We start from the raw sequence: 230,686 nt of genomic DNA, 5'->3' as shown, positions 1-230,686 counted from the left end.
CCGGATCCCGGTGGTGAAGAGGTCGAGCAGTTGCCGCTGGTTGCGGCCCAGCCGGCCGAACACATAGGTCAGCATCAGGTCGGTGTCGGTGCGGAAGATCTTGCCGAACAGCGGGTTCGAGCGGACCTCGGCCGCTCCGGTCACCACTGCGGTGACCAGCCGGTCTCGTGCGGGCCCACCGGCGGGCATGGCTTCGGCGATGATTCCGCGCAGTTCGCGCACCAGTAGTTCGGCGACGAGGGCGCGGCTGTCGGTCCACCGCCGGTAGACGGTGGGCCGGCTGACGCCGGCTCGGCGGGCGACCTCGGTGAGCGTGGTGCGCCGGACCCCGAATTCCGCGACGCACTCGCGGGCCGCGTCGAGGATCGTCTGCTCGACCGGCACGGTGCCGGGGTCCGGGGTGGCTGCGCCGGTGGACACGGGCTCGACCTCATCTCCGATGTAGCTTACTGCTTGACAGTACATGTCAAACTGTAACGCATGACCAGTGAGCAAGGCGAACGTGTGGTGAACTCGGCGTCGAGCGCGCGACGACCGGATATGGTGTGGGACGCCTGGGGTGTCGCTTCCGGGCACAAACCGCTGCCCGAACAGATCCGCGGCCTGCTCACGCAGGTCTTCGGGGTCTCCGGGCAGTCGGCGACGCGTCGCGATGAGGGCGATGTGCCGCTCCGGCCGCCGGTCCTGTCCCCGGACCGGCGGGCCGGTCTCGCGGAGCTCGTCGGCGCGGAGTCCCTCTCCACCGAATCGGTCGACCGCCTGCGGCACGCCGGTGGTAAAAGTACCCCCGACCTGCTGCGCCGCCGCGATCCCGCGCCGCAGGACGCCCCCGACGCGGTGGTCCTCCCGGCCGATCACGGCGAGGTGGCGGCCGTGCTCGCCTACTGCTCGGACGAGGGCATCGCCGTCGTACCCTTCGGCGGCGGTACCAGTGTGGTCGGCGGGCTCGATCCGGTTCGCGGCGAGTTCGACACCGTGATCGCGCTGGACCTGCGTCGGCTGGACGCCCTGCTGGACTGCGATCCGGTATCCGGCACCGCGACCTTCGGTGCCGGTGTCACCGGACCGCGTGCCGAAGAGTTGCTCGCCGGGCACGGGCTCTCACTCGGACATTTCCCGCAGAGTTTCGAATTCGCCAGTATCGGCGGATTCGCCGCGACCCGGTCTTCGGGTCAGGCCTCCGCGGGCTACGGCCGGTTCGACGATATGGTCCAGCGGATCCGGGTGGCCACCCCCACCGGTGACGTCGTACTCGGCCGGGCGCCGGCCTCGGCCGCCGGTCCCGATCTGCGCGAGTTGTTCGTCGGTTCGGAGGGTGCGCTCGGGGTCCTCACCGAGGTCACGGTCCGAGTGCATCCGGTACCCGAGACCACCACCCATATGGCCTGGTCCTTCCCGGATTTCGAAACCGGGGCGGCCGCCTTGCGCGCGGTCGTGCAGACGGGTGCCGCGCCGACGGTGCTGCGGTTGTCCGACGAAGTCGAGACCGGCCTGAATCTGGCCCGGGCCGGGAATGTAGGCGAGACATCGGTTTCCGGTTGTCTCGCGGTGACGACTTTCGAGGGCACCGCCGCACATACCGCCGCCCGCGGCGCCGAGGCCGCGGCCCTGCTGCGCGCCGCCGGTGGTATCGAACTCGGTCCGGAACCGGCCCGGGAGTGGCAGCACGGCCGATTCGCGGCGCCCTATCTGCGCGATGCGCTGCTGGATGCCGGGGTGCTGTGCGAAACCCTCGAAACCGCGACCACCTGGAGTGGGCTGGCCGAGCTGAAGGCGAAAGTGACGACAGCCCTCACCGATTCGCTGACCGCCCAGGGTGCACCGGCCCTGGTGATGTGCCATATATCGCATACCTATCCGACCGGCGCCTCGCTCTACTTCACCGTGGTCGCCACGCTGCTCGACGAACCGATCGCCCAGTGGCGGGCGGCGAAGACCGCCGCCGGCGACGCCATCGCCGCCGCCGGTGCCACCATCACTCACCACCACGCGGTGGGAGCCGACCACCGAGCCTGGTTGCCCGCCGAGATCGGCGATCTGGGGATCCGGGTGTTGCGCGCGGTCAAACGGGAGATCGACCCGGCCGGGATCCTCAACCCTGGCAAACTGCTGCCATGACTCGCCGTAACGCAGCGGATCCACGGGAGGTGCGTACGGTCGCCGTGGTGACCAACCCCGCCTCCGGGCAGGGTAGGGCGCGCGAGGCCGCCCGTACCGTCGCCGACCGGCTCTCCGGCGAGGGCGTCGAGGTGGTCGAGATCCATGCGCCCTCCGCGGCGCGAACCCGCGAGCAGGTGCGCGAGGTGGTGACCGGCGGCGCACCCGATGCGGTCGTCTGTGTGGGCGGCGACGGGCTGGTCAATACGATCCTGGATCCACTGGCGCATTCGGGCGTCCCGCTGGCTCTGGTCCCGGCGGGTACCGGCAACGATTTGGCGCGTGAACTGGGTATCGCCGACGAGCCCGGTCGCGCCGCGGAACTGGTCCGGCTGGGGCAGGTGCGCACTATCGATCTGGGCCGGTTGGAGCCCACCGGGCAGGATCCGATGTGGTTCGCCACGGTGGCGTGCACCGGATTCGACGCCCGGGTCACCCTGCGCGCCAATCGGATGCGATATCCCCGGGGCCGGTCTCGGTACACCGTCGCGGCGGTCGCCGAGATCGCGCACGGTATCGCCGTGCCCTACCGGATCGCACTGAGCGGGCCGGCGGCGGAGACCATCATCACCGACGCGCTGCTCGTCGCGGTGGGCAACACCACGACCTACGGCGGCGGGATGCTCATCTGCCCGGATGCGCTGTGCGACGACGGGCTGCTGGATGTGACCGTCGTCGGCAAGGTCTCGCATCTGGAGATGCTGCGGATCCTGCCCGCCCTGTCGGCCGGAAAACGGATCGAGCATCCCGCGGTGACCCAGTACCGCGCCGAGTCGCTGAGTTTGAGCGCCCCCGGCGCGCCGGCCACCGCCGACGGCGAACCCGCGGGCCGGCTACCGCTGACCGCGCGCGTCGCACCCCGGGCGCTCACTGTGCTGACCCCCTGATCACCGGGTTCAGCCGGCGAACCGGATCCCCAGCCGGTCGACGCCGTCGCGGTCCAGCACTACTACCGAGGCGGGTGCCGGCTGTGGACCGGTACCGCTCTCCAGCCGTCGCAGAATCCGTTTCCAGCGCCACACGTGCCAGTTGAACGACAACCGCCCGACCCGCCGGCCCCGCGCGTACTGCCCGGCGCGGGCGACGGTCGCCGGAACGTCGAGCAGCACCATATGCAGTTCGCGGCCGTGCCGTGCGGCCCACCGCGTGAGCATCCGGCGCGTGAAACCGATGGTGCCGCAATCGTGGATCACGACCGGACCGGTGTGATCGCGCAATGCGACCCAGATCCGGCCGAAGTGCACAACGTGCACCACCGGTCGCCACAGCGGGTAGGGCAACCAGGACAGCCGGGGCCGCCACGAGTTCCGGGCGTGGATGGAATCGAGCACGATCGAGTGGTCGGGACCCGGTATCGCGTGCTCGGCGTCGGAGTCGGAGCCGAACAGCCGGCGCAGCGCGGTGCTCTTGCCGGCACCGGGGATTCCGGCGAACAACACGGCCGCGCTCGCCGGGTACTGGAGCTCCCGAATCGCCCGGCCCCGTAGATCGTCGACGGCCCGCGGGCGGACGATTTCCGAATCCGATTCGGGGAAGATGGATTCCGCAGGGTTCAACGGGACGGCGTCGAGCGGGGGGTTCACCCCGTCCAGGGTCCTCAGTGAGACCGATTTCGGCAAGATTGTCGTCTTTGTCCGTTGAAGGTCACAGGGTCCGACCGCGGCCCGCCCGCCGCGTCGAATCCGGCCTCACCTGAGCATTCCGGGGCTCAAGCTGAGAATTGCTTATGTATCGAGGGCGTGAGCCGGGATCGGCGGTAGTCTGGCTGGTGTAGGCGGAGTCTTCGGTGTCCCTCATCCATCGAAGGCTCCGCCTTCGGCTTTCTTCCGGTAGGTTTCCGCAGGCCGGACATGGTGGCGGGCCCGAACGACGGCCGGCCGTTCCAGGCTCGACCAGCTCCCGATCGCAGTGACCGGCCGCGTGCGGTGGACCGCCGGTCCGGAGATGGGGTTCGACCGCGCGGCGCCGATGAACACAGCCCCCGCGGCGCCGGAGGCCACGCCCCAGGCACTAGAATCGCGGCGTGACCAGCGCAGCCCCTGACAACACGCGTAATCGTGCCGATGCACTCCCCAAGAGCTGGAATCCCGGCGAGGTGGAGGCCGACCTGTACGAGCGCTGGGTAGCCGCCGGTTACTTCGCGGCGGACCCGCACAGTTCCGCGCCCGCGTATTCGATCGTGCTGCCGCCGCCCAATGTCACCGGCCAGTTGCATATGGGCCATGCGCTCGATCACACGCTGATGGACACCCTGGCACGCCGCAAGCGTATGCAGGGTTTCGAGGTGCTGTGGCTGCCCGGGATGGATCATGCCGGTATCGCGACCCAGACCGTGGTGGAGAAGCAGCTCGCCGCGGCCGGTAAGACCAAAGAGGATTTCGGCCGCGAGCTGTTCGTGCAGAAGGTCTGGGATTGGAAACGCGAGTCCGGCGGTGCGATCCAGGGGCAGATGCGCGCACTCGGCGACAGTGTGGACTGGTCGCGGGATCGGTTCACCATGGACGAGGGCCTTTCGCGCGCCGTCCAAACGATTTTCAAGCGCCTCTACGACGCCGGTCTGATCTATCGGGCCGAGCGATTGGTGAACTGGTCGCCGGAACTGCGTACCGCCATCTCCGATATCGAGGTCAAGTACGAGGACGTCGAGGGTGAGCTGGTGTCCCTGCGGTACGGATCGCTCGACGATTCCGAACCGCATGTGGTGGTCGCCACCACCCGGGTGGAGACCATGCTCGGTGACACCGCGGTCGCGGTGCATCCGGAGGACCCGCGCTACCGGGCCCTGATCGGCACCACCCTCGAACATCCGATCACCGGGCGGCAGATCCCGATCATCGCCGACGACTATGTCGATCCCGAATTCGGTTCCGGCGCGGTGAAGATCACGCCCGCGCACGATCCGAACGACTTCGAGATGGGGCTGCGGCACAACCTGCCCATGCCCACGATCATGGACGAACGCGGCCGGATCGCCGATACCGGTACCGAATTCGACGGGATGGATCGCTTCGAGGCGCGGGTGAAAGTGCGTGAACGCCTCGCCACCGAGGGGCGGATCGTCGCGGAGAAACGCCCCTACCTGCACAGTGTCGGTCATTCGGAGCGCAGCGGTGAGGCGATCGAGCCCCGGCTGTCCATGCAATGGTGGGTGAAGGTCGAGTCGCTGGCGAAGGCGGCGGGTGATGCGGTTCGCAACGGCGATACCGTGATCCATCCGGCGAGTCAGGAACCGCGCTGGTTCGACTGGGTCGACGATATGCACGACTGGTGTATCTCGCGGCAGCTGTGGTGGGGGCACCGGATCCCCATCTGGTACGGGCCCGAGGGCGAGATCGTGTGCGTCGGCCCCGACGAGCAGGCCCCCGAGGGCTGGGTGCAGGACCCCGATGTCCTCGACACCTGGTTCTCCTCCGGGCTGTGGCCGTTCTCGACCATGGGCTGGCCGGACGCCACCCCGGAACTCGCCAAGTTCTATCCGACCAGTGTGCTGGTCACCGGCTACGACATCCTGTTCTTCTGGGTGGCCCGGATGATGATGTTCGGCACTTTCGTCGCCGACGATCCTGCGCTGGCCACCGGCAAGGACGGTGGTTATCAGATTCCGTTCCGGGATGTGTTCCTGCACGGTCTGATCCGCGACCAGTTCGGTAAGAAGATGTCGAAGACCCGCGGCAACGGGATCGACCCGCTGGACTGGATCGACAATTACGGTGCCGACGCGCTGCGCTTCACCCTCGCCCGCGGTGCCCAGCCCGGCGGCGATCTGTCCGTCGGCGAGCCGCACGCCCTGGCCTCGCGCAGCTTCGTCACCAAACTGTTCAACGCGACCAAGTTCGCGCTCATGAACGGAGCCCGCCCGGGAACCGTCCCGGCCAGGGATACGCTGACCGATGCCGACCGCTGGATCATCGACCGGCTCGACGAGGTGCTCGGCGAGGTGGACGCCGCATTCGACGCCTACGAGTTCGGTAAGGCCTGTGAGGCGCTCTATCACTTCGCCTGGGACGAGCTCTGCGACTGGTATCTGGAACTGTCCAAGGTCCAGTTCGCCGAGAGCGAGGAACGGGCCGAATCCACCCGAGTCGTGCTCGGCGCGGTTCTGGACGCGGTGCTGCGGCTGCTGCATCCGGTGATCCCGTTCGTCACCGAATCGCTGTGGCAGGCGCTGACCGAAGCGGAATCGGTGGTCGTGTCCGCGTGGCCGCAGCGTACCGGGACACCGGCCGATACCGGCGCCGCGCAGCGCCTCGCCGATCTGCAGCGGCTGGTCACCGAGATCCGCCGATTCCGCAGCGATCAGGGTTTGAACGATAAGCAGAAGGTCGCGGCACGGGTGCTCGGCCTGGGCGCGGCCGGTCTGGAGCATCTCCATCCCGAGGTGAGCACGCTGGGCCGGCTCACCGAACCGGGCGCGGATTTCGCGGCCACCGCTTCGGTGGAGGTGCGGTTGAGCGGCACCACGGTGACCGTCGAGGTCGATACCTCGGGCACCGTGGATCTCGCGGCCGAGCGTCGCCGGCTGGAGAAGGATCTGGCGGTGGCGCAGAAGGAGCTGGCCGGAGCCGAGGCCAAACTCGGCAACGAGGCGTTCCTGGCCAAGGCTCCGGAACCGGTGGTGGACAAGATCCGGGGACGGCGCGAGGTCGCCGCGGCCGAAGTGGAGCGGATCGGGTCCCGGCTGACCGAGCTGAGCGGCAAGTGAACGCCCACGGGGACAATGCCGAGCCGGAGCCGCTGCACGGGGGCGCCCGGCTCGGTACCGGGCCTTCGCCGGTGGAACTGGCGGAGATGGCGCTCGTCGAGGCGGAGCTGGATCGGCGCTGGCCGGAAACCAAGATCGAACCGTCGCTCACCCGGATCTCCACCCTGATGGATGTACTGGGATCGCCGCAGCACGGCTTCCCGGCGATCCATATCGCGGGCACCAACGGTAAGACATCGGTGACCCGGATGATCGATTCGCTGCTCACGGCGCTGCATCGCCGCACCGGGCGGATCACCAGCCCTCATCTGCAGCTTGCCACCGAGCGGATCAGCATCGACAACCGACCGATCTCACCGGCCCGCTATGTCGAGCTGTACCGGGAGATGCAGCCCTATATCGAGATGATCGATGCCCAGTCGGCGACCGCGGGTGGCCCGGCGATGAGCAAATTCGAGGTGCTGACCGCGATGGCGTACGCGGCGTTCGCGGAGACGCCCGTGGACGTGGCGGTCGTGGAGACCGGTATGGGCGGCAGCTGGGACGCCACCAATGTGATCGACGCGCAGGTCGCGGTCATCACCCCCATCGGTCTCGATCACACCGACTATCTCGGCCCCGACCTCACCTCCATCGCGAAGGAGAAGGCCGGGATCATCAAACGCGCCCCGGAATCGCTGGTCCCCACCGATACCGTCGCGATCATCGCCGAGCAGGACCCCGAGGCATTGGAAGTGCTGCTGCGCCGCGCCGTCGAGGTCGACGCCGCGGTGGCGCGGGCGGGCTCGGAGTTCCAGGTGCTGAGCCGGCGGATCGCCGTGGGCGGACAGCAGCTGGAACTGCAGGGACTGGGCGGGGTCTACGACGAGATCTTCCTGCCTCTGCACGGCGAGCATCAGGCTCACAACGCGGCGCTCGCACTGGCCGCGGTGGAGGCGTTCTTCGGTGCCGGTGCGCAGCGGCAGCTGGATATCGACGCGGTTCGCACGGGGTTCGCCGAGGTCACCAGCCCCGGTCGTCTCGAACGGATGCGCAACGCACCCACCCTCTTCATCGACGCCGCCCACAACCCGGCCGGTGCCGCCGCGCTCGCCGCGACGCTGACCTCCGAATTCGATTTCCGCAAACTGGTCGGGGTCGTCGCGGTCCTCGCCGATAAGGACGTCGCAGGCATCCTCGGCGCCCTCGAACCGGTCTTCGACGAGATCGTGGTGACCACCAACGGGTCTGCGCGTGCGCTGCCGGTGGACCAGCTCGCCGACCTGGCCGTCCAGCGCTTCGGTGACGAACGCGTGGTCACCGCCGATTCGCTACCCGATGCGCTGGAAACCGCCGTCGCGCTCGCCGAGGAGGTCGGTGACGCGGGGGAGATGGTGTCCGGTGCGGGTGTGGTGGTCACGGGGTCGGTGGTGACCGCCGGTGCCGCGCGCGCCCTGTTCGGTAAGGATCCGGCGTGATGTCGCGGACCGGTGCCCGCGGCGGGCGCCGACGAAAAGGAACAGCATGAGTGAGCCCGAAGCGTCCGGTCCCGAGACCACCACCCCGGCCCCGCCCGACCCGTGGAAGGGCCTGCGGGGTGTGATGGCGGGCGCCTTGGTGCTCGAAGCGATCACGGTGCTGCTGGCGCTGCCGGTTGTCGCCGATATCGCCGGTGGCGTCACCTGGCTGTCGGGTACCTACCTCGTGGTGCTGGCGCTGGTGATGATCGTGGGTGCCGGACTGCAGCGCCGCTCCTGGGCGATTCCGTTCAACCTGGGATTGCAGGTGCCGGTGTTGATCGGCGGGGTGTTCCACCTCTCGATCGCGGTGATCGGCGTGGTCTTCCTCGCGGTCTGGGCCTTCATCCTGCTGCTGCGCGCGGATGTGAAGAAGCGGCTGGAGGAGGGCACCCTGCCCAGCCAGCGTGCTCCCGGCGGTTCCTGACCGAGACACCCCGCGACGAGTGCGCGGCAGGTCGCCGGATGGGGCCTGTCAGGCGTGCCGCCGCCTGTGTCGTGGTGGTGTGCGGACTGCGGTTGGGCCCGGCCCGGCGGCGCCCACTAGGCTGACCGCGTGACAGAGCAGACGTTGATTCTGATCAAACCGGACGCCGTGGCCCGTGGCTACGTCGGCGAAGTGCTGAACCGCATCGAGCGCAAGGGGCTCACCATCATGGCCCTCGAGCTCACACAGGTGACCGAGGAAGTGGCCCGCGCCCACTACGCCGAGCACGCGGAGAAACCGTTCTATGGTTCGCTGATCGAGTTCATCACCTCCGGTCCCGTCGTCGCGGCCGTTCTGGAGGGACCGCGCGCCATCGCCGCCTTCCGGCAGCTGGCCGGCGGTACCGATCCGGTCGAGAAGGCCGTCCCCGGCAGCATCCGTGGTGACCTGGGTCTCGAGACCCAGTACAACCTGGTTCACGGATCGGACTCGCCCGAGTCCGCCAAGCGCGAAATCTCCCTCTGGTTCCCCGAATTCCCGCTCTGATCACCGTCCGGCGCCGGGCCGACCGGACCCGTGCGAGTGCCTCGCGCGGCGCCATGGCGAACACCTGGCGCACGGTGTGGGATACTGGTGCTCGGTTGCGCTCCACAGTGGGTGCGGCCGGATGACACACTGCGGAACGATGCCGCCATCGCTGCCGCGGACGTACAGCCGGATTCCTGGGCTGCGTCTGCCCGGCGCGATGGGCGAGGGCTCGTACCGCGGAGTTCAGCCAGATGCCAGGCGCCGCGTGGCCAGTTAGCCCGACCGACGTTCGATAGTGGAGATAACCGGGCACGCGGGGCGAGACCATTGACCTCGCGCCAACCGCGCGAGGCGGACGGAAAGCGTCCCCGCGACGGCCGCGTTACTCGTTGAGGAACGCGCCCGGGGGCCCGAGGAGACTTCGTGGCCGATCAAGAGCCGCTGGACACAACATCACAGGACGACGATCAATTGCCGGAGCGAATTCGAGTACATGCCCTGGCCAAACGGCTCGGCGTGACCAGTAAGCGCATCCTGGCCAAACTCAGCGAACTCGGGACCGAGGCCCGGAGCCCGCAATCGAGCGTGGACCGGGCCGTCGCGGAGTCGGTGCGCGAATCACTGACGGCTCCCCCCGCACTCACCTCCGCCGAGTCAGGCCTGTTCGCACCCACCGGCACGACCGCGGGCGCGGACACCACCGGAGGCGCTGCGTCGGCGCCCACCGGCGGCGCGACGCATCCCCCGGTGACCGAGGAGCCGGAACCCGCCCCGGGTGCCGGTTCCGGGCAAATCCCTGGCATCGACACGAAACCGGCAGCCGCCGCGGCGGAAGCGGCCGAGCCGCAGGCCACCGCGGGCTCCGCCGCTGCGGCGGACGTCGCGACCGAAGCGGATCCCGGCGCGCGGGCTGTCCCGGCGTCGGCCGAGATCGCGGAGGCAGCGGCCGATGCCCCTGCCACGCCGGTGACTCCGCTGCCCGCTTTCACGGCCGCCTTCAACCTCTTCGCGAGCCCGGTACGCGAGGAACCCACCTCGGTAGAACCTGCCGTCTTCGAGTCCGCTGTCGTCGCGGCCCCGCTGTTCCTGTCCCCGGATGCCGCCGCGGCCGAACAGCCGCGCCGCCGACGCAAGCCCGAACCGGAACCCGAGCCGGAATCCGGCGCGGATACCGACGCCGATACCGATACCGATACCGATACCGACGACCATTCCGAGCAGGGTGATTCCGACGATCAGCCCCGGCGTCGCCGTCGAGGTCGGCGCGGTCGCGGCCGGGGCCGGGGCGAACAGCAGTCCGATTCCGACGACACCGACGCCGACACCGATACCGATTCCGAAGACGACGCGAGCGCCGATTCCGACGAACAGTCCACCGATACCGGCGAGACCGCCGATTCCGGTGACAGCGACGAATCCGAGTCCGAGGATTCCGGTGGTGCGGGGGAGGACTCCGAGAGCGGTGCCAGCCGTCGTCGTCGTCGTCGGCGCCGCCGCAAAGTCGCCGGAGATGCCGGTGAGAGCGAATCGTCCGAGGACGATCCGCCCAATACCGTGGTCCACGAGCGGGAACCGCGGAACAAGACCCGCGCTCGCGCGACCGTCGACGAAGTCCAGGGCATCACCGGTTCCACCCGGCTCGAGGCCAAACGGCAGCGTCGTCGCGATGGCCGCGAGGCCGGCCGCCGGCGGCCGCCGATCCTCACCGAATCGGAGTTCCTGGCCCGACGCGAGGCCGTGGACCGGGTGATGGTCGTTCGTGAGAAGGAGTCCCCGGGGCATCCGGCCGCCACCCAGGTCGCGGTGCTCGAGGACAACATCCTGGTCGAGCATTTCGTCACTAATACCGGTTCGGCGTCCATGGTGGGCAATGTCTACCTGGGCAAGGTGCAGAACGTGCTGCCCAGTATGGAGGCCGCGTTCGTCGATATCGGCCGAGGCCGCAACGGCGTGCTCTACGCGGGCGAGGTCAACTGGGAGGCCGCCGGGCTCGGCGGTAGGGAACGCAAGATCGAACAGGCGCTCAAACCGGGCGCCCAGGTGCTGGTCCAGGTGAGCAAGGACCCGGTCGGTCATAAGGGCGCCCGGCTCACCACCCAGATCAGCCTGGCCGGTCGCTTCCTCGTCTACGTGCCCGGCGGTACCTCCACCGGGATCAGCCGCAAACTGCCCGATACCGAGCGCAAACGGCTCAAGGAGATCCTGCGCGATATCGTCCCCGCCGACGCGGGCGTCATCATCCGCACCGCGTCCGAGGGCGTGAGCGAAGCCGAACTCACCCGCGACGTGGAACGGCTGCAGACGGCCTGGCGCAAGATCGCCGCGGCCGCCGAGAACGAGTCGGGGGCGCCGAAGACCCTCTACGAGGAGCCGGACCTGCTGGTCAAGGTCGTCCGCGATCTGTTCAACGAGGACTTCTCGAAGCTGGTGATCGAGGGCGAGCGCTCCTGGAACACCGTCGAGAACTACATCGGGACAGTCGCACCGGATCTGCTCGCCCGGGTCTCCCGGCACGAGAGCGCCGGCGCCGATGTCTTCGAGACCTACCGCATCGATGAACAATTGGCCAAGGCCCTCGATCGCAAGGTGTGGCTGCCCTCGGGCGGCACCCTGGTGATCGACCGCACCGAAGCCATGACGGTGGTCGACGTCAACACCGGTAAGTTCACCGGTTCCGGCGGCGGCAACCTGGAGGAGACGGTCACCAGGAACAATCTGGAGGCGGCCGAGGAGATAGTTCGCCAGATGCGGCTGCGCGATATCGGCGGCATGATCGTGGTCGACTTCATCGATATGGTGCTGGAGTCCAACCGCGATCTGGTGCTGCGTCGTCTCACCGAGGCGCTGGGCCGCGACCGCACCCGCCATCAGGTATCCGAGGTGACCTCGCTGGGCCTGGTCCAGATGACCCGTAAGAAGCTCGGAACCGGGCTGGTGGAGGCGTTCTCCACGACCTGTGAGCATTGCCACGGGCGCGGCCTCCTGGTGCACAGCTACCCGGTGGAGCCGTCGAGTTCGGACGAGGGAGCCGGCCGCGGTCGCGAGTCCGGTTCGCGACGTCGCCGTGGTCGGGACAAGCCGGCCGCCGCGGCGCCCGCCGCTCCGCAGCAGACCGCCGTGCCGGAGCTCTCGGAGGAAGAGGCAGCGGCCAGGCGCGCCCATCCGGTGGCGCTGGCCATGGCCGCCCACCATCCGGAGACCGACGAGACGGAGCGCACAGCCGAGGCATCGAAGCAGGATGCGGCGGTGAAGGGGTCGCGGGCCGGTACCCGCGGGGCGGAGTCCACGGTCGAAGCGGCCGACTCCGATACCTCGTCGGCTGATTCGGCTCGAGCGGCGAAGAATGCCGAGGCGGGTGCCGAGCCGCGTCGTCGCCGGGCCAGGGTCCGGCGTTCGGCCGGCGCTGCCGGGCGGACTCCGGCCGCGGAACAGAACGGTAGCAGCGCGACCGGTGAGGCCGAGGTCACCGAGTCGGTAGCCACCGAGCCGGTTGTCTCCGCCGCAGCCGAGCCGGTCGCAGCCGAGCCGGTTGCTGCCGAGCCGGTTGCTGCCGAGCCGGACGCCGGCGACGGCGCCGGGCAGGCTGCTCCCGAACCGGAAGCCCCCGAAGACGCGGCACCCGGCCCGGACGAGGCATCGGTGCCGCCTGTCGAGACCGCACCCGCCGCGGCTCGCAACGGTCCGGCTCACACGGCGAACGGTTCGGCGCACTCGGCGGAAACCGCCCCCGCGTCGGCCACGGAATCGGAACCTGCGGGATCGCCGGAGTCCGGCGGGGACGATGTTCCGGAGACCCGGAGCAGGCGGCGTCGCGTCGCCCGCTCGACCTCGGCTCCGGCCGCGGACAGTGCGGGCGCGGTATTCGTACTGGCGGCCACCGACCAGCCCGCCGCGCCGGTCACCGAAGTCGCGGCCGATCCGCCGGAGCCCGAGGTTCCGGTGCGCCGGGCGCGCCGCCGGGCCGCGGGACGTCCGTCCGGACCGCCGGTGGACGAGCAGAACTGAATCGAGCGCCGAGTGCCCGGTCCGCGGAATGCGGGCCGGGCACTCGCGTGTCCGGTGCGGGTGTAGGGACCTACACCTCGGCCGCTACTCCCGCGTCACCCCGGTTCCGGTGGTGCGTCCGGTCCGCCCGGGTCGTAGAAGGGGACCGGTTTGGTCGCATGTACCGGCATCCTGTAATCTTGGCACTCGCTGCCCGGCGACAGCATGTGCTGTTCCGTGGCCGGTTCCCGATACCGAGAGCCACCAATGGCCGAGGCGGCGGATTATCAGACCAGTCGTGCGGTGGACCCCGGTGCGAAACCGAGGTACTACCGTATGAACGAGTGCAGAGCACTAAAAGGAAGAAGGGCAGCCGACCGATGGCAACGTACGCGATCGTCAAGACCGGCGGAAAGCAGTACAAGGTCGCGGTCGGTGACCTGGTGAAGGTCGAGAAGATCGAGGGTGCGCCGGGCACCTCTGTGGCACTGTCGCCGGTACTCGTCGTCGATGGCGCCGAGCTCACCACCGCAGCCGACAAGCTCGCGAAGGTTGCGGTATCGGCCGAGGTGGTCGAGCAGACCAAGGGCCCGAAGATCCGCATCCACAAGTTCAAGAACAAGACCGGCTACCACAAGCGCCAGGGTCACCGTCAGCCGCTGACGGTCCTGAAGGTCACCGGCATCAAGTAACCACCTGCAGGGCTGCACAGTCCCGCGCTGAAGGAGTATCAGCAATGGCACATAAGAAGGGCGCATCCAGCTCCCGGAACGGCCGCGATTCCAATGCACAGCGGCTCGGCGTGAAGCGTTTCGGCGGGCAGTCGGTCAAGGCCGGCGAGATCTTGGTGCGGCAGCGCGGCACCCACTTCCACCCCGGCGTCAATGTCGGCCGTGGCGGGGACGACACCCTGTTCGCGCTCTCGGCGGGTGCCGTCGAGTTCGGCAGCAAGCGGGGTCGTAAGACCGTCAATATCGTGGTCCCGGAGCCGGTCCAAGCCTGACCGGCTGACGACTCCACCACAGCGAGCGGGTCAGGGTGACACACCCTCGGCCCGCTTTTCGCGTTTCCACCCCGGCGCCGTCGCCTCACCCGGGCACCGCTGCGCCGCCTCGATCCGACGCAGTGTCCATCCCGCTTCCCGAACACGGTGTCCATCCCACCCCCGCAACCCTCTGAGGAGGATGATCCGGCCATGGCCAAGTTCATCGACCGTGTCGTTCTTCATGTCCGTGCCGGTAAAGGCGGGCACGGCTGTGCGTCGGTGCACCGGGAGAAGTTCAAACCACTGGGCGGCCCCGACGGCGGTAACGGCGGTAACGGCGGGGATGTGATCCTCGAGGTGGATGCCAATGTGCATACATTGCTGGATTTCCACTTCCATCCGCACGCCAAGGCCGGCAACGGCAAACCCGGCGAGGGCGGTAACCGGGACGGGAAGAAGGGCGGGGAGCTGCTGCTGAAGGTCCCGGACGGGACCGTCGTCGTGAACGCCGACGGCGAGGTCCTGATGGACCTGGTGGGGGCCGGTAACCGGTTCGTCGTCGCCAAAGGCGGCCGGGGCGGGCTGGGGAACGCGTCCCTGGTCTCCCGGGCCCGGAAGGCGCCCGGATTCGCCCTGCTCGGCGAGGAAGGCGAGGCCCACGATGTGGTGCTCGAGCTCAAATCCGTCGCCGATGTGGGTCTGGTCGGATTTCCGTCCGCGGGTAAGTCGTCGCTGGTCTCGGTGCTGTCCGCCGCCAAGCCGAAAATCGCCGACTATCCCTTCACCACCCTGGTGCCCAACCTCGGTGTCGTGAACGCGGGCGATACGACCTTCACAGTCGCCGACGTACCCGGATTGATCCCCGGGGCCAGTGACGGTCGCGGTCTGGGCCTGGATTTCCTCCGTCATCTGGAACGCTGCGCGGTACTGGCGCATGTGGTCGACCTCGCGACCCTGGAACCCGGCCGGGACCCGCTCTCCGATATCGATGCTCTCGAGGCCGAACTCGCCGCCTACAAGCCTGCCCTGCACGGCGATGTGAGCCTCGGTGATCTCGCGGACCGGCCCCGGGTGGTGATCCTCAACAAGGTCGACGTACCCGATGCCGAAGATCTCGCCGACCTGGTCACACCCGAGCTGCGGGAACGCGGTTGGCCGGTGTTCCGGATCTCGGCCGTCGCGCATTCCGGTTTGCGGCAATTGACCTTCGCGCTCGCCGAACTGGTGCAGGCCTACCGTGATGCGCATCCGAAGGCCGATCCGAAGCGGCCGGTGATCCGTCCGGTGCCGGTCGACGATTCCGGATTCACCGTGCGCGCCGATCCGGAGGAGCCGGGTGGTTTCATCGTGCGCGGTACGCGGCCCGAGCGCTGGGTCCGCCAGACCCAGTTCGACAACGACGAAGCCGTCGGCTATCTCGCCGACCGCCTGGCCCGCCTGGGTGTCGAGGACGAACTGGTGCGGCGCGGGGCGCAACCGGGTGCGCCGGTGACCATCGGCGAGGTGACCTTCGACTGGGAACCGCAGATCGCCGCCGGCACCGACCTGGTGCCCACCGGTCGCGGTACCGATATCCGGCTCGAACAGACCGACCGCGTGGGCGCGGCCGAACGTAAGCACGCATCGCGGGTGCGCCGCGGTCTGGTGGACGAGGAAAGCGAGGAGTAGGCAGGTGAACCAGGGGAACCGCGGAGCAGGGGCACGGCCGTGACCCTGGTTCCAGCAGAACTCAGCAGTGCCCGGCGTTCGATCGCCGAGGCCCGGCGCGTAGTGGTGAAGATCGGCTCCTCGGCCCTCACCAGCTTGTCCGGCGGACTCGATATCGCCAGGCTGGACCGGCTCGCCGACGCTATCGAGGCCCGGATGCGATCCGGATCCGATGTGGTCGTCGTATCGTCCGGTGCGATCGGCGCGGGCCTGGCGCCGCTCGGGTTGACCAGGCGTCCCCGGGATCTCGCCACCAAACAGGCCGCGGCCAGCGTCGGGCAGCTCGCGCTCGTCCATGCCTGGGGCACCTCGTTCGCGCGCTATGACCGCACGGTCGGTCAAATTCTGCTCAGCGCCGACGATTTCGCCCGCCGGGAACACCATCGCAATGCACAGCGCACCCTCGACCGGCTGCGGTCGCTCGGTGCGGTCGCGGTGGTGAACGAGAACGACACCGTCGCGACGGAGGAGATCCGGTTCGGCGACAACGACCGGCTCGCCGCGCTGGTGGCGCATCTGGTGGGTGCCGACGCGCTGTTCCTGCTCTCGGATGTGGCCGGGCTCTACGACGGCGACCCCCGCAAGGGAAACGCGAATTTCATCGGCGAGGTACGGACGAGTGCCGACCTCGACGGGGTGATCGCCGGTAGCGGCGGAGTGCTCGGGACCGGTGGGATGGCGTCCAAACTGTCGGCGGCTCGGTTGGCGGCGGACGCCGGAGTCCCGGTGCTGCTCGCCGCAGCCGACGAGGCCGCCGAAGCGCTCGGAACCGGTACGGTCGGAACCGCTTTCGCGGCCCGCCCGGTGCGGTTGTCGGCGCGCCGGTTCTGGGTACGCCATGCCGCCGACAGCCACGGCGCGATCCTCATCGACTCGGGCGCGGTCGAAGCCGTGGCCGGTGCCCGGCGGTCCCTGCTCGCGGCGGGAATCGTCGGGGTCCGGGGGCGTTTTCACGGTGGTGACGTAGTGGATCTCGTGGGCCCGGATCGGACGATCGTGGCCCGTGGCGTGGTGGAATACGACGCCGCCGAACTCGCGACAGTGCTCGGCCGGTCCACCCGGGAACTGCCGGACGGTATGCAGCGCCCGGTGATTCACGCCGACGACCTGGTACGGGTCTGACGAGCACCGGGTTCCGGCTGCGCGTCCCGCTCGGTCCATCGTGGGAGCGCCGGCGCGGCGCGACCACCGGTATCGGATCCGCTCGGTCTCCGGCGTCTCGCCGCGGCGAGTGCGCGAGTCCGCTATCCCGCTGTGGAGTTCGCGGGACCCGCAACTTCCGTGGGTTCAGGCGATGCGGCCGAGATGGTCAGCGGTGCGGGTGGTCTCCGGCAGCCGGTAGCGCGGCGCCAGGCGCAAGACCAGCGCACAGGCGGAGTCCAGGCTGAAACGATGCCCGACCGAGACGAACAGTGGTTTGACCCCCGGCTGAGTACGCAGGGCTCGGCCGACGATCTCGCCGTCGGAGGTGACCGGGCTCGAATCACCCCGGTCCGGGCCGGGATCGGCATGGTCGCCGGAGGATTTCTTGGCGACACCGATACTGGGCAGGTCGGTGAGCACACCCAGATGGGCCGCGAGTCCGAAACGACGGGGGTGGGCCAGGCCGTGGCCGTCGCAGACCAGGACATCCGGTTCGACCCGAAGCGATTCCAGTGCGCGGGTCAACGGGGGAATCTCGCGGAAGGCGAAAAGCCCGGAAATGTAGGGGAACTCGATACGCTCGCGGACCACCGCCTGATCCAGCACGGCGAGCGAATCCACGTCCAGCACGGTGACCACCCCGATCGCGATATCGGGATCGCGGTAGGCGACATCCAACCCGGCCGCCTTCCGGATCGGGCCGTGTTCGTCACCTATCCGCACCAGGCCTCGCAGCCGCTGCTGGACGGCGACGGCCGCCTCCTCGCTCACCGCCCACTCGTGCATCTGCCGGACCCGCACCATGTCCGAAGCCTATCGGGCCCGGGTACTACAGCTGTGCCAGGAACTGTCGGACGCGGGCGGCGATCCGCTCCGGTGCCTCGCCGTTGATCGCGTGCGAGTGCCCGGGCCATACCTCGACCTCGGCGCCCGGAACCTGCCGGGCGCGTTCCGCGGCGCGGCTGGGGTTGTGGATGATACTGTCGCCCGCCAGAATCACCAGGATAGGGACCGGGACCGAACGCAGTTGTTCGGTCGTCGGTTGCCGCGGCTGCTCCGAGCGCTGCACGAAATCCCGCATACCCGATGCGATGAGCCGGGCCTCGGGGACCGAATCGTCGGCTTTCGCGCCACCGGAGATCCAGCTCAGCAGCCACTCCCGCACGGCCCTCGGGACACCGGGCAGGATGCTGCCCAGCGAGACCAGGATCATCTTCCAGGTGACCGGGGCGAAGGTGACGGCCGGATCGAGCAGGATCGCCGAGGCCACCCGTTCCGGCCGGTAGACGACGGTCTGTGCGGCCAGCCAGCCGCCGATACTCACCCCGAGCAGGTGGACCCGCTCGGCCCCCAACTGCGCGAGAGCTTGATCCAGCCAGGCGGCCTGATCCCGCGGGCCGGTGATGGGCGCGGTCTGTGCGGTGGCCCCGGGCTCGCCGAGGCTGTCCAGCGACCAGACGGTCCGCTGTTCGGCGAGGCTCCCGATATTGGCTCGCCACATGGGTGTAGAGGCCTGCCGCCCGGACAGCAGCACGAGGGGTTCGGCGGCGGGCGGGCCGAAACGGTAGGCGGTGACCCGGCCGAACGTGGTGGTAAGGATCCGGGTCTCGTCGGGTACCGGTAGGGTCGCCATCCCGTCCCGATAGGCGGCCACGAACCTGGCCCGCCCCGCCGTGCCGGTGAAATGTCCGATGCCGTCGGGTTGTGGTGCGATCGGGGCGGTTTCGGGCAGCACGCTGGTCACGGTCCCGACACTACCGGGGCACGGCCCGGTTGCCCGGCCGGCGCCGAAGCGTTCAGATGCCGAATTCGGGGACGACCGCGTAGGTACGCAACCGGTCTGGGGCCCGCTCGTCGGTGAGTTCGGCGCGCAGGTCGGGATTTTCGTGGTAGAAGCGGATCAGCCAGTAGGTGGCGGCCGAGCCGATCGAGAGCTTCTCGGCGTGGATCCGCTTCGTGGCGCTGCGGCCCGGCTTCCGGCCGGGGCGCGAGATCCGGATGGTGCCCTTGGAGTTGTTGCGCGACACCACCTCGATCTGTTCGATCGAGGTCCAGCTCACCATGTTCGCGACCGAGGTCTTGGTGGGCAGCACGATATGCATCGGCGTCAGTACCAGTCGGCGGATCTCCGGTCGCCGCGCGTAGACACAGAGATAGAGCAGGACCGCGACGGCGGCGGCGATGGCCAGCCACGGCGGAACCGGCGGCCGCGGGTTCAGGGTGAGTGTGCCGGTCCAGGTGCCGATACCGAAGATCGCGCACAGCGTCGCGAGGCTGAGGAAGCAGACCACGAGCGCGACCTCGTATCCGAGTGAGCGGCGGACCACCAGCGCGTCCTGGTCGTTGGCGAAGCGGGCGCCCTCGATCCGGATCCGTGACCGGCCCCGTGAGGTCGCCGAGAGCATCGGTAGGTACGAGGCGACCCAGGCGGCGGCCGCGATATGGATGGCCGGCTGTAACGGTTCGCCGGAGTCCAGGGCGAGCGCCGCCTGGGCCAGGAGGAAGGTGGCGAGGACGGCCACCAGGAACACTGCGGGATAGGTCCAGCCGTTCAGATTGCCCCGCAGTTCCCGGGGCGGCGGGAAATAGTTCCGGGCCGGTGCCGTTCGCGGATCGGCCACCGCGTCCGGCCCCTCGACGAGCTTCGGCATATCGGGGGATACGGTGTGCGGCTGGCGTGTCATCGGTACTACCTGTACTTCAGGATTCGATCGGGCGCCTGCGATGATATCGGCAATCGGAGGGCAACTCCGACTCGCGTCCGGGCGGTGGCGTTTGTGCGCCACCGCCCGGACCGATTCCGCGCCACGTCTCAGATGCCGCGGGCGAAATCGGCCAGCAGCGCCGGGACCGCGGCATCGAAACCCGCGATATCCAGCATCCCCGCGTCCGCCGGATCGGCGATGGTGAAACCGGTGGCGGTCATTCCGATCACCACCAGTTTCGCCCCCGGGGCGATCTGTTCCCGGTATCGCTGTAGCGCCTGGTGCGGGTGTTCGGTGCCCGCCCAGGTCTCGTTGTCGGTGAGCACCACGAAAACGTCCACTTCTAGAGCACAGTCCAGGGCGTACCGCATCGGCAGCGAGCAGTCGGTGCCCCTGAACGGCAGGTTCGATACCGCTCGGATGGCGTCGTCCAGTCGCTGCCGCGGACTGATCGGCAGGGGAGTGAGCGCCGCCTCACGCCACCCGGTCGCGTCGGTCGCCGCGGTGAAACCGACGGTTTCGCAATGCGGCTCGGTCGCCGAGGTCACCAGCGCCAGTGCCGCGCTGGCCTCCCGGGCCGACAACGGCAGTCCCGAGATCCGGGCCGTCATCGAACCGGAGACGTCCAGTGCCAGCAGGAACCGTTTGCCGGTGGGTTCCACCGCCTCGAAGGCGGCATAGAACGCGGCGTCCAGGGCATCCACGATCGGACGGGACGGTGCCCAGGCACCCCCGCCTCGCGCTCCGTGCCCGGAGGCATAGGTGCGCAAGGCGACCAGGACGTTCATCGGGTGCACACGGCCGCGGCGCAACCGTTCCGGATCGGCCAGCTGTTCGGCGACCGCGCGGGTCCGGGTGCCGAGCGGTTCGAGGAGGCCGAGCGAGGTCAGTCGCGGCAACTGGCGCAACAATGCGGTCTGCGGCAGACCGTTGTCCAGCAGCGCCTCCCACACCTCGGGAAGGCTCAGCGCCACATCGGGCAACATCTCCCACGACAGCCGGTACTCGCGCACCAGCTCCGGTACGGCGGCCGGATCCGCTGTGGTGGCCCGCTGGAACCCCTCGACCAGCCGCAGCCCGTCGAGGCCGGGTTCGCGGCCGCAGATCCAGTCGAACAGCCGCTTGCGCTCGTCCTCGGTGGTCGCCGGGTGCGCCAGCCGCAGCAGGTCGCGGTGGGACCAGCCCTCGCGCTGCCGGTATTTCACCGCCTGGTAGGCGATCTCGTCGATCGGCTTCGCGGTGTACCAGTTCGCGACGGCCCGGCGTAGGCCGCGGCCCCAGCCTCGGAACTGCTCGATATAGCGGGCGAACAGGAACAGGTGCGTTCCGGTGCGGGCTACCAGGGGTAGCGCGTCCAACGCGGCCCGCCGTCCCTCGGCATCACCCAGGGACGCCGCGGCTGCCAGCGCGAACAGTGCCTGGTTCTGTCGGGGCGCCCGGCCGGATACGGAGATCTCGACCACGATACGGACCAGGTCCTCGGTCCGGCGCTGTGCGAAATCCACCACGATCGCGGCATTCTCCCTGGTGATGCCGCGGGGGCCCACGTAATAGGTTCCCCCGTCGGTGCCGAGGGTGAGGAACCGGCGCAGCCGAATCTCGGGGGTGACCTCGAACGTCCACCCACCGGCGTTGTTCGGCACCTGGCGCGGATCGGCCTGTTCCCGTTGCGCTGTGCTGCGCAGATCGATACCGGCGAGTGCGTCCATGGCATGTCCCCTTCTTCCGGCCCGCTCGGGCACGTGGGGAGACGGGTGCGGACACGGCGGGATTCGAACCCGCGACATATAGATCGATTACCGATGCGCTCCGGCCCACCCACCTGCGATGCGCCTGTCCGGAACTGTACAAGTCGATCCCACGGCGCTCTACCGATTTTCCGGCGTGGGGCGAGAGCCTCCGCGTCCGGATCGTCGAAGAAGTTCCCGGACTCGAGCTCTCCGGCACAACAGGCCCAGGCGTTCGTATGAGAGCCCAGGTGTTTGGTTGAGAACCGTGCACGAGGACGACACACCGTGGGCGGATGGGCGTGTTCGCGTGACCGGAGAAGGAGCCCAGCGCTCTAACCACCTGAGCCACACGTCCCGTGGACGTGACGGGACTCGAACCCGCGACCTCTGGGGAGGTAACCGATCGCCTCGGCCCATCCACACCCACAGTGTGCCGCAGCGGACACATTACGCGCGCCAACCGCTGTGCTCCAGCAGTTTCCGCCCGCCTGGAGTCCGGTCGTATCGCGGTGCATGCGGTCAGCTCGAGCTGCGAGCCGATACGGCCGAGTGAGGACAGCGAACTGGAAGTGCGACCTGCTCACCGGCGGTGGCGTAGCGGCGAACGCGACGGCGATTTCCTGCCAGCGCGCGAGGGGGGTCGTCACGGATGCTCGTGGAGTAACAGCGGAATCGCGAAAGGAACGATATGTCGGAGAAGATCGTGGTGGTCACCGGGGCGACCCGCGGAATCGGACGAGCCACCGCGACGGTGTTCGCCCGGAACGGCTATCGGGTGATCGTCACCGGACGCCGCGAGCAGGCGGTGGAGATAGTGGTGAAGGAGCTGCGAGCCGAGGGGCTCGCGGTCGAGGGCGAACTCCTCGACGTGTGCTCGGTGGACAGCGCTCGATGCCTGCGTGACTCGATCGCCGAACGGTACGAGCACATCGATGTGCTGGTCAACAATGCGGGCATCCTGCCCGAGGCGACCGCCGTGGGCACGGTGAACTTCGCTCATCCCGGTGCGTTCACCGAGACCCTGATGACCAACACGTTCGGCCCCGCCAATGTGATCGAAGCATTGCTGCCACTGGTACGCCGAGCACCGGCGGGACGGATCGTCAACATCTCCAGCGAGATGGGTTCGCTCACCGAACAGCGCAACCCCGACTCGGCGTACTACTCGATGGTGGTCCCGGGCTACCAGGCCTCGAAGGCGGCGCTGAACAGCCTCACGGTCGGATTGGCGAAAACTCTCGCCGATACCACCGTCCGGGTGACCTCGGTATGCCCCGGATTCGTCGCGACCGAACTGGCCCCGGCGGCGGCCGACGCGCCGACCACGCCGGAGCAGGCCGCAGCGGTGGTTCTCGCCGCGGCGGAGGCGGCGGATACGTCCCCCGATGGTGCCTTCGTCGGTGCGAACGGGCCTGTCGCCTGGTAGTGGTGCCGGCCGGGGACCGCGGATTCGTGCACAAGGAGGACAGCGGTATCGGGGTTGTCACGGAGGTGCCCGGCCCGGGTTCTGCCCTAAGTTCGAAGAGGAGGCTCGGCTCGACCCCTCGGGGGTGGGCATCGGACAGGTCGGATAGCGAGGTGCGGTGTGAACACGGTGCAGACGGTGACCGAATCCGAGTACGCACCGCCTGAACTCGATGAGCCACCACCGGCGCGCTGGTCGTGGCCGGCTCGGTTCGCCTTCCGGTTCGGCGTGATCTATTGCGTGCTGTTCAGCGTGATGATCGGGCAGATCTTGTTCGTCTTCACCGGGTTCGCACACCGACATCTGCCCGATAACGCGCCGATGTGGCCGCTGATCGCCGCCGAGCCCTTGCTGAAATGGGTGGGGCAGTCGGTGTTCGGTGTCGACGCTGAGTTCCACCGGACCTCCGGCAGCGGCGACCAGACGATCATCTGGCTGATGGTGTTCAGCGCGGTGGTCGTGGCGGCCGCGGCGGCGGTGCTGTGGTCGGTGCTAGACCATCGCCGGCCCGCCTACCCGCGGGCAGCCGCGTGGTTTCTGACCGGGCTGCGACTGTGCCTCGCCGGGCAGATGCTGTTCTACGGGATCGCCAAAGCGGTACCGACCCAGATGCCGCCGCCCCCGCTCTCGGCGCTCATCCAGCCCTACGGTGAGTTCTCCCCGATGTCTGTGCTGTGGTTGCAGGTCGGCAGCGCGCCGGTCTACCAAATCCTGCTCGGGGTAGCGGAACTGGCCGCCGGCCTCCTGCTGCTGGTACCGCGTACAGCCACACTCGGGGCGATGCTCAGCGTGGTGAGCATGGCGCAGGTCTTCGTGCTGAACATGACCTTCGACGTCCCGGTCAAGATCCTGTCGTTCCATCTGCTGGTGTTCTCCCTGATCCTGCTCGCCCCGCAGGCCCGCCGTTTCGCGGATTTCTTCCTGCTCGCGCGCCGTGCCGAACCCGCGGTCCAACCGCCGCTGTTCACGAGTCGCCGAGCCGGCCGGATCGCCGGATCAGTTCATGTGGCGATCGGTCTCTGGCTGGTCGCCGGGGTGGCGGTGCTCGGCTGGTCCAGCTGGCGCGACTACGGCGGCGGCGTGCCGAAACCGGAGTTGTACGGCCTCTGGGAGGTCACCGAGTTCCGAATCGACGGACGACCGGTTCCACCGTTGCTCACCGACGAGACCCGTTGGCAGCGGCTGGTCGTCGAGACCGAGGGCGCGGTGACCTGGCAGCAGATGGACGGGACGCTGGTGACGGCACCGGCACAGTTGGACGCTCCCGCACGCACTCTCACGGTCAGTGCCTCCCGAACCTCCAGCGCCCCGCCTGCACCGGACTCCGCGGCCACGCCGATCGCGACCTTCACTTTCGCCCGTCCGGAACCCGATGTCCTGCGACTGGACGGGCAGTTGAACGGCCGGCCGGTGACCGTCGACCTGCGGGCGGGCGACCCCGCAGCTTTTCGGTTGAACGGTCCGCGGTTCCACTGGGTGCAGGAGACCCCGGGCCTGTAGGGCCGCCCGGCCGGTCAGGGTCGTGGTGGCGGAATGACGCCGGGCTGATCGGGCGCGCGCTGACCCGGTACCGGGCCGGTGATGCCGGGCTGCCCGTCCGGATCCGAGAGCGGTACCCCGGTCGGGTTCTGCGCGGGTGGTTGGGGAGGTACCGGTGGTTGGGGAGGCGCTGGTGGTTGGGGAGGCTCTGGTGGTTGAGGAGGCGCTGGAGGTTCGGGAGGCTCTGGTGGTTGAGGAGGTGCTGGAGGTTCGGGAGGCACCGGCCGGGAGGGCGGCTGCTCGGCGGTGGGCGGCTGGGCGTGGGGTGCCGGTGACGGCTGGGCCGGGGCGGGACCAGCGGTCGGTTCCGGCACTTCCGGTTCCGGCGGCCGGGGGGTCTCCTCGGTCGGCTGCTGGGAAGGTGCGGGGGAATTATCCGGTGCGGGCGGCGCGGATGGGCCCGGTGTCGCCGGAGCCGGTGCCGCGGAACCGTTCGGCGGTGCGGGCGAATCGGTGGCACCGCCGGAATCGGTGGAACCGCCGTCCGGCGGGGGCCGAGTGGGGTCCGAACCGCTTGGCGCGGGCGCCGAATCCGCGCCGACCACGGAGTCGACCTGCACCTGCGGTGGGGCCGGCGGGCCGAGCGGTGGCAGCGGACCGGGAGCCACCGGCGGTTCCGGGAGCGCGGGTACCGCGGTGCCCGCGGCGAGGTACGCCGGCTTGTAGACCATGTTCATGGTGAGGACCGCTTCCTGACGCAGCACCTCCTGCACCATCTGCGCATCGATCACCTCGGCGGCTTCCAAGAGCCGCGCCAGCGCGCCTACCGGACCGTAATCGCCGGGCGGGACCACCGCGATCTTCACCGCTTCCGCGGCTGCGGCCACCGCGCCCAGGCGCAACCCCACTTGACCGAGTACGCCGGCCAGTTCCTCCACCGAATCGGCGAAACTTCGGGTGCTGGCGAACGCGGCGTCGGCGGCCGCACCGTCCCATTCCATCGCGTTCATCACCCGGTCCGCACCGGCGCGGGTCAGCGGGAGCGAGGTCTGCAGGGTGGTGGCGGCGTGCAGCCAGGTACCGGAGATCCGCAGGATCTCACCGGCGTCGATCTGCTGGGTGGCCCGGTAGATGTCCGCGTGGCGCATGGCTTCGAAATGTTCCATGGCGCTGACGTAATCGGGATCCGTACCGCTCACAAACCCTCCTTCGAACCGGATACATGCGGTCCGCGGGGGCCGTAGCGAAGGCGGAGGTATCGCATCATCGGTCGAGCCTCGTTTCGACGGCGCGAACCGCGGCGGCGTTCGCGGCATCGGCCTCGTCGTAGAGGCCACCGCTGACCAGGAACGCTTCCTTCATGCGGTAGGCCGCTTCGATGTAATGGTCGAGCAGGGCGGCGGCGTCGCGGGCCTTGTGCCCGAACCCGGCCTGTAACTGCGCGGCGGAGACCAGACCACCGAAACCGTGTGGATCGGAGGCGTCTTCCAGCCGCTGCCGGAGATAGATGAGCCGGTCGGCCTGGCGGTCGTACAGTTCCGCGCAGCGGCGTGCCGCTTCCGGATCGAATTTGACGGTTCCCGCATGGGCTGCCTGACGGAACCGGACGATCTCGGCTCGGCTGTCTTCTATCTTCATGACTGGCGTACCCCTCCGTCGGTCACGCCCAGAGTAACCGCAACCGGTGGTCCGGGCAGCCGGTCCGCGGTGATCTCGGATCAGCCGGGAATACGTTTCTGCAGATGCGCCGCGAGCTGTTCGGGAGAGGCGGGCACCAGGTGGACGTTCTCGTCGGCCTTGAGCAGATAGCGGCCGTCGTTCTCGACATCGAGCCAGGTGTAGTGCAGCGGCGGTGGCGGATTCGGCCGGTCGAGATGCGCTTCGATACGGATGTGCCCGTCGGCAGTATGCGGGGCGTACAGCAGTTTCCGGATCAGTGGTGCGGCACGTTCCTCCTGGATGACGGTTTCGGTATCCCGCACCGCCGCGGCCGAGGCGGAACGGGCGGGATATCGCCCGGCGGGCGCTTTCGGCAGCAGTGCCGCCAGCCGGGCGCCCAGTTTGCCGCTGTGCCCGATGGAGAGCTGCACCGGCCCGCCGAATTCCCGGGTACGTCCGGGCGCCTGGACAGCCAGGACCCCCCGATCGTGGACGACACAGCCCAGTGCCCGCACTTCCCGGCCGGGTTCGGGGGATCCGCCGATGGCGATCACCCGGGTATGCGGAAGGGCGAGAATACGCAGGCAGGCATCGAGATCCGGGTCGGCCGGGAAACGCTGGGCGAGTTCGGCGCGCAGGAGCCGGGCATCGCTTTCGGTCCGCGGCGATTCGAGTACCCGCAGCGGATAGGGGATCCGGTCCAGGTCGGCTCGGCGCCATACATGCGCGAATTCGTCGGGGGTAAGGCTCCAACTCACGCGGAATCACATCCTCACCGAAACCTGCGCGGGCCATCACAGCCTATCGGTTGTTTCGCAGTGCCCTGACCTCGGGCACCGGCGGAGCCGGAAACCCTGTGGTCTGACACAAACCTCGAATACGCGATGGACGAGGCATTTCTCGGGTTTACTCGTCCGGAACGGACAACGGTGTCCTGTTGCGGTGAACGGGGTTGGAGGTCGGTTCTTGCGGGTGCTCGGGACAGACGAAACCGAGACGGCGATCGCGGCGCGGTGCGGCAGCAATGCCCGCGGAAGCGGGCAATCGTGACGGCCGTGATCCGGGGTGCCGCCGAACCGGTCGCGCCAGGGGAGCCGCGGATATGGGACGACGCCACGGCGGTGCAGACCTTTCCGGGGATCACTTCACCGTTGGCCTTCACAATCGCCGCCGGAATATACGGACGGGTGTGCCGTGAATACGCCCGCTCCCTCGGGGTGCCGGACGAGCAGGTGGAACAGACGGATTCGTGGACGCCCTACCTGCTGGGAAGCTTTCACGGCCGGGTGTACGGCAACCTGCTGCACTGGTATCGGCTGGCGGGTATCGCGCCCGGATACCGGCTGAGCCGTAGAGCGCTCGAGGACATGCTGGGCGCGACCGATCCCGTGCCGGACGAAGTCGCGGAATCGCTGTCCCCTTTCACCTTCGATTCGCGAGCCCACCGGATCCGGTCCCGGATCCGGACGACCGGGGTATTCCTGCGCCGGGCGTGGCGGATCGAGGCGATGATGCGTGATTTCCGGACCGAATTCGATCGCGTCTGCGACCGGTACGAGCCCGGTGACTACGTCCACGGCGAACACGCCTACGCGGAGTACCGGCGGCTGGACCGGGAACTGGTGTTGCTGTGGGGCCCGGTGACGGTGCTCGACGCCGTAGTTCTGACGCTCATGGGTGCTGTGGTGGCGTTGACCGATTCCTATCTACCGGAGGCGTCGCGGGCGTTCCGGTACGCCGCGGTGCGGCCTGGTGTCGCGATCGGATCCGCGGTCGAGTCCGGGTCACCGGGCGCCACCGGAATCGACCCGGACGACTACCTCGACGAGAGGCTCGGCGGGATCCGTCGCCGGCTCTACGATCTGGTGCGGGTGCGCGCGGCGCGCTGTGCCGCGCATCGGGAATCCGTCCGGTCGAGCCGGGCCCGTGCGGCAGGCATCCTCGAGGCGATGATCCGGGTGATGGCCGCCGACCTCGCCGCACGGGGGATCCTGCGTGATCCGGGCGATATCGACTGCCTGACCGCCGGTGAACTGCGTGGCTGCTACGACCGGGCGCCGATGCCTGATTTAGGGGCGCGGATCGCGGAACGTAAGGCTGCCCGCGCCGCCGCCGGCGGGCTGTCCGCCCCGGTGCGGTTCAGTACCGAAGGCGCGGAGGTATCCGATGTGCAACTGACGGAACAGGGTTGGGCGGCGCGTACCGCGATCTCGGCGGCCCACGACCACGAGGTACTCGCCGGGACCGCGTCGACCGCGGGAGTGGTCGAGGGGCCCGCGGTGGTGGCGCGGCGATTACGCGATATGACCCCCGGGATCCTCGTCGCTGAGAACGCGGACCCGGCGTGGGTGGCGGCGCTGCCGTCGGCGTCCGCCTTGGTGATCGAACACGGCGGCCCACTCACCGCGGTGGCGACCGTCGCTCGTGAACTCGGGGTGCCCACCGTGGTGCGGGTGCCCGCAGCGACCGCGAGATTGCGCACCGGAATGCGGATCCGGGTGGACGGGTCCACGGGGACGGTGACGGTGTTGTCCGGCGCGGGCCCGGAATGAGATGGAACAAATGACCGATCTCGAATCCGCGCGATCCGCGGCCGCGCCATCCGATCCGCCGGCCGCGGGTGTCCGAGGCGATGCTGCTGGTGGTCACCTGTCCCGACGGTGAACTGCCCGCCCCGGTGCGGCTGGTCGACGCCGCGGGTCCCGGCGATCCCCGGGAACGGCGCCCGGGGCAGTCGCGCTCGCCGACGAGAGTGCCGCCGGTCGCGGTTCACCTGCGAGAATGCTCGGATGCACATCGCGATCGGCCTGGTTGTCCTGGTGGCATCGGCGGCGGCCGTGGCGGCGCTGGCCCGCCGAGCCGGGATCTCCGAACCGCTGGCGCTGACACTGGCCGGTGTCGCCGCCTCGTATCTGCCGTTCGTGCCGGAGGTGCATCTGGAGCCGGAGGTGGTGCTGCTCGGGTTGCTGCCGCCACTGCTGTACACCGCGGCCATCCGCACCTCGCTGGTCGATTTCCGGGCCAATATCGGTGCGATTGTTTCGCTGTCGGTGGGTCTGGTCCTCTTCAGTACTTTTGCGGTGGCCGCGGTCGTCTGGTGGCTGCTGCCGGTGCCGTTCGCCGTCGCGGTGGCGCTGGGAGCAGTGGTGGCGCCGCCGGACGCGGTGGCCGCGACCGCGGTGGCGCGGCGGATCGGAATGCCGCGGCGCATTGTCTCGATCCTGGAAGCCGAATCGCTGTTCAACGACGCGACCGCGCTGGTGGCGTTGCGGACCGCGATCGCCGCCTCGGCAGGTGCGGTGTCGGTGTGGAACGCCGGCGGGGATTTCCTGCTCGCCGCCGGCGGCGGCGCGGTGGTGGGGATCGCGGTCGCGTACGCGCTGGCCCTGCTGCGCCGGCGGATCATCGACCCGGTCCTGGATACGACCCTGTCCTTCCTCGCGCCGTTTCTGGCCTACCTGCCCGCCGAGGAGATCCATGCCTCCGGCGTCATCGCCGTGGTCACCTGCGGCATGATCCTCGGGCACGGTGCGCCGGTCTGGCAGAGCGCGGCTTCGCGCACCGCCGAACGCATCAACTGGGGCACCGCGCAGTTCATCCTCGAGAGCGCGGTTTTCCTTGTCATCGGGTTGCAGGTGAACACGATCGTCCGGGACGCGTGGGCGAGCGGATTGGATCACGGCACCTTGATCGTGGCCGCGATCGCGGTCCTGGCGGCGGTGATGCTGGCGCGGCCGGTGTGGGTGTTCGGCTGGACCTTCCTCGAGCGTGCCTTCGGCCGTGCCCCGGAACCGCTGGCCAACCCGACGGTGGTCTCCTGGGCCGGGATGCGCGGGGTGGTGACCCTGGCGGCGGTACTGCTGCTCCCGGCCGACACCCCGCAACTGCCGGTGCTGAAACTGCTGGCCCTGGTCGTCGTCGCGGGCACGCTGCTGCTTCAGGGAACGTCGCTGTCGTGGCTGGTGCGGCGGTTGCGTCTGCGTGGGCCCAGTCGTGCCGAGGACGCGCTGCAGAAGGCGAATCTGCTGACCCAGGCCGCCAACGCGGGACTTGCCGTACTCGACGCGGCGGTCGGCCCGGACACCCCGGATGACGTAGTGCGTTCGTTGCGCGACCGGGTGAGGTGGCGGACCAACGCGGCCTGGGAGCGGCTCGGTCGCCCGGAATCCGAACTGGCGACCCCGACCGCGGAATACCGGCGGTTGCGGCTGGAGATGTTGCGTGCCGAACGGGAGACGGTGCTGCGGGTTCGTGATGCCGGGGGCGTGGACTACGAGATCCTGCAGCATGTGCTGGCCCGGCTGGACCTGGAGGAGTCGATGATCGACAGGTTCGACGAGGGCGACGACGAGGACCGGGTCGAGACGCTGGCCGTCCCGGGCGGTGCGGCCGAGGACTGCGCGCATCTGCGGTCCGCCCCGCTCGTATGCGAATCGGACCGCCCGGATGTGTGCGCGCGGTGTCTGGCGGAGGGCCTGACCTGGGTCCATCTGCGCATGTGCCTGACCTGCGGGAATATCGGCTGCTGTGATTCCTCGCCCGGGAACCACGCGGCCGGTCACTACACGTCGACCAGCCATCCGGTGATTCGGAGCGTGGAGCCCGGTGAGGCGTGGCGCTGGTGCTACGTCGACGAACTACTCGGCTAGCTACCGGGCCGCAAGAGCCCGCCGCTACGGCCGGGACCTGCGAAGTCACGGCACCGGGTGCTGCCCGCGTGGAGCCGGTGTCGGTGGCCTGCGGCAGGATGGGCGCCATGACGACGGCACCGGGCGACACCATGGGCGGGGCCGACGGAGTCGCCGGCGTCCTACGCGAGGACGCGGAGGCACTCCTGCGGGAGCTCGCCGGGCCGGACGCGCGATTGCGGGAGGACCAGTGGACCGCGATCGAAGCGCTGGTGGTCGGTAAACGCCGCGCGCTGGTGGTGCAGCGCACCGGATGGGGTAAATCCGCGGTGTACTTCATCGCGGCCAAGCTGCTGCGTGCCCAGGGGCGTGGGCCCACCGTCATCGTCTCGCCGCTGCTGGCCCTGATGCGCAACCAGGTCGCGTCCGCTCAGCGGGCCGGGGTCGTCGCGGCGACGATCAACTCCGGGAACGTCACCGAATGGGACGAGATCCATCAGCAGGTCGCGGCCGGTGCCGTGGATGTGCTGCTGGTCAGTCCCGAACGGCTGAACAATCCGGATTTCCGGGACCAGGTGCTGCCCCGGCTCGCCGCCGACGCCGGTCTGGTGGTGATCGACGAAGCGCACTGTGTCTCCGACTGGGGTCACGATTTCCGCCCGGACTACCGCCGTATCCGTACCCTGATCGCCGATCTCGGCAGTGAGGTACCGGTCCTGGCCACCACCGCCACCGCCAACGACCGGGTGGTCACCGATGTGGCCGGGCAGATCGGCACCGACACCCTGGTCCTGCGCGGGGACCTCGATCGCGCCTCGCTGCATCTGTCGGTGGTGCGTTTCGACGACGCGGTGGAACGCACCACCTGGCTCAGCGGTCATCTGGACCGGCTACCGGGGTCGGGGATCGTGTACACCCTGACCGTCGCCGGAGCCCACGATCTCGCCGACGTACTGAACTCGCACGGGCACAAGGTGGCCGCCTATACGGGGCAGACCGATCCGGCCGAACGCGAAACACTCGAAACCGCCCTGCTGAACAACGACGTGAAAGCGCTGATAGCGACCTCCGCACTGGGAATGGGATTCGACAAACCCGATCTGGGTTTCGTGGTCCACGTGGGCGCCCCGTCGTCGCCGATCTCCTACTACCAGCAGGTCGGCCGTGCCGGCCGTGCCACCGAACGCGCCGAGGTCGTATTGCTCCCCGGTCCCGAGGACATCCGGATCTGGAGCTACTTCGCCTCGGTGGCGTTCCCTCGCGAACATGTGGTCCGTTCCGTCCTGGAAGCGCTCGACCGGGAGCGCCCGCAGTCCACCGCGGCCCTGGAGCCGCTGGTCGAGCTCAACCGCTCCCGCCTCGACATGGTCCTGAAAGTGCTCGATGTCGACGGCGCGGTCCGCCGGGTTCGCGGCGGCTGGCTGGGCACCGGTGAGCCCTGGGCCTACGACGCCGACCGCTACGAACGGCTCGATGCCGCACGCACGGCCGAACAGCAGGCGATGCTCGACTACCAGCGCACCACCGGCTGCCGGATGGAGTTCCTGCGCCGCCAGCTCGACGATCCGGCCCTGCTCGCCGCCGCGCCCGGTACCGGCGCCTGCGGCCGCTGCGACAACTGCACCGGCGAGCATCGCGACACCACTGTCGACACCGCCGCCGTCGACGCGACCCGGGCCCGGCTCGACCGGCCGGGTATCGATCTCGCGCCCCGTAAACAGTGGCCGACCGGTATGGCGAAACTCGGTGTGCCGCTGTCGGGCAAGATCTCCGAAGGTGCCGAGACCGGCCGGGTGCTGGGCCGGCTGAATTCACTGGGCTGGGGCCGGCGGCTGCGCCCGATCCTCGACGGTCCCGACGGCCCGGTGCCGGACGAGGTGATCGAGGCGTGCATTCCCGTGCTCCGGGAATGGGACTGGGCCGTCCGGCCCACCGCGGTCCTGGCGCTGGAATCGCCCACCCATCCGACGCTCACCACCTCGCTGGCCGAGCGGCTCGCCGGAATCGGCCGGCTCCGCAATCTGGGCACCCTGCACACCCGCCCCGACCGGCCGCCGGTGTCCGCCGTCAACTCGGCCCACCGGGTCGCCGCCCTGCACGATGCGTGGGAGATCCCCGATCTCGGTGCCGCGGACGGTCCGATCCTGCTGGTGGACACCCTCACCGATACCGGCTGGACCTTCACCGTCGCGGCGTGGGCGCTGCGCCGGGCGGGGGCCCCGGCCGTTCTTCCGTTCGCCCTGGCGACCCCGGCCTGATCGCCGCGTCCCGCGCGATATCCGGCTCGGTTCCGCTCGCGGCGGTGGGGAGCCGGTCGAGCAGCGCGAAGACGGCGACGAGTACCACCGCGAGCACGATCACCAGCAGAGTGTTCACCAGGGCGGTGGCGTACCCGTCCCGGGCGACGTCCAGGAACGGGTACGGATACCAGTCCGTCACGGCGCCGTGGGCGAAGGTGTAGCCGATCCAGGCCACCGGCCAGACGAACGCCGCGGCGATCGTGGCCCGGTCGATCCGGGGTCGGGGCCCGAACACCAGCCACACCGCCAGGGTGGCCCAGGGCGCGATGTAGTGGAAACCGAGATTCGCCCACCACGCCGCCCCGGTGAGGTGCACCTCGTCGGCGAGGACCAGCGCGAAGACCAGCCCGGTGATCGCGATGCCCAGCAGAGCGTCCAGCCGCACCACCCGCCAGAGCCGACCGTCGCGATCAGGACGTATCGCCAGCCCCACCGAAGCGGCCAGCACGAACAGGTTGCTCTGGATCGTGAAATAGCTGAACAGGCGGACGAGTCTCGTCGCGATACCGGCGTCCGGGTCCGCGCGCCCGGAATTCGCGTCCGCGCCCCCGGTGAACAGCAGTATCAGCTGCGTCACCAACGCGGCGGCGATGACCAAGGTGATCACGAGATGGCAGACCCGGGCGGTGATATCCACCGCACCGCTACGACCGGTCGACCTGGTGCGTACGTTCACACCGGCACATCCTGCCGCCGCCGGAAGCGCGCGCGGCGGCGACACGCGAAAAGGGGGTACGAAGTCGCGCCCGGTTGCGGCAGGATCGGTGTGGTGACCACATTGCCCGAGAAGGCCGCCGCATTCCTCGAACTCCATCGTCCCGGTGACCCGGTGATCCTGCCCACGGTCTGGGACGCCTGGTCGGCGGATCTGGTGCAGCAGGCCGGTTTTCCGGCGCTCACTGTCGGGAGCCATCCGCTCGCCAACTCGGTCGGCAAACCCGATCAGGAGGGTATGGCCTTCGCCGATGTGCTCGGTCGCGTCCGGGAGATCACCGCCGCGGTGGAGATACCGGTCTCGGTCGATCTCGAATCCGGCTACGGGGTCGAGCCGGTGGCGCTCATCGACGGGTTGCTGGACGCCGGCGCGGTCGGGTTCAACCTCGAGGACACCGTGCACAAGGAGGGTGGCCGGCTGCGCGAGCCGCAGGAGCATGCCGATCTCGTGGGTCGGCTGCGCCGGGCGGCCGACGATACCGGTGTGCATGTTGTCGTGAACGCCCGTACCGATCTGCTGCTCGCCCCGTCCGGCGATCCGGCCGAACTGGTAGGCCCCGCGATCGAACGATTGCGGTTGGCGGCCGCGGCGGGTGCCGATGTGCTGTATCCGGTCGGCCGGTACGGTCCTGAGGTACTGAGCCGTCTGTGCGCCGAACTGCCGTTGCCGGTCAACGCGGTGACGCTGCCGGAACAGGGCGACAAGGCGTATTTCGCGGAAGCCGGGGCGGCCCGGGTCAGTTTCGGTCCGTTTCTGCAGTGGGCGCTCGCCACAGAGGCGAAAAGGCTGCTCGAACCCTGGCGGTGAGCCCAGGCGAGGGAATCGCGGCGTTCCGGCCGGTCAGGACTCCGAGCCGGGGTCCTCGTCGAGGTCCACCTCGTCGCGGTCGGCCCATTCGATCAGTTGCCCCAGATCGAACACCGCGTCATCCATCCCCGCGTGCAGATCGCCGAGGTGGCGATACCGCTCGGGAACGGTGGCGATGGTGAAATCGCGGGGGTGGATATCGTCGATCTCGTCCCAGCGCACCGGGGCCGAGACCGTCGCCGCCGGATTACCGCGGACCGAGTAGGCGGCCGCGATCGTATGGTCGCGGGCGTTCTGGTTGTAGTCGATGAACAGTTGCGCCGGATCGCGGTCGCGCCGCCACCAGGTGGTTGTCACATCATCGGGTGCCCGGCGGCGGACCTCCTCGGCGAACGCCAGCGCCGCCCGGCGCACCTGCTGGAATCCGTGGTCCGGGGCGATCCGCACATAGACGTGCAAACCCTTGCCGCCCGACATCTTCGGCCAGCCGACCGCCCCGATCTCGTCGAGCACCTCGCGGACCACTCCGGCCACCCGCTGTACCCGAGGCCAGGGACAGTCCGGCATGGGGTCGAGATCGATCCGCCATTCGTCCGGGCTCTCGATATCGGCGCGGCGTGAATTCCAGGGATGGAATTCGACCGTCGACATCTGGACCGCCCAGATGACCTCCGCCAGTTCACCGACGCAGAGTTCGTCGGCGTGCCGGCCGTAGCGCGGGAAGTACACCCGCACAGTGGATACCCAGTCGGGTGCGCCCGAGGGCAGCCGCTTCTGATGGACTTTCCCGCCCGGCAGACCTTTCGGGAAACGGTGCAGCATGCAGGGACGCTCCCGCAGCGCGTTGACGATCCCGTCGCCCACGCTCAGGTAGTACTGCACCAGATCGAGCTTGGTCGCGCCGGACTCCGGGAAGTACACCCGATCGGGGTTGGAGATACGGACCTCGCGTTCTCCGACCGTCAATTCCACCGCCGCGCTCGCGCCGCCAGCCATGATCCGACCATAGCCGCCTTGTCGGCTCCGGCCGGGCGATACACCGGAGTGGCGTGCGTATCGAGGCGGAAATCGCCGGCCGTGATCGGTCGGTGCGATCGGATATCTTCGATTACGCGCGGCCGGCAACCGGGGCCTCCAGCACCGAAAAGCGGCTGCATCCCTGGGTTTGTCCGGGGGTGACCTGAGGGCTGCTCAGGATCCAACCGACGTCCAGGCTTCAGCTGATGGCCGAGCGCCGGCCCGTCAGCGCCGGCCGCGCATCTTCACGCAGGCTGCGTGTGAGGTTCGGCCGGTGAGGACTGTCACGGGTTGAGGATCGCACCCGACTCCGGCGAGGTCCCGACCCGCGCCATCTACCGGCCGCCGACAACTACCGCACGCAGCCGCGCGCGAGCGGGCAAGGAGAGGTTATACCGGCTCGGCCGTCTGGTTGCCGCACCGAGCGTTCCATCTGCGGCAACTCCCTGCGGGACTCTTCCCGTGAAGTTCCGGTACTCCGGATCTCACCGAACCGGGGCGGCTCCTCCGAAACGATACGGTCGCCGAAACCTCGCATATCGCGAGTGTTGCGGCGACCGTGTGCAACCGACGCTCGCCCTACCGGGGCTTCTGTGTTCGAGGGTTCAGGGCCGGTCGAACTCGCCGGCCTTCGCACCGGCAATGAAGGCATCCCATTCGCCGGGCGTGAAGACCAGTGCGGGCCCGGTCCGATTCTTGGAATCTCGCACTCCGACAAGTCCGCCGGTCAGGTGGGCAGCCTCAACGCAATCCTGGTTGGCGGAACTCCGGCTGGACTTGAACCACTTCGCGCCGGTCAGGTCCGTCATCTGTACTCCTTCGATATCTCCAGCATCAGATCTCTGGATTCCGACGTGGACAACGCTACATGGCGGATGCGCTCGGCTTCCCTGGAGAACTTCTCCACTTCGGACGCGTGCTCGACGTATAGACCGCCGGATAGTCCCTCCATGTACGCAACCGGGGGTTCTTGCAGCTTGGAGGTGGGCAGGGGCGGGAACGAGAAAAGGACAAACGCACCGGCGCTGAGGCCGATCGGCCGGTCTTCGCTGGATGGAACGATCCGTATCTGAACCCCGTGGCTTTCCGAGCGCTCCAGTAGGTGATTGAGCTGACCCCCCATCACAGAAGGGCCTCCAACGCGGTAGCTTCGCAGAACGGCTTCCGTGAGCAGAGCTTCGAATCGGAATCCGTCCCGATCGAGTAACCCTTGCCGACGCATTACCACGTCAAGGATGCGCTCGATCTCTTCGGAAGAACTGTCAGGGAGCCCGACCCAAGCGATCGCGCGTCGATAGTCTCGGGTCTGGAGCAGACCCGGTATCAGGTTTGTCTGCCAGGAGGTCACCCAGTTCGCGGCGTCCTCCAGTGCGAGGTAGTGGTCGAATCCTTTGGCTATCGCATCGTCATAACCACGCCACCAGCTACCGCCGGAAGCTGTAGAAGTTCGGATCTCCTGTGCAAGTTCCAGGAGCAGCCGGCGTTCCTCGTCGCCGGCCCGGTAGGCGTTCGCCAGCGTATTGAGCAGCATGTCGGTGACTTTGGTGATCCGGCCGTCCTCCAGTCGACCGTAGGTCTGCGGGCTGGTCTCGGCGATACGTGCGGCTTGGGCTTGATTGATGTTGTTGCGCTCGCGAAGAGTTCGCAGCTGACGCCCCAAAGCCCTTCGAGGAAGCGTAGAGCCAGACATTATTCGTTGCCTTTGCTAATCGGATTGATGGAATATGGAGGCTTCCGTGGGTAAATACCTCGGTTTCACACGTAGATCTTCCACGGCAGCGCTTTCGAACCTCTTGTGGCAGAGGTCTACTGAGGGCGCACCCGGTGCAGGACAGTCCCCCAGGCCCTAACTGGGGGAGCACCGGCCAGGGAGGCAGGAAACTCGCGGGCCGGTGGTCTCGGACATCAGTCACATGTAGGCGTCACTGTCGAAGACCCTGCACCGGGTGCGCTTCGAACTATGCCAGGAGCAGGGGTCCATCATGCGTGCTATCGCCCAAGAGCCGTTGCCTACACGAGAGCGGGGCAGAACCGATATCCCAGCGGGGCTCTCGTGGGCCGCGCCGACAATCGGGCAGCTGGAGCATATTGCCGAGGCAATGCGCCGCTGGCTCGAGGATGCCGAGGTGCGATATGTCCGATGATCGCCCGCATGCTATCGGCCTGGTGCGCCTCGATCTGGTTATCCCGGATGTGAATCTGTACGAGCTGGCGGAGAAACACGGGTACCGGATGGTGTTCACCGTCAAGACCGATACGGGCCCAGCCATCACCGCGCTGGCGCTGGCTCACCAGGCGGTAGAGCACAGCGCGAAAGCGGTGGTGGTGCCCGGTTTCGAGCACGCCGAGTCGGTTCGACACCTGGCGACCGATATCGGTGCGTTGATCACACCGATGCAGCTCTATCCGCCGGGATACCGCTGGCCGACGGACGACAACCTGCGTGAGCAGGCACGATGATCGCCGACACGATGCTGGTCCTGCTGGTGTTGGGTCTGCTGGGACTCACCGCAGTACTGTGTCGGCCGCGAAAAGATCACTGATGCGGCCGGGTCATCCGTCGCGGCGGACGGTGTCTGTCACCGATCGGTCCGGGCTGTCTCGGCGGTCGGCCGCGGTTCGGCTCCCACGGCTTCGTCGACGGTCAGGCTGCCCAGCAGCGACAGCGCGTGCTCCGACGGTGAGCCGGGGTCGGCGTGGTAGACGATGAGCGTCTGGCCCGGCGCGCCGTTGACGGTGAAGCTCTCGTAGGAGAGGGTCAGTTCACCGACTATCTCGTGGTGGAATCGCTTCATTCCGGAGGTCTTGGTCCGCACATCGTGGCGCGCCCACAGCTGCCGGAATTCCGCACTCTTGAGCGATAGTTCACCGACCAGTTCGGTCAACCGTGGATCGTCGAGGTCGGTACCGGCGGTGGCTCGCAAGCTCGCGACCGTATCGGCCGCGATCGAGGACCAATCGGGATAGACCTGCCGCGCCCGCGGATCGAGGAAGACCATCCGCACCTGGTTGATACCGGGTGCCGAGCACGCGTTCACCGCGGCGGCCAGCGGATTCGCCGCCAGGACGTCCAGGCTGCGACCCAGGACGAGAGCGGGGGTCCGCGCCCACAGATCCATCAACCGCAGCAAGCCCGGCGCCACTCGTTCGGGCCGGCGGGGGCGTTTCGGCCGGACCGGGGCCGGCCGGGCGAGTTCCCGCAGGTGCGCGGTGGCTTCGTCGTCGAGGGCGAAGACCCGCGCCAGCGCGGTGACCACCTGTTCCGAGGGGTGCTTGTCCCGGCCCTGCTCCAGTCGGATGTAGTAGTCCGCGCTCACCCCGGCGAGCAGGGCGATCTCCTCGCGTCGCAGGCCGGCTACCCGCCGCTGCCCGCCACCGGGCAACCCGAATTCCTCCGGGCGGACCAGTTCACGGCGGGCCCGCAGGAAGGTGCCCAGGCGGTTGTCCGTACGCATGGCCTCCAGGGTAGGAGCCGGCGGGGCCGGCTGGCTGGCCCTGCGACTACCAGGAAGTCCGCGACCTGGTAGCGCGGCCGGTGTGGGCCGACTGTTGTGGACATGACGAACAACGAGAAATCGAACAGCCGAGTAGCGGTGGTCACCGGGGCATCCAGCGGCATCGGCGCGGCGACGGCGCGCCGACTCGCGGCGGACGGCGCCAAGGTCGCGCTGCTGGGACGCCGTAAGGAGCGCATAGAAGAACTGGCGGCTGAGATCGGCGGGGAAGCTATCGCGGTGGTGGCCGATGTGGTCGACCGGGATTCGGTGCGTGATGCGGCCGCAACGGTGCGGGCGGCACTGGGGCCGGTCGATCTGGTGGTGGCGAACGCGGGCGTGATGCTGGGCGCGCCGTTCGAATCCGCCGAGGTCGGCGAGTGGGACCAGATGGTCGGGACGAATGTGACCGGGCTGCTCTACACGGCCCGGGCGTTCATCGATGATCTGCTGGCTGCCGGTGGCGAGGGCGGCCGCGCCGATCTCGTGCTGGTGGGTTCGGTCGGCGGGCACGCCGTGTTCACCGAGTACGCGGTGTACACCGCGACCAAGGCAGCGGTGGCGCATCTGACCCGTAACCTGCGCGCCGAATTCGGACCGCGCGGGGTCCGGGTGAAGAACGTCGAACCCGGGTTCGTGGACACCGAGCTCGGTGCGGGAATGCGCGGGGAGGAGCAGCAGGCGCAGTTGGCGCGCTGGCGTTCGGGGATGACGATTCTGGAGCCGGGGGATATCGCGGAAGCCATCGCTTTCGCGACGTCGGTACCGGCCCGGCTCAATGTGGCGGAGCTGATCCTGGTGCCGACCCAGCAGGGTTGACCATTTCACGGATCGGTCCCGCTCCCGGTGGAATCCAGGTGGAACGGGACCGATCCGCCGGCGGCGTCAGCGCGCCGCTACCGCTGCGTGCGTATCGGCGGTGTCGCGGTGCGGCCGCAACGCGGGCAGTACCCCGCTGACCCACAGCGCGAGCGCGAAATACACGATCTGCTCCGGGATCCGGAACCACAGCGGCGTGGCGGCTTCTCCGTTGAGCGGAATATCGTTCAGCGCCGCGTAGATATTGGCCGGGATCATGATCACCAGCAGCGCCGCCAGTCCGAGTCCGGCCCAGCGGCGGGTGCCCGTCATCACCAGGCCCACGGCACCGGCCAGTTCCAGGACCCCGGTGGCGTACACCGCGAAATCCGCGAACGGGACGAACGAGGGGACCATCGCCGCCAAATCGTTGTGGCTGGGCATCACGGTGACCGAATCGGGGGCGAAATGCGCGAGTCCGGTCATGGTGAAAAGGAAGGCCAGTCCGTGGGCGGCGCTGACCCGCCAGGTGCCGAATCGGCGGACGCCGATCAGGCCGAGTAGGCGCAGCACCAGCGTGGGGATCACGAACAGCATCAGGGTGTCGAACATGCGGTTCCTTCGAAGCGGGAGTCGGGTTGTCCGGCCGCTCGGCGCCGGGCAGTTTGTTGCTATCGACTGATAACAACAATAAGAGTATGCATCGACTGATAACTAGTCAATGGCAAGTTCGAGAGCGCGCCCGTGGTCACGGATGCGGCCGAGTTCCGTTGCCGAAAACCGTCGCTCCAGCTGTTCGTGGTGGCGGGGCCCGGATGGGGTGGGTGTTGTCGGCCGATTGTTCTCCACCGATTCACGACGTCATCCGCCTACCGGCGTAGTGGTCGGCGAAGCTCGGTATGCGAAGGTGCGGTGCAACGGGCCGAGTGCCGCTGTAGCCGTCGACCGACCCGGAGCAGACGTATGACCACTGGAGCAGACGTATGACCACTGGAGTCGAACAGCCCGCGGATGCACATGGGCAGCCGGCCCGTGCGGATGCGCACACAGGGCCGGGCAGCGGGGCTACGCAGTCGCGACCGTGCGGCCGAGACGGACAACCGGGGCCTGCCCATCCGCGGCGCCGCCCGAGTCGATGGCGCCGATCGGTGTCGTTATCGCTGCTCGCGGTGGTGATCACACCGGTAGCGCTCGGTATCGCCGCCAACGGCACTGTTACCGGCGGGCGCTGGTGGGACAGCGGAGATCGCTGGTCGACGCCCGCTCAGTCGGTACTCGGCGCGGTGCTACTGCTGGCGGTCGCCGGACTCGCGATGTACGAGCCCGCGGTGGGCGTAACCGCCGGGCTGGCGTGGGGGATCGCCCCTGCCGTCGTGCAGATCGCCGCGCCCCGGGAGACCTATCGGCTGATCTCCGCGGTGCCCGGATTGCCCGCCGACCTGGCCCGTGCGCTGCACACCTGGCTGTCGGGCGGGGTGCTACTGGTCTTCGGTGTCCTGCTGGCGGGGATCGGGATCATCGCCGCACTGCGCGGCCACCGCCTCTCGACCTGAGCACGGTCCGTCATCGTTACCCGGTGGTGCGGGGCGGTCTGCGACCGCCCCGCACCGAATGCGAAAGGTTCGCTGATCTCTCAGCCCTTCACACACAACACCTGACGCAGGGTCGCCACCACATCGACCAGATCGCGCTGGGCGTCGATCACCTCGTCGATGTTCTTGTACGCGGCCGGGATCTCGTCCACCACACCCGCGTCCTTGCGCGATTCCACGCCCTCGGTCTGGGCGATCAGATCCGCCACACTGAACTGCCGCTTGGCGGCATTACGACTCATCCGGCGGCCCGCCCCGTGCGACGCGGACCGGAACGACTCCGGATTGCCCTTACCGCGCACCACATACGAGCGAGTGCCCATCGAGCCCGGAATGAGCGCCATATCGCCGGCGCCCGCCCGAACCGCGCCCTTGCGGGTCACCAGCATCGGCACCCCGTCGATCTTCTCCTCGGCCACATAGTTGTGGTGGCAAGAGATCGGCGTATCGAATCGCGTGTCCCGGGTCGGAAACTGCTCCTGTACCGCCTGACACACCAGCGCCAGCATGACCGCGCGGTTACGTGCCGCGTACTCCTGAGCCCAGGTCAGATCGTGGCGGTAGGCGGCCATTTCCGGCGTATTCGCCAGGAAGACCGCCAGATCGCGATCGACCAGATTCTGGTTGTGCGGCAATTTGCGCGCTACGGCCATATGCCGCTCGGCGATCTCCTTGCCGATATTGCGGCTGCCCGAATGCAGCAGGATCCACACCTGATCATCCTGATCCAGGCACACCTCGATGAAATGGTTGCCGCCACCCAGGGAACCCATTTGTTTGTGCGCCTTGGATTCCCGCGGCGCGACTGCGTCGTCGAGGTCGCCGAACGCCGACCAGAACTTGTCCCAGCCGGTGCGCAGGGTCGCGGTCGCGACCCCGGACGGCCCGGGCGCCAGCTTGTTCACCGAGACGGCGTGCTGGTGGGCGGCGAAACCGACCGGCACGGCCGCCTCGATGGCCGACCGCAGCGCGCGCAGATCGTCGGGCAGGTCGGCGGCGGTGAGGTCGGTGCGCACACTTTCCATCCCGCAGCCGATATCGACTCCGACCGCGGCCGGGGCGACCGCGTCGCGCATGGCGATCACGGAACCGACCGTGGCGCCTTTCCCGAGGTGTACATCCGGCATGACCCGGACGCCGTGGACCCATTCCAATCGGGCGATATTGCGCAACTGTTGCAGCGCCGCCGCATCGATTTCATGCTCGTGGGCCCACATCAACGTCCGTGCCCGGGCACCGGACAGCTCGACGGGAAACATTGATTCGATCCTTCCATTCGGGGCGGATCGCTATCCGCCGCCGTAATTCACGGTAGGCCGCCCGACCGGGAAAGGCATTCGAATTATTCCGGGGTGGGAACCCGCGTTTCCGGCTGTCTCATCCGGACGCGGAGCCCGGAGCTGCGGACAGGGCAGTCTCGATCTCGGCGCGGGACGGAATGGCGGCACTGGCGCCGAGCACAGTGGTGGCCAGCGCGCCCGCCGCGCACGCGAAACGCAATGCCTCGGCCGGGCCCCGCGACCAGCGGACGGCCAGGGCGCCGGCGAAGGTGTCGCCCGCGCCGGTCGTATCGACGACCTCGACGGCCGGCCCGGTGACCGCCGTCTCCGCGCCGTCCGGCCCGCGATGTCGGGCACCGTCGGCACCGAGCGTGACCACGAGATGCGGGACCCGGTCGAGAGTGCCGCCGAGTTCCTCGGCTTCACCGCGATTCACGACGGCCACATCCACCAGGCCCCACAACTCTTCGGAAAGACGCTGGGCCGGAGACGGATTCAACATCACGACGGTGCCGTTGTCCCGGGCGTGCCGCACCGCTTCCTCGATCGTCGGGATCGGGATCTCGAGCTGGCACAGCAGGATATCGGCCGCGGCGATCGCGGTGCGGTCGGCGGCACCGAGGCCGGTCAGCTCGGCATTGGCGCCACCGACCACGACAATCGAGTTCTCACCGGCGGAGTCGACCACGATCGAGGCGACCCCGCTGGGCCCGTCGAGCGTGCGCAACCCGGTGGTATCGACGCCGGACGCGGTCAGTACCGCCCGCAGTTGCGGGCCGAACACATCGGTACCGATCGCGCCGAGGAACAACACCAGGCCACCGGCCCGGCTCGCCGCGATCGCCTGGTTGGCGCCCTTGCCACCGGGGACCATGGCGAAGCCGCGGCCCAGTACCGTCTCGCCCGGGTCGGGGCGCCGATCGGTGGTGGTCACCAGATCCATGTTGATACTGCCGAGGACGGCGATCAGGGGAGCGGTCACAGGGAGAACCTAGCGCGGTGAGCGCCGGTAGAAGCGATTTTCCCGGTGCGTAGGCTATACGACATGACGGTAGAGACCACCGCTGAGTTCGATATGCGCGCGGCCGTACACGAGGCCGCCCGCCGGGCCCGGGTCGCTTCCCGGGTGCTCGCGCAACTCACCACCGCTCAGAAGAACGAGGCGCTGCACGCCGCCGCGGACGCGTTGCTCGCCGCTGCCGACACCATCTTGGAAGCCAACGGCGAAGATCTCGTCGCGGCGAAGGCGTCCGGAACCGAGGATTCGCTGCTGGATCGGCTGCGGCTCACCAAGGACCGGGTCGACGGGATCGCGTCGGGCCTGCGCCAGGTTGCCGGGCTGCCGGACCCGGTGGGGGTGGTGGACCGCGGGTCGACGCTGCCGAACGGTCTCGAGATCCGGCAGATCCGGGTGCCGCTGGGCGTGGTCGGCATGGTCTACGAAGCGCGGCCGAATGTCACCGTCGACGCCTTCGGTCTGGCGCTGAAGTCCGGAAACGCGGCACTGCTGCGCGGCTCGTCGTCGGCCGCCCGGTCGAACGCGGCGCTGGTCGCGGTGATCCGGGAGGCCGTGGCAGCGGTCGGGATCCCGGCCGACGCGGTCCAATTACTGCCCAGCTCGGATCGCTCCAGTGTGACCCACCTGATCCAAGCCCGGGGCCTGGTGGACGTAGTCATCCCCCGGGGCGGTGCGGGACTGATCAACGCGGTGGTGCGCGACGCCCAGGTCCCCACGATCGAAACCGGTACCGGCAACTGTCACGTCTACGTGCACTCCGGCGCCGACCTGGATATGGCCGAAGAGATCCTGATCAACGCCAAAACCCGCCGTCCCAGCGTATGCAACGCGGCCGAGACCGTACTGATCGACGCGGCCATCGCCGAGACCGCGCTGCCGCGGCTGAGCAAGGCGCTCGCCGATAAAGGCGTCACCCTGCACGGCGATCTCGACGGCATGATCCCGGCCACCGACAAGGACTGGGGCGAGGAGTACCTGACTCTCGATATCGCGGTGAAGATCGTCGACGATCTGGATGCCGCGATCGAGCACATCAATACCTGGGGTACCGGGCACACCGAGGCCATCGTCACCGGTGAACTGGCAGCAGCCGACGAATTCTCCCGCCGGGTGGACGCCGCGGCGGTCATGGTGAACGCCTCCACCGCCTTCACCGACGGCGAGCAGTTCGGTTTCGGTGCCGAAATCGGCATCTCCACCCAGAAGCTGCACGCCCGCGGTCCGATGGGTCTGCCGGAACTCACCTCCTCGAAGTGGGTCGTCCGGGGATCGGGTCAGATCCGCCCCACCTGACCCCCCCACGGTCCGAATTCCACCTCCGGATGGTCGACCTCAGTGGCCGGGGTTAATAGGGCCCCGACCCGCGGCGCCGCAGGCGCCGCCATGAACACAGCCCGGTAGCGTGGGACGGGAGAGTTCGACGGAAGGACGGCCCATGGAACCCGCGAGTTCCCCCACCACGCCGGTTCAGGTGCCGATCTTCGCATCGGTCGACGATGTGGTTCGCCGCCTCGCCGAGACCGGATACCTGGCCGATAAGGCGACCGCGACCTCGGTCTTCCTGGCCGATCGGCTCGGCAAGCCGCTGCTGATCGAAGGCCCGGCCGGGGTCGGTAAAACCGAACTCGCGCGGGCCGTGGCCCAGACCGCGGCCGCCGAACTGGTGCGGTTGCAGTGCTACGAGGGTGTGGACGAGGCTCGGGCACTCTACGAGTGGAACCACGCCAAACAGATCCTGCGGATCCAGGCCTCCAGCGAAAACGACTGGGCCGAAACCAAATCCGATGTCTTCACCGAGGAGTTCCTGCTCTCCCGGCCGTTGCTCACCGCGATCCGGCGCACCGACCCCACGGTGTTGCTCATCGACGAGACCGACAAAGCCGACGTGGAGATCGAAGGCCTGCTGCTCGAGGTGCTGAGCGATTTCGCGGTGACCGTACCGGAGCTGGGCACTATCACCGCCACCCGCACCCCGTTCGTGGTGCTCACCTCCAACGCCACCCGTGAACTGTCCGAGGCACTCAAACGGCGCTGCCTCTACCTGCACCTGGACTTCCCGGACGAGGATCTGGAACGGCGGATCCTGGCGAGCCGGGTGCCGGAGCTCCCGCAGGCGGTTGCCACCCAGCTGGTCCGGATCGTGCACGTGCTGCGCGGGATGCAGTTGAAGAAATTGCCCTCGGTCGCCGAATCGATCGACTGGGCCCGCACCCTGCTCGCCCTGGGCCATACCGAACTCGACGATGCCACGGTCCGCGAAACCCTGGGTGTCGTGCTCAAACACCGCAGCGACCACCAGCGGGCGCTGGCCGATCTGAAACCGGCCTGACCGTGGTGGCCACCGGCGACCAGCCGCTCGCCTCGCACGGTCTGCCGGGTCACCTGGTCGGTTTCGTGGAAGCGCTGCGGGCGCGTGGGATACCCGTGGGACCGTCGGAGACGGTGGATGCCGGCCGGGTGTTGTCGGTACTGGACCTGATGGACCGGGAAACGGTCCGTGAGGGACTGGCCTGCGCGCTGCTGCGGCGGACCACCCATCGCGGTACCTACGACGGGCTGTTCGACCTGTGGTTCCCGGTCGCGCTCGGCGAACGTTCCGCCGCCGCGGAGATCGAGATCCCGTACGGCGACGACGGCCGGGTCGATATTCGCGAACTGCGCCGCATGCTGGCCGAGATGCTCGCCGAGGAGGGGTCCGGGCAGCAGCAGGCGCTGATGGCGGCCCAGCTGGTGGAGCAGATGGGGCAGTACCAATCTGCGCGCGGTGCCTCCTTCTCGTCATATCAGGCCCTCAAGGACGTACAGCCGCAGACGCTGCTCGCCCAGATCCTGGCCGCCATGGCCACCCCGGGAATGAGCGATTTCGAGACCGAGATCGCGCGCCGGGCCGCTCGCACCCGCATCGAGAAGTTCCGGCGCGCAGTGGAGGCCGAAACGCGGCGCCGGGTGGCCGAACGCATCGGCAAAGAGCGGGTCGCCTCCTACGGGGTCCCGCGGCAGGCCGAAGAAGTGGACTTCCTGCGCGCCTCGCAGGCGGAGCTGGCCGAACTGAAACGCAGCACCCAGCGGCTGGCGCGGATCCTGGCGGCGCGACTGGCGGCGCGGCGCCGGCATGCCAAACGTGGCGAGATCGATCTGCGCAAGACCCTGCGTAAATCCATGTCCACCGGTGGCGTACCGATCGCTCTGGTGAACCGCAAACCGCGGCCCGCCCGGCCCGAACTGGTGCTGTTGTGCGATGTGTCGGGGTCGGTGGCGGGTTTCAGTAATTTCACGTTGTTGCTGGTGAGCGCTTTGCGTGAGCAGTTCTCGAAGGTGCGGATCTTCGCGTTCGTCGACCACGCCGACGAGGTGACCAGGTTCTTCGATCCGCACACCCATCTCGACGAGGCGATGCAGCGGATCTTCGCCGAGGCCGATATCGTCGGTTTCACCGGCCACTCGGACTACGGCAGTGCGCTGCTGAGCTTCGCCGAGGAGTTCCCCGATGCCGTCACCAGCCGTAGCTCGCTGCTCATCCTGGGGGACGCCCGGACCAACTATCGGGACCCCGAGGTCGCGACGCTGGGCGCTCTGGTCGAGATCGCCAAGCACGCGCACTGGCTGAACCCGGAACCGCGCACCAACTGGGGGTCCGGCGACTCCGCCGCCGACCGCTATCTGCGCGTCATCGATATGCACGAATGCCGGTCCGCCGCCCAGCTCACCACCGTTGTCTCCCGGCTGCTGCCGGTCTGATCGACACCTCCCTCGACGCTTCGGCCGCGGCTGTCCGCAGGCGAACCCACAGACGAAGGCTGATCGGCGGGCAGGGGCCTGTGGCCGACCCGTTAAGCTCGACACTCATGCACGGAACAGGCCAGGGCGGACCCAAGCTGGGGGTGATGGGCGGCACCTTCGATCCCATTCACCACGGGCACCTGGTCGCGGCCAGCGAGGTCGCGCACCGGTTCGACCTCGACGAGGTCATCTTCGTCCCCACCGGACAACCGTGGCAGAAGACCGACCGGCAGGTCAGCGCGGCCGAGGACCGATACCTCATGACGGTGATCGCCACCGCTTCCAACCCGCGGTTCTCGGTGAGCCGGGCTGATGTGGAACGGAGCAAGGTGACCTATACCGTCGACACCCTGCGCGATCTCCGTGCCCAGCATCCGGGCGCCGAGCTGTACTTCATCACCGGGGCGGACGCGCTGGCCAGCATCCTCACCTGGCAGGATTGGGCCGAGCTGTTCGAGCTGGCGAAATTCGTGGGGGTCAGCCGGCCGGGGTACGAGCTCAACATCGACCATCTCGCCGACCATCTGCGAGGTATGCCCGACGACGCGGTCACCATGATCGAGATCCCCGCGCTGGCCATCTCGTCGAGTGAATGCCGCCGGCGCGCGGCCGAGGGGCGGCCGGTCTGGTATCTCGTACCGGACGGGGTCGTGCAGTACATATCGAAGCGGCATCTCTACGTGACCGCTGAAGCGGAAGGTGACGGAAACGTGAACGAGGTGCTGGCATGAGCGGTGCACGCCCGGCGGCGGCAGCCTACGTAACCCCGGAGGGCGTGGACCGCTCGTGCCCGGAGAACAACAATATGAGCGGTGCACGCCCGGAAGCGGCAGCCTGCGTGATCACGGAGGTGGCGGTATGACCGCGTCGGACGAAGCAGTGCAGCTCGCGACCATGGCCGCGCTGGCCGCGGACGAGAAGCTGGCCACCGATGTGGTCGTGCTGGATGTCTCCGAACAATTGGTGATCACGGATTGCTTCGTGATCGGTTCGGCGCCGAACGAGCGACAAGTGAACGCAATCGTCGATAATGTCGAAGAGAAGCTGCGCGCGGCCGGACACAAACCGGTACGCCGGGAAGGGACCCGCGAGGGCCGTTGGGCACTCTTGGACTACGTCGACGTGGTGGTGCACATCCAGCACAACGACGAACGTAATTTCTATGCGCTGGAACGGTTGTGGAAAGACTGCCCCACCGTTGCGGTCGAGGGGATCGGCATGAGTGAGTCGGGCTCGGAGGCGGTAGCGGAGCGTGACCCCGCAGGGCCCTCGCTCATGCCGGGTGGACACGGCGCGCCAGCGGCCGCCGGAGACGAAAGTGCTGGAGAAACCGAGTGAGACAGAAAACCGGTGCGCGCACCCTGATCCTGTTGCGCCACGGGCAGACCGAATGGAATGCCAACGACCGGATGCAAGGACAGATCGACACAGATCTCACCGATCTGGGCCGGTGGCAAGCGAAAGAAGCGGCGCGGGAACTGGTTTCCCACAAGGCGATCGGCTTGATCTCCTCCGATCTGAGGCGGGCCTACGATACCGCCCAGGCGTTGTCGGAGCATTCCGGGCTCGAGGTGGTCCGGGAACCGCGGTTGCGGGAGACCCATCTCGGGGACTGGCAGGGGATGGGGGATATCGAGGTCGACTCCCTCTACCCGGGTGCCCGGCTGGAGTGGCGGATGGACGCGACCTTCACCCCGCCCGGCGGTGAATCGAAACTGGAGGTCGGTGCCCGCGCGCTGCCCGTGGTGCAGGAATTGTTCGACGACCGGCAGGATTGGCCCGGCGCCACTATGATTCTCGTGGCGCACGGCGGGCTGATCGCCGCGCTCACGGCCGCGCTGCTCGATCTGCCGCCGCGGAACTGGCCGGCCCTCGGCGGCCTGGCCAATGCCAGCTGGGTGCAGCTGAGCAGCCATGGCCCGAGCCTGGAAAAGCCCGGCTGGCGTCTCGATGTGTGGAACGCAGCGGCGAAAGTAGCACCCGATGTCATCTGAAGACCTGAACAGGCAGATACCGGACGAACTGTTCCGGAAGGTATCCGCGAAACCGGAGCGTGCTCTACCCGACGCCCTGTTCGGCCCGGCGCCCGGGCAGGAGGCGGCCGAAACCGTCGAGGACACCGGGCCCGCCGACGAAGGCGACGTGCGGAGAGCAGTCTGAACACCAGGAGGGTCGCGCGGTGACATCCACGTCGGAGGGCGCGCCCGTGCCCGATCCCGGTGCCGAACCGGAAACGAGTGCCCCGGCGACGATCCCGGGCACCGGAAGCGGTGCCGCACTCGGCTCGGCCGGGAGCGTCACCACGGATCCGGCGGCCACCGCCCCGTCCGGCGACACCGCTACGACACGACCCGTGCTGCTGGTGATCGCGGACTCGTTGTCGTATTACGGCCCGAAGGGCGGCCTACCGGCCGACCATCCCCGTATCTGGCCGAATCTGGTGGCGGCCGAACTGGATTGGGATGTCGAAATCGTCGCCCGGATCGGCTGGACCTGCCGGGATGCCTACTGGGCCCTGATCGGTGACCCGCGGGTGTGGGCGGCCGTTCCGCGCGCCGGTGCCGTGGTGTTCGCTGTCGGCGGTATGGATTCGCTGCCCTCGCCCCTGCCCACCGCGCTGCGGGAACTCATCCGCTATCTCCGGCCCTCGGGCCTGCGCCGCGTCATACGCTCGGCGTACCAGTGGATTCAGCCCCGGGCCGCGAAACTCGGCCGCCCGGTCGCGTTGCCGCCCGCGGTGAGTGTGGACTATCTGGAGCAGTGCCGGACGGCGCTCGGGCACCTGCGGCCCGAACTACCCGTGGTCGCGGTATTGCCCTCGGTGCACGACTGCGCGGCCTACGGCCGGGTGCACAGTGGCCGCGAACCGGCCGTGCGCGCACTGGAAGCATGGTCGGCGCGTACCGGTGTGCCACTGGTGGATCTGAAAGCGGCGGTACGCGACAACATCTTCTCCGGCGCCGCCAACCCCGACGGCATCCACTGGGGGTGGGACGGGCACACCGAGGTCGCCAAGGCGATGGTGAAAACGCTGCAAGAGGTCGGGTGAGCCGTGGCGGTCGTCGTCGTCACCGATTCGTCCGCCAGTCTGCCCGCGGAAATGATCCGCGAATTGGGCATCCGGGTGGTGCCCCTGCACGTCCTGGTGGGCGACAGCGAGATTCGCGAAGGTATCGATGAACTCGCCATCGACTACTCCGCCGAGACAGTCACCACCTCGGCACCCTCACCGGGTGAACTCCGCGACGCCTACGCCGAGGCTCTGACCCGCAGCGGCGGCCACGGTGTGGTCGCCGTCCATCTGTCCCGGCAGCTCTCGGCGACCTGGGAAGCGGGGCGGCTGGCCGTTCAGGATATGGACGCTGCGGAATCGGTGCTGCTGGTGGATTCGCTCGGTGCGGGCCTGGCGACCGGTTTCCCGGTCCTGGCCGCCGCGCGGTGTGCTGCCGCGGGCGGCACGCTCGACGAGGTGTACGAAGCCGCGGTGCGGGCGGCGGGCAGTTCCCATACGTTCTTCGTGGTCAACCGCACCGAACAGTTGCGCCAGGGCGGCCGGCTCAGTACGGCGGCGGGTTTCTTCGGCAGTGAACTGGTCAGCAAACCGGTGCTGCAACTGGTGCAGGGCCGGCTGGAACTGCGGGACAAGGTGCGGACCCGGTCGAAGGCCTTCGCGAAACTGGTCGCGGCCGCGGAGGAGGCTGCCGGGGCGGGTATCGCCGCGATCGGTGTGCAGCATCTGGGGGCCGCCGAGGCCGCGGAATCGGTGACGACGCAGCTGCGCGAACGTATTCCGCGGGCGGGTGAGATTCTCACCGCCGAATTCGGGCCGGCGCTGGCCGTCCATCTGGGAGTCGGTGCGGTCGGGGTGCTGGTCCTACCCGGCGGTTGCGGCTGACGATTGCGGCCGGCGTTCCGGTGATCGCTCATCCACAGGGCCGGGTTGTGCACAGGTTTGTCGAATCCCCAGGTGGGGCCGGCTGTGCACCGTGCGTCCCGGCTTAGCGTCGCGGGCATGGCACCACACGACGAGCGTGAGCGGGTACGCAGGAAGCTGGGCGGGCATCTCGGAGAGTCACCGCGTGACGATCCGGGGGAGGCACGCCCCTGGCCGGAGTCGGCGCTCGCCGCCGACGATGCCGTACGGACCCCGCGGTGGCTCGAAGACGAGCCGGCTCCGGCCCACTGGCGAGATCGCCTGATCCCCGACCGATTCCGGGGCGCACGCCTGGACACCGAGCGGCGTGGGGTAGCGACCATGGCGGGTATCGGACTGCTCACCGCGCTGGTGACGGTCGTGGTGGTGCTGTGGGACCGGCCTGTCGCGCAATCGGTTCCACCGCTACCCGCCGTACTGCCGGCGGCGATGCCGGTGGATTCCCCCGCCCCCGTGGATGCCCCGCCCGCGCCCGAAGGGGTGCCCACCCGCGCGCAACACGCCGAGTTGGTGGTGAGCGTGGTGGGCCTGGTCGGCCGCGCCGGGCTGGTGCGGCTCTCGCCCGGTGCCCGGGTCGCCGACGCGATCTCGGCGGCGGGCGGTGCGCTCGACGGCGCCGATCTGGCCGGTCTCAACCTGGCCCAGCGGCTGGCCGACGGCGACCAGGTCCGGGTGGGGCCGACCGGAGCCGATGCACCACCGCCGGGCAGCGCGACGATCAGTGGTGGTCACGGGGGAGCGCCACCTTCCGGCGGTTCCGCACCCGGGGCCGGGAGCCCGGTCGATCTCAATGCCGCCACCGAAGCCGACCTCGATACGCTGCCCGGGGTCGGGCCGGTCATGGCCAAAGCGATCATCGCCTGGCGCGAAACCAACGGACGGTTCACCGATATCGAGCAGCTGGCGGAGGTCGACGGTATCGGCCCGGCCCGGCTGGCCCGGCTGCGTGAACTGGTGACCGTATGACGGCGCTTCCCGTGCGGGCGAACGGCTGCGAAGGCACGGGACTGCTGTCCGGTGCCGGGTGGAGTCGCAGGGCGTTGCCGCTACTCGGGCCGCCGGCCGCGCAGGTATTCCACGACCGGCGAGCTGCCGGTGGGCCGGAAGCCGGGGGTCGATGGAGACGGAACAGCCGTTCTCGGGAGACGGTTTCCATACGTACGGTGTGGGCCGCGCTCGTCGATGACCTCACAGGTCGCCCGGGCTCGACCGGGTGGGATCGGTGGCCGCTGTGGCGAATCGTGCGGATATTCGGCCGGGTGTACCGGTGAGTGTGGTGCCGGGCCCGGCGGTCCGGGAACGTGCGGTGGGGCCGGAAGACGATGCGGTGAGCGCGGTTCCGGTGCTGGACGCGCGGCTGCTCCCGGCCACCCTCACCTGCTGGCTGGTGACGATCCTCGCGGTCGGCGCCGGCTGGGTCGTCGGGGTGGTCGTCGCACTCGGGCTGGCACTGCTCGCCCTGGCGTCGTGGGGCCTGCTGTGGACCGGTATCGCCCGCCGCGGTGAACGCCGCCGTGTCGTCGCGACGGTCGTGCTGGGTGCCGCGCTGATCGGCTCGGCGTTCGCCTGCACCGGCGCATGGCGGGAGTACCGGGTCGGCGAGCATCCGCTGCGCTCGGTGCCGGCCGCGGCGACGGTCGATGTGGTGATGGAGCCGGGTGACGATCCGAAACCGGTGCGCAGCAGCGGTTCCGGAGCAGGGCGGCTCTGGGTGGTGCGCGGCGAACTGCGGGAGTTCCGGTACCGGGACCGAGTGGTGCGCGGCGGCGGCGCGGTGGTCGTCCTGGCAGCGGGCCCGGCCTGGGCCGAACTACTGCCGGGCCGGCCGATCGAGTTCCGGGCCCGCCCCGCACCCGCGCGGCAGCGCGACCTCACGGTGGTCACCCTGCGGCCGGTCGGAGAGCCCGCCGTCGTCGGCCCGCTTCCGTGGTGGCAGGCAGCCGCCGATTCGGTGCGTTCGGATCTCGTCGCGGCAGCCGGTCGAGCTCTCGCGCCGGCCCCGGCGGGGTTGTTACCCGCGCTGGTTGTCGGCGACACCTCGGCTTTGAGCGACCGGGTACACGACGACTTCGTCACCGCGGGCCTCCAGCATTTGACCGTGGTCAGTGGTGCGAACTTCACGATTTTGCTCACCGTTGTGCTCGCGACCACCCGCCTGCTCACCCTCGGCCCGCGCCTCTCGCTGATCGGTGCCGGGATCGCGCTGGTGTCGTTCGTGATCATCGCCCGGCCCGACCCGAGTGTGCTGCGGGCGGCCGCCATGGGGTCGGTGACGTTACTGGCTCTGTTGACCGGCCGCCGCAAACAGGCGCTCCCCGCGCTGTGCGCCGCGGTGATCGTCCTGCTGGCGCTGTGGCCCGCGCTCGCCGTGCAGGCCGGTTTCGCGCTCTCGGTCCTCGCGACCGGGGCGCTGCTGCTACTCGCCCCGAGCTGGGCCGATCACCTACGTGCCCATGGCTGGTGGCGGCTGCCGGCCGAACTGGTCGCGGTGGCCGCCGCGGCCTTCGCCGTCACCACCCCGGTCACTGTCGCGCTGTCCGGGAGGCTCAGCCTGGTTGCCGTTGCCGCGAATATCCTCGTGGCCCCGGTGATCGCCCCGATCACCATCGGCGGCGCGCTGGCCGCTGTGGCCGCCACCTGCTGGGGCTCGCTCGCGCAGCTGATCCTGCGCACCACCGGGCCCCCGCTGTGGTGGCTGCTCACCGTGGCGACCGAGGCGGCCGCTGTTCCGGGGGCGGAGGTCACGGTCCCCGGTGGTTCGACCGGCGGCCTACTCGCGGCGGTGTCGGTCGCGGGTGGGATCGTAGCGCTGCGACTGCCCCGGGTGCGTCGGATACTGGTGGCGATGGCCTCCGGGCTCCTCGCCGCGTACCTGCTGCTGCTCCGGCTGGGCTGATGCCATGGCCGGACCATTGTCCTCGACTCGGAGCCGTGGCAGGACAGTCCAGGGCTTCCGGTACCGGCGCGGCTAGGGCGAGCGGCGGGCTCGCGCACGATAGCCGTCGAGTACATCGCGGCGCAGCAGGTGGCCGAAACCGGCGGAGTTCAGCCGGAGGCCCAGCTGATCTTCGGTGATACCCAGCTGGTCTGCGGTATCGCCCAGGTGCCAATCGGCGTCGGCGAGCCGGTTGAGCAGGTATCCGCGGCGCACCTGGTTCTCCGCGAGCCGGAAGGTCTTCAGGTAGACCACACGGCCTTTGGCGTCGGTGATCGTCTCACCGATGTGATTGTCCTGTTTCGGCCGGAACGGCGGAAGGAAACGAGACAGAGTGAAGCGGCCCATCCGGTAGACCCGCTCCCACATGTACGTGCTGTCGAGCAGGCCCCCGGCCAGGGTGGTGTCGTGAAAATGTCTCCAGGTCTGTTCCTGCTGCGCCGCATGCAGTCTGAGGTCGTCGAGAGATCGGATCGCGGATTCGCGCAGCTGGACGCGGAACTCATCCACCGGCGGGTGGAAGGAGTAGTGGTGGATCAGTTCTCCGTACAGGTCCTGCACCAGACTGGGGTGCAGGACTCGGTAGTCGTCCGGATGCGGTAGCACGAAGGCGGCTGCGAGAGCGTCCGCGACGTAGATCAGCACACCGCACTGGTCGGGGTGGATCTCGAAAACGCGCAGCGCATCCGGTAGCCCGTTCACTTCCACCCCTCGATAGGCCTGCTCGGCCCGCGGCGACAGGCCATTACGCAATGCCCGGCGCGACCACTCCTCCCAGGCGATCACCGGTCCGCCGAAGTGCAAGGACAGATAGCCTTCCGATGCCAAGTGCAGGGGGAGGAAACGGAGCCGGTTCCGGTCCAGCCGCCGTACCATCCGATGCGGGAAGTGCAACCGCATCCGGTCGGGCCGATCGGTGGTCAGTTGTGTGCCGTAGGCGGCGGCCGGTGTGCCGTCGCCGCTCCAGTCGGCGACGAAGCCGTGCGGAATATAGGACGTATAGGAGTGGCGGCCGAACTCTACGACGCCGAGCTCGGCGTCGTAGAGCTCGGCGTGCAGACGCAAATCGGGCACCGGGTGCGCGCGCAGCAGCGGCACCAACCGGACACCGCCCCGGACCTGGGCGGGGCCGGCGGTCAGGCCGCTGAGATCCAGACCGGTCATCGGCCCTCCAGGAATCCGCGGGTCCGCGCGGCCAGATAGCTCGTCAGCTCGGACAATTCGGTATGGCCGGTGGCGAAATGGGCGAGTTCCACCAGAGCCGGTAGGTCCTCGGCATCCCGGACACCGACGGTCGGCACGGCCGCGGACAGTCGGCGGACCTCGAAATCACCGGCGTCGTACACCGGGTTGAGATGCACGATATCGACCCGGCCGTCCGGATCCAGGTGACTGCGCCAGACGCGCAGCACCTCGGCGGCCAAGCCGGGTGGGGCGTTGTCCCAGCCGTCGGAGACCAGGACGAGCCTGTCGGGTCCTGTATCGAGGGCGTCGATGATCCGGTGCCCGAGCGGGGTGACGCCGTAGGGGTAGTTGAGCAGCGCATCCGCGCGACCGGATGTCCACAGCGGAATGTATTCGGTCGCGAGCGCCCGCAGCAGATAGTGGGACGCCAGAGCCACGGCGAGGGGACGGCGCCGCTTCGCGGTGGAGCCGGAGCTGGAGAAGCTGTCGTCCAGTACGGCGGTGACCCGGCCCCAGCGACCGGACTCGGTACCGGCCGCTCGGCGCGCCGCGGCGGTCAGGGCTTCCTCCAGCTCGGTGCGGCGTCGGGCTCGGTCGTCGAGCGGAAGCGACAGTACATACGAGGCCAGGCGGGTCAGCGGCATGCGCTCCAGGTCCATGGGTACCGACCCCGCACCGTGCCGGCGGGCACTGTTCTGGAGGCGTAGCCGCTCCAACCGGGTCAGCCGGGGCGCGATGCGCTCCAGGAATTCGCCGCGGTCGATACCGTGCCGGGCGGCGAATCCCTCGGCGACCGTGAAAGGCAGGTCGTAGAGCCGGTTCTTCGCGTAGTGGGCCTCGCGCCACGTGTCCAGCAGCGGGGTGGTGAACCGCTTCCCGCGATGCGATGCGAACAGGAACGCGCCCACTTCCTCGGACGGTGGCGCGAGATGGGTGTGGCGTAGAGCGAGTTTGAGCGCGTTGCGGTACTTCACGGCGTCGAGGGCCGGGTCGGGACGGGTCGTGAGCCAGTCACGGATGATCGCCCGGGTCCGGCGATTGTTGACGCCCGCCGTACGCAGTTCACGGAACAGCCGGTAGACGCGCTGCGGCGGCAGCGATTCGAGCCGCCGTGCGATCAGACGCCCCTCGGTACGCCGCTGCGCGTCGCTCGCCTCCCCCGCGGACTCCAGCAGCCGCCGGATGATCAGGCCCGCATTGTGATCGTTGATATCGAGGGCCAAGGTAGCGGTGTAGAGGTCGCGGTAGTTGCCGAGCACATAGTCGTGCAGAAAACCCAGGGACAGCCGCTGATGGGCTTCTCCCGAATGGAATTCGCGCTGGCCGGTCGCGGTGATCGAGGCATTGGCGAACAGCAATACGTCCTCGGCGGCAAGCCGATCGCCGCGCACGCTCATACCTACCCCTGGTCATCGATGGGCGCCGGCCGGGGAATGGAGGTGCGAACAGCGAATAGGCTGCGGTAGAGGCAACGTCCGGAAGTCGCGCCGGAGTCCCGCGGCCGGCACCCCGGACGATACCAAGCGCCGACTCGACCTGTCGCCCGGTTAACCCGGTGCTCGGAGCGGAAGGGGCTCGGTCGCATTGTCCGTGGCGCGGTGAGCGCCGGGAACCGGCTGGAAACGGCACCGGTTGCGGTCCCTCGCGGCGTGTTCGATCATTACGCGACGCGGCGCACGATTCAGTCGGCCGGTGAGCTGTATGGAGTAGGTCCGTGGGTGTTCGCTACGTGGAGAAGACTCTCACCCGGGTGGTGCCCGGCGTACGGGCCGATGTCCGGAATTTCTACCAGGACCTGACCGAACTGGGGAAGGTGCATCCGCTCATCGTCGGTGTCGAACGGCTGCCGGATACCGACGACGACGGCGGTCAGTGGTCGCGCAACTACCGAGTGACCGATCGGATGCCGTTCGGGCCGTTCTCCTACCGGATCACCTACCGGGTGCGGAGCCGGGAGACCGAGGACGGAAGCCTCGTCGTCGACGCCTACCAGTTCCCCCGGGTGCACGTGCACAGCGAAGTCCAGTTCGCCGAACACGACTCGGGCACGCTGGTCACCGAACGATTGCGGCTCGGCGCCCCGTGGGGGCTGCTGGGGACGGTTCGGCGCCACGGCGTCGCCGCACACGTCACGATGCTCGACAATCTCCACCATCTGTTCGATACCGCGGCAGGGGGCGAGGGCCGATGAAAGTCTCGGCTCTCGAGCCGAACTCGCCGTCGGAGAGGACCGCGCCCCGGGTCGTCGTCGCGCCGGACCGCGTCCGGTATCCCGGCGATGCGCCGGGTGTTGTACAACCCCAGTCTTGTCGGAGGAACAGATGACCCTGCCATTGTCCGGAAAAGTAGCCGTCGTGACCGGTGCCAGCAGAGGCGTGGGCAAAGGTGTCGCGCTCGAGCTCGGCGCTGCGGGTGCGACGGTGTACCTCACCGGCCGGACCGTTGCCCCGGGACCGCTTCCCGGCACGATCACCGCTACGGCCGCGGAGGTCACCGCACTCGGCGGCACCGGTATCGCGGTGCGCTGTGACCATCACGAGGACGATCAGGTCGCGGAGCTGTTCGCGCAGGTCGAGCGCGAACAGGGACATCTCGACATCCTGGTGAACAACGTGTTCTCGGCTCCGGATCTCGCTCCGTGGTTGCATCGTCCGTTCTGGGAGCTACCGCTGCGAGCCTGGGACCAGGTGCTGGGAATCGGGCTCCGATCCCATTACGTCGCCAGTGTTCACGCCGTGCCACTGCTGCTCCGGGCCGAACAGCCCGGGTTGGTCGTGAACATCTCTTCGTCGGGCGCGGTCTCGTACGGACACAATGTGGTGTACGGCGTCGGGAAGGCCGGGCTGGACAAGATGACGGCGGACATGGCAGTCGAGCTGCGACCGCACGGAGTTGCCGTGGTGTCGGTGTGGCCGGGGCTGGTGCGCACAGAATTACTGGCCACCGCGACCCGGACCACCGACGACGGCCGAACTGTCGTCGACCTACCCGGCCAAGGGACATTCGATATCTCGCACGCCGAGTCGCCGCGCTTCGTCGGCCGCGGTGTCGCCGCGCTGTCCGGCGACCCCGGTGTATTCGAACGATCGGGCGGGACCCAGTCCACCGCCGAGCTCGCGGCGCGATATGGCTTCACGGATGTGGACGGCGGCGGTCCGGGCGTGGCGCTTCGAGGCGGATCCGAGCAGCGGAGCACGGCGGTGACCTCACCGCGAGAGTGAGCGCCGGACCTGCCATCGGGGTATCCACGACGCCGTAAGTGTCACAACCGACCCAGTACCATCGGAGCCGTGAGCGAGCGACCTGCGGTACATCTGGTTCTGGGGGACGAGGAACTGCTGATCCAACGGGCGGTCGCCGAGGTGACCACACAGGTTCGGGCGGTCGCGCCCGACCCCGCATCGGTACCGGTGGATCGGCTGCGCGCCGGCGACGCCAGCAGTGCGGAGCTGGCGGAACTACTGAGCCCTTCACTGTTCGCCGAGGATCGGGTGATCATTCTCGAATCGGCGGACCAGGCCGGCAAAGACGCTGTCGCGGTGATCTCCGAAGCCGTGGCAGCGCCGCCCGACGGTGTGGTGTTGATGGTGGTGCACAGTGGTGGCGGCCGAGCCAAGACGCTGGTGCCCACACTGCGGAAGGCCGGGGCGGTGGTCCACGAATGCGCGAAACCCACCAAATCCTCGGAGCGAGCCGAATTCGTCCGCTCCGAATTCCGGGCAGCCGGGATACGGGTGGGCGCCGATGTGGTGCAGGCTGTGCTGGACGCTGTGGGATCGGAGCTACGCGAACTGGCGGCGGCCTGTTCGCAGCTGGTCGCCGATACCGGGGGAAAGCTCGATGTGGCGGCGGTGCGCAGGTATTACTCCGGCAAAGCGGAGGTCTCCGGATTCGAGGTGGCGGATCTGACGGTCGCCGGGAACCGGGCCGGCGCCGTGGAGGCACTGCGCTGGGCGCAGGACCGTGGGGTACCGCATGTGGTGCTGGCCGACGCACTGGCCGATTCCGTGCACACCATCGCGAAGGTGGGTTCGGCGGGCCGTGGGGACCCGTTCAAACTGGCGGGTCCGCTGGGAATGCCGCCGTGGAAGGTCAAGAAGGCGCAGGGACAGGCCCGGGGCTGGACTCCGGCCACGATCGGATCCGCGCTGCAGGTGGTGGCGACGCTGAACGCCGATGTGAAGGGTGGCGCCGCCGACTCCGGGTTCGCACTCGAGGACGCCGTTCTGAAGCTGCTGGCCCTGCACGGGCGCAGCTGATGGACCGGCCGATCGGCCGGTGGGGAGGGGCGAGCTACTCGACGGCGCTGAGTTCCAAGGCTTCCTCGGCCGCTTCGTCGTACCGGCCGTCCCACTCCTCGTAGACGGGGGTCTCCTCGTCTCGGGTGACCATCCAGACCACGACGTGCCCACCGTCGTCGTCGGCCGGGGCCAGCACGTTCTCTATCTTCACTCCGATACCGAGGACCTCCGCCGCCCGGATCACACCGGGCAGATCCTCGGCTTGGACTACCGATTGGTTCGCATACACCGTAACCATGCGCCGCATGCTACGGCAGGAACCGCGCACCCGGCTCGGCGCCATCCGGGAACACCGGGAAATGCCGTGCTGACCGGGGGTGGGGACACCAAAAGCCGCCGTGGTCCTCAGTGCCGCGGCGGCTTTTCGTCGAAAAATGAAGAATTCGGAAACTCAGAGCTTGTTGAGGGCGGTCGCCATCGCCGATTTCTTGTTGGCGGCCTGGTTGGCGTGGATAACGCCCTTGGAGGCGGCCTTGTCGAGCTTGCGGCTCACGAAACGCAGGCGCTCGGCGGCGCCATCCTTGTCGCCGGCCGCGGCGGCGGTCCGGAAGGCACGGATATGGGTGCGCAGCTCGGACTTCACCGACTGGTTGCGCTGACGCGCCGCCTCGTTGGTGCGGATCCGCTTGATCTGAGACTTGATATTGGCCACGCCGGTATCCTCTGATTCCTGTCTGGTTCGGTCGGGAAGTCTGTGTGCACCCCAGCCCTGGTGCTCATCCACCGGGGGAAACAACCGGGCACGGGGTAGGCAACGCCGATTGGCCAGGTTACCAGCACCCGGCGGTGCGGCGAAATCGCGGGCGGATCGTCACACCGTGTGGTCGTTGTGTAGACGGAACGTCGCGCGTAACGTCGCCCGCGATCAGCGTAGGAGTTTCCCAGCAGGACCCAAGTTTCCCGGTGTGCGCCCCGGTAGCAGACGGGGCGGCGATCCTCTCGGAAGGCGGACCGGCATGTCTCCCACTGCGCAGGAAAAGGAAGCAATTCTCGAGGGCGTCGAACCAGCGGTTCCGTCCGACCCCAAGAAATGGGCCGCCGAGGCGTTCGGCACATTCGTGCTGGTGATGGGTGGTGTGGGAACAGCGGTGCTGGCCGGTGAGAAGGTGGGGCCACTCGGTGTGGCGCTGGCCTTCGGCCTGTCCCTGCTGGTGTTGGTGTATGCGATCGGGCCGGTGTCGGGCTGCCATGTGAACCCGGCTGTCACAGTCGGCCAGTTCCTGATGGGCCGATTGTCATCGGTCAGCGCGGCGGGTTACATCATCGCCCAGGTGATCGGCGGCCTCGTGGCAGGCCTGGTGTTGTTCGCACTCGCGAAGAACCTGCCGTCCTATGACCGCGCGGCCGACGGTCTGGGGGCCAACGGCTGGGGTCCGCACAGTCCGTCGGCGGTGACCGGTCCCGCGGGCGAGGTGGTGATCCAGAACGGTTACGGCGTGGCCGCGATGATCATCATCGAGGTGATGCTCACCGCGCTGCTGGTTTTCGTGGTGCTGGCCGCGACCGATCACATCTCCGAGATCCCGCAGGCGGGTCTGGCCATCGGTTTCACCCTGGCCGTCATCCACCTGATCTCGATACCGGTCGACGGCACCTCGGTGAACCCCGCCCGCAGCCTGGCGGTCGCGCCCTATCAGGACGGCGCCATGGGACAGCTGTGGGCGTTCATCCTGTTCCCGCTGATCGGTGGCGTGCTGGGGGCGCTGGTGTACGGAATGCTGTTCGGGCGTTCCCGGGACCTGGAGGTCTGAGCGCCGCGCCCGTCAGCTCCAGCGGTATTCGCGGACGAGCCGGTGCGCGACCAGATCGAACAATGCGCGCGGCAGGATGGCGCCCTCGCGACGGATACCGTCCTCCGGGACGTCGAGGACCCGGTCCAGCCGCACCCAGCTTTCGCGACCCTGGTGGTCCCAGGTGCCCGCCCCGATCCCGATCCAGTCCGGATCGTTGCCGCGTACGGGATTGGAACTGAGCATGAGTCCCAGCAGGGTGACGCCGTCGCGTCCGACGACCAGCACCGGCCGGTCCTTGCCGTTGCTCGGGTCTTCTTCGAAAGGGACCCAGGTCCATACGATCTCCCCCGGGTCGGCGCGACCGTCGAGTTGCGGGGCGTACACGACCCGGCGGGCACGCTGGGCGGTCGGCACCGGGGTCGAGGCGGCCGGGCGCACCGGGACACTGCCCGCGGGACTGCGGCCGCGGCCCGAACCGGCGCGTGAACCACGGCGGTCCAGTAGGGCCTCGACCAGTCGCGGCGCCTGCCGCTTGACGATCTTCGGACCCTGTTGTTTCGCGATCGCGGTGAGCTGCTTGCCGAGACTGTTCCAACTGCGGGCCATCTCAGGAGAATAACGTCACGCCGCCATCGGCGATATCGCCTGCGGGGGGCCGTGGCGGTACCTGGGGGGCAGTGGGCGAGGCCCAGCATGGGACGATGGTCGGCAGTACGCCCGATACCTCATGAGGAGTGGAGTGCCCGCCAGCTTCGCCGATACGACGTTCACCGATCCGTCGCGGATCCGGAACTTCTGCATCATCGCGCATATCGATCACGGCAAGTCGACGCTGGCCGACCGGATGTTGCAGCTCACCGGTGTCGTCGAGGACCGGCAGATGCGCGCCCAATATCTGGACCGGATGGATATCGAGCGGGAACGCGGTATCACCATCAAGGCCCAGAACGTCCGGTTGCCCTGGACTCCACGGTCCGGGGAGCACGAGGGTGAGGACTTCGTCCTGCATCTGATCGACACCCCGGGTCACGTCGACTTCACCTACGAGGTGTCGCGGGCGCTGGAGGCATGTGAGGGCGCGATCCTGCTGGTGGACGCCGCGCAGGGGATCGAGGCGCAGACACTGGCGAATCTGTACTTGGCTCTGGACAAGGAACTGGAGATCATCCCTGTCCTGAACAAGATCGATCTGCCGGCTGCCGATCCGGAGCGGTACGCCGCCGAACTCGCCCATATCGTCGGCTGTGAGCCCGAGGATGTGCTGCGGGTCTCCGGTAAGACCGGTGTGGGCGTGGTCGAACTCCTGGACCGGGTGATCGAGCGGGTGCCGGCGCCGGTGGGCGCGGCGGACGCTCCGGCGCGGGCCATGATCTTCGACTCGGTCTACGACACCTACCGCGGCGTCGTGACCTATGTCCGTGTGGTCGACGGCAAACTGACCCCGCGCGAGAAGATCAAGATGATGTCCACCGGGGCGACGCACGAGCTCCTGGAGATCGGGATCGTGTCACCGGAACCCAAACCCACGCAGGGACTGGGTGTCGGCGAGGTCGGCTATCTGATCACCGGTGTGAAGGATGTCCGGCAGTCGAAGGTCGGCGATACCGTCACCGTGGCGCGCAACGGTGCTGTGGATCCGCTCACCGGCTACCGCGAGCCGCGGCCGATGGTGTACTCGGGCCTGTATCCCGTAGACGGGTCGGACTATCCGGACCTCCGGGACGCGCTGGACAAACTCCAGCTCAACGATGCCGCCCTCACCTACGAGCCGGAGACCTCGGTCGCGCTCGGGTTCGGCTTCCGCTGCGGTTTCCTGGGGCTGCTGCACATGGAGATCACGCGCGAGCGTCTGCAGCGCGAATTCGGTCTGGACCTGATCTCGACCGCGCCGAACGTGGTGTACCGGATGGTGATGGAAGACGGCGCGGAACATATCGTGACGAATCCGTCGTACTGGCCGGAAGGCAAGGTACGCGCCGTATTCGAGCCGGTCGTCAAGGTCACCATCATCACGCCGAGTGAATTCATCGGCTCCATCATGGAACTGTGCCAGGCGCGGCGCGGCGATCTGGGTGGGATGGACTATCTGTCGGAGACCCGGGTCGAACTGCGCTACACCCTGCCGCTGGCCGAGATCATCTTCGACTTCTTCGATTCGCTGAAATCGCGGACCCGCGGCTATGCCTCGCTGGACTACGAGGAGGCCGGCGAGCAGGAATCGCAGCTGGTCAAGGTGGATATCCTGCTGCAGGGTGAGGCGGTCGACGCGTTCAGTGCCATCGTGCACCGCGACGGTGCTCAGGCCTACGGGAACAAGATGACCACCAAGCTGCGCGAACTGATCCCGCGCCAGCAGTTCGAGGTGCCGATCCAGGCAGCCATCGGCTCGAAGATCATCGCTCGTGAGAACATTCGCGCCATCCGCAAGGATGTGCTGGCGAAATGCTACGGCGGTGACATCAGCCGTAAGCGCAAACTGCTGGAGAAGCAGAAGGAGGGCAAGAAGCGGATGAAGACGATCGGCCGGGTCGACGTCCCGCAGGAAGCCTTCGTCGCGGCGTTGTCGTCGGACGCCCAGTCCGATAAGCCGAAGGACAAGAAATAGGGGTCCACCCCGTCAACTCTCGGGAATATCGCTGTGCGATAGCCGGATCTGTCGCCACCGCCCACCCGGCCTGCGGAATCTGCTGATAACGAAAATATGACAGCCGCAGATGTCGACAATAGGCTGATAGCGGATCCGCGCCGGGCTGCCCCCGGTGTGGTTGCTGTTGAACGCGAGAGTGGAGATTGGGATGCCGCGTGATCTGCCGTTCGACGGCGAGGAAGAGGTCACCGAACGCGGGGGCGACACCGCCTACCGCATTGCCAGCGCCGCGTCGCGAGTCGCTCGCGGCGGCGCATACGTGACCGGCGGCGCGCTGATCGCGAACAACGGCGGCGGGATCCCGGCGCCGCCCAGCGAACTGGACAGCCGCAATGCCGGCTGGGCGCGCAACGCCGATCCCGATCCCGATGTACCCAGCCCGGTGATCACCTTCCCGGATCCCGTGCAGACCGATTCACCGGGGTCCGGCGGCGACGCGAGCACGACCATGCCGCTCCCGTACGGCCGGACACTCGATATCCAGGTCGGGCACCCCGGCGATTTCGATCTCGACGACTACTACCCGGGTCTCCACATGGAGGACATCCCCGGGCTGACGCTGGAACCGGGCCCGTCCGAGGGAGGTACGCCCGGTGCCGGGTTCATGCCGGGTACCGGAGTGCCCGACGCGGTGGTTCCGGGCGTGCCCGAGCTCGGTGCGCCGGACCCGGGCATCCCGCCGAGTGGGTTCCCGGGTTTCGAAGGTGTCCCCGGGCTGGGGGAGGGCTTGCCCCTTCCCGGCAACGAAGGTCTCGGCGCCCCGGGCGAATTCGGGTTGCCGTCACCGAAAGACGCCTTCCAGACCGATATCTTCGATCTGCCCCGATTCGACCTGAGCCCGGATTCCGCTGTGCAAGCGGTGGCGCGCGACTCCGCCGACGCGGACTGGGGATTCGATCTCATCGAACTCGTGACACGACCGGGCGGGGGATCGGATTCCGGCTGGTTCGACGGAGGCTCCGACGGTGGAATCGACGGTGAGTTCATCCTCGACGGGGTGGGCGGTGACATGGTCTTCGCCGACGGATTCGGCCACGCGCCGGCCGTCGATTCGCAGCGGGATCTCGATACCCCGGCGGGGCCGGACGGTTTCTGGATCGCCAGCGACTGGGATCTCGATATCACCGTCGGCGACGGCAGCCTGCTCGACGACCGGCTCGATCAATACCTGGATTGGGCTCGATCCGCCTCCGCCGCTTCCGATTCGCTGGAATCCGTCGGTCGTGGTCCGCTGGATCCCGGCGCGCGGACGGAGGCCGCGCCCCACGGGACCGAACCCGGTACGGATGCTGCCGGCTCGGATGCGGGAGTGTCGCCCGGTCCGGGTGTCGCGGCGTCGACCGCTGCGGCAGGTCCCGGTGCTGCGCTGGGCGCGGCAGGTCCCGTACCGGTTCCGATGAGCTCGGGCGCGATCGCGCCTGTGCCGATGGTCGCCGCGCCGATCGCGCCCGTGCCGATGGCTCCGACTCCTGTTCCGCCGCCGGTCGTCGTCCCGGTCGCCGTCGCGCCGGCGGTGCAGCCGGTCGCGGCGACCCCGCTGCAGACCACGGTTCAGCCCGATGCGGCGACCACCCCAATGGCGCATGTCTTCCATCCGCCCGCGGGCCAGTCGCCGCTCACCGCGCCGCCTGCTCAGGTGCCGGATCTGTTCCAACGTCCACCGCAGTCGCCCGCCCACGATCCGCAATCGCCGACCGAGTCGCTTCTGCCCGACACGTCCACGCCGGTGGTGCCGACCACCACCGCGCCGACGACAACCGGCGCCACCCACACCACGACAACCCGGCCGGACGGCAGCACGACTCCGTCGGTGGTGGACGCCAGCACGACTCCGTCGGTGGACGCCAGCACCACGGTGGACGGCAGCACCGCGACCTCGGTCGGCGGTAGTACCCCGACGTCTCCCGACGGCTCGACCACCGCCCCGGAGACCACCACCGGTACCGATGGTTCGTCGACCGCGACCATGCCGGAAACCACCACCGGGGGTGAATCCGCGGCCACGACCGGCGAATCGGCCGGTGTCACCACCACGAGCCCGGTCACCGGCGAGACCGGAACCGGTGACATCTCCACCGAACCCGTCGGCGGAACCGGTTCGAACGGTCCGGTGACCGGTGACAGGACTCCCGGCGGAACCCCGTCCGCGGTGGAGGTACCCACACACCAGGCGCCCACCGTGGATCAGCCGTCGGCGGCGGTGCCCACCGTGAGTGTGCCCACCCAGCAGCCGGTCGTACCGGAAGCCCCGGCCCAGGCTCCGGTGGCACCGCAGGTGCAGCCGACCCAGCTTCCGGTGGCACCGCAGGTGAAACCGGTTGCCGATCACGGTGTGCCGGTTCCGTACGATGTGCACGGGGTGGCCGCCACGCTGTACACCGATCATTCGGTGGCCGGTGCGGCGGGCAACGGCCTGACCGGTGATCTCTCGGCCGGGTTGCTGCCGCATACAGTGGCTGTGACCGGGGAACCGATTATCGACCACGGCCATTGGGTATTCATGTGACGATTCACAGCCGGCGGGGGTTCTGTCCGGCTGTACGGGGGTCGATTCGACCGAGCGTGGTCGATGGCGTGATGTTGTGACCGAGAGTGAGGAGCAGGGCTTGTCTGCCGTAGCCGGATCGCGAGCCGCGACGGTGAAGAATCCGGATGTGATGGCCCCCCTCATCCAGATCATCGATGAGTTGCGGGATGTATCGCGCACCGCGAGCCGAAACGATCTGCGTGGCCGCCTCGGAATGGTGCGTGCCCGGGTAGCCGATACCCGGGTGCGGCTGGTGGTGGTCGGACCGCCCAAGAGCGGAATGAGCACTCTGGTCAACACCATGGCGGGGGCACCGATCAGTGCCACCGACAGCGCGATCAGTGTCCCGGCCATCGTGGAGTACGGCCCGGACGCTACGGCGACCCTGATCCGCCGCGAGGGCGGCGGGCGGATCCGGCGGCAGCCGGTCGATCCGCTCGACCCTGCTCCGGCGCTCACGGCCAAGGGCGTGATCCGTGCCGATTTCACCCAGCCCAGCCCGTTGTTGGCCGAGGGTATCGTGCTGATGGATGCCCCCGGTGCGACCGTGCAGGAACGCAGCACGTGGTCGATGATCGCCGCCGCCGACGCGGTCCTCTACGTGAGTGACGCCGATACCGAGTACAGCCGGGACCAGATCGCGCATCTGCACCGCATCGGGCAGGTCTGCCCCACGGTGATCTGCGTGCTCAACAAGATAGATCGCAATGGGCACTGGACCCATGTGCAGGAACGCAATCGGGAACTGCTGGACGCCGCCGGTCTGGGTTTCGCGGTGGCGCCGGTTTCGGCCGCCATCCACCAGGAAGCGCAGCAGTCGGGCGACCAGCAGCGGGCGATCGAGTCCGGTCTCCCGCAGTTGGTGGAGCATCTGCGCGAATACGTGGTGGCGCATGCCGATGCGACAGCTGTGAAGTCCGCGGTCCGCGATATCCAGCTGGTCGGCGACCACCTCGGTGTCACGCTGCGCACCGAGGCAGACGCGCTGCGTGATCCGCGCCGCCGGGCCCATGTCACCCAACAGCTGGCCACCGCCCGGGATCAGGCAGATCAGTTGCGGCAGCGCACCGCCACCTGGCAGATCACTCTCGCCGACGGCAGCACCGAGTTGATGGCCGATATCGAACACGATCTCCGGCACCGCCTGCGAACCCTGGTGCGCGGCGCGGAGTCGGAGATCATGCGCACCGATCCGCAGCGGCGCTGGCCGGAGTTCGGTGCGGAATGGGAGACGCGCAGCGCCGAAGCCATCGCTGAGAACTTCGAGCTCGCGAACTACCGTGCCGAAGAATTGGCAGACCAGGTCGCGGCACGGTTCCCGGCCGATCACCGCACTCCGGACCTACCGGATATCCGTCCGCCGTATCCAGCCGAGCTGCTCGAGGACGTGGCGCCGCTGGAGTCGTTGCAGACCACACGAGCGGGTGCGCTGGACCAGTTCCTGTCCGCGTTGCGCGGTTCCTACGGCGGCATCCTCATGGTCGGTATGGCCACCAGCCTGCTCGATATGCCCCTGGTGAACTGGTACTCGATCGGCGCGGGCCTGCTACTGGGCGTCCACGTCCTGTGGGAGGACCGCCGGGGCCGCAAGCTGCGGCGCCAGGCCGAAGCCAAGGCGGCGCTGGCTCGGTGGATGGAAGATGTGATCTTCCAGGTCGGCAAGGAGTCCCGAACCCGTCTGCGCGAGGTGCAGCGGGTGCTCCGGGATCATTTCACCGATATCGCCACCGACGCGCTGCGGGCCGCGGACGAAGCCCTCCGGGTCGCCGAGGAAGCCGGTGCCCAGTACGGCGACCGAGGCGCGGAGCGGCTCGCCAGGTTGGACAGCGATATGGGCAAGCTACGCGATCTCCGCCAGCAGGCCGGCAGCATCGTAGCCGCGTGATTCCCGGGCCGCCCCCGATAGGTACCGCCTAGCGGCGGGGTCGGCTGCGCCAGGGTGTTCCGGCGGCTCGGCCGTGCGCCGGGCGGAACGTTCCGGCAGGTTGGGAGCCCTCGGCCCGGATCAGATGCGTGACGGCGTTGATCAGTGCGAGGTGGGTGAAAGCCTGCGGGAAATTGCCCAGGTGCCGGCCGGTGTAGGGGTCGATCTCCTCGGCGTACAGCTTGAGCGGGCTGGCATGGGTGAGCAGCCGCTCGCACAGTCTGCGGGCCCGGCTGATCTCGCCGATCTCCACGAGTGCCGACACCAGCCAGAACGAGCAGATGGTGAAGGTGCCCTCGGTGCCGGATTGTCCGTCGTCGGTGGTTTCGGTCCGGTAGCGCAACACCAGGCCGTTCACCGACAGTTCGTCGGCGATGCCGAGTACCGTCGCGCGCACCCGCGGATCGTCGGGCGGCAGGAATCGGGTCAGGACCACCAGTAGCAGGGACGCGTCGAGGGTCGAGCCGCCGTACACCTGGGTGAACCGCCCGCGTTCGTCCACACCGTGCTTCAGCACATCGGCTCGGATCTCGTCGGCGATACGGTGCCATTCCTTGGAGATATGGGTCTGACCGTGTAGTTCGGCGATCTTCGCGCCGCGATCCAGTGCCACCCAGCACATCACCTTCGACGAGGTGAAGTGTTGTGGTTCGCCGCGCACCTCCCAGAGGCTGCGGTCCGGTCGGCGCCAGTTGTCGATGGCGGCGTCGACCTGGCGTTTCAGCATCGGCCACAGGGTTTCCGGTACGTGCTGACGCGATTTCACATGCAGGTAGACCGCGTCGAGCATGGTGCCCCAGATATCGTGCTGCTCCTGGTTGTAGGCGCCGTTGCCGATCCGGACCGGCTTCGCGTTGCCGTAGCCGGTCAGGTGATCGAGCGTGCTCTCCTCGATATCGCGTTCACCGCCGATGCCGTACAGAACCTGGAGAGGTACCGGCTCGCCGTCGGCGCCCGTGGTGGCGTCGTGCAGGAAGGCGAAGAAATCGTCGGCCTCCCGGTCGAGGCCCAGAGTGTAGAGGCCCCACAGTGCGAAACTGGCGTCGCGAACCCAGGAGTAGCGGTAGTCCCAGTTGCGTTTTCCGCCGGGCGCCTCCGGCAGCGAGGTGGTGGCGGCCGCCATCAACGCGCCGGTGGGAGCGTAGGTGAGGCCCTTCAGGGTGAGCGCGCTTCGTTGCAGGTAGCGCCGCCATGGATGGTCCGGGAAATCGCCGAGCGTGATCCACTGCCGCCAGCATTCGACAGTGGTCCACATCTTGTCGGCGGCCTCTTCGAAGTTCTGTGGCGCGGGCAGTTCCGACCAGGTGAGGGCGACATAGGCGCAATCGCCTTCGTTCATCCGGGTACGTGCCCGGGCCTCTCGTCCCTCCAGGCCCAGTCGAAGGTCGGTGGTGAGGGTCAGGGTAGGCCCGGCTGTCGGGTCGGCGGCGCAGAACGCAGAGGCCTCCTCGTACACCTTTCCGGTGTACTCCCAGGTGGCCATGGCCCGGTGGTAGTCGAACGACGGTTCACAGCTCAGCTCGAGTTCGACCGTGCCGCTCACGCATTTGACCGTGCGCAACAGCATATGGGCGGCGTCCCAGTCGGTCGGGGTGCGCCGGTGGGTGCGGCTGCGCTGGTCGGTGCTGTGCCAGGGACCCAGTACGAGCGCGTCCCGGACGATCAGCCAGCCGGTTTCGGTCTGCCAGGTCGTTTCCAGGATCATGCCCCCGGGCAGGTAGCGGCGGGCGGCGGGCACGTTGCGCCCGTAGGGGCCCAGCCGGAAATGTCCGGCGCTGCGATCCAGAATTGCGCCGAACACACTCGGTGAGTCCGGGCGCGGTACGCACATCCATTCCACCGATCCGTTGCTCGCGATCAGGCAGGTGGTCTCGCAATCGGACAGGAAGGCGTAGTCGTCGATCACCGGGAAGTTGTTCCCCGGCGGCGGGCCCGCCGGGTGGCTGCCCGCTGTGCCGGCGGGGGGCGCGTGCTCGGGACTCGGCATACCCCATGATGGGTCGCCGGGCCCCGAGTCGTCCACCACCGTTCAGTCGGTGCGCCGGATCCGGGCCAGCCAGGCGGCGAGTTCGATCTTCCCGCCGGCGTCGGGTGTGAGACCGGCGGCCTGCTCGGCGACCACCGCGGTGATCCGCCCGTAGTAGTGGTCGGGCCGCAGCTCCTCGACCTCCCAGCCGGGCGCGGTGAAGGAGTCGCGGATCATGTCGGCGCCGATCCGCGGGCCGAATCCGGCCTCGGCGTCGGAGAGCGCCAGGATGTGCACATGGCCGCCCGGCGCGCACAGGCGGTGCAAAGTGCGCACGTAGTCGGCGCGGGCCGCGGGGTCCTCCACGAATACGTGGAACAGCGCGCTGTCGACGATTGTGTCGAAAGTGCCCAGCGGGTTGTCCTCGGCTCGGACGAGGGCGACCATATCGGCCACCTCGAACCGTGCGTTCGGCACCTTCTTGGTAGCGGCGTTGCGGCGGGCGTAGGCGACCGCGCTCGGCGCCAGATCGACCCCGACCACGTCGTAGCCGAGTGCGGTGAGCGCGATGGTGTGCTCCCCGGCACCCGTGCCGGGATCCAGAACGCGGCCGCGGATCCAGCCGGTGCGCTCCAGTTCGGCGATCGCGGGCTGGGGTTCGCCGATGATCCACGGCGCGGTGTCGTTGTCGTAGACGGAGTTCCAAACCTCTGCTGCCTGTGTCATGGGTTCAGCCTGCAACCTTCAGCCCACTCGAGGTCAAGACACGGGTCGGGTGGTCGCCGGCCGGTGTTCTACGCTGGTCGCCGTGGAGCGTATTGCCGACTGGTGGGACGGGTTCGAGATGTGGGTGGCCGGCCTGCCGTTCATCCCGCAGTTCCTCGTGGTGCTGGTGGGCATGGTGCCGATCAGTTTCGCTATCGCCTATCTGATCGATCGAGGGCTACACGCGGCGGGCGCCGCGCTGGGTCGCAACGAGACCGACAGTGATCGCGATACCGGAAACGGGGTGTGCTGATGCCGCGCTCGCGGGTGCAGATCGCGCTGCTGGCCCTGCTGGTCCTGATCGTCGTCGCCTGGCTGTTCACCCGGTGAACGCTGCGGTCGCGCCCACCGGTGGTGGGTCCCCGCGCGGGCGGCGCGGGTGCGGTGCGCGACGGTCCACAACGCGGAGTACGAGCCGGTCGGCCGGTCGCCGCCTGCTCGCGCTGCTGATCGCAGTGCCGATGCTGCTGGCCGGGTGCGCCGGTGGTTCCAGTGACGAGGTCGGGGGCGGTGGCGCCGACGGTAGCGGCGGCACGGTGGATCTGTACGCGTACGCGATCCCCAAGGCCGGTTACGACGAGGTGATCCCGGAGTTCAACAAGACCGAGGTGGGCGAGGGCGTCGAGGTACGCCAGTCCTACGGTGCGTCCGGGGATCAGTCCCGCAAGATCGCACGGGGGGCGCCCGCCGACGTCGTGAGCTTCTCCCTCGAACCGGATATCACCCGGCTGGTCGACGCCGGTCTGGTGGATCCGGACTGGAACACCGACGCCACCCGCGGGATCCCGTTCGGGTCGGTGGTGACACTGGTGGTACGGACGGGGAACCCGAAGAACATCCGGGCCTGGGACGATCTGCTGCGCCCCGATATCGAGGTGATCACCCCGAACCCGTTCAGTTCCGGTTCCGCGAAATGGAACCTGCTCGCCCCGTACGCGGCGGCGAGCGAGGGCGGACGCAACCCGCAGGCCGGGTTGGACTACCTCAACCGGATGCTGGCCAATGTGCGTGTGCAGCCCAAGTCCGGCCGCGAAGCTACCGAGGCGTTCCTGCAGGGCACCGGCGATGTGCTGATCAGTTACGAGAACGAGGCGATCTTCGCCGAACGGCACGGGGACCCGGTCGAGCACATCGTGCCCGACACCACCTTCGAGATCGAGAATCCGGTCGCGGTGCTCGAACACGCGCAGCACCGGGAGAAGGCTGTCGCCTTCCGCGATTTCCTCTACACGACCGAGGCGCAGCGGGCCTGGGCCGACGCCGGGTTCCGTCCGGTCGATCCGGGGGTGGCCGCCGAGTACACCGAGACCTTCCCGCAGCCCCCCACCCTGTACACCATCGCCGACCTGGGTGGCTGGGAGACGGTCGAGACAGATCTGTTCGCGCCCGACACCGGCACCATCGCCGTCGCCTACGAGAACGCGACCGAGTAGCCGGGTGACCCGGCCCACACGCGATACTCGATACTCGTGACCGAACGCAACACCGCCACCGCACCCGCGCCCCCCGGCGCAGCTGGCCCGGACAGTTCCACTCCCCGGCCACTCCGGTCCTGGCTGCGGTTCACCGGTTCGGTCGGCCCGCTCGGTATCGCCACCGCGATGCTGTGGCTCAGCGTGATCGTGCTGCTGCCGCTGGCCGCACTGACCTTCAGCGCGTTCGACGACGGCTGGTCCGGTTTCTGGAACGCGGTGACCGATCCGCTGGCTCTGGCGTCGCTGCGGGTGACCGTACTCGTCTCGCTGGCGGTGGCGTTGGTCAATGTCGTGATGGGCACGATGATCGCCTGGGTCCTGGTGCGTGACGACTTCCCGGGCAAGGGGCTGGTGAACGCGCTGATCGATCTACCGTTCGCGTTGCCCACGATCGTCGCCAGTATCGTGCTGCTGGCCCTGTACGGGCCGCAGAGTCCGATCGATGTCCATCTCAACGCCACCCGACCGGGCCTGGTCGTGGCGCTGGCGTTCGTAACCCTGCCGTTCGTGGTGCGGTCGGTGCAGCCGGTGCTCATCGAAGCCGACCGGGAGGTGGAGCAGGCCGCCCTATCGCTCGGCGCCGACAACTGGACGACCTTCCGCCGGGTCGTGTTGCCGACGCTGGCGCCCGCCATCATCAGCGGTGGCGGTCTGGCGTTCGCGCGCGCGATCGGAGAGTTCGGCTCGGTCGTGCTGATCGGCGGCAATATTCCGCGTGAGACCCAGGTGGCCTCGCAGTACATCCAGCAGCAGATCGAGATCGACCGGCCGGTGAACGCGGCCGCGGTCTCGGTGGCGCTGCTGGGCATCGCGTTCGTCGCGCTGCTGGTGCTGCGGGTGTTCGCCGAGCGGACGGCGCGCAAGGAACGTGAGGCTCGATGAAACTGTCCGCTCCCGGCCGGATCACGCTGCGCGTGCTCGCTCTCGGCTATCTGTTCGTGTTGCTCGTGCTGCCGCTCGGCATCATCCTGTATCGGGCGTTCGGTCAGGGGATCGGGGCGTTCATCGATCAGATCAGTACGCCCGCCGCGATCTCGGCCTTCAATCTCTCCATGATCATCCTTGTGATCGTGGTGCCGGTGAACGTGATCCTCGGGGTGGTGACAGCGCTGGCGCTGGTACGTGGCGAATTCCCGGGCCGCCGCTTGCTGCAGAGCGTCGTGGATCTGCCGTTCGCGGTATCCCCGGTTGTGGTCGGCGTCGCGCTGATCATGCTGTGGGGTGTGGACGGCTGGTTCGGTGCGGTCACCGACGGGTGGTTCCGGGTGATCTTCGCCCTGCCGGGCATGGTGCTGGCGACCATCTTCGTCACCATGCCGTTCGTGGTACGCGAGGTGGAGCCGGTGCTGCACGAGATCGGCGACGAGCAGGAGCAGGCGGCGGCGACGCTGGGCGCATCGGGCTGGCAGACCTTCTGGCGGATCACCGTCCCCGCGATCCGCTGGGGACTCACCTACGGCGTGGTGCTCACCGTGGCCCGCGCGCTGGGCGAGTTCGGTGCGGTGATCATGGTGTCGTCCGGGTTCCCCGGGGTCTCGCAGACGCTGACCCTGCTGGTGCACGAACGCTACATCAACGACCACAATGATTTCGGCGCGTACTGCGCCGCCACTCTGCTGATGGGCCTCGCGCTCATCACTCTGCTGTTGATGACGCTCCTGGAACGCAAGCGGGAGGCATCGTGAACGTATATGCCGGAGGCCGCCCGTGATCACCGTGACCAGTGCACGCAAGAACTACGGTTCCTTCGCCGCGCTCGACGATGTCAGTCTGGATATCCCCTCCGGGGAGCTGACCGCGCTGCTCGGCCCATCGGGTTCCGGAAAGTCGACGCTGTTGCGGTCGATCGCGGGACTGGAAAATCTCGACTCGGGTGTGGTGACCATCGGCGGCCGGGACGTGACCCGGGTACCTCCGCAGAAACGCGATATCGGGTTCGTCTTCCAGCACTACGCGGCGTTCAAGCACATGACCGTCCGCGACAATGTGGCCTTCGGCCTGACCATCCGCAAGCGGCCGAAGAACGAGATCGCGAAACGGGTGGACGAACTACTCGGCATCGTCGGTCTCGACGGTTTCCAGCACCGGTATCCGGCGCAATTGTCCGGTGGGCAGCGGCAGCGGATGGCGTTGGCCCGAGCACTGGCGGTGGATCCGCAGGTCCTGCTGCTGGACGAACCGTTCGGCGCGCTGGACGCGAAGGTCCGGGCGGATCTGCGCACCTGGTTGCGCCGACTGCACGAGGAAGTGCACGTAACCACCGTGCTGGTCACCCACGATCAGGAAGAAGCCCTGGACGTGGCCGACCGGATCGCGGTGATGAACGCCGGCCGGATCGAGCAGGTCGGCAGCCCCGAGGACGTCTACGACCGGCCCGCCAGCGAGTTCGTCATGTCCTTCCTGGGCGCGGTCGCGCGCCTGAACGGGCATCTGGTGCGGCCGCACGATATCCGGGTCGGCCGGGATTCGAACATGGCGCTGGCCGCCTACGAGGGCACCGCGGAGTCGGCGGGGGTCACCCGGGCAACGGTCGAACGAGTGGTGCGGCTCGGGTTCGAGGTCCGGGTCGAGATGCGCAATGCCGCCACCGGTGATCTGTTCGTCGCTCAGGTCACCCGCGGCGACGCCGAGGCGCTACGCCTCGCGGAGGGGGAGACGGTCTTCGCCCGCGCAACCCGCATCCCATATCTGCCGTAGCTGTGTTTATTCGCCCCGCCTTCGGCGGGGCGGGTCGGGGCCCTATTAACCCCGGTTCTTCACTCCGGCGCTCAGTCGCTGCGCTCCATCGCTCTGTCGCTCCAGAACCGGGGCGGGCCCCGACTGTGTTTGATTGCCCCGCCTTCGGCGGGGCGGTCGGGGCCCTCGTGACCCCGGTTCTTCACTCCTACGCTCAGTCGCTGCGCTCCATCGCTTCGTCGCTCCAGAACCGGGGCGGGCCCCGACACTGATGGTGACCATCCGGGGTGGGCAGAGGTGTGAGACGTCCGGATCGGGACGTCTGGAGTGGGCAGTGGATCAGACATCCGAATCGGGACGTTCCTGCTGACGCAACCCGTCCGAGTCGAGTTCTACGAGACACCCCAAAGGGTTGAGGCCGTCTCGCCGTTCAGGCCTCGAAGCGCATGCGCGAAGCGCGAGTCTCGAGGCCTGAACGGCGAGACTTCAGGGCCTCAACCCCCGCGCGCGCCAGCGCGCCGAAAACACAGCCCTCAACCCCCGCGCCGCCGCAGGCGGCGCCAAAAACACAGCTCGAGCTGGAGTGATGCTCGCCACGCCGGTGGTGTGATCCTGCCGCCGGGGGTGGTCGTGTTGACGTACCCCGGCGTAGCTGTAACTATGGGAAACAGTTAAGCCCGATTTATCGACGAGAGGCAGTGACGATGACGTCTTCAGCCACCACGGTCTCCGACGACCAACTGGTCGCGCAGGCTCAGGAATACGCGGAGAAGCTGTTGCTGCTGTCGGAGGGCTCCCTCAACCGGAATTTCGATCCGTTCACCGATATCGACTGGGATCATCCCGACTTCGCCGCCGATACCCGGCCGGAGCGGTGGATTCTGCCGAAATCCGGGGATACGGTCGGTCGTCACGCCTGGTACCGGGCGCTGTCGCACGAGCAGAAGATCGCGCTCGGCAAGTACCGCCAGGCCAATGTCGCCAAGGTGGGTCTGCAGTTCGAGGCCATCCTGATCAGCGGCATGATGCAGCACATCTTCGGCTTGCCCAACGGCGACCCGGAGTTCCGGTACTGCTCCCACGAGATGATCGAGGAGCACAACCACACCCTGATGTTCCAGGAGATGGTCAACCGGATCGGCGTCGACGTTCCGGGTATGGGCCCGCTGGTACGCCAGATCCGGCATATCGCCGTACCGGTCGCGGTCGCCTTCCCGAACCTGTTCTTCATGGCGGTGCTCGGCGGCGAGGAGCCGATCGACCACATCCAGAAGGAAGTGCTGCGCTCCGGCGAGGAAGTACACCCGATCATGCGCGGCGTGATGGCGATCCATGTGGCCGAGGAAGCCCGCCACATCTCCTTCGCCCACGAATTCCTGAAGAAGCACGTACCGGAATCCTCGGCCCGCAACAAGTTCGTCCTGTCGCTGGCCATGCCGATCGTCATGTGGATCCTGGGCCGCGCCATCGTGACCCCGCCCAAGGCGTTCTTCGACGAGTTCGATATCCCGGACAGCGTGCGCAAGGACCTGTTCTTCGGCTCGGACGACGCCAAGCGGACCTTCAGCGACTACTTCGGCGATGTCCGTGCCCTGGCCGCGGAGATCGGCCTCATGAACCCGATCGCCAAGCGGGTGTGGAAGGCGCTGGGCATCGACGGGCACTCCACCCGGTACCGTTCCGAGCCGCTGCGCGCCGTCGCCGGCAAAGCGGCCTGAGCGGCGGTAGTACCTCCATGCCCTACGTCGTCACCCAGTCGTGTTGCAGTGACGCCTCCTGCGTGTACGCCTGTCCGGTCAACTGCATCCACCCCACCCCGGATGAACCCGATTTCCGGACCGCGGACATGCTCTACGTCGATCCGGCCGCGTGCGTGGACTGCGGAGCCTGTGCCTCGGCCTGCCCGGTGGACGCCATCACCTCCTCGAAGAAACTGACCGCGGAGCAGCAGCCGTTCATCGAGATCAATGCCGACTTCTACCGGCAGTCCCGGCCGCGACCGCTGCTGGCGCCACCGGTCCCTGCGCCGTCGATCGACACCACCGACCGTGGCCCGCTACGGGTCGCGGTGGTCGGTTCGGGCCCTTCGGCGATGTACGCGGCGGACGAACTGCTCACCCAGCCCGATGTGCGGGTCACGGTGTTCGACCGGCTGCCGGCTCCCTACGGCCTGGCCCGCTACGGCGTCGCGCCCGATCACACGAAGACCCGTCAGGTCGCCGATCTGTTCGATGTGATGTCGCGACAGCCCGGATTCGGTTCCTACTTCGATATCGAAGTGGGCAAGCATATTTCGCACGAGGAACTGCTCGCCTACCACCACGCGGTGATCTACGCGGTCGGGGCGTCCACCGACCGCAAAATGGGTATCCCGGGTGAGGGCCTGGCCGGAAATGTCTCGGCCACCGATTTCGTCGCCTGGTACAACGGCCACCCCGATCATCAGCACCACGAGTTCGATCTGTCGCAGCACCGTGTCGTGATCGTCGGCAACGGCAATGTCGCACTCGACGTGGCCCGTATCCTGACGACCGATCCGGAAGAGCTGGCGGGCACCGATATCGCGCCGGTCGCGCTGGAGGCACTGCGCCGCAGTGCCGTCCGCGAGGTCGTGGTGCTGGGCCGGCGCGGCCCCGCCGAATCGGCGTTCACGGTCCCCGAATTCGTCGGGTTGCTGGGTTCGGATGTGGATATCGTCGTCGACGGCGAACTCCCGCCGGCCGTGGCGGGCCTGCCCTATCAGGTCGAACAGAAACTGAAACTGCTGCGCGGGGTGGCCGACCGTCCGGCCGGGCAGCGACGGCGGATCGTCTTCCGTTACCGGAGCGCGCCCAGCCGGATCCTCGGACCCGACACCGTCACCGGAATCGAGGTCGACCGTACCGAACCGGTGACCGGGGCCGACGGCCGCGTCGGCGCCGTGCCCACCGGCGATTTCGATCTGCTGGAGACCGGCCTCGTGCTCACCTCGGTCGGTTACCGGGGTGTGCCGACGCCCGGCCTGCCCTTCGACGAACAGCGCGGGGTCGTTCCGAACCAGGCCGGCCGGGTCCTCGACGGGCCGGAAGGCGCGGTGTTCCCGAGCACGTATGTCACGGGCTGGATCAAGCGCGGGCCCACCGGTTTCATCGGAACCAACAAATCCTGCGCCCAAGAGACCGTGCAGCAGCTGGCCGACGATTTCAACGCCGGTCGTCTGCCCGGGCCGGCGGGGAGCGCGGAGGCGTTCGATCGCCTGTTGCGCGGGCGTCGGCCACAGGTGCGGGCTGCCGGGGCGGTACTGCGGCCCGCGAAATCCGGGCGGGGCTTCTTCAGCCGGGCCTGAGCGCACGTTTGTGATGTGTGTCGGGCGGACGCGCCGGTGGATTCGGATCGCTCGCCGGTCTCCGCCGGCGCTACCGCCGTGGTGGGTCAACGGAAGTCGGTCACATGATCTTTCGCCCATTGCGCGAACGTGCGGCCCGGACGGCCGGTGATCTCCTCGACGAGCGTCGATACCTCGGGCGGTGCTTCGGTTCCCGCCCGCCATCCGGCGAGGACGGCCTCCACGCCTATCGCGGGCATGGTCTCGCCGAGTCCGGCACGCGCCTGATCCACCGAGACCACCTCGAGGGGGATCTCCCGGCCGAGGGCTGTCCCGATATCCCTTACCTGCTGCCGCAGCGTCGATGCCTCGGGTCCCGCTACGGGATAGACGCGACCCCCGTGCCCGGGTTCGGTCAGCGCGGTGACCGCCAGTGCCGCCAGATCTCGCTCGTGTACCGGCGCTGTCCGGGCTTCGGGATACGGCATGCGGACGATGCCCTTCTCCCGGATGGATTTCTGCCACCACCACAGTGCGTTCGTCGCGAACATGCCGGGCCGGATGAACGTCCAGCTCAGGCCGGACTCCTCGATGGCGGACTCGACACGGGCGTGCATCCGGGCGATCGGGTTGTCCGCGGTGTCGCCCGGCGTGACCGCTCCGGAGGACAGGAGAACGACCTGTCGTACCCCGGCGTCGCGCGCCGCTTTCACGAAACCGTCTACTCCGTCGGGGACGGCGTAGAGGAATACGCGCTCGGCGCCTTCGAGTGCGGCGGGCAGTGTTTCGGGGCGTTCCAGGTCGGCGGTGACAACGTGCGCCCCCGTCGGGAAGTCTCCCGCGCCGGGCTCCCGGCTCGTCGTACGGATCTGCTCGTCTCTTTCGATGAGTCCCGCCGCGACGTGGCGGCCGACATTACCTCTGGCTCCGAAAACAACTGTGACCATGGCCGCAGCGTAGGTCAAAGGCTTACCAAAAGTAAGAACATACCTCGAGGTAAGCTCCGGGCACGGTGGTAGGCAAGCCGTTGGATGGGGCGACCTGGCCGCTGACGAGTGACACATTCAACAGCGATTGCCCCGCACGCGAGGTACTCGACCACATCGCCGGCCGTTGAGGTTTGCTGATCCTGACCGCCCTGAGCGTCCGGCCGTTACGGAAACACCGCCGAGGTGGTGTCCGCCCAGCACCACTACGACCGGCAGGCCCCCTGATCCCGTGAGGTCCGCGGTGCCGGTGGCCGTGCGCTCAGCTCGCCCGACCTACCCCGGCCGGGGCGAAACGTTTGGCATACGAGGTGATCTGCGCTGTCTCGACCCGCTCGATGCCGGGAAGTGCCGCGATCCGGTCGGTGAGGTAGGTGTACAGGGCTTCGGTGTCGCGACATATCGTCACAGCGAAGAGGTTGTGGCTACCGGTGATCGCGCCGAGGTAGGCCGTTTCGGGGTCCGCGGCCAGGCTCGCTGCGACCGTGGTCAACAGCGCGGGCCCGACCGACAGCCACAGCACACACTGTGTGGAGTAGCCGAACGATGCGGGCTCCACCTCGATGTCGAACCGCAGCACTCCGGCATCGCGCAGTTCGGTCAGGCGCCGGCGTACCGCGGATTCCGACCAGTCCACCCGCCGCGCCAGGTCCGCGCAGGCTGTACGGCCGTCGGCGGCCAGCGCCCGGAACAGCCGGTGGTCCAGGTCGGTGAGCCGGATCGGAGCGGGAGCGGCCGGCCCGCGGGCCGGGATCCCGGCCAGCTGCTGTTCGGTGAGTGCCGAAGTACGCCCGCGCCAGCGGTCGGCCATCAGCTGACGCAGTAGCCGCTGGGCGGTGACGTCGACGATATCGGGGTGGCGGGACAGGGTCGCCAGTGGTGGCATACCGGCGTCGGGGACACAGAAGAGGCAGACGATCTCGGCACCGGCGGACAGCTCGGTGACCCAGGCGGTGTCCGGACGTGCGGCCAATGCGCGGGCGACGGCGGCGGCCCCGTGCGGCCGGACCCGCAGGCGTACGAGCCATCGCGCTTCGGCGGCGACATGATGATGCGGCACCGCGCTGATCCGGAGCGCTCCCGTGGCTCGGAGCCGCCCGAACCGGCGGGCCACGGTGCGGTCCGATATGTCCAGGACGGCGGCGATCGTACTGAACGGCGCGCGCGCGTCGATCTGGAGAGCGTGTAGTAAACGCTGGTCGACAGCGTCCAGCATGACCGGATCCACTACAACAGGATAGGCGCATGCCGGAATCCGGCAGCAAGCTGACGACAGCTGTCCGGCCGCGTGCCGAGTCGGGCCGGACACCGGGCCGTGCGCACGCCGGAATCGGGCGGAGTCGCGGCGGCCGACCGGAATCGTGTCCCGGGGCCAAGGCGTGGCTTTCGGACCTCGAAGCATTGCACCGGCTGGGTGAACTCCGCTGGTCATCGGTGAATATGCCTTCGATAGCTATCGACCCGTTACCGGCGGGTAGCCGCTGTCGGCGAAGGAAACTACGTCACCGGGTCTTACGCGCGGACAAGGAGGCGGACGTTCTGATGTCCGCTCGATGAACTTTGATTTCTGCTGTTCAGGGTCGTGTTTTCGAAATGAGGAATTGTGGACCTCCGGTTGGTTTCCGCGGGTATGAACGGGGATACGTTCCGTAACAGCACTTTTCATCGCTGATTATTCGATTTATCTACGCCGGTGCAGCTAACCTGTGGTCGCTGTTTGGAAAACGACCGCGCCCATGGCTCTTTCGTAAGGACGTGGTCTCGGTGCGTTGACGGGATAGCAAATTGACTTCTGGGCTGGGTATCAGCATCGGTACGGTGAACGTGGTCTCGGCACGCGCCGGAATACAGGACGCGCGGCCGGTGGTCCGGACACGACGAACCGCCGTCGGATTCGACAGCGGGGGGACCGCGCGACTCGGCGGGATCACCCGCTTCTCCACGGCGATCAACGAATTCGCCGATCTGGGGCGGAATCCGGAGTCCGTATACGTGGACGGCCGAATCTGGTCACCGGCGACGATCTTCGCCTCGGTGGTGCAGGGTCTGGTGACCGCGGAACCGGCCGCCGCGGTAGTCGTCACCCATCCCGCCGGATACAGCCGTAAACAGCTCGATCTGCTCGGACAGAGCCTGGACCTCGCCGGTGTGGGCCACGTTCAGCTCGTGCCGGAACCGGTGGCCGCCGCCCACTGGCTGGATACCGAACACGGGCCGCTGGACACCGGATTCGTCCTGATCTACGACCTGGGCGGAAACAGTCTCGATGTGGCCGTCGTCCGGACCGGGCCGGACTGGCCCCATCATCCGGTGGTCGGGAACCCGGTCCGTTCCTATGAGTTCGGTGCCCGGCCGCTGGGGGCGATGATCGCGCGCTGTGCCGGTGACCGGGCCATCGGGCCGGCCGAACCGGATACCGGCACCGTATCGCTCGTGTCCTTCGTGAATCCGGAGGGGTTGCGCCGCGAACACGTGCGCGATTCCCTGGAAGTCGTGCGGGCAGCGGTGCGTTCGGCAGGTGTCTCGCTTTCCGATATCGACCAGGTGCTGGTGGTGGGCGGGGCCGCGCGGCCCGCGCAGGTGGCCGAGACCCTGGCCGAACTGGGTCTGCCGGTGACCGTGGCCGCCGACTCCGGGCAGTGCGTCGCACTCGGCGCCGCCGCGATGGCCGCGGAGAGCGCGGCACCGAGCGGGTCCGGTCGGGTGAAGCATCCGCCGATCTTCTCCGGCGCCGCGCTCTTCTCGGCTGTCGCCATGTCAGCGGCGACCATCCTCGGCAGCGGGCCGGCCGATACCGAACACCAGGACCAGGACCGGATTCCGCTGCAGAGCCCGGGGGCGGTGATGTTCGAGATCCACGGCGAGGCACGGGTGGAGCGGTCGAATACCGGATGGACCGTGTCCTATGCGCCCCTGAGCCCTTCGGCGCTGATCACCCCCGCCGCGGCGACCCGGCCCTACGGCCCGCCCATGCCCGGTTCCGCGCCCGCCCCGTCGCGAGTAGCACCGGGGCGGGCGGGCGACTCCGGGACCGGAACACACCACACCCCGCACGACGATCACCCCGAATCCCGGCCGCGCCACATCGATCCCGCACGATTCGGCCATCTCCCGTTCGGGCATTCCGGTGTTCAGCTCCCCCCGGCCGCCGGGCCGGGCCCGGAGCAGCCGGCGCCCGGGGACGGCGGAACGGACAGCCCGGCACCCGGCGATCCGCCGGGAGGCGACGGGCCGGATGGGGAGACCGGCGGCCCATCCGGTGGCGGTGATGCGGGCGGCTGGACTCCCGGCGTGCCCGATATCGGGATTCCGGGTTCGACGCCAGGTGACGGGAACGAATCCGCGGGCGGGGGCCGGCCCGGTGGTCTGCCGAGCGGCGGATGGCCGGTGCCCGGGGCCGACTCGGGAGACAGCGGCGGTGCGGGTGACGGTGGCGGTGCGGGTGACGGTGGCGGTGCGGGTGACGGTGGCGGTGCGGGAGACAGCGGCGGTGCGGGTGACAGCAACAGCCCGGGTGACGCCGGTGCCGGCAGTGATGGGTCCGGGGTCGGCGCCCCAGGGATCGGTGGGTCGGACACCGGCGGTGGCGCGAACTCCGGGACCGGTGACGCCTCGGGCGGTGCCTCTTCCGGACATTCCGGAGCTTCCGAGTCCTCGGGCGGTTCCGCCGGTCCCGGCGGCTTCGGCGGCTCGGACGGATTCGGCAGTGGTGCGGTGCCGGGTGGTGGCGGGTTCGGGGGCGGTTCGGATTCCTCCGGCGGTTCGCACACCGGTGGCTTCCAGTCCGGAGGAGCGAAATCCTCCGGTGGCGATGGTGGTTCGTCGCGCGGCGGGAACGCGAGCGGTGGGTCCTCACTGGGCGGATCACACCACTGAAGGGCCGTGCGGAAGCCGGTCCCGACGACCTGTTCCGGAAAACTCGATGCGGGCGGGCGGTCGGTCGCGGCACAATCTATGGGGTGGACAATGACGGGGGCCCACCACGGCTGATCGCGCTCGATGTGGACGGAACACTGCTGAAAACCGGCGCCCGGGTCAGCGCCCGGGTGACCGCCGCGGTGCGTGCGGCTGTCGGAGCCGGTGCGCATGTTGTGGTGAGTACCGGACGGACGGTGGTCTCCACCCGGCCCGTACTCGACGAGCTCGGCCTGGTGCAGGGCCACGCCATCTGCTCCAACGGCGCGGTGCACATCGATATACAGCAGGCCGTCCCGGTGGCGGTGCACCATTTCGATCCTGCGCCCGCCGTCAGCGCGCTGCGACAGATTTTCCCGGACATGATCTTCACGGCGGAACGGGTCGGTCAGGGCTTCTGGGCGACCGGTATGAGCCCCGGAGAGTACTACGCCGGCGGCGAATACGTGGTGGTCGACGATCTCACCCTGGGCAGCGAACCCACACCGCGCCTGAACTGCTGGTGGCCCGAGGGTGCGCCGGACGAGATGCACCGGTTGCTGGAGAGTTTGGCGCTTCCGGAGATCAGTTGGGTCTACGGTGAATTCGGGCCCTGGCTCACTATTTCCCGGCACGGTGTTTCCAAGGGTTGGGCGCTGGAACACCTGCGCGGCCTGCTCGATATTCCGCGCGCTGCCACCCTGGCGATCGGAGACGGTTTCAACGATCGTGAGATGTTCGCGTGGGCCGGGCATTCGGTGGCGATGGCGAACGCGCCGGTCGAGTTACACGGTCTGGTCGACGAGGTCACCGATGATGTCGCCGCCGACGGTGTGGCCGCAGTTCTGGAACGCTGGTTCTGACCTGCGTGGCGGATCGGGCCGGGCCCGGCAGTGACGGATCGGGCCGGGCCCGGCAGTGACGGATCAGGCCGATAGCGGGTATGCGCGGGCGAGCGCGTTGTCGTAGCGGTCCCAGACGATATCTGCCAGCGCCGGATCCGGTGCGAGGACCCCGGCATGCGGCAGCAGCGGATCCTGGTCGCGCAGCCGGTCGGTGAGCAGGCCCGGGGCCAGGAACCAGGGGGCGACCAGGAGGCGGTCGGCGCCGCGGGCACGCACTCGCGCCGAGGCCTGTGCGAGTGTGGGTTCCGCGGTGGCGAAGCATACTTCGGTGGGAATACCGGTGCGGTCGGCGAATCCGAGCGCCAGCCGACCGGTTTGCCGGTTCGCGATCGTCGAGGACGACCCGACCGCGGCCAGCACGATACCGAGCCGTTCGGGCTCGGTATCCCAGCCGCGTTCGGTGTACGCCGTCCGGACCCGCTCGTGCAGTAGCTCGAGCAGGCGCGGGTCGGCACCGAATACCTCGGCCTGGGTGAGCCGTAGCCGCGGGTGGCGAGTGGCGGCGCCGGCCAGCAGTGCCGGCAGATCCACCCGGGCATGGAAGGCGCTGCCCAGGAGCAGCGGAACGACCACCGCGTGGGTCTCCCCGGCGGCGGCGACGGATTCCAGTACCTGTCCGACCACCGGTGCGTTCAGGTCCAGGAAGGCCAGGCGGGTCGGCGTCCCGGGACGTGCGGCCCGAACCTGTTCCAAGAGTGCGGCGACGGTGGCGGCGGACCGGGGATCCCGGCTGCCGTGTGCCACCGCCACCAGTGTGGGACTGCTCGGCATCAAGCCTCGGTTCCGACCTCGACCGCTGTGAGTGCATCGCCGACCAGGCCCGCTGCCAGCGTGTTCCCGCCCGCCGGGTCGATGAGCAGGAAACTGCCGGTGTGCCGGTTGGTCCGGTAGTCGTCGGCAGCGATCGGCTCGGCGACCCGTACCGAGATCCGGCCGATATCGTTGAGCGAGAGTGTTTCCGGATCCGGGTCGGCGGCCAGGCGCTGTTCGTCGAAGCGCTCGGTGAGCGCACCGACGATCGCCTGAGTGGTGCGGGTTCCGTGCTTGAGCAGCAGCCGGGCGCCGGGACGCAGCGGTTTGTCGCCGAGCCAGCAGACGGTGGCATCGAAGGTCTCGACCGGTTCCGGCGCGTCACCGGGGGAGGCGATGGTGTCGCCGCGCGAGATATCGACCTCGTCGGCCAGTATCAGCGTCACACTGCGACCGGCTTGGGCGACAGCCAGTTCGCCGTCGGGGGTGTCGATCCGCTCGACGGTGGTGCGGATGCCGGAGGGCAGCACCACCACCTCGTCGCCGGGGGCCACCGAGCCCGCCGCGATCTGGCCCGCGTAGCCCCGGTAGTCCGGATACTCCGGTGTCCGCGGCCGGATCACATACTGCACCGGGAAGCGCAGGCCCACCGCGTGCTCGCCGGAGTTGTCCGCGTCCACCGGTACCGATTCGAGATGCTCGATCAGCGACGGGCCGCTGTAGTACGGAGTCCGATCGGAGCGGGTGGCGATATTGTCGCCGTTCAGCGCCGATACGGGGATCTCCAGGACGTCCTCGTCCGGCCAGCCGAGGGTGCGGGTGAGGTGCGAGAACTCCGCCGAGATCTCCGCGAAGACTTTGGCGGCCGCGGCCTGCTGCGCCTGTTCGCTGGGCTCGTCGACGCCGACGAGGTCGATCTTGTTCACCGCCAGCACCAGCTTCGGCACCCCCAGCAACGCCAGCACCGCGGCATGGCGGCGGGTCTGCTCGATAACGCCCTTGCGCGCGTCCACCAGCAGGATCACCAGCTGCGCGGTGGAAGCCCCGGAGACGGTGTTGCGGGTGTACTGCACATGCCCCGGAGTATCGGCCAGGACGAACGACCGCTGCGGGGTCGCGAAGTACCGGTAGGCGACATCGATGGTGATGCCCTGTTCGCGTTCGGCCCGCAGACCGTCCACCAGTAGCGACAGGTCGGGGGTGGACAGGCCCTTGTCCACCGACGCCCGGGTCACCGCGTCGATCTGGTCGGCGAGCACGGATTTGGTGTCGTAGAGCAGACGCCCGACCAGGGTGGACTTGCCGTCGTCGACAGAACCGGCGGTGGCCAGCCTCAGTAGGTCGGACATATCAGAAATAACCCTCTCGTTTGCGGTCTTCCATGGCGGCTTCGGAGACCCGGTCGTCGCCACGGGTCGCGCCGCGTTCGGTCAGCCGGGAAGCGGCGACCTCGGCCAGGATGGCTTCGTTGTCGGCGGCGTCGGACAGGATGGCGCCGGTGGTGGAGCCGTCACCGACGGTCCGGTACCGCACCGAGCGGGTCTCGAGAACCTCGCCGTCACGCGCACCACCCCAGCTGCCGGGGGTCATCCACATCCCGTCGCGCTGATACACCGGACGCTGATGCGCGTAGTAGATGGTGGCCAGTTCCACGTTCTCGCGGGCGATATAGCGCCAGATATCGAGTTCGGTCCAGTTGGACAGCGGGAACACCCGCACGTGCTCGCCGGGGGCGTGCCGGCCGTTGTAGAGGTTCCACAGTTCGGGCCGCTGCCGCTTCGGATCCCACTGGCCGAAGGCGTTGCGCAGCGAGAAGATCCGCTCCTTGGCACGGGAACGTTCCTCGTCGCGGCGGGCGCCGCCGAAGACCGCGTCGAAACGGTTCTCGGTGATGGCGTCCAGCAGCGGAACGGTCTGCAGCGGATTGCGGATACCGTCCGGGCGTTCGGTGAGCCGGCCGTCGGCGAGGTAATCCTCGACGCTCGCCACATGCAGCCGCAGGCCGTACTTCTCGACCACGTGGTCGCGGAATTCCAGCACCTCGGGCAGGTTGTGCCCGGTATCCACGTGCAGCAGCGCGAACGGCAGCGGGGCCGGCCAGAAGGCCTTGAGCGCCAGATGCAGCAGGACGGTGGAGTCCTTACCACCGGAGAACAGGATCACCGGGCGTTCGAACTCGCCCGCGACCTCGCGGAAGATGTGGATGGCTTCCGATTCCAGCGCGGCCAGGGTGTCGAAATCCGACAGTCCGACGGAGCGTTCGGTGGTGAATACGTCGGTCATGAGGCGTGTAACCCACATTCGGTCTTGGCGAGGCCGGCCCAGCGGCCACTTCGCGGATCGGAACCCGGCTCCGGCTTCCGTGTGCACGGAGCGCAGCCGATGGACGGATACCCCTCCTCCACCAGGGGATTGACGAGAATCGAATGCTTTTCGATGTAGTCCTGCATCTCGTCGTCGGACCAGGGCGCGATCGGGTTGATCTTCACCAGCCCGAAGCCCTCGTCGAAGGAGATGAGCGGAGCGTTCGCGCGGGTGGGGGCCTCCACCCGCCGGATCCCGGTGACCCACGCGTTGTACGGCGCCAGCGAACCGGTCAATGGCGCCACCTTGCGCAGGCGGCAGCATTCGTTCGCGTTCCGGGCGAACAGATCCTTGCCCAGCAGCGCGTCCTGTTCGGCGACCGACTGTTCCGGGCGGGCGTTCACCACGTTCACCCCGTACACCGCTTCCACAGCGTTCCGGGTGCCGATCGTCTCGGCGAAGTGGTAGCCGGTGTCGAGGAAAAGTACGTCCACGCCGGGCCGGACCTCGGCGGCCAGCTGGACAAGCACCCCGTCCTGCATATTCGACGCGACGATATAGCCGGTACCGAAGTTCTCGTCGGTCCAGCGCAGCAGCTCCGCGGCCGAGGCGTCCGGGCCGAGTTCGGCGGCGCCACGTTCGGCCAGGGCCCGCAGTTCCTCGGTGCTCAATTTGGTCGGCAACTGTTTCTGCTCGGTTGTCACAGTGGGTTCTCCCGTCACCACGCTCGCGGGTTTCATCGCAGATCGGCTTCCTCGGCGCGAACGGCCCACTGCGCGAACCGTTCCTCGCCTTCGCGGTGTTCGACGAAGTTGCGGACCACGCGCTCGATGTAGTCACCGAGTTCGGCGCTGGTCACCTTGTGCTGACGCAGTTTGCGTCCGAAGCTGCTGTCGAGGCCGAGGCTGCCACCCAGATGAACCTGGAAGCCCTCGACCTGATTCCCGTCGCCGTCGTCGACGAGCTGGCCCTTGAAACCGATATCGGCGATCTGTGACCGGCCGCAGGAGTTCGGGCAGCCGTTGATGTTGATGGTGATCGGCACATCGAGTTCGGCGTTGATATCGGCGAGTCGCTGTTCCAGTTCCGGTGCCAGCACCTGGGAGCGTTTGCGGGTCTCGACGAAGGACAGCTTGCAGAATTCGATCCCGCTGCAGGCCAGCAGATTGCGCCGCCAGACCGAGGGCCGCGCCTGCAACCCCAGCGGTTCCAATTCCGCGATGAGCTGCTCGACCTTGTCGTCGGCGATATCGAGCACGATCAGCTTCTGATACGGGGTGAACCGGATCCGGTCCGACCCGGCGCGCTCCACCGCCTCGGAGACCTGGGTGAGGATGCTGCCCGAGACCCGGCCCGCGATGGGTGAGAAGCCGACCGCGTTCAGCCCGTTGCGCAACTTCTGCACGCCGACATGGTCGATCGGGCGGCTCGGCTGCTCCGGTGCCGGACCGTCGATCAACTTGCGCTTCAGGTACTCGTCCTCGAGGACCTGGCGGAACTTCTCGATACCCCAGTCCTTGATCAGGAACTTCAGCCGCGCCTTGGTGCGCAGGCGCCGGTAGCCGTAGTCACGGAAGAGGCTCACCACCGCTTCCCAGACCTCCGGCACCTCGTCCAGCGGCACCCACGCGCCGACCCGCTGGGCCAGCATGGGGTTGGTGGACAGGCCGCCGCCGACCCACAGGTCCAGGCCGGGACCGTGCTCGGGATGTTCGACGCCGATGAACGCCACATCGTTGATCTCGTGCACCACATCCTGCTGACCGGAGATCGCGGTCTTGAACTTGCGCGGCAGGTTGGAGTACTCCTTCTTGCCGATATAGCGGCGCACGATCTCGTCGATCGCGGGCGTGGGGTCGAGGATCTCGTCGAGCGACTCACTCGCCAGCGGGGAACCGAGCACCACACGCGGGCAGTCGCCGCAGGCCTCGGTGGTCTGCAGACCCACGGATTCGAGGCGGCGCCAGATCTCGGGGACGTCCTCGATCTCGATCCAGTGGTATTGCACGTTCTCCCGGTCGGAGAGGTCTGCGGTATCGCGGGCGAACTCGGTGGAGATCCCGCCGAGCGTGCGCAACTGCGCGACATTCAATGCGCCGGCGTCGCAGCGGACGCGCATCATGAAGTATTTCGCTTCGAGCAGGTCGATGTTCTCGTCGCCGGTCCAGCTGCCGTCGTAACCTTCCTCACGCTGGGTGTACAGACCCCACCAGCGGAAACGGCCGCGCAGATCGCCCTTGTCGATACTGTCGAATCCGCCCTTGGCGTAGATGTTCTCGATCCGGGTGCGGACGTTGAGCGGGTTGTCGTCCTTCTTGGACTGTTCGTTCGGGTTGAGCGGTTCGCGGTAGCCGAGCGCCCACTGGCCCTCGGCGCGGCGGCGAACCGGTTTACCGGTACGAGCGCGCGTAGGACGTGCGGCGGGGGCCTCGGCCTTCGCGGGGGTGGTGGCGTCGGTGCTCGACGTCATGAAGTCGCTCCTGCTGGGTTGGGCTTGATCCGTGCTGAGGGCGCGAGGGGCTGACTCGCGCCCGCGGTGTCAGCGGGCCGAAATCCTCGAATCGGAATATCGCCGGGAATCCGGGAAGAGGCGCAGCTGAGCTACCGGGCGGAACCGGACAGACAACAGGCGCTGCAGACGCGCTTGTAATCGACGTGGCGACGTGCCACAAGTCGTACTCCTGATGCGCGCATGCGACTCATTGTGCCATGCCGATGCCCGCGTTCCGACCGCCCTACCAGTATTTCCCGCGAACGAGCGGGAAATTCCCTGGTTCGCCGGGTCTATTTGTGACGGCTGTCATATTTCCACCGGCGGTGGTATCCGAAAGTTCGACCGGCCCGCCAGGCCTGTACCGCGAACCAGTACACCCCGATCGTCGAAGGCGGATCCGCGCACGGTCACACTGGAGGAGTGAGTCCCGCCGCCACCACCGCACCGCACACCGACACATCCGCTCCGGTGCTGCGCGATTTCGGCGGCGGGCCCTTCGGTATCTACGTCCACGTACCGTTCTGCGCGACCCGCTGCGGATACTGCGATTTCAACACATACACCGCCGGCGAACTGGGCACTTCGGCCTCGACACAGTCATGGGCGGAAGCCTTGCGTGGAGAGCTGGCGACCGCCGCCCGGGAGTTCGCGGCGCTGCCCACCGCGACACCGCCGGTGGCAACGGTCTTCGTGGGCGGTGGAACCCCCTCCCTGCTCGGCGGAGACGGACTGGCCGGCGTACTCGATGCGATCCGGGCGCAATTCGACCTCGCCCCGGACGCCGAGGTCACCACCGAATCCAACCCGGAGTCGACCTCACCGCAATTCTTCGAGCGGATCCGCGCGGCCGGTTTCACCCGCATCTCGCTCGGCATGCAATCGGCCGCCCCACACGTGCTGGCCTTCCTGGACCGCACCCACACCCCCGGCCGTGCGGTCGCCGCCGCCCGGGAAGCACGGGCTGCCGGATTCGATCATGTGAACCTCGACCTGATCTACGGAACTCCGGGCGAACGCGACAGCGACCTGGACGCGAGCCTGGACGCGGTACTCGACGCGGGCGTCGACCACGTCTCGGCCTATTCGCTCATCGTCGAGGACGGCACCGCACTGGCCCGCCGGGTGCGTCGCGGTGAACTGCCCGCCCCCGACGACGATGTGCTCGCCGCTCGCTACGAGCGGATCGACGCGCGGCTCGAAGCCGCCGGACTCACCTGGTATGAGGTATCGAACTGGGCGGCCGGCGAGGATGCGCGCTGCCGGCACAACCTCGGCTACTGGGACGGCGGCGACTGGCTCGGCGCCGGACCGGGCGCACACAGCCACCTCGGGGGAGTGCGCTGGTGGAATGTGAAACATCCGGCGCGTTACGCCGACCGAGTGGCCGCCGGCGGGCTGCCCGCCGCGGACTGGGAGAACCTGACTGCCGCCGACCGCTACCTCGAGCGCGTCATGCTCGCCCTGCGCCTCCGTACCGGTCTGCCGCTCGCCGACCTCGACGCGGCCGGTAAGGCCGCGGCGCAGTCGGCCACCGCCGACGGACTGGCCACCCTCACCGGCGGGCGGTTGGTCCTCACCGACCGTGGACGGTTACTGGCCGACGGTGTCGTCCGGGATGTGGCCGGCTGACCGCGTGCTGCGACCACGGATCATCGATTACGCGGAATTCCCGCCTGTGTATCTTGATCGTGCGGATCCGACACTCACATGCGCGCCACGACGGCACCGGGTGAATTCACCGGGGACAATTACACTGGGTAACGAACCCGGTGGTACGCGCGCCGGATTCGAAGGCAGCAGTGCGCCGGACGACCACATCGACGCGCGGCAAGGCGAGGAGGTGGGGTCGATGTCGAGCACCGAGGATCGGCGCTTCGAGGTCCTGCGGGCGATCGTCGCCGACTATGTCTCCACCAAGGAGCCCATCGGTTCGAAAACCCTGGTAGAACGACACAACCTGGGCGTTTCCAGTGCGACCGTACGCAACGATATGGCGGTTCTGGAGGCCGAGGGCTACATCGCCCAACCCCACACCAGCTCCGGCCGAATCCCCACCGACAAGGGTTACCGCCAGTTCGTGGACCGGATCGCCGAGGTGAAACCGCTGTCGGCGGCCGAACGCAAGGCGATCATGCAGTTCCTGGAATCGGGAGTCGACCTCGACGACGTCCTGCGCCGCGGCGTACGCCTACTGGCCCAGCTGACCCGCCAGGTCGCGGTCGTCCAGTATCCGACGGTGTCCGCGTCCACCGTGCGTCACCTCGAAGTGGTCGCGCTGAACCCCGCCCGGCTGCTGCTGGTGGTGATCACCGACACCGGCCGCGTCGACCAGCGCATCGTCGAACTCGGCACCGTGGTCGACGACGAGGACGTGGCCGCCCTGCGCGGCATGCTGGGTGCCGCCATGGACGGTAAACGCCTGGCCGCCGCATCCGCCGCGGTCGCCGAACTGCCCGAGCAGGCGCCGCCCAAACTGCGCGATGTACTGATCAAGGTGTCGACGGTCATGGTCGAGACGCTGGTCGAACACCCGGAGGAACGCCTGGTCCTGGGCGGTACCGCCAACCTGACCCGCAATGCCGGCGATTTCGGTATCCACGGTTCCCTGCGCGGGGTGCTCGAAGCCCTGGAGGAGCAGGTCGTGGTTCTCAAACTGCTTGCCGCCGCCCAACAACCCGGCACGGTGACGGTGCGGATCGGCGAGGAGACGCAGGTCGAGGAAATGCGCGGCACCTCGGTCGTCACCACCGGCTACGGCTCGGCCGGCGCGGTCCTCGGCGGTATGGGCGTCCTCGGCCCCACCCGAATGGACTACCCCGGCACCATCGCCTCGGTCGCGGCGGTCGCCCGCTACATCGGCGACGTTCTCGCCGAACGCTGAGCTGTGTTTATTTGCGGCGCCTTCGGCGCCGCGGGTCGGGGCCCTATTAACCCCGGTTCTTCACTCCTGCGCTCAGTCGCTGCGCTCCTTCGCTTCGTCGCTCCAGAACCGGGGCGGGCCCCGACTGTGTTGTTTGCCCCGCCTGCGGCGGGGCTGTCGGGGCCCTCGTGACCCCGGTTCTTCACTCCGGCGCTCAGTCGCTGCGCTCCTTCGCTTCGTCGCTCCAGAACCGGGGCGGGCCCCGACTGCGTGGATGGTTCTCGGCTTCGGCGTCGTGTCGGGGCCTTCGTGAGCCCGGGTGTTCGTTCCTGCGCTCGGTCGCTGCGCTCGTTCGCTCTGTCTTACGGCGGGTCAGGACCAAGCGCTGCGGGTCCACACCCATCCTTACTGTCGCTCCAGAACCGGGGCGGGCCCCGACCATGGAGGCGGAGATTCGGAGTAGAAGAATGGTGTGTGGCCAGCCGACTGTGATCAGCCTGGGGCGGCCCGCGACACTGTCAGTGCTCGATGGTGGCCGATCTGCGGATGGCCGGCTGCGCAGCGCATGAGCTTCGAGGGCCGAACTACGGGACGGGGCTCGGACTTTGTGGGCCTCGCGGGACTCGGCTCGGCGGTGGTGCGTTGTGTAGCCGCATGTGTGCTCTCGGTGGGTTCGCTGCGCTGCTTGTCTCCCCGGTGTAAGTGGGTGATGGCCCGCCGCACAAGGGGGCTTGCGCGCCTCGCTGTTACGCTCGTGTTCTCCGCCGGGATAAAGTTGAGTCGACCCGACTAAGCTCCGGACGGTCGGTTACACCCATCGACAGACACGCGACCGGCAGTGCGAAGCCCGAGCCGGAGCCGTGGACAGCGACCAAGGACTAAGAGAACTCAAGTGGCACGGGACTACTACGGATTGCTCGGCGTGGGCAGGGATGCCTCCGACCAAGAGCTCAAACGCGCGTATCGCAAGCTGGCTCGCGAACTGCATCCCGATGTGAACCCGGACGAGGCGGCGCAGACCCGGTTCAAAGAGGTCTCCGCGGCGTACGAGGTGCTCTCGGATCCGGAGAGGCGCCGCATCGTCGATATGGGCGGTGACCCGCTGGACGCCGGCGGCGGCGCGGGTGGTTTCAGTGGCGCCGGGTTCGGTGGCCTCGGTGATGTGTTCGAGGCGTTCTTCGGCGGGATGAGCGGTGGTGCCGGTGGCGGCGGCCGGAAAGCCCGCGGCCGGGTGCAGCCGGGCGCGGATTCGCTGGTGCGGACCAGGTTGAGCCTGGCGGAGTGCGCGGTGGGGGTGACCAAACATCTGACCGTCGATACCGCGATCCTGTGTGATCTGTGCCAGGGTGCGGGCACCAACGGTAATTCCAGCCCGGTGCGCTGCGAGACCTGTGGCGGTGCCGGTGAAGTGCAGTCGGTGCAGCGTTCCTTCCTCGGCCAGGTCCTGACCTCGCGACCGTGCCCCACCTGTCGGGGCGCCGGTGAGACCATCCCGGATCCCTGCCACAAATGCGGTGGTGACGGCCGGGTACGGGCCCGCCGGGAGATCGCGGCGCCGATTCCGGCCGGTGTGGCCAACGGGATGCGGGTGCGTCTGGCCGCCCAGGGTGAAGTAGGCCCGGGTGGCGGGCATGCCGGTGACCTGTATGTGGAGATCGTGGAGCAGCCGCACGATGTGTTCGTGCGCGACGGTGACGATCTGCACTGCACCGTCCGGGTGCCGATGGTGGACGCGGCACTGGGGACGACCGTGGTCATCGACACCATCATGGACGGCCCGACCGAGCTCAGTATCGGACCCGGTACGCAGCCCGGGGAGATCTCGGTGCTGCGCGGACACGGTATGCCCCGGCTGCGATCCAACGCCCGCGGCGATCTGATGGCACACCTGGATATCGTCGTGCCGACCAAACTGGACAGTAAGCAGACCGATCTGCTGCGAAAGTACAAGGGCCTGCGGATCAAGGACAAGGCCGAGGTGATGTCGGCGCAGTCCGAGCACAACAGCGGTCTGTTCGCCCGGTTGCGCGCCTCCTTCAGCGGACGCTGACCCGATGGCCGCGACGGTCTTCTACCTCGATGAGATCCCGGAGCCCGGGGTCGTCGCGGTACTCGACGGCGCGGAGGGCCGGCATGCGGCCACTGTGCGCCGGATCCGGGCCGGGGAGGCTGTTACGCTCTCCGACGGCCGGGGCCTGGTGGCGGAGACGGAGGTCGTTGCCGCGCACAAGAACCAGCTCGATCTGCTGGTCCGGGACCGGCGCCGTGCCGACCCCGCCACACCTGCGGTCACCGTCGTTCAGGCGCTGCCGAAATCGGAGCGTTCGGAGCTGGCGGTCGAGCTGATGACCGAGGCCGGCGCGGATGTGATCGTGCCGTGGCAGGCGGCGCGCTGCGTCTCGAACTGGGAAGCCAAAGCGGATAAGGGCGTGACCAAATGGCGGTCGGCGGCCCGGGCCGCGGCCCGGCAGTCGCGTCGCGCCTACATTCCCGAGATCACGGCCCTGCAGCGCACACCGGAAGTGGTGGACGCGGTCCGCGCGGCGACGGCGCAGGGCGCGGTGGTGGCGGCCCTGCACGAATCGGGGACCGCGACCTTCACCGGACTGCCCTGGCGGTCCGCTCCGGCCGTCACCCTGATCGTCGGCCCCGAGGGCGGCCTCGACGATGCGGAGTTGACCGCATTGGCCCGGGCGGGCGCCGAGGTGGTCCGGCTGGGGCCCACGGTGCTGCGTACTTCCACCGCCGCCGCGGTGGCACTGGGCGCGCTCGGAGCGCTCACCCCGCGGTGGTGACCCCCGGGTGAACACCTGGGGCCGGCCGTCCGCGGTGTTATGGCCGGGCGTAATTCCACTGGGACCTGTCGGGTCCGGGAGTTAGACTCTGGGCAGCGACTCCCATTCGCACCCAGTTCCACCAGCGGCGCGTCACCGCAGCTCCGAGACCGGAAAGCAGGCCATAGCGACTACGTGCGATCACAAGGCGATATCGGCGATCAGAACCCCTCCGCGGCTGGGGTCAGGGCCTCGGAGCCCGCGGCACGCACCGTCCGTTCCAGTATCGAGCTCGCGCCCGAATCGGTCTTCCCGTTTCTGGGCTCCGCCGACGAGAACCTCCGTGAACTGGAAGAGCTGCTCGCCGCGGATATCCATGTGCGTGGCAATCTGGTCACCCTCAGCGGCGCGCCCGGCGATATCGCGCTGGCCGAGCGGATCGTCGAACAGCTGGTCGCGCTGACCGGGCGTAATCGGGTGATCACGCCCGAGGCGGTGCGCCATACGGTGTCGATGCTCACCGAGGGCAGTTCGGAATCTCCCGCCGAGGTGCTGAGCCTGGACATTCTCTCGCGCCGCGGTAAGACGATCCGCCCGAAAACGCTCAATCAGAAGCGCTACGTCGACGCGATCGACGAGAGCACGATCGTTTTCGGTATCGGTCCGGCCGGTACCGGAAAGACCTACCTGGCCATGGCCAAGGCGGTGCAGGCGCTGCAGACCAAACAGGTCAATCGGATCATCCTCACCCGTCCCGCGGTCGAGGCGGGAGAACGGCTGGGTTTTCTGCCCGGCACCCTCAACGAGAAGATCGACCCATATCTGCGGCCTCTCTACGACGCGCTGCACGACATGATGGACCCGGAAGCCATTCCCAAGCTGATGGCGGCGGGGGTCATCGAGGTCGCGCCCCTGGCATATATGCGTGGTCGAACCTTGAACGATTCGTTCATCATTCTGGACGAGGCGCAGAACACGACTGCCGAGCAGATGAAGATGTTCCTGACTCGGCTCGGGTTCGGATCGAAGATTGTGGTGACCGGTGACGTCACCCAGGTGGACCTGCCGCACGGCGCGCGGTCCGGGTTGCGGGCGGCCACGGAGATCCTCGGCGGTATCGAGGATATCCATTTCACCCAGCTCACCAGCAGCGATGTGGTTCGGCACCGGTTGGTCTCCGATATCGTCGACGCCTACGAGAAGTTCGAGGCCGAGGCCCGGCCGCCGGTGGGTCCGCCGCATATGTCGGGGAACCGCGCACAGCGGCGAGCGGCGGGCCGGACGGCGCGAGGCTAGGTTGTCTCGAGGTCGAGTGAGGCGGGCATTGCCGACTCACTCGACTTCGGATCCATCGGCTTCGGACTGCTCCGCGCGGCCGGGGCCCAGCAATCTCAGCTCACACTGACTCCGAAGGTCTCCAACTTGCCCAGTAGGTAACCGGGGTCTACCAGGTTTTCGGGGAAGTAGAGACCGGGCCCGGGTGGCGGGGCCCCGGCGAGGCCGAGCAGGTGTTCCACTGCGACTGCCACCCCTCGGGCGCTGAGCGCCGCATAGCCTTCTGGATCGACGATCTCGTACCTGAATCGGCCGGTGGTCCCATCCGACTTCTCGCCTTCGATCTCGATGATCGCTTCGTGGGAGGGGCCGTCTCCGCGCCGGGAACTGGCGGTCGAGCCTTCGGCAAGGTCGATGCGCACCGACTTCGCCGGCACGGCGACTCCGAGTCCGAGAACGTCCTGAAGGCCCGCCGCCGAGCCCTGGTGCACTACACCGTCGACACCGGCGAAGGTGCGGCCGGTGATTTCGGGTCCGGCCCAGTGCCAACCGCCGTCTCGCACGATGAGCGGTCGTGGTCCGGTGCGCTCGATATGGTCGAGATCGGCGGCCGAGACCGGCCCGAAGGGATCGTCGGGATCGAAAAGCAAACCGAGTTCGATCGATTCGACACTGCGAAACGCGGTCGCGAAATGCAGTGCGACGGTGAGCGGTACGCCGCCGTCGCTGTGCCCGAGCAGCAGGATGGGCGCGGTGGGCCGGTGCAGATGGCGTGCGACCGTGGGGCCGAGTTCGAAAACGCCGTCCGACAGTGCCACATAGGGGATTTCGCGTTCTTGCGCGAAGCGCATCGTAGTGAGCGAGCGATCGCGCAGGGCGGTGACCACCGCACTGAACCGGGTGCTTTCGTCGAATCCCAGATCCGCGCGCTCCAGGTCGACGGAGGTGACCGTCGCTGTACCGAGCTCCGCGGCGAGTTCTCGTGCTCTGTCCAGGTTGCGGGCGGCGAGCGCGATCGGCAGATCCGGCTGCAGGCGGCGGAGCATGCGGGCGGTGCGGCCGCCGAGGCTGCCGGTGCCGCCGAGGAGGAGTACGGGGGAAAGTTCATTGCTGTTCATGCGTTCACCTCTTGGGTTTCCCGGGTCCGGATCTCGGCCCCGAACTCTTGCATCCGGCCGACCACGTAGGCCGGATCGAGCAGTGTTTCCGGTAGATAGAGGCCGGGGGCGGCAGCCGGACGGCCGTCGAGGCCGGCGAGCCGTTCCACGGCGAGTGCTACCCCCAGTGCCGTCAGCGCGGCCTGGCCGCCGGGCTGCACGATCTCGTATCGCGACGTCGTGCGGGTCCCGTTCTTCTCGCCGGACACCTCGATGAGGATCTCGGTGGACAGTGGCCGGTCCGGGTGCTCGGCCGTCGGGTCGTAGGCGAGGTCGAAACGGATGTCGCGTGCCTCGGTGGCCGCGGCCAGGCTGATCATGTCGAACGGTGCGTAGGCCTGGGCTCGGACCACTGTTCCGTCGGCACGGCGCACCGTCGCGTCTGCGTCCTCGCCGGTGATCCACTCCGCTCTGCCGTTCCGGAAGACGAGCGTGGCCGGAGCGGCGGTGGTGAGGCGGTCGTAGTCCTCCGCGGCCGCCGGTCCGCCCATATCGGCCGCTTCCAGCACCGCGCCGATACGAATCGTGTCCAAGCGCCGGTAGCCGGCCGTGAGATGCAGAGTCGGGAATACTGCCGCTCCGGCGAGCCAATGGCTGGCGAGGAGTACCGGCGCGCGGTCGCGGTGGCGGCTCGACATCGCCACCTCGGGGCCGATCTCGAATACCCCGGTCGAGACGCTGAGATACGGGATCCTCTCGGCCGTCGCGTATCGCAGCGTGTTCAGCGTCCGGTCGCGCAGCAGGACTGCTATCGCGCCGAAGTGATGATCTGCGGGCAGACCCAGATCGGGTCGATCGAGATCGATGGTGGCGGTTTCGGCTCCACCGATCCGCGCGGCTACCGCCCGGGCCTTCTCTCGATCCCGGCCTCCGATCGTGATCGGTAACTCTGGATGCAGTGCGCGCAGTAGCCCGGCCGTCTTCGCGCCCACTACGCCGGACCCGCCGACGATCAGCACGGGCAATTGTTTTTCCGACATCCGTACTTCTTCCGTCCAGGTAGCCCTGTGCGCTACCTACTGTGAGTAACCTACGAAAGGTAACCTACCATAGGTAACTTACTGATAGTAATATGCTGGGCATGAGATCTGGCGATACCGAGACGGAGACTGGACCATGACGGAACTGCCCCGGCCCGCCAAACGACTTCCGAAGGCCGAGCGGCACCGACAGTTACTCGACACGGCCCTGCGGATCATTCGGCAGCACGGCGCGGATGCGCTCACGCTCGGTGTCCTCGCTGAGGCGGCCGGCGTCAGCAAACCGGTGACCTACGAGCACTTCGGCACCAGGTCCGGGCTGTTGATCGAGCTGTATCGCCGGATCGATGACAGGCAGGCCGATGCCCTGCGTGCGGCATTGGCACGTGCCCCGAGCCGTCTGTCGGATATCGCGCAGGTCATGAGTACGGCCTACATGGACTGTCACACCACCGCCGGGCCCGAGTGGCACGCAGTATCGGCAGCCCTGAAGGGTGATGCCGAAATGGATTCTGTGCAGCACGAACTCGTGCAGCGGTGTGTCCTGATCTTCCGCGATGCGCTGCGGCCGTTCTCCGATCTCGATCCGGCGGAACTGCATGTCCGCTGTATCGGCATCGTCGGTGCGGCCGAGGCGCTGTCCCAGGAGATGACGCGCGGCACCATCGAGCGGATCGCAGCCATCGGGTGCCTCACCACCATGGCAACCCTGACCGCAAGTGCACCCGCGCCGGGACGACCCGAAGATCGGAACCGGCCGCCGCTCGCCGTTGGGGGACGGATACCGCGGTGAGCTCTGCCCGGCATCGTCCGGTGGCGGACGCCGATCCGTTCTGCGCCCGATAACCACGGTCGGCTGTAGTCGGTGGCGAGACCGGCACTGTTCGCCCCGGCCGGGCGGAGAGTGCTGTTGAACTCTGCCCGGCGGCACCCATTAGGCTGACCAGGTGAGTATCGAGATCGCCAACGAGTCGGGCATGGAAGTGCCCGAAGAAGACCTGGTGGGTGTCGCCCGGTTCGTGATCGACCGGATGGATGTGCACCCGGCCGCCGAACTGTCCATGGTGCTGGTGGATCTCGACACCATGTCCGATCTGCATATGCGCTGGATGGATCTGCCCGGCCCCACCGATGTGATGTCGTTCCCGATGGACGAGCTCGAACCGGGCGGTCGGCCGGACAGTCCCGAACCGGGTCCATCGATGCTGGGCGATATCGTGCTGTGCCCGGAATTCGCGCTGGACCAGGCGGCCAAGGCCGGGCATTCACTCGATCACGAACTCGCTCTCCTCACCGTGCACGGGGTGCTGCATCTGCTCGGTTACGACCATGCGGAACCGGCCGAAGAGAAGGAGATGTTCGAGCTGCAGGGTCAGTTGCTCGAACAATGGTACGAGGAGCTCCGCGAAGCGCAGCGGCGAGCCGAGCTGGCCGCCCGTGACGCCCGGCTGCTGGGCAAAACAGGTTTCGCGGCACCGGAGGACACACGCTCCTGGCCGGGTGACGCGCACGCGTGAACGAGATGACCCTGCTGTTGGTCGCCGTTTCGCTCGCTGCCGTGGGTGGTGTCTTCGCCGCGGTGGATTCGGCGCTGAACACACTGTCACCGGCCCGGCTCGACGATATGGCGCGCAGCGACCGGCCCGGCGCGGTGCGACTGGGCCGGATCGTGGACGACCGGCCCCGGTACGTCAACCTCATGGTGCTGTTACGCATCCTGTGCGAGATCACCGCCACCGTGCTGCTGGCCGCCGCGCTGAGCAGTTTCATGGACAGCGGCTGGGCGCTGCTGGTGACCGCGGTGGTGATGGTGCTGGTCTCCTATGTGGTGATCGGAGTGGGCCCGCGCACCCTGGGACGGCAGCACGCGTACACGATCGCGCTGGCCGCCGGTCTGCCGCTGCAGTTCATCGGTGCCCTGCTCGGTCCGGTGAGCCGGTTGCTGATCCTGCTCGGTAACGCGATCACTCCGGGTAAGGGTTTCCGTAACGGCCCGTTCGCCTCGGAGATCGAATTGCGCGAAGTGGTCGATATGGCGCGGGAACGCGGGGTGGTAGCCGATGACGAGCGCCGGATGATCCAGTCGGTGTTCGAACTCGGGGATACCGCGGCCCGCGCGGTGATGGTGCCGCGCACCGAGATGGTGTGGATCGAGAGCGATAAATCGGTGGCGCAGGCGATGTCGCTGGCGGTGCGCAGTGGGCATTCCCGGATCCCGGTTATCGGGGAGAACGTCGACGATATCCGCGGCGTCGTCTACCTGAAAGATCTGGTGCCCTACGGAGATCGCGGGCGCAGCGTCCCGGTGCGCGAGGTCATGCGCGACGCGGTGTTCATGCCCGATTCCAAACCGCTCGACGACCTGCTCGACGAGATGCAGCGGCGGCGGAACCATATGGCGCTGCTGGTGGACGAGTACGGCGGGATCGCCGGTCTGGTGACCATCGAGGACGTGCTCGAGGAGATCGTCGGAGAGATCGCCGACGAATACGACACCGACGAGACGCCGCCGATCGAGGAGATCGAATCCGGGCGGTACCGGGTCTCGGCGCGGCTGCCGATCGCAGATCTGGGGGAGCTGTACGGGTTGCCGATCGACGAAGAGGAAGTCGACACCGTCGGCGGGCTGCTCGCACACGAGCTGGGACGGGTGCCGCTCCCGGGTGCGGAGGTGGTCGCGCACGGGCTGGAGTTGCGCGGCGAGGGCGGAGCCGACGCGCGTGGGCGCGTGCGGGTACACACCGTGGTGGTGAGCCGGGCACCCGAGCAGAATACGGATATCGATCCGGGATCGGAGCGGGAACACCCGTCCACCCGGCACGACGAGGGAGCAGGCGATGAGTGAGCTGGATGCCGAGGACAACAAGTTGCTGGTGCTCGCCCGGGGCGCGCTCGGTCGTACCGGCGGTTCGGCGGGCGCGGCGATCCGAGATACCGACGGCCGCACCTATGCCGCCGGGGAGGTCGCTCTGCGGGCGCTGAGGCTCACCGCCCTGCAGTCGGCGGTGGCGGCCGCGATCTCCAGTGGTGCCGAGGGTTTCGAGGCCGCGGTGGTGATCGGCGGCAAGTTCGCGGATGCCGGAGTGGCCGCGGTGCGGGAGGTGGCCGCGGGAGCGAAGATCATCTTCGCCGACGCGTCCGGTGCGGTGTTCGATATCGCCGAGGGTTACGAGGCGACCGATGCCTGATTCCGCCGAAGGTGAGTTCCGATCCGGTTTCGTCTGTTTCGTCGGCCGGCCCAATACCGGTAAATCGACACTGACCAATGCGCTGGTGGGCGCGAAGATCGCGATCACCAGTTCGCGGCCGCAGACCACTCGGCACACCATCCGCGGCATCGTGCACCGCGCGCACACCCAGTTGATCCTGGTCGACACCCCGGGTCTGCATCGTCCCAGGACCCTGCTCGGCCAGCGACTCAACGATCTGGTGCGCGATACGTATTCCGAGGTGGATGTGATCGCGCTGTGCATTCCGGCGGACGAGAAGATCGGGCCGGGGGATCGCTGGATCGTGCAGCAGGTGCGGCAGATGGCACCCAAGACCACGCTGCTGGGCGTGGTCACCAAGATCGACAAGGTGAGCCGGGACCAGATCGCGCGGCAGTTGATGGCGGTCTCCGAACTGCTCGGGCCCGAGACCGAGGTGGTGCCGGTATCGGCTACCAAGGGGGAACAGGTCGAGGTCCTCGTCGATGTGATCGCCTCCCAGATGCCGCCGGGCCCGGCTTTCTACCCCGACGGAGAACTCACCGACGAGCCCGAGGAAACCCTGATGGCCGAGCTCATCCGGGAGGCGGCGCTCGAGGGGGTCCGCGACGAACTGCCGCATTCGCTGGCGGTGGTGATCGAAGAGATCCTGCCGCGCGAGGAGAACGAGGACCTGCTGGATGTGCACGCCCTGCTGTACGTGGAGCGGCCGAGTCAGAAGGCGATCATCATCGGAAAAGGTGGCGCCCGGCTGAAGGAGGTCGGGACGAATGCGCGTGCACAGATCGAGCACATCCTCGGCAGCCGAATCTATCTGCACCTGCACGTGAAGGTCGCCAAGGACTGGCAGCGCGACCCCAAACAGCTGGGCAAGCTGGGTTTCTGAGGGCTGTGGAAGGCTCGCCGGACGACCGGTTCCCGGCACCGGTAGTCGGCGGAGTTCGGGCTTTCTCCCAGTAGCGGAGGTTGGACCAGACCGATATGCTTCGGCCCATACCCGAATATGACGGAGCGAAACCACCTTCCTCCGACGATTCGGTAACGGGCACGATGTGGTGCCGGATGCGGGCTCGGGTTTTGGGTCGGCAGGACCAAGCGCGAGCGGGGGTACCCGACCTATGTACGAATCAGTGCCGGTGGCCTCGGCCGAAGGGATGGGCCGGAGGCAGTTACTCGCTCCGGTGCTGGCGCTCGGGATTTCGATCACGGTGGGTATGGGGCTTCTCGCCGCCGCCATTCTCTCGGTCGCACCGGCGGACCGGATGATCACGGCAGTGTTGATCTCGGTCGCGGTGGTCGCGGCGTGCACCGCGATCGCGACCGCCGTGTACTTTCGCGGGGCACTCGCCGCCGAACAGCGCCGGTCCGGCGAAGTACTCGACCACCTGGTACGCACCGAGCGGCGCGCCGCGTCCGCCGAACAGGCCGTGGCAGCGGAGAAAGAGATCAGCGCGACCGGTGAACGCCGCCGCCTCGCGGCCATCGCGGCGCTGGCGAACGCGGCCGGCCGAATGCAGACCATGACCACCAGCATGCTGGCTGATCTGCAGGATCTCGAGCATCGGTACGGCGATCAGGCCGTCCTCACCGATCTGCTGAAGATGGGTCACGCCACCGCCCAGGCCGGGCGCCTCGCCGACAGTATCGCCGTCCTCAGCGGTGTGCGTACCGGGCGGCGCTGGGCCGAACCCATCACCATGGAACGTATTCTGCGTGCCGCCATCGGCCGGGTGAGTGGATATCAGCGGGTGCGGTCGCGGGCGATCGTCGATATCGCCATCGCCGGGCACGCCGCCGAAGGCGTTATCCACGCACTGTCCGAACTCGTCGACAACGCGTGCCGGTTCTCCCCGCCCACCACCGAGGTGCACATCTACGCCGCGGAGATCCCGGCCGGTCTGGTGGTGACCATCGAGGACAGCGGGCTGGTGATGAGCGAATCCGCGCTGCACCGCGCGCAGCTCACCGTTTCCGGTACCGAAGGTGAGGCCACCGAGGGGCTGTCCTCGCTCAACGGCGCCGGGTTCGGGCTCACCGTCGTGGGCCGGCTCGCCCGAAAATACGGTCTCACCGTCAGTTATCGCCCGTCCGCGATCGGCGGTACGGCGGCGGTCGTGATGATCCCGCGCGAACTCACGGCCCGCATCGAACCGCCCGTCACTCCGGCGCTACCCACCGGGTATTCCGCCGTTCGAGCGGGGCTTCCGCCCGGCATCGGCGGTTCCCCCGAATCCGGTCCCTTCGCCGTCGGCCCCGAAACCGGTGCACGATTGCGCGCAACTCCCGCGAATACCGGCGCAGCCGACCCGGCGCGCACCCGCTACAGATCCGCGAACCCCGCACCGGACCGGTATGTTTCGGGCCGGCACAGCATCCCGAAGCACAGTTCCGGCGAGTTCCCGACAGCGACGGCGCCGGAATCCGAGGCGACCACCACCGGCGTTCTCCCCAAGCGGCGCCGAGGTAGCACCTTGGCCGTCGCGCATCCCGAAGGTCTGCCCGACCCCGGCTCCTTCGACAGTGTCGCCGCGCACGATCCGTCTGCGAAACACCGCTCGTCGGCGTCCTCGCTGGGTGCGTTCCAGCGGGCGGTCACCGGCCGCGCCGGCGCCGACCCCCAGCCCTTCGGCGGACCGATCCAGCCACCCGGCGACGCTGCCGCGCGACTGTCCCGTCACTCCATGCCAACAGACCGGGAGGACGATCGATGACGATGCCATCGGATCCAGCGCAACTCGATTGGCTTCTGCAGCGGCTGCTGAGTGAGACGGCGGGCGCGCGGCACGCGGTACTGCTGGCCGCGGACGGTATCCAGATGTGCCATACCGCGGGGCTGTCCATGGACCAGGCCGACCGGCTCGCCGCGATCGCCTCGGGCGTGCAGGCGCTGGCGGGTAGCGCCTCGGCCGAGTTCGGGAACGGTCGTGGCGGGGTCCGCCAATCGATGACCGAGTTCTACGGGGGGATCCTGTTCATCGTCGGTGCCGGCGCGGGCGCGCTGATCGCGGTGCTGGCCGACGACGACGCCGACGCCGGTCTGGTCGGCGCCCAGATGGCGGCCTTGATCGAGCAAGTCGGGGAGTATCTGTCCGCACCGCCGCGAGGGAGCCGGGCGAGGCTGTTGTGAATCGTCCCGGCCGCGACGAACTCGACCGTGGCTGCCCGGTCGCACCGAGCGGCGCTGTCACCCTGGACGGTCCCGGTTTCCACACCGATCCCGCGTTGCTCTACACCCGGATGCGGTCCGAGCACGGACCCGTGGTCGCGGTGGAACTCATCGGCGGGATCCCGGCCTGGTTGGTGATCGGTTACCGGGAACTGCACCAGGTCACCACCGACGGTCTGCTGTTCCCGCGGGATTCGAGCCTGTGGAACCAGTGGCCCGCGATCGCGCCGGACTGGCCGCTGCTGCCCATGGTGGGCCGGCCGCAGCCGGGTATCTACTTCACCGCCGGTGCCGCGCACGCCCGGCATGTGGCTCTGGTCGAACCGGCCCTGGAATCGGTGGACCCGTTCGCCCTGCGCAGCGCCTGCGAACAGCTCGCCGACGGGCTGATCGACCGGTTCTGCGGCCGCGGTTATGCCGACGTCGTCACCGAATTCGCCGAGCTGCTCCCGGTGCTCACTCTGGCCTGGATCCTGGGTGTCCCCGAATCCGACGGTCCCTATCTGGCGCAGAACATGCAGACCCTGTGTGACGGCGGTCCGGAAGCGCCCGCCGCCTATCAGCGGTTCGCCGAATACATGCAGCGCCTGCTGGCACAGAAGAAAGCCGTGCCGGGGCCGGATCTGGTGTCGCGGATGCTGGCGCACCCGGAACAGTTCGCCGACGAGGAATATGTGCTGAACATGCAGTCGGTGACCGCGGCGGGCCATCTGCCGACTGCCGACTGGATCGGTAATTCCGTCCGGCTCATGCTCGTCGACGCCCGGTTCGCCGCCGCGTTCGGTGCGGCCCGGCAGAGTATCGGCCGGGCGATGACCGAGGTTCTGTGGGAGGACACCCCCACCCAGATCCTGGCCGGTCGCTGGGTCTCCCGTGACACCCGCCTCGGCGATGCGCCGGTTCGGCGTGGGGATATGTTGCTGCTCGGGCTGGCCGCCGCGAACGCCGATCCGCATATCCGCCAGTACTCCGGTGACGGCGCCGAACCGGCCCACTCCGGCAATGCCGCGCATTTCGCCTTCGGGCACGGCGAGTACCGCTGCCTCTACCCGGCCCAGCAGATCGCCGAGATCATCGCGCGGACCGGCATCGAGGTCCTGCTCGACCGGTTGCCCGATCTGGATCTCGCGGTCCCGGCCGAGTCCCTTATCCGGCGGCCTTCCCCGTTCCTGCGCGGATTCATTTCTCTACCTGTCGATTTCACGCCTGTTTCCGCTGTTGCGGGTGGCTTGTGAGCCGGCGATGCCCGCACCGCGCGCGGACCGGCACGTACCACCAGCGCCCGGCCGGGCGGATGGGCTGGGCCGAGGTGATGCGGCTCTACTCGGAGGCCGCGGTCCGGTGGAGAGCTTCGAGCAGGTGACGCAGGGCGGGCCCGGGCGGACCGGGCGCGACGGCGAGCGAGGTGGTCACTGTCGCGCCGATGAGGGGCCGGATCGCCACCCGATGCACGGCCGGCAAGGCCGAGACTTCGTAGAACACCGTCCACGACGGCCGGTCGGCGGCGATCGCGGCGAGGGTCTGCTGCAGGGTGGTGAACGGCGGGCCCGCGGGCGGGTCGATACCCGCGACCCGGCACGCCTCGGTGATCAGATCGTGGAAAGGCGGGTTCGCGTCCCGGGCGGCCAGGCGTAGCGCCAGGTGCTCGAGCTGTTCGAGCCGCACCCCGGGCTGCTCGGCGAGTGGATGCTCGGCCGGTAGCGCGACGTACAGCGGATCGGTCCACACCTCGAGCGCTTCGAGGCCGGGCGAGGGCCGCAGGGCACGTACCAGGGCGGCATCCATTTCCCCGGAGCGCACCGCGGCGATCCGTTCGGCGGGCGGTAACCGCCGGGGCCGGACCTGCAGGTGTGGCGCGATCGCGGCCAGCTCGTTCAAGGCGCGATACACCCGATTACCGGGGGCGTGCAGGGTGCCCAGGCGCAATGCGCCGTCGCTGCCCGCCGCGATATCTCCGGCGATACGACGCAACCGCCCCGTGGCCGCGAGCACGAGCCGCGCTTCCGTCAGCAGCCGTTCGCCCGCGCCGGTGAGCCGGACGTGGCGGGTCGACCGGTCGAGCAGGAGCACCCCGAATTCTCTTTCCAGCCGCGCGATCTGCTGACTCACCGCCGACTGGACGATATTCAGCCGCCGCGCAGCGCGGCCGAATCCGCCCTCCTCGGCGACGGCCACGAAGTATTCGAGCTGCCGCAGTTCCACCGCGCCTCCATTGATCTGGATCCGTGATCACTACTGGTCACAACTGCGTCTGGTTCGCGCTTTCTTCCCGGTGTGCACTGGTTGGCAACAGGAAAAAGGAGCACAACATGTCGTCCCGCCACTCCGAAGCTCTGGTCGTTCCGGCCGCGACCGCGGAAATCGTGCACTTACCCCACGGCGGCGCCTTCCATCTGCTCGCCGATGCCGTCGACACCGGCGGTGAAGTGAGCGCGAACCGGCTCACCCTCGGCACCGGTGCGGACGGGGCCGCACCGCACTATCACGCGCTGTCCTCGGAGCTGTTCTACGTTCTCGCCGGGACCGCGGAGTTCTTCCTCGACGGCACCCTGACGACGGCGCCCGCGGGCAGTCTCGTCGTGGTACCGCCGGGTATGGCGCACGCCTTCGGCGCCGCACCCGGGTCGACGACCGATCTGCTCATCGTCCTCGCCCCCGGTACCCAACGGTTCGAGTACTTCCGGCAGCTCGGCCGGATCCAGCACGGGCACGCGGATTTCGACAGCTTGCTACCGGAACAGCAGCGCTACGACGTCCACTTCCTGCCCGCGACACCCTGGCGCCGATCGGGTACGCACCCCTGACACGCGGCTCCGTGTGCGGCCGGGCCCGGTTCCGGCGTGCGCTGACCCGGGCCCGGACGAGTCGAGGCGACGCGGCCGGACACGTGCAAGACTGGTCGCGTGCGTTTGTACCGTGACCATGCCGTCGTGCTTCGCCAGCACAAGCTGGGCGAGGCCGACCGCATCGTCACGCTCCTCACCCGGCAGTACGGACTCGTGCGCGCTGTGGCCAAAGGGGTGCGCCGCACCAAATCGAGATTCGGGGCCCGGCTGGAGCCGTTCGCCTACATCGACGTACAACTCCATCCCGGCCGCAGCCTCGACATCGTGACCCAGGTCCATACGGTCGAGGCGTTCGCGACCGCCATCATCGCCGACTATGGCCGCTACACCACCGCCTGCGCCGTACTGGAGACCGCTGAACGCCTGGCCGGGGAGGAACGCGCCCCCGTTCCCCGCCTGCACACCCTCACCGCGGGTGCGCTGCGCGCGATCGCCGAGGGACAGCGTCCACACGAACTCGTCCTCGACGCCTTCCTGCTGCGTGCCATGGACTACGCCGGTTGGGCCCCCGCCATCGATGAATGCGCCCGCTGTGCCACCCCCGGTCCGCACCGCGCGTTTCATGTGGGCGCCGGGGGAGCGGTCTGCGTCCACTGCCGCCCACCGGGCGCGGTCACGCCGGCTCCCGCTGTCTTCGACCATCTGCTGGCCTTGCGCCACGGTCGCTGGGACCGGGTCGAGACGATCCCGGAATCGGCCCGCCGACAGGCCAGCGGCCTGGTCGCGGCGCACCTGCAATGGCATCTGGAGCGAAAACTCCGCACACTGCCGCTGGTGGAGCGCAGTACCGGGACGCCCCGCGCGGAGTTGTCCGGTGCCGCCTGCGGTAGTGCGATCGAGGCATCTGAGGCCTGAACCGTGAGGCCTCGGAGCCCCAACCCCGCGCACTCCGGCGCGCGGACAGCACAGCTAGTCTCTTGATGTGATCCTGCGTCGTGACTCCGCCGGTTCGGACGTGTCCGCGTCCGACGGTGTTCGAACCGTCCGCCCGCCGGCACCGCACCCTTCCGGGGCGCGTCCGCCGGAGATCCCGCCGGAGCTCGTTCCCCGGCATGTGGCGCTGGTGATGGACGGTAACGGCCGGTGGGCGCAGGAGCAGGGGTTGCCGCGGACCGCCGGGCACGAACGTGGTGAGGCCGTGCTCATGGACACCGTCGAGGGTTGTATCGAGATCGGGGTGAAGTGGTTGTCGGCGTACGCGTTCTCCACCGAGAACTGGCGGCGCAGTCCCGACGAGGTGCGGTTCCTCATGGGGTTCAACCGGGATGTGATCCGGCGGCGACGCGACGAGATGCACGAGATGGGGGTGCGGGTGCGCTGGGCGGGGCGGCGACCGCGACTGTGGCGCACCGTGATCCGTGAGCTGGAGACCGCGCAGGAGCTGACCAAGGACAACACGGTGATGACGTTGACCATGTGTGTCAACTACGGTGGCCGTGCCGAGATCGCCGACGCCGCACGGGAGATCGCGCGCCGGGTGGCCGCGGGGGAGATCGATCCGGAGAAGGTCGGCGAGGATACGATCGCCCGGTTCCTGGACGAACCGGATATGCCGGATGTGGATCTGTTCCTGCGGCCGTCGGGGGAGTTCCGTAGTTCGAATTTCCTGATCTGGCAGTCGGCTTACGCGGAGTTCGTCTACCAGGCGACGTTGTTCCCGGATTTCGATCGGCGTAATCTGTGGGATGCCTGTCTCGAATACGCGCGGCGGGATCGCCGATTCGGGGGTACCAAATGAGCGGCGAGGCCGAATCGGGTGCGCTGGCACCGGATGTGGAGTTGAAGGCCCGGGCCGGGGCGGGGCTGGGGCTCTACGATATCGACGTCCGGGTCGACAACGACGGTTCACTGCGGTTCGATTTCCAGGGTGCGTTGTGCTCGTTGAGCGCGTTCACGCTGACACCGGGTCTGGATGTGCTGTCGCTGACCTGTGTGCTGGCCTGGGATCGTCCGCTCAAACCGCAGTTGCACAAGCGGGTGGCCGAACGTAACGCCTCGCTGCAGTTCGGTTCGATCGCGGTGATCTCACACGACAAACTGGCCGATGTGATCCTTCGCTACACGTTCCCGGCGGCGGGTCTGGACGATCCGGCGTTGACGACGATGTTGCTGCTGGTGCTCGGGGGCGCCGGTGAGGCGCGTAAGGGTTTGTTGCCCTGATCCGATCCGGTCAGGCCGGGTCGGTCACGGCCGCGGGTTCGCTCTGCGGCCGGGTGGCGGGGGCCCCGTAGGGGAACAGCGTTTCCACGCCGCGCAGGTATCGGTCGCGGACCGGGTCGCCCAGGAGCAGATGCTGGAGTACGAATCCGGGAAGCAGTCCGAACAACGCGGAAGCTACCGCGTCGAGGTCGGCGTCGGGCGGGAGCCAGCCCGCTGTGCGCATCCGCTCCGCGTATTCGCGCCACATCTCGCGGACTCCGGACATCGCCTGCCGCACCGGGATCGCCGCGTCTTCGTTGACGAGGGCGAGCGACCATGCCTGCGGGGCCAGGCGTATCCGGCCTTCGGGGCCGCTCTGGGCGATGATCCAGTCCGCCATCCGCCCTACCAGTTCGGCGGGCGTGGGGAGCGGGTCGCTGTGGATTACCGCCGCCATCTGGGCCCGGATATCGCCGGCGGCGGTCGAGGCAAGGGCGATGACCAGCTCGTCCTTACTTTTGAAGTAGCGGTAGACCGCCCCCGCGGACAGCCCCGATTCGGTGAATACGTCCTGCATGGAGGTCTGGTGGAAGCCTTTGCGGACGAAGCAGATCCGGGCGGCGTCCAGAATCTGCTGCCGGCGGCGTTCCAGGTGTTCGTCACTGACTCGAGGCATGGCTCTAAACTAAAACGAATGTTCGTTCTTGACAAGGCGAGGGGCCGGTGAGACGGTGGATGCACAAAAAGAACGAGCCTTCGATTTTCTGGGGAGAACGTCATGAACGTCATCCAGCGTGCCGTGGCACTCGGGGTGGGCGCGGCCCTGCTACAAGCTCTGATGCTGATCGCCTTCGCCTGGCCGGCGACCAATATCGCGCCCCGTGACCTGCCCCTCGCCGTGTCCGGTCCGCAGGCGGCGATGGTCGAGGCCCGCCTGACCGGCCGGACTCCGGGCGCATTCGAACTGACCGTCCTGCCCGACGAAGCCGCGGCCCGCGCGGCGATCGGTGAGCGTGAGGTCTACGGCGCGATCGTCACCGGCGGCGGCGCCCCCCGGGTGCTCATCGCTTCCGGCGCGGCCCCGGCGGTAGCCCAGCAGCTCACTCAGATCGGTCAGCAGATGTCCGGCGCGCCCGCCGCGCCCGTCGAGGACGTGGTCCCGGCCGACCCCGATGATCCGCGCGGAGCCGGTTTCGGCGCCATGGCCCTCCCGCTGGTCATGGCGGGTATAGCCGGCGGCGTCCTGCTGACCCTCCTGGTCCCGACGGCGGGCGGCCGCGCGCTGGGTGTACTCGTTTTCGGTATCGCCGGTGGCCTGCTCAGCATGCTGGTCACCCAGACGTGGTTGTCCATCGTCCCCGGTGCCTACCTCGCCCTGTCGGCGGTGGCCGGCCTGGTCTCGTTCGCGGTCGCCGGCACCGTCACCGGCCTGGCCACGATCGTCGGCCGCGCCGGTATCGGTATCGCCGCCCTGACCATGTTGCTCATCGGCAACCCGTTCTCTGCCGCCACCGCCGCTCCCGAGTTGCTGCCACAGCCGTGGGGAGCGATCGGTCAGCTGCTGCCCCCGGGCGCGGCCGCCTCCCTGTTCCGCTCGGTCGCATTCTTCGACGGGGCCGGAGCGCAGCGACCGCTGCTGGTGCTGCTGGCCTGGGCGGCGCTCGCCGTCGTACTGCTCGGCATCGGTGCGATCCGCGATCGCCGGCGCACCGAGCCGGATCGGCCCGCCGAGCCGGCCGTGGCGGCGGTGCCGGTCACCGTGTGAACTCGGGTGCACTGCACCGTGTGAACTCGGATGCGACGGCGAAGGCCGCTACCACCCGGTGGTAGCGGCCTTCGCCGTGGTTCTGCCGATTTTCCGGTGGCGCTCAGCCCCGGCCGACCCTGGAGCAGGCGTGGCAGGTGCCGAAGATCTCCAGTGTGTGACTGACTTCGGTGAACCCGTGGCTGGAGGCGGTGCTGGCTGCCCACGCCTCCACGGTCGGGCCGGCGACCTCGACCGTGCGGCCGCAATGGCGGCACACCAGGTGGTGGTGATGGCCGGTCGAGCACTGCCGGTAGACCGATTCGCCGTTGTCGGTGCGCAGGACATCGACCATTCCGGCATCGGCGAGTGACTGCAGTGTGCGGTAGACGGTGGTCAGTCCGATCCCCTCGCCGCGCTGGCGTAGCTCGTCGTGTAACTCCTGAGCCGACCGGAACCTGTCGATATCCTCCAGTAGCGCGGCGATCGCGTTGCGTTGCCGCGTGGTGCGAATACCGACTGCTCTCTGTGTGGCGGTCCCTTTGCCGGTGACCAGGTTCTCGGACACGAATTACCCTTCTTCTTCGGCGTGCGCTACTGCGTCGACCACGATATGCGCCAGATGGTCGTCGACGAGTTCGTAGAGGACCTCGCGACCCGAACGCTCACCGTGCACCACCCCGGCCGATTTGAGAATCCGCAGATGCTGGCTGACCAGCGGTTGTGTAACGCCGAGGGCATCGACCAGCTCGTGCACACAGCGCGGCGACTCCCGCAGTTGTAGCACGATGGCGATCCGAACGGGTGCCGCGAGTGCGCGCAGCAGTTCGCCGGCGTTCTCCAGGACGGTCCTGGGAGGTATGGGGACCGGTGCCGGAGAGCGGTAGGGATTGTGCTGCCCGGCTGCGGCGGTGTGCGTTGTCATGGTCCACTCCTTATTGGAAACCGGTCCCATTTTGATATGCACGGGTATGCATGTCAAATATCCATGCCGGTGTGGGTCCGAATCGTGTTCGTGCAGGGACCGCGTAGCTCCGCCTGTGCGCCGACTGCCGGTGGGATCCGCTCGAGAGCACCTACTAGGCTGTACCCGATCAGCCGCCCACGGCAGAGCAGTTACCGTGGGCCACCGCGATCACGTAGCCCGCTCCGGGCGGCGTAACTACTGGCGATTCGTAGTGGATGGAGAATTCTCGCGTGGCACCCAAGTCGAAGGTGGACACCGTTGCCAACCTCGCCAAACGCCGGGGCCTGGTGTACCCGTGCGGTGAGATCTACGGCGGTACCAAATCGGCGTGGGACTACGGTCCGCTGGGCGTCGAGCTCAAGGAGAACATCAAGAAGCAATGGTGGCGGTCCATGGTCACCAGCCGCGAGGATGTAGTCGGCCTCGACTCGTCGGTGATCCTGCCGCGCCAGGTCTGGGTGGCTTCCGGCCACGTCGAGACGTTCTCCGATCCGCTCGTCGAATCCCTGCACACCCACAGGCGCTACCGGGCCGACCATCTGCTCGAGGCCTACGAAGCCAAACACGGCCGCCCGCCGGCCAACGGTCTGGCCGATATCAACGACCCGGAGACCGGTCAGCCCGGCAGCTGGACCGAGCCGAAGAACTTCTCCGGTCTGCTGAAGACCTACCTCGGCCCGGTCGACGACGAAGAGGGCCTGCACTATCTCCGCCCGGAGACAGCCCAGGGCATCTTCGTGAACTTCGCGAACGTGATGACCACCGCGCGCAAGAAACCACCGTTCGGAATCGCCCAGATCGGCAAGAGCTTCCGCAACGAGATCACCCCTGGCAACTTCATCTTCCGCACTCGCGAATTCGAGCAGATGGAGATGGAGTTCTTCGTCAAACCCGGCGAGGACGCCGAATGGCACAAGTACTGGATCGACACCCGCTTCTCCTGGTACACCGACCTGGGAATCGACCCGGAGAACCTGCGCCTGTACGAGCATCCGAAAGAGAAGCTCTCGCACTACTCGGCCGGTACCACCGATATCGAGTACCGCTTCGGTTTCCAGGGCGGTGAATGGGGTGAGCTGGAAGGCGTCGCCAACCGCACCGACTACGACCTGACCACGCACGCACAGCATTCCGGTGCCGAGCTGAGCTACTACGACCAGGCCACCGAGGAACGCTACGTCCCGTACGTGATCGAGCCCGCCGCCGGTCTCACCCGTTCGCTGATGGCGTTCCTGGTCGACGCGTACGCCGAGGACGAGGCCCCGAACGCCAAGGGCGGTGTGGACACCCGGACCGTACTGCGCCTGGACCGCCGCCTTTCGCCGGTCAAAGCCGCCGTGCTGCCGCTGTCGCGCAACGCGGACCTGACTCCCAAGGCCAAGGACCTCGCCGCCCGGCTGCGCCGGAACTGGAATGTCGAGTTCGACGATGCCGGCGCCATCGGCCGCCGCTACCGCCGCCAGGACGAGATCGGTACCCCGTTCTGCATCACGGTCGATTTCGACACCCTCGACGACCGGGCGGTCACGGTACGTGAACGCGACACCATGACCCAGGAACGGATCGCCCTGGACCAGGTCGAGGGTTATCTGGCGCAACGCCTCATCGGCTGCTGATCGGTCCTTTTCCGCTCCGCGGTTCCCGCCGGTCGATCCGGATGGCTCGTCGGCGGGAGCGGACAGTGTCCGAAGGTGTGCGGCACCGCCGACTACTCGCGGTCGCGGGCCCGCGACCGCGAGTAGTCGGCGGATCGTGGGAGCGTTGTCCCGTGGCCCGCCGAGGTCCTCGCTAGCATCGGTGCGTGATCACCATCGATAGCTCCTACACCGGCCATGTCTCGCCTGGTTCCGCGCCGCAGCGCCGCGAGGTCCCGGGCGCCCGGGTGACCAAGATGTCGGTCGGCCCGATGGACAACAACACCTACCTGGTGCAATGCGCGACCACCGGCGCCGCCCTGCTGATCGACGCGGCCAACGAAGCCGACCGGATCATCGAGTTGATCGAGCAGGAGACCATCGACGGGGTCGGCCTGATCGTCACCACCCATCAGCACGGCGACCACTGGCAGGCGCTCGAAGCCGTCACCGCCGCCACCGGCGCTCCCACCGCCGCGCATTCCCTGGATGCCGATCCACTTCCGGTAACCCCGCAACGCATCCTGGCCGAGGGGGATACGGTCACCGTCGGTGATCTCTCGCTCGAGGTGATCCACCTGGTCGGGCATACCCCGGGATCGGTCGCTCTCGCCCTCACCGACGGTTCCGGCCGGGCCCATCTGTTCGCCGGCGATTGTCTGTTTCCCGGGGGTGTGGGAAAAACTTGGCGCCCCGAGGATTTCACCACCCTGCTGGACGGGGTCGCCACCAAGCTCTTCGACCGCTACGGCGACGATACGGTCGTATACCCGGGACACGGTGACGACACCACTCTCGGTGCCGAGCGTCCGCAACTGGCGCAATGGCGCGGCCGGGGGTGGTGACCTCCCGAACTCCGGTTTCCGCGAACGCCGTTGCGGCGCGAACCCGAGGCATTGTGGCAGCTCGAAGCCGGCTGATCCGGTGCTCGCGGGCGGATCGTGACCGTCAGGACAGTTCGATGAGTTTCTGCCGGAGCCAGCTCAAGACATCGGCGCCGCCGGCCACCCGGTAATGCGGGTAGCTCTGGTGGATACCGGATTTGACGAAGTCATCTACCTGCTTCTTGCGCTCCTCGTAGGCGCTGCCGTTGAGCTGGTCGTGCAGCAGGCCGAGCCCGCCCGCGGCCAGGGCGTCGTTGAGCAGCTGCATACCGAGGGTCTGGTAGTTGCCGAGCTGGGTGGGGTCGGCGTTGGAGACCTGGGCGAAGAAGCCGGCGATCCGGGCGGCGAAATCGCCGTCGGGGGTCGAGCAGTACAGGTCGCCGACCGCACAGAAGGTGTACGTGCGGTTGCTCAGCCAGCCGAAGCCGGCCAGACGGGTGCCGCCTGCTCCGGCGCCGGGAATCGGTGGGCCGACGAGGTTGTCGAGGGGGGAGCGGCGTGGGTCGGCGATCAGGCCGACCAGGCCCACCCGGTCGGCGGGGACCACACCGAGGCCGGTGCCGATCTCGACCGCGAGGTCACCGGCCGCGTCGGCACCCTGGCTGTAGCCGAGGAGCGCGAAGCGGGTGTTACCGCAGCGCCGGGCGACATCGCCGATGAGTCCGCGGGCACCCGCGACCGCCTCGTTCTTGGAACGCCCGTAGACCTCGCCCTCCCAGGGAAAGGCGGTCGCGGTGTACGCGACGTAGTCGGTCTGGGCATTGCCCGGCAGGTCGTCGGCGGCCAGAGCGAGCATTCCTCTGCCCGGCTCGGCTTTCGACGTCTCCCAGGTACCGGGAATCGCCACGACATACAGGCTCGGGCAGCCCTCGGGCGCCGCGTGCGCGGTCGTCGCCACGGCGGGGACGAGAACCGACGCGAGGCTTACCACCACTCCGGCGGTGGCGGTCTTCCATCCAGAAAACATCGTGTACTCCATGTGCTCACCGAGACGGCCACCGGCCGTTCGCCTGTTCCCAGTATTTCCAAAACAGCCGACGGGCATGCCGCACCGTTGTGGCGTGACGTGTGGGTGCGAGTCCGTGGTCACCGATGGATCGGTCGGAGAGACAGCAGATCTCGCCGAGGGATAGCCAAGCACATCGGCGCCCGTTCCGAAAGTCGAATCTACCGGTGTTCGGGCCTGATCAACGGGATATTCACCATCGGACGGCAACCTGCCGCGAAATTCGCCCTCCCATGGCGGTTTCGGTGCTCGGACCGGTGTGCCGCGCTCGTTCCGTTTCGGCGAGTAGTTCGGACATCGCGCGGCCGGGTGACCGCGGAGACGCGTTCATTCCCGCTCCGGGAGGGCCCGCTGATAACGATTCGGGCCACAAGGTGCGCCCATCGGGCCGGTGAGCACCGTTCCGCACTGTCCGGTTCGCCTGCCCTGCGCCGCAGGTTGCCGATCTTCGATCCGCTGACCAGCGGAAACGGATTCTCGTCGCGCCGTGGTGAACCGGAGAGGTACGGTCGCGCGGTGTCCGCGGCCCGAAACCTGCCTGGCAGACTTGTGTCGTGACTTGGACGCCACTGCGTACACGACCGGACTCGCGTGCCGATTCCGGTGCTGCGCGCGGGATCGGCGCCGGGATCCTGCGCTGGGGCGGACGGCTCATCGGTGGCGCCCTCGTGGTGGGGATGATCCTGGTGTGCGGTACCGCCCTGCGGGTGTGGCAGGTGGCCCGGATCGAGGACTACACCCGCGCCGACGCCATCGTGGTCCTGGGCGCGGCGCAGTACTCCGGAACCCCGTCGTCGGTGTTCGAAGCGCGCCTCTATCAGGCAGCGAGTCTGTACAAGCAGGGAGTGTCCGACCTGGTCATCACGGTCGGCGGGAAACAGGAAGGCGACCTGTACACCGAAGCAGCCTCGGGGAAGATGTACCTGATGGAAGCGGGTGTCCCGGAGGACGCCGTCCTCGCCGTGGAGACCGGCTCGGACACGCTGCGCAGTATCGAGGCCGTCGCCGACGCGATGCACGAACGCGGTCTCGGCTCGGCGGTGCTGGTCAGCGACCCGTGGCATTCGCTGCGGACCCGCACCATGGCCCGCGACGCCGGACTCGACGCCTGGACCGCGCCCACCCGCACCGGGCCCGCCGTGTACACCCGGGAATCACAGGCCCACGGAATCGCCCGGGAGACCGCGGCGCTGCTCTGGTATCAGCTCACGCACTTCTCGGCGGATTTCAACTACACCGCCGGACAGTGAACACTTCCTCGGCCGGTGCCGCCGAACCTCCCGATCGGTCACCGCCCGGTGGCAGACTGGGTGCGGTGATCTATACCGAGCACGATCGCGAACGCCTGGTCGTCGAGGCGCCCAAAACAGCCGGCCTGGCCGGTGCCGGCGCCCACGGGAACGGGCACCGCACCGAGTTCGCGCGTGACCGTGCCCGAGTGCTGCATTCGGCGGCGCTACGTCGCCTCGCCGATAAAACCCAGGTGATGGGCCCGCGTGACGGCGACACCCCACGAACCAGGCTCACCCATTCGCTGGAGGTCGCACAGATCGGCCGCGGTATCGCCGACGGTCTCGGATGCGACCCCGACCTGGCCGAACTCGCCGGACTCGCGCACGATATCGGCCACCCGCCCTACGGCCACAACGGGGAGAAGGCGCTGGATATCTTCGCCGCCGGCTTCGGCGGGTTCGAGGGCAACGCGCAGAATCTACGGATCCTCACCCGCCTCGAACCGAAGGTGCTCGACTCCTACGGCGGCAGCGTCGGCCTCAACCTCACCCGCGCCGCCCTCGACGCCGCGATCAAATACCCCTGGCACCGCACCGAGGCCGGTGGCAAGTTCGGCGCCTACGAGGCGGATGCCGACCGGCTGTCCTGGGTTCGCAAGGGCGCGCCGGATCGGCGGCCCGCCCTGGAATGCCAGGTGATGGACTGGTCCGACGACGTGGCCTACTCGGTGCACGATGTGGAAGACGGCATCATCGCCGGCCGTATCGACCTGCGAGCCCTGGCCGACCCGGTCGAACGGGTTGCGCTGGCCGAACTCGGGCATGTGCAGCACCGCGGCCTCTCGGTCGACGATCTGGTGGCCGCCGCGCAGCGGCTCTCCGAACTGCCGGTGGTGGCCGATGTCTTCGTCTACGACGGCACCCTGACCAGTTCGGTCGCCTTGAAGCGGCTCACCAGTGAACTCGTCGGCAGGTTCGCGAACGCCGCGGTCGTGGCGACGCGTGAAAGTTGTCCCGGCCCGCTGGCTCGCTACTCCGCCGATCTGGTCGTGCCGCCGGTGGCGGCCGCCGAGGTCGCCGTGCTGAAGACCGTGGCCCTGCGCTACGTCATGTCCGATCCCGACCATAAACTGCGTCAGGCCGAGCAGCGCGACAGGATCAACGCGGTCGCCGGATATCTGCTCGCCACCGGCCCCGCCGCCCTCGACCCGCTGCTGCTGCCCTGGTGGGACGCCGCGACCGACGACAGTGCCCGGGTGCGGGTGATCGTCGATCAGATCGCCTCTTACACCGAAAGCCGCCTGGAACGGGTCGCCGACGGTATCGATGGCGCCACCTTCGGCGGGGCGGCCCGGGTGTGCCGACCGCGGTGAGGGTGCTCGGGCTCTGCCGTGGCCCCGCTGGCCTAGACTCGTCTCCGTGACCGGACGAATACCTGCTCGCGATATCACCGCCATTCGGGAGCGCGTCCGGATCGAGGATGTGGTGGGCGAATATGTAGCGCTCAAACGGGGCGGCCCGGATTCGATGAAGGGGCTGTGCCCGTTCCACGACGAGAAGTCCCCGTCCTTTCATGTGCGCCCCAACCACGGGTTGTTCCACTGCTTCGGGTGTAGCGAGGGCGGTGATGTGTACGCTTTCCTGCAGAAAATCGAGCACATCGGGTTTGTGGAAGCCGTCGAGCAGATGGCCGACCGGCTCAACTACCGGATCAATTACGAGGGTGGCGGACCCTCGGTCCAGCGTGACCGCGGCACCCGGTCCCGGCTGGTGGCCGCGAATGCCGCTGCCCACGAGTTCTATGTCGAGCGGTTGCGCGGACCCGACGCCACGGTGGCGCGCAAATATCTCACCGATCGCAACTTCGACGAGACGGCCTGGACCCAGTTCGGCTGCGGTTACGCCCCCGACGGCTGGGATGTGCTCACCAAGCATCTACTGAACCGGGGTTTCGATTTCAAGGAGCTCGAGGCGGCGGGCCTGTCCCGGCAGGGCCGGCGCGGTCCGATCGACCGGTTCCACAAGCGGCTGCTGTGGCCCATCCGCAACCTCGGCGGTGATGTGATCGGTTTCGGCGCCCGCAAACTCTTCGAAGACGACACGATGCCGGGTAAGTACATCAACACCCCGGAAACCTTGCTGTACAAGAAGTCTCAGGTGTTGTTCGGTCTCGACCACGCCAAGCGTGATATCGCCAAGGGTCATCAGGCCGTGGTCGTCGAGGGTTACACCGATGTGATGGCCATGCATCTGGCCGGGGTGAAAACCGCCGTCGCCGCCTGTGGTACCGCGTTCGGTGACGACCATCTGGCGATCCTGCGACGTCTGCTCATGGACGACAACTTCTGGCGCGGTGAGATCATCTTCACCTTCGACGGCGACGCCGCCGGGCAGGCCGCCGCGCTCAAAGCCTTCCTCAGTGACCAGAAGGTCGCCGGTCAGACCTACGTCGTGGTCTCACCCGACGGCCAGGACCCGTGCGAGATGCGCCAGTACTCCGGTGATGCGGCCCTGCGCGATCTGGTCGCCCGCCGGGAACCGCTGTTCGACTTCGCGCTGCGTCAGGAGATCGCCAAACGTGAGGACAGCCGCACTCACGCCCTCACCTATGACAGTCAGGTCGAGGTGATGCGCTGGGCGGTTCCCATCGTTGCCCAGATCAAGGACCACGGTCTGCGTAAACGCTATGCCACCCAGTTGGCCGAATGGACCGGCTGGCAGGATCCGGCGCTGGTGTACCGCCGGGTCGACGAGGAGGCGCGCAAGTTGCGCGGCGCGGCGGCCGCCCCACCGACCCGCTCGCCCCGAACAGAGCAGTCCGGTGTCGGCCCGTCCCAACCGGCGGCCCGTCCCGACCCGCGCGATCCGGTGCTGCGGTCCCAGCGGCAGGCCCTCGCCGCCGGATTGCAGTACCCGGAGATCGCCGGCCCGGCCTTCGATGCCCTGGAAGCCGACGCCTTCACCCACCCCGCCTATATCGCGGTACGGACCCTCATGACGGAAGCCGGGGGAGCGTCGGCCGGACTGTCCGGCGCCGACTGGGTGAGCACGATCAGCGATCTCACCGAGGACCTCACGCTGCGTGCCCTGGTCTCCGAACTGGCCAGTGAGCCCCTGCCGGTGAAAACCATCGGCGATATTCCCCGGTTCATCACCGGTGTCCTCGCGAATGCCCAGGCCGCTCTGGTCGGCCGGCAGATCGCCGAACTCAAATCACGGCTGCACCGGGTGTCCTCGGTCGACGAGCCGGAGACCTATATGGCACTGTTCGCCGATCTCGTCGCCTTGGAGCAGTACCGCAAGAGCCTGCTCGAACAGGCTATGGGCAACAGCGAATTCGGCGCTGCCTGATCTGACGCTGCCTGATCTGACGCTGCCTGATTCGGCGCTGCCCGAACCGCTGGACCTAGCGCCGCCGCAGTTGATCGTGCGGCACCATGACGGTGGTGCGTTCGTCGAGCGGCTCCATCGGCTCCAGTTTGGGTCGGGTGCTCAATCTGTCCGAGAGACGCTGCCGGCTCACCTGTACCAACTTGCGAGTCACCGGGCTCCCCGTGACCGCGCGCGCGCTCGCGCTGATCTGCTCGTAGCGCGCCCGCCCGGCCTTACTGCCCAGTATGTACCCGGCAGCGATACCGATGATCAACCGCAGCATTTGGGTGGAGCTCCTCCCAGTAGTCCGTGCTGACCCATCCTGCCCGACCGCACCGACACCTGTCGATCCGACTCCCACCGGCCGCTCGCACCCTGTTTCCGCCGCCCCTACCGGTTCGACCCCGCGATTTGGGCGCGCACCCACCCATACGCTAAAGTTTCCTCTCGGTCAGCCCGGTACGAGCGGGGCCCGAGCAATCCCCTATAGCTCAATTGGCAGAGCAGCCGACTGTTAATCGGCAGGTTACTGGTTCGAGTCCAGTTGGGGGAGCAGAAACAGCAGGTCAGGCCCGATAGTAGGGCTTGGCCTGCTGTTTTTTCGGCCGATTACCAGAAATATGCCAACGTTTCCGCGCCAAAGTTTCCGCGCCAAACTTTCAACAAGTCGGACTGCCTGGTGGTCATCCGTCCAGGTTCGTGAACTTGAACGGGACGAAGTTGTGCGACCAGGCGACGGGACGTTTTCACTTGCTTTCTCGTGTGGTAGCAGTCGGAATCGCTGGCGCAGTGGGTATCGAATAGCGCAAGGCCGCCGACATTCGCCCCGCCACCACGCGGACTACATACGCGTACAGATCGATTCGATGTTTCGTAAGCCGTTGTTGAGTGTGGTTGGCGGCGCCGATCCGCGATTCGTGTGGGCAGCGTAGCGGACTACCGAGGCGCACAGCGTGTTCAGGTTCGGTCAACTGTCGCCTGACGTGCTGAACGGGCTCTCACCGGCTACCTCACCGAGATCGCCGGCCCGGCGGTGGTGTCGATCATGGCGGCAGTGCGGGCCGGTCACGCGCTCGACTCCGAACGCGACCGCACCTTACTGCGTGAGGTGCATCGGGTGTTCAATCGCGCCGAAGAGTTGGCGAAGAAGGTAGACGCGGCCGAACTGCTGGCCGCCTCGGATGTGCTGCCCCTGCATAATTCACTGTCCACTGTGCGGGGGGAACCTAAGTCATCCCACCTAAAATTAACTTTAGGTAATCTAGGGTTAGGTTTATGGCGCGATGCTTAACGTTGAGGAGGGTCCGTGGCGAGGTTCGAGGAACGGGTGTGGCAGCCGTCGGATGAGGGTTCGCTCGCCCGCCGTGACCGGCAGGCCGGAACCTACCTGGCCTATATACCCGATTCGCTGGGGGTGGACCTACCGCAGATCGGCCCCCGGGCCCAGCAGGCTGCCGAGGACGCACTGGCAGTGCTGGCCAGGGCCGATGAACGCATCGGGTCCCGGGGCAGCTATCTCAACCACCTGCTGATCCGGTCCGAGTCGATCTCCTCGTCCTGGATCGAAGGCAACCGCATCACCCCCAAAAAACTCGCCATCGCCGAAACCTTGGAATCGGGAACCCGCACCGCCCTGGACGTGGTGGCTACCGTGCACGCCACCGAGCAGGCCATCGATTCCCTCGTCGACCGATCCAGGCCGATCACGACACAAGACATCGTGGATCTACAGCACACCATCGAACCCCGGCTACCGGCTGGTCTGCGAACCGAGCAGAACTGGGTGGGCGGACCCGGGTGGAGCCCACTGCGGGCCGATTTCGTACCGCCACCCGAGTCCGAAGTTCCCGCCCTGGTCGAGGACTTGGCCTCGTTCCTGACCGCCACTCACGGCAATCCGGTTGTGCGGGCCGCGATCGCCCACGCGCAGTTCGAGACGATCCACCCGTTCATCGACGGCAACGGACGCACCGGACGCGCACTGATCCACACCGTGCTGCGGCGCTGTGATGCCCTACGGCACACGTTGATCCCGATCAGTACCGTGTTCGCCGCGCGCACCGACGTCTATCTGGCGGGCCTGACCGCTTACCGCGATCCGGAACCACACACCGACGAGTGGATCATCGGGTTCGCCCAGGCCGCTGAGCAAGGCGCGGAGACCGGAGTGCGGCTTGCCCGAGACGCTGCCGCACTCGATGATCAACTCCTGCAACGCCTGGTCGAGCACCGTCGCCGACAGGGCACCAGTCCCGCCCTACCCCGTCGCGATGCGGTCGTCATGAAGATCCTCGCTGACTTGTCCACACATCCGGTACTCACCGCAGAATCCGCCGCTACTCGGTATGGTGTCTCGGCTGTCGCCGCCCACCGTGGCCTCACTGAGCTGGCTGACGTTGGAGTACTCGGCCGCTCGAAGAATCACAAGGGCAAGATCGTGTGCTACACAGCTGACGCCCATCTGGGTCTTACTGCTCTCGCTGAGCGCGCCAACCGGGTCGGGGCCGGCGATACCGACCATCGGCGGCCCGATCAGGGGCCACCGGCACCGGCGGTGGACCGTTTCGGCCGACTGCGTACCGATTCACCGAAATAACTCCGGGCTCGGCCGGCGACTGCACCTGCCACCGGCTCGGTCATGCACCCTCTGGTGTCCGGTCAACGCACACCTCTCACCGAGAAGTCGGCCATCATCGCCATGTCCTCGTGTTCGAGATTGTGGCAGTGCAGCATGAACTGGCGGGGGTAGTCGGTGAAGCGGACCGCTACCTCGACGGCTTCGGCGGGGCGGACATCGACGGTGTCTTTCCAGCCCGCGTCGAGGGTCCGGGTGGGCGGTTGTTGCGGGAGATGACCTGGAACGGGTCGAGGTGGACGTGGACCGGGTGGTGGAAATCGGTGATGAAGCGCCAGATTTCGACGGTGCCCAGGCGCGGGTTCGCCAATGCGCGGCCCGGTTCGTAGGGTGCGCCGTTGATCGACCAGCCGGCCGGGCCCGAACACGAGGCCGCCGTTGCGGCTGTGCATAGCCAAGGCTTCGAAGTGCCCGGCCAGGAAACCGCCGGGCCAGGGCAGCCTGGGCGAATACCAGCACCGCCGCCGTCGTCACGGTCGCCCGGAACAGCGGCAGCGGCCACCGGGCGACCACGGCCGCGGTCATCGGCGGACCTGGCGCACACCGCGCTGCCATACCTCGGCGATTGCGGTAGTCGCGGTGATATCGGTGGTCGGGTCCCCGTCGACGAGCAGCAGACACTTGTCACACTCGGCGCCGCCGCGACCCTCTTCGTAGCAGGACCATCTCTGCCGGACCGGAAGACTGCCATGACCGATGACATCGACAACGCGACCGAGACATTCGTCAGCTACCGCTCACCCGCCGCAGTACGCTAGATCGCCCATCGCGCCCGAGCCCACGTACAGGCCCGCCGACCGTACGCCCAGGTGGACCCGCAGATCCGCCCGCGATGGGCGGAGACCTCGAGGGACTACTCGCCGTACTGGCCCCGGAGGTCACCCTGTGGACCGATAGCGGCGCCGGTGCCGCCACCTCCTTGCAGCCGGTCCACGGGAGAACTGCTGTCGCCGAGGTGTTCATGTCCGTCGCCGCAGCCGGTCTCGACGGTTACCGGGTGGGTTGGCGCACGGTCAGCGGCGATCCCTGCGCGGTGATCTTCGATGGTGACGCCCCGTTGGCGGTCGTCGTCCTGGAGGTCGCCCCCGACGACACCGTCATCGGGGTCTACTCGGTCACCAACCCGGCCGAACTGACCCGGGTGAACGCTCCGGATCCGACTCGCTGATCGCGGAGTCGAGCGGGAGCGATGACTGCACCCCCACCGGCGGCTCGCCGGAGGAGCGGCAGGTGGCGGGGGGTTTCAGAGAAAGCAGACCGGTCGGTTGCATGAATGTGTTTGAGCTGGCAAGCTACTGGAAAGCAGGCGAGTCAGATCAGCTACCGCCGGCGTAGGTGAGGGATTGTTATGAGCGTTGATCAGCCCCCGGTTTCGAATCCGGTGATACCTGTGCCCTTCCCTGCTGACGTGCCTGAGCGTGATCAGCTGTCAGGGCGAATAACTCGCTGAATCGAGTCGTTCATCGCCGCTGGTCCGGCCGGCTGTTTTCGCCGAGACCTTCGGACGCCTCGATTCCCCATAGCTGGAAAACCCGCGGATAGGCGGGATCCCACTCCGCCTGTCCGGCTGCCTCCGACCCATCGGTCAGTCGCCGATCCGGCGCGCAAACGACCTACTCACTGAACCCGGCTGGTTACGTCCCCCGGGTGTCTCTGCCGACCCTGGAAGACCCCCGGGGTCTCCCTGCCGACCCTGAAAAACCGGGATGTGACACGTGGACACCGATAACAGCGCTTCGTCCGACCGCACACTGGAGTACCTCAAGAAGGTCACGGTCGAATTGCTCACCACCCGGGACGATCTGACTCGGCTGCGGGACAAACTCGACGAACCGATCGCGATCGTCGGAATGGCGTGCCGCTACCCGGGTGGCGTGGAGTCGCCCGACCAGTTGTGGGACCTTGTCCGCTCCGGGGGCGAGACAGTCACCGAGTTCCCCCGTGACCGCGGCTGGGATACGGATGAGCTCTACGATCCCGATCCGGACCGGTTCGGTAAGACCTACACCCGCTCCGGCAGCTTCCTGCGCGGCGTCGCCGATTTCGATGCCGGCTTCTTCGAGATCGGTCCGCGCGAGGCGGCCGCGATGGATCCACAGCAGCGGTTGCTACTCGAAGCGACATGGGAGGCGTTGGAGGACGCCGGGATCGACCCGGTGTCCCTGCGTGGCTCCGACACGGGTGTCTACACCGGTGTCATGTATCAGGACTATGACCACACCGCGCGGGCCGCCGGTCCGGCCGCCGAAGGCTACGGCGGTGTAGGCACTTCCGGCAGTGTGGTATCCGGGCGGGTCGCCTACACCCTCGGTCTCGAAGGACCGGCCATCACGGTGGATACCGCGTGTTCGTCCTCCCTGGTGGCGATCCACCTGGCGTGCCAGGCACTGCGCCGTGGTGAGACATCGATGGTGCTGGCCGGCGGCGTGACGGTCATGTCCACACCCCAGTTGTTCATCGAGTTCGCCCGGCAGCGGGGACTGGCGCCGGACGGCCGATGCAAGGCGTTCTCGGCGGCCGCGGACGGGGCCGGTTGGTCCGAGGGGATCGGGCTGCTGGTGTTGGAGCGGTTGTCGGATGCCCGGCGGCTGGGGCACAACGTACTGGCGGTGGTCCGCGGTTCGGCGGTGAACCAGGATGGCGCGTCGAACGGGTTGACCGCGCCCAACGGGCCTTCTCAGGAGCGGGTGATCGCCGCGGCGCTGGCGGCGGCCGGACTGCGACCGGCTGATGTGGACGCGGTGGAAGCGCACGGGACCGGTACGGCGCTGGGCGATCCGATCGAGGCGCAGGCACTCATCGCGGCCTACGGAAAGGACCGCCCGGAGCCCCTGCGGATCGGGGCGCTGAAGTCGAATATCGGGCACAGTCAGGCGGCCGCCGGGGTGGGCGGGGTGATCAAGATGGTGCAGGCATTGCGGCACGAGGAACTGCCCGCGACGCTGCACGTCGACGAATTGTCGCCCCACGTGGACTGGTCGGCGGGCACGGTGAGGGTGCTGACACAGGCGGAGCAGTGGCCGGCCGGTGCACGGGTGCGACGCGCGGGGGTGTCCTCGTTCGGGATCAGCGGCACCAACGCGCATGTGATCGTGGAGGAAGCACCTGCTGCCGCTGAACCGGCCGTGGACGAGACCGGAGGGACCGGCGATTCGCCGGGCGCCGTGTCCGTCGAGGTGACCCCACTGGTGTTGTCGGCCAAATCCGATCCTGCCCTGCGAGCTCAGGCCGAGCGGCTGCGGCACTGGTTGTCCGGCCATCCGGACGCCGACATCTGGAGTGCGGCGTCGGCTCTGCTGGAACATCGGGCCCGGTTCGCGCGGCGGGCCACCGTGGTGGGCCGGGGCCGGGCCGAATTGCTGGCGGGGCTGGCGGATCTGGCGTCGGGTTCGATGTCGCCGGCAGTGGCGACCGGCTCGGCGGGTTCCGGCGATACGGCATTCCTGTTCACCGGTCAAGGTGCGCAGCGGGTGGGGATGGGGGCCGGTCTCTACGCGGCGTTCCCGGTTTTCGCACAGGCACTGGACGAAGTGTGCGGCCGATTCGATGCGCTGCTGGGCGGTTCGCTGCGGGACGTGATGTTCACCGACCCGCAAGGTGTGCTGGAGCGGACCGAGTGGGCGCAACCGGCCTTGTTCGCGTTCGAGACGGCCTTGTTCCGCCTGGTCGAGTCGTTCGGTCTGGCACCGGACATGGTGGCGGGGCATTCCATCGGGGAACTGGTCGCGGCGTATGTGGCGGGTGTCTGGTCGCTGGCGGACGCCTGTTCGCTGGTGGCGGCCCGGGGCCGGTTGATGGGGGCGCTGCCCGCGGGCGGGGCGATGCTGGCCGCCGCAATCACCGAGGATCGTGGGCTCGAGATCGTGGCGGCTGTCGGGGATCGGCTGGCGCTGGCCGCTGTCAACGGTCCCGCCTCGGTGGTGCTTTCCGGTGACGCCGACGCCGTCGAAGAAGTGGAGGGCCTGCTTTCCGGTGAAGGTGTGCGGACCTCGCGGCTGCGCGTCAGTCATGCGTTCCATTCGGCTCGGATGGATCCGATGCTGGCCGAGTTCCGCGCTGTCGCCGAGCGGTTGACCTATCGGCAGCCGACGCTGGCCCTGGTGTCGAATGTGTCCGCCGGTGTCGCCGCGGCGGCGTTGACCGATCCAGGCTACTGGGTCGACCAGGTCCGCGGCTGCGTCCGGTTCGCACCCGGAGTGGACGCGCTGGTGGCTGCCGGGGTGCGACGGTTCGTCGAGCTGGGCCCGGACGCGGTGCTCTCGGCGATGTCGCGCGAATGCCTGGCCGGGCATCCGGGAGTGGATGCCGAGTCGTTGGTGGTGGCCGCGTCCCGGCGGTCGGCCGATGAGGTGAGCCAGTTCGTCGCCATGCTGGCCCGGGCCGGCGCCGCCGGCCTGGAGGTGGACTGGCGTCCCTTGTTCGCCGGTCGGAAGATCAGCCGGGTAGCGCTGCCCACCTATGCGTTCCAGCGGCAGCGGTACTGGCTGGAGCCGCTGAGCCGGGGGGCGGTGCCGGGAACTTCCGATCACCCGATCCTGACCGGTGTGGTTCCGCTGGCGGGCAAGGACGAATGGCTGTTCACCGGCCGGATCGCCGCGGCTGATCAGCCGTGGCTGGCCGATCACAGCGTATTCGGTTCGGTCGTGGTGCCGGGGACCGCGTTCGTGGAGCTGGTGCTCACCGCGGGAGCGCGGCTGGACGCAGGCTCCGTCGAGGAGCTGCTGCTGGAGAGTCCGTTGGTGCTGACCGGCGATGCCCCGATGGACATCCAGGTGAGTGTGGAACCCGCCGACGAAGCGGGCCGGCGCCGGTTCGCTGTTCACTCCCGAGTGGCCGGCGATGGTGATGTCACCGGTGGGGTGTGGAGCACGCACGCCAGTGGGGTGCTCGTCCCCGTTCCCGAGGCCGTCCCGGCTTGGGTCGCCGCCGAGACTTCGGGAGACTGGCCGCCGGCCGGGGCGGAACCCGTCGCCTATGAGGCGCTCTACGACCAGCTCGCCGATCTGGGGTTCGGCTACGGCCCGGCGTTCCAGGGATTACGGGCAGTCTGGCGGGATGCCGGGGATCTGCTCGCCGAAGTGGCGCTGACCGACGACGCCGGTACGGCGGCTTCGTACGCCGTCCATCCGGCGTTGTTCGATGCCGCGTTCCATCCGGCCATCGCCGAACTCGCGCGGGAGCTGCCGGCGGGCCGGCTACCACTGCCGTTCTCGTTCGGTGGAGTCCGGTTGTATCGCACCGGGGTGGCGGCGGTCCGGGTACGCGTCATGCTGACCGGATCCGACCGGATCCGGCTCGTCGCGGTCGACGACGCCGGTGCTCCGGTGCTCAGTCTCGACTCGCTGGCTTCCCGACCCGTGGACGCCGAAGCGTTGCGCGGCGCGGCCGGAGAGCGGCCGTCGCTGGCGGAGATCGAATGGGTGCCGGTGTCGGCCGGGTCCGGCGATCCGACGGTGTCGGTGGCGGTGCTGGGACCCGGTGCGGTCGCCGGGGCCGGCAGCCGGTTCGCCGATCTGGCCGAGCTGCTGGCCGCGGAGACGATCCCCGAGGTCGTCGTATGGGCCCCGGTCGGCGACGATTCCGGTGCCGGCGATGCCGTCGTTCGCGCGCACACCGGGGTCACCGCGACGCTGGAGTTGTTGCGCCGGTGGCAGACCGATCACCGGTTGTCAGCTGCTCGGCTGGTCGTGCTGACCCGAGGCGCCGCCGCGGTATCCGGCGAGTCGCCGGATCCGGCCGGAGCGGCTGTCGCCGGTTTGCTGCGCAGCGCGCAGTTCGAATCCCCGGGCCGGTTCGTACTGCTCGACGTGGCGCCGGGCGCGGACCTGGCTGGGGAAACGGTCGCCGCCGCGGCGGATTCGGAAGAATCGGAGCTGGCGATCCGCGACGGTGTGCGGTATGTGCCCAGGCTGCGACGTCGGTCCGGCCGGGCCGGATCCGCGGCACCGGACTTCGGCACGGGCTCGGTCTTGATCACCGGCGGCACCGGTGGCCTCGGTGCCGAGGTGGCCAGGCATATCGTGGCGACGCACGGAGTGCGGCGCCTGGTCCTGGTATCGCGCCGTGGCGACCGCGCCCCCGGGGCGCCCGAGCTGGTCGGTGAGCTGGCCGCGGCCGGTGCGCAGGTGCGGGTGGCCGCCTGCGATGTCGGCGATCGCACCGCCCTGGCCGCGCTGCTGGCGGATCTCACCGGTGAATTCACCCCGAGCGCGGTGATCCATTCGGCCGGCGTTCTCGACGACGGCACCGTCGAAACCCTGACCGCCGAACAGCTGGATCGGGTACTCGCGGCGAAAGCGGATGCCGCATGGAATCTGCACGACGCCACCCGTGACCGGGAGCTGGCCGCCTTCGTGTTGTTCTCCTCGCTCGCCGGTGTCGCGGGATCACCGGGGCAGGGCAACTACGCCGCGGCGAACGCCTTCCTGGACGCGCTGGCAGCCCGGCGGCACGCTGCGGGCCTGCCCGCGGTGTCGATCGCGTGGGGTTCCTGGAACCAGGGCATCGGAATGACCAATGCGCTGGACGACACCGCGATGTCCCGGATGGCGCGGATGGGGGTACGGCCGCTCGCCACCGCCGACGGTCTGGCCCTGTTCGATCGGGCGACCGCTGCGGCCGCGCCGACGGTCGTCGCCACCGATTTCGACACCGAAGCACTTGCGGCGCGGGCACGTGAGGGCTCGCTCCCCCGGGTGCTGCACGCGATGGTGACCGTGCCGGTGCGACGGGCGGCCGATACCACCGGCTCACTGGCGCGCCGGCTGGCGGCCGCCGCGCCGGCCGAGCACGAGGCCATTGTTCTCGCGGTGGTGTGTGCGGAGGCGGCCGGCGTGCTCGGGCACATCTCCGCCGACGCGATCGATCCCACCGCGCCGTTCAGTGAACTGGGTTTCGATTCGCTGGCCGGCGTCGAGTTCCGCAACCGGCTGGGCAAGGCGACCGGCGTGCAACTGCCGTCGACGCTGGTGTTCGACCATCCCACCGCCACAGCGGTGGCCGCATTCGTGCTGTCCCGGGCCGGCGAGCTCGAATCCGCCGGCGCGCGACCGGCCGACCGGGTGGTCCGCCGGGTCCGGACCGATGAACCGATCGCGATCGTCGGCATGGGCTGCCGCTATCCGGGGGGTGTCGAATCGCCCGCCCAGCTGTGGAATCTGGTGACCGCCGGAACAGACGCGATCACCGACTTCCCCACAGACCGGGGCTGGGACCTGGACCGGTTGTTCCATCCGGACCCCGACAACCCGGGGACCTCCTACCTGCGCTACGGCGGGTTCCTCACCGATGCGGGCCATTTCGATGCCGGATTCTTCGGTATCGGCCCCCGGGAGGCGGCGGCGATGGATCCGCAGCAGCGGTTGTTGCTGGAGGCGTCGTGGGAGGCGCTCGAGCACGCGGGAATCGACCCGGCATCGTTGCGGGGCAGCGATATGGGTGTTTTCACGGGCGTCTCGTACCTGGACTACGAGGAGATCGCCAAAGCCTCGGGTGCCGGTGTCGAGGGGTACATCGGCACCGGTTCGGCGAGCAGTGTCGCCTCCGGGCGGGTGGCGTACACCTTGGGCCTGGAGGGGCCGGCGATCACCGTGGACACCGCGTGTTCGTCCTCGCTGGTGGCCATTCATCTGGCCGCTCAGGCGTTGCGTCAGGGCGAATGCTCGATGGCGCTGGCCAGCGGTGCCGCGGTGATGTCGACACCGTTCCTGTTCACCGAGTTCTCGCGCCAGCGGGGTCTGGCGCCGGATGGCCGGTGTAAGGCGTTCTCGGCGGCCGCGGATGGGGTGGGTTGGTCCGAGGGTGTGGGCGTGCTGGTGTTGGAGCGGTTGTCGGATGCGCGGCGGCTGGGGCACGAGGTGCTGGCGGTGGTGCGGGGTTCGGCGGTGAATCAGGATGGTGCGTCGAATGGTTTGACGGCGCCGAACGGTCCGTCGCAGGAGCGGGTGATCGCGGCGGCGTTGGCGGCGGCGGGTTTGTCGGCGGCGGATGTGGATGCGGTGGAGGCGCACGGTACGGGTACGCCGTTGGGTGATCCGATCGAGGCGCAGGCGTTGATCGCGGCGTATGGGCAGGATCGGGCCGAGCCCCTGTGGATCGGGTCGTTGAAATCGAATATCGGGCACAGTCAAGCGGCCGCCGGGGTGGCCGGGGTGATCAAGGTGGTGCAGGCGCTACGCCACGCGGTGCTGCCGAGGACGCTGCACGCGGACGCGCCGTCGCCGCATGTGGATTGGTCGGCCGGTGCGGTGCGGTTGCTCACCGAGGATCGGTCGTGGCCGGGTTCGGCGGGCCGGGTGCGCCGGGCCGGGGTCTCCTCGTTCGGGATCAGCGGTACCAACGCACACGTCATCATCGAGGAAGCACCGGCCGGACCGGTGGGCTCGGCGGTGCCCGTAGCCGACGGCCGCGGTCCGGCGGCGAAAGCGGTGCCGCTGCTGCTTTCGGCCAAATCGGCGCCGGGGCTGCGCGCCCAGGCGGCGCGGTTGCACGACTGGCTGCTCGCGCACCCGGACGCGGAACTACCGGATATCGCGTACTCGCTGCTGACAACTCGCTCTCGGCTGAATCGGCGCGGGGTGGTGGTCGCCGGGGACCGGGAGTCGGCATTGGCGCGGCTGGCGGACATGGCCACCGGTTCGACCGGCGTGGGCGTCGTCGACGGCGCACCCGTCGACGGCAGGATCGCGTTCCTGTTCACCGGGCAGGGCGCCCAGCGAGCCGGTATGGGTGCCGGGTTGTATGCGGCCTTCCCGGTCTTCGCGGCTGCTTTCGACGAGATCTGCGCCGAGTTCGATCAACTGCTCGGACCAGGGCCGGACGGTGCCGGCCTGAAGGGCATCGTCTTCGGTTCGGCCGAGCCGGAATCGATCCATCGGACCGAGTACACCCAGCCGGCGTTGTTCGCCTACGAGGTGGCGCTGTTCCGGCTGGTCGAGTCGTTCGGCATCGGTCCGGATGTACTGATCGGACATTCGATCGGCGAATTGGTCGCCGCGTATGTGGCCGGGATGTGGTCGACCGCGGACGCGTGTGCGCTGGTGGCGGCGCGCGGCCGGCTGATGGGTGCGTTGCCGCCGGGCGGCGCGATGCTGGCGGCGGCGATCTCGCCGCCGCGCGCGGACGAGATCATCGCCCCCTTCGGCGAGCAGCTGTCGGTCGCCGCCGTCAACAGCCCGTCGGCGGTCGTGTTCTCCGGTACCGAGGAAGCTGTCGACCGGCTGGCGGCGCTGCTGTCCGCCGAGGGGGAGCGGGTATCCCGGCTGCGGGTGAGCCACGCCTTCCACTCCGGATTGATGGAGCCGATGCTCCCCGAGTTCGAGAGTGTGGCGGCCGGGGTGAACTACCGCCGTCCACTGCTTCCGGTGGTGTCCACCGTGTTCGGGGTCGTCGGCGGTGAAGCATTCGCCGATCCGATGTACTGGGTGGGTCATGTCCGGGATACCGTGCGGTTCGCTCTCGGCGTCGACCATCTGGTGGACAGCGGGGTGACGCGGTTCCTGGAAATCGGCCCGGATGCCGTACTCAGTGCGATGACCGGGCAGTGCCTCCCCGCGGACCTGGAATCCAAGGCCCTGGTGGCGGCCGCCGGCCGGCGCGGCGCCGAGGAGGTGACGCAATTCCTGGCGTTCCTCGGCCGAGCGCACAGCGCGGGTATCGAGGTCGATTGGGCGCCGCTGTTCGCAAGCCACTTACCGGCGCGGGTCGAACTGCCGACCTACGCCTTTCAGCGGCAGCGTTATTGGCTGCACGCCGACCGCCCCGCCGCTACGGGCGGATTCGGCCATCCGATCCTGACCGAGGCCGTACCGGTGGCCGGTAGGGACGAGTGGCTGTTCACCGGAAAGTTGTCCGATCCGGGTCAACCCTGGGTCGCCGAGCACTTGGTGTTCGGTACGCCGGTGGTGCCGGCGACCACCTATCTGGAATTGGCATCTGCGGTCGGGGCGCGGCTCGGTGCCGAGGTGATCGAGGAACTGCTGCTCGACATTCCACTGGTGCTCACCGAGAACCCGGTCGACATCCAGGTCACGGTAGGGGAGGCCGGGCCGGACGGCCGCCGCAGCTTCACCGTCTACTCCCGGTCGGAGCGGACCGAGGACGCCGAGGCCTGGGTCGCGCATGCCGGTGGGGTATTGGCCGGAGCCGACCCCATACCCGACGCCGGCACCGGATGGGACGAGGTGTGGCCGCCGGAGCACGCCGAACAACTCGATGTGGCGGACCTGTATCACCGGATCTCCGGCCTGGGTATGGAATACGGACCGGTATTCCGCGGGGTACGCGCGGCCTGGCGGCGTGGGCGGGAGATGTTCGCCGAGATCTCGCTCGACGACGCGGTGGTCCCGCAGCCGGGCGGCTTCGGTATCCACCCGGCGTTGTTCGACGCCTGCCTGCACCCGGCGCTCGACTTCGTCATGGACGACGTACCTGCGGACCGGGTTCCGCTGCCGGTGCGCTGTGCGGGTGTGCGGTTGGCCCGGACCGGTTCCGGGCCGCTGCGGCTGCGGATCGACTGGCACGGTGGCTACGGGATCCGGATGGAGGCGGTCGGCGAAGCCGGCGAGCCGGTGCTGAGCGTCGACTCGGTCGTGGTTCATCCGGTCGAGCGGCGCACGGTGGAGCGGGTCCGCTCGGCGGGCGCGTTGCCGCTGTACGGCTTGGACTGGTTGCCGGTCCCGGGTGCTACCGAGGTGCCCGAGGTGTCGGTGGCGGTGCTCGGCGGGGCCGATATCGCCGGGGCCGAGCACCGATTCACCGATATCGGTGCGGCCGCCGAGGCGGCGCGGGGGCCGGCGGCACCCGATGCGGTCGTGTGGTTCGCCGAGACGGTGCCCCATGCCCTCGAGACGGTGTCCGATGCCGCCGAGACGGTGTCCGATGCCGCCGAGACGGTGCCCGATGCCGCCGAGGCAGTGGCCGGTGCCGGCGAGGCAGTGGTCGGTGCCGCCGAGACGGTGCCCGGAACGGCCCGGCGCGGCGTTAGGGAGACGCTCGCCCTGGTGCGAGCCTGGCTGGCGGATACCGCACCGGCGCGGACCCGGCTGGTGGTGGTGACGCACCGGGCGATGGGGCCGGCCGGGGAATCGCCCGACCCGGCGGCGGCGGCGATCGCCGGACTGGTACGCAGTGCGCAGGCCGAACACCCGGGCCGGATCGTCCTGCTCGACCGGGACGGCGAGCTCGACCGGCGGATCGTCGCGGCGGCTCTCGCCGCGAACGAGCCGCTGCTGGCGATACGCGACGGTGCTCTCTCGATGCCGCGTGTGACTCGCCGTCCCGCCGCGATGGACTCCGCGCCGATGTCTTTCGGCACGGGCACGGTGCTGGTCACCGGCGGTACCACCGGTCTGGGCGCACTGGTGGCGCGGCATCTGGTCGCGGCGCACGGCGTGCGCCGGCTGCTGCTGGTTTCCCGCCGGGGCCGCGCCGCCGAAGGGGTACCGGAGCTGGTCGCCGAGGTGTCCGCGTTGGGGGCCGAGGTGGAGGTGGCCGCCTGTGACGTAGCGGATCGAGATGCCCTGGGGCAGTTGCTGGCCCAGCTGCCGCCCGAGTTCCCGTTGTCGGGAATCGTGCACGCGGCCGGGGTGGTGGACGACGCCACCGTCGAGAGCCTGACCGACGACCGGATCGATCGAGTGTTCCGGCCCAAGGTCGACGGGCTGTGGTCGCTGCACGATGCGGCCGGCTCTGCCGGAGTATCGGCGTTCGTCGTCTTCTCGTCCATGGCCGGGGTGGCGGGCGCGCCGGGCCAGGGTAACTACGCGGCGGCGAACGCCTTCGCGGATGCGATGGTGGCGCTGCGTACCGAGGCCGGGCTACCGGCTGTATCGATCGCCTGGGGCCCGTGGAACGCGGACACCGGAATGACCGGCGAACTCGGTGCGCCCGGCTTGGCGCGACTGCGCCGGATGGGTTTACGGCCGCTGGAGAACACGGCCGGACTGCTGTTGTTCGACGCCGCTGTCGCGGGGCCGGACGCCCTGGCGGTGGCCGCCGATTTCGACATCGCCGGATTGACCGAGCTCGCCCGGGCGGGCTCGCTGCCGAATGTACTGAGCACGCTGGTGGCCGCGCCCGGGACCCTTGCGAACGCGGCGCCGCTCGGGCGCCTGGCCGCCGTCGCGGCCGCCGAACGGGACGAGGTCGCGCTGTCGGTGGTGCGTGAGAACGCGGCCGCGGCGCTGGGGCACGGCTCGGTCGAGGCGATCGAGCCGGATATGCCGTTCACCGACCTGGGTTTCGACTCCCTGGCCGGGGTCGAATTCCGCAATCGGCTCGCCAAGGCCACCGGACTGCCGCTGCCCGCCACGCTGGTCTTCGACCATCCGACCGCGCGGGCGGTGGCAGTGTTGCTGGTATCGCTGATCGATGACGCGCCCACGGCGCGGAAGCCGGCGCCCAAGACATTGCGCCACAGCCGCACCGACGAGCCCATCGCCATTGTCGGAATCGGCTGCCGTTATCCCGGCGGCGTTTCCTCCGCAGCGCAGCTGTGGGACCTGGTGGCCGCCGGCGCCGATGTGATCACCGGTTTCCCCACCGACCGGGGCTGGGATCTGGAACGGCTGTACAACCCGGACCCGGATGTCCCCGGCACCACCTACGTGCGTGAGGGTGGTTTCCTCGCCGACCCCGGTGGTTTCGACCCCGGCTTCTTCGGAATCAGCCCGCGCGAGGCGACGGCGATGGATCCGCAGCAGCGGCTGATGCTCGAAGCCGCCTGGGAGTCGCTGGAAGACGCGGGTATCGATCCGGTGTCGCTGCGCGGCAGTGATACCGGTGTATACGTCGGCGCCACTCCTTCCGGCTACGGCGAGCGGGTCGTGGGGGAGAACGAAGGGTTCCGGATGACCGGGAACTCCGAGAGCGTGATCTCTGGTCGCGTCGCCTATGTTCTCGGGTTGCAGGGGCCGGCGATGACCGTGGACACCGCCTGCTCGTCGTCGCTGGTCGCATTGCACCTGGCGTGCCAGGCGCTGCGCAACGGTGAGACGTCGCTGGTGTTGTCGGCCGGAGTCAGCATCTCCGGCAGCCCCGAGTTCTTCGTGGACTTCGCCCGCCAGCGGGGTCTGGCGCCGGATGGCCGGTGTAAAGCGTTCTCGGCGGCCGCGGATGGGGTGGGTTGGTCCGAGGGTGTGGGCGTGCTGGTGTTGGAGCGGTTGTCGGATGCGCGGCGGCTGGGGCACGACGTGCTGGCGGTGGTGCGTGGCAGCGCCGTCAACCAGGACGGCGCGAGCAACGGTTTGACGGCGCCGAACGGGCCGTCGCAGGAGCGGGTGATCGCGGCGGCGTTGGCGGCGGCGGGTTTGTCGGCGGCGGATGTGGATGCGGTGGAGGCGCACGGTACGGGTACGCCGTTGGGTGATCCGATCGAGGCGCAGGCACTGATCGCGGCGTATGGGCAGGATCGGGCCGAACCGCTGTGGATCGGGTCGTTGAAATCGAATATCGGGCACTCGGTGGCGGCATCCGGCGTGGCCGGCGTGATCAAGATGGTGCAGGCGTTTCGCCACGGCATGCTGCCGAAAACTCTGCACGCGGACGAGCTTTCACCGCAGGTGGATTGGTCGGCCGGATCGGTGCGGGTGCTGACCGAGTCCGAGCCGTGGCCCGCCGAGGCCGGGCGCAAGCGCCGGGCCGGCGTTTCGTCGTTCGGTATCAGCGGCACCAACGCGCACGTGGTGCTCGAGGAAGCTCCCGCCGAGGCGCGGCCGGCACCCGGGCGGACCGAGCCGGACGAGACGAACGCGGCAGTGCGGGTGGCGGCGGTACCGCTGCTGGTATCGGCGAAATCCGAGGCGGGTCTGCGCGCGCAGGCCGATCGATTGCGGCAGTGGCTGGCCGAAGCCCCGGAGGCCGGTGATCTGTGGCGGGTGGCCTCCTCGCTGGTCGACAGCCGGGCGCAGCTGGACTGGCGCGGCGCGGTGATCGGGCACGACCGCGACGAGATGCGCAACGGCCTGGCGGAGCTGGCTGCGGGCGGGGCGGCCGGGCGGGTGGCGGCCGGGAAGGCGCGCACGGGTCGCATCGCGTTCCTCTTCACCGGCCAGGGCGCCCAGCGGGCCGGAATGGGGGCGGGGCTGTATCGCGACTTCCCGGTTTTCGCCGCCGCATTGGACGAGGTCTGTGACCGGTTCGATCCGCTGCTCGGGCGGTCGCTGCGGGAGCTGATGTTCGACGCGGACCGGGCGGATCTGCTCGGCCGCACCGAGTTCACCCAACCCGCGTTGTTCGCCTTCGAGGTCGCGATGTTCCGGCTGGTGGAGTCGTTCGGGATCGTTCCCGATGTGCTGGCCGGGCATTCCATCGGCGAGCTCGCGGCCGCGCATGTGGCCGAGGTGTGGTCGCTGGCGGACGCCTGCGCACTGGTGGCCGCACGAGGCCGGTTGATGGGCGCGCTACCGGAGGGCGGGGCGATGCTCGCGGCGGCGACCACCGAGGAGCAAGCCGAGCGGTTGCTGGACGGCTACCGGGACGACCTGTCGATCGCCGCGGTGAACGGCCCGCTCTCGGTGGTGTTCTCCGGAACCGCCGACGCGGTCGACGCGGTAGCGAAGCTGTTGACCGACGCCGGGATCAGAACCTCGCGGCTGCGGGTGAGTCACGCGTTCCACTCGGGGCTGATGAACCCGATGCTGGCGGAATTCCGCGCCGTCGCCGAATCTCTGGCATATCGCGCGCCCTCGATCCCGATCGTCTCGACCCTCTCGGGAACTGTCGCCGGCAGCGAGGTCACCGACCCGGAGTACTGGGTGGACCAGGTGCGCGGATGTGTCCGCTTCGCCGCCGGTGTGGACGCGCTGGCCGCTTCCGGGGTCCGGCGTTTCGTGGAACTCGGACCGGACGCGGTGCTCACCGCGATGACCCGCGAATGCTTGGCCGGCGCCGATACCGAAGCCGAGTCGCTGGTGGCGGCGACCTCCCGGCGCACGGCCGACGAGGGCACGCAGTTCGTGACATTCCTGGCGCAGGCGCGGGTATCGGGCCTGTCGGTGGTGCTGGATCCGCTGTTCGCGGGCCGGGACACCCGTCGAATCGCGCTGCCGACCTACGCCTTCCAGAATCAGCGGTATTGGCTGGAGCCGGGACCGCAGGTCTCCCGGCCGGTATCGGGTCATCTGCTCACCGAGGTCGTGCCGGTGGTCGGACGAGACGAATGGCTGTTCACCGGTCGCTTCTCCACCCGCACCCATCCGTGGCTGGCGGACCACGTGGTATTCGGGTCGGCCCTGATCCCGGGCACCGGTTTCGTGGAGATGGCGCTGCACGCCGGGAGCCATCTGGGCATGGACACGATTCAGGAACTGGTGCTCGAGTCACCGATGCTGTTCGACGACGACACCCCGCTCGACGCGCAGGTCGTCGTCGAGGCGGCCGACACCACCGGCTGTCGGCGGTTCGTGATCCATTCCTGTCCCGTCGGGGCCGAGTTCCCCGACGAGGCCGACTGGCTCACCCATGCGATCGGCACGCTGGCCCCCGCCGACTCGGTTCCGGATGACGCGCAGTGGGACGGACAGGTTCCGGCGGGCGGGTTGCGGTCGCTGGACCCCGGGCAGTTGTACGAACAGCTGGCATCGATCGGCTTCGGTTACGGGCCGGCCTTCCGAGGCGTGCGCGCGGCGTGGAGTGCCGACGACGTGATGTATGCCGAGGTGGCGCTCCCCGACAGCGCCGCGGCTCGGGAGTACCGGATTCATCCGGCGCTGCTGGACGCGAGTATCCACCCGTCGCTGGACCGGCTCGACGATCCGGGCCGGGTTCCGCTGCCCTTCTCCTACACCGGGATCCGGCTGTACCGGGCGGGTGCGGATGTCGTGCGCGTCCGGATCAGCGTCACCGACCAGACCAATACCGCCCGGCTCGACCTCACTGACACCGACGGCGAACCCGTCCTGACCATCGCCGCCGCGCTGGCCCGCCCGGTCGATATCGAGATGCTGAACCGTTCCCGAGCCACCTCGAGTCCGCTCTACACCCGCAGCTGGAAGACGGTGCCGCTCCCGGCTGCCGGGCCGGGGACCGCGGTGGCGGTGCTCGGCTCGGCGCCGGTGCCCGGATCGGTGAGTACCCACCGGGACCTCACCGCGCTGGCCACCGTCCCTGAGGTACCCGGATTGGTGGTCTGGGATTCGGGAGAGGAAGCCGTCGCCGGTGACCAGGCCCATGCCGCACGGCTCCGAGTCAGCGCCACCCTGACGCTGGTACGCGACTGGCTGGCCGACGAACGCACCGAGCGCGCGACCCTGGTGGTCGTCACCCGTTGCGCCGCCGGTCTGTCCGGCGAGTCCGGTGACCCGGCGGGTGCGGCGGTCGCCGGCCTGATCGACTCCGCGCAGGCGGAATACCCGGGCCGGATCGTCCAGCTCGACCTCGACGAGCGGACCGCGCCGAGCGCGGACCTGATCCGCGCGGTCGCCGGGGTCGGTGAGCCCCGGGTCGCCGTACGCGATTCCGCGGCGCTGGTGCCCCGGATGGTCAAGGCGGTGGCAGACACCGAACCGGTCTCGTTCGGCACCGGGACGGTACTGATCACCGGTGGCACCGGTGGCTTGGGCGCGTTGCTGGCCCGGCACCTGGTGGCCGGGCACGGGGTGCGGCGGCTGCTGCTGGTGTCCCGGCGCGGTCCGGCCGCCGACGGTGCGGACGAATTGGCCGCCGAACTCACCGAGGCCGGTGCCCAGGTGCGGGTCGTCGCGTGCGATGCGGCCGATCGCGCGGCATTGGGAGACCTGCTGCGCACGGTGCCGGCCGAGTATCCACTGACCGCGGTGGTGCACACCGCGGGCGTCATCGACGACGGCACCATCGAGACCTTGACCGCCGATCAGGTACATCGGGTCATGCGGCCCAAAACCGATGCCGCGGTGAACCTGCACGAACTCACCCGGGATGCGGATCTGTCGGCCTTCGTCCTGTTCTCCTCGGCCGCACCCTTGCTCGGCGGCCAGGGCCAGGGCAACTACGCGGCGGCGAATGCCTTCCTCGACGCGCTGGCCCATCAGCGTCGCGAATCCGGCCTGCCCGCGCATTCGCTGGCCTGGGGACTGTGGACCGTCGGCATGGGCAGCGCGCTCGGCGGCGAAGGCGCCGAGCAGATCGTTCGCCAGATCCGCACCCGGCTCGGCTTGGTGCCGATCACCGCCGAACCGGGTATGGAGCTGTTCGACAAGGCACTCGGCACCGGCCATGCCCTGGTGCTGACCGCACTGCTGGACATGTCCGCGCTCAGCGAGCTCGCGGGCACCGGCGCATTGCCCGGCCTGTTCCGCGATATCGTTCGCGCTCCGGTGGCGGCGCTGTCGGCCGAGGACACGGGATCGCTGGCCCGGCGGCTGGCCGCCGTTGCCGAGTCCGAACGTTACGACCTGGTGCTGCACGAGGTCCGGGCGCTGGCGGCCACCGTGCTGGGGCACGCCTCGGCCGAGGCGGTGGATCCGGACGCGTTGTTCACCGAACTCGGGTTCGACTCACTGGGCGGTGTGGAATTCCGCAACAGGCTCGCCACGATCACCGGACTGACTCTGGCATCCACGCTGGTGTTCGAGTATCCGTCCCCGGCCGCTGTGGCCGAGACGCTGACCGAGCAGATCGGTGGCCTCGTCGGTGTCGAGGGCGGGGCGGCGCCGGCGGGCCCGAGCGCGCCCGGGATTCTCACCGGGTTGGTCACCGAGGCGCTCCGGCGTGGTGATGCGAAGGTCGCCCTGCCGGTCCTGATGCAGACCGGCCGGCTGATCGTCGACCTGGACGAGTCGGCCGATCGGCTGGTCGCGCCGAAACCGATGTTGCTGGCGCGCGGCGGGGCCGGGCTGAAGTTGATCTGTGTCCCGTCGTTCGTGGTCGGCAACGGTCCGCACCAGTTCGGTCGGTTGGCCCGGGAGCTCGGTGCCGAGTTCGGGATGACCGCGCTCTGGCTGCCCGGTACGCGACCGGGCGAGTCGTTGCCGCCGCACTGGGATGCCCTGCTGGACTGTCTCGCAGACACCACCCTCGACACGGTCGGAGCGGATCCGTTCGTGCTGGTCGGCTACTCGATCGGTGGCGCGATCGCGCACGGGCTCGCCGGCCGGCTCGCCGAACGCGGACGGGCGCCGAGGGGCGTCGCCATGATCGACACCTATTCGCCGGACAGCGAAGAGGACAACCTCGAGGTGTTCGGCAGCGCACTCGAAGTGGCCTTCGGCCACGAACTGGTGACGGTCGACGATCGTGGTCTGGTGGTGATGGCGCACTACGGCCAGGTCTACGGCGGCCGCGCGCCGGAGCCGATTTCCGAACCCACGCTGCTGCTGCGGGCCACCACCCCGATGCCGGGACTGTCGGATATGGCGGTACCGGTGCCGGATTGGCAGCACGCCGGTCCGACGGTGCGGATCCCCGCCGACCACCTGTCCGTGCTCGACGGGGCCGCGGCCGAGGTGGCGACACATATCCGGGAGTGGATCAGCGCTGTGACCGGCGTCGATCCGCATGGGCCGGCGGTGGATCCGGGTCGCGATGTCGATTCGAGATGAACGGCGCGGCCGGCCGCGGCCCCTGGTGTGGCGGTGGCGACGTGGCTGCTGACGAACACGAACAAGCTCAGTATTCACCTGGTTGGACGGGAATTTCCATGATCGAGTCGGCGAACGATATCGCTGTTGTCGGGATGTCGTGCCGCATGCCCGGAGCACCCGATCTCCCGGCCTTCTGGCGACTGCTGTGTGACGGACGGGACGCGATCGGCACCACTGGGGCGGACCGTCCGGGAATCGACGAGATCGCGGGGTTCCTGGACACCGCGACCCGATACGACGCGGACTTCTTCGGCGTGCCCCCGAACGAGGCCCGCGATATCGATCCCCAGCAGCTGCTCGGCCTGGAACTGAGCTGGGAGGCGCTGGAGGACGCGGGTTTCGGTGCTGCGGCCGAGGCTGCCACCGGCGTGTTCCTCGGGAGCACCGGCACCGACTTCGCCGAAATGGTGGCCGCGGGGGGAAGAGCCGGTATCAGCCGACATTCGCTGTGGGCGGTGGGCCGGGGCGTGGCGGCCAATCGGATTTCGAATTACTACAAGTTCACCGGGCCGAGCCTGGTGGTCGACAGTGGACAGTCCTCGTCGCTCGTGGCGGTGCACCTGGCCGCCGAAGCGATCCGCCGCGGTGATTGCGAGGTCGCGCTGGCCGGTGGCGTCAACCTGATCCTGTCGCCGCTCAGCGGGGAGCGCTACGAACAATTCGGCGCCCATTCGCCGTCGGGAAAGTGTCACACCTTCGATGCGAACGCCGACGGGACCGTTCGCGGTGAGGGCGGGGGCATCGTCGTGCTCGAGCCGCTGCACCGGGCGGTCGCTCACGGCCGCCGGGTCTACGCGGTGATCCGTGGCAGTTCGGTCAACAACGGCAACGATCGGCAGGTGCTGAGCGCGCCCAGTCCGGACACTCAGGCGGCGGTCATCCGGGCAGCTCTGGCGACCGCCGCGGTCGAGCCCGAGTCGGTGGACTACGTGGAGCTGCACGGAACCGGCACCCCCGCGGGAGATCCGGTCGAGGCGGCGGCGCTGGGCGATACCTATGGCGCCGGCCGGCCGGCCGGGCGGCGGCTGGCCGTCGGTTCGGTCAAGACGAATATCGGGCATCTGGAGGGTGCGGCCGGAATCGCCGGGTTCATCAAGACCGCACTGTGTGTGCGCTACGGCGAGCTGGTACCCAGCTTGAACTTCCACACGCCCAATTCTCGGATCCCGCTCGACGAGCTGGGCTTGACCGTGGTGACCGGCAACCGGCCCTGGCCGGCCGCGCCGGTGCGCCGGGCCGCTGTCTCATCGTTCGGCATGGGCGGCACCAACGCGCACGTGATCCTGGAAGGAGGTCCCGCCGGTGCGGCGGCGGGCACGGATTCCGGTGATCCGGAAATCGCACCAGGGCAGCCGCTGACCTGGGTTCTGTCCGCGCGCAGTCCAGCGGCGCTGGGCGCGCAGGCCGCTCGGCTCCAGGACTGGCTCGGCGATAACCCCGACGTCGACGCCGCGGCGGTGGCCTCGTCGCTGGCCCGGTCCCGCGCGCGGCTGGAGTGGCGCGCGGCCGTGGTCGGCGCGGATATCGCCGCCCTGTCCGACGGGCTGGCCGGGCTCATCGACCCGGCACCCGATTCCGGTCCGGGGGCGGTCGTCCCCGAGCGGGCCGCGACCCGTCACGTGGTGTTCGTTTTTCCGGGGCAGGGCAGCCAATGGGTGGGGATGGGCGCTCGGTTACTGACTGCCGACCGGGTGTTCGCCGCGTCCATCGCCGAATGCGAAGCGGCGCTGACGCCGTTCGTGGACTGGTCGTTGACCGAGGTGCTGCGGGCCGAACCGGGTGCCCCCGGGCTGGACCGGGTGGATGTGGTGCAACCGGCGCTCTTCGCGGTCATGGTGTCACTGGCGCGATCATGGCAGGCGCGGGGTGTCCGGCCGGCCGCGGTACTGGGACATTCGCAGGGTGAGATCGCGGCCGCGGTGGTGGCCGGCGGCCTGTCGGTGGCAGATGGCGCCCGGGTGGTGGCGTTGCGCTCGCAAGCGGTGGCCCAGGAGCTCGCCGGATCCGGCGGTATGGCTGCGGTCGGACTGTCCGCCGACGCTGTCGCCGATCGGCTGCGCGCGTTCGGTGCTCGATTGTCGGTCGCCGCCGAGAACGGTCCGGGGCAGACGGTCGTATCCGGTGACGCGGACGCGATCGGGGAGTTCCTCGACGCGTGTGCGGCCGAGGGAGTCTGGGCGAAGCGGATTCCGGTGGACTACGCCTCGCATTCGGCTGCGGTGGAACAGATCCGGGAGCGATTACTGGCCGAACTGGAGCCGATCCGGCCCGTTTCGGGGTCGATCCCGTTCTTCTCGACCGTGACGGGCGACTACCTGGACACGGCCGGTCTCGATGCCGCGTACTGGTATCGCGGTCTGCGCCGGCAGGTCCGGTTCGCCGAATCGGTGCGCAGCCTGATGGATACCGGAATGAACGTGTTCGTCGAGGTGAGCCCCCATCCGGTGCTGACCGTGGCGATCGAACTCGCCGCCGGGTCGCTGGGGTTGGCCGAGCGGGTGGCCGTGCTGGGCACGCTCGAACGCGAACGCGGCGATGCGGAGCAGTTCGGTGCCGCGCTGGCGCGGGCGTACTGCGTGGGCGTCGACGTGCCGGACGAGATGCTCGCGCCACGCACCGCCCGGGTGGACCTGCCGACCTACGCCTTCCAACGGCGGCAGTGCTGGACGCCGGATACGGCCGTCGGATCGGGCGACGTGCGCGCGTACGGGCTGGTTCATCCCGATCATCCGATTCTCGGCGTCGCGACACCGATCGCGGGTACCGGCGGTTGGCTGTTCGCCGGCCGGCTGACCACCCGTACCCATCCGTGGCTCGCCGACCATGTGCTCGCGGGGGCGGCCGTGGTACCCGGCTCGGTCTGGGTCGATATCGCCCTGGCAGCCGGCGCCCGGGTCGGCGCCGAAACGGTGTCCGAATTGCGGATCCACCCGCCGCTGCCCGCTGCCGAGGTGCTGGATCTGCAGGTGAGTGTGGCAGCGGCGGACGACCATGGGCAGCGGTCGTTCACCGTGCACGCGCGGCGCGACACCGGCGACGAGAGTAGCGCGGCGGTGTGGGTGCGTTGTGCGTCCGGCATGCTCGCCTCCGCCGTGGACGCGGCGAACACCGAGCTGACGATCGGTGACCGGCCGCCCGTGGTCGACCGGGCGTCCGCCGGGGCACTCTACGACCGGCTGTTCGGCCGGGGCATCGACTACGGAGTGGCGTTCCAGGGCGTCACCGCCGCCTGGGCACAGGACGACGAGCACCTCGCCGAGGTATCGCTCGACGAGAGCCTGGCCGAAGGGGCCGGGCATTTCATGGTTCATCCGGCGCTCTTCGACGCCATGCTGCATCCCGCGCTGGACTCCTACACCGCCGGCTCCGACAGCCCGGCGATACCGATCACGGTGTCGCTGAGCGGCATTCGCCTGTATCGCCGTGGTGAGCCGGCCGCGCGGGTCCGGATCGGACGTGGCGCCGCGGGTGCCACGCACCTGGCCGCGACCACCGAGAACGGGCGACCGCTGCTCACCGTCGACTCGGTGCTGATCGAGCCGGCGGGGCCTGTGCCCGATGCCACCGCCGCGGTGGCGAACCCGGCCCGCCCGGTGCGCGAACGGCGGACTGTGGTGGCCGGGTCCTTCGCCGAGCAGCTCGGCGCCCTGCCCGGGCCGCAGCGGCAGGCGCTGGTGCTCGCGGTGGTCGCCGAGCAGGCGGCGGCGGTACTCGGCCACGATTCGCCCGATGCGATCGACCCCGACCTGCCGTTCACCGCATTCGGCTTCAATTCGTTGAGCGGCATCGAGTTACGGCATCGAGTGGCTCGCGCCACCGGCGTCGACCTGCCGATGACGCTGATCTTCGACCACCCGACACCGACTGCGGTCACCCGGCTGGTTCGGTCCCGGCTGGAAGGCCTCGAGAACGACGTGCCGCGACCTGCGCGCCGCGATCGCACGGACGAACCGATCGCCATCGTCGGAATCGGTTGCCGTTTCCCGGGCGGCGTGCGGTCGGTCGAGGACCTGTGGGATCTGGTCGCCGGTGGCGTCGACGCGGTCACCCCTTTTCCGGCGGATCGTGGCTGGGACCTGGGCCGCCTCTTCGACGCCGATCCGGATAAGCCGGGCACCGTGTACACGCGGGAGGGCGGCTTCATCGACGATGTGGCGGCATTCGACGCGGCCTTCTTCGGGATCGCGCCCCGCGAAGCGGCGGCGATGGATCCACAACAGCGATTGATCCTGGAAGTGTGCTGGGAGGCACTGGAGAACGCGGGGATCGATCCGGCCACCTTGCGCAACACCGACGCCGGTGTCTATATCGGTGCCGGTTCGTCCGGGTACTCGCCCGGAGTAACCGGTGAATACGAGGGATTCCGGCTGACCGGCAACTCGCACAGTGTGGTCTCTGGCCGGGTCGCCTACGTTCTAGGCCTGGAAGGTCCGGCCGTCACCGTCGACACCGCGTGTTCCTCCTCGCTGGTCGCGTTGCACCTCGCCTGTCAGGCACTGCGGCAGGGTGAGGTGTCGCTGGCCCTGACCGGTGGTGTCACCGTCGCGGCGAGCCCGGATCTGTTCGTCGACTTCTCCCGCCAGCGGGGACTGGCCGCCGACGGACGGTGCAAGCCGTTCTCCGCTGCCGCCGACGGTGTCACCTGGGCGGAGGGCGCCGGGGTGCTGGCGGTCGAGCGGTTGTCCGACGCCCGGCGGCTCGGTCATCCGGTGCTGGCGCTCGTGCGCGGCAGCGCGATCAATCAGGACGGCGCGAGCAATGGACTGAGCGCGCCGAACGGCCCTTCGCAGGAACGGGTGATCGCCTCGGCATTGGCGAATGCCGGGCTGGACCCGGCGCAGGTGGACGCGGTCGAGGCGCACGGCACCGGTACGGCGCTGGGTGACCCGATCGAGGCCCAGGCCCTGATCGCCGCCTACGGCCCTGGTCGTGCGCACGCCCTTCGGATCGGATCGCTGAAATCCAATATCGGGCACGCGGTGGCTGCTGCCGGTATCGGTGGCGTGATCAAGATGGTGGCGGCTCTGCGCCACGAGACCTTGCCGAAATCCCTGTACGCCGATCCGCCGACACCGCATGTGGATTGGTCGGCTGGTTCGGTTCGGTTGCTGGCCGCGTCCGAGCCGTGGCCGTCCGGTGATCGTGTCCGTCGCGCGGGTGTGTCCTCGTTCGGGATCAGCGGCACCAATGCGCACGTGATCCTGGAGGAAGCGCCCGCGCTGCCGGTGGATGCGGCGGCGGGCGGGGCGGCCGGGGTAGGTGGCGCCGCCGCCGCTGTGGTGCCGTTGTTGTTGTCGGGTAAGTCGGAACCGGGTTTGCGCGGACAGGCGGATCGGTTGCGGCAGTGGCTTATCGAGCACCCTGACCTGGATGTGGACAGTGTCGGGTATTCGCTGATCGAGACCCGGGGGTGGCTCGAGCGCCGGGCGGTGGTGGTCGGCGCGGATCGGGACGAGCTGATCGCGGGGCTGGCGGCGCTGGCGTCCGGGACGGTATCGCCGGCGGTCGTCGAGGGCAGGGCGCGAGCGGGGAGTACGGCGTTCCTCTTCACCGGTGGTGGCGCCCAGCGGGTGGGTATGGGTGCGGGTCTGTACCGAGCCTTCCCGGTGTTCGCGTCGGCGTTGGACGAGGTGTGCGGGGAGCTGGACCGGCAGCTGGGCGGGTCGTTGCGGACGGTGATGTTCACCGATCCCGACGGGTTGCTGGATCAGATGGAATGGATGCAGCCGGCGCTGTTCGCGTTCGAGGTGGCGATGTTCCGGTTGCTGGAATCGTTCGGGGTGGCGCCGGACGTGGTGGCCGGGCATTCGCTGGGTGAGCTCGCCGCCGCGTACGTGGCCGGGGTGTGGTCGTTGCCGGACGCGTGTGTGCTGGTGGCCGCGCGTGGCCGATTGATGGGCGCGGCGCCGTCGGGTGGTGCCATGCTGGCGGCGGCGGTGTCGGAAGCCGAGGCCGCGCAGTTGCTGGACGGTTACGGCGACCGGGTGTCGGTCGGCACGATCAACGGCCCGAATTCGGTGGTGTTCTCCGGATACGCCGACGCGGTCGCCGAGATCCAGGCGCGGTTGACCGAGACGGGGCGCAAGAACTCGTTGCTGCGGATCTCGCACGCGTCGCATTCGGTGCTGATGGAGCCGATCCTGGACGAGTACCGGGCGGTGGCGCGGGGATTGACGTATCGGTCGCCGTCGATCCCGATCGTGTCGAATGTGTCCGGTGCGCTGATCGGCGAGCAGGTGCGCGACCCGGAGTACTGGGTTTCGCATGTCCGCAGCTGTGTGCGGTTCGCACCCGGGGTCGATTCGTTGATCGACTCCGGGGTTCGCCGGTTCGTCGAGGTCGGTCCGGATGCCGCGCTGACCGCGATGATTCGTGAATGCCTGGCCGAACGCCCGGAGTTGGCGGCCGAGTCGGCGGTGGTGGCGTCGTCGCGGCGTTCGGTCGAGGAGGCGGCGGCGTTCGTGGCGGCGCTGGGGGCGGTGCGGGTCGCGGGGGCGGATGTGGATTGGGGGCCGTTGTTCGCCGGTCGCGCGGTGGGCCGGGTGCCGTTGCCGACCTATGCGTTCGATCGTCAGCGGTACTGGCTGGAGCCGGTGCCGTCGGTGGATGTGTGGCAGTCGGGTCTGGATGATCCGGAACACCCGTTGCTGGGTGCGATGGTGCAGGTTCCCGGTTCCGGTGAGGTGGTTTTCACCGGGCGGTTGTCCCGGTCGGGGCAGTCGTGGGTGGTCGATCACGCGGTGGCGGGTGTGGCCCTGTTGCCGGGGGCGGCGTTCGCCGAGTTGGTGCTGCACATCGGCGCGGTGATCGGATGCCCGCGGGTGGCCGAACTGGTGATCGAGGCGCCGCTGCCGTTACCGGCCGCCGATACCGTCGAGTTCCGGGCAGTGGTGGCAGGTGCGCCGGACGAGTCCGGCGCCCGCGGCGTCGCGGTCTATTCCCGGACGCGGCCGGCCGGCGACTCGGGTCGCGCCGGTTCCGCGGGTTTCGAACAGACGCCGACCTGGGTGCGTCATGCGGTGGCCACCCTCGCCCGGCGTTCCACTGTCCGGACGCCGGATTCGGGTCTGCGGGTGTGGCCGCCGGCCGATGCGGCAGCGGTGGAGATCGGCGACGCCTATCGGGATCTGGCCGAGCGTGGCTACGAGTACGGGCCGGTGTTCCGTGGTCTGCGGGCCGTGTGGCGGCGAGCGGATGAAGTATTCGCGGAGGTGGAGCTACCGGCGGGTGCGGGCGGTGCCGAATTCGACCTGCACCCGGCCCTTCTGGACGCCGCGCTGCACCCGATTCTGGTGAGCGGGCTCCTGCCCGAGACCCAGCTCGGACAGATCGCTGTTCCGTTCGCCTGGGAAGATATCGAGCTGTACGCGACCGGTGCGACCACCCTGCGGGTCCGGGTCGCGCCCACCGATTCCGGTTCGGACCGGTTCGCGGTGACCCTCGCCGACGGTTCCGGCGCGACTGTTGCCGAAGTGGGCGCCCTGACGATGCGGCCCCTGTCCATCGGTGCGCTGTCCGCCGCCCGGCAACGAACCGATCTGGGGTATCGGGTCGACTGGGTCGCGCTGCCCGGAAACGACGATGCGTCCGGCGACCCCGGTATCTGGGATACGGCCGAGATCGGGGAGACCGCGACCATCGCGGGCCGGACCGTTTCGGTGCTGCTGCTCGATGCCGCGATCGGCGGCGATGTCCCCCGGGACGTACGCGACACCGTGACCGCGCTGACCGAGCGGCTCCAGCGGCTGCTGAGCCGGGACGAGCCGATTGTGGTGGTGACCCACCGTGCGGTGGCCGTGCACCCGGGCGAGTCGATCGATATCGCGCTGGCACCGGTCTGGGGCACGGTGCGGGTCGCGCAGTCCGAGCGCCCGGACCGGATCGTCGTCGTCGACATCGACGATCGGTCGCATTACCGCCACGCGGTGGCACTGGCGGTGGCCACGGACACCGAACCCCAGCTGGCGCTGCGCCGCGGGGCCTGGTTCGCGCCCCGGCTGAGTGCCGGCGTCGGCGACATCGTGGGGGCCGCGGATCTCGTCCGCACCCCGGGTTGGGCGCTGACGCACCGGGAGAAGGGCACCTTGACCGGCGACAATCTCGTGCTCGTCGAGACGTCGGCGCAGCGGGCGCTGGAATCGGGCCAGGTGCGGGTGTCGTTGCGTGCCGTCGGAGTGAATTTCCGGGATGCGCTGATCGCGCTGGGCATGGTGGCGAATACGGATGCCGGATCACGAACGATCGACGCGACCTTCTGCGTAGAAGGCGCGGGTGTCGTGCTCGAGGTGGCCCCCGATGTGACCGAATTCGCCCCCGGCGACCGGGTATTCGGATTCACCTCCGGTGCCGGTTCGGAATCGGTGACCGACCGGCGGCTGCTCGCCCCCATCCCGGACGGCTGGTCCTTCGTCCAGGCGGCCGCTGTTCCGGTCGTCTACGCGACGGCCTACTACGGCTTGGTCGATCTCGCGGCGGCTGAGCCCGGCGAGACATTGCTCCTGCATGCCGCCACCGGTGGTGTCGGCCTGGCGACCGTCCGGTTGGCCCGGCACCTCGGGTTGCGGCTGCTGGTCACCGCGAGCGAGTCGAAGTGGAACGTGCTGCGGGAACTCGGCTTCGCCGACCACGAGATCGCGGATTCACGGACCCTGGATTTCGAGCGGAAGTTCCTGGATGTCACCGGCGGGCGTGGCGCGGACATCGTGCTGGATTCGCTGGCCGGTGAGTTCGTGGACGCGTCGCTGCGGTTGCTGCCGCGCGGTGGCCGGTTCATCGAGATGGGGCTCCTCGATGAGCGAGACCCGGGCCGGGTCGCCGCCGAATACCCCGGAGTGGAGTACCGCCAGTTCGTGCTCCTGGATGTGCACCCGGATCGGTTGCGGGAGATCCTCACCGCCGTCGTCGGCCTGTTCGAGTCGGGTGCTCTGGCACCGTCGCAGACCACGGCCTGGGATGTCCGGCGGGCGCCGGAGGCTTTCCGGTACCTGAGCCAGGCCCGGCATATCGGCAAGAACGTGGTCACGGTGCCCACGCCGTTGCGGTCGGACGGGACGGTGCTGATCACCGGTGGAACCGGTGGGCTGGGTGCGGGGCTGGCGCGGCATCTGATCACCGAGTACGGCGTCCGCAGCCTGGTGCTGACCAGTCGGCGTGGACCCGACGCCCCCGGTGCGGGCGAATTGCGCGCCGAGCTGGCCGCCCTCGGCGCCCGGGTGGATATCGTCGCCTGCGACGTGGCGGATCGCGCGGCGCTGGATGCGCTGCTGGCCGCGATACCGCCCCGGCATCCGCTGACCGCTGTCGTGCACGCCGCCGGTGTGCTGGCCGACGGCCTGCTCGACACCATGACACCCGAGCGGATCGCCGAGGTGTTGCGGCCGAAGGTCGACGCGGCCTGGAACCTGCACGAGGCGACCCGGTCCATGGACCTGTCGGCCTTCGTGCTCTATTCCTCGATCGCGGGCGTGATCGGCAACCCGGGCCAGGCGAACTACGCGGCGGCCAATGTCTTCCTCGACGCATTGGCTCAGCACCGGCAGGTCATGGGTCTCGCGGCTACCTCGGTGGCGTGGGGACTGTGGCAGGACGCCACCGGCATGACCACCGGCCTGGGTTCGGCCGATATCGCCCGGCTGCGGCGAGACGGTTTCCCGCCCTTGGGCGCCGAGGAGGGTTCGGCGCTGTTCGACGCGGCACTGGCCGGTGGCCGGGCGGCCTTCGCCGGGGTCCGGATCGACCGGTCGGCCCTCGCCGAATCCGGTGCGGCCGGTGCCCGTTCGATCATGCGCGGCCTGTTGCGGCCGTCTCGCCGGCGGGTGGCGGCCGGCGAGTCGTCGGCGCCGGCCGACCGGCTGGCGGGTCGGCTGGCCGGTCGGTCGGCTGCCGAGCGGGAACGTCTCGTGCTGGAACTGGTCCGGACCCAGGCGGCGGCGGTGCTCGGGCACGAGAGCGCCGAGTCGATCGCCCCGGGCATGCCGTTCAAGGATCTGGGGTTCGATTCGCTCAGTGTGATGGAGTTCCGTAATCAGCTGGTCGCGACCACCGGTGTGGCATTGCCCTCGACCCTGGTGTTCGACTACCCGACCGCGACGGCGATCACGGAGCTGCTGCTGTCCCGGATCGAGCCCGCCACCTCGACGGGATCCGCCGAACAGGTTGTGCCGCCGAGCATGCCGGCGGATCCGGGGCGCGGCACCGAACCGATCGCGATCGTCGGGATGAGCTGCCGGTTCCCGGGCGGCGTCGCGTCGCCGGACGATCTCTGGGATCTGGTAGCGGCCGGAATCGATGCGAGCGGGGAGTTTCCCGCGGATCGCGACTGGGATCTCGCGCGGCTCTTCGATCCCGATCCGGACAGCCCGGGCACGACCTACACCCGGCGCGGAGGATTCCTCACCGATATCGCCGGGTTCGACGCGGAATTCTTCGGGATCAGCCCCCGGGAAGCGTCGGCCATGGATCCGCAACAGCGCTTACTGCTCGAAGCGTCCTGGGAGGCGATCGAGAGCGCGGGTATCGACCCGACCACCCTGCGCGGCAGCGACACCGGAGTGTTCGCGGGTGTCTGCGACTCCGGGTACGCCGACCGGATACCCGAAGAACTGGAGGGCTACCGGCTCACCGGCACCGCGCACAGTGTGGTCTCCGGCCGGGTGTCCTATGTCCTGGGGCTGGAAGGGCCCGCGGTCAGTGTGGACACCGCGTGTTCGTCGTCGCTGGTCGCGCTGCATCAGGCCTGCCGAGCGCTGCGCGAAGGGGACACCTCGCTGGCTCTGGCCGGTGGCGTGACCGTCGCGGCGACACCCTGGTTGTACATCAATTTCGCGCGGCAGCGCGGGCTGGCCCCGGATGGGCGGAGCAAACCGTTCTCCGCTGATGCCGACGGTGTCGGGTTCGCCGAAGGCGTCGGCGTGCTGGTGCTGGAACGGTTGTCCGATGCGGTGCGGCTCGGCCACGACGTGCTGGCGGTGGTCCGCGGAACCGCGGTGAACCAGGACGGCGCGAGCAACGGGCTGACCGCTCCGAACGGCCCGTCCCAGGAACGGGTGATCGCGGCCGCGCTGGCCGACGCCGGCCTCGGACCCGCCGATGTGGACGCGGTCGAGGCGCACGGCACCGGTACCACGCTGGGCGATCCGATCGAAGCGAACGCGCTGATCTCGGCCTATGGCCGTGATCGCGAGCACCCGGTGCGCATCGGCACGGTCAAGTCGAATATCGGGCACACCGTGGCCGCCGCGGGTGTCGGCGGGGTGATCAAGATGGTGCAGGCGCTGCGGCACGAGATGCTGCCCAAGACCCTGCACGCCGACGAGCCGAGTCCGCACGTGGAATGGTCGGCCGGGAAGGTGGCGCTGCTGACCGAGGCCGCGCCGTGGCCGGCCGATGGCCGGATCCGGCGCGCCGGGGTGTCTTCGTTCGGGGTCAGCGGCACCAACGCGCACGCCATCCTGGAGGAGGCGCCGCGTGTTCGGGCCAGGGCGGCCGAGCCGGTGGACCCGCCGCGCACGGCTGTGCCGATTCTGGTGCCGCGCGCGGCTGTGCCGATTCCGGTGCCGCGCGCGGCTGTGCCGTTTCCGGTGTCGGCGAACTCGGAGCCGGGCTTGCGGGCTCAGGCACAACGATTGCGGCAGTGGTTGCTCGAACACGCCGACCTCGATCTCCGGGACGCGGCCCAGGCCCTGGACACCACCCGGGCTCGACTCGATCGGCGTGGTGTGGTGGTCGCCGCCGACCGCGACGAACTGCTCGCCGGTCTGGCCGAGATCGCGGCCGGCGCGCCCGGCACGATCACGGCGACGGCCGGCACCGGCGCGACAGCCCTGCTGTTCACCGGGCAGGGTGCTCAGCGCACCGGCATGGGCGCCGGACTGTACGCGGCCTTCGATGTTTTCGCGGCCGCCTTCGACGAGGTCTGCTCACATATCGATCCGTTACTGGGCACCTCACTCGCAGATATCGTGTTCGACCCCGGCAACGCGGATCTACTCGATCGGACCGAGTTCACCCAGCCGGCGCTGTTCGCCTTCGAGGTGGCGGCCTTCCGGCTGCTGGCATCGTTCGGAGTCGTGCCCGATGTGCTGATCGGGCACTCGATCGGTGAACTCGCGGCAGCGTATGTGGCCGGTGTCTGGTCGCTGCCCGACGCCTGCGCGCTGGTGGTGGCCCGGGGCCGATCCATGGGCGCGCTGCCCGTGGGCGGCGCGATGCTGGCGGCGGCCGTCTCCGAGGAGGTCGCCGCGGAGGCTGTCGCCGGTCGTGCCGACCGGGTGTCGGTGGCAGCCGTCAACGGCCCGTCGTCGGTGGTGCTGTCGGGTGATCTCGACGCCGTCGCCGAGATCGAGGCCGAGCTCGGCCGGGCGGGTGTGAAGACCAATCGGCTGCGGGTGAGTCACGCGTTCCATTCCCCGCGAATGGACCCCGTGCTGGACGAGTTCCGCCGAGTGGCGCAGGGGGTGACCTACCACCTGCCCACCGTGCCCATCGTGTCCAATGTCTCCGGCTCGGTGGCCGCCGCCGAGCTGACCGATCCGGGCTACTGGGTCGACCAGCTGCGTGGCTGTGTGCGGTTCGCGCCGGGAGTGGAAACGGCGGTCTCGATCGGGGTGCGGCGATTCGTCGAGATCGGGCCGGATGCGGTACTGAGCGCGATGGCTCGGCAGTGCCTCGCCGAAACACCCGATATCGAAGATCGTTCGATATTCGTGGCGGCCGCCAGGCGTTCGAGCGACGAACCGGCACAATTGCTGGCGACGCTGGCGTGGGCTCATGTCGCCGGTGTCGCGGTGGATTGGCGGCCGTTGTTCGTGGGCCGCGCGGCGAACCGGGTGTCGTTGCCTACCTACGCGTTCCAGCACCAGCGGTACTGGCCGGCACCCATTACCACGTCGGATATCCGACAGTCGGGTATGGACCAGGCCGGCCATCCACTGTTGGGTGCGATGGTGCGGCTGCCGGATTCCGATGGGGCCGTGTTCACCGGACGTTTGGCGGTGGACAGTCATCCGTGGCTGGCGGACCACACGGTCGCCGGGACGACGCTTATTCCGGGCGCGGCGTTCGTCGACCTGGTCCTGCATGCCGGGACGTCGGTGGACTGCCCGCGGGTGGCGGAAATGGTGGTCGAGTCGCCGTTGCCGTTGGCCGGGGACACGGCGGTCGAATTGCGGGTGGTCGCGAGCGGGCCGGACGAGTCCGGTGCGCGGACGGTGTCGGTGTACTCGCGACCCGGCTCCGGCGCGGACGACGGCGACCGGCCCGACCGGTGGATTCGGCATGTATCGGCGACGGTCGTACCGGATCCGTCGGCCGCGAGCACCGCCGACGGTGCCACCGAGCCGATGAGCTGGCCGCCGCGGGCAGCGGCGGCCGTCGAGATAGGTGACGTGTACGCGGATCTCGCCGCACGCGGCTACGAGTACGGCCCCGCGTTCCGCGGTCTGCGGGCGCTGTGGCGTGGGGACGGTGAAGTGTTCGCCGAGGTGACCCTGCCGGACGCCGCGGGCCCGGCCGGTGGGTTCGGCATCCACCCGGCGCTGCTGGATGCCGCGTTGCACGCGGTGGTCGTGGGTGGGTTGGTTCCCGCCCCGGGTTCCGGTGCGGTGGCCGTGCCGTTCTCCTGGGAGGACGTGGACCTCGTCGCGGCGGGTGCGTCCTCGGTGCGGATGCGTGCGATGGCGAGTACTTCCGCCGGCCGGGTGGCGGTATGGCTGGCGGACACCTCGGGTGTTCCGGTGGCCCGGATCGGGACGTTGACACTGCGGCCGATCTCCGTCGCGGCGCTCGAGCCGGTCGGCCGGGGCTTGCCGGGGACGGGCTACGAAGTGGAGTGGGTGCGGGTGCCCGAGTTCGGCGTGGAGCACGCCGAGGAGATCACCGCCGCCGAAACCGTGTCCGACGCCGGTGATCTCGGTGAGATCGTTACCGTCGCCGGCCGGGTCGCGGCGGTGATCCGGGTAGACCATCAGGTGGTCGCCGGTGATCTACCGGAAACAGTCCGCGATGTGGTTCTCGACGTCTCCGCCCGGATCAAACGCCTGCTGGCCCGGGACGTACCGATCGTGGTGGTGACGCGACGAGCGGTCGCGGTGCATCCGGGCGAGCCGGTGGATCTGTCGTCGTCGGCGGTATGGGGTCTGGCGCGCTCGGTGCAGAGTGAGCATCCGGATCGGCTGGTGCTGCTCGATATCGATGACTGGGCCGAGTGCGCGAGCGGTATCGCGACGGCGCTGTCGGTGCGACAGGAGCCACAGCTGGCAATTCGGCGCGGTGCGATCCAGGTGCCACGGCTGCGGCGAGTCGGCGACGAGCTGGTCGTCGATATGGTCGGTGAGTCCTCGTGGTCGCTCGAACTGCGCGGGGCGGGCACTTTGACCGGGGAAAACTTCGCGGTGGCCGAGAACTCCGACGCGCCCTCGGCGCTGACTCCGGGCCAGGTCCGGGTGAGCATGCGCGCGGTCGGTCTCAACTTCCGCGATGTGCTGATCGCACTCGGCACCTATCCGGACCCGAGCGCGGGGATCGGGGGTGAAGGCGCCGGCGTCGTACTCGAGGTCGCCGCGGACGTCACCGAATTCGTCCCCGGCGACCGCGTGTTCGGGTTCGTCACCGAGGTGGGCTCGGTCACCGTGACCGATCGGCGTCTGCTCGCCCGGATACCGCGTGGCTGGTCGTTCGCCCGAGCTGCCTCGGTACCGATCGCGTACGCCACCGCTTATTACGCGCTGGTGGACCTGGCCGCGGCCGCGCCGGGCGAGACATTGCTGCTGCACGCGGCGACCGGTGGGGTCGGGATGGCGGCGATCCGGGTCGCCCGGCATCTGGGCTTGCGTTCGCTGGTCACGGCCAGTGCGCCGAAGTGGGAGGTACTGCGGGAACTCGGATTCCCCGCGGACTCGATCGGGGATTCGCGGACACTGGCCTTCGAGCAGAAGTTCCTGGATGTCACCGGCGGCCGTGGTGTGGACATCGTGCTGGATTCGCTGGCCGGTGAGTTCGTGGACGCGTCGTTGCGGCTGTTGCCGCGCGGCGGCCGGTTCATCGAGATGGGCATGATCGACCGTCGTGATCCGGCGGAGGTGGCGGCCGAACATCCGGGTGTCCGGTATCGGAGCTTCATGCTGTTGGACGCCGATCCCGGCCGGTTACAGGAGATCCTGGCGACCTTGGTGGAGCTTTTCGAGGCCGGAGCACTGGGGCCGTCTCCGATCACCGCCTGGGATGTGCGCAACGGCCCCGATGCCTACCGGTATCTGAGCCAAGCCCAGCACATCGGTAAGAACGTGCTCACCGTGCCCAGCCGGTTGCGGAAGGACGGGACCGTCCTGATCACCGGCGGCACCGGTGCGCTGGGAGCGGTGCTGGCCCGGCACCTGGTCCGGACATACGGCGTGCGGCGGCTGGTGCTGGCCGGTCGCCGTGGATCGGCCGCGCCCGGCGCGGTCGAGCTGCGGGACGAACTGGTCGCCGCGGGCGCCGAAGTCGAGGTGGTGGCATGTGATGCCGCCGATCGAGCGGCCGTGGACGCGGTGCTGGCGAGTATCCCCCCGGATCGTCCGCTCACCGCTGTCGTGCACGCCGCGGGTGTGCTGGCCGACGGGGTCTTCGAGCAGCTGACCGAGGAACAGATCGGCGCGGTGCTGGCAGCCAAAGTCGATGCCGCGTGGAACCTGCACGAGGCCACCCAGGATCTCGATCTCGCGGCGTTCGTCCTGTACTCGTCGATCGCCGGTGTCATCGGCAGTTCGGGGCAAGCCAACTATGCCGCCGCGAACGTCTTCCTGGACAGCCTGGCGCACCACCGCCGGATCAGCGGACTACCCGCCACCTCGCTGGCATGGGGTCCGTGGCGGCAGGGCGGTGGCATGACCAGCGCACTGTCGGACGCCGATCTGGCCCGTCTGCGCCGCGAGGGCCTGCTACCACTGGAGGATTCCGACGGTATGGCGCTGTTCGACGCCGCGCTCGCGGCCGGACGGGCCGTTTCGGTGGCGGCCCGGCTGGACCGGGCCGCGCTGGCCGAACTGTCGCCGGTCGAACTGCGGGCGGTGATGCGCGGTCTGACCCGCCCGGCGCGGCGGCGGGCGGCGGGGCCGGTGGACGAGTCGCCGACCGGGCTGGCCGGACAGCTGCTCGGCCGCTCGCCGGCCGAGCAGGAACAGCTACTGCTGGAGGTGATCCGGGCGCAGGCCGCGGCGGTGCTGGGCTACCACAGCGCGGCGGAGATCAGCGTGGACAAGCAGTTCAGCGATATCGGTTTCGATTCGCTGGGCATCATGGAGTTCCGCAACCGGCTCAAGGCGTCGGCGGGCGTGCAGCTCGCCGCGACCGCCGTGTTCGACTACCCCACCCCGGTGGCCCTGGCGACTTTCCTCCGCCGCGAAATCGCACCCGGCGACGACCCGATGCCGGCGATCACGATCGAGTTCGATTCCCTGGCGCGCCGCTGCGCCGCCGCGGAACTCTCGCCGGCGCAACGGTCGGAGATCGCGAGCCGGCTGGTCGTGCTGCAACGCCAACTGGAAGCAGACGACCAGGGTGCGGCCGATCTGGCCGAAAACGCCGAAAAGCTCGACGACGCCGACGATCGCGAGCTCTTCGATTTCATCGACAACCTCAGCTGAACTGGCACGAGCAGGAGCCCCACCGATGGCCGACAACGACGAGCTTCGCCGGTATCTCAAGAAGACCGCCAAAGAGCTCTACGACACCAAACAGCAACTGCGCGAGGTCACCGACCGGTCGCGGGAACCGATCGCGATCGTCGGGATGGCCTGCCGGTACCCGGGTGGGGTCACCTCACCCGACGAGCTGTGGCGGGTCGTGGCCGAGGGTGTGGACGCGGTCGGGGACTACCCGGCGGACCGGGGCTGGGATCTGGATCGGCTGTTCGATGCCGACCCGGATGTGCCGGGCACGATCTACACGCGCCAGGGCGGTTTCGTCGACGACGCCGCCGGTTTCGACGCGGGCTTCTTCGGGATCAGCCCGCGTGAAGCCGCCACGATGGATCCGCAGCAACGGTTGATGCTCGAGGCGTCGTGGGAGGCGCTGGAGGCCGCCGGAATCGATCCGGTATCGCTGCGCGACAGCGATACCAGTGTGTTCGCCGGCGTCGCGCACCAGGACTACGGGCCCCGGGTCGGCTCGGCGCAGATCACGGCCGAGACCGAGGGCCACGTCTACCTGGGTGTGTCCAACAGTGTGCTGTCGGGCCGGGTCGCCTACACCCTCGGTTTCAAGGGGCCGGCGATCTCGGTGGACACAGCGTGCTCGTCCTCGCTGGTCGCACTGCATCTGGCCTGCCAGGCGCTGCGGCAGGGTGAGACCTCGCTGGCGCTGGCCGGTGGGGTCACGGTGATGTCGGATCCGTCGTTGCTGATCGCGTTCGCGCGTCAGCGCGCGCTCTCGCCCGACGGTCGCTGCCGGGCGTTCGCGGCGGCGGCCGAGGGGACCGGTTTCGCCGAGGGGCTGGGTGTACTGGTACTCGAGCGGTTGTCGGACGCGGTGCGGCTCGGCCACGATGTGCTGGCGGTGGTGCGTGGTAGCGCGATCAATCAGGACGGCGCGAGCAACGGGTTGACCGCGCCGAACGGTCTGTCGCAGGAGGCGGTCATCCGCCAGGCGCTGGTCAACGCCGGTGTGCATCCCGCGGATATCGACGTGGTCGAAGCACACGGGACGGGTACGAAACTCGGTGATCCGATCGAGGCGCGGGCGCTGATCGGTGTGTACGGTGCGCGGCCGGTGGAGACACCGTTGTGGCTGGGTTCGCTCAAGTCCAATATCGGCCACACGTCGGCCGGCGCCGGCGTCGGCGGTGTGATCAAGATGGTTCAGGCGATGCGGCACGGCGTGCTGCCGAAGACGCTGCACGTGGACGAGCCCAGCCCGCTGGTGGATTGGTCGGCCGGGACGGTGCGACTGCTCGAGGACAGCGCGCCGTGGCCGCGCGCGGGGCAGCGGCCACGGCGGGCGGGTGTGTCCTCGTTCGGGGTCAGCGGCACCAACGCGCACATCGTTCTGGAGGAGGCACCGGAGCCCGGTGAGACGACGGTCTCCGGTTCTGCCGAGGGAGATTCGCCGTCGGCGGTGATCGGGGAGCGGACTGGCAGCGAGTACGTTCCGTTGCTGGTGTCGGCCGGTTCCGAGGCGGCGTTGCGGGCCCAGGCCGACCGGTTGCGCGATCTGCTGAACCCGGATGCGGCCGGGGAAATATGGGATATCGCGTACTCGCTGTGCACGACCCGGGCGCAGCTGGAGTGGCGGGCGGCCGTCGTGGGCCGGGATCACGCGGAACTCGCGGCGGGGCTGGCGGCCCTTGCCGAGGGTGCGCAGGGTGCGGGCGTGGTATCCGGGCAAGTGGGTTCGGGCGGTACCGCCTTCGCGTTCACCGGTCAGGGTGCACAGCGGGCGGGTATGGGCGCCGGGTTGTCTGCCGGGTTCCCGGTGTTCGCGGCGGCGCTGGACGAGGTGTGCGCGGTCTTCGACCCATTGCTGGGCAGTTCGCTGCGCGAGCTGATGTTCCGGGCCGATGCGGGCGAGCTGCTGGATCGCACCGAGTTCACTCAGCCGGCGTTGTTCGCGTTCGAGGTGGCGCTGTACCGGTTGGTCGAGTCGTTCGGGCTCGCCCCGGACATCCTGGTGGGTCATTCCATCGGTGAGCTGGTCGCGGCGTATGTGGCGGGTGTGTGGACCTTGTCCGACGCGTGCGCGCTGGTCGCGGCGCGGGGCCGGCTGATGGGTGCGTTGCCGGCGGGTGGGGCGATGCTGGCCGTCGCGATCACCGAGACCGAGGCGGGCGAGTTGCTGTCCGGGTACCCGGACAGATTGTCGGTGGCGGCGGTCAACGGCCCTGCCTCGGTGGTGCTCTCCGGTGACGCGGACGCGGTGGGCGAAGTCGAACGTGAACTGCGCGAACGCGGCGCCAAGACCACCCGGTTGCGGGTGAGTCACGCCTTCCATTCGGCTCGGCTGGATCCGATGCTGGCCGAATTCGGCGCGATCGCGGCCGGTCTGAGCTACCGGGCGCCGGCGATCCCGATCGTGTCCGATGTGACGGGTGCGGTGGTGGACGGGTCGGTGCTGACCGATCCGGAGTACTGGGTGCGTCAGGTCCGGGCGGGCGTGCGTTTCGCTCCGGGGATCGAGGCCGCGATCGGTGCGGGTGTGCGCCGGTTCGTCGAGATCGGTCCGGATGCGGTGCTCTCGGCGATGACGGGTGACTGTCTGGCCGCCGACCCCGAGGTCGAGGCGCGTTCGGTGGTGCTCGCGGCCGGTCGGCGTGGTGTCGACGAGACGGCGCAGTTCGTCACTTTTCTCGGTACCGCGCATGCGGCCGGGTTGCGGGTGGACTGGGGCCGGTTGTTCACCGACCGCGCGCCCCGCCGGGTTCCGTTGCCGACCTACGCCTTCCAGCGGCAGCGGTATTGGCTGACGCCCACCGACGGATCGAGTGACGTGCGCCGAGCCGGTCTGCTGGCTGTCGACCACCCCATGCTGGGCGCGGCCGTCGCACTCGCCGGCCGGGACGAGTGGCTGTTCACCGGCCGGCTCTCGCTGACAGCGCAGACGTGGATCGCCGATCACGTGGTCTTCGGCTCGGTGCTGCTGCCGGGGACGGGTTTCGTGGAGCTGGCGCTGGCGGCCGGTGCCCGGCTGGGCGCGGAGGTACTCGACGAGCTGGTCCTCGAGGCGCCGTTGCGGCTGGCCGAACGCGGCGAGGTCGATATCCAGATCAGCGTGGAAGCGGCCGGCGCCGACGGGCGGCGCCGGTTCCTGGTGGCCTCCCGCCCGGCGGACGACCCGGCCGCCGACGCGATCACGCACGCCCGAGGTGTCTTCGCGCCCGGCGCGGCCGTCGATGTATTGCCGACAGGCCGGTTCGACGGCCCGCTCACCGAGGGCGCCGCGGCCGCGGCCGAAGTGCTCTACGACCGATTGCTCACTCAGGGGTTCGAGTACGGGCCGGCCTTCCAGGGGGTGCGCCGCACCGCCCGGGCCGAGGACGAGGTGCTGGCCGACGTGCTGCTACCGGCTGCGGTCAGCGCGGACGCTCCCGGTTTCGGGCTGCATCCGGCACTGCTGGACGCGGCACTGCACGCGGCCGGCGATGTCCTGGCCGCTGAGGTGCGGACCGATCAGGTCCCGCTGCCCTTCTCGTTCAACGGGGTCCGGCTGTACCGTCCGGGCGCGGCTGCGGTGCAGGCACGGATCCGGGCCAACGGTTCCGGCAGCGTCCGGGTCGAGCTCCGCGACGGCGCCGGTGACCCGGTGGCCCTGATCGAATCGCTGCTGACGCGCCCGATCGACCGCGCAGCGTTGACCAGCGCGACCTCCACCGCCCGCGACGCGCGCTACGAAATCCGCTGGATCTCAGCGGATACACCGGAACCCGGATCGGCGGGTGAGCGACGGCTCGTCGCGGTGGGCCGACCGGGCGCGACCGGTTTCGCCGAAACCCAGCCGGATATGGCCGCCTGGGCGCAGTCCGCGGCCGCCGAATCCGTGACCTCCGACGGGAGCGCCGCCCCCGCCACCGTCGTGGTGTGGTTCGCCGACCCGGAGGCCGGATCACCGGACGCGGCGGCCGCCGACGCGGTGCATCGGGCGGTGCACGCGGCATTGGCGACCGTGCGCGGCTGGCTGAGTCAGCCGGCCGCACACGTGGCGGACGAGTCTCGGCTGGTCGTCGTGACCCGAGACGGGGCCGGGTTACCCGGTGCGGACCCGGACCTGGCCGCCGCGGGGATCTGGGGTTTGGTGCGCAGCGCGCAGTCGGAGAACCCGGGCCGGATCGTGCTCGTGGACAGCGATACCGCCGAGGTGACCGGTGATCTGGTTGCGGCGGCGCTGGCCACCGGCGAGTCGCAGCTGGCGGTGCGGGCCGGGTCCCTGCTGGTACCCCGGCTGACTCGGCTCGGCACCGGTGCGGACACGGCGCTCACCTTCGGTACCGGCGCGGTGCTGATCACCGGCGGCACCAGTGGTCTGGGGGCGCTGGTGGCGCGGCATCTGGCCACGACGCACGGTGTCCGTGATCTGGTGCTGGTGTCCCGGCGCGGTGATCGTGGCGAAGGCGTCGGCGAACTCGTCACCGAACTGACCGAGCTGGGGGCCCGGCCCCGGGTGGTGGCCTGCGATATCGCCGACCGCGACGCGGTACGGGCCATGCTCGGCTCACTCGCCGACGGCCCCCCGTTGACCGGGGTCGTGCACGCCGCGGGTGTCCTGGACGACGGCACGATCGACACCCTCACCCCGGATCGGGTCGATCGGGTGCTCGCGCCGAAAGTCGACGGAGCACTGAATCTGCACGAGCTCACCGCCGGCGCCGATCTCGCCGCATTCGTGCTGTTCTCGTCGGTCGCGGGGATGCTCGGGTCGGCGGGCCAGGGCAATTACGCGGCCGCGAACTCGGTACTGGACGCCTTGGCGCACCGGCGGATACATGCCGGCCTGCCCGCGGTCTCCGTGGCGTGGGGGCCGTGGAAGCAGGACAGCGGCATGACCGCCGAGCTGGCCGCGGCGGCGGTCGATCGGCTCGCGCGGCTGGGTTTCCGGTCGCTGGCCGAAGCCGACGGTTTGGCGTTGCTGGACCTGGCCGGAGGTCCGGCGTTCCTCGCCGCGGTGGACTTCGATATTCCGGCGTTGTCGATCCAGTCCCGTGCCGGTGTGCTACCCGACCTGCTGAGAACACTGGTCCCGGCGCCACCACCGCGCCGCGTCGGGGGCGGCGGCGAGAGTGCGGACCTGCTCCGCCGGCTGGCCGCCGCCACACCGGACACGCACGAGGAAATCCTGGTGGGTTTCGTCCGCGATCAGGTGGCCGAGGTGCTCGGACACCCCTCCGGTGCGGCGATCGACCCTGAAAAGCCTTTCAGCGAACTGGGTTTCGATTCCCTCGGTGGAGTCGATTTCCGGAACCGGCTGAGCAAGGCCACCGGCCTGCGGCTGCCCTCGATACTGATTTTCGATTACCCGACCGTCACGGCGACCGCTCGGTACCTGCGCACGCAGATCGAGGGTGGGACCACCCGAACCCGCCGGACCGAACGCCGTACCGAGGCCGACGAACCGATCGCGATCGTCGGTATGGCCTGCCGGTATCCGGGCGGGGTGTCCTCGGCGGACGAACTGTGGGATCTGGTGAGCGCCGGTACCGACGCCATCGGTGCGTTCCCCGCCGACCGGGGCTGGGACCTGGACGGCCTGATCCATCCGGACCCGGACCACGCGGGCACTTCGTATTCGGGCCGGGGTGGTTTCCTCGACGATGCGACCGGCTTCGACGCCGCGTTCTTCGATATCGCGCCGCGGGAAGCGGTAGCGATGGATCCGCAGCAGCGATTGCTGTTGGAGGTGTCCTGGGAGGCACTCGAGCACGCCGGGATCGACCCGGTCTCGTTGCGAGGTTCCGATTCCAGCGTCTACACCGGCGTGATGTATCAGGACTACGAGGTCCTCGCCCGGCGCGCCGGCGCGGACGCCGAAGGCTATATCGGCACCGGTGGCGCGGGCAGTGTGGTCTCCGGCCGGGTGGCGTACACGCTGGGCCTGGAAGGCCCCGCCCTCACCGTGGATACGGCGTGTTCGTCGTCGCTGGTGGCGTTGCACCTGGCGTGCCGGGCGTTGCGGCAGGGCGAGACGTCACTGGCGTTGGTCGGCGGTGCCACGGTGATGGCCACGCCGCTGCCGTTCGTGGAGTTCTCCCGGCAGCGCGGCCTGGCCCGGGACGGGCGGTGCAAACCGTTCTCGGCCGCGGCCGACGGCGTGTCCTGGGGTGAGGGCGCCGCCGTGCTGGTGGTGGAACGCTTGTCGGATGCCCGTCGGCTGGGTCACGACGTGCTGGCCGTGGTGCGTGGCAGCGCCGTCAACCAGGACGGCGCGAGCAACGGTTTGACCGCACCGAACGGGCCGTCGCAGGAGCGGGTGATCACCGCCGCACTGGCCGACGCGGGGCTGCGCGCCGGTGATGTGGACGCGGTGGAGGCCCACGGCACCGGCACCGCGCTGGGCGACCCGATCGAGGCGCACGCGCTGATGGCCGTGTACGGGCAGGACCGGTCGCGGGAACCACTGCGGGTGGGGTCGCTCAAATCCAATATCGGTCACACTCAGGCCGCGTCCGGCGTCGGTGGCGTCATCAAAATGGTGCAGGCATTGCGACACGAGATGTTGCCGAAGTCGTTGCACGCCGAGGAACTGTCCCCTCATGTCGATTGGTCGGCCGGGGCGGTGCGGGTGCTCACCGCGCCCGAACCGTGGTCGGCCGGTGCCGCCGTCCGCCGCGCGGGAGTGTCCTCGTTCGGTATCAGCGGCACCAACGCTCACGTGATCCTGGAGGAAGCGCCGCGGCCGTCACCCGCGCCGGCGGCCCCGGCCGGCGGCGAGCCGGTCCCGGCCGCCGAAGTGGTGCCACTCGTCGTCTCGGCGAAGTCGGTGCCCGCGCTCCGTGCTCAGGCAGACCGGATACGGGCGTGGTGGACCGCGCATCCCGACGTGGATGCCGCGACGCTGGGGCGGTCGCTGCTGGACACCCGAACCTCGTTCGACCGGCGCGGTGTCGTGGTCGGCGGTGATCGGGAGGGATTGCTGACCGGGCTGGCCGCGCTCGCCTCCGATATCCCGTCGCCGGCTGTCGTGGCCGGCCAGGCGACCGCGGGTACCACCGCTTTCCTGTTCACCGGTGGTGGTGCGCAACGAGTGGGGATGGGTGCCGAGTTGTCGCGCGCGTTCCCGGTGTTCGCCGCCGCGTTGGACGAGGTGTGCGCGGAGTTCGATCCGCACCTGGACGGGTCGTTGCGCACCGCGATGTTCACCGATCCGGACGGTCTGCTGGACCGGATGGATTGGATGCAGCCGGCGTTGTTCGCTTTCGAGGTGGCGATGTTCCGGCTGCTGGAATCGTTCGGCGTGGAGCCCGATGTGGTGGCGGGCCATTCGCTGGGCGAGCTGGTGGCGGCGTATGTGGCCGGGGTGTGGTCGCTGACGGACGCGTGCGCGCTGGTCGCGGCGCGGGGCCGGTTGATGGGGTCGGCGCCGTCGGGCGGGGCGATGCTGGCGGCGGCCGTCTCGGAGGCGGAGGCGGCCTGGTACCTGGACTGCAATGATGATCGGGTTTCGGTGGGAACGGTGAACGGTCCCCGTTCGGTGGTGTTCTCCGGTTTCGCCGACGCCGTCGGCGAGCTTCAGGCGCGGTTGACGGCCGACGGTGTACAGCACACCGTGCTGCGGATTTCGCACGCGTCGCATTCGGTGGTGATGGAACCGATTCTGGACGAGTTCCGTGCGGCGGCCCAGAGTTTGACCTATCGGGCACCGTCGATCCCGCTAGTGTCCAATGTGTCGGCCACCCGGGTCACCGACGAAGTGTGCGACCCGGACTACTGGGTCCGGCACGTGCGTAGTTGTGTGCGGTTCGCACCCGGTGTGGAGCTGCTGATCGAATCGGGAGTGCGCAGGTTCGTCGAGGTCGGTCCGGACGCCGCACTGACCGTGATGATCGAGGAGAGCCTGGCCGAGCGCCCGGAGATCGCGGCGGCGGCTACGGTGGTGGCGTCCGCGCGGCGATCGACAGACGAGATCGTCGGCTTCGTCGCCGCGCTGGGCCGCGCGCACACGGCGGGGATACCGGTGCGCCTGCACCAACTGTTCGCCGGGCGCCCGCTGGAGCGGGTGATCCTGCCCGCCTACGCTTTCCAGCATCACCGGTACTGGTTGTCGCCGGGGGCGGACCCGGCCACCGGCTCGCTCGGTCATCCACTGCTCACCACCGGGTTGCCGCTCGCGGGCCGGGATGAATGGCAGTTCACCGGTCGCTTCTCGCTGCGGACCCATCCGTGGATCGCCGATCACGCGGTCTTCGGTTCGGTATTGCTGCCCGGGACCGCGTTCGTGGAGCTGGCGTGCAGTGTCGGCGCACACCTGCACCTGGACACGGTCGAGGAACTCCTGCTCGAGGCTCCGCTGTCGATCGCCGCCGGCGACGATATCGAAATGCAGATCGGTGTCGACAAGCCCGACGAGGAAGGTCGCCGGGCATTCACGGTCTACTCCCGTTTGCACGCGGGCGGAGACACCGCCCACGAGAACCCCTGGGCGACACATGCACGCGGGGTACTGGCCCTGGGCGCCGAGTCCGCGCCGAGCTGGAACGAGCCGAGCTGGCCGCCCGCCGGGGCACAGCCGGCCGCCGATGAGTCGATCTACGACCGGCTGGCGGAGGCGGGTTTCGACTACGGTCCGGCCTTCCAGGGTGTGACTGCCCGGTGGATCCGCGGCGAGCACACCTACGCCGAGATCTCGCTCGACGACTCCGCGGTCGGCTCGACGACCGGTTTCGGTGTTCATCCCGCGCTCCTGGATGCCTGCCTGCACGTGGCCGTCACCGGACTGCTCGATGATCTACCGCCCGGGCGGTTGCCGTTGCCGTACACCTTCGCCGGTGTGCGACTGTGGCGCCCCGGCGCGCGGGCGGCACGGGTGCGCGCGGTCGCCGGCGGCGACGGTCGGGTCGGCATCGACGTAGCCGACGACTCCGGTGCGGTGGTGCTCACCATCGACGCCGTCGCCTCCCGGCCGGTCGACGCGGCCGATCTGACCGCCGCTGTCGCTTCCCGGCCCGCACCCGTGCTGGGCCTGCGCTGGGTCGAATCGGAACTCCCGCAGCCGAGGTTTCCGGACGCACGGGAGATCGCGAGCGTGGGTTCGGTGCGTATCCCCGGTATCGACCGGCATCACCCCGAACTGGCGGGTACCGAGCGGGTTCCGGATGTGGTGGTGTGGTCGCCGGGACCGGGTCCGCTCGTCGCCGATGATCCGGAGGCCGGCTCCGGGCCCGCGCGATCGGCGGGAGACCGCGCCGGAATCGTCCGGGCGGCGGTACATGCCGCCTGGCACACGGTCCGGTCCTGGCTGGCCGTGGACCTTCCCGACCAGGCCCGCCTCGTCGTCGCCACCCGGCGGGCGACCGTCATCGACGGCGAGCCGGTGGATCTGGCGGCCGCCGCGGCGGCGGGACTGGTCCGCAGCGCGCAATCCGAGCACCCGGGTCGGATCATCCTGCTGGACCACGACGACGAGCTGAGTCCCGACCTGATACACGCCGCGCTGGTGGCCGGCCGGGCCGATCTGGCGGTGCGCGGCTCGCGAATGTATGTACCCCGGGTGGTCCAGAGTGCCGCCGCTGCCCCGGCATCGGTGCCGGGCGGGGCGTTCGGGACCGGCACGGTGCTGATCACCGGCGGTACCACCGGCCTGGGCGCGGTCACGGCCCGGCATCTGGTCGCCGTACACGGTGTCGAACACCTGCTGCTGGTATCTCGCCGTGGTGCGGCGGCAGCGGGCGTAGCGGATCTGGTCTCGGAGTTGTCCGGGCTGGGTGCGCGGGTGCGGGTGGCCGCCTGCGACGTCACCGACCACGCCGCTATGGCGTCGCTACTGGACTCGATCGATCACGCGCATCCTTTGACGGGGGTGATCCACTCGGCGGGTCTGCTCGACGACGGCACGATCGAAACGCTGACCACCGAACAGATCGACCGGGTACTGGCACCGAAGGTCGATGGCGCGCTGATCCTCGACGAGCTCACCCGCGGACACGACCTGCGGGCCTTCGTCGTCTTCTCGTCGCTGGCCGCCGCGATGGGTTCACCCGGGCAGGGCAACTACGCCGCGGCGAACTCGGTACTCGACGCACTGGCCCGGGTCCGGCGTGCCGAGGGTCTGCCCGCGGTGTCGGTGGCGTGGGGCCCCTGGACCCCGGACATCGGGATGACCGGCGAGCTCGACCGGTCGGCCGTGGCGCGGTTGGAGCGGATGGGCATCGAGGTGCTCGGCGAGGGTGTCGGGACGATATTGTTCGATGCCGCGCTGTCGGCCGGTGAGCCGGTGGTCGTGGGCGCCCGGTTCGACCGTTCCACCTTGGCCGCGCAATCCCGGGCGGGGCTGCTGGCCGAAGTGCTCAGCGGTCTCGTGCCCGCGCGTCCACGCCGGTCCGGTGCCGGTGTGCCCGGTGATGGACTGGCCCGGCGGCTGGCTGCCGCCGCCGAAGACGAGCGGGACGAGCTGGCACTCGAATTCGTCCGGGAGCAGGCGGCGGCGGTGCTGGGCTACCCGTCGGCCGCCGCCGTCGAGCCGGATACCCCGTTCAAGAGCCTGGGGTTCGATTCGCTGGGTGGTGTCGAACTACGCAACCGGTTGTCCGAGGCGTCCGGCTTCAGATTGCCCGCCACCTTGGTGTTCGACCACCCGACTGCCGCGGCGGTCGCGAAACTGTTACTGCGGCGGTGGGAGGACACCGCGGTGACCTCGGCGGTCGACGATCAGCTCGCGGCGTTGCGCTCGATGTTCACCACCATCCGCTCGGCGCAGGACAAGCAGCATTTGGCCACCCGGATCCGGGCGATGCTCGACGAGGCGACGATCGAGCCGGAGCCGTCCGCGGTCCCGGCTCACGTGGTGGTGGCGGACGCCAGCGCGGATGAGCTCTTCGCGTTGCTCGATCGAGAACTGGGGGATTGACGTCCGCCCCGGCCTTCGGGCCGGGCGCGGGCCACATCTCGGTAGCTCAGCGGCCGCGTTCACAGCTCGGCCGCCAGTTGGGTGCCTTGTTCGATCGCGCGTTTGGCGTCGAGCTCCTTGGCCTCGTCGGCGCCGCCGATGACATGCCAGCGCACCCCGAGCGCGCTGAGTGGTTCCACCAGTTCGCGCACTGATTCCTGACCGGCGCAGATCACGACATTGTCGACCTCGAGCACGCGCCGGCCTTCGTGGTTCGGCCCGAAACTGATGTGCAGGCCCCGGTCGTCGATCAGCTCGTAGTTCACCCCGGCGATCTGTTCGACTCCTCTGGCCTCCAGTGCGGTGCGGTGGATCCATCCCGTGGTCTTACCCAGCGTGGTTCCGAACGGACCGGGTTTACGCTTCAGCAGTGTGACGTCGCGAACCGCCGGTGACCAGGTGCGTGTGGTCAGCTGGCCCGGCGCCTTATCGTCATAGGTGACCCCCCACTCCCGCTGCCATTCGGCCAGGTCGAGCGCGCTGCTGACCGCCACGGTGAGGAGTTCGCCGACGTCGAACCCGATTCCGCCCGCGCCGATCACGGCCACCCGTCGGCCGGCGGTGCGTTCGCCGCGGATCAGCTCCGGGTAGGAGAGCACCATCGGGTGGTCGATACCGGCGATATCGGGGACACGGGGACGTACCCCGGTGGCCACCACCACTTCGTCCCAGTCACCTTCGGCGAGGTGTTCGGCCGTGACCTCGGTGTTCAATCGTAACGACACACCGACGACTTCCAGTTTGCGCCGGAAGTACCGGATCGACTCGTCGAACTCCTCTTTGCCGGGAATACGCCGGGCCAGGTCGAATTGACCGCCGATTCGGTCTGCCGCCTCGAACAGCTCCACCCGATGGCCTCGTTCGGCCGAGCCGATCGCGGCCGACAACCCGGCCGGACCGGACCCGATCACCGCGATCTTCTTGGCCTGCCGGGTGGGCAGCAGTCGCAGGACGGTCTCCCGGCCGGCGCGCGGATTCACCAGGCACGACACCAGCTCTCCGGTGAAGGTGTGGTCCAGGCAGGCTTGGTTGCAGGCGATGCAGGTATTGATCTCGTCGACCCGGGATTCGGCTGCTTTTCGCACCCACTCCGGGTCGGCGAGCATCGGGCGCGCCAGCGCGACGAGGTCGGCGTCACCACGCTCCAGGATCGCTTCGGCGACGTCGGGCATATTGATCCGATTCGCCGCGCACACCGGAATACTCACCTGTTGTTTGATTTTCGCGGTGAATCCGACGAAAGCCGCCCGGGGTACGGAGGTAGCGATCGTGGGCACCCGGGATTCGTGCCAGCCGATATCGGTGTTGATGATATCCACTCCCGCCGCTTCCAGCTCGCGAGCCAGAGCGATGATCTCCTCGAAGGACTGGCCGTCCTCCATGAAGTCGGCCAGCGACATGCGGAACATGATCAGGAATTCGTCACCCAGTGCGGCGCGGGTCCGGTTGACGATCTCTACTGGGAATCGGCGCCGATCGGCCGGCGTGCTTCCCCATCGGTCAGCGCGCTTGTTGGTCAGGGGCGCGAGGAATTGATTGATGAGGAATCCCTCGCCGCCGATCAGCTCGATACCGTCGTATCCGGCCGATTTCGCCAGCTGGGCGCAGTGCACATGGGCGTCGATGGTCGATTCGACCTCGGCGTCGGATAATTCCCGTGGTTCGAAGGCGCTGAACGGCGAGGCGACCGCCGACGGTGCGACATTGTTCGGGGTGTTCGAATCACGTCCCGTGTGCAGGATCTGCATCGCGATCTTCGCACCCGCCTCGTGGACGGCGGCCGTGATGACGCGATGCCGCACGGCGTCGGCCTCGGTGAGCATCGAGCACGAGAAGGATGAGATCAGCGCTTCCCGGTTGGGTGCGTAGCCACCGGTGACGATGAGACCTACGCCGCCGCGCGCGCGTTCGGCGAAGAAGGCGGCCAGCCGATCGGTATGCCAGGGCCGGTCTTCGAGACCGGTGTGCATCGAACCCATCACCACGCGATTGCGCAGAGTGATATGGCGCAGCTGCAGGGGCGACAGCAAATGCGGGAAGGTGGAGCTCATGAAGTGAACTTACTGACCGGGCTATATCGCCGCAACGGATAGTTTTCGGTTTCCGTGTCGACTCGGGCCACGCGATCACGTGACCCGGCTCCGGCACCGATCCGCCACCGGCCGAGCCGGGCCGCCGCTACCGAGGCGGGACCGAAAAGGGCTGTACCGATCATGAGCAACCGCAGCCGGGCAGGAACAGTGTCGACGTCTGCCCGGTTCGGAGTAAGCGATGCGTCCGGCTCAGCGTGTCGGTGGGAACAGTGGTGGGGGAGTGCCGATGGGAATGATCCGTGTGCCGGACCAAGGGCACCGCCTGCGGTTGTCGTAGGGATGATCGGCGATGTACTCGTCTGCGACCGAGACGAGTGTCCCGGGGCACAGGCCCGGACAGCTGAGAGAGATGACCGGTCCGATGAGGTCCTTGCGGAGGAATATTCGCAGTTGCCGCAGATTGATCCACGGCCCGCGGCCGCATACGCATACCGGACTTTCGGTGACTTTCAATCCGGCCCAGGGGCATTCTCCAGGAACATTTCGCCAGTGCTCGGCGATCCGGCCGCTCTCGAGTCGGGCGCCGTGGAGGCAATACTGCTTTTCCGGGCAGTAATACAGCCCCGGGGACGATTTGGGTACGAGCATTCCGGTGTGGATCCAGGGCGCGATTCGGCATCCGCACGCCGGTTCGCTGGGAATTGGCATGTCGTTCTTTCCGTGATCGATGTTTTCAGAACCGGCTTCGCCGAGGGTTTTCAGAACCGGCTTCGCCGAGGTCTGGTGGAACCGTCTGGTTCGTACTCGGGCCGCGGCCGGAATCAGTACGAATATCGCTGTGCGAGAGCCGGGTTCGTGGCTCGTCGCCGGGCAGTTCGCGTAGCCGCTCGGCAATCTGTTCGAGGATCGCTGTATCGGTGCACCAGGTGGTTTGCCAGAGCCTCAGTGTCTCGGCGATGGCTCGGTTGGTGGTGCGAGTGGGCAGCATGGGGCGTTGTTCGGGCATGGTGTGGCCTCGCGGGTTCGTGTGCGGAACAGGGACGCCTGCCGTGCGTCGGCGAACGACTGTGGGCAGGTGGAACACGCAATACTCGAATGTTTACCCCCGCTAAACACGGCGGCCGCGCGACACCCGTGTTGTCGAGGGGGTATAAACACGCACCCTACGGCCGCCGCCCGTCCGCCGTCAAGGCGCTCTAAGCTCGGGGGCGTGGATGGCGCCAACGAGTTCGACGAGGTCCGAAGCGATCCGGACCCGGTGCGCCGTGGGCAGCGAGCCACCGAGCTGATCACGCTCTACCAGCAGCGGGCCACCGAATTGGCGCGGCTCCGCAGGGAAGCGATCGAAGAAGCTCACCGGACCGGTCTCACCTATACCGAGATCGCCGAGCGTCTCGGGATCACGAAAGGCCGGATCAGTCAGATCAGAACGAACGCGCCACCGCCCGAACGCGCCTTCTTCGGTGTCGGCCCCGTGGCGGTCGGGATTCCCCGCCGGGACGACGCCGAAAACGAGCACGACCACCTGCACTTCGATGTGAGTTACCAGGCGACCCGGCAGCGGGTCGAGGTCGACCTCGCCCGCTTATCGCTGGCCTCCACACGGTTCGAGATCGCTCCCGAGGACGAACAGGTGCCGACGGGCGACGCCGTGGTGATCTGTGGCCCCGAATCGGCTCCGGTGACAGAGAATCTCCTCGCCGCCGACGATGCCCTGAGCTTCGAGAAGATCGACGGGACCTGGTGCCTGATCGAGAAAGCTTCCGGGCGCCGATACAGCTCGCCGTCCCGTGCCGACCTCGCGAACCGCATCGATATCGGCTACCTCGGCAGGCGAGTGGAGGACGGCCGCGTCATCGTCCATATCGCGGGTATGACCAGTATCGGCTCCATGGGAGTCGCGCATTGGCTGACCGACAACGTATCCGAGCTCTACGAGCCATCGGCCGACTTCACCAGTGCCGTGATCGAATGTGACTTCGACACCGAGCCATCGATCACCGACAGCCGGATCGTCGCCGGACCGTTCACGAGCCGGGAGTGAGCCGATGGAGCTCGCGATAGCCGAACTGCCCGAGAGCGCCGGCGAGGACCGTGCCCTGGCATCCGATTCCGGGGTCGTAGTTCTCGACGGCGCAAGCTCTCACGAACCCGGTACGCCTCCCGCAGGACGATACGTGGACATCTTGGGATCGCAGCTCGTCACCAGTCTCGGCAGAGCCGACGCTCTCCCCGAAATCCTGTCCGGTGCGATCCGGTCCACTGTCGAAGTTCTGGACCTGCGACCGAATTCGTCGCCATCGAGCGCTGTGGCGATCGTGCAGGTACGGCCGAAGACCGTCGAAGTGCTGGTCCTCGGGGACACGACCGTAGTTGTCGGCTTCGCGGATGGGCGTCATGACGTCATCACTGACAACCGATTGAATGCCCTCGACATCCCCGAGAGCTCTGAATACCGGAAGCGGTTGGCCGAAGGTTCGGGATATGACGATATCCACCGTGGCCTGGTGGGTGAATTACAGCGCCGACAGCGAGTGCAACGTAACCGAATCGGCGGCTACTGGATTGCGGAAGCCGACCCGGCGGCTGCCGAGCATGCGATCTCGGCGACATACCCCTGTGAATCGGTCGCATGGGTAGTCGTTGCCACCGACGGTGCGTACGACACTCTCGAGGCGTTGGGTGTCCAGTGGCCCGAGGTCGCGGGTCGATCTACCGTCGGTCTTCGTGCTCTCCTCTCCCGGTGCCGGGAATGGGAGGCCGAAACCGATCCGGCCGGCCGGATCCTGCCCCGGGCGAAGCGTCACGATGACAAGACAATCGCGGTTCTCCGTTTGTAGTCGGCCGGTCTGAGAAGCTTCTCGGAGCGTCCGCTGTGGTCACGGAACTTCTGCGGCGACGGGATCGGGGAGGCGGAACACCCGTCGTGCGGTGCCCGCGAGGAAGTCGGCGCGTAGATCGTCGTCGAACTCCAGACTCTCCAGATCGCGCAGCGCGCGGACCGGATCGATCATGGGCCAGTTCGTGCCGAACATGACGCGGCGGCGTCCCAGGGTCCGGGCGTAGTCGAGGAACGCCGGGGGCAGGCGATCGAGCGCGTATGCGGAGGAGTCGACATGGAAGTTCGGGAATTCGACGGTGAGTGTGACGACTTCGTCCAGCCACGGAAACCCCACGTGACCGCCGACGACCACCAGATCGGGAAAATCCAGCAGAACGCGTTCGAGGTATGGGATGGGGCGGCCGGTTTCCGAGGACTTCAGCGGTCCGGTGTGCCCGATCTGGGTGCACAGCGGGACACCCGCTTCGACACAGGCGGTGTAGACCGGATAGTAGAGCCGGTGATCCGGTGGTAGCTCCCACAGCCAGGGCACGACCCGGACACCCACGAAGGTGTCACCGGCCAGTTCGCGTATCGTCCGCGCGGCGCCCACCGGGTCGCGGAGGTCGACGCCGAGCAGGCCGCGGAATCTGGTGGGTGCGTGGTCGACCGCGGCCCGTACCTCGTCGTTGGTGATCAGCGGTCCGCCGGGGCCGTACCAGGCCGAAAGCAGCGCCAGATCCACTCCCGCGGCGTCCATCCGGGCCAGGGTGTGGTCGATGCCGGGGACCATATCGGCGGAGTTCTTTCCGGTCCAGCGCAGCAGGGTGGCCAGCCAGGGTTCGCGGGCCATCCGTGGGCCGACCTGCTGGGCCCATACGTCGATCGCTCCCATGGGTGACTCCTCTCCCGATATACTTCACTATCAAAGTATTGAGAGGTGGGCCGGATGGCAAGGGACCCGTACCGATTGATCGGCCGGATCCAGCAGGTGTCCCATTCGCTGCGCAAGAAATCCGACCGCTTGCTGATCGACAGTGCCGGGGTCACCACGGCCCAAGCCGGGATCCTGGCCGTGATCGCGGATGATCCGGGCTGCTCACAGCGCGATATCGCCCGGCGGCTGCGGCTCGGTGAGTCCGCGGTGGTCGCCGCGGTGGGGCGGCTGCTCAGTGCCGGCCTGGTCGAGCGGCGGGTCAGCGACCAGGATTCGCGAGCGGTGGCCCTGTTTCTCACCGGGCGCGGAGTCGAGACGGTCGGGCGGGCCCAGGAGACCTATGGCGTCGTCAACGGCGTCGTCCTGGAAGCTCTCGGCGACGAGGGCCGGGCGCGGTTCGCCGAGCTGCTCGACGCGCTGGACCTGGCCGTCGGCTCGTTGCCGCTCCCCGCGAAAGGCGGGGATTCCCCGCCGGACGGCCCCGGCCGGAAGTGAGGGCCGGAGAAGTCACGTCGAGGCCGGGGTGGGTTCGCGGCGCCGGGAGCGGGCGAACAGGAAGGTGGCGACGGCGGCGGGGATGTTCATGAGGAACCCGTATACGGCGCCGGGTACGGCCATGGTCTCGTTGCCCAGTACCGATACCGCGACCGTGATGGCCAGCGCCGCATTGTGGACCCCGATCTCCATACCCGCGGCGATCGCGTCCGCGCGTTCCACCCCGAACGCGCGCGGCACCGTGTAGCCGATGGTCAAGCTGCACACGCACAGCAGTAGGGCGATCGCACCCAGCTGCCCGACATGACCGGTGAACGCGTCGAACTCCGAGACCAGTGCCGCGATCACGACGAGTGCCAGCACTACCCCGGCGGCGATCTTGACCGTTGTGTGCATTCGCAGCGCCCAGCCGGCGAACAGCCGCCGCACCGTCATTCCGGCCACCACCGGTACCAGGACCAGTGCGAACACCTGGAGGAACTTGGCGGGTTGTAACCCGATACCCGCGCCGTCGCCGAGGAATACCGAGTACGACAGGCCCACCACAATCGGCAGGGTGAACACCGCCAGCACCGAGTTGACTGCGGTGAGCGTGATGTTCAGCGCCACATTGCCGCCGGCGATATGGCTGAACAGGTTCGCCGAGGTCCCGCCGGGGGAGGCGGCCAGCAGCATCATGCCCACCGCGAGGGCGCCGTCGAGCCCGAACAACCGCACCAACCCGAAGCAGAGTGCGGGCAGGACCACGAGCTGGCACACCAATGCGATCAGCGCCGCCTCGGGAAACCGGGCCACCCGGGCGAAATCGTCGACGGTGAGGGTCAGGCCCAGACCGAACATGACGATTCCGAGTGCCAACGGTAGGGCGATCGCGAAAAGCATCGAACCCATGAGTCATCCTTTCGACGGCCGAGTGTCACCTGATGTCGCGACCGTCGTCAAACGAGCCGGTGCGCACCACCGGTAGTGCACGGTGGAACCGATCGATCGGCCGCGGGCGGCGGAGCGGCCGGTGCGAGGATCGCGATTCTCGGAGCCGTGACAGGACGGCCGCGACCGCTATTCCCTTCCTGCCGAGAGGGTTTGACGCTCGCGGTGGCCGGGACAAATTGACAGTAGCGTCATTTCGTATAGCCTCACATCTCACAGTGACCCTGGCGCCGGTATAACCGGCCATCGCGATCACGGTCCCTGTGCATTGTTCACTGTTCACGTCCGCGCACCCGCTTACTGCGCCGGCAACCGGAGGTACAGTCATGGGCGTCGAGGTACGCGACGGTACCGCCCATACCGGGAACGGCTGCCCGGTACCCCTTGCGCTCGAGCCGCCGGTTCCGGTGCCTGCCGCCGCGCGGCAACACACTGTGCGGGTCGGAGCGAGAGTTTCCGCGTGTGAACAGGGCAGGAGGGTATCGCCGCCCGACCGGCCGGCGCGGCTTCCGACCGAATCCGTATCTCCCCGCCCATCCTGAACAGAAGGGACACTCGATGACCACCGCCACCCCGACCGAGCAGAGTTGGGGCAAGCTGTCCGAGCCGGTTCATGCCGACGCCGCCGGCGCCGATGATCCGGTGTGGAAGGACAATGCCTATCTCTCGTTCTGGGATGCCGCCGCAGAGGTATTCGGTACGGTGCACGTCTCGACGTCGCCGAACGCACCCGATACCCGCCGCGCCCGGTTCAGTGTGTCCGTGGCGGGCCGGGTGGCCGAAGTGGTCGAAACCCTGGAGGCGGGGACCTTCAGCGGTGACAGTATTCATTTCGGGCTGGACGGCCGGGTGCGGGTCGAGCACCCGCTCGTCCGGGCCGAACTCGTCAACGCGCCGCTGTTCGTCTCCGCCGATTACGGCGTGAAGAACGCCATTCCCGCGCTGGGTACCGCCGCGCCACTGCAGCATTTCCAGCAGGCGTGCACCGTCGCGGGGAGTGTGACAGTGGACGGGACGACGGTGGCCACCGCCGGGCACGGTATACGTGACCGCACCTGGGGGTTCCGGGACGAAACGTCGCAATGGGTCGAGTTCGCCGCCCTGTTCGTGGTGGACGATTCGGCTTTCGTCACGGCGATGAAGTTCCGCGGTGCCGACGACTCGCTGACCCCGGACGGTTTCGTCATCGACAGCACCGGTTCGACGGCGATCACCGCCATCACCTTCGCGCGTGACGCGGCCGCCCAATTCCGCTGGGCCCGGCTCGAGCTCGAAGACAGCACGACCAGGCTGGTGTCGTTGGGTGCGCGGCTCGGTGGCTTCCGGGTGCCGGCGGGGCCGGCCGAGACCGACGGACCGGCATTGGGGGTCTACGACGACTTCCTGTCGTTCGATACCGACGGCAGAGGTGGCGAGGGCCTTTTCCAACAGGCGATCCTGCACCGGGTCGCCTGACCGGCGGCGACGAGAGAAAGCGGCTACGCCATGCCACATGTACTGCGCGTCCTTCAGGCTGCGCGATTCAAGGGTCGTCCCACCGAAGCCGATCTCGCCGCCGCGGCCGGGCTCACCGAAGCCGACCTTTCCACCGTGCTGGAACCACTGCTCGCGGCCGGGGAGCTCCAGCGCGTGGGTGTCCGGATCAAACTCACCGCCGCGGGCCGGACGCGACTCGACGAACTGCTGACGGTCGAGCGGGCCACCGTCGACCAGGCGCTGCTGCGTCAGCGGTACCGCGGCTTCGGTGACGTGAACAACGACTTCAAACAGCTGGTCACCGATTGGCAGCTGATCGACGGTGAGCGCCCGAACGACCACACCGACGCCGAATACGACGCGCGAATCGTGGCGCGGCTGGGTGAACTGCACGAGCGGTTCGCACCGCTGCTCGCGGGCTTCGTCGAGCTCGCGCCGCGCCTGGCGCGATACCCGGACCGGTTCGCCGCGGCACTGGAGAAGATCCGTTCCGGCGATCCGACCTGGCTGGCGGGGCCGCTCGTCGACAGCTATCACACCGTCTGGTTCGAACTGCACGAGGAACTGATCGGTCTCGGTGGTGTGTCCCGGATTCGAGAAGAGGGCGCGGGGAGGGCCGAGTGACCGCCGCCGAACACCCTTCGGTCCTCCCGCTCGGCCCCGCGACCACTGCGGGCCCGGACTTGCTGGGCGGTAAAGCTCTAAGCCTGCAGCGGATGTCGGCGCTGGGGATCCCGGTTCCACCGGCATTCGTCATCACCACCGAGGTGTGCCGGCGTATGCACGGCTCCGGTGAGTCGCTGCCCGCCGAAGTGTGGGATGCGGTGCCCGCCGCCGTGGCGGAACTGGAGGCGGTCACCGGCCGCCGTTTCGGTGCCGGCCCGCGGCCGCTTCTCGTCTCGGTACGCTCGGGCGCGGCGACCAGCATGCCCGGGATGATGGACACCGTTCTCAACCTGGGGACGAACGACGAGGTCGAACGGGCATTGGCCGAACAGTTCGGGGATACCGTATTCGCCGCCGATACCCATCGCCGGTTTCGCGAACAGTTCGAGAAGGTGGTCGGCTGCCCCCCGGCCGCGGACCCGTGGGAGCAATTGCGCTGCGCGATCGGCGCGGTGTTCGGCTCCTGGAATTCACCGCGCGCTGTCGGATATCGCGAGAGCCGGGGCCTGTCACACGATGCCGGGACCGCGGTCACCGTGCAGGCGATGGTTTTCGGCAATCTCGACGACCGTTCGGGAACCGGCGTGCTGTTCACCCGTAACCCGCTCTCCGGTGGTGCCGAACCATACGGTGAGTGGCTGCCGCGTGGCCAGGGTGAGGATGTGGTGTCCGGCCGCGCCGACGCCCTCGCGCTCGCGGAGCTGGCCGCCACCATGCCGGATGTGCACACCGAGTTGCTCGCCGCCGCGGCCCGGCTGGAGGCCGATGCCCGGGACGTGCAGGATATCGAATTCACGGTGGAGAGCGGCACACTGTGGCTGCTGCAGGCGCGGACCGCCAAACGCACCCCGGAGGCGGCGATCCGGCACGCGGTGCTGCTGCGACAGGCCGGCCTGATCACTCATGGTGAAGCGCTCGACCGGGTGGCACCCGAGCAGGTTCGTGCCCTGTTGTCCCCACGGCTCGACCGCGGCGAGCGGGATGCGACCGCTCCCGTGGCAACCGGTAAACCAGCTAGTCCGGGTATCGCCGGCGGCCTCGTCGTCACCGATTCCGGCGAAGCCGAAGAACGCGCGGACCGGGGTGAAGCGGTGATCCTGGCTCGGCCGACCACCGACCCCGACGATGTGATGGCCATGTCGGTGGCCGCGGCGGTGATCACCGAACTCGGCGGGTCGACCTCGCACGCGGCGGTGGTCTGCCGCGAAATGGCCGTACCCTGCGTGGTCGGCTGCGGCACCGGATCACTGATGGGGCTGGCCGGACAGACGGTCACCGTCGACGCGACGGCCGGTGCGGTGTATGCCGGCGAGCTCGCCGTCGTCGCCGGCGCCCCGGCCGACGATCCCGATATCGCGCTGCTCACCCGATGGGCACGCGCGGAATCCCCCCACGGCGCACCGGGTTCGCTGCCCGAGCTGCTCCTGCGACGCAAGATGGAGAAGGTTCGATGAGCACCCGCGAAATCGTCGAGGAAACGCTCGACAACACGACAATCGATCCCTCGGTCACCTGGACCACCGGCAATGTCGCGGAGGCATTTCCGGGTGTGTTCACCACCTTGGGCTTCACGTTCATCAACGCGTCGGTGGAATTGGCGACCCGCACCGCATTCCGGAATCTGGGTGTCCTGACCAAGAAACAGGTCCGTGTTTCGGATCAGCCGGAGGAAATGTTCTGGACAGTGTTCGCCGGGCGGGCCGCGGCCAATATCGACCAGTTCCGGGAGATCGCGAACATCACCCCGGGCACCTCGGCGACAGCGGTCGAACAGCAGCTCTTCGGCTATGTCCGGCCGGAGACGGTCGATGCGAACAGCGCCCGGCGCTATCCCGTCATCGTCGCGAAAGCGCCCGGGGCGGTGCTCCGCCTGCCGAAGCGGCACGACGCCGAGTTCGCCGATCTGCGCCGCTGGCGACTCGCCCACCTGGACAGTATCGATACGCTCGACCACGCGGGATGCGTCGAACTGCTCGACGACGCGCGGCAGCGTTTCCAGCGCATGCTGACCAAACATATGCTCGTCTCGTTCGTCAGCTCGGGGCTCGCCGACCGGGTGACCGATATGCTGGCCGGGCTCGACCTGACCCATCTCGCGCCGGCTCTGCTGTCCGGGGTCGGCTCGGACGAGAGCGAGATCGCGCACGATCTGTGGGCGCTGGCCCATGACGAGATCACGCTGCGCGAGTTCACCGACCGGCACGGCTACCACGGCACCAACGAGGGACAGCTGTCCGGCATCACCTGGCGCGAGGACCCCACCCCCGTACTCAACCGGCTCGCCGACTACCGCGCCGTCGCCGCGGACAGCCCACGGGCGCCGCGCAATCGGAGCCGGGAACAGATCGAGACGCGCCAGCGTGCCCTGGCCGAACTCCAGGCTGCGCTGCCCCGGCGCAAGCGCGGCGGCGCGGCCCGGTACGTGCGGTGGGCCGCCCGCTGGATCGCCCTGCGCGAGCAGGGCAAGGCCGGATACCTGCTCACCTTCGATATCGCCCGGGCCGCCATGCGGCGGCAGGGCGCCCTGCTGGTCGAAGCGGGTGTGATCGACCACGCCGACGACGTCTTCCACCTGTCCTACGACGAAGTGTGCGCCGGGGTCACCGGTGACCGGCGTGCGTTGGTCGCGGCTCGCCGTGCGCAATACGAACAGCGCTGCGATTACCGGCTGCCGCAGGCGTGGTCGGGTGTGCCGCAGCTGACGAAGGCCGGCGAGTCGCAGGCCCCCGCCCTGGGTGTCTCGGGCGTCGTGACGGGTGTGGCGGCCAGCGGCGGTGTGGTGGAGGGACGAGCCCGGGTGGTCCGCGATCCGTCGACGACCGAGCTCGACGACGGCGACATCCTGGTCTGCGAGACGACCGATCCGAGTTGGGTATCGCTGTTCCTCGTCGCCGCCGGAGTCGTCACCGACTACGGCGGCCTGCTCAGCCACGGGCCGATCGTGGCCCGCGAACTCGGAATTCCCTGTGTCTGTGGCACCGAGAACGGCAGCTACCGAATCCGTGACGGCCAGCGCATCCGCCTGGACGGCGATGCGGGCACGGTCACCGTTCTCGGATGACTCGGGCGGTGCGGTATCGGATCCGCCCCACCGGCCGGTGGGGCGGGCACGGTGCGCACCGGCCGCAGTTACCAGAGAGTGCCGCGCAAGAGGGCGCTGAGTTGGTCGATCATCGGCTCGAGCCGGCCGTCGGTTCCGACGAACCCCGCGTACATGCTCATTCCCCACACCACGGCGATGAGTACCTCGGTGGCGGTGGCGATATCGACATCCGGCCCGATCGTCCCGTCCGCCGCGGCGGCCTCCAGCGCCGGCCGGATGAAGCCGCGCACATTGTCGATCTGTCCTTCTGCCCAGTCGCCGAGCTCCGGATTGCGCAGCGCGTCGAACAGCGAGGCCGCGAGAAATCTTACGTAGGTGCGGTTCTCGGAGTCGGCCCGCATGGTGATGCGCAGAAACGCGGCCATCCGGTCGGCGAGGTCGCTCGCTGCCCCGGCATCGGCGATACCGGCGGTGATCACACTGTCCTTGTCGGTTTCGAACAGCGTGCGGTAGAGCTCGTCCTTGCTCCGGAAATAGTGGTTGATATTGGTGCGCGACACCCCGGCCCGGGTCGCGATATCGGTGAATGTCGCACGCTCGTAGCCGACTTCGCTGAACAGTTCACGCGCCGCCCGCAAGAGGGAGTCCCGCGTATGCGCTCCATCCGATCCGGGTGGGCGGCCGCGGCCACGACGGGGTTGCGCTGCCGAGCCGGTCATCACCGCGCTACCTCTCCTCGGCTGCTCCTCGGATTCGATCGCCGCCCGCCACATCGCCCCGGCAGAACTTCTGGAGCGAATACTCGCGGCGAGTACACCTTCCGCACGGACAGCACCGGGCCGAGTCTAGCTGCCCGGTTTCCCGTGGTACGGAAACCGTCCTGCGGGATTCGTGTCGAGTATGCCCGAGCCGGGTACGTCATCGAAAAACCTGCTCTATCGTTCGTCGTCCGCAACATTTGTCTGGAGTCCTTTTCTTGAGCACCGTCCCACCCGGAACGCCTGCCCCTTCCTGCCCCGCCCGTCAGATCTCCCCGTTCGATTCCGACGATCCACGGATGCCGCTGTTCGCCCCGGAATTCGCCGCCGACCCACACACCTACTACCGTGAAATGCGCAAGCAGTACAAGTCTTTGATGCCGGTGGAACTGGCGCCCGGCGTTCCCGCCACCCTGGTGATCGACTACCGGACCGCAGTGCGGATCCTGAACGATCCCGAGCATTTCCCGGCCGATCCGCGCACTTGGCAGAAGGAGATGCCCGCCGACTGCCCCGTCCTGCCCATGATGGAATGGCGCCCGATGGCGACTCGCAGCGCCGGGGCGGAGGCGGCACGCTATCGTCAGGCCACCACCGAGAGTGTCGGTGAGGTCGACCTCTACGCACTGCACACCACGGTGGAAGAGATCGCCATCTCGCTGATCAACTCCTTCTGCGAGGAAGGGAGCGCCGATCTGATCAGTCAGTACACCTTTCCGCTGATCTTCGGTGTTCTCAATGTGCTGTTCGGTTGCCCACCGGAGGTGGGCCAGAAGATGGCTGCCGGTATGGCGTCGATCGTCGAGGGTGTCGACGCCGATCACGGTAATATGATGATCAGCGAGGCGATGCTGGAGTTGGTGGCCCTGAAACGGGCCGAACCCGGGGAAGACATAACCTCCGCGCTGCTACGGCATCCGGCCGAGCTCGACGATCTGGAGATGGTTCACCAGTTGGCGAGTCAGTACGGCGCGGGGATCGAATTCCAGCAGAATTTCATCGTCAACACGCTGCTGTTCATCCTCACCGATGACCGGTTGGGTGGCGGTGTGCTCGGCGGGAGCCTGTCCACCCGGGAGGCACTCGACGATGTTCTCTTCAACGACCCACCCCTGGCCAACTATCTGCTCACCTACCCGCGGCAGCCGATCCTCATCGACGACGCCTGGCTGCCCGCCAACCAGCCGATCGCCGTCAGTATCGCCGCCTGCAACAATGATCCGACGGTCCGCAGCGGTGATCGCACCGGTAATCGCTCCCATCTGGCGTGGGGCGTGGGCCCGCGCACTTGTCCCGCCCAGTCCATGGCGTACCTGATCGCGCAGGACGCCATCGACCAGCTGCTGGACGCTCTCCCCGAGATTCAGCTGGCCGACCCCCCGACCTGGCGGCCCGGGCCCTTCCATCGTTCGCTGACCTCGCTGCGGGTGGAGTTCCCGGCGTCGTCGCCGCTGCACATATCCTGACGATCGCGTATCGGGCGGCCGCCGAGGCAGTGATCGCCGGCGGTCGCGAGGACCGGATACCGCGGGCCAGGACGAATTGTTTTGGACCGCGGTGTCGTTCGGGTCAGTTGTAGCCGCGCAGGCGGCACGCGTGCCCTCGCCGCCGGCTCACCGAACCACTCGTGCTCAGCGAATTCCGTTGCGGGAAAGGGCATTACACGCCGCGTAATCTGCGGGGGAGTCGGCCGTGAGTCCCGCTCGGGCCGGTCTGCCCACGGAGTCGAGAACGGTCCAGCCGTGCAGGGAGACGACAGGTACCTCGCCGCGCCGATTTGGCGAGCGCGAGTTCGGACAGCGTTCCCCAGGATCCGCCGATCACGATCACGATCACGATCACGATCACGATCACGGCATCGGCCGAGCAGATCAGGATGTTGTTGCGGGGGCCGGGTCCTAGGTGCGTGGGAGCGTTGCCATTGTCTTTCCAGTAAACAGGTGCCTATCATGGGCACATGTTTACTAATTTAACCACCTCCGTCCGACCGGCCGTGCGAGCAGTATCGTGACCGCCGCCCCGCCTTTCTCCGAGGGCACCGTTCTCATGCCGTGGAAACCCGGCCCCGCCGCGGACTCGACCGGGCCGGTATTCGTCAGCGTGACCGACTTTCTCGCGACATCGGAGCCCGAGGTACAGCAGATTTACGCGCTCGGGTTGGAACTGGGTGAGACCTGGCCGGTACTGCAGGGCGCTGTCGGTGTATGGCTGTGGGGCCGGCCCGGGCAATTGCGGGGTGGTTCGATCTCGGTATGGGACAGCGAGCGCGATATGCGGCAGTTCGTGCGCTGGCCGGTCCATGTCGAGATCATGCGGACCTGGCGTGGCCGAGTACGGGTCGCCGCCGACTCGTGGCAGGCCGAGCGGTTCGATATCGAGAGTATCTGGGCGCGAGCAGGAAAGACCATCGAAAGCCCGCACCCGGGCGCCGCCCAGGACCGGGGCCGGACAGTCGAACAGATGTGACCCACACCGGTCGTGACATTGCCGAGGCTTTCGAGCTCCGTTGCGCCGCCGGATCGGATATCCGGTACGGCATCACGCGGCGGCGGTGGTGATCGCCACGGGAATCAGATGCGGCGGGTATCGCGGGCGCCCGCCGGGATGGTGGTGGCCAGTCGGCGGACCTTGTCGAGCGCGTCCAGGAGATGGGCCGTTTCGGTCCAGCGGCCGAGAAACGCTTCTTGCGCGATGACGATGCCCGCGGCCCCGGCGACCTGCTCACCCGCCGGACACCGCGCGTCGAGTCCGAGCCGGTGCCGAGGATATCTGCGCAGTCCGGCCACCCAGGTCGGAGCCCGGTAGACCACCTGATGGGGCAGGAAGGCCGGAATGCCCTCCGCCGCGAGTGCCGTGACGATCAGCTCGGTGCCTACCCCGCCGAACTTTTCGATATCGACGGTCAGCGGAAGCGCGGCGAAGTTCCGGCGAGTGATGCGCGGGTCGGGCTGGTGCAGGATGAGGCCGGAAGTGGCGGCCAGGCCCGCGCGGAACGCGGCGACCTGCCGCGACTTGACGACGATCTGGTCGTCGACGCGGCGTAACTGTGCGCGCAGGATCGCGGCCTGGAATTCGGTGATCCGGTGGTTTCCGCCGAAGCCCCAGTCCGCTTCCGGTCGCCGTCGCCGCCCGCAGTTCGCGAGACTGTACACGCGATCGGCGAGCCGTGGATCAGAGGTGACGACCAACCCGCCCTCGCCAGCGGTCGGCGCCTTGGACTGCTGGAAGCTGAAACAGCCGATCCGGCCCAGCGTTCCGGCGGATCTGTTGTTCCATCGGGCACCGAAGACATGCCCGCCGTCCTCGACCACGAACAACTCGTGGCGGCGCGCGATATCGAGCAGTCGTTCCATATCGGCGATATGCGCGTAGGTGTGGACGACGAGGATTCCGCGGGTGCGTTCGGTGACGGCTTCCTCGACCGCAGCCGGGTCCATACACCAGGTGCGGGGATCGATATCGGCGAACACCGGCACGCCCCCGTTGACGACGACCGCGTGCGCCACGGCGGTCCAGGCCAGCCCCGGCACGATCACCTCGTCGCCCGGGCCCAGGTCCAGCGCTTCCAATGCGATCTCGAGTGCGGCGGTGCCGTTGGCCACGGGTAGTGCGTGCTCCGCGCCGAGGTAGTCGGCCATCGCGCCGCCGAGTGCGGTCTCCTGCGGTCCGTCGAAGGACCAGTGGTCGCTGTCGAGTACCTCGAGCAGTTCCCGGCGTTCGGCCTCGTCGTGCACCGGCCACCGGTACGGGGCACTCCGCACCGGCGCACCGCCGTTGAGTGCGAGGCAGTCAGCCGGTCGCACCGCGGACCCCGGGCCCGGTAGACGGTCCGTACTCGTCCCGCGCGGGGTCGCGGAACCCGCTGTGGGCGCGACGGCAGTACAGTTCTCGGCTGTTCGCGGTGTGGTGACTCGGGTCGGTTGCCGACATTCCGTTCCCCTGTGCATGGTCGTTCCGGCGATCGCGGATCCCGCTGTGCGGGAGCGTCGGTCGAGATCTTCGATGATAGGCCCACCGGCGATCGCATACTCCGGATCGAATGTGTTGCCCGGATTCCCCGGGCTGGGGCTGTCCAGCCTTCGGGGCGCCCTACCGTCGCGCGTTGTCGCCGGTGCCGCGATCCGGGCAGGGGACCGGCCGGTGCCCATCCGGTGACGGGCGCCGCGAAGGCGTGACGGCCAGGCTGCACAGGCCGGCTGTGCCCGCGGTTCGGGTCGGGGCGGGGATTGCGGCGCGGGGCGGCCGGGGCAGACAATGAGACGTGCTCGCCGAACGGTTGAGCGGGTGAACGATTACAGAAGGCAGCCGCGAGAAGAGTCATCCGGAGGGCGCGAACTGTCGTGAGCGGATCCGAGGTTCGATCGACCCCGAGGAGCAGATGATGACGCAGTTCGCGCCCGGCGATCTCAAGGGCAAGCACAGAGCGATGTGGGCGTCGGGCGACTACCCGCGGGTGGCCGCCGATGTGATTCCCGGACTCGGCAGGAGGCTCGTCGAAGTCTGCGGTGTCCGTCCCGGACAGCGTGTACTGGACGTCGCCGCCGGCGCGGGAAACGCGGCGATTCCGGCGGCCGAAGCGGGCGCGGATGTGGTGGCCAGTGACCTGACCCCCGAATTGTTCGAGGTCGGCCGCCGGAATGCGGCCGCGGCGGGCGTCGAGCTCACCTGGGAGCAGGCCGACGCCGAGGCCCTGCCCTTCGACCCGGGCGCCTTCGACGCTGTCCTGTCCTGCGTGGGGGTGATGTTCGCGCCCTACCATCGGACGGCCGCCGACGAGCTGATCCGGGTGACCCGTAGGGGCGGGACGATAGGCCTGATCAACTGGACCCCCGAGGGGTTTGTCGGCCGGATGTTCGCCGTATTGAAACCGTTCGCCCCCACCCCGCCGCCCGGCGCGCAACCGCCGCCGCTGTGGGGCGACGAAGCCCACGTCACCGAACTGCTGGGCGACCGGGTGACCGGCCTGGAAATGCGCCGGGAGCGCGCTGCCGTGGAGTGTTTCGCCGCCGGCGCCGCCTTCCGTGACTTCTTCAAGGCCAACTACGGCCCGATGGTCACTGTGTACCGGGCGCTCGCCGACGAACCGGACCGGGCCGCGCAACTGGACCGGGAACTGGCCGAACTCGGCGCCGCGCACGATCTGGGCGGTGGCCGGATGGAATGGGAGTACCTGCTGGTCACGGCACAGCGTTCCTGAGCACACCCGGTGGAACGGTGGATGGGATTTTCCCGGACCGAACCGGGGTTGTAGACAGGGCAGACAACGCGAAGGAGGAAGCGTGACCGAAACGCGCAAGGCGATCCTGGCCGGTGGGTGCTTCTGGGGTGTGGAGGAGCTGATCCGCAAGCAACCGGGAGTCGTATCGACGCGCGTCGGATACACCGGCGGGCGCAACGACCACCCCACCTACCGCAACCATCCGGGTCATGCGGAGGCCGTGGAGATCGTCTACGACCCCGCGCAGACCGACTACCGGGCGCTGCTGGAGTTCTTCTTCCAGATCCACGATCCGACCACCGAGGATCGGCAGGGCAACGATATCGGGAGCAGCTACCGCTCCGAGATCTTCTATCTCGACGACGAGCAGAAGCGGGAGGCGCTGGCCACCATCGTCGATGTCGAGGATTCGGGACTGTGGCCGGGCAAGGTCGTCACCGAGGTGACACCGGCACCGGAGTTCTGGGAGGCCGAACCGGAGCACCAGGACTATCTGCAGCATTTCCCGAACGGCTACACCTGCCATTTCCCGCGACCCGGATGGAAACTCCCGCGCCGGCAGAGCACCGCGTAGCGATGGCACCGGGCCGCTTCGGTTCGCGGCCCGGTCACGGTGATGAGTAGTGTCGGGCGCGTGAGTAGTCGGTCGCGCCGCAGGTTCCAGAAAATCGGACGATTCGATCGCGCCGTGGGCGGCGCCGTCGCCGAACTGCCCGCCTCCCGAGTGGACGCGGGCCTGTTGCGACTGACCGGCAGTGCCGACCACAGCGTGCTGTGGATGGCTTGCGCGGGGCTGCTCGCGGTTCGGCAAGGGGCCACCCGGCGGGCGGGGTTACGCGGGGTGGTCTCGGTGGCCGGCGCCAGCTTCGTCGCCAATGTGGTGCTCAAATCAGTTTTCGCGCGGCGCCGCCCGGCCGCGGAACTGATGCCCGAGTACCGCCGGCTCTCCCCGGCTCCGACCTCGTCGTCGTTCCCGTCGGGCCACAGTGCCAGCGCCGCGGCCTTCGCGACGGCGGTCGCGATGGAGAGCCCGCGCACCGCGCTCGCCGTGGCACCACTGGCCGCCGCGGTGGCCTACTCCCGGATCCACACGGGTGTGCACTGGGGTTCGGATGTCCTGGTCGGCGCCGCCGTCGGTTCCGGGATCGCCTTGGCGACCCGGCGGTGGTGGCCGGTGCGGGAATCGGACGAGGCCCGGGCGCGGCTGGTCCGTGAGGCGCCGGTGCTCGCCGAGGGTAAAGGGCTCGTCATCATCGTGAACCCGGTATCCGGGGACGCGAACTACGACCCGACCGACGATATCGCCGCGGCCCTGCCCGCCGCGGTCGTCGTGCGCACCGAACCCGACGTCGATTGCACCGAATTGCTCGAGCGGGCCATCGCCGAACAGCCGGAACCCGTCGCCGCGCTGGGAGTGGCCGGTGGTGACGGAACGGTGGCCGCGGTGGCCGCGGTCGCGTTGCGCTTCGAGTTGCCGCTCGTGGTGATCCCGACCGGCACGCTCAATCATTTCGCACGTGACCTCGGTGTCTACGATCTGCTCGAGGTCGTCGACGCGACCGGTGTGGGAGAAGCGGTCGCGGTGGATATCGCCGGTGTCGAATACGGCGACGCGAACGAGATGCGCACCCGGCATCTGATCAACACCTTCAGTCTCGGCTCCTATCCGGATCTGGTCCGGTTGCGCGAGAAATGGCAGTCCCGCTTGGGTAAGTGGCCCGCGTTCGCGGCCGCGCTCGTGGTGACGCTGCGCCGGGCCGAACCGATCGAGATCTACCTGGACGACCACTGGCAACGCGTGTGGTTCCTGTTCGTCGGCAACGGTCCCTACCATCCGCACGGTGCGGTCCCGGCATTCCGTGACCGTCTCGATTCCGGACTGCTCGACGTGCGCTGGCTGCGTGCCGATGTGCGCTGGTCGCGCGCCCGTGCGGTGGTCGCTCTGCTACTGGCCGCTATCGGGCACAGCCGCGTCTACGGAGAACGGCAGTTGCCGGAGCTGTTCGTGTACCTGCCCCGGGCCGAATCGTTGGCGGCCGACGGTGAGGTGTTCGGCAGTGCCACCCATCTGCGTTTTTCGGTAGCCGGCCAGCTCACGGTGTACCGGCGCGACGAATCGAATCCGCTGTGGGTCAACCGCAGCCGGCCGCATCACCGCCGGGCCCCCTGGTTGCCCGACGTGTTCCGCTTCCGCTGATCCGATCCCTGCCGCGACACGAAGGGCCTACCGGCTGCGGTCTCGGGGCGGGCCCTGATCGTTCGCCGGGCTGCTGTCCGGTTCTGCCACAGGATATTTCGGCAACCGCCGGGTGCCCAGAAGAGCTGCCATGGCAAGCAGGGCGGTGACCGCGAACGCCGTATGCAGGGCGTCCAGGCGGGCCGAGCTGTTGACCGATACCACGGAGTCGGCGGTGGATGCGTCGACCCCCGCGTCCGCGAGGGCGGTGCGCAGCTGGGTGTCGGACAGGAACGGCACACCGTCGGCCAGTTCGGTGCCTGCTTCCTGTTGCACCGAGTCCGGGACCGCGGGATTGTTCTCGATCCCGTCCATGACCGAGGAGGTCAAGGTGGCGATGAGCACGGACCCGATCAACGCGGTGCCGAGGGAGGCGCCGAGATAGGAGGCCGTGTTCTGCAACCCGCCCACTTCGGCACTCCGGGATTCCGGCACCGCCGAGACCGTCACCGCGCCCAACTGGGATGCCAGCGCGCCCAGGCCCGCCCCCATCAGCAGCATCGGAATCGCGACCACCCGCGCGTCGGCTCCCGGGTCCATCCCCGCGGCGAGCACCAGTATCCCGACGATCATCGACAGCAGGCCCAGGCGAACCACCCGCCGCGGGCTCGCCCGAGGCGCCAGTTTCGGAATCCCCACCGCGGTCGCGATCAGCGCCACCGACAGCGGCAGCAACCGCGCGCCGGTGCCGAGCGCGTTGAGTTGCAGTACCACCGACAGGAACAGTGGTACCGCGAAGAACACCCCGGCCTGCACGCTGAACTGGGCGAAGAACATACTCAGTCCGCCGGTGAGCTGCCGATTGCTCAGCAGGCTCGGGTCGAACAGCGGTTCGCGACCGCTGCGCACACATGCCGCCAGCCGCTCCCAGAGCAGATACAGCACCAGCAGTCCGCCCAGGAGCAACCAGATGACCGGTGACAGCCCGAATATCGCCGGGGCGCCGGGCCGTTCCTGGATCCAACCCCATTCACTCGAACGCAGTACCCCGTACACGATCATGGCGAGACCGCATACCGACAGCACCGAACCCGGCAGATCCAGTCGCGCCCGCTCCGGGGCACTGTCGTTCATCCGGCGCATGAGCAACAGGATCAGGGCCACCACGACGACCTCGCCGAAGAAGACCATCCGCCAGGAGGCGTAGGTGGTCACGGCGCCACCCAGCAGCGGGCCCACCGCGATCGCCGCCGCGGCCGCCGCGGCCACCAGACCGTAGGCCGCCGGACGCCGTGACGCCGGTACGTTGGCGGCCACCAGCGCCACGATCGCCGGCATGATCAGCGCCGCGCCGATCCCTTCGAGCAGCGACCAACCCACGAGTAGGACGCCGAGGTTCGGTGCGAGACCGGTCACGAACGATCCCACGCCGTAGACGACCAGGCCGATACCGAAGACGCGCCGCCGGCCGAAGATCGCGCCGATCTTGCCGCCGGTGATCATCAGTGAGGCCATCACCAGCGTGTAGAGGGTGATGGCGGTCTGGATACCGGTGATGCTGGTGCCGAGGTCCTGTGCCACCGTGGCCATCGAGACGTTCATGACCGAACTGTCCAGGGCCATCAGGAACTGGCCCGCGCAGAGCACCGCGAGTACCAGGCCGGACCCGGAACGCCGGCCCGGTCGCGCGGGTTGTCCGATGGTCATCGGTGGCAGCCCTCGACGGTCGCTATTCGGCGGAGTTGAAGTCGACCATCCAGGGGATCGAGAACTTGTCGGTGAGCATCCCGAACAGTTCGGTCCATTCGGTGGCGGCGAGGTGCATATCCACCGACCCGCCCGCGCTCAGGGCGCCGAAGACGCGCTCGGCTTCGTCCTTGTCGCTGACCTCGAGACATACGGTGAAGTTCGGCCGCTGCGGGACCTCGACGGTCTGTCCCGGCGGGCAGTCCGAGCCCATCAGGATCTGTCCGGTTCCGGCCAGGGGTAGCGCGGTATGGGCCACCAGGCTCTTGGCCTCTTCGGGCAGGTTCGCGCCCTCACTCATATCGCCGAATCGGATCAGCTGGAGTTCGCCGCCGAACACCGACTGGTAGAAGGTGAACGCCTCTTCGGCATTGCCGTTGAACATGAGATACGCGTTGACGGATTTCACGGTCTCCTCCTCTGGTGGTGCGAACAAGCGGATGTTGTGACCAGGGGGAATCGGCACAGTCCGTACGCACCGGACACTCGGTGTGGCGCGGCACGGACTGATCGGCCGAGCGTATCCCGCACCTACCCGTGCCGGGGCAGATCCCGCCCAGATGCGGATGCCCGAGCGATCGGATCCGATGCCGCCGGCTCACTGTCCAGCGGAGCGCCGACCACGCGGCGATGGCGGAATAGCGGATCGCCGGGGCGACCCGCCGCACGGTCGTCGTACGCGGGAGCGGCCGTGTGCCAGGTGGATACTCGAGGAATCCCGGCCGGCCCGGGCGACCGCATATCCGGCCCGAATGCTGGTGGAGGTCTCCATGGCATTGACCCATCCGTCTCAGCCCGGTGGCTCCGACCGGGACGATATCTCGGTGAATCCGGTGTTCAGCCGGGAGCCGATCGAGGTACCCCGCAACCGGTTGCCCGCCACGGAACTGGACAGCGATACCGCCTATCAGATCGTGCACGACGAACTACTGCTCGACGGCAATGCCCGGCTCAATCTGGCTACCTTCGTCACCACCTGGATGGAGCCCGCGGCGCGGATCCTGATGAGTGAGTGCTTCGACAAGAACATGATCGACAAGGACGAATACCCGCGCACCGCCGAACTGGAGCAGCGGTGTGTGCGAATCCTCGCGGATCTGTGGCACGCGGCCGGCCCCGACCATGCCGTCGGCTGCTCGACCACGGGATCCAGTGAGGCGTGCATGCTGGCCGGACTGGCCATGAAACGCCGGTGGCAGATGCGGCGGCGGGCGGCCGGACAGCCGGCCGGCCGGCCCAATCTGGTGATGGGGATCAATGTCCAGGTGTGCTGGGAGAAGTTCGCCGAGTACTGGGATGTCGAACCGCGTGTGGTGCCCATGGCAGGGGACCGGTTCCATCTCACGGCCGCCGAGGCAGCGTCCCGCTGCGACGAGAACACGATCGGCGTGGTCGCGATTCTGGGCTCCACATTCGACGGCAGCTACGAACCGGTCGCCGAGATCTGCGCCGCGCTGGACCGGGTACAGGCCGAGCACGGCTGGGATATCCCGGTGCACGTGGACGGTGCCTCCGGTGCCATGATCGCACCGTTCTGCGATCCCGAACTGGAATGGGATTTCCGGCTGCCCCGGGTCGCCTCGATCAACACTTCGGGCCACAAATACGGGCTGATCTATCCAGGGGTGGGCTGGGTGCTGTGGCGCGATGCCGAGGCGCTACCCGACGATCTGGTGTTCCGGGTGAACTATCTCGGCGGGGAGATGCCGACCTTCGCCCTGAACTTCTCCCGGCCCGGTGCGCAGGTGGTGGCGCAGTACTACACATTCCTGCGGCTCGGTCATCGTGGCTACGCGCGGGTGCAGGGCTACTGCCGGGAGGTCGCGTCCGCGCTGGCCGACCGGATCGCGAACCTGGGCCCGTTCCGGTTGCTCACCGACGGCCGGCAGTTGCCGGTGTTCGCGTTCACCCTCGCCGAGGGCGAGACCGGTTACTCGGTCTTCGATGTGTCGGCGGCGCTGCGGGAACAGGGCTGGTTGGTTCCCGCCTACACCTTCCCGGCCGACCGCGAGGATCTGGCGGTGCTGCGCGTAGTGGTCCGTAACGGTTTCAGTCACGATCTGGCCGATTTGTTGATCGAGGCGCTGGAACGGGCACTGCCGAGGCTGCGGGCGCAGCAAGCGCCCCAGCGGGGTCCCGAGGCCGCCTCGTTCTCGCACGGCGCCGATATCCGGCCGCACCATGCGGGTGTGCGGCGCGAGGAGTCGTAACAGTGTGGAACCGGCCGACCCAAGTCGCCGCGGTCGGCCGGTTCCACTGTCCCGGGTCGGGCCACCCGAGGTCTATCCGCCTATCGGCACTTGTTCGACGTGCCGTTGTTCAGGTGTCAGAATGCGCTGCCGGAACCGGGCAGGAGGAACCGCGGGAAGGGCAGGCCGAACCCGTGGCGCGGGCCGTGGTGCCCGCCGCGGTCCCAGTTGTTGTGGCGGCCGTGGTCCCAGCCGCGGTCGCGCCGGCCGCGATTCCAGTCGGCCTGGTTGTCGTGCCGGCCGTTCCATGAGCGATCGCCGTGAAAGCGGCTGTGGTCGTGTTGGCGGCCGTGGTCGTGAAAACGGCCGTGGTCGTGATGGCGGCCGTGGTTGTGGCGGCCGGGTCGGCTCACATCCTGGACCTCGGTCGCGCTATCGGTGACCACGGGTGCGCCGTTGTCGGCGAGAGCGGGTGCGGCAGTGAGGGCCAGCGGGGCCAGGGCGATCGCGGCGGTGGCGGCGATCCGGACGGCGAGTCGGCGGGTGCGTGCGGTTCGATGCATGATTCGGTCCTCGGTCGTAGCGCCGCCCGGAGGCGGTTGCGGGAGCATTCGCACTGGGGGAGTGCGGCTTTGATGCCCTGAACCGTACCGCTATTCAACGGCGCATTCAACAGGTGTTCGTTAATTGGGGCCGACAATTTTTGTGAGCAGCGGTTTTGCCGACCCGATCGGCACCTATCCGGCGGCGGCCGAGCTATCCGGAGACGCGAGTTGATCGAGTCGGAGGACGCAGCGGGTGCGGCTGTAGATGGTCGGCATGCACTCGTTGCAGTGCACGCAGGCGGACTCGGTACTCGCGTCGGATCGGATGCGGTGCAAAAGATCCGGTTCGCGCAGCAACGCCCGGCCCATGGCGACGAAATCGAACCCTTCCGTCATCGCCAGGTCCATCGACTCCCGGTCGGTGATACTGCCCAGCAGTACCAGCGGCATGGACAACTCCCGGCGGAACTGGCGGGCCCGCTCGAGCAGATACGCCTTCTCGTAGGGGTACTCGCGCAGGAATGCCTTCCCGATCAACCGAAAACCCCAGCGGGCGGGGCCCGGAAGGGTTTTCGCGAACTCCCGGCGCGGTGCGGCACCGTGGAACAGCAGCATCGGATTCAGCAGCGAACTGCCCGCGGTCAGTTCCAGTGCGTCGAGCGCGCCGTCGGCCTCCAGCCACGCGGCCACCTGTAACGACTCCGGCAGGCCGAGGCCGCCGCGGACGCCGTCCTCCATATTCAGTTTCGCGGTGACCGCGATCCGGTCGCCCACCGCCTCGCGCACCCGCCGAGCGATATCGCGGGCCAGTCGCGCCCGGTTCTCGAGACTGCCGCCGAACCGGTCCTTACGCCGGTTCAGCAGTGGACTCAGGAACGAGCTGACCAGATAGTTGTGTCCGAAATGTATTTCCACCGCGTCGAATCCGGCCTCGATCGCCAGTAGCGCCGCATCGGCATGAGCGGTGACCAGTTCGTGGATCTCAGCCGGATCCGGCACCTTCATCGGGCTCATCCCGAGCGGGCTGAACAGCCGGCTCGGCGCCAGCGCGGGGGCGCGGTTGGACGCGGAATTCGCCACCGGGCCCGCGTGACCGATCTGCGCACTGGCCGCCGCGCCTTCGGCGTGTACCGCATCGGTGAGCCGGCGCAGGCCCGGTACGGCCTCCGGGCGCATATAGATCTGGTGACGGTCGGTGCGACCGCCCGGTGCGACCGCGCAGTAGGCGACAGTCGTCATTCCGACACCGCCCGCCGCGATCTCTCGATGGAATTCCACGAGATCATCGGTGACCAGGGCGTCGGGGGTGCGGCCTTCGAAGGTCGCGGCCTTGATCACCCGATTGCGCAGGGTGAGCGGGCCCAGCGGGGCGGGCGCGAATACGTCGATCATGAAGTTTCTCCTGTCGGTGCGGTGAGGCCGGCCACCACGAAAGCGCGCAGGGTGGCCACGGCGCTCGGGCTCAGGGCGCGCTCGTCGGCGGCGGCGCGGCCGAATCGCATGATGATGAGATCGAACGCGAGCATCCAGCGGCGTCGGCTCTCCCGTTCGCCCACCTGCGGGAGCAGGTCTGCCCACGAGTCGATTCGGAACCACTGCTGCTGCCACGCATCCGGGCCCACCTGCCGGTCGATCACGAACTGCGCGAGCAGGCGCAGGTGCAGCCGCCCGAGCGGGTCGGCTGCCAGGTCGGCGAACGGGGTGAGAATCGCGTCGACGATATCGGCCACGGGCCCGGTATCGGCTGTGACCTCGGTGAGGCGGTCGGCCCAGAGCGCCCCGAGGCGCTCTTCGAGCAGTGCCGCGACGAGGGCTTCCTTGGACCCGAAGTGGTAGTGGACAGCGGCCGGGTTCGCGCCGGCCTCGGTGCAGATGCGACGCACCGAGACGTCGTCGTAGCGCTCGGTGAGCAGTAGTCGTTCGGCGGCCGTGAGCAGGCGTTCGCGGGTCGCGGCCGAGACTCGCGCAGGCATGCGGCCAGTGAACCACCGCGCGGGAAAGATTTCAATCAATGATTGAAATACTGTTTGAAATAGCAGGTGGGAGCGCTGTTCAACAGTCGTTACCCGATCGCAAACGCCTCGATGGGCCACTCGCCCACAGTGACGGCCCGGCCCTGCTCTACTGGTCTGCGGTAGTCCGCTCCGGTTGTCCGACATGTCTTCGATCGACCGACAAGGAGACGATTATGGCCCTCGAGATCCGCGCGGTCACAGTGCTGGGCACCGGGGTGCTCGGTTCCCAGATCGCCTTCCAGACCGCGTTCCACGGGTACCGCGTGCAGGCGTACGACATCGACAACGCCGCACTCGACGCGGCGCGTGAGCGCTTCGCGCGGCTCGCTGATACCTACCGCGACGAGGTCATGGGCGCGACCGCCGAACTCACCGAGCAGACCCGCGCCGGTATCGGCCTGACCACCGACCTGGGGGCCGCGGTCGCCGAAGCCGATCTGGTGATCGAAGCGGTGCCCGAGGTACTCGATATCAAAAGGCAGACCTACCGGAAGCTGAGCGAGCTGGCCCCGGAACACACGATTTTCGCGACCAACTCCTCGACCCTGCTACCCAGCGATATGGCGGATTTCACCGGCCGCCCGGATAAATTCCTGGCCCTGCACTTCGCCAATCAGGTGTGGAAGTTCAATACCGCCGAGATCATGGGTACGAGCCGGACCGATCCCGCGGTGTTCCGGGCAGTCGTCGATTTCGCCGCCGACATCGGCATGGTGCCGATCGAGGTCCACAAAGAGAAATCCGGATACGTGCTGAACTCGCTGCTGGTGCCGTTCCTGAACTCCGCCATCGAACTCGCTGCCGGCGACTACGCCGAACCCGAGGCGGTCGACAAGACCTGGCGGATCGCCACCGGTGCCCCCATGGGCCCGTTCCAGATCCTCGACGTCGTCGGTCTCACCACGCCCTACAACATCCTGAGCGGCGATTCCGAAACCGAGGGGCTCGCCACCTGGCTGAAGGAGAACTACATCGACAAGGGCAAACTCGGGGTGGCCACCGGTGAGGGGTTCTACAAATACCCCTGACCGTGTGATGTGATGAAACGGATCGAACCATGACAGTCAGAAAGAATGTAGAGCCGCGATATTCGACGGTTACCCAGGCCTCGCGGCCGCTGCCGTGGCAATACTACTGCGCGACTGTGAGGACCGCGGTCGCGAGAGCGAAAGCGAAATACGCTCCCGGGAAAGCGATGTTGTAGAAGACGCGAGCGCGTACATGCGCGATGAGGGCGCCGATGAAGAACAGGACCAAGCCGACCGCCGCGGCAAAACCCAGCCCTTTCATGCCCAGGATGCCGAGCAGTACCCCGACCGCGCCCGCCAGCTTGAGTACGGCGAGCCAGGGCAGCCAACTGCGCGGCACACCCACCTCGGCGGAGTTGGCGAGAACGAACTTCGCCCGGGCGAAACCGGCGAAGGAGTCCACGGCATTCATTACTACGGTGACGATCGCGACGACGAGGTAGGTGGTGTGCACTGCTGCGCTCTCTGTCCAGGGTGGTCCGGAGACCATGATTCGTTACTGAGACCATCCTGTTCGACCCCGGAGAAAAGCACCAATACCTGCATTCATAACCTGATGGAATGGATGTCGACACCCGGTTGCTGCGCTACTTCGCCGCGGTCGCGGCGGAAGGGACCCTGACCCGCGCGGCCGAACGGCTGTACGTCTCCCAGCCCGCCTTGACCAAACAGATCAAACAGCTGGAGAACCTGCTGGGTGTGCGGCTTTTCGTGCGGTCGCGGGCGGGAATGGCACTCACTCCCGCCGGGGAAGCCCTGGCCGGCCGGACGGCCTCACTGCTCACCGGATGGGACCGCGCACTTCAGGAGACCAGGCGTGCCGCCGCGCACGCCGACCGCGTACTACGCGTCGGGTTCCTCGCCAGCGCCGCCAATGAGGCGACACCGCGGATCATCGCGGAATTCTCCCGGCGGTGCCCGGGCTGGCGGGTGGATATGCGGCAGGCGTCGTGGGCGGATCCGACCGGCGGGTTGACCGACGCCGAAGTGGATGTCGCGCTGCTCCGGCTACCGTTCCCGGCGCAGGACCGATTCCGCGTGCGTGAGTTGTTCGGCGAACCGCGCTGGGTGGCGGTGGCCTCGGCGCACCCGCTCGCGGCCCGCGAGACCATTGCCTTCGAGGACCTGCTGGACGAACCTTTCGTGGCGGCTCCGGCGGAAACCGGTACCTGGCGCGACTACTGGCTGGGCGCGGACGAACACGCAGGCTGGACGCCGCGTATCGGTGCGGTCACCGATCAGCCGGACGAGTGGCTGAGCGCGATCGCCAACGGTTACGGAGTAGCGCTGGCGCCGGAGTCCAGCGCACGGTTCTACGCGCGGCCCGGGATCACCTACCGTCCGGTGACCGGGGTGGCGCCGAGCCGGGTGGGTGTCGTGTGGAAGGCGGAATCCGACACAGATTCCGCAGTGCGGGCGTTCGTCGATTGCTGCACGGTACCTGATCGCAGTCTGCCGTACGGAGAAGGTGCTCAATGATCGAGGCGGCTGCCGTGCCGGATGGCATCAGCCGAGATATGGGTCGCTCCGTTGTTCGGCGTGGTGCCGCAACCGGAGCCGAACTGTGTCGTGTACCGGGAGCGTTTCCAGCTCCTTCAGCGTCAGAAACCCGACTTCGGTCGACTCCGAGCTGACCTCGATGTGCCCGCCGGTCACTCGGCCGTAGAAGGTGATGTTGAACTCTTGTCTGACTTCACCGTCCGCGTAGGCGATCACATGTCGAGGGTCGGTATAGATCCCCAGAATTCCGGTTATCTCGATTTCCAGCCCGGTCTCTTCCTTGGTTTCCCGGACAACGCACTGCTCCAGGGTTTTACCTATCTCCATGACTCCGCCGGGAAGGGACCAGTTCCCGGAATCACTGCGCCGTTGCATGAGAAGGGCGCCGATGTCGTCGACGACCAGGGCCGAGCCTCCTGGAACCAGACTGTTCGGTGCAGGAGCGCTCGGGTCCCGGTAGTAGTCACGCCGTGCGGTCATCGGTATCCACCCCTCGCAAGTACGGGGTCACTGCTCCCCATATCTGCTCAACTTGATCCTCGAACGATGCGAACATGCCATGTGCAGACAACTTCCGCAGATGTAGCGCCGGATGTTGATAACCACGGGCGCGGACCAGGTACGGAGTCACGATCATCTGGTTGTCGAACTTGAAAACCGAGTTGTACAAGTGCGTTGAGTGCAAACCGATCCGGCAGCCGGAAGTGTCGGCCAGCGGTCCGAGCATGCTGAGCGCGTTACGGATACGGCCGGGCAATGTCCCTTGCATCTGTTCGAGCGCATCGCGTTCGGTTACATGCGCGCATGCGGGGTCGGCAAAGGCAAAACGAACCTCGGCGCCGTCGCGGCATTTTTCAGCGATCAGCTGTGCTGCATCGGGGAGCAGTTCGAGTACGAACGGCTAGGCGTAGCCGACGATATCGATTCGTCGAGTGGCCCGCGTCAGCAGCGATATCCAGACCTCGTTCGGGATATCGGCGCGGTGAGCGTAGGCGGCCACGATCTCGGCCCGGGTTCGTTTGTGCGGAACGCGACCGGCCAGCCAGCGATTCACCGTCTTGACGTCCACGCCCGCGGCGGCTGCCAATGCGACCGAATCCATCTGAGCCCGAAGCATTGCCGACTCGAGTCGTTGCGCCATGGCAAAACCATACCGGGACGTTTTGCTGGTTGAAGGTGTCCGGAGATACGTCCTGGACGCAGTTCAGGTGTCCGGCTGGTGTCCATACGTTTTGAATGGGCGTGGTGGTTCCCAGCCGCCTCCCCACAGAACCTGCCGATGACAGAAGGGGAGAGTATGCCGTTCGTAATCTGTACCCGGCTCAGGATGCGCGCCAAGTGCTTCCGGAGGCCGATCCGATGAATCCGACACTTGGACAATCGATTTCCGAGGTGCACTCGGTAGCTGTTCGCAGAACCGTTGTCGGCGAGCAGCAGGCCGACTGGTGCCTCGCCCAGAGAACGATTCGGATCCTGCGAGTACGTACTGCGACCGGCGAGCTACTGGCTGCGGCCAGCCCGGTCATCGCCCCCGACCTCTTGAATATGCGTGAATGGTTTCCCGAACCGACACCACTGTGGGATGCGGTGCGCCATCAGTTCTGGTCGCGACAGACACGGGAAGGCGATGCCGGATGACGCGTATCCGCTTCCCCGACCCGGAATCCATCGACGAGATCACTTCGCGATTCTTGCTGTCTATGCCCACGGCCTCGCTGCCGATGCTCTACGGATTCCGCTGTGACAACAGCGGAATAGACGCTGAATGTGTGGCCGTCGATCTCACCGGCCACCGCCGCGATCACGAGCCGAATCCGGTGCACCTGCGCGCCGCCCAGCTTCGTAATACCCTGGGAACCGATATGTTCGGCTTCGGGCTGGTATTCGTCGTCTTCGCCGACCAGCTCAGAGATCGTCCGGAGAACCGGCACATTCCCGAGCGAGTTCGCGTAGCGGCCGAACAGTTGCCCGGTATCGACGATCTGTTGGTCGCTGTCGTCATCGATGCCCGCGGGCGGCAGTGGTGGGCGGTGGCCGCTCGGCATCTCCCCGACCTCGATCCGGTCCGGATACACACCCCGGCCACACGACCTGAGAACTGGTGTATCCCGAAAACGCTCGACGCGTCCCTGTGGACTGCGGCCCTTGCCCTCGATGACGCCAACCACCCGAAACTGCGTTGCCTGCGACAACAGTCGTCAGGGAATGGCTGACAGGCCCAGGCCGACCTGTTTCACGAAGTGTTCTGGGCTCGCCGGGCCAGGATGGACGCGACCCCTGCCGCGGCTGCCTGGACCGAGGTCGCGTGTGCCTCAGGGTGGAATCGGCTGACCGGGCCGGTGACCGAGATGGCCGCCAGCGGTTGGTCGTCGGCGCTGAGTACGGGTGCGGCCACGCAGACGATGCCGAGGGCCGACTCCTCGCGCTCATAGGCAAGCCCGTGTTCGGCGATCTGGGCCAGCTGGGCACGCAGTAGGCCGGGAGCCACGATGGTGCGGGGGGTTCGCCTGGTCAGTGGTCCGGCCAGGATGCGGTCGATCGTCTCGGGTCCGGAATGGGCGAGCAGCGCTTTGCCGATCGCTGTGCAGTACAGCGGCATCCGGCCACCGATCCGGGAGGGGGCGCGGGCCTGGCGGTGTCCGCCGATCTTGCTGATGTAGACGACCTCGTCGCCGTCGCGCACGCCGAAATGCACGGTTTCCCGGGTGCGGGTGAACAGATCCTGGAGGAAGGGCACCGCGACTTCGAGCAGGGTGCGTTCGGTGGCCGCCCGCATTCCCAGTTCGAACAGTCCGCGACCGAGCCGGTAGCCGTCCGGCGACGAACTCAGCAGGCGGGCGGTCGCGAGGTCCCGGCACAGCCGGTGCACGGTGGCCTTCGGCAGCCCGGTTCGCCGGGTGAGTTCGGACAGGCCGACAGCCTGGTCCTCCACGCCGAACGCCTCCAGGATCAGCAGGGCGCGGCCCAGCACGGACCGTTCGTCGAGCTGATGTTCCGGCATGGTGGCCCTTCCGGTGCGACTGGTCCGGTCAGTGGACCATTTTACTGTTCAGCTGCGGCTCGGGGGTGTGGACTGGTCATATCCCAACGAAGAGGAGAACGGAGGTCGCGGTGGCAACCACTGTCGACAGCATCAGTGACAGCGGGCCCGGTGTCGACGAATCGATCGTCACCCGGGCCGCGCAACGCCTGATCACCGCCGCCCGGACGCGACGGACCTGTGCACCGCTGCGGGACGGATTGATCAGCCCCGACGACGTCGCCACCGCCTATCGGATCCAGGAGCGGTTCAATGCCGCCCGGATCTCCCCGGAGGTCACGGTGGTCGGCCGCAAGATCGGCGCGACCTCACCGGCTGTCCAGCAGCAGCTGGGCGTGGACCAGCCCGATTTCGGTGTCCTGTTCTCCGATATGGCCTACTCCGATGGGGACGTGATCCCGATCGACCGGCTGCTACAGCCGCGCGCCGAGGCCGAGATCGCCTTCATCCTGGGCGCGGATCTCGCCGACGGGCCGCTCGATATCGACCAGTGCCGGGCGGCCGTGGCCGAGGCGGTGGCCGCGCTGGAGATCGTGGACAGCCGGATCACCGACTGGAACATCTCCTTCGCCGATACCGTCGCCGACAACGCTTCGAGCGGGCTCTACGTGCTCGGGACCGAACGCCGCACCCTCGACGATTTCGAGCCCGTAGACGTCGCCATGAGCATGCGTATCGATGGGGAAGAGGTATCGACCGGTAACGGCGCCGCCTGCCTCGGCGACCCCCTCAACGCCCTGTCCTGGCTCGCCCGGCAGGCCCGCACCTTCGGCGAGCCGCTGCGCGCCGGGCAGGTGATCCTCTCCGGCGCGCTCGGACCGATGCGGCCGCTGCACCCGGGCGCCACCGTCACCGCCGCCATCTCCGGCCTCGGGACGGTCACGGCTTCGTTCACCACCGCTTCGGAGGTATCCCAGTGAGTGACAACAACCGACGCACCAAAGTCGCGATCATCGGATCCGGCAATATCGGCACCGACCTGATGATCAAGGTCCTGCGCTATTCCCGGTTCCTCGAGATGGGCGCCATGGTCGGTATCGACCCGGAGTCCGACGGCCTGGCCCGCGCCGCCCGGCTGAAGGTGCCCACCACTCATGAAGGGGTGGAGGGCCTGATCGCGTTGCCGAACTTCGACGAGATCGAGATCGTCTTCGACGCGACCTCGGCCAAGGCGCACAAGCAGAACCACGAGCGGCTGGCGCCGCTGGGTAAACGGCTCATCGACCTGACACCGGCCGCGATCGGCCCGTTCGTGGTGCCACCGGTGAACCTCGAGGAACACCTGGACGCGCCGAACGTGAACATGGTGACCTGTGGTGGCCAGGCGACCATCCCGATCGTGGCCGCGGTCTCGCGAGTGGTGCCGGTGCCCTACGCCGAGATCGTGGCTTCCATCGCCTCGAAATCGGCGGGGCCGGGTACGCGCGCCAATATCGACGAGTTCACCGAGACGACCTCACACGCCATCGAAACCGTCGGCGGCGCCGAGCGCGGTAAAGCGGTGATCATCCTCAATCCGGCCGAACCACCGCTGATCATGCGCGATACGGTCTTCTGCCTGGTGAACGCGCCCGACGAGGATTCGCACGAGCAGATCAAGGCCTCGGTGGTGAAGATGGTCGGCGATGTGGCCGCCTACGTGCCGGGCTACCGGCTCAAGCAGGAAGTGCAGATCGATCCGATCCCGCCGGACCAGCCGGTGCACACGCTGCTCGCCAAGGACAATGTCGCGTTCCCGACCCACCGGGTGTCGGTGTTCCTCGAGGTCGAGGGCGCGGCGCACTATCTGCCCGCCTACGCCGGCAACCTCGACATCATGACCTCGGCCGCACTCCAGGTCGCCGAGCGGATCGCGCAGAACACCCTGCAGGCGGCATGAGCGGGTCAGGCCCGGAGGCGGGAGCGCAGCGTGACCACGCAGGGCCCTCGCTCATGCCCGATGGACACAGCATGAGCGGGTCAGGCCCGGAGGCGGGAGCGCAGCGTAACCACGCAGGGCCCTCGCTCATGCCCGATAAAGAAGGAGGATGTGCGATGAGCTCGCCCGACACGGTGCCGACCGTTTTCGTCCAGGATGTGACCCTGCGCGACGGTATGCACGCCATCCGGCACCGGATCACCCCGGAGAACGTGGGGAAGATCGTGGCGGCACTCGATGCCGCGGGGGTCGACGCCATCGAGGTCGCGCACGGTGACGGACTCGCCGGCGGTTCGGTCAACTACGGGCCCGGTTCGCACAGCGACTGGACCTGGCTCGAGGCCGCCGCCGCGAGTCTGAAGAACGCGCGACTGACCAGCCTTTTGCTGCCCGGTGTCGGTACCGCCGAGGACCTGCGCCGCGCCTGGGGTCTGGGTGTGCGCTCGGTACGCGTCGCCACCCACTGCACCGAGGCCGATGTCGCCGCCCAGCACATCGCCACCGCCCGCGAGATCGGGATGGACGTCTCCGGATTCCTGATGATGAGCCATATGGCCGAACCCGCGCAGCTGGCCGCGCAAGCCAAGCTGATGGAGAGCTACGGCGCACACTGCGTGTACGTCACCGACTCGGGCGGCCGGCTCACCATGAACGGTGTGCGTGATCGCATCCTGGCCTACCGCGACGTGCTCGACCCGGCGACCGAACTCGGTATCCACGCGCACGAGAATCTTTCGCTGTCGGTGGCGAATTCGGTGGTGGCCGTGGAGAACGGCGTCACCCGGGTGGATGCCTCTCTCGCCGGGCACGGCGCCGGCGCGGGCAACACCCCGATCGAAGCGTTCGTCGCGGTCGCGGATGTGCTGGGCTGGAAGCACGGCTGCGATGTGTTCGCGCTCCAGGACGCAGCCGACGATCTGGTCCGGCCGCTGCAGGACCGGCCGGTGCGGGTGGACCGCGAAACCCTCACCCTCGGCTACGCCGGGGTGTACTCCAGCTTCCTGCGGCATGCCGAGGCAGCCAGTGAACGCTACGGCATCGATGTTCGCACGCTGCTCATGGAGGCGGGCCGTCGTCGGCTGGTCGGCGGTCAGGAGGACATGATCGTCGATATAGCGCTCACCATGCTGTCCGAGCAGAAGGCCGAACAACCGGCCGTCTGATTCTCCACTCGCTTCGGCGGGTCGTCGCCGGGCACGGGTCCGCCCCCGTTTGCTCGGCGGATCCCTGGGGCGTCCGGTTCACACCGGGCGCCCCAGCGGCGTCCGAACCGGGGTCCGCGCGTCAATAAGACCCCGCCGCCCGTAAGGGACCTGTCAGGGCTCATACGTGCTCGCTGTATTCGGAAATAGCGTGCACTGTGGGCATTTTCGGTTTCTCCTGGGCCGATGGCGGTGCATTCGTGGGTGGCGCGCTCGGGGCCGCGTTCCTCGGTCCGCCCGGGGCGATGCTGGGGTCGGCGGTCGGCTCCTTCGCTGGTGCCGCGTGGGGCGACGACAAAGGCTCCGGCGCCGCGTTCGAGGAAGCGCTGGTCGCCGGGATCGGAGCCGCGGGCGGTGCGTGGGCGACGAACCTCGCCGGGAAATTGCTGAAGGACGGTATCGCCTCGGCGGCGGCCAAGGCGCTCCCCGCCGGGGTTGCGCGGGGTGTGGACCGGGTCGCGGCGAAAGCACTGCTGCCCTGGAATGCCCACGGTGGTGGCCCGGTCGCGGCCCTGGGCGGAGCCTTCGGCGGATACGAGGTATCAACTCAGGCTCGGCTACCCGTCCAGATCGTCACGACCGATATCGGCAACGGCGGCTGTCCGGCGCAAATGGCGAATCTGCGGATGCCGGCCGATCTCGCCGGCCCGGTCGGCGGGATGTATCGCGGACTGCCCGGCTATCTCTGCGATGTGTGGCGCAGTTTCGGGACCGGGGAACGTAGTGCACCGCCCGCGCCGAAATTGCCCGGTGAGGTGAGCGGCGCCGAAGTCGCCGGAATCCCGGACTATCGTGCGAAAGCCGATCGTCTGAACACCGTGACGGCCGGATTCGCCGAACTCGATCGCAAGGCCGTGGCGTTGATCGCGCAGGATGCCGGACGCATTTCCGACGAGGGGCGGATGGCGGTCACCGCGCTCATCGAAACCGTCAATACTCGCGCCGCCGAGGCGCCACCCACCGGTGCGTCGGGGCCGGCACACGCCCTCGACCTGTTGAACGATGCTTTCGGGCGTGGCCGGGAGATCCTGAGCCAGGCGGTGACCTCCAGTGATCGGGCGGCGGGCGAAATCCGGACGCTCACCGGCGAACTCACCGACCTGCGCAAGGAGTTCGAGGCATACCGGGACAAACACCAAAACGAACATGAGCGCGAGGAGCAGTCGCGGCCGCGGTCTGTGCCGCTACCTGCTCCGATACCACCATCCGAACCGGTGCCGCCCAAACTGATTCCGTCACCGGCCCCGCCCTGCCCCAGGCCGGTCCCGCCGCCGCACACCCGGGGAAATATGGACGCAGGAGTGTTACAGGGCCGGCGACCGAGTGCGCCGGTGAGTGCCGGTCAGCCGATCGCTCCGGCGAAGCCTCCGGAGACGAGGACCATCCCGAGCGGGGGTGCGGCCGTGTCCACTGCCGCGGTACCGACGCCGTGGACCCGGCAGGCCGCGGTCGAACGCGCGACTGTCGATGAGGTCCCGCAGCGCCCGCGACCGGCGCTGCCGGAGTCGCCTGCCGAACCCCTCGCCCTGTCACCGGTCGGTCGGGCGGTGCCCAGCTATGTGCCCGCGGCGTGGTCCGGACCTGTTTCCGCCGGGATTCCGGGTTCCGCCGGGTCGAGCGGGCAGGTCGCGGCCGCGATATCGGCCCGTACGCCGTGGACGGGTATCGGCGGGCCTGCCGTACCCGCTCCTGCCCTGGTCCCCGCCACACCGGCCGGTGTTCTGGGTGTGTACCCGCACCGCGCATCCCGGATAGAGCTGTCGCGGACGGGTGACGCCGGATCCGGTCAGCGCGGACCGATGAACAGCGTCTGAGTGCTGCGGCCCAAGGGTCCTTTCTCGTCGAAGAGCGCGGATTCGGCCAGGCCGATGCCGTGCGGCTGGGGATGGGTGACCGCGTCGAGGCAGACCCATTCACCCACCGGCTGACGGTGCAGCGTGACAGTCAGATCGGTGTTGATGAACAGGTAGCGGTCCCAATCGAGTACGGCGCTCACTCCGTTGCCGGAATCCGCGGCGGCGAGGGTACGTTCCAGCGGGCTGGGCGTGGTGCCGGCGACGATCGGGTACTTCAGCCGGATCCAGCACACCGCCGGGCCCGGTTCGCTGAACGAGCCGGTGACGTATCGGTATTCGATACCGGTATGGAACCCGACGGCCTGGGTGGACGGGAAAGGCTCGGGGGCGGGCGTCCGGTCGGGGCCCGGCCGCGCACCGGTCGGCAGCAGATGTTCGGGGATCTCCAGTTCGGGATCGGCGAGTTTGAAGCGCCACGCATTGGCTCGCATCACCGGGCCGCGATCGGTCGACAGGGTCGCTTCGATGAGTTCCACGCTGCGTCCCGGTCGCACTACACGGGCCTGCGCGGTCAACGGGGCGAGCGGTACGGGGCCGAGGATCTCGACGGCGACACGGCCGATCTGGAAACCCGGTCGTGGCTCGCATCGCTCGATCACATGACCGAGCAATGCCGAGGGCGGTCCGGCGTGCTGGGCGTCCGGCGACCACGGCCCGCGGGTGAGCTCGGTGGAGACGAATCGGTCGGGGTCCGCCGGATCGGGCAGGTAGAAGGCCTTGTGCATATCGTTGTCCGTTCGTCCGGTCGGCGGCTGTTCGATCTCCGATCCGACCGTACCGCCGGGTCGAGGGCCCCTCGCGGCCGTGTCCCGCCGAAACTCCCGGGCAGAGTGCTGCGGACCGGGCGTATCAGCTGCAGATCTGGCGGACCGAGAAACGGTAGTCGGCCTGTCGGAGCAGTTCGTCCGGATCGTCGGTGGGCGGATAGATCCACAGCTCGTTCACATTGCGCTTACGCGCCTTGGCGATATCGCCCGTCGAGACGATCCGGCGGTCCCAGCCGTTGGTGAACAACGCTCCGGCCGAACCCAGGTCGAGGCAGGTCACGTACGGCGCCGCCGTGAACGGTACCGCCGGTAGTCCGAGCAGATCGGCGGCGGCGTTGTGGCCCGCGAACTTTCCGAGTTGCAGGGCGTGCTGGCAGCACTGCAGCACCTGGTGCCCCGGTTCGGCCGCCGCGGCCGCGGTATCGCCGGCGGCGTAGACACCCGGCGCCCCGATGACCTGCAACTCGGTATCCACGGCCAGCCGGCCCAGCCGATCGCGTTCGACCGGGAGCTCGGCCGTGAGGGGGCTTGCCCGCACCCCGGCGGTCCAGATCACCGTGCGCGCCGCGAGCCGGCTGCCGTCGGACAGGGTGACTCCCTCCGCGTCGGCCGCCGCCAGGCTCACACCCAGCCGTTGTTCCACGCCGAGGGTGGTCAGGGCCTCGATGATCTGCGGCCGGGGTCCGGGACCGAGTTCGGGGCCGACGGCCGCGGACCGTTCGACCAGGACGACCCGGACCTGCTCGCCCGGGTCTCGGGGGAGCGCGGCGAGCCGGTCGACCAGCTCGGTGGCGATCTCGAGTCCGGTGAAGCCCGCACCGACGACGACGGCGGTGAAGCGGCCCTCGCCGGGTGGGAGGTCCGGCAGCCGGTGCAGGTGCGCATCCAGTTTCGTTGCCGCCGTGATGGTGTCCACGTTGTGGAGCAGTTCGGCACCGGGCACGGTGGGTGGCTGGAGGCGGCTGCCGGTGGCGATGATCAGGCGCTCCCAATCGATTTCACTGCGGTGGCCGTCGCGCGCGGTGACGGTCACCGTCCGGCGGCCGGTGTCGATTCCGGTCGCGGTGGCCGCGATACGACGGACCCCGGCGGGGCCCAGGATCCGGTCCAGCGACACCCGCATACGGCTGGGTTCGGCCTGGTACAGGCGCGGGCGGATCACCAGATCGTCGCCGGGGTCTATCAGGGTGACCGTAAGCTCGCGTCCGGCCGCCCGAGCGAGCCGGATCGCTGCGGCGGCGCTCCAGACACCGGCGAAACCGCCGCCCAGCACCACTGTTCCGGTCATATCGTCCTCCGGTGACTGATCGGGATTTCGAATGTCTTTATTCGGTCGCCGCGGAAATCGGCCATCCGCCGGTCGTGCCGAATCCTGGGCTACCGAAGCCGCGCCGGGTGCGCTCCGCGGAATCGGCGGGGGCCTCGGCGGCGAGGTCGGCGATGGTCTGGGCGGCGAGCTCCCGGCGCCATGCCAGCTCCGCGCGGCGCATTGCCAGCGAGATACCGCACGGCCGGTCGAACTCCGCCCCCGTGGTGCGACCGCTGCCGCCGCGCTGCCGGATCTCGGTGCAGCGAAAGGGATCCAGGCCGCCCTCGATGGCGGTGACCACATCGAGCAGGGTGATCCGCTCGGGCGCCCGGGCCAGTCCGAAGCCGCCTCGCACGCCGGGGGCGGAACTGAGGATTCCGGCCCGCACCAAGGCCTGTACGCGCTTCTTCAGATATTCCACAGGCAGGTCGAACCAGGTGGCCAGCCGGGCGATCGGTACCGGCCACTGATCGTCGAGCCAGGTCAGCGTCACGCAGCAGTGCAGGCTCCACTCGACGCCCTCGCCCATCTTCATAATCGGGATAGTAACTATCCCTGTTCGCGGTTGACAAGAGCTGATGCGACTCCGGCGAAGCTCGGGGCGCCGCTGTTCGGCCGGGACGGGCGTTCGGTTCGGCTGACTCCGGCACGGGTTCCCGGCGCTGCCGGAATCGGCGCGGGCACCACGGGACTATGCGGTCGCCGAGCGCGGCGGCCGGCCCCTGATCATCGGTGGTGAGATCTCGAGTACCGAGGAGGTCTACTGCCCTGGGCGGTATGTCCGGGTCCGCGGGATCACCCACGGAACTAAAGTAGAACGTGTTATAGTTTTTGCGGTTTGCGAGCCCCGCGGGTGGTTCCCGGGCCGCGGCGCCATGTGGCGGTGCCCGCGGTCCGGGACCGCGCCGGAGCACCGGTCAATTTCGCTGGGCCGCTTCTACGGGCCGGCCCGAAAGGCAGACGAATGAACACTGAACCGCACGTCGACGACACCGCCCCGCTGCACCGCGAGCCGCTGGCGGTGGACCTGCTGGGCAAAGCTCTCGAGCGTTATGCCGACCGCACCGCGGTCCATATCGACGACGCGACCTTGACCTACCGCGACGTGCGCGATCAGATCAGCCGCTTCGCCCAGGCGCTGGCCTCGGCCGGCCTCGGCATCGGCTCGCCGGTGGCGGTGCTCTCGGCCAACCGGCCGGAGGTGATCTTCGCCCAGGGCGCCAACAACGTGAACGGGTCGCGGGCCATGGCGCTGCATCCCATGGGCTCGCTCGACGATCACGCCTACGTCCTGGAGGACGCGGGTGTGGAGACCCTGATCTACGATCCGGCCGGTTTCGACGAGCGGGCGGCACAATTGCGCGATAAGGTGCCCGGGCTGCGGAACCTGTTCTCGTTCGGTCCGTCCGAGGCCGGGACCGATCTCATCGAACTGGCGGCCGGATTCACTCCCGAGCGTGTGCGCGGTCCGCAGGTGGACCCGAACGCCACCATGAGCCTGGCCTACACCGGCGGCACCACCGGTAAGCCCAAGGGCGTGGAGATGAGCTTCCGCGGCAGCACCACCATGTTGCGCATCCAGATGACCGAGTGGGAATGGCCCGACGAGGTCCGGTTCCTGGTGTGTACCCCGCTCAGCCACGCCGGCGCCGCCTTCTGGAACCCCACCGCCCAGCAGGGCGGTTCCATCGTGGTGCTGCCGTACTTCCATCCGGCCAAGGTGCTCGAGGCGATCGAGAAGTACAAGATCACCGCGACCATGCTGGTGCCCACCATGCTCTACGCCCTGCTGGACAGCCCGGACCTGGACAAGTACGACCTGTCCAGCCTGCAGACGGTGTTCTACGGCGCCTCCGCGATCTCCCCGACCCGCCTGGCCGAGGCGATCGAGAAGTTCGGTCCCATTTTCTTCCAGTTCTACGGTCAGGCCGAGAGCCCGATGACCATCTCGGTGCTCCGCCGCGGCGACCACGATCTGAACAAACCCGAGCGGCTGGCCAGCTGCGGTCGTCCGGTGCCGTGGCTGTCGGTGGCGCTGCTCGACGAGAAGGGCGATGAAGTGCCCCGGGGCGAACCCGGCGAGGTGTGCGTGCGTGGACCGCTGGTGATGAACGGGTATCTGAACAAGCCCGAACAGACCGCGGCGGCCACCGAATTCGGCTGGCTGCACACCGGCGATATCGCCAGGCAGGACGAGGAGGGTTTCCTCTATATCGTCGACCGCAAGAAGGACATGATCGTCTCCGGCGGGTTCAACGTGTTCCCGCGCGAGGTCGAGGATGTGCTGTCGGCGCATCCGGCGGTGAGCGCGGCAGCGGTGATCGGTGTGCCGGACGAGAAGTGGGGCGAGGCGGTGAAAGCCGTGGTCGTGCTGCGTGCGGGCCAGAGTGTCCCGGTCGAGGAACTCCAGTCCCTGGTGAAAGACCGCAAGGGCGCGGTGTACACACCGAAGACGGTGGATTTCGCCGACAGAATTCCCGTGAGCCCGCTCGGTAAGCCGGACAAGAAGGCACTGCGTGCGCAGTACTGGGGCGAAGGCCGACAGGTGAACTGAGCACGCCCCCCATCCGTCCCGCTCGGACCCATCGCGGCCGACGGACCGAAATTACTTGTGGGCGACACGGATCCGCTAGCCTTGGGGCGTCTTTTCCCGCCCCGCGCGATACGGCGGGCTGATCGTGATCTCACTCCGGGCCGTCCATGGCCGGGGAGTTTTCCGATGGTTTTTCCGATTCGTTTCTCACCCACCGATGGGAAGGTTGTCGTGCGAGCAGGACGACGGTTGGTATCGATCATTGCCTCTGCGTTGTTTGTGGGGCTCGCCGTAGGCGGGGGTTCGGCGGCAGGACAAACAGGGGACGCGCAATACGCGCAGGTCGGCCTCGAAGCGCACAACCAGTACCGTGCCCTGCACGGGACACCGCCGATGACCCTGCGCCAGGAAATGATCGACGCGGCCCGGCAATGCGCGCAGTATTACGCTGAGAAGCAGACGATCGATCACACCTGCCCGCACAAGTCGGATGCGGGGGAGAACCTCTACCTCGCCAGAGGCGGAAGCTCGGACGCCGTGCAGCATGTCGGGACGGCTGTGCAGATGTGGTACGACGAGGTCTCCCTCTACGACTACGGCAACCCCGTCTTCTCCAGGGAGACCGGGCATTTCACCCAGGTCGTGTGGAAGGCCAGCACACAACTCGGTATCGGATTCGCGACACAGGGCGACATACGGGTAGTCGTCGCCCTCTACACACTGCACGGCAACGTCCGAACGCAGTTCGAGACGAATGTGCCGCGCCCACTCTGAATTGTGAACGGCGGTCGCCGGAAACTGTGTCTTCCGGTGATGATGGAGTCCGTGCCCACGGCCGCAGGGAGCTCATCGCCCCTGCGGCCGTCCGCATATCCGTGGCGAAGACTTTCGGGGACGAGTGTTGCTGCGATCCTGAGCCCTCTCCGATGGCTGCGATACTGAGCCCTCTCCCATGGCTGCGATACTGAGCCCTCTCCCATGAAAGGACCTCGGGTGCCCTCCACCGGTGTTGTGCCGCTGCTCGGACATGTCCGCACTGCCGTATCGGAGGCGATGGTCCGAGTCCGACCGGATTTCGCCGGAGCCGATCCGGTGGTGCGCCGATCCGAACGCGCCGATTTCCAGTCCAACGCCGCCCTCGCCCTGGCGAAGAAATCCCGTACGGCCCCGGCCGAGCTGGCCGCGGCCATCGCCGCGGAGCTCGCTCATGCCGACGGTTCGGCCCTCGCCGCGGTCGAACGCAGCGGGCCCGGTTTCCTGAACATCGAGCTGGCCGACCATACGATATGGGAGCAGGTCGCGGCCCGGCTGGCCGATGATCGGCTCGGGGTGGGAGCACCGGAGACGGGCCGGCGGGTGGTGATCGACTATTCCGCGCCGAATGTGGCCAAGGAGATGCACGTCGGCCATCTGCGTACCACCATCATCGGCGACAGCCTCGCGCGAGTATTCGGATTCCGCGGCGCCGACGTCGTCCGGGTCAATCATCTCGGTGACTGGGGAACCCAGTTCGGCATGCTCATCCAATATCTGGACGAGCACCCCGAGCTGCGCTGGCATACCGCGGATATCGAGTCGGCGACGAGCGCGGTCTCGGCGCTCGACGCCCTGTACAAGGCCGCCCGCGCTCGTTTCGACGCCGACCCCGGCTTCGCGGACCGGGCCCGCACCCGGGTGGTAGCGCTACAGCGCGGCGATACGGATACGGTGGCGCGCTGGCGGGATATCGTCGCGGAATCGGAAAAGGCGTTCGGCGCCATCTACGCCCGGCTCGGCGTCCTGCTCACCCCGGACGACTATGTCGGGGAATCGTTCTACAACGAGATGCTCGCCGATACCGTCGCCGAACTCGTGGACAAAGGTGTCGCGGTGGACAGTGCCGGCGCGGTCGTCGTCCACTCCGAACAGGTCACCGGTCCCGACGGCGAACCCGCGGTACTGATGGTCCGCAAGAGCGACGGTGGCTACGGCTACGACAGCACCGATCTCGCCGCCATCCGCTACCGGATCACCGCGCTGCGTGCCGATCGCCTGCTGTACGTGACCGACTCCCGGCAGTCACTGCACTTCCGGCTGGTCTTCGAGGCGGCCGGGCGGGCGGGCTGGCTCACCGGCCCGATCGAGGTCGACCATGTGTCCTACGGCACGATCCTCGGGCCGGACGGAAAACCGTTCAAAACGCGAGCCGGTGGCACCGTTCGCCTGATGGATCTGCTCGACGACGCCGTCGCGGGAGCCCGGCAGGTGGTCGCCGAGAAGAACCCGGATCTGCCCGCGGCCGAACTCGACTCGATCGCCGAGCAGGCCGGGATCGGTGCGGTGAAGTACGCGGATCTGTCGACCTCACGGGTGAAGGACTACTCCTTCGATCCGGTACGGATGACGGCGTTCAACGGCAATACCGGTGTGTATCTACAGTACGCGCACGCCCGTATTCGATCGATCCTGCGGCGAGCGGGTGAATCCACCGTCGCGCCGGTCGAATCGGCCGTGCCCCTCGTCGCCGCGGAGCGGGAACTGGCCCTGACCCTCGATGGTTATTCGACCGTTCTCGACGAAGTCGCCGCGACCCTCGAACCGCACCGTCTGGCCGGCTACCTCTACGACCTGGCGCGGGCGTTCACCGCGTTCTACGACGCTTGCCCGGTGCTGTCGGCCCCGGAACCCGTGCGCGGCAATCGGATCGCCCTGTGCCACCTCACCGCCCGGACTCTGGCGCACGGACTGGATCTCCTCGGTATCGCCGCACCGGAACGTCTCTGACCCGGGCGATATCTCGTTCGAAAGGCCGGTACGCGCCGCCGCCGCGATCCTCAGCGGTCCGCGGGGCCGGCGAGGATCGCGGTGACCGTGTCGATCAGTTCGGTGAGCAGTTCACCGGGAGAGAGTCGGGTTCCGCTGAGCGCGAGCATGCCACGCAGACCGTCCGGATCACCCAGGGTCTGGAAGGTCAGGTTCATCGCCTGGGTGAGCCGGAAGCGCCGCGTGCGGGGCGCGGTATCCGGGGCGATCTGCTCGAGCAGGGCATTGAAGCGGTGGGCCTGCGGGGCGAAACCCTCGGTCAGCCGGGCCAAGGCGGGATGATTACCGCTCATGATGCCCGCGACCAGGCGGATCCACGGAGTGCCACCGGCCGCGGCGAGTTCACCGACCGGCCGGACGAACGCGTCGGCGAGGGCGCGGGCATCCGGCGTACCGGCGGCTTCGATCGCGTCGAGCAGCTCGGCCCGGCGGGTGTGCAATTGTTCGCTGCGCCTGCTGATCAGGGCCTCGACCAGCGCGTCCTTGGAGCCGAAATGATAGTGGACCGACGCGACGTTCGCGCCGGCCTCCGCCATCACCGAACGCAGGGATACCGCGTCTATCCCGCGTTCGGCGAAGAGCCGCTCCGCGGCCAGGATGAGTCGCTGATCGGTCGGCAGCACCGAATCCGGATCGTCGGCCGGGTCCGTCCCGGACGCGGCCGGGACGGCAGGCGGCGATGCCCCGTCCCTCGCCTTCACCCGGCTTCGCGTCATGATCGAAACTCTAGGAGACCGTGCCCGGCGCCCCGTACAGGGTCACTACACAGGCTCCGCCGAGGCCCAGATTATGGGCGAGTCCCAAGCGCGCGCCGGGCACCTGACGTTCGCCGGCGCCCCCGCGTACCTGGGTGACGAGTTCGGTGCATTGGGCGAGCCCGGTGGCGCCGAGCGGATGGCCCTTGGAGATGAGCCCGCCCGACGGGTTGACCACCCAGCGTCCGCCGTAGGTGGTGGCACCCGACTCCACCAGTTCACCGGCTCCGCCCGCCTCGCACATACCGAGCGCCTCGTAGGTGAGCAACTCGTTGATCGAGAAGCAATCGTGCAGTTCCAGCACGTCGATATCGCCGATCCCGACGCCCGCGGCGTCGAGGACCTGCCGACCCGCCATCCGGGCCATCGGCGCGCCCACCACATCGATCATCGACCCGGATTCGAACGAGGCGCCGGTATCGGTGACCAGTTCCTGGGCCAGGATCGGCACCGCGCGGTCGAGTCCGTGCTCGCGGACGTACCGTTCACTCACCAGTACCGCCGCGCCCGCGCCGTCGGACATGGGGGAGCACTGCGAGCGGGTCAGCGGATCGGAGACCATCTTGTCGCCGAGTACCTGGTCGAGCGTATAGGCGTCCTGGAACTGGGCTTTCGGGTTACGGGTGGAGTGTTCGTGGTTCTTCACCGCGACTCGCGCCAGCTGTTCGCGGGTGGTTCCGTACAGCTTCATATGTTCGGCGGCCGCCGCCGCGAAGAACTGTGCGGTCAGCGGGGACTGTCCGAATCCGGCCGCGGCCTTCAACGCGTCGATGTGCCGGTCGATCGTGGTGACCTTCGGGGTGCTGCCGTCACCGGCCATCGCCTGTTTGGTCATCTGCTCGAAGCCGACCGCGAGCACGATATCGGCCAGCCCGGCCTGTACCCATTCGCGGGCGAGGACCAATGCGGTGGATCCGGTGGCGCAGTTGTTGTTCACATTCACCACAGGGATACCGGTGAGCCCGATATCGTAGAGCGCCCGCTGACCAGCCGTGGAGGGCTGGAAGACGTAGCCGACCGCCGCGCGCTGGACCTGGTCGTAGGTCACTCCGGCGTCGGCCAGAGCTTGGCCGGTCGCTTCGGCGACCATCTCCGGATAGGTCCAATCCCGGGACTGGATCTTCTCGAATTTCGTCATCCCGACACCGGCGACGTACACCCCCTCCCTCATGATCTCTCCTTGGAAGCTGATTCATGCGGTCTGCGGAGGCCGCAGCGTTGGCGGAGGTATCGCATCATAGTCTCTCCTCGAAATCTGTTGCGTGCGTTCGGCGGAGGTATCGCATCAGGATTGCGGTGGTTCGGAGCCGACGACCCATAGCGCGTGGAACTGCGCGGCCCCGCCCATGGCGTGCCCGATGGCCCGGCGCGCGTCCGGTACCTGATGCTCGCCCGCGGTGCCGCGCACCTGCATGGCCGCCTCGGCGAACCGCAGCAGACCTGTCGCGCCCGTGGGATTCCCGGAGAGCACGCCGCCGGAGGGGTTGATCGGCAGCTCCCCGCCGAACGCGGTGCGGCCGGAATCCACCACTTTCCAGCCTGCGCCTACTTCGGCCAGGCCGACGTTCTCCAGCCAGATCGGCTCGAACCAGCTGTAGGGGATGTACAGCTCGGCGGTATCGATCTCGGCTGCCGGATCGGTGATCCCGGCCTGCCGGTAGGCCTCGGCGGCGCACTGCCGCCCGGCCTCGGGGTTCACCTCGTCGCGTCCGGCGAAATGCCCGGTCTCGGTACGCCAGGACATCCCGTGGATCCAGGCCGGCGGACGGCCGGTGTGGTGTGCATCGTCCGCGCCGGTGATCACCACCGCGCACGAACCGTCGGAGGACGGGCACGACTCCAGGAAGCGGATCGGGTCCCACAGCATGCGGGATTCGCGCACCTGCTCCACGGTGATATCGGGTAATTGGAGATGCGCGTACGGGTTGCGGGTGGCATTGAGCCGATGGTTCACCGCGATCTGCCAGCCGATGTGCTCGGGTGCTTCGGAACGGCGAATGTACTCCCGGATCACCGGGGCGAAATGCGCGCCCGCGCCCGCGCCGAGTTGCGCGCTGAACGGCAGCCCGCGCGAGAGCGCCCAGGTGAAGTCGCCCTCGGACTCCTTCGAGTACGCGACCACCAGCACCCGCCGCGCCAGCCCGGCCTGCACCAGATGCGCGCCGTAGATCGCGGCGTGCCCACCCACACTGCCGCCGGTGAACACCCGGGTCACCGGCAGCCCGCGCGCACCCATCGCGTCGGCCAGATACAGCTCGGGGTTCATCACGCCGTCGAACAGGTCGGGGGTTTTCGACAGCACGATCGCGTCGATATCGCCGAATTCCAGTTCGGCGTCGGCCATGGCCTCGTCAACGGCTTCGCGCACCATCGCGCCGATGGTGACCTTACGTTTCTTGGCCTGTTTGCTCTGTCCGATTCCGACGACCGCGAGTTTCACCGGTCTCCCTCCAATAGGCAGATCATGTTCTGCTGGAGCGCGGGCCCGCTGGTGGCGTGTGCCAGGGTGCGGTCCGCGCGACCGGACAGGATGTGCTGGGCCGCCGCGCCGATCCGGATCAGGCCGGTGGCGGTGGTGGGCCGGGCGACCAGCGGTCCGCCGCCGGGATTGACGGTGGCGCCGGATAATTCGAGCGCGTTCGTCAACAGCGGTTCTTGATAGCTGTACTCGGTGTGTAGTTCCGCGATCTGGACTTCGCGCGCCGCGAAACCCGCCTGATCGGCCGCTTTCGCCGCCGCCAGCGTCACCGTATCGACCCGGGTCAGGTCGCGGGTTCCCGGATAGTGGGTGTCCATCCGATGATCGGCGCCGCGCACCCAGGCCGGGCGTCCGGCCAGTCGTCGCGCGGTATCACCGGCGGCCAGTACGAGGACCGCGGCGGCGTCGCCGATCGGTCCGCGATCGTGTTCGCGCAGCGGCGACGCCAGATACGGCGCGGCCAGCAACTCGTCCACCGTGACCTCTCCCGACACCTGCGCGCCCGGCTCGCCCATCCCGGCGGCCCGGGCTCGGACCACCACCTCCGCCATCTGCTTCTCGTCCAGCATTCCGGCGGCGACGAGCGCCTGCGCCTGTAGCGCGGCGAGCGCGTCCTGATGCGGGCGCAGCGGAGCCAGGAAGTAGGGGTCGAGCTGGGTGGTGGTCACCTGGTCGAGGTCGGTGGCCAGCGATCCGCGCCCGACGCCGTAGACGACCGCGATCTCGCCCTCGCCGAGTTGCAGCCACGACCACGCTTCGTAGGCGGCCCAGGCCGCGTCCATCTCGACATGGGATTCCGAGATCGGCGGCCACGCGCCCACCGCGTCGAGCGATTCGATATAGGCGAAGGTTCGGCCCTCGTGGAAATCGTGGCTGCCCGACGCCCAGAAGTCGACCTCCGTGCGATCGATACCGGCCGACCCGAGCGCCTCCCGCATCACCGGCAGCAGGATCTCGGCCATATCGTCGCGCCTGTCGGCGGATGTCCCCGGCGACTGGGCGAACGCCACCACCGCGATATCACGCATCGGAACCTCCTGCGACGGGCCGGTAGTAGCGGATGCTGTTCATGGATGTGTCCAGGTCCTCCTCGGCGCACCACACCGGTTCCACCCGCAGACCGATATGCACATCGGCCGGTTCGACGTCCCGGACCAGGTGCATGAGCGTGGTGTCCGCGCCGTCCACCTGGATGTATGCCACCAGGTACGGCGGGTCGATCATCTGGCCGGGGAACGGGAAGTTCACCACGCAGAACGTTTTCACCACGCCGGTGCCGGCGAGTTCGAACGGTTCGGAGAGTTCGGCGAGGCAGCGGGAGCAGAACTCCGGCGCGGGCAGGTAGACGCGTTCGCAGGTCGGGCAGCGCCGGGCCAGCAGTCGCCGCTCCTGCAAGCCGCGCAGGAACGCCGAGCGGCCGGTTCCGGCGACGAAGGTGTAATCCACCTTGTGCGGACTGGTGAACGATTCGACCGGGCTGGGCAGCGCGCTGGGAGTGGGCGGGGTGCTGGGAGTGGGCGGGGTGCTGGGAGTGGGCGGGGTGCTCATCAGGCCTCCACCGGTTCGAAACAGACGATATCGCGGATACTGCCCACCCGGTCCGCACGCCAGCGGGGTGCCACCCGCAGGCCCGCGGTGAGGCGGGACGGGTCGCCGCCGGTATCGACGGCATGGAACAGCGCGCCCTCGGTGCCGTCGATGGCGATCAGTGCCCAGGCGAAGTGGTCGGCCTCGATATCGTCGCCCGGCCGGGTGGGGACCCAGGTCCAGTGGGTGACGGTGCCCGACGGCGTGAGCCGGACCAGTTCGCCGGTGGGAGCAGCGGTGGCCGGGTCGAACTCCAGCGCGGGGCAGAGCACCGCGCCGGACGCGGTGCGCACCCCGTACAGCTCGCCGTCGCGCAGGCCACCGAGGAATGTGCCGATCTTCTCGCCGACGGTTCGGTTGTACGGGAATTCGATGCTGTAGGGCGCGGTGAGGCTCGCGTCCGGGGGCTCGGCTGTCATCGGTCTCCTGCCGATCGGGTGCGCGGTCCGGCACTGGACCGCGTTTCGATCGTGTCCCGTACGAAAGCCTGTGTCAATCACTTGATTGAATCGTTTGATAGATCCATTGTGGGAAGTCCGGAGCGTTCGGGCGATCCCCGGTGCGTTGCCCGTGGGCATGACGTAAGCTCCGGTTTAAAGTAGAACCTGTTCCAATTCCTCCGGTGAGGAGAGATCACCATGGCCATCGTTGAACAGCTGGAGCCGACCGCCGAGGGCCGCCGGCGGCTCGAGCTGCGCAGCCCCGCTACCCGTGAGCGCGTCGGCGAGATCGAGGTGAGCACGGCCGACGATGTGGCCGCGGTGCTGGCCACGGCGCGCGCCGCGCAGCCCGGTTGGGCCGCCCGGCCGATCGCCGAACGCGCCGCGATCATCCGCAACGCGGTCTCGGTACTGCTGGCCCGCCGCGACGAGATCGTCGAAACGGTGATGCAGGAGACCGGTAAACCGCGGGTCGAGGCGCTGGCTGTGGAAATGGTGCCCGCCTGCGACTTCCTGAACTACTGGAGCGGTCGCGCGCCCAAGGATCTGGCCGACGAGAAGCGGCGCCTGCACGGTTACATGCTGCCGCTGAAGAAACTCGTCATCAACTATCGGCCGCTCGGCGTGGTCGGCGTGATCACGCCCTGGAACGGCCCGTTCATCCTCTCGCTGAACCCGATCGCCCAGGCCCTGCTGGCCGGCAACTCGGTGGTCCTCAAACCGTCCGAGGTCACCCCGCATTCGGGTGAATGGGCGGTCAAGGTCCTGCACGAGGCCGGTGTTCCCGAAGATGTCCTGCAGGTCGTGCACGGTGACGGCGAGACCGGTGCGGCCCTGGTCGACGGCGATATCGACAAGATCTCGTTCACCGGCAGCGTCGGCACCGGCAAGAAGATCGCCGCCGCCTGCGCGAGTCGGCTGATTCCGGTCACCCTCGAGCTCGGCGGTAAGGACGCGATGATCGTCTGTGCCGACGCCGACCTGGATCGCGCCTCGCTCGGCGCGGTGTACCTGTCGATGTTCAACACCGGTCAGGTCTGCGTCGGGGTCGAGCGGATCTATGTGGTGGACAGCATCGCCGACCGCTTCATCGAAGAGGTGCGCAAACGCGCCGCCGAGGTCACCTACGGCGCCGTCGGCAAGGATGTCGGCCCGCTGTTCTGGGACCGGCAGCTCGAGATCGTCGAGAAGCATGTCGAGGACGCCGCGGCGAAGGGCGCCACCATCCTGCTGGGCGGGGAATCCGATACCGCCGAGGGCGTGTTCTTCAAACCGACGGTCGTCGTGGACGTCACCCACGATATGGACATCATGCAGCAGGAGACCTTCGGCCCGATCGTCGCGATCATGCGCGTCCGGGACGAGGAAGAGGCCGTGAAAATGGCCAACGACTGCCAGTACGGACTCAGCGGCAGCGTGTTCACCAAGGACAAGACCAAGGTTCTGCGCCTGGCCAAACAGCTCGAGACCGGATCGGTGGTCCAGAACGACGCGTCGGTGATCTACGGCGTCGCCGAAGCGCCCTTCGGTGGCCGCAAGGACAGCGGCCTGGGCCTGGTCAACGGCCGCGACGCGCTGCGCGGGTTCGCCCATCCGCAGCCGGTGCTGCTCGACCGGTGGGGCCTGAAGAAGGAGAACATCTGGTACCCCTACAGCGAGGCCACCGCCGCCACGCTGGAGAAGACCATCGGCACGCTTTTCGGCAGCAAGATCCTGCGCCGGCTGATGCGCTGACCGGTATCCCGGCCGCCTGCGATGTCAGGCGGCCGGATGGTCGGCCGGTCGGTCGTCGTCCGCGACGGGGGATTTCCCGCGGCCGGACCGGTAGCGTTTGACGACCTCCCACGCGATCGGCAGCACCGAGACGACCACGATGAGCACGAAGATCAGGTCGACATTGTCGCGCACGATCGCGATCTGGCCGAGTAGGTAGCCCAGCATCGTGACTCCCGCGCCCCACAGCACACCGCCGACCACGTTGTAGGTGAGGAACACCGAGTACTTCATCTTGGCCGCGCCCGCCACCAGCGGCGCGTAGGTCCGCACGATCGGTACGAACCGGGCGAGCACGATGGTGATCGGCCCGTGCTTCTCGAAGAACGCGTGTGATTCGTCGATATAGGACTTCTTGAGGATCTTCGCGTCATCGCTCTTGAACAGGGCGGTACCGCCCTTGGTGCCGATCAGATAGCCCACCTGATCGCCCGCGATGGCGGCCAGCGGGATCAGTATCAGGAGCACCCCGATCGGCGCGAAGGGTTCGATCTCCGCCGATTTCGAGGCCGCGATGAGTCCCGCCGTGAACAGCAGCGAATCACCGGGTAGCAGCGGGAAGAGCAGGCCCGATTCGATGAACACCACGACGAGCAGACCCAGCAGCACCCAGGTGCCGAAGGAGTTGAGCAGATTCACCGGGTCCAGAAAACCCGGCATCAGGGCAAGTTCGGTGGTGGCCGCTGCGACGGCTGAGTAACTCACCCAGCCGAAGATACCGCAGCAGAATCCGTCGGGTTCATCCGGATTGCCCGATTAGTGAATATAGCGAGCGGGTTGCCGTTCAGCGGTCGACGGCATCCCGCCGCACGGCTGCCTCGATCGCTGCCACCCGCTGCCCCGGGATTCCCCAGGGCCCGTCCAGCCCCAGCCGGGAATCCAGATCCCACAGCACGCACTCCTCGCCCGGTCGAGCCACCAGTGACCACGCCACCACCGTCCGGCCCAGTCGGCTCGCCATATCATCCTGCCCGGCGGCCGGTGTGGGGTCGTCGCCGTCCGGATAGTGGTGCAGGAACTGCCCGTAGGCCAGCTCGCAGAAGTCCGCGTAGCGCCGGGTACACAGGATGAGGCCGTGCCACGCCTCATCGATCGCGTGCGACGGCATCCCGATCACCTGACCGTTCGCCATGGCCGCCCCGCAGCACCGCAACCATTGCCGCAGCCCCGTATCCACGAGTTCACGCGGTTCCCACGGGCAGGTCTTGTAGACGGCCTCGGAGAGTTCGAGTTCGCCGACCGCGCGCTCAACAGTGGCGGGATCGATACCGCGGCGGCGCCGGGACGGAGCAAATGCGAACACGGCACCATTATCCCGCGCCCAGGAGTACCCCACGGTACCGTCGAGATATGGACTCGGGGGCGCTGCTCATCGTTTCGGTATTCGGACTCGGCTGTATCGCGGTCGTCGTGGGCATTGCGGTCGCGTTGTTCCTGACGAGGTCCGGTGGTGGCCCGGATCGGACCGGTCGCGGCAACCGGAGGCGACGGCAGGGCGGATACTCCGCGTCCAGCGGGGTCTGGTTCGCCGACGGGGGCTCGGGTGGTGGAAGTTCCGGCGACAGCGGCTCATCGGGTAGCAGTTGCGGCGGTGGTAGCGGTTGCGGTGGTGGCGGAGGCGGTTGCGGTGGTGGTGGCGGAGGCGGCAGCTGATCACCCGGACGACGGGTCTGCCGATACCGTCGTGTGACAGCGGTTCGGCCCCTTGGGATCACGGCGATACGGGGCCGACCGGCAGGGGCCGGTAGTGGCGGTGGTGGAAGCGGGTTACGCGGCGGTTCGTGGTCGTAATGGCCGAGTCGCGACGGATCCGCTGTGGCGACGGTCCTGGCTCGGCCGGACTGCGGACTGCGGCTTCGATCACGTCGACTGTAACCCGTAGTTACGGATTATGTTTCGTCGGCCACGTGCGAAACCGATTGTGAGAACGAACAAATTTCCGGCATTCCGATAGGACCCGGGTTCGCCTCGCCCCACAGGTGGGGAGGCCTGCGGCATAGTGAGCCCATACCGATTCGATATCGGTGGAATTGTGCAATTTCACACCCTGTCAAGGCGTTTGGGCACGAATCCGAAATTGTCCGGTGGTGCATCGGTCTGCATGTAAATCCGTCATATGCGGCGAAACGGTCTCCGGTTACCTGGATCGGCGCGACACACCATAGACCGTTCTCGGGTGCAACACCATGCCCCGAATCGTTACTGTGCGTGCCGTGGTTACCGCATTGGTAGTACTCGCAATCCTGATTCTTGTTGCCTCCGTAGTCCATCTCGCCAGCCGGCCTCCGGAGGACCTCGTGTCGCGTAGAGATCGGGTGCGAGCCGGTTCGGAGAGTTACTCCGACTGACCCGCGCTCTTCTTCGGCGACAGCACCACCACAGCAATCGGACGCTTCGTCTTCTTCTGGTACTCGCTGTACCGTCCCTGATTCACAGCGTCCACCAACCCCCAGCGGCGCGCGTACTCCGGATCGTCGGGCAGAGTGGTTCGGGCCCGAACCGGTAACGCGCGCCGCCCGACTTGGATCTCGCAATCCGGCCGTGCCTTCAGGTTCGCCAGCCATCCCGGCGGCCGCGGTGACCCGCCGTTCGAAGCGGTGACCAGATAATCCTCCCCGTCCCTGGCGTAGGTCAGCGCCGACGTCCGCGCCGCACCGGTCTTACGCCCCGCGGTCCGCAGCAGCAGGGTCGGATTCCCGAACAGCAGCCGATGCCCCACCAGCCCGCCGCTCTTCTCGTACAACCACTGATGCGCCCGCAACGCCCGCACGAACAACCCGGCCACACGCCCTCCTCCGCTCCGACGACGATTCCACCCTAACCAGCCCCACGCACCCCGATGGCCCACAAGCGCCGCCCCCGGCCGGACGACTGGCCCCCGCCACGCCGACCGGGTACCATCCGAAACTTGCGGCCCCTGGTCGCTGCGAGGGGCGGTAGCTCAGTCGGTTAGAGCCGTGGACTCATAATCCATTGGTCGTGGGTTCGAGCCCCACCCGCCCCACATCAAATCCCATTTCCGAACTCTCGGAGACGGGCTTCCATCGTTTGATCGTCGTTTGTGGACCAGCGTCCGGTCCAGCGTCGCGGCTACCTCCGGGTGCTGACCCCCGGCCGAAGTGGCGCGGTGGGCGGGCCGCCGGTCTCAGTACTGTCGGCCCACCTGCTGTTCCGATACACGTCCCGTGCCGGCCGGGGAGTGGAGAGGGCCGCGCCGGTCGCCGGCTACACCGGTCGACTCGCGAACGATGAGGCTCGGCTCGAGGGCGACGGAAGTCGGTGTGTTGCCGGCCAGGGCCTGCTCCAGGAGCCGGAACGCTGTGCGGCCCATTTCCACCATCGGTGACCGAACGGTGGTGAGTGGCACCGGCAGATTCTCGGCGAGTGGAGTGTCGTTGTAACCGACTATCGCCACATCTTCGGGAACTCGGAGACCGCGATCCCGCAGTCCGCCTATCGCGCCGATGGCGGCGAAATCGTTGGTGGCGAAAATTGCGGACGGCACGGTCCCGCGTTCGAGGATCCTCTCTACACCGGCCCGTCCGGCCGCGGCGTCGAATCCGGTTCGAACGAGACGATGTTCGGGAAGCGTGAGGCCGTGTTCGTGCAAGCCGGTGCGAAACCCGTCGACGCGGAGGTTCGCTGTCGATGTGAACTCCGGTCCGGCGATCACGGCGACGTCATGGAAGCCGAGGCGGGCGAGGTGACCGGCGACGAGATAGCCGCCGTGTTCATCGTCGGCGAAGGCGCCGGGGTACGGGCCCGATGCTCGTGAGGTCAGGACGAACGGCACCCCGTCGGAGGTCAGCTGGTGCAGGACCGGATCTTCGATACGCGCATCGGCCAGGATGATTCCGTCCACTCTGCGGTCGAGTAGCTGGTGTACGCGCGATTGTCGCTGTGCGGGGTCGTCGAGGGAGTTCGTGACGAATGCGGCGTAACCGTGTGCGGAGGCGGCGTCGTCGATGCCCTCGAAGATGGTCGCGAGGACGAAGTCCTGGAGCCGGGGCACTACCACGCCGACTTGGAGGGTGCGCGCCGTGCGCAAGCTCGCCGCATGGGGGTTGCGCCGATAACCGAGTTCGGCGGCGCAGGCGAGAATGCGTTGGACGGTCTCGGCGCCCGCCCATTTCTCGCGCTCTTCCACTGGGCTGTTGATGATCCGCGACACGGTCGAAACATCAACTCCCGCAGCGGCAGCGACAGCCCGCAGCGTCGGTGCGTTGCGCTTGGCCACTACCTGGTCCTCCTGCCCTCGTACGCCAGAGATCTCATCGCACCATTGACCCTACCCGAACGTTTGTGTAAAGATGTGACCCAAGCAACCCAATCGTTTGTGTAGTGGAAGGAAGTGCGAGGTCATGGAACTTGCCGCCCGCACCGGAACGACAGTCGAGCTCTCCGCCGGAGACGAACTCGTGGTGACGAACACCCACGGTCGGCAGGTGGTCGACACCTGGGCGCTCTCGGCGGAGAAGCCCACGCGATTTCTGTCGGCACCTCATACCTGGATGCACCACGGCCGATTGACGATCCGGGTCGGCGACAGCTTGATGGACAACACCCGTCGTCCGCTGTTGTCGATGATCGAAGACTCGAGCCCGGGCGATCACGACATGCTCATCCCGAGCTGTGACCTGGCGCGCTACCGGCAACTCGGGGTCGAGGGGTATCACGACAATTGTCATGACAACTTCTTCGAAGCGCTGGCCGCCGCCGGTGTCGAAGCTCCGCAGTTCGTTCCGCAGCCGCTGAACCTCTTCATGCGGGTCCCGATCACGCCGGATGGCGCGTTCTCGATCGATTCACCGCTCGCACGTCCGGCTGATCACGTTCGATTGGCAGCGCTCGAGGATGTCGTGGTGGTGCTCTCGGCGTGCCCGCAGGATCTCGCGCCGACGAACGGAGTAGGACGGACTCCCACCGGTGTCGCCTACGAGGTCATCGGACGCCGCGCATGAGCTCGATGATCTCCATCGATCACCTCGGCCCCGCCGAACGGTTCTCGATGGTGTCGTGGACCGTCGCGCCGCGGCCGATCGCGTGGATCACCTCGGTGAGCCCGGCCCAGGAGAACAATCTCGCACCTTTCAGTTTCTTCACGATCGCCTCCACCGACCCCCTGGTTCTCATGGTCGCCATCGAGCCGCGCGAGGACGGCAGCCCCAAGGACACACTCGGCAATATCCTGGCGACGCGGCAGTTCGTCGTGCAGATCGCGGAGACAGATCGTGTCGACGAGGTCGCCCGAAGCGGTGACGACAGCCCGCCTCAGTTCGATGAACTAGCTGCGCTCGCCCTGCCGACCAGTAAGGCATTCCGGGTGTCGCCGCCCGTAATCGACGGATGCGCCGCCGTCTTCGAGTGCGAGCTCGTGGAAACCCGATCTTTCGGCCGCGAAACCCTGGTGTTCGGTGCGGTCCTCACCGCCCGGGTATCGGAGCGGCTGATCACCGGGTCCGGCCGTATCGACAAGACGGCCGTCCGCCCGCTCGGCCGCATCGGAAGCACTTTCACCGCGAGCACACTGCTACCGCGATCCGCCGCGCCCGCACGGGCCGCGGGCTGAACCGCGAGCGACCGAACCACTTCACTGCAGAGGAAACGTCCAATGTCCGATCCCGCTGAGTCCTTTATCGATCGCGCCCCGCTCACGCGGTTTCATCTGAAACTGACGGCCTTCTCGGCCGGTGGCCCGCTACTGGACGGCTACATCGTCACAATCATCGGTCTCGCGCTGGTGACGCTCGGCCCGGCGCTCGACCTCGATGCCACGCAGACGGGCCTCGCCGCGGCATCAGCACTCGCGGGCATCCTTGTCGGTGGCGTTGTGTTCGGGCGGTTGACCGACCGTATCGGCCGCAAGGTCATGTACATCGGCAATCTGGTCGCTCTGAGTGTTCTCTCGATCCTCAGTGCGTTCGTGGTCGAACCATGGCAGCTCGTCGTGCTGCGCTTCGCGCTGGGAGTCATGATCGGCGCCGACTATCCGATCGCGAGTTCGATGCTCGCGGAGTTCGTCCCCAGTCGGTATCGCGGACGGCTGCTCGGTGCCCTGTTCGCCGCGTTCGGAGTCGGGGCGGCACTCGCCGCCGGGGCCGGGTGGGCGTTGTCGGCAATCGGGCCCGACGCGTGGCGGTGGATGCTCGCCTCTCCTGCCGTCATAGGTGTGGTGACACTCGTCCTGCGCCTGAACGCGCCGGAGTCGCCCCGCTGGCTGCTCAGCTGTGGTCGTCGCGCCGAGGCAGAGCAGGTCGTCCGCAAGATCTGGGGCCCGGACGCCCAGGTGGATGAGCTGCATGAACCCGAAACAACTCCGGCAGCACTGATGACCCGGCTCTCGATTCGGCGAATCGTCTTTGTGAGCGCATTCTTCATCGCTCACGTCATCCCCCTGTTCGCCATCTACAGCTTCGGGCCGACACTGCTACACGACCTCGGTATCGGAACCGAGTCGCACTATCTGCCCGAACTGCTCATCGCGTTGCTGTTCGTCGTGGGCAGCGTGCCAGGACTCTGGCTTGTCGATCGGATCGGCCGGATCCCACTGCTGGTCAGCACCTTCGCGATCATGGCGCTTACCTTCGGGTTCATCGCCGTTTTCCCGGCGGCCCCACCGAGTTTGCTGTTCGCCGCGCTCGCGTTGTACGCGGTCGCGTCGGGCGCGTCGAACTTCATCGAGATCATTGTTCCCAACGAATTGTTCCCGACCTCTGTGCGAGCCACCGCGACCGGGATCGTCGTGGCGATCAGTCGTATCGGTGCCGCGATCAGCACTTTCTTCCTTCCCGCCTTCTTGACCGGTTTCGGTGTCGGCGCAGTGATGTGGTTTCTTGCGGCGGTCAACGCTGTCGGGCTCTTGGCGACGCTCGTCCTCGGTGAGGAGACGATGGGCCGCCCGCTCGGTGGACTTGCCCGCTCGCAGCGTCTGCTGAGCACTCGGCAGCAGGTGGTGTGAGATGACCGGTCCGCGTGAACAGTTGACGCCGGAATACGCGCTGGCGAAGGCACAACAGACCGAGAACGTCTTCCTCCAGCTCACGCCTGCCCGCGCGGCGACCGATCCACAGGGTCTCGGGGGCGAGCTCGCCGGAATGCCATTCGCCGTGAAGGATGTTTTCGATGTTCGCGGGACCCGCACCTCGGCAGCGTCACAGATCTTCGACCGGCGGCCGCTTGCCCGCCGGGACGCGGAGGCCGTGCGGCGTATCACCGCGGCCGGAGCGGTACTGATCGGCAAGACCACTATGAGCGAGCTCGCGTATTCCGGGCTCGGAGTCAACGAGAGGTTCGGGACACCGACGCTGACCCGAGCCGGCCGCGAATACCTGGTCGGTGGCTCGTCGTCGGGCTCGGCAGCGGCCGTCCGGGCCGGAGTTGTGGCGTTCGCGCTCGCCAGCGATACCTCCGGATCCGGGCGGATCCCGGCGGCGTGGGCGGGAGTGCCCGGATTCCGGCCCAGTCTGGGCCGCTATCCGAGCGCGGGCATGACCCCACTCGCACCGACATTGGATGCGGTCGCGGTGATCGCGGCCAGCGTCGCGCACCTGGAAACCATCGACCGGATTCTGGCGAGCGAGGCGCATGCGGTCACCGATTCGTCGACCCCGGTCTTCGTGGTCCCGCACGACGAATATCTCGCCAGGTGTGATCAGGATGTTCTCGAACGGTTCCACGCCGATCTGGCTTGCTTGCGCGGAAAAGGGCACCGCATCGTCCAACGCAGGATCGATGTTCTCGACACCGTCCAACGACTGCATCGGCAACATATCCCGATCGTGGAGTCGGAGGCATTCGCCGCATTCGGCGCATATCTCGAGCAGCCGAACCTCCTTTCCGCACCGGTCCAGCGCCGCCTGCGGCGATCGCGTGCCCGATTGCGGGAGCACGGCTCCACCGCTCTCTACGACGCCATACCGACGTTGCGGCAGCAGTTCGGCCGGGAGCTGGGGAACGCTGTCATGCTGAACCCGGCAGCCGAGATCGACGCGCCCGCCTACGTGGACATCCGCGACTCTCCGGAGCTGCACGACGAAATGAATGCGCGTGCGCTGAACCTGACGATGATGTTGAGCTATCTCGATGCACCGAGTGCCGTTGTTCCCACCGGTGATGGATTCGCCGTGCGGCCTTCGAGCCTTCAGCTCTCCGGCCACTCCGGACAGGACCGGCGCGTATTGGTTGCAGCGCAGTTGCTCACCTCAGCCCGGCTCTCGCCACAATGAGTGAAGATCTACCCGACCCACCTGGTCGCGGCTGCCGCGATCGTCCTGGTGGCGAGCGTCCCCTTGACGCGGCCGTGGTCTGGGCGCCGAACCTCGCGCTGATCCACACCTGGGTGCCGAAGTGG

Annotated in this window: 174 protein-coding genes, 2 tRNA genes and 2 pseudogenes (2 of these 178 running past the window's edge); 109 read left to right on the top strand and 69 right to left on the bottom strand. The window is 68.3% G+C overall.

From position 1 onward, the window contains the following. Positions 1 to 420 carry the 5' portion of a TetR/AcrR family transcriptional regulator gene (locus tag OG405_RS19810; protein WP_327147965.1) on the bottom strand. 174 nt of this gene lie to the left of the window's left edge, so 420 of the gene's 594 nt are visible here — the first part of the coding sequence; the start codon lies at positions 418 to 420; its stop codon lies beyond the left edge, outside the window. A gap of 120 nt (positions 421 to 540) precedes the next feature. Here OG405_RS19810 and OG405_RS19805 point away from each other — a divergent pair, with 120 nt between their 5' ends. Further along, positions 541 to 2,118 carry an FAD-binding oxidoreductase gene (locus OG405_RS19805; protein WP_327152419.1) on the top strand — a complete coding sequence of 526 codons (1,578 nt, stop codon included), beginning with the start codon at positions 541 to 543 and terminating at the stop codon, positions 2,116 to 2,118. After that, entirely contained in the window at positions 2,115 to 3,044 is a 930-nt protein-coding gene (locus OG405_RS19800) for a diacylglycerol kinase family protein (RefSeq protein ID WP_327147964.1), read from the top strand. The genes OG405_RS19805 and OG405_RS19800 overlap by 4 nt, the downstream gene beginning before the upstream one ends. Positions 3,045 to 3,053: 9 nt before the next feature. Here OG405_RS19800 and OG405_RS19795 read toward each other — a convergent pair whose 3' ends face one another. Continuing rightward, complete coding sequence (locus OG405_RS19795) at positions 3,054 to 3,740, bottom strand: hypothetical protein (RefSeq protein ID WP_327147963.1); 687 nt, start codon at positions 3,738 to 3,740, stop codon at positions 3,054 to 3,056. 440 nt (positions 3,741 to 4,180) lie between these two features. Here OG405_RS19795 and OG405_RS19790 point away from each other — a divergent pair, with 440 nt between their 5' ends. From OG405_RS19790 to proB, 9 genes are all read left to right on the top strand, one after another. Next, positions 4,181 to 6,859, top strand: a complete 2,679-nt coding sequence (locus OG405_RS19790; RefSeq protein ID WP_327147962.1) for a valine--tRNA ligase — start codon at positions 4,181 to 4,183, stop codon at positions 6,857 to 6,859. Between the two features lie 86 nt (positions 6,860 to 6,945). Further along, complete coding sequence (gene folC, locus OG405_RS19785) at positions 6,946 to 8,316, top strand: bifunctional tetrahydrofolate synthase/dihydrofolate synthase (RefSeq protein ID WP_327152417.1); 1,371 nt, start codon at positions 6,946 to 6,948, stop codon at positions 8,314 to 8,316. A gap of 46 nt (positions 8,317 to 8,362) precedes the next feature. Beyond that, on the top strand, positions 8,363 to 8,782 hold the full coding sequence (locus OG405_RS19780; RefSeq protein ID WP_327147961.1) for a DUF4233 domain-containing protein: 420 nt from the start codon (positions 8,363 to 8,365) through the stop codon (positions 8,780 to 8,782). Between the two features lie 129 nt (positions 8,783 to 8,911). After that, positions 8,912 to 9,328, top strand: a complete 417-nt coding sequence (gene ndk, locus OG405_RS19775) for a nucleoside-diphosphate kinase (protein ID WP_327147960.1) — start codon at positions 8,912 to 8,914, stop codon at positions 9,326 to 9,328. A gap of 405 nt (positions 9,329 to 9,733) precedes the next feature. Beyond that, positions 9,734 to 13,315: a translation initiation factor IF-2 N-terminal domain-containing protein gene (locus tag OG405_RS19770; protein WP_327147959.1), complete on the top strand. Its 3,582-nt coding sequence runs from the start codon at positions 9,734 to 9,736 to the stop codon at positions 13,313 to 13,315. 359 nt (positions 13,316 to 13,674) lie between these two features. Beyond that, positions 13,675 to 13,986 (top strand): 50S ribosomal protein L21, encoded by a 312-nt coding sequence (gene rplU, locus OG405_RS19765; RefSeq protein ID WP_327147958.1) that lies wholly within the window; start codon positions 13,675 to 13,677, stop codon positions 13,984 to 13,986. A 44-nt stretch (positions 13,987 to 14,030) separates the two neighbouring features. Continuing rightward, a complete protein-coding gene (gene rpmA, locus OG405_RS19760; RefSeq protein WP_327147957.1) occupies positions 14,031 to 14,297 on the top strand; it encodes a 50S ribosomal protein L27 in 267 nt (88 codons plus the stop codon). A 192-nt stretch (positions 14,298 to 14,489) separates the two neighbouring features. Further along, positions 14,490 to 15,947, top strand: coding sequence for a GTPase ObgE (gene obgE / locus OG405_RS19755; RefSeq protein ID WP_327147956.1), 1,458 nt, complete (start codon positions 14,490 to 14,492; stop codon positions 15,945 to 15,947). A gap of 45 nt (positions 15,948 to 15,992) precedes the next feature. Next, on the top strand, positions 15,993 to 17,108 hold the full coding sequence (proB, locus tag OG405_RS19750; protein WP_442790774.1) for a glutamate 5-kinase: 1,116 nt from the start codon (positions 15,993 to 15,995) through the stop codon (positions 17,106 to 17,108). Between the two features lie 165 nt (positions 17,109 to 17,273). Here proB and OG405_RS19745 read toward each other — a convergent pair whose 3' ends face one another. The 4 genes from OG405_RS19745 to OG405_RS19730 all read right to left on the bottom strand — a co-directional run bounded on the left by OG405_RS19745 (position 17,274) and on the right by OG405_RS19730 (position 21,543). Beyond that, positions 17,274 to 17,933: an endonuclease V gene (locus OG405_RS19745; protein WP_327147954.1), complete on the bottom strand. Its 660-nt coding sequence runs from the start codon at positions 17,931 to 17,933 to the stop codon at positions 17,274 to 17,276. A 25-nt stretch (positions 17,934 to 17,958) separates the two neighbouring features. After that, entirely contained in the window at positions 17,959 to 18,762 is an 804-nt protein-coding gene (locus OG405_RS19740; RefSeq protein ID WP_327152416.1) for an alpha/beta fold hydrolase, read from the bottom strand. Between the two features lie 163 nt (positions 18,763 to 18,925). Next, positions 18,926 to 19,813, bottom strand: coding sequence for a hypothetical protein (locus OG405_RS19735; protein ID WP_327147953.1), 888 nt, complete (start codon positions 19,811 to 19,813; stop codon positions 18,926 to 18,928). Between the two features lie 128 nt (positions 19,814 to 19,941). Then, positions 19,942 to 21,543, bottom strand: a complete 1,602-nt coding sequence (locus OG405_RS19730) for a TROVE domain-containing protein (RefSeq protein ID WP_327147952.1) — start codon at positions 21,541 to 21,543, stop codon at positions 19,942 to 19,944. Positions 21,544 to 22,252: 709 nt separating this feature from the next. Here OG405_RS19730 and OG405_RS19725 point away from each other — a divergent pair. Continuing rightward, the gene (locus tag OG405_RS19725) at positions 22,253 to 22,990 is read left to right on the top strand and encodes an SDR family NAD(P)-dependent oxidoreductase (RefSeq protein WP_327147951.1); all 738 of its coding nucleotides are present in this window, start codon (positions 22,253 to 22,255) and stop codon (positions 22,988 to 22,990) included. Positions 22,991 to 23,149: 159 nt separating this feature from the next. Continuing rightward, a complete protein-coding gene (locus tag OG405_RS19720; protein WP_327147950.1) occupies positions 23,150 to 24,529 on the top strand; it encodes a DoxX family protein in 1,380 nt (459 codons plus the stop codon). 14 nt (positions 24,530 to 24,543) lie between these two features. Here OG405_RS19720 and OG405_RS19715 read toward each other — a convergent pair whose 3' ends face one another. The 3 genes from OG405_RS19715 to OG405_RS19705 all read right to left on the bottom strand — a co-directional run bounded on the left by OG405_RS19715 (position 24,544) and on the right by OG405_RS19705 (position 26,925). Beyond that, a complete protein-coding gene (locus tag OG405_RS19715) occupies positions 24,544 to 25,707 on the bottom strand; it encodes a hypothetical protein (RefSeq protein ID WP_327147949.1) in 1,164 nt (387 codons plus the stop codon). Between the two features lie 64 nt (positions 25,708 to 25,771). After that, on the bottom strand, positions 25,772 to 26,146 hold the full coding sequence (locus OG405_RS19710) for a hypothetical protein (RefSeq protein WP_327147948.1): 375 nt from the start codon (positions 26,144 to 26,146) through the stop codon (positions 25,772 to 25,774). Positions 26,147 to 26,226: 80 nt separating this feature from the next. Then, positions 26,227 to 26,925, bottom strand: a complete 699-nt coding sequence (locus OG405_RS19705; RefSeq protein WP_327147947.1) for an ESX secretion-associated protein EspG — start codon at positions 26,923 to 26,925, stop codon at positions 26,227 to 26,229. Between the two features lie 288 nt (positions 26,926 to 27,213). Between OG405_RS19705 and OG405_RS19700 the strand changes: the two genes are divergently transcribed. From OG405_RS19700 to OG405_RS19690, 3 genes are all read left to right on the top strand, one after another. Then, complete coding sequence (locus OG405_RS19700; RefSeq protein ID WP_327147946.1) at positions 27,214 to 28,719, top strand: PEP-utilizing enzyme; 1,506 nt, start codon at positions 27,214 to 27,216, stop codon at positions 28,717 to 28,719. Between the two features lie 237 nt (positions 28,720 to 28,956). Beyond that, positions 28,957 to 30,816, top strand: a complete 1,860-nt coding sequence (locus OG405_RS19695; RefSeq protein WP_327147945.1) for a Na+/H+ antiporter — start codon at positions 28,957 to 28,959, stop codon at positions 30,814 to 30,816. A gap of 107 nt (positions 30,817 to 30,923) precedes the next feature. Further along, positions 30,924 to 33,053: an ATP-dependent DNA helicase RecQ gene (locus OG405_RS19690; protein WP_327147944.1), complete on the top strand. Its 2,130-nt coding sequence runs from the start codon at positions 30,924 to 30,926 to the stop codon at positions 33,051 to 33,053. On the opposite strand, the gene OG405_RS19685 is transcribed toward OG405_RS19690, so the two are convergent. After that, positions 32,977 to 33,771, bottom strand: coding sequence for a Pr6Pr family membrane protein (locus tag OG405_RS19685; protein WP_327147943.1), 795 nt, complete (start codon positions 33,769 to 33,771; stop codon positions 32,977 to 32,979). The genes OG405_RS19690 and OG405_RS19685 overlap by 77 nt on opposite strands. Before the next feature lie 93 nt (positions 33,772 to 33,864). Between OG405_RS19685 and OG405_RS19680 the strand changes: the two genes are divergently transcribed. After that, complete coding sequence (locus tag OG405_RS19680) at positions 33,865 to 34,617, top strand: isocitrate lyase/PEP mutase family protein (RefSeq protein WP_327147942.1); 753 nt, start codon at positions 33,865 to 33,867, stop codon at positions 34,615 to 34,617. 33 nt (positions 34,618 to 34,650) lie between these two features. Here the strand turns inward: OG405_RS19680 and ligD are convergent, their stop codons facing one another. From ligD to OG405_RS19665, 3 genes are all read right to left on the bottom strand, one after another. After that, entirely contained in the window at positions 34,651 to 35,613 is a 963-nt protein-coding gene (gene ligD / locus OG405_RS19675; protein WP_327147941.1) for a non-homologous end-joining DNA ligase, read from the bottom strand. Positions 35,614 to 36,239: 626 nt separating this feature from the next. Next, positions 36,240 to 36,443: a DUF397 domain-containing protein gene (locus OG405_RS19670; protein WP_327147940.1), complete on the bottom strand. Its 204-nt coding sequence runs from the start codon at positions 36,441 to 36,443 to the stop codon at positions 36,240 to 36,242. Next, positions 36,440 to 37,294 carry a helix-turn-helix domain-containing protein gene (locus OG405_RS19665; RefSeq protein ID WP_327147939.1) on the bottom strand — a complete coding sequence of 285 codons (855 nt, stop codon included), beginning with the start codon at positions 37,292 to 37,294 and terminating at the stop codon, positions 36,440 to 36,442. Before OG405_RS19665 ends, OG405_RS19670 begins: the two co-directional genes overlap by 4 nt. A gap of 473 nt (positions 37,295 to 37,767) precedes the next feature. Between OG405_RS19665 and OG405_RS19660 the strand changes: the two genes are divergently transcribed. Then, positions 37,768 to 38,094: a hypothetical protein gene (locus OG405_RS19660; protein WP_327147938.1), complete on the top strand. Its 327-nt coding sequence runs from the start codon at positions 37,768 to 37,770 to the stop codon at positions 38,092 to 38,094. 119 nt (positions 38,095 to 38,213) lie between these two features. Here OG405_RS19660 and OG405_RS19655 read toward each other — a convergent pair whose 3' ends face one another. Beyond that, positions 38,214 to 39,089 carry a helix-turn-helix transcriptional regulator gene (locus OG405_RS19655; protein WP_327147937.1) on the bottom strand — a complete coding sequence of 292 codons (876 nt, stop codon included), beginning with the start codon at positions 39,087 to 39,089 and terminating at the stop codon, positions 38,214 to 38,216. A gap of 102 nt (positions 39,090 to 39,191) precedes the next feature. On the opposite strand from OG405_RS19655, the gene OG405_RS19650 reads away from it, so the two are divergent. After that, complete coding sequence (locus OG405_RS19650; RefSeq protein ID WP_327147936.1) at positions 39,192 to 39,947, top strand: SDR family oxidoreductase; 756 nt, start codon at positions 39,192 to 39,194, stop codon at positions 39,945 to 39,947. A gap of 66 nt (positions 39,948 to 40,013) precedes the next feature. Here the strand turns inward: OG405_RS19650 and OG405_RS19645 are convergent, their stop codons facing one another. Beyond that, positions 40,014 to 40,538 (bottom strand): DoxX family protein, encoded by a 525-nt coding sequence (locus OG405_RS19645; RefSeq protein WP_327147935.1) that lies wholly within the window; start codon positions 40,536 to 40,538, stop codon positions 40,014 to 40,016. A gap of 536 nt (positions 40,539 to 41,074) precedes the next feature. On the opposite strand from OG405_RS19645, the gene OG405_RS19640 reads away from it, so the two are divergent. Continuing rightward, the gene (locus tag OG405_RS19640; RefSeq protein ID WP_327147934.1) at positions 41,075 to 41,479 is read left to right on the top strand and encodes a hypothetical protein; all 405 of its coding nucleotides are present in this window, start codon (positions 41,075 to 41,077) and stop codon (positions 41,477 to 41,479) included. An 80-nt stretch (positions 41,480 to 41,559) separates the two neighbouring features. On the opposite strand, the gene OG405_RS19635 is transcribed toward OG405_RS19640, so the two are convergent. Together OG405_RS19635 and OG405_RS19630 are read right to left on the bottom strand one after the other, a co-directional pair. Beyond that, entirely contained in the window at positions 41,560 to 42,777 is a 1,218-nt protein-coding gene (locus OG405_RS19635) for an RtcB family protein (protein WP_327147933.1), read from the bottom strand. Between the two features lie 118 nt (positions 42,778 to 42,895). Continuing rightward, positions 42,896 to 43,780 (bottom strand): ribokinase, encoded by an 885-nt coding sequence (locus tag OG405_RS19630; protein WP_327147932.1) that lies wholly within the window; start codon positions 43,778 to 43,780, stop codon positions 42,896 to 42,898. Between the two features lie 63 nt (positions 43,781 to 43,843). Here OG405_RS19630 and OG405_RS19625 point away from each other — a divergent pair, with 63 nt between their 5' ends. The 12 genes from OG405_RS19625 (at position 43,844) to OG405_RS19570 (ending at position 54,426) form a co-directional block, all read left to right on the top strand. After that, positions 43,844 to 45,109, top strand: coding sequence for a glutamate-5-semialdehyde dehydrogenase (locus OG405_RS19625; protein WP_327147931.1), 1,266 nt, complete (start codon positions 43,844 to 43,846; stop codon positions 45,107 to 45,109). A gap of 142 nt (positions 45,110 to 45,251) precedes the next feature. Next, the gene (locus OG405_RS19620) at positions 45,252 to 46,145 is read left to right on the top strand and encodes an AAA family ATPase (protein WP_327147930.1); all 894 of its coding nucleotides are present in this window, start codon (positions 45,252 to 45,254) and stop codon (positions 46,143 to 46,145) included. A gap of 5 nt (positions 46,146 to 46,150) precedes the next feature. Next, a complete protein-coding gene (locus OG405_RS19615; protein ID WP_327147928.1) occupies positions 46,151 to 47,554 on the top strand; it encodes a vWA domain-containing protein in 1,404 nt (467 codons plus the stop codon). 107 nt (positions 47,555 to 47,661) lie between these two features. After that, positions 47,662 to 48,327 (top strand): nicotinate-nucleotide adenylyltransferase, encoded by a 666-nt coding sequence (gene nadD, locus OG405_RS19610; protein ID WP_327147927.1) that lies wholly within the window; start codon positions 47,662 to 47,664, stop codon positions 48,325 to 48,327. Continuing rightward, a complete protein-coding gene (locus OG405_RS19605; RefSeq protein ID WP_327147926.1) occupies positions 48,324 to 48,458 on the top strand; it encodes a hypothetical protein in 135 nt (44 codons plus the stop codon). Before nadD ends, OG405_RS19605 begins: the two co-directional genes overlap by 4 nt. Then, positions 48,455 to 48,934 carry a ribosome silencing factor gene (gene rsfS, locus OG405_RS19600; RefSeq protein ID WP_327147925.1) on the top strand — a complete coding sequence of 160 codons (480 nt, stop codon included), beginning with the start codon at positions 48,455 to 48,457 and terminating at the stop codon, positions 48,932 to 48,934. Before OG405_RS19605 ends, rsfS begins: the two co-directional genes overlap by 4 nt. Further along, entirely contained in the window at positions 48,931 to 49,590 is a 660-nt protein-coding gene (locus OG405_RS19595) for a histidine phosphatase family protein (protein WP_327147924.1), read from the top strand. The genes rsfS and OG405_RS19595 overlap by 4 nt, the downstream gene beginning before the upstream one ends. Beyond that, positions 49,580 to 49,756 carry a hypothetical protein gene (locus OG405_RS19590; RefSeq protein ID WP_327147923.1) on the top strand — a complete coding sequence of 59 codons (177 nt, stop codon included), beginning with the start codon at positions 49,580 to 49,582 and terminating at the stop codon, positions 49,754 to 49,756. Before OG405_RS19595 ends, OG405_RS19590 begins: the two co-directional genes overlap by 11 nt. Positions 49,757 to 49,949: 193 nt before the next feature. Next, entirely contained in the window at positions 49,950 to 50,645 is a 696-nt protein-coding gene (gene octT, locus OG405_RS19585; protein WP_327152415.1) for a diglucosylglycerate octanoyltransferase, read from the top strand. Positions 50,646 to 50,648: 3 nt separating this feature from the next. Then, a complete protein-coding gene (locus OG405_RS19580) occupies positions 50,649 to 51,491 on the top strand; it encodes a DegV family protein (RefSeq protein WP_327147922.1) in 843 nt (280 codons plus the stop codon). 117 nt (positions 51,492 to 51,608) lie between these two features. Next, on the top strand, positions 51,609 to 52,496 hold the full coding sequence (locus OG405_RS19575; RefSeq protein WP_327147921.1) for a ComEA family DNA-binding protein: 888 nt from the start codon (positions 51,609 to 51,611) through the stop codon (positions 52,494 to 52,496). A 301-nt stretch (positions 52,497 to 52,797) separates the two neighbouring features. Further along, positions 52,798 to 54,426, top strand: coding sequence for a ComEC/Rec2 family competence protein (locus OG405_RS19570; RefSeq protein ID WP_327147920.1), 1,629 nt, complete (start codon positions 52,798 to 52,800; stop codon positions 54,424 to 54,426). 72 nt (positions 54,427 to 54,498) lie between these two features. Here the strand turns inward: OG405_RS19570 and OG405_RS19565 are convergent, their stop codons facing one another. After that, on the bottom strand, positions 54,499 to 55,629 hold the full coding sequence (locus tag OG405_RS19565) for an ARPP-2 domain-containing protein (protein WP_327147919.1): 1,131 nt from the start codon (positions 55,627 to 55,629) through the stop codon (positions 54,499 to 54,501). Continuing rightward, a complete protein-coding gene (locus OG405_RS19560; RefSeq protein WP_327147918.1) occupies positions 55,626 to 57,047 on the bottom strand; it encodes a hypothetical protein in 1,422 nt (473 codons plus the stop codon). Before OG405_RS19560 ends, OG405_RS19565 begins: the two co-directional genes overlap by 4 nt. A gap of 317 nt (positions 57,048 to 57,364) precedes the next feature. On the opposite strand from OG405_RS19560, the gene OG405_RS19555 reads away from it, so the two are divergent. The 3 genes from OG405_RS19555 (at position 57,365) to holA (ending at position 59,909) form a co-directional block, all read left to right on the top strand. Then, positions 57,365 to 57,841 (top strand): SRPBCC family protein, encoded by a 477-nt coding sequence (locus OG405_RS19555; protein ID WP_327147916.1) that lies wholly within the window; start codon positions 57,365 to 57,367, stop codon positions 57,839 to 57,841. A gap of 130 nt (positions 57,842 to 57,971) precedes the next feature. Further along, positions 57,972 to 58,871, top strand: a complete 900-nt coding sequence (locus OG405_RS19550; RefSeq protein WP_327147915.1) for an SDR family NAD(P)-dependent oxidoreductase — start codon at positions 57,972 to 57,974, stop codon at positions 58,869 to 58,871. A gap of 69 nt (positions 58,872 to 58,940) precedes the next feature. Continuing rightward, complete coding sequence (gene holA, locus OG405_RS19545; protein ID WP_327147914.1) at positions 58,941 to 59,909, top strand: DNA polymerase III subunit delta; 969 nt, start codon at positions 58,941 to 58,943, stop codon at positions 59,907 to 59,909. A 34-nt stretch (positions 59,910 to 59,943) separates the two neighbouring features. Here the strand turns inward: holA and OG405_RS19540 are convergent, their stop codons facing one another. Both OG405_RS19540 and rpsT read right to left on the bottom strand, forming a co-directional pair. Beyond that, positions 59,944 to 60,189 carry a hypothetical protein gene (locus OG405_RS19540; protein ID WP_058856935.1) on the bottom strand — a complete coding sequence of 82 codons (246 nt, stop codon included), beginning with the start codon at positions 60,187 to 60,189 and terminating at the stop codon, positions 59,944 to 59,946. Positions 60,190 to 60,342: 153 nt separating this feature from the next. Then, a complete protein-coding gene (rpsT, locus tag OG405_RS19535) occupies positions 60,343 to 60,603 on the bottom strand; it encodes a 30S ribosomal protein S20 (RefSeq protein ID WP_327147913.1) in 261 nt (86 codons plus the stop codon). A gap of 304 nt (positions 60,604 to 60,907) precedes the next feature. Here rpsT and OG405_RS19530 point away from each other — a divergent pair, with 304 nt between their 5' ends. After that, positions 60,908 to 61,702 (top strand): aquaporin, encoded by a 795-nt coding sequence (locus tag OG405_RS19530; protein WP_327147912.1) that lies wholly within the window; start codon positions 60,908 to 60,910, stop codon positions 61,700 to 61,702. Between the two features lie 12 nt (positions 61,703 to 61,714). Here OG405_RS19530 and OG405_RS19525 read toward each other — a convergent pair whose 3' ends face one another. Next, a complete protein-coding gene (locus OG405_RS19525; RefSeq protein WP_327147911.1) occupies positions 61,715 to 62,290 on the bottom strand; it encodes a type II toxin-antitoxin system PemK/MazF family toxin in 576 nt (191 codons plus the stop codon). Positions 62,291 to 62,411: 121 nt separating this feature from the next. Between OG405_RS19525 and lepA the strand changes: the two genes are divergently transcribed. The 3 genes from lepA to OG405_RS19510 all read left to right on the top strand — a co-directional run bounded on the left by lepA (position 62,412) and on the right by OG405_RS19510 (position 68,743). Further along, entirely contained in the window at positions 62,412 to 64,289 is a 1,878-nt protein-coding gene (gene lepA / locus OG405_RS19520) for a translation elongation factor 4 (protein WP_327147910.1), read from the top strand. A 190-nt stretch (positions 64,290 to 64,479) separates the two neighbouring features. Beyond that, a complete protein-coding gene (locus OG405_RS19515) occupies positions 64,480 to 66,837 on the top strand; it encodes a hypothetical protein (RefSeq protein WP_327147909.1) in 2,358 nt (785 codons plus the stop codon). Positions 66,838 to 66,913: 76 nt separating this feature from the next. Then, complete coding sequence (locus OG405_RS19510) at positions 66,914 to 68,743, top strand: dynamin family protein (protein WP_327147908.1); 1,830 nt, start codon at positions 66,914 to 66,916, stop codon at positions 68,741 to 68,743. Positions 68,744 to 68,771: 28 nt separating this feature from the next. Here the strand turns inward: OG405_RS19510 and OG405_RS19505 are convergent, their stop codons facing one another. Both OG405_RS19505 and OG405_RS19500 read right to left on the bottom strand, forming a co-directional pair. Continuing rightward, positions 68,772 to 70,769, bottom strand: a complete 1,998-nt coding sequence (locus OG405_RS19505; RefSeq protein WP_442790586.1) for a glycoside hydrolase family 15 protein — start codon at positions 70,767 to 70,769, stop codon at positions 68,772 to 68,774. Positions 70,770 to 70,811: 42 nt separating this feature from the next. After that, positions 70,812 to 71,474, bottom strand: a complete 663-nt coding sequence (locus OG405_RS19500) for a class I SAM-dependent methyltransferase (RefSeq protein ID WP_327147906.1) — start codon at positions 71,472 to 71,474, stop codon at positions 70,812 to 70,814. A gap of 82 nt (positions 71,475 to 71,556) precedes the next feature. Between OG405_RS19500 and OG405_RS19495 the strand changes: the two genes are divergently transcribed. The 7 genes from OG405_RS19495 to OG405_RS19465 all read left to right on the top strand — a co-directional run bounded on the left by OG405_RS19495 (position 71,557) and on the right by OG405_RS19465 (position 78,989). Next, a complete protein-coding gene (locus OG405_RS19495; RefSeq protein ID WP_327147905.1) occupies positions 71,557 to 71,766 on the top strand; it encodes a hypothetical protein in 210 nt (69 codons plus the stop codon). A gap of 208 nt (positions 71,767 to 71,974) precedes the next feature. Next, a complete protein-coding gene (locus tag OG405_RS19490) occupies positions 71,975 to 72,946 on the top strand; it encodes a sulfate ABC transporter substrate-binding protein (protein WP_327147904.1) in 972 nt (323 codons plus the stop codon). A 168-nt stretch (positions 72,947 to 73,114) separates the two neighbouring features. Continuing rightward, entirely contained in the window at positions 73,115 to 73,870 is a 756-nt protein-coding gene (gene cysT, locus OG405_RS19485) for a sulfate ABC transporter permease subunit CysT (RefSeq protein ID WP_327152413.1), read from the top strand. Beyond that, complete coding sequence (cysW, locus tag OG405_RS19480) at positions 73,867 to 74,673, top strand: sulfate ABC transporter permease subunit CysW (protein WP_327147903.1); 807 nt, start codon at positions 73,867 to 73,869, stop codon at positions 74,671 to 74,673. Before cysT ends, cysW begins: the two co-directional genes overlap by 4 nt. Before the next feature lie 22 nt (positions 74,674 to 74,695). Beyond that, positions 74,696 to 75,685, top strand: a complete 990-nt coding sequence (locus tag OG405_RS19475; protein ID WP_327147902.1) for a sulfate/molybdate ABC transporter ATP-binding protein — start codon at positions 74,696 to 74,698, stop codon at positions 75,683 to 75,685. 683 nt (positions 75,686 to 76,368) lie between these two features. Then, complete coding sequence (locus tag OG405_RS19470) at positions 76,369 to 77,382, top strand: AurF N-oxygenase family protein (protein ID WP_327147901.1); 1,014 nt, start codon at positions 76,369 to 76,371, stop codon at positions 77,380 to 77,382. A gap of 17 nt (positions 77,383 to 77,399) precedes the next feature. After that, a complete protein-coding gene (locus OG405_RS19465; protein WP_327147900.1) occupies positions 77,400 to 78,989 on the top strand; it encodes an FAD-dependent oxidoreductase in 1,590 nt (529 codons plus the stop codon). An 86-nt stretch (positions 78,990 to 79,075) separates the two neighbouring features. Here the strand turns inward: OG405_RS19465 and OG405_RS19460 are convergent, their stop codons facing one another. Together OG405_RS19460 and OG405_RS19455 are read right to left on the bottom strand one after the other, a co-directional pair. Beyond that, positions 79,076 to 79,915 carry an NAD(P)H-binding protein gene (locus OG405_RS19460; RefSeq protein ID WP_327147899.1) on the bottom strand — a complete coding sequence of 280 codons (840 nt, stop codon included), beginning with the start codon at positions 79,913 to 79,915 and terminating at the stop codon, positions 79,076 to 79,078. A gap of 301 nt (positions 79,916 to 80,216) precedes the next feature. Then, the gene (locus OG405_RS19455) at positions 80,217 to 81,182 is read right to left on the bottom strand and encodes an Lrp/AsnC family transcriptional regulator (protein ID WP_327147898.1); all 966 of its coding nucleotides are present in this window, start codon (positions 81,180 to 81,182) and stop codon (positions 80,217 to 80,219) included. 557 nt (positions 81,183 to 81,739) lie between these two features. On the opposite strand from OG405_RS19455, the gene OG405_RS19450 reads away from it, so the two are divergent. Both OG405_RS19450 and OG405_RS19445 read left to right on the top strand, forming a co-directional pair. Next, the gene (locus OG405_RS19450) at positions 81,740 to 83,830 is read left to right on the top strand and encodes an Hsp70 family protein (RefSeq protein WP_327147897.1); all 2,091 of its coding nucleotides are present in this window, start codon (positions 81,740 to 81,742) and stop codon (positions 83,828 to 83,830) included. An 83-nt stretch (positions 83,831 to 83,913) separates the two neighbouring features. Further along, positions 83,914 to 84,711, top strand: coding sequence for an HAD family hydrolase (locus OG405_RS19445; protein ID WP_327147896.1), 798 nt, complete (start codon positions 83,914 to 83,916; stop codon positions 84,709 to 84,711). Between the two features lie 63 nt (positions 84,712 to 84,774). Here OG405_RS19445 and OG405_RS19440 read toward each other — a convergent pair whose 3' ends face one another. The 5 genes from OG405_RS19440 to OG405_RS19420 are packed head-to-tail and all read right to left on the bottom strand — an operon-like array spanning position 84,775 to position 90,277. Beyond that, a complete protein-coding gene (locus tag OG405_RS19440) occupies positions 84,775 to 85,524 on the bottom strand; it encodes a sirohydrochlorin chelatase (protein WP_327147895.1) in 750 nt (249 codons plus the stop codon). Further along, on the bottom strand, positions 85,524 to 86,852 hold the full coding sequence (locus OG405_RS19435; RefSeq protein ID WP_327147894.1) for a sulfate adenylyltransferase subunit 1: 1,329 nt from the start codon (positions 86,850 to 86,852) through the stop codon (positions 85,524 to 85,526). Before OG405_RS19435 ends, OG405_RS19440 begins: the two co-directional genes overlap by 1 nt. Before the next feature lies 1 nt (position 86,853). Further along, positions 86,854 to 87,804, bottom strand: coding sequence for a sulfate adenylyltransferase subunit CysD (gene cysD / locus OG405_RS19430; protein WP_442790585.1), 951 nt, complete (start codon positions 87,802 to 87,804; stop codon positions 86,854 to 86,856). Further along, positions 87,783 to 88,529 carry a phosphoadenylyl-sulfate reductase gene (locus tag OG405_RS19425; RefSeq protein WP_442790773.1) on the bottom strand — a complete coding sequence of 249 codons (747 nt, stop codon included), beginning with the start codon at positions 88,527 to 88,529 and terminating at the stop codon, positions 87,783 to 87,785. Before OG405_RS19425 ends, cysD begins: the two co-directional genes overlap by 22 nt. 14 nt (positions 88,530 to 88,543) lie before the next feature. Further along, positions 88,544 to 90,277: a nitrite/sulfite reductase gene (locus OG405_RS19420; RefSeq protein ID WP_327147891.1), complete on the bottom strand. Its 1,734-nt coding sequence runs from the start codon at positions 90,275 to 90,277 to the stop codon at positions 88,544 to 88,546. Positions 90,278 to 90,769: 492 nt separating this feature from the next. On the opposite strand from OG405_RS19420, the gene hemW reads away from it, so the two are divergent. From hemW to OG405_RS19395, 5 genes are all read left to right on the top strand, one after another. After that, positions 90,770 to 91,930, top strand: coding sequence for a radical SAM family heme chaperone HemW (gene hemW, locus OG405_RS19415; RefSeq protein ID WP_327152412.1), 1,161 nt, complete (start codon positions 90,770 to 90,772; stop codon positions 91,928 to 91,930). Positions 91,931 to 92,150: 220 nt separating this feature from the next. Next, complete coding sequence (gene hrcA, locus OG405_RS19410) at positions 92,151 to 93,182, top strand: heat-inducible transcriptional repressor HrcA (RefSeq protein WP_327147890.1); 1,032 nt, start codon at positions 92,151 to 92,153, stop codon at positions 93,180 to 93,182. A gap of 871 nt (positions 93,183 to 94,053) precedes the next feature. Continuing rightward, the gene (gene dnaJ / locus OG405_RS19405) at positions 94,054 to 95,211 is read left to right on the top strand and encodes a molecular chaperone DnaJ (protein ID WP_327147889.1); all 1,158 of its coding nucleotides are present in this window, start codon (positions 94,054 to 94,056) and stop codon (positions 95,209 to 95,211) included. Positions 95,212 to 95,215: 4 nt separating this feature from the next. Then, positions 95,216 to 95,956: a 16S rRNA (uracil(1498)-N(3))-methyltransferase gene (locus tag OG405_RS19400; protein WP_327147888.1), complete on the top strand. Its 741-nt coding sequence runs from the start codon at positions 95,216 to 95,218 to the stop codon at positions 95,954 to 95,956. A 192-nt stretch (positions 95,957 to 96,148) separates the two neighbouring features. Next, positions 96,149 to 97,231 carry a PhoH family protein gene (locus tag OG405_RS19395; RefSeq protein WP_327152411.1) on the top strand — a complete coding sequence of 361 codons (1,083 nt, stop codon included), beginning with the start codon at positions 96,149 to 96,151 and terminating at the stop codon, positions 97,229 to 97,231. A gap of 95 nt (positions 97,232 to 97,326) precedes the next feature. Here OG405_RS19395 and OG405_RS19390 read toward each other — a convergent pair whose 3' ends face one another. Together OG405_RS19390 and OG405_RS19385 are read right to left on the bottom strand one after the other, a co-directional pair. Beyond that, entirely contained in the window at positions 97,327 to 98,328 is a 1,002-nt protein-coding gene (locus OG405_RS19390) for a hypothetical protein (RefSeq protein WP_327147887.1), read from the bottom strand. Next, positions 98,325 to 99,347 carry a saccharopine dehydrogenase gene (locus OG405_RS19385; protein ID WP_327147886.1) on the bottom strand — a complete coding sequence of 341 codons (1,023 nt, stop codon included), beginning with the start codon at positions 99,345 to 99,347 and terminating at the stop codon, positions 98,325 to 98,327. Before OG405_RS19385 ends, OG405_RS19390 begins: the two co-directional genes overlap by 4 nt. 136 nt (positions 99,348 to 99,483) lie before the next feature. Here OG405_RS19385 and OG405_RS19380 point away from each other — a divergent pair, with 136 nt between their 5' ends. The 8 genes from OG405_RS19380 (at position 99,484) to OG405_RS19345 (ending at position 106,957) form a co-directional block, all read left to right on the top strand. Then, entirely contained in the window at positions 99,484 to 100,140 is a 657-nt protein-coding gene (locus OG405_RS19380) for a TetR/AcrR family transcriptional regulator (protein WP_327147885.1), read from the top strand. A gap of 154 nt (positions 100,141 to 100,294) precedes the next feature. Next, on the top strand, positions 100,295 to 100,864 hold the full coding sequence (gene ybeY, locus OG405_RS19375; RefSeq protein ID WP_327147884.1) for an rRNA maturation RNase YbeY: 570 nt from the start codon (positions 100,295 to 100,297) through the stop codon (positions 100,862 to 100,864). 5 nt (positions 100,865 to 100,869) lie between these two features. Then, positions 100,870 to 102,192: a hemolysin family protein gene (locus OG405_RS19370; RefSeq protein WP_442790772.1), complete on the top strand. Its 1,323-nt coding sequence runs from the start codon at positions 100,870 to 100,872 to the stop codon at positions 102,190 to 102,192. Then, a complete protein-coding gene (locus OG405_RS19365; RefSeq protein ID WP_327147882.1) occupies positions 102,185 to 102,535 on the top strand; it encodes a cytidine deaminase in 351 nt (116 codons plus the stop codon). The genes OG405_RS19370 and OG405_RS19365 overlap by 8 nt, the downstream gene beginning before the upstream one ends. Then, entirely contained in the window at positions 102,528 to 103,442 is a 915-nt protein-coding gene (gene era / locus OG405_RS19360; protein ID WP_327147881.1) for a GTPase Era, read from the top strand. The genes OG405_RS19365 and era overlap by 8 nt, the downstream gene beginning before the upstream one ends. 232 nt (positions 103,443 to 103,674) lie before the next feature. After that, positions 103,675 to 105,267, top strand: coding sequence for a sensor histidine kinase (locus OG405_RS19355; RefSeq protein ID WP_327147880.1), 1,593 nt, complete (start codon positions 103,675 to 103,677; stop codon positions 105,265 to 105,267). Next, entirely contained in the window at positions 105,264 to 105,683 is a 420-nt protein-coding gene (locus OG405_RS19350) for a roadblock/LC7 domain-containing protein (RefSeq protein WP_327147879.1), read from the top strand. The genes OG405_RS19355 and OG405_RS19350 overlap by 4 nt, the downstream gene beginning before the upstream one ends. Further along, a complete protein-coding gene (locus OG405_RS19345; protein ID WP_327147878.1) occupies positions 105,680 to 106,957 on the top strand; it encodes a cytochrome P450 in 1,278 nt (425 codons plus the stop codon). Before OG405_RS19350 ends, OG405_RS19345 begins: the two co-directional genes overlap by 4 nt. Positions 106,958 to 107,042: 85 nt before the next feature. Here the strand turns inward: OG405_RS19345 and OG405_RS19340 are convergent, their stop codons facing one another. Beyond that, positions 107,043 to 107,924 carry a LysR family transcriptional regulator gene (locus OG405_RS19340; protein ID WP_327147877.1) on the bottom strand — a complete coding sequence of 294 codons (882 nt, stop codon included), beginning with the start codon at positions 107,922 to 107,924 and terminating at the stop codon, positions 107,043 to 107,045. A 107-nt stretch (positions 107,925 to 108,031) separates the two neighbouring features. Between OG405_RS19340 and OG405_RS19335 the strand changes: the two genes are divergently transcribed. From OG405_RS19335 to OG405_RS19320, 4 genes are all read left to right on the top strand, one after another. Further along, entirely contained in the window at positions 108,032 to 108,526 is a 495-nt protein-coding gene (locus OG405_RS19335) for a cupin domain-containing protein (RefSeq protein WP_327147876.1), read from the top strand. 99 nt (positions 108,527 to 108,625) lie between these two features. Beyond that, complete coding sequence (gene recO / locus OG405_RS19330; protein WP_327147875.1) at positions 108,626 to 109,423, top strand: DNA repair protein RecO; 798 nt, start codon at positions 108,626 to 108,628, stop codon at positions 109,421 to 109,423. Between the two features lie 67 nt (positions 109,424 to 109,490). Next, positions 109,491 to 110,306, top strand: coding sequence for an isoprenyl transferase (locus tag OG405_RS19325; protein ID WP_327147874.1), 816 nt, complete (start codon positions 109,491 to 109,493; stop codon positions 110,304 to 110,306). After that, positions 110,303 to 110,728, top strand: coding sequence for a hypothetical protein (locus OG405_RS19320; RefSeq protein ID WP_327147873.1), 426 nt, complete (start codon positions 110,303 to 110,305; stop codon positions 110,726 to 110,728). Before OG405_RS19325 ends, OG405_RS19320 begins: the two co-directional genes overlap by 4 nt. Before the next feature lie 10 nt (positions 110,729 to 110,738). Here OG405_RS19320 and OG405_RS19315 read toward each other — a convergent pair whose 3' ends face one another. Then, the gene (locus OG405_RS19315; protein ID WP_327147872.1) at positions 110,739 to 111,383 is read right to left on the bottom strand and encodes a TetR/AcrR family transcriptional regulator; all 645 of its coding nucleotides are present in this window, start codon (positions 111,381 to 111,383) and stop codon (positions 110,739 to 110,741) included. Between the two features lie 102 nt (positions 111,384 to 111,485). Here OG405_RS19315 and OG405_RS19310 point away from each other — a divergent pair, with 102 nt between their 5' ends. Further along, a complete protein-coding gene (locus OG405_RS19310) occupies positions 111,486 to 112,472 on the top strand; it encodes a hypothetical protein (protein ID WP_327147871.1) in 987 nt (328 codons plus the stop codon). Between the two features lie 103 nt (positions 112,473 to 112,575). Here the strand turns inward: OG405_RS19310 and OG405_RS19305 are convergent, their stop codons facing one another. After that, on the bottom strand, positions 112,576 to 113,019 hold the full coding sequence (locus OG405_RS19305; RefSeq protein WP_327147870.1) for a Fur family transcriptional regulator: 444 nt from the start codon (positions 113,017 to 113,019) through the stop codon (positions 112,576 to 112,578). A gap of 3 nt (positions 113,020 to 113,022) precedes the next feature. Then, positions 113,023 to 113,376 carry an ArsR/SmtB family transcription factor gene (locus tag OG405_RS19300; RefSeq protein WP_327147869.1) on the bottom strand — a complete coding sequence of 118 codons (354 nt, stop codon included), beginning with the start codon at positions 113,374 to 113,376 and terminating at the stop codon, positions 113,023 to 113,025. A gap of 257 nt (positions 113,377 to 113,633) precedes the next feature. On the opposite strand from OG405_RS19300, the gene OG405_RS19295 reads away from it, so the two are divergent. Next, positions 113,634 to 115,034, top strand: a complete 1,401-nt coding sequence (locus OG405_RS19295) for a glycine--tRNA ligase (RefSeq protein WP_442790584.1) — start codon at positions 113,634 to 113,636, stop codon at positions 115,032 to 115,034. Between the two features lie 185 nt (positions 115,035 to 115,219). Further along, positions 115,220 to 115,897 (top strand): MBL fold metallo-hydrolase, encoded by a 678-nt coding sequence (locus OG405_RS19290; RefSeq protein WP_327147867.1) that lies wholly within the window; start codon positions 115,220 to 115,222, stop codon positions 115,895 to 115,897. A gap of 103 nt (positions 115,898 to 116,000) precedes the next feature. Here the strand turns inward: OG405_RS19290 and OG405_RS19285 are convergent, their stop codons facing one another. After that, positions 116,001 to 116,903 (bottom strand): cutinase family protein, encoded by a 903-nt coding sequence (locus tag OG405_RS19285; RefSeq protein WP_327147866.1) that lies wholly within the window; start codon positions 116,901 to 116,903, stop codon positions 116,001 to 116,003. A gap of 716 nt (positions 116,904 to 117,619) precedes the next feature. Between OG405_RS19285 and OG405_RS19280 the strand changes: the two genes are divergently transcribed. The 3 genes from OG405_RS19280 to dnaG all read left to right on the top strand — a co-directional run bounded on the left by OG405_RS19280 (position 117,620) and on the right by dnaG (position 121,525). After that, positions 117,620 to 118,192, top strand: a complete 573-nt coding sequence (locus tag OG405_RS19280; RefSeq protein ID WP_327152409.1) for a YdcF family protein — start codon at positions 117,620 to 117,622, stop codon at positions 118,190 to 118,192. Between the two features lie 68 nt (positions 118,193 to 118,260). Then, on the top strand, positions 118,261 to 119,547 hold the full coding sequence (locus tag OG405_RS19275) for a deoxyguanosinetriphosphate triphosphohydrolase (RefSeq protein WP_442790771.1): 1,287 nt from the start codon (positions 118,261 to 118,263) through the stop codon (positions 119,545 to 119,547). Between the two features lie 46 nt (positions 119,548 to 119,593). Further along, positions 119,594 to 121,525 (top strand): DNA primase, encoded by a 1,932-nt coding sequence (gene dnaG, locus OG405_RS19270; protein WP_327147865.1) that lies wholly within the window; start codon positions 119,594 to 119,596, stop codon positions 121,523 to 121,525. A gap of 55 nt (positions 121,526 to 121,580) precedes the next feature. Here the strand turns inward: dnaG and OG405_RS19265 are convergent, their stop codons facing one another. Then, entirely contained in the window at positions 121,581 to 121,829 is a 249-nt protein-coding gene (locus OG405_RS19265; protein ID WP_327147864.1) for a hypothetical protein, read from the bottom strand. A 197-nt stretch (positions 121,830 to 122,026) separates the two neighbouring features. On the opposite strand from OG405_RS19265, the gene OG405_RS19260 reads away from it, so the two are divergent. Next, a tRNA-Asn gene (locus OG405_RS19260) sits at positions 122,027 to 122,099 on the top strand. A gap of 753 nt (positions 122,100 to 122,852) precedes the next feature. Further along, positions 122,853 to 124,142, top strand: coding sequence for a Fic family protein (locus tag OG405_RS19255; protein ID WP_327147863.1), 1,290 nt, complete (start codon positions 122,853 to 122,855; stop codon positions 124,140 to 124,142). A 62-nt stretch (positions 124,143 to 124,204) separates the two neighbouring features. Here the strand turns inward: OG405_RS19255 and OG405_RS19250 are convergent. Then, positions 124,205 to 124,872, bottom strand: a pseudogene (locus OG405_RS19250) (multicopper oxidase domain-containing protein). A 141-nt stretch (positions 124,873 to 125,013) separates the two neighbouring features. Between OG405_RS19250 and OG405_RS19245 the strand changes: the two are divergent. The 4 genes and pseudogenes from OG405_RS19245 to OG405_RS19230 all read left to right on the top strand — a co-directional run. After that, positions 125,014 to 125,349, top strand: coding sequence for a hypothetical protein (locus tag OG405_RS19245; protein ID WP_327147862.1), 336 nt, complete (start codon positions 125,014 to 125,016; stop codon positions 125,347 to 125,349). A 547-nt stretch (positions 125,350 to 125,896) separates the two neighbouring features. Next, positions 125,897 to 142,696: a type I polyketide synthase gene (locus OG405_RS19240; RefSeq protein ID WP_327147861.1), complete on the top strand. Its 16,800-nt coding sequence runs from the start codon at positions 125,897 to 125,899 to the stop codon at positions 142,694 to 142,696. 98 nt (positions 142,697 to 142,794) lie between these two features. Beyond that, positions 142,795 to 159,360 (top strand): type I polyketide synthase, encoded by a 16,566-nt coding sequence (locus OG405_RS19235; protein WP_327147860.1) that lies wholly within the window; start codon positions 142,795 to 142,797, stop codon positions 159,358 to 159,360. 52 nt (positions 159,361 to 159,412) lie between these two features. Continuing rightward, positions 159,413 to 170,260, top strand: a pseudogene (locus OG405_RS19230) (type I polyketide synthase); the annotation flags it as partial. Positions 170,261 to 170,319: 59 nt separating this feature from the next. On the opposite strand, the gene OG405_RS19225 reads toward OG405_RS19230, so the two are convergent. Next, the gene (locus OG405_RS19225; protein ID WP_327147858.1) at positions 170,320 to 172,350 is read right to left on the bottom strand and encodes an NADPH-dependent 2,4-dienoyl-CoA reductase; all 2,031 of its coding nucleotides are present in this window, start codon (positions 172,348 to 172,350) and stop codon (positions 170,320 to 170,322) included. A 1,192-nt stretch (positions 172,351 to 173,542) separates the two neighbouring features. On the opposite strand from OG405_RS19225, the gene OG405_RS19220 reads away from it, so the two are divergent. Together OG405_RS19220 and OG405_RS19215 are read left to right on the top strand one after the other, a co-directional pair. Then, positions 173,543 to 174,376 carry a sigma factor-like helix-turn-helix DNA-binding protein gene (locus OG405_RS19220; protein WP_327147857.1) on the top strand — a complete coding sequence of 278 codons (834 nt, stop codon included), beginning with the start codon at positions 173,543 to 173,545 and terminating at the stop codon, positions 174,374 to 174,376. Positions 174,377 to 174,380: 4 nt separating this feature from the next. Then, positions 174,381 to 175,172, top strand: coding sequence for a hypothetical protein (locus tag OG405_RS19215; protein WP_327147856.1), 792 nt, complete (start codon positions 174,381 to 174,383; stop codon positions 175,170 to 175,172). 39 nt (positions 175,173 to 175,211) lie between these two features. Here OG405_RS19215 and OG405_RS19210 read toward each other — a convergent pair whose 3' ends face one another. Continuing rightward, a complete protein-coding gene (locus OG405_RS19210; protein ID WP_327147854.1) occupies positions 175,212 to 176,048 on the bottom strand; it encodes an amidohydrolase family protein in 837 nt (278 codons plus the stop codon). A gap of 54 nt (positions 176,049 to 176,102) precedes the next feature. Here OG405_RS19210 and OG405_RS19205 point away from each other — a divergent pair, with 54 nt between their 5' ends. Next, the gene (locus OG405_RS19205; RefSeq protein ID WP_327147853.1) at positions 176,103 to 176,585 is read left to right on the top strand and encodes a MarR family winged helix-turn-helix transcriptional regulator; all 483 of its coding nucleotides are present in this window, start codon (positions 176,103 to 176,105) and stop codon (positions 176,583 to 176,585) included. Positions 176,586 to 176,597: 12 nt separating this feature from the next. On the opposite strand, the gene OG405_RS19200 is transcribed toward OG405_RS19205, so the two are convergent. Beyond that, positions 176,598 to 177,476, bottom strand: a complete 879-nt coding sequence (locus OG405_RS19200; RefSeq protein ID WP_327147852.1) for a bile acid:sodium symporter family protein — start codon at positions 177,474 to 177,476, stop codon at positions 176,598 to 176,600. Between the two features lie 597 nt (positions 177,477 to 178,073). On the opposite strand from OG405_RS19200, the gene OG405_RS19195 reads away from it, so the two are divergent. From OG405_RS19195 to OG405_RS19180, 4 genes are read left to right on the top strand one after another with little or no spacing between them, the layout of a single operon-like run. Beyond that, entirely contained in the window at positions 178,074 to 178,970 is an 897-nt protein-coding gene (locus OG405_RS19195) for a DUF7065 domain-containing protein (protein ID WP_327147851.1), read from the top strand. A gap of 30 nt (positions 178,971 to 179,000) precedes the next feature. Beyond that, on the top strand, positions 179,001 to 179,615 hold the full coding sequence (locus OG405_RS19190) for a hypothetical protein (protein ID WP_327147850.1): 615 nt from the start codon (positions 179,001 to 179,003) through the stop codon (positions 179,613 to 179,615). Further along, positions 179,612 to 181,111: a pyruvate, phosphate dikinase gene (locus tag OG405_RS19185; RefSeq protein WP_327147849.1), complete on the top strand. Its 1,500-nt coding sequence runs from the start codon at positions 179,612 to 179,614 to the stop codon at positions 181,109 to 181,111. Before OG405_RS19190 ends, OG405_RS19185 begins: the two co-directional genes overlap by 4 nt. Then, positions 181,108 to 182,718 carry a PEP-utilizing enzyme gene (locus tag OG405_RS19180; protein ID WP_327147848.1) on the top strand — a complete coding sequence of 537 codons (1,611 nt, stop codon included), beginning with the start codon at positions 181,108 to 181,110 and terminating at the stop codon, positions 182,716 to 182,718. Before OG405_RS19185 ends, OG405_RS19180 begins: the two co-directional genes overlap by 4 nt. A 68-nt stretch (positions 182,719 to 182,786) precedes the next feature. Here OG405_RS19180 and OG405_RS19175 read toward each other — a convergent pair whose 3' ends face one another. Next, positions 182,787 to 183,419 (bottom strand): TetR/AcrR family transcriptional regulator, encoded by a 633-nt coding sequence (locus OG405_RS19175; protein WP_327147847.1) that lies wholly within the window; start codon positions 183,417 to 183,419, stop codon positions 182,787 to 182,789. Between the two features lie 338 nt (positions 183,420 to 183,757). On the opposite strand from OG405_RS19175, the gene OG405_RS19170 reads away from it, so the two are divergent. Then, positions 183,758 to 184,924 (top strand): cytochrome P450, encoded by a 1,167-nt coding sequence (locus OG405_RS19170; protein ID WP_327147846.1) that lies wholly within the window; start codon positions 183,758 to 183,760, stop codon positions 184,922 to 184,924. Between the two features lie 193 nt (positions 184,925 to 185,117). On the opposite strand, the gene OG405_RS19165 is transcribed toward OG405_RS19170, so the two are convergent. Next, positions 185,118 to 185,312 (bottom strand): hypothetical protein, encoded by a 195-nt coding sequence (locus tag OG405_RS19165; RefSeq protein ID WP_327147845.1) that lies wholly within the window; start codon positions 185,310 to 185,312, stop codon positions 185,118 to 185,120. A 153-nt stretch (positions 185,313 to 185,465) separates the two neighbouring features. Between OG405_RS19165 and OG405_RS19160 the strand changes: the two genes are divergently transcribed. Next, positions 185,466 to 185,924 (top strand): hypothetical protein, encoded by a 459-nt coding sequence (locus OG405_RS19160; RefSeq protein ID WP_327147844.1) that lies wholly within the window; start codon positions 185,466 to 185,468, stop codon positions 185,922 to 185,924. 104 nt (positions 185,925 to 186,028) lie between these two features. Here the strand turns inward: OG405_RS19160 and OG405_RS19155 are convergent, their stop codons facing one another. Next, entirely contained in the window at positions 186,029 to 187,219 is a 1,191-nt protein-coding gene (locus OG405_RS19155) for a DegT/DnrJ/EryC1/StrS family aminotransferase (protein WP_327147843.1), read from the bottom strand. Between the two features lie 617 nt (positions 187,220 to 187,836). Here OG405_RS19155 and OG405_RS19150 point away from each other — a divergent pair. The 3 genes from OG405_RS19150 (at position 187,837) to OG405_RS19140 (ending at position 190,873) form a co-directional block, all read left to right on the top strand. Next, on the top strand, positions 187,837 to 188,655 hold the full coding sequence (locus OG405_RS19150; RefSeq protein ID WP_327147842.1) for a class I SAM-dependent methyltransferase: 819 nt from the start codon (positions 187,837 to 187,839) through the stop codon (positions 188,653 to 188,655). Positions 188,656 to 188,737: 82 nt separating this feature from the next. Continuing rightward, positions 188,738 to 189,250 carry a peptide-methionine (S)-S-oxide reductase MsrA gene (gene msrA / locus OG405_RS19145; RefSeq protein WP_327147841.1) on the top strand — a complete coding sequence of 171 codons (513 nt, stop codon included), beginning with the start codon at positions 188,738 to 188,740 and terminating at the stop codon, positions 189,248 to 189,250. 60 nt (positions 189,251 to 189,310) lie between these two features. Continuing rightward, on the top strand, positions 189,311 to 190,873 hold the full coding sequence (locus OG405_RS19140) for a bifunctional phosphatase PAP2/diacylglycerol kinase family protein (RefSeq protein WP_327147840.1): 1,563 nt from the start codon (positions 189,311 to 189,313) through the stop codon (positions 190,871 to 190,873). Between the two features lie 27 nt (positions 190,874 to 190,900). Here the strand turns inward: OG405_RS19140 and OG405_RS19135 are convergent, their stop codons facing one another. Together OG405_RS19135 and OG405_RS19130 are read right to left on the bottom strand one after the other, a co-directional pair. Then, positions 190,901 to 192,559: an MFS transporter gene (locus OG405_RS19135; protein WP_327147839.1), complete on the bottom strand. Its 1,659-nt coding sequence runs from the start codon at positions 192,557 to 192,559 to the stop codon at positions 190,901 to 190,903. A gap of 22 nt (positions 192,560 to 192,581) precedes the next feature. Beyond that, complete coding sequence (locus tag OG405_RS19130) at positions 192,582 to 193,007, bottom strand: VOC family protein (protein ID WP_327147838.1); 426 nt, start codon at positions 193,005 to 193,007, stop codon at positions 192,582 to 192,584. Between the two features lie 361 nt (positions 193,008 to 193,368). Between OG405_RS19130 and OG405_RS19125 the strand changes: the two genes are divergently transcribed. Next, positions 193,369 to 194,808 (top strand): glutamate decarboxylase, encoded by a 1,440-nt coding sequence (locus OG405_RS19125; protein WP_327147837.1) that lies wholly within the window; start codon positions 193,369 to 193,371, stop codon positions 194,806 to 194,808. A gap of 116 nt (positions 194,809 to 194,924) precedes the next feature. Here OG405_RS19125 and OG405_RS19120 read toward each other — a convergent pair whose 3' ends face one another. The 3 genes from OG405_RS19120 to OG405_RS19110 form a co-directional block, all read right to left on the bottom strand. Continuing rightward, positions 194,925 to 195,350, bottom strand: a complete 426-nt coding sequence (locus tag OG405_RS19120; RefSeq protein WP_327147836.1) for a hypothetical protein — start codon at positions 195,348 to 195,350, stop codon at positions 194,925 to 194,927. Between the two features lie 174 nt (positions 195,351 to 195,524). Beyond that, positions 195,525 to 196,724 carry an NADH:flavin oxidoreductase gene (locus OG405_RS19115; protein ID WP_327147835.1) on the bottom strand — a complete coding sequence of 400 codons (1,200 nt, stop codon included), beginning with the start codon at positions 196,722 to 196,724 and terminating at the stop codon, positions 195,525 to 195,527. Then, on the bottom strand, positions 196,721 to 197,305 hold the full coding sequence (locus OG405_RS19110; RefSeq protein WP_327147834.1) for a TetR/AcrR family transcriptional regulator: 585 nt from the start codon (positions 197,303 to 197,305) through the stop codon (positions 196,721 to 196,723). Before OG405_RS19110 ends, OG405_RS19115 begins: the two co-directional genes overlap by 4 nt. Before the next feature lie 215 nt (positions 197,306 to 197,520). Between OG405_RS19110 and OG405_RS19105 the strand changes: the two genes are divergently transcribed. Further along, entirely contained in the window at positions 197,521 to 198,375 is an 855-nt protein-coding gene (locus tag OG405_RS19105; RefSeq protein WP_327147833.1) for a 3-hydroxyacyl-CoA dehydrogenase, read from the top strand. A 103-nt stretch (positions 198,376 to 198,478) separates the two neighbouring features. Here OG405_RS19105 and OG405_RS19100 read toward each other — a convergent pair whose 3' ends face one another. Beyond that, entirely contained in the window at positions 198,479 to 198,829 is a 351-nt protein-coding gene (locus OG405_RS19100) for a DoxX family protein (RefSeq protein ID WP_327147832.1), read from the bottom strand. Between the two features lie 107 nt (positions 198,830 to 198,936). Between OG405_RS19100 and OG405_RS19095 the strand changes: the two genes are divergently transcribed. Further along, entirely contained in the window at positions 198,937 to 199,854 is a 918-nt protein-coding gene (locus OG405_RS19095) for a LysR family transcriptional regulator (RefSeq protein WP_327147831.1), read from the top strand. A gap of 27 nt (positions 199,855 to 199,881) precedes the next feature. On the opposite strand, the gene OG405_RS19090 is transcribed toward OG405_RS19095, so the two are convergent. From OG405_RS19090 to OG405_RS19080, 3 genes are all read right to left on the bottom strand, one after another. Continuing rightward, positions 199,882 to 200,355 carry an NUDIX domain-containing protein gene (locus OG405_RS19090; protein ID WP_327147830.1) on the bottom strand — a complete coding sequence of 158 codons (474 nt, stop codon included), beginning with the start codon at positions 200,353 to 200,355 and terminating at the stop codon, positions 199,882 to 199,884. Next, positions 200,339 to 200,644, bottom strand: a complete 306-nt coding sequence (locus OG405_RS19085) for a hypothetical protein (protein ID WP_327147829.1) — start codon at positions 200,642 to 200,644, stop codon at positions 200,339 to 200,341. The genes OG405_RS19090 and OG405_RS19085 overlap by 17 nt, the downstream gene beginning before the upstream one ends. Positions 200,645 to 200,776: 132 nt before the next feature. Continuing rightward, complete coding sequence (locus tag OG405_RS19080) at positions 200,777 to 201,016, bottom strand: hypothetical protein (RefSeq protein ID WP_327147828.1); 240 nt, start codon at positions 201,014 to 201,016, stop codon at positions 200,777 to 200,779. Between the two features lie 95 nt (positions 201,017 to 201,111). Between OG405_RS19080 and OG405_RS19075 the strand changes: the two genes are divergently transcribed. Beyond that, the gene (locus OG405_RS19075; RefSeq protein WP_327147827.1) at positions 201,112 to 201,513 is read left to right on the top strand and encodes a hypothetical protein; all 402 of its coding nucleotides are present in this window, start codon (positions 201,112 to 201,114) and stop codon (positions 201,511 to 201,513) included. After that, positions 201,510 to 202,088 carry a hypothetical protein gene (locus OG405_RS19070; protein ID WP_327147826.1) on the top strand — a complete coding sequence of 193 codons (579 nt, stop codon included), beginning with the start codon at positions 201,510 to 201,512 and terminating at the stop codon, positions 202,086 to 202,088. Before OG405_RS19075 ends, OG405_RS19070 begins: the two co-directional genes overlap by 4 nt. Positions 202,089 to 202,108: 20 nt before the next feature. Here OG405_RS19070 and OG405_RS19065 read toward each other — a convergent pair whose 3' ends face one another. Continuing rightward, complete coding sequence (locus OG405_RS19065; RefSeq protein ID WP_327147825.1) at positions 202,109 to 202,876, bottom strand: IclR family transcriptional regulator; 768 nt, start codon at positions 202,874 to 202,876, stop codon at positions 202,109 to 202,111. A 131-nt stretch (positions 202,877 to 203,007) separates the two neighbouring features. On the opposite strand from OG405_RS19065, the gene OG405_RS19060 reads away from it, so the two are divergent. The 4 genes from OG405_RS19060 to OG405_RS19045 all read left to right on the top strand — a co-directional run bounded on the left by OG405_RS19060 (position 203,008) and on the right by OG405_RS19045 (position 207,849). Further along, positions 203,008 to 203,835 carry a 2-keto-4-pentenoate hydratase gene (locus tag OG405_RS19060; protein ID WP_442790770.1) on the top strand — a complete coding sequence of 276 codons (828 nt, stop codon included), beginning with the start codon at positions 203,008 to 203,010 and terminating at the stop codon, positions 203,833 to 203,835. Between the two features lie 62 nt (positions 203,836 to 203,897). Further along, positions 203,898 to 204,794, top strand: coding sequence for an acetaldehyde dehydrogenase (acetylating) (locus OG405_RS19055; RefSeq protein ID WP_327152406.1), 897 nt, complete (start codon positions 203,898 to 203,900; stop codon positions 204,792 to 204,794). 155 nt (positions 204,795 to 204,949) lie between these two features. Continuing rightward, positions 204,950 to 205,996, top strand: coding sequence for a 4-hydroxy-2-oxovalerate aldolase (gene dmpG / locus OG405_RS19050; protein WP_327147824.1), 1,047 nt, complete (start codon positions 204,950 to 204,952; stop codon positions 205,994 to 205,996). Positions 205,997 to 206,193: 197 nt separating this feature from the next. Further along, positions 206,194 to 207,849 carry a hypothetical protein gene (locus OG405_RS19045; protein WP_327147823.1) on the top strand — a complete coding sequence of 552 codons (1,656 nt, stop codon included), beginning with the start codon at positions 206,194 to 206,196 and terminating at the stop codon, positions 207,847 to 207,849. Here OG405_RS19045 and OG405_RS19040 read toward each other — a convergent pair. From OG405_RS19040 to OG405_RS19030, 3 genes are all read right to left on the bottom strand, one after another. Continuing rightward, positions 207,822 to 208,616, bottom strand: coding sequence for a thioesterase family protein (locus tag OG405_RS19040; RefSeq protein WP_327147822.1), 795 nt, complete (start codon positions 208,614 to 208,616; stop codon positions 207,822 to 207,824). The two genes, OG405_RS19045 and OG405_RS19040, sit on opposite strands and share 28 nt — an antisense overlap. Before the next feature lie 124 nt (positions 208,617 to 208,740). Further along, entirely contained in the window at positions 208,741 to 209,946 is a 1,206-nt protein-coding gene (locus OG405_RS19035; protein ID WP_327147821.1) for an NAD(P)/FAD-dependent oxidoreductase, read from the bottom strand. Between the two features lie 37 nt (positions 209,947 to 209,983). Further along, positions 209,984 to 210,502: an RrF2 family transcriptional regulator gene (locus OG405_RS19030; RefSeq protein ID WP_327147820.1), complete on the bottom strand. Its 519-nt coding sequence runs from the start codon at positions 210,500 to 210,502 to the stop codon at positions 209,984 to 209,986. A 429-nt stretch (positions 210,503 to 210,931) separates the two neighbouring features. Between OG405_RS19030 and OG405_RS19025 the strand changes: the two genes are divergently transcribed. The 3 genes from OG405_RS19025 (at position 210,932) to argS (ending at position 215,263) form a co-directional block, all read left to right on the top strand. Further along, positions 210,932 to 212,521 carry an AMP-binding protein gene (locus OG405_RS19025; protein ID WP_327147819.1) on the top strand — a complete coding sequence of 530 codons (1,590 nt, stop codon included), beginning with the start codon at positions 210,932 to 210,934 and terminating at the stop codon, positions 212,519 to 212,521. 165 nt (positions 212,522 to 212,686) lie between these two features. Further along, positions 212,687 to 213,274: a CAP family protein gene (locus OG405_RS19020; protein ID WP_327147818.1), complete on the top strand. Its 588-nt coding sequence runs from the start codon at positions 212,687 to 212,689 to the stop codon at positions 213,272 to 213,274. Between the two features lie 219 nt (positions 213,275 to 213,493). Then, positions 213,494 to 215,263, top strand: a complete 1,770-nt coding sequence (argS, locus tag OG405_RS19015; protein ID WP_327147817.1) for an arginine--tRNA ligase — start codon at positions 213,494 to 213,496, stop codon at positions 215,261 to 215,263. Positions 215,264 to 215,313: 50 nt separating this feature from the next. Here the strand turns inward: argS and OG405_RS19010 are convergent, their stop codons facing one another. The 6 genes from OG405_RS19010 to OG405_RS18985 form a co-directional block, all read right to left on the bottom strand. Next, positions 215,314 to 216,018, bottom strand: coding sequence for a TetR/AcrR family transcriptional regulator (locus OG405_RS19010; RefSeq protein ID WP_327147816.1), 705 nt, complete (start codon positions 216,016 to 216,018; stop codon positions 215,314 to 215,316). 10 nt (positions 216,019 to 216,028) lie between these two features. Then, positions 216,029 to 217,228, bottom strand: coding sequence for a thiolase C-terminal domain-containing protein (locus OG405_RS19005; protein ID WP_327147815.1), 1,200 nt, complete (start codon positions 217,226 to 217,228; stop codon positions 216,029 to 216,031). Between the two features lie 114 nt (positions 217,229 to 217,342). Then, on the bottom strand, positions 217,343 to 218,497 hold the full coding sequence (locus OG405_RS19000) for a thiolase domain-containing protein (RefSeq protein WP_327147814.1): 1,155 nt from the start codon (positions 218,495 to 218,497) through the stop codon (positions 217,343 to 217,345). Beyond that, on the bottom strand, positions 218,494 to 219,564 hold the full coding sequence (locus OG405_RS18995) for a lipid-transfer protein (protein ID WP_327147813.1): 1,071 nt from the start codon (positions 219,562 to 219,564) through the stop codon (positions 218,494 to 218,496). Before OG405_RS18995 ends, OG405_RS19000 begins: the two co-directional genes overlap by 4 nt. Further along, positions 219,557 to 220,084 (bottom strand): Zn-ribbon domain-containing OB-fold protein, encoded by a 528-nt coding sequence (locus OG405_RS18990; protein WP_327147812.1) that lies wholly within the window; start codon positions 220,082 to 220,084, stop codon positions 219,557 to 219,559. Before OG405_RS18990 ends, OG405_RS18995 begins: the two co-directional genes overlap by 8 nt. Continuing rightward, positions 220,084 to 220,542 carry a DNA-binding protein gene (locus OG405_RS18985; RefSeq protein WP_327147811.1) on the bottom strand — a complete coding sequence of 153 codons (459 nt, stop codon included), beginning with the start codon at positions 220,540 to 220,542 and terminating at the stop codon, positions 220,084 to 220,086. Before OG405_RS18985 ends, OG405_RS18990 begins: the two co-directional genes overlap by 1 nt. A gap of 219 nt (positions 220,543 to 220,761) precedes the next feature. Here OG405_RS18985 and OG405_RS18980 point away from each other — a divergent pair, with 219 nt between their 5' ends. After that, complete coding sequence (locus OG405_RS18980) at positions 220,762 to 222,297, top strand: aldehyde dehydrogenase family protein (protein WP_327147810.1); 1,536 nt, start codon at positions 220,762 to 220,764, stop codon at positions 222,295 to 222,297. A 24-nt stretch (positions 222,298 to 222,321) separates the two neighbouring features. On the opposite strand, the gene OG405_RS18975 is transcribed toward OG405_RS18980, so the two are convergent. Beyond that, entirely contained in the window at positions 222,322 to 222,996 is a 675-nt protein-coding gene (locus tag OG405_RS18975; RefSeq protein WP_327152405.1) for a VTT domain-containing protein, read from the bottom strand. Between the two features lie 124 nt (positions 222,997 to 223,120). Continuing rightward, positions 223,121 to 223,639 (bottom strand): hypothetical protein, encoded by a 519-nt coding sequence (locus OG405_RS18970; RefSeq protein WP_327147809.1) that lies wholly within the window; start codon positions 223,637 to 223,639, stop codon positions 223,121 to 223,123. A 47-nt stretch (positions 223,640 to 223,686) separates the two neighbouring features. Here OG405_RS18970 and OG405_RS18965 point away from each other — a divergent pair, with 47 nt between their 5' ends. Then, the gene (locus tag OG405_RS18965) at positions 223,687 to 223,989 is read left to right on the top strand and encodes a hypothetical protein (protein ID WP_327147808.1); all 303 of its coding nucleotides are present in this window, start codon (positions 223,687 to 223,689) and stop codon (positions 223,987 to 223,989) included. A 682-nt stretch (positions 223,990 to 224,671) separates the two neighbouring features. Here the strand turns inward: OG405_RS18965 and OG405_RS18960 are convergent. Further along, complete coding sequence (locus OG405_RS18960; RefSeq protein ID WP_327147807.1) at positions 224,672 to 225,121, bottom strand: nitroreductase family deazaflavin-dependent oxidoreductase; 450 nt, start codon at positions 225,119 to 225,121, stop codon at positions 224,672 to 224,674. A 145-nt stretch (positions 225,122 to 225,266) separates the two neighbouring features. Between OG405_RS18960 and OG405_RS18955 the strand changes: the two genes are divergently transcribed. Then, positions 225,267 to 225,340: transfer RNA gene (locus OG405_RS18955), tRNA-Ile, on the top strand. Positions 225,341 to 225,481: 141 nt separating this feature from the next. On the opposite strand, the gene OG405_RS18950 is transcribed toward OG405_RS18955, so the two are convergent. Then, positions 225,482 to 226,573, bottom strand: coding sequence for a LacI family DNA-binding transcriptional regulator (locus OG405_RS18950; protein WP_327147806.1), 1,092 nt, complete (start codon positions 226,571 to 226,573; stop codon positions 225,482 to 225,484). A 124-nt stretch (positions 226,574 to 226,697) separates the two neighbouring features. Here OG405_RS18950 and OG405_RS18945 point away from each other — a divergent pair, with 124 nt between their 5' ends. The 5 genes in view from OG405_RS18945 to OG405_RS18925 are tightly spaced (at most 42 nt apart) and all read left to right on the top strand, a layout consistent with a single transcriptional unit that may run on beyond the window. After that, positions 226,698 to 227,297 (top strand): urea carboxylase-associated family protein, encoded by a 600-nt coding sequence (locus tag OG405_RS18945; protein ID WP_327147805.1) that lies wholly within the window; start codon positions 226,698 to 226,700, stop codon positions 227,295 to 227,297. Further along, positions 227,294 to 227,905 (top strand): flavin reductase family protein, encoded by a 612-nt coding sequence (locus tag OG405_RS18940; protein WP_327147804.1) that lies wholly within the window; start codon positions 227,294 to 227,296, stop codon positions 227,903 to 227,905. The genes OG405_RS18945 and OG405_RS18940 overlap by 4 nt, the downstream gene beginning before the upstream one ends. Before the next feature lie 42 nt (positions 227,906 to 227,947). Continuing rightward, positions 227,948 to 229,294, top strand: coding sequence for an MFS transporter (locus tag OG405_RS18935; RefSeq protein ID WP_327147803.1), 1,347 nt, complete (start codon positions 227,948 to 227,950; stop codon positions 229,292 to 229,294). Between the two features lies 1 nt (position 229,295). After that, positions 229,296 to 230,561, top strand: a complete 1,266-nt coding sequence (locus OG405_RS18930) for an amidase family protein (RefSeq protein WP_327147802.1) — start codon at positions 229,296 to 229,298, stop codon at positions 230,559 to 230,561. Beyond that, on the top strand, positions 230,558 to 230,686 hold the 5' portion of the coding sequence (locus OG405_RS18925; protein ID WP_327147801.1) for a hypothetical protein. The gene runs 84 nt beyond the window's last position; the window shows 129 of its 213 coding nt (coding positions 1-129); its start codon is at positions 230,558 to 230,560; its stop codon lies off the right edge, out of view. The genes OG405_RS18930 and OG405_RS18925 overlap by 4 nt, the downstream gene beginning before the upstream one ends.

It is taken from the genome of Nocardia sp. NBC_01329, from assembly GCF_035956715.1.
Classification (GTDB): Bacteria; Actinomycetota; Actinomycetes; order Mycobacteriales; family Mycobacteriaceae; genus Nocardia.
The sequence above is the reverse complement of the archived record's forward strand: the minus strand, read 5'-3'. Positions and strand labels throughout refer to the sequence as shown.

Bases quoted from the DNA above. Each gene is read 5' to 3' on its own strand.
- OG405_RS19805 (WP_327152419.1), top strand. From the start codon at position 541: ATGGTGTGGGACGCCTGGGGTGTCGCTTCCGGGCACAAACCGCTGCCC.
- OG405_RS19800 (WP_327147964.1), top strand. From the start codon at position 2,115: ATGACTCGCCGTAACGCAGCGGATCCACGGGAGGTGCGTACGGTCGCC.
- folC (WP_327152417.1), top strand. From the start codon at position 6,946: ATGGCGCTCGTCGAGGCGGAGCTGGATCGGCGCTGGCCGGAAACCAAG.
- OG405_RS19780 (WP_327147961.1), top strand. From the start codon at position 8,363: ATGAGTGAGCCCGAAGCGTCCGGTCCCGAGACCACCACCCCGGCCCCG.
- rplU (WP_327147958.1), top strand. From the start codon at position 13,675: ATGGCAACGTACGCGATCGTCAAGACCGGCGGAAAGCAGTACAAGGTC.
- rpmA (WP_327147957.1), top strand. From the start codon at position 14,031: ATGGCACATAAGAAGGGCGCATCCAGCTCCCGGAACGGCCGCGATTCC.
- obgE (WP_327147956.1), top strand. From the start codon at position 14,490: ATGGCCAAGTTCATCGACCGTGTCGTTCTTCATGTCCGTGCCGGTAAA.
- OG405_RS19745 (WP_327147954.1), bottom strand. From the start codon at position 17,933: ATGGTGCGGGTCCGGCAGATGCACGAGTGGGCGGTGAGCGAGGAGGCG.
- OG405_RS19740 (WP_327152416.1), bottom strand. From the start codon at position 18,762: ATGGCGACCCTACCGGTACCCGACGAGACCCGGATCCTTACCACCACG.
- OG405_RS19735 (WP_327147953.1), bottom strand. From the start codon at position 19,813: ATGACACGCCAGCCGCACACCGTATCCCCCGATATGCCGAAGCTCGTC.
- OG405_RS19730 (WP_327147952.1), bottom strand. From the start codon at position 21,543: ATGGACGCACTCGCCGGTATCGATCTGCGCAGCACAGCGCAACGGGAA.
- OG405_RS19725 (WP_327147951.1), top strand. From the start codon at position 22,253: ATGTCGGAGAAGATCGTGGTGGTCACCGGGGCGACCCGCGGAATCGGA.
- OG405_RS19710 (WP_327147948.1), bottom strand. From the start codon at position 26,146: ATGAAGATAGAAGACAGCCGAGCCGAGATCGTCCGGTTCCGTCAGGCA.
- OG405_RS19695 (WP_327147945.1), top strand. From the start codon at position 28,957: ATGCACATCGCGATCGGCCTGGTTGTCCTGGTGGCATCGGCGGCGGCC.
- OG405_RS19690 (WP_327147944.1), top strand. From the start codon at position 30,924: ATGACGACGGCACCGGGCGACACCATGGGCGGGGCCGACGGAGTCGCC.
- ligD (WP_327147941.1), bottom strand. From the start codon at position 35,613: ATGGCTGGCGGCGCGAGCGCGGCGGTGGAATTGACGGTCGGAGAACGC.
- OG405_RS19670 (WP_327147940.1), bottom strand. From the start codon at position 36,443: ATGACGGACCTGACCGGCGCGAAGTGGTTCAAGTCCAGCCGGAGTTCC.
- OG405_RS19660 (WP_327147938.1), top strand. From the start codon at position 37,768: ATGTCCGATGATCGCCCGCATGCTATCGGCCTGGTGCGCCTCGATCTG.
- OG405_RS19655 (WP_327147937.1), bottom strand. From the start codon at position 39,089: ATGCGTACGGACAACCGCCTGGGCACCTTCCTGCGGGCCCGCCGTGAA.
- OG405_RS19650 (WP_327147936.1), top strand. From the start codon at position 39,192: ATGACGAACAACGAGAAATCGAACAGCCGAGTAGCGGTGGTCACCGGG.
- OG405_RS19645 (WP_327147935.1), bottom strand. From the start codon at position 40,538: ATGTTCGACACCCTGATGCTGTTCGTGATCCCCACGCTGGTGCTGCGC.
- OG405_RS19635 (WP_327147933.1), bottom strand. From the start codon at position 42,777: ATGTTTCCCGTCGAGCTGTCCGGTGCCCGGGCACGGACGTTGATGTGG.
- OG405_RS19625 (WP_327147931.1), top strand. From the start codon at position 43,844: ATGACGGTAGAGACCACCGCTGAGTTCGATATGCGCGCGGCCGTACAC.
- OG405_RS19620 (WP_327147930.1), top strand. From the start codon at position 45,252: ATGGAACCCGCGAGTTCCCCCACCACGCCGGTTCAGGTGCCGATCTTC.
- nadD (WP_327147927.1), top strand. From the start codon at position 47,662: ATGCACGGAACAGGCCAGGGCGGACCCAAGCTGGGGGTGATGGGCGGC.
- OG405_RS19605 (WP_327147926.1), top strand. From the start codon at position 48,324: ATGAGCGGTGCACGCCCGGCGGCGGCAGCCTACGTAACCCCGGAGGGC.
- rsfS (WP_327147925.1), top strand. From the start codon at position 48,455: ATGACCGCGTCGGACGAAGCAGTGCAGCTCGCGACCATGGCCGCGCTG.
- OG405_RS19590 (WP_327147923.1), top strand. From the start codon at position 49,580: ATGTCATCTGAAGACCTGAACAGGCAGATACCGGACGAACTGTTCCGG.
- OG405_RS19575 (WP_327147921.1), top strand. From the start codon at position 51,609: ATGGCACCACACGACGAGCGTGAGCGGGTACGCAGGAAGCTGGGCGGG.
- OG405_RS19565 (WP_327147919.1), bottom strand. From the start codon at position 55,629: ATGACCGGTCTGGATCTCAGCGGCCTGACCGCCGGCCCCGCCCAGGTC.
- OG405_RS19560 (WP_327147918.1), bottom strand. From the start codon at position 57,047: ATGAGCGTGCGCGGCGATCGGCTTGCCGCCGAGGACGTATTGCTGTTC.
- OG405_RS19550 (WP_327147915.1), top strand. From the start codon at position 57,972: ATGACCCTGCCATTGTCCGGAAAAGTAGCCGTCGTGACCGGTGCCAGC.
- OG405_RS19540 (WP_058856935.1), bottom strand. From the start codon at position 60,189: ATGGTTACGGTGTATGCGAACCAATCGGTAGTCCAAGCCGAGGATCTG.
- OG405_RS19530 (WP_327147912.1), top strand. From the start codon at position 60,908: ATGTCTCCCACTGCGCAGGAAAAGGAAGCAATTCTCGAGGGCGTCGAA.
- OG405_RS19525 (WP_327147911.1), bottom strand. From the start codon at position 62,290: ATGGCCCGCAGTTGGAACAGTCTCGGCAAGCAGCTCACCGCGATCGCG.
- lepA (WP_327147910.1), top strand. From the start codon at position 62,412: ATGAGGAGTGGAGTGCCCGCCAGCTTCGCCGATACGACGTTCACCGAT.
- OG405_RS19515 (WP_327147909.1), top strand. From the start codon at position 64,480: ATGCCGCGTGATCTGCCGTTCGACGGCGAGGAAGAGGTCACCGAACGC.
- OG405_RS19505 (WP_442790586.1), bottom strand. From the start codon at position 70,769: ATGCCGAGTCCCGAGCACGCGCCCCCCGCCGGCACAGCGGGCAGCCAC.
- OG405_RS19500 (WP_327147906.1), bottom strand. From the start codon at position 71,474: ATGACACAGGCAGCAGAGGTTTGGAACTCCGTCTACGACAACGACACC.
- OG405_RS19490 (WP_327147904.1), top strand. From the start codon at position 71,975: ATGCTGCTGGCCGGGTGCGCCGGTGGTTCCAGTGACGAGGTCGGGGGC.
- cysT (WP_327152413.1), top strand. From the start codon at position 73,115: ATGCTGTGGCTCAGCGTGATCGTGCTGCTGCCGCTGGCCGCACTGACC.
- cysW (WP_327147903.1), top strand. From the start codon at position 73,867: ATGAAACTGTCCGCTCCCGGCCGGATCACGCTGCGCGTGCTCGCTCTC.
- OG405_RS19470 (WP_327147901.1), top strand. From the start codon at position 76,369: ATGACGTCTTCAGCCACCACGGTCTCCGACGACCAACTGGTCGCGCAG.
- OG405_RS19465 (WP_327147900.1), top strand. From the start codon at position 77,400: ATGCCCTACGTCGTCACCCAGTCGTGTTGCAGTGACGCCTCCTGCGTG.
- OG405_RS19460 (WP_327147899.1), bottom strand. From the start codon at position 79,915: ATGGTCACAGTTGTTTTCGGAGCCAGAGGTAATGTCGGCCGCCACGTC.
- OG405_RS19440 (WP_327147895.1), bottom strand. From the start codon at position 85,524: ATGCCGAGCAGTCCCACACTGGTGGCGGTGGCACACGGCAGCCGGGAT.
- OG405_RS19435 (WP_327147894.1), bottom strand. From the start codon at position 86,852: ATGTCCGACCTACTGAGGCTGGCCACCGCCGGTTCTGTCGACGACGGC.
- cysD (WP_442790585.1), bottom strand. From the start codon at position 87,804: ATGTGGGTTACACGCCTCATGACCGACGTATTCACCACCGAACGCTCC.
- OG405_RS19420 (WP_327147891.1), bottom strand. From the start codon at position 90,277: ATGACGTCGAGCACCGACGCCACCACCCCCGCGAAGGCCGAGGCCCCC.
- hrcA (WP_327147890.1), top strand. From the start codon at position 92,151: ATGTCGAGCACCGAGGATCGGCGCTTCGAGGTCCTGCGGGCGATCGTC.
- OG405_RS19400 (WP_327147888.1), top strand. From the start codon at position 95,216: ATGGCCGCGACGGTCTTCTACCTCGATGAGATCCCGGAGCCCGGGGTC.
- OG405_RS19390 (WP_327147887.1), bottom strand. From the start codon at position 98,328: ATGAACAGCAATGAACTTTCCCCCGTACTCCTCCTCGGCGGCACCGGC.
- OG405_RS19385 (WP_327147886.1), bottom strand. From the start codon at position 99,347: ATGTCGGAAAAACAATTGCCCGTGCTGATCGTCGGCGGGTCCGGCGTA.
- OG405_RS19380 (WP_327147885.1), top strand. From the start codon at position 99,484: ATGACGGAACTGCCCCGGCCCGCCAAACGACTTCCGAAGGCCGAGCGG.
- OG405_RS19370 (WP_442790772.1), top strand. From the start codon at position 100,870: ATGACCCTGCTGTTGGTCGCCGTTTCGCTCGCTGCCGTGGGTGGTGTC.
- OG405_RS19365 (WP_327147882.1), top strand. From the start codon at position 102,185: ATGAGTGAGCTGGATGCCGAGGACAACAAGTTGCTGGTGCTCGCCCGG.
- era (WP_327147881.1), top strand. From the start codon at position 102,528: ATGCCTGATTCCGCCGAAGGTGAGTTCCGATCCGGTTTCGTCTGTTTC.
- OG405_RS19355 (WP_327147880.1), top strand. From the start codon at position 103,675: ATGTACGAATCAGTGCCGGTGGCCTCGGCCGAAGGGATGGGCCGGAGG.
- OG405_RS19350 (WP_327147879.1), top strand. From the start codon at position 105,264: ATGACGATGCCATCGGATCCAGCGCAACTCGATTGGCTTCTGCAGCGG.
- OG405_RS19335 (WP_327147876.1), top strand. From the start codon at position 108,032: ATGTCGTCCCGCCACTCCGAAGCTCTGGTCGTTCCGGCCGCGACCGCG.
- OG405_RS19320 (WP_327147873.1), top strand. From the start codon at position 110,303: ATGAGCGGCGAGGCCGAATCGGGTGCGCTGGCACCGGATGTGGAGTTG.
- OG405_RS19315 (WP_327147872.1), bottom strand. From the start codon at position 111,383: ATGCCTCGAGTCAGTGACGAACACCTGGAACGCCGCCGGCAGCAGATT.
- OG405_RS19310 (WP_327147871.1), top strand. From the start codon at position 111,486: ATGAACGTCATCCAGCGTGCCGTGGCACTCGGGGTGGGCGCGGCCCTG.
- OG405_RS19300 (WP_327147869.1), bottom strand. From the start codon at position 113,376: ATGACAACGCACACCGCCGCAGCCGGGCAGCACAATCCCTACCGCTCT.
- OG405_RS19295 (WP_442790584.1), top strand. From the start codon at position 113,634: ATGGAGAATTCTCGCGTGGCACCCAAGTCGAAGGTGGACACCGTTGCC.
- OG405_RS19285 (WP_327147866.1), bottom strand. From the start codon at position 116,903: ATGTTTTCTGGATGGAAGACCGCCACCGCCGGAGTGGTGGTAAGCCTC.
- OG405_RS19280 (WP_327152409.1), top strand. From the start codon at position 117,620: ATGATCCTGGTGTGCGGTACCGCCCTGCGGGTGTGGCAGGTGGCCCGG.
- OG405_RS19265 (WP_327147864.1), bottom strand. From the start codon at position 121,829: ATGCTGCGGTTGATCATCGGTATCGCTGCCGGGTACATACTGGGCAGT.
- OG405_RS19245 (WP_327147862.1), top strand. From the start codon at position 125,014: ATGGGCGGAGACCTCGAGGGACTACTCGCCGTACTGGCCCCGGAGGTC.
- OG405_RS19235 (WP_327147860.1), top strand. From the start codon at position 142,795: ATGATCGAGTCGGCGAACGATATCGCTGTTGTCGGGATGTCGTGCCGC.
- OG405_RS19225 (WP_327147858.1), bottom strand. From the start codon at position 172,350: ATGAGCTCCACCTTCCCGCATTTGCTGTCGCCCCTGCAGCTGCGCCAT.
- OG405_RS19215 (WP_327147856.1), top strand. From the start codon at position 174,381: ATGGAGCTCGCGATAGCCGAACTGCCCGAGAGCGCCGGCGAGGACCGT.
- OG405_RS19210 (WP_327147854.1), bottom strand. From the start codon at position 176,048: ATGGGAGCGATCGACGTATGGGCCCAGCAGGTCGGCCCACGGATGGCC.
- OG405_RS19205 (WP_327147853.1), top strand. From the start codon at position 176,103: ATGGCAAGGGACCCGTACCGATTGATCGGCCGGATCCAGCAGGTGTCC.
- OG405_RS19200 (WP_327147852.1), bottom strand. From the start codon at position 177,476: ATGGGTTCGATGCTTTTCGCGATCGCCCTACCGTTGGCACTCGGAATC.
- OG405_RS19195 (WP_327147851.1), top strand. From the start codon at position 178,074: ATGACCACCGCCACCCCGACCGAGCAGAGTTGGGGCAAGCTGTCCGAG.
- OG405_RS19190 (WP_327147850.1), top strand. From the start codon at position 179,001: ATGCCACATGTACTGCGCGTCCTTCAGGCTGCGCGATTCAAGGGTCGT.
- OG405_RS19180 (WP_327147848.1), top strand. From the start codon at position 181,108: ATGAGCACCCGCGAAATCGTCGAGGAAACGCTCGACAACACGACAATC.
- OG405_RS19175 (WP_327147847.1), bottom strand. From the start codon at position 183,419: ATGACCGGCTCGGCAGCGCAACCCCGTCGTGGCCGCGGCCGCCCACCC.
- OG405_RS19170 (WP_327147846.1), top strand. From the start codon at position 183,758: ATGCCGCTGTTCGCCCCGGAATTCGCCGCCGACCCACACACCTACTAC.
- OG405_RS19150 (WP_327147842.1), top strand. From the start codon at position 187,837: ATGATGACGCAGTTCGCGCCCGGCGATCTCAAGGGCAAGCACAGAGCG.
- OG405_RS19135 (WP_327147839.1), bottom strand. From the start codon at position 192,559: ATGACCATCGGACAACCCGCGCGACCGGGCCGGCGTTCCGGGTCCGGC.
- OG405_RS19125 (WP_327147837.1), top strand. From the start codon at position 193,369: ATGGCATTGACCCATCCGTCTCAGCCCGGTGGCTCCGACCGGGACGAT.
- OG405_RS19120 (WP_327147836.1), bottom strand. From the start codon at position 195,350: ATGCATCGAACCGCACGCACCCGCCGACTCGCCGTCCGGATCGCCGCC.
- OG405_RS19115 (WP_327147835.1), bottom strand. From the start codon at position 196,724: ATGATCGACGTATTCGCGCCCGCCCCGCTGGGCCCGCTCACCCTGCGC.
- OG405_RS19110 (WP_327147834.1), bottom strand. From the start codon at position 197,305: ATGCCTGCGCGAGTCTCGGCCGCGACCCGCGAACGCCTGCTCACGGCC.
- OG405_RS19105 (WP_327147833.1), top strand. From the start codon at position 197,521: ATGGCCCTCGAGATCCGCGCGGTCACAGTGCTGGGCACCGGGGTGCTC.
- OG405_RS19095 (WP_327147831.1), top strand. From the start codon at position 198,937: ATGGATGTCGACACCCGGTTGCTGCGCTACTTCGCCGCGGTCGCGGCG.
- OG405_RS19090 (WP_327147830.1), bottom strand. From the start codon at position 200,355: ATGACCGCACGGCGTGACTACTACCGGGACCCGAGCGCTCCTGCACCG.
- OG405_RS19085 (WP_327147829.1), bottom strand. From the start codon at position 200,644: ATGCAAGGGACATTGCCCGGCCGTATCCGTAACGCGCTCAGCATGCTC.
- OG405_RS19080 (WP_327147828.1), bottom strand. From the start codon at position 201,016: ATGGCGCAACGACTCGAGTCGGCAATGCTTCGGGCTCAGATGGATTCG.
- OG405_RS19075 (WP_327147827.1), top strand. From the start codon at position 201,112: ATGGGCGTGGTGGTTCCCAGCCGCCTCCCCACAGAACCTGCCGATGAC.
- OG405_RS19070 (WP_327147826.1), top strand. From the start codon at position 201,510: ATGACGCGTATCCGCTTCCCCGACCCGGAATCCATCGACGAGATCACT.
- OG405_RS19065 (WP_327147825.1), bottom strand. From the start codon at position 202,876: ATGCCGGAACATCAGCTCGACGAACGGTCCGTGCTGGGCCGCGCCCTG.
- OG405_RS19055 (WP_327152406.1), top strand. From the start codon at position 203,898: ATGATCAAGGTCCTGCGCTATTCCCGGTTCCTCGAGATGGGCGCCATG.
- dmpG (WP_327147824.1), top strand. From the start codon at position 204,950: ATGAGCTCGCCCGACACGGTGCCGACCGTTTTCGTCCAGGATGTGACC.
- OG405_RS19040 (WP_327147822.1), bottom strand. From the start codon at position 208,616: ATGCACAAGGCCTTCTACCTGCCCGATCCGGCGGACCCCGACCGATTC.
- OG405_RS19035 (WP_327147821.1), bottom strand. From the start codon at position 209,946: ATGACCGGAACAGTGGTGCTGGGCGGCGGTTTCGCCGGTGTCTGGAGC.
- OG405_RS19030 (WP_327147820.1), bottom strand. From the start codon at position 210,502: ATGAAGATGGGCGAGGGCGTCGAGTGGAGCCTGCACTGCTGCGTGACG.
- OG405_RS19025 (WP_327147819.1), top strand. From the start codon at position 210,932: ATGAACACTGAACCGCACGTCGACGACACCGCCCCGCTGCACCGCGAG.
- OG405_RS19020 (WP_327147818.1), top strand. From the start codon at position 212,687: ATGGTTTTTCCGATTCGTTTCTCACCCACCGATGGGAAGGTTGTCGTG.
- OG405_RS19010 (WP_327147816.1), bottom strand. From the start codon at position 216,018: ATGACGCGAAGCCGGGTGAAGGCGAGGGACGGGGCATCGCCGCCTGCC.
- OG405_RS19005 (WP_327147815.1), bottom strand. From the start codon at position 217,228: ATGAGGGAGGGGGTGTACGTCGCCGGTGTCGGGATGACGAAATTCGAG.
- OG405_RS18995 (WP_327147813.1), bottom strand. From the start codon at position 219,564: ATGCGTGATATCGCGGTGGTGGCGTTCGCCCAGTCGCCGGGGACATCC.
- OG405_RS18990 (WP_327147812.1), bottom strand. From the start codon at position 220,084: ATGAGCACCCCGCCCACTCCCAGCACCCCGCCCACTCCCAGCACCCCG.
- OG405_RS18985 (WP_327147811.1), bottom strand. From the start codon at position 220,542: ATGACAGCCGAGCCCCCGGACGCGAGCCTCACCGCGCCCTACAGCATC.
- OG405_RS18980 (WP_327147810.1), top strand. From the start codon at position 220,762: ATGGCCATCGTTGAACAGCTGGAGCCGACCGCCGAGGGCCGCCGGCGG.
- OG405_RS18975 (WP_327152405.1), bottom strand. From the start codon at position 222,996: ATGCCGGGTTTTCTGGACCCGGTGAATCTGCTCAACTCCTTCGGCACC.
- OG405_RS18965 (WP_327147808.1), top strand. From the start codon at position 223,687: ATGGACTCGGGGGCGCTGCTCATCGTTTCGGTATTCGGACTCGGCTGT.
- OG405_RS18945 (WP_327147805.1), top strand. From the start codon at position 226,698: ATGGAACTTGCCGCCCGCACCGGAACGACAGTCGAGCTCTCCGCCGGA.
- OG405_RS18940 (WP_327147804.1), top strand. From the start codon at position 227,294: ATGAGCTCGATGATCTCCATCGATCACCTCGGCCCCGCCGAACGGTTC.
- OG405_RS18935 (WP_327147803.1), top strand. From the start codon at position 227,948: ATGTCCGATCCCGCTGAGTCCTTTATCGATCGCGCCCCGCTCACGCGG.
- OG405_RS18930 (WP_327147802.1), top strand. From the start codon at position 229,296: ATGACCGGTCCGCGTGAACAGTTGACGCCGGAATACGCGCTGGCGAAG.